This is a genomic window from Streptomyces sp. NPDC049541, assembly GCF_044465725.1.
Classification (GTDB): domain Bacteria; phylum Actinomycetota; class Actinomycetes; order Streptomycetales; family Streptomycetaceae; genus Streptomyces.
In genome coordinates, this window is sequence record NZ_JBITLY010000001.1 from 1,016,698 (window position 1) to 1,231,147 (window position 214,450).

Annotated in this window: 201 protein-coding genes, 1 tRNA gene and 2 riboswitches; of the genes, 112 read left to right on the forward strand and 90 right to left on the reverse strand. The window is 70.8% G+C overall.

Going from position 1 to position 214,450, the window contains the following annotated elements; all coding sequences use genetic code 11:
• Positions 1 to 178: 178 nt before the first annotated feature.
• From ACIBW9_RS04620 to ACIBW9_RS04650, 7 genes are all read right to left on the reverse strand, one after another.
• Positions 179 to 832: a LuxR C-terminal-related transcriptional regulator gene (locus tag ACIBW9_RS04620; RefSeq protein ID WP_398951141.1), complete on the reverse strand. Its 654-nt coding sequence runs from the start codon at positions 830 to 832 to the stop codon at positions 179 to 181.
• Positions 817 to 2,082 carry a sensor histidine kinase gene (locus tag ACIBW9_RS04625; protein ID WP_398951143.1) on the reverse strand — a complete coding sequence of 422 codons (1,266 nt, stop codon included), beginning with the start codon at positions 2,080 to 2,082 and terminating at the stop codon, positions 817 to 819. The genes ACIBW9_RS04620 and ACIBW9_RS04625 overlap by 16 nt, the downstream gene beginning before the upstream one ends.
• 86 nt (positions 2,083 to 2,168) lie before the next feature.
• Complete coding sequence (locus tag ACIBW9_RS04630; RefSeq protein WP_398951145.1) at positions 2,169 to 3,161, reverse strand: NAD-dependent epimerase/dehydratase family protein; 993 nt, start codon at positions 3,159 to 3,161, stop codon at positions 2,169 to 2,171.
• Positions 3,162 to 3,239: 78 nt separating this feature from the next.
• The gene (locus ACIBW9_RS04635; protein ID WP_398951147.1) at positions 3,240 to 3,812 is read right to left on the reverse strand and encodes a winged helix-turn-helix domain-containing protein; all 573 of its coding nucleotides are present in this window, start codon (positions 3,810 to 3,812) and stop codon (positions 3,240 to 3,242) included.
• 118 nt (positions 3,813 to 3,930) lie between these two features.
• Positions 3,931 to 4,053: a hypothetical protein gene (locus ACIBW9_RS04640; protein WP_365845753.1), complete on the reverse strand. Its 123-nt coding sequence runs from the start codon at positions 4,051 to 4,053 to the stop codon at positions 3,931 to 3,933.
• A gap of 111 nt (positions 4,054 to 4,164) precedes the next feature.
• The gene (gene glnII / locus ACIBW9_RS04645) at positions 4,165 to 5,196 is read right to left on the reverse strand and encodes a glutamine synthetase (protein ID WP_398951149.1); all 1,032 of its coding nucleotides are present in this window, start codon (positions 5,194 to 5,196) and stop codon (positions 4,165 to 4,167) included.
• Between the two features lie 274 nt (positions 5,197 to 5,470).
• Positions 5,471 to 5,899: a MarR family transcriptional regulator gene (locus tag ACIBW9_RS04650; RefSeq protein ID WP_398952099.1), complete on the reverse strand. Its 429-nt coding sequence runs from the start codon at positions 5,897 to 5,899 to the stop codon at positions 5,471 to 5,473.
• 90 nt (positions 5,900 to 5,989) lie between these two features.
• On the opposite strand from ACIBW9_RS04650, the gene ACIBW9_RS04655 reads away from it, so the two are divergent.
• Positions 5,990 to 6,868 (forward strand): alpha/beta fold hydrolase, encoded by an 879-nt coding sequence (locus tag ACIBW9_RS04655; protein ID WP_398951151.1) that lies wholly within the window; start codon positions 5,990 to 5,992, stop codon positions 6,866 to 6,868.
• Positions 6,869 to 6,871: 3 nt separating this feature from the next.
• Here the strand turns inward: ACIBW9_RS04655 and ACIBW9_RS04660 are convergent, their stop codons facing one another.
• Together ACIBW9_RS04660 and ACIBW9_RS04665 are read right to left on the reverse strand one after the other, a co-directional pair.
• On the reverse strand, positions 6,872 to 7,582 hold the full coding sequence (locus ACIBW9_RS04660; RefSeq protein ID WP_398951152.1) for a hypothetical protein: 711 nt from the start codon (positions 7,580 to 7,582) through the stop codon (positions 6,872 to 6,874).
• Between the two features lie 107 nt (positions 7,583 to 7,689).
• Entirely contained in the window at positions 7,690 to 8,049 is a 360-nt protein-coding gene (locus tag ACIBW9_RS04665; protein ID WP_398951154.1) for an arsenate reductase family protein, read from the reverse strand.
• 153 nt (positions 8,050 to 8,202) lie between these two features.
• On the opposite strand from ACIBW9_RS04665, the gene ACIBW9_RS04670 reads away from it, so the two are divergent.
• The gene (locus tag ACIBW9_RS04670) at positions 8,203 to 8,511 is read left to right on the forward strand and encodes a hypothetical protein (RefSeq protein WP_099928355.1); all 309 of its coding nucleotides are present in this window, start codon (positions 8,203 to 8,205) and stop codon (positions 8,509 to 8,511) included.
• A 538-nt stretch (positions 8,512 to 9,049) separates the two neighbouring features.
• On the opposite strand, the gene ACIBW9_RS04675 is transcribed toward ACIBW9_RS04670, so the two are convergent.
• Positions 9,050 to 10,231, reverse strand: a complete 1,182-nt coding sequence (locus ACIBW9_RS04675) for a winged helix DNA-binding domain-containing protein (protein ID WP_398951156.1) — start codon at positions 10,229 to 10,231, stop codon at positions 9,050 to 9,052.
• 318 nt (positions 10,232 to 10,549) lie between these two features.
• On the opposite strand from ACIBW9_RS04675, the gene ACIBW9_RS04680 reads away from it, so the two are divergent.
• The 3 genes from ACIBW9_RS04680 to ACIBW9_RS04690 all read left to right on the forward strand — a co-directional run bounded on the left by ACIBW9_RS04680 (position 10,550) and on the right by ACIBW9_RS04690 (position 13,491).
• Complete coding sequence (locus tag ACIBW9_RS04680) at positions 10,550 to 11,890, forward strand: DUF2252 domain-containing protein (protein ID WP_398951158.1); 1,341 nt, start codon at positions 10,550 to 10,552, stop codon at positions 11,888 to 11,890.
• Positions 11,891 to 12,236: 346 nt separating this feature from the next.
• Positions 12,237 to 12,971 carry an ANTAR domain-containing protein gene (locus ACIBW9_RS04685; protein WP_398951160.1) on the forward strand — a complete coding sequence of 245 codons (735 nt, stop codon included), beginning with the start codon at positions 12,237 to 12,239 and terminating at the stop codon, positions 12,969 to 12,971.
• A gap of 220 nt (positions 12,972 to 13,191) precedes the next feature.
• On the forward strand, positions 13,192 to 13,491 hold the full coding sequence (locus tag ACIBW9_RS04690; RefSeq protein WP_398951162.1) for a hypothetical protein: 300 nt from the start codon (positions 13,192 to 13,194) through the stop codon (positions 13,489 to 13,491).
• Positions 13,492 to 13,519: 28 nt separating this feature from the next.
• Here ACIBW9_RS04690 and ACIBW9_RS04695 read toward each other — a convergent pair whose 3' ends face one another.
• From ACIBW9_RS04695 to glnA, 4 genes are all read right to left on the reverse strand, one after another.
• Positions 13,520 to 14,104, reverse strand: coding sequence for a hypothetical protein (locus ACIBW9_RS04695; protein ID WP_398951164.1), 585 nt, complete (start codon positions 14,102 to 14,104; stop codon positions 13,520 to 13,522).
• 1 nt (position 14,105) lies between these two features.
• Positions 14,106 to 15,023, reverse strand: coding sequence for a zinc metalloprotease HtpX (htpX, locus tag ACIBW9_RS04700; RefSeq protein ID WP_398951166.1), 918 nt, complete (start codon positions 15,021 to 15,023; stop codon positions 14,106 to 14,108).
• A gap of 114 nt (positions 15,024 to 15,137) precedes the next feature.
• A complete protein-coding gene (locus tag ACIBW9_RS04705) occupies positions 15,138 to 15,401 on the reverse strand; it encodes a hypothetical protein (protein WP_398951168.1) in 264 nt (87 codons plus the stop codon).
• A 113-nt stretch (positions 15,402 to 15,514) separates the two neighbouring features.
• Positions 15,515 to 16,924 carry a type I glutamate--ammonia ligase gene (gene glnA / locus ACIBW9_RS04710; RefSeq protein ID WP_389069668.1) on the reverse strand — a complete coding sequence of 470 codons (1,410 nt, stop codon included), beginning with the start codon at positions 16,922 to 16,924 and terminating at the stop codon, positions 15,515 to 15,517.
• 197 nt (positions 16,925 to 17,121) lie between these two features.
• Here glnA and ACIBW9_RS04715 point away from each other — a divergent pair, with 197 nt between their 5' ends.
• Positions 17,122 to 17,589 (forward strand): RDD family protein, encoded by a 468-nt coding sequence (locus ACIBW9_RS04715; RefSeq protein WP_398951170.1) that lies wholly within the window; start codon positions 17,122 to 17,124, stop codon positions 17,587 to 17,589.
• 162 nt (positions 17,590 to 17,751) lie between these two features.
• Here ACIBW9_RS04715 and ACIBW9_RS04720 read toward each other — a convergent pair whose 3' ends face one another.
• The 4 genes from ACIBW9_RS04720 to lipB all read right to left on the reverse strand — a co-directional run bounded on the left by ACIBW9_RS04720 (position 17,752) and on the right by lipB (position 20,837).
• On the reverse strand, positions 17,752 to 18,453 hold the full coding sequence (locus tag ACIBW9_RS04720; protein WP_115908572.1) for a DUF4191 domain-containing protein: 702 nt from the start codon (positions 18,451 to 18,453) through the stop codon (positions 17,752 to 17,754).
• A gap of 60 nt (positions 18,454 to 18,513) precedes the next feature.
• Positions 18,514 to 18,717, reverse strand: coding sequence for a hypothetical protein (locus ACIBW9_RS04725; RefSeq protein WP_398951173.1), 204 nt, complete (start codon positions 18,715 to 18,717; stop codon positions 18,514 to 18,516).
• Between the two features lie 279 nt (positions 18,718 to 18,996).
• Positions 18,997 to 19,962, reverse strand: a complete 966-nt coding sequence (gene lipA, locus ACIBW9_RS04730) for a lipoyl synthase (RefSeq protein ID WP_398951175.1) — start codon at positions 19,960 to 19,962, stop codon at positions 18,997 to 18,999.
• Between the two features lie 74 nt (positions 19,963 to 20,036).
• Positions 20,037 to 20,837, reverse strand: coding sequence for a lipoyl(octanoyl) transferase LipB (lipB, locus tag ACIBW9_RS04735; RefSeq protein WP_398951177.1), 801 nt, complete (start codon positions 20,835 to 20,837; stop codon positions 20,037 to 20,039).
• A gap of 253 nt (positions 20,838 to 21,090) precedes the next feature.
• On the opposite strand from lipB, the gene ACIBW9_RS04740 reads away from it, so the two are divergent.
• A complete protein-coding gene (locus tag ACIBW9_RS04740; protein ID WP_398951179.1) occupies positions 21,091 to 22,527 on the forward strand; it encodes a regulator in 1,437 nt (478 codons plus the stop codon).
• 90 nt (positions 22,528 to 22,617) lie between these two features.
• Here ACIBW9_RS04740 and ACIBW9_RS04745 read toward each other — a convergent pair whose 3' ends face one another.
• From ACIBW9_RS04745 to ACIBW9_RS04760, 4 genes are all read right to left on the reverse strand, one after another.
• Positions 22,618 to 23,967 carry an NAD(P)/FAD-dependent oxidoreductase gene (locus ACIBW9_RS04745; RefSeq protein WP_398951181.1) on the reverse strand — a complete coding sequence of 450 codons (1,350 nt, stop codon included), beginning with the start codon at positions 23,965 to 23,967 and terminating at the stop codon, positions 22,618 to 22,620.
• A 367-nt stretch (positions 23,968 to 24,334) separates the two neighbouring features.
• Positions 24,335 to 24,454, reverse strand: coding sequence for a DUF1731 domain-containing protein (locus ACIBW9_RS04750; RefSeq protein ID WP_398951183.1), 120 nt, complete (start codon positions 24,452 to 24,454; stop codon positions 24,335 to 24,337).
• Positions 24,455 to 24,535: 81 nt separating this feature from the next.
• On the reverse strand, positions 24,536 to 24,778 hold the full coding sequence (locus tag ACIBW9_RS04755) for a DUF1731 domain-containing protein (protein ID WP_398952101.1): 243 nt from the start codon (positions 24,776 to 24,778) through the stop codon (positions 24,536 to 24,538).
• The gene (locus ACIBW9_RS04760) at positions 24,735 to 25,640 is read right to left on the reverse strand and encodes a TIGR01777 family oxidoreductase (RefSeq protein ID WP_398951185.1); all 906 of its coding nucleotides are present in this window, start codon (positions 25,638 to 25,640) and stop codon (positions 24,735 to 24,737) included. Before ACIBW9_RS04760 ends, ACIBW9_RS04755 begins: the two co-directional genes overlap by 44 nt.
• Before the next feature lie 38 nt (positions 25,641 to 25,678).
• On the opposite strand from ACIBW9_RS04760, the gene ACIBW9_RS04765 reads away from it, so the two are divergent.
• A complete protein-coding gene (locus ACIBW9_RS04765) occupies positions 25,679 to 26,167 on the forward strand; it encodes a GNAT family N-acetyltransferase (RefSeq protein ID WP_398951187.1) in 489 nt (162 codons plus the stop codon).
• A 10-nt stretch (positions 26,168 to 26,177) separates the two neighbouring features.
• On the opposite strand, the gene ACIBW9_RS04770 is transcribed toward ACIBW9_RS04765, so the two are convergent.
• Together ACIBW9_RS04770 and ACIBW9_RS04775 are read right to left on the reverse strand one after the other, a co-directional pair.
• Positions 26,178 to 27,362: a MarP family serine protease gene (locus ACIBW9_RS04770; RefSeq protein WP_398951189.1), complete on the reverse strand. Its 1,185-nt coding sequence runs from the start codon at positions 27,360 to 27,362 to the stop codon at positions 26,178 to 26,180.
• A 167-nt stretch (positions 27,363 to 27,529) separates the two neighbouring features.
• A complete protein-coding gene (locus ACIBW9_RS04775) occupies positions 27,530 to 28,657 on the reverse strand; it encodes a lipid II:glycine glycyltransferase FemX (RefSeq protein ID WP_398951191.1) in 1,128 nt (375 codons plus the stop codon).
• Positions 28,658 to 28,755: 98 nt separating this feature from the next.
• Here ACIBW9_RS04775 and ACIBW9_RS04780 point away from each other — a divergent pair, with 98 nt between their 5' ends.
• Positions 28,756 to 28,980 carry a hypothetical protein gene (locus ACIBW9_RS04780; protein WP_398951193.1) on the forward strand — a complete coding sequence of 75 codons (225 nt, stop codon included), beginning with the start codon at positions 28,756 to 28,758 and terminating at the stop codon, positions 28,978 to 28,980.
• Between the two features lie 57 nt (positions 28,981 to 29,037).
• On the opposite strand, the gene ACIBW9_RS04785 is transcribed toward ACIBW9_RS04780, so the two are convergent.
• The 8 genes from ACIBW9_RS04785 to ACIBW9_RS04820 form a co-directional block, all read right to left on the reverse strand.
• On the reverse strand, positions 29,038 to 29,577 hold the full coding sequence (locus ACIBW9_RS04785) for a carboxymuconolactone decarboxylase family protein (protein ID WP_398951195.1): 540 nt from the start codon (positions 29,575 to 29,577) through the stop codon (positions 29,038 to 29,040).
• A gap of 58 nt (positions 29,578 to 29,635) precedes the next feature.
• Positions 29,636 to 30,154 carry a DUF4240 domain-containing protein gene (locus tag ACIBW9_RS04790; RefSeq protein WP_398952103.1) on the reverse strand — a complete coding sequence of 173 codons (519 nt, stop codon included), beginning with the start codon at positions 30,152 to 30,154 and terminating at the stop codon, positions 29,636 to 29,638.
• Positions 30,155 to 30,210: 56 nt separating this feature from the next.
• Entirely contained in the window at positions 30,211 to 31,188 is a 978-nt protein-coding gene (locus ACIBW9_RS04795; RefSeq protein ID WP_398951197.1) for a helix-turn-helix transcriptional regulator, read from the reverse strand.
• A 219-nt stretch (positions 31,189 to 31,407) separates the two neighbouring features.
• Complete coding sequence (gene aceE, locus ACIBW9_RS04800; protein ID WP_398951199.1) at positions 31,408 to 34,110, reverse strand: pyruvate dehydrogenase (acetyl-transferring), homodimeric type; 2,703 nt, start codon at positions 34,108 to 34,110, stop codon at positions 31,408 to 31,410.
• Between the two features lie 285 nt (positions 34,111 to 34,395).
• Positions 34,396 to 35,019, reverse strand: coding sequence for a GntR family transcriptional regulator (locus ACIBW9_RS04805; protein ID WP_398951201.1), 624 nt, complete (start codon positions 35,017 to 35,019; stop codon positions 34,396 to 34,398).
• 339 nt (positions 35,020 to 35,358) lie between these two features.
• Positions 35,359 to 37,119, reverse strand: a complete 1,761-nt coding sequence (gene sucB, locus ACIBW9_RS04810; RefSeq protein WP_398951203.1) for a 2-oxoglutarate dehydrogenase, E2 component, dihydrolipoamide succinyltransferase — start codon at positions 37,117 to 37,119, stop codon at positions 35,359 to 35,361.
• A gap of 62 nt (positions 37,120 to 37,181) precedes the next feature.
• Positions 37,182 to 38,570: a dihydrolipoyl dehydrogenase gene (gene lpdA, locus ACIBW9_RS04815; protein ID WP_351470061.1), complete on the reverse strand. Its 1,389-nt coding sequence runs from the start codon at positions 38,568 to 38,570 to the stop codon at positions 37,182 to 37,184.
• 254 nt (positions 38,571 to 38,824) lie between these two features.
• A complete protein-coding gene (locus tag ACIBW9_RS04820; RefSeq protein ID WP_398951205.1) occupies positions 38,825 to 40,369 on the reverse strand; it encodes a leucyl aminopeptidase in 1,545 nt (514 codons plus the stop codon).
• A gap of 244 nt (positions 40,370 to 40,613) precedes the next feature.
• Here ACIBW9_RS04820 and ACIBW9_RS04825 point away from each other — a divergent pair, with 244 nt between their 5' ends.
• Entirely contained in the window at positions 40,614 to 41,402 is a 789-nt protein-coding gene (locus ACIBW9_RS04825; protein ID WP_398951206.1) for an endo alpha-1,4 polygalactosaminidase, read from the forward strand.
• Here the strand turns inward: ACIBW9_RS04825 and ACIBW9_RS04830 are convergent.
• Entirely contained in the window at positions 41,362 to 41,967 is a 606-nt protein-coding gene (locus ACIBW9_RS04830; protein ID WP_398951208.1) for an RDD family protein, read from the reverse strand. The genes ACIBW9_RS04825 and ACIBW9_RS04830 overlap by 41 nt on opposite strands.
• Before the next feature lie 46 nt (positions 41,968 to 42,013).
• Entirely contained in the window at positions 42,014 to 42,808 is a 795-nt protein-coding gene (locus ACIBW9_RS04835; protein ID WP_398951210.1) for an adenosylcobinamide-GDP ribazoletransferase, read from the reverse strand.
• Positions 42,809 to 42,868: 60 nt separating this feature from the next.
• Here ACIBW9_RS04835 and ACIBW9_RS04840 point away from each other — a divergent pair, with 60 nt between their 5' ends.
• Positions 42,869 to 43,630 (forward strand): hypothetical protein, encoded by a 762-nt coding sequence (locus ACIBW9_RS04840; RefSeq protein WP_398951212.1) that lies wholly within the window; start codon positions 42,869 to 42,871, stop codon positions 43,628 to 43,630.
• Between the two features lie 47 nt (positions 43,631 to 43,677).
• Here the strand turns inward: ACIBW9_RS04840 and ACIBW9_RS04845 are convergent, their stop codons facing one another.
• The 3 genes from ACIBW9_RS04845 to cobT form a co-directional block, all read right to left on the reverse strand.
• Complete coding sequence (locus ACIBW9_RS04845; protein ID WP_398951214.1) at positions 43,678 to 44,379, reverse strand: hypothetical protein; 702 nt, start codon at positions 44,377 to 44,379, stop codon at positions 43,678 to 43,680.
• Between the two features lie 33 nt (positions 44,380 to 44,412).
• Positions 44,413 to 46,149, reverse strand: a complete 1,737-nt coding sequence (locus ACIBW9_RS04850; RefSeq protein ID WP_398951216.1) for a phosphatidylglycerol lysyltransferase domain-containing protein — start codon at positions 46,147 to 46,149, stop codon at positions 44,413 to 44,415.
• A gap of 83 nt (positions 46,150 to 46,232) precedes the next feature.
• Positions 46,233 to 47,357: a nicotinate-nucleotide--dimethylbenzimidazole phosphoribosyltransferase gene (cobT, locus tag ACIBW9_RS04855; protein ID WP_398951218.1), complete on the reverse strand. Its 1,125-nt coding sequence runs from the start codon at positions 47,355 to 47,357 to the stop codon at positions 46,233 to 46,235.
• Positions 47,358 to 47,494: 137 nt separating this feature from the next.
• On the opposite strand from cobT, the gene ACIBW9_RS04860 reads away from it, so the two are divergent.
• A complete protein-coding gene (locus ACIBW9_RS04860) occupies positions 47,495 to 48,028 on the forward strand; it encodes a methyltransferase domain-containing protein (protein WP_398951219.1) in 534 nt (177 codons plus the stop codon).
• Here the strand turns inward: ACIBW9_RS04860 and ACIBW9_RS04865 are convergent.
• Positions 48,017 to 49,219, reverse strand: coding sequence for a bifunctional adenosylcobinamide kinase/adenosylcobinamide-phosphate guanylyltransferase (locus ACIBW9_RS04865; RefSeq protein WP_398951220.1), 1,203 nt, complete (start codon positions 49,217 to 49,219; stop codon positions 48,017 to 48,019). The two genes, ACIBW9_RS04860 and ACIBW9_RS04865, sit on opposite strands and share 12 nt — an antisense overlap.
• Before the next feature lie 113 nt (positions 49,220 to 49,332).
• On the opposite strand from ACIBW9_RS04865, the gene ACIBW9_RS04870 reads away from it, so the two are divergent.
• Positions 49,333 to 49,545 (forward strand): hypothetical protein, encoded by a 213-nt coding sequence (locus tag ACIBW9_RS04870; protein ID WP_398951222.1) that lies wholly within the window; start codon positions 49,333 to 49,335, stop codon positions 49,543 to 49,545.
• Positions 49,546 to 49,601: 56 nt separating this feature from the next.
• Here ACIBW9_RS04870 and ACIBW9_RS04875 read toward each other — a convergent pair whose 3' ends face one another.
• The 3 genes from ACIBW9_RS04875 to ACIBW9_RS04885 all read right to left on the reverse strand — a co-directional run bounded on the left by ACIBW9_RS04875 (position 49,602) and on the right by ACIBW9_RS04885 (position 52,300).
• A complete protein-coding gene (locus ACIBW9_RS04875) occupies positions 49,602 to 50,660 on the reverse strand; it encodes a S1C family serine protease (RefSeq protein ID WP_398951224.1) in 1,059 nt (352 codons plus the stop codon).
• Positions 50,661 to 50,870: 210 nt separating this feature from the next.
• A complete protein-coding gene (locus ACIBW9_RS04880) occupies positions 50,871 to 51,572 on the reverse strand; it encodes a class I SAM-dependent methyltransferase (protein ID WP_398951226.1) in 702 nt (233 codons plus the stop codon).
• Between the two features lie 83 nt (positions 51,573 to 51,655).
• On the reverse strand, positions 51,656 to 52,300 hold the full coding sequence (locus ACIBW9_RS04885) for a DUF3043 domain-containing protein (protein ID WP_398952105.1): 645 nt from the start codon (positions 52,298 to 52,300) through the stop codon (positions 51,656 to 51,658).
• A gap of 306 nt (positions 52,301 to 52,606) precedes the next feature.
• Between ACIBW9_RS04885 and ACIBW9_RS04890 the strand changes: the two genes are divergently transcribed.
• The 4 genes from ACIBW9_RS04890 (at position 52,607) to ACIBW9_RS04905 (ending at position 55,747) form a co-directional block, all read left to right on the forward strand.
• Complete coding sequence (locus ACIBW9_RS04890) at positions 52,607 to 53,371, forward strand: PspA/IM30 family protein (RefSeq protein ID WP_398952107.1); 765 nt, start codon at positions 52,607 to 52,609, stop codon at positions 53,369 to 53,371.
• Between the two features lie 31 nt (positions 53,372 to 53,402).
• The gene (locus ACIBW9_RS04895) at positions 53,403 to 53,681 is read left to right on the forward strand and encodes a hypothetical protein (RefSeq protein ID WP_398952109.1); all 279 of its coding nucleotides are present in this window, start codon (positions 53,403 to 53,405) and stop codon (positions 53,679 to 53,681) included.
• A gap of 168 nt (positions 53,682 to 53,849) precedes the next feature.
• Positions 53,850 to 55,070, forward strand: a complete 1,221-nt coding sequence (locus ACIBW9_RS04900) for a sensor histidine kinase (RefSeq protein WP_398951228.1) — start codon at positions 53,850 to 53,852, stop codon at positions 55,068 to 55,070.
• Positions 55,067 to 55,747 carry a response regulator gene (locus ACIBW9_RS04905; protein ID WP_398951230.1) on the forward strand — a complete coding sequence of 227 codons (681 nt, stop codon included), beginning with the start codon at positions 55,067 to 55,069 and terminating at the stop codon, positions 55,745 to 55,747. The genes ACIBW9_RS04900 and ACIBW9_RS04905 overlap by 4 nt, the downstream gene beginning before the upstream one ends.
• Positions 55,748 to 55,985: 238 nt before the next feature.
• Here ACIBW9_RS04905 and ACIBW9_RS04910 read toward each other — a convergent pair whose 3' ends face one another.
• Entirely contained in the window at positions 55,986 to 56,216 is a 231-nt protein-coding gene (locus ACIBW9_RS04910; RefSeq protein ID WP_398951232.1) for a hypothetical protein, read from the reverse strand.
• Positions 56,217 to 56,299: 83 nt separating this feature from the next.
• Between ACIBW9_RS04910 and ACIBW9_RS04915 the strand changes: the two genes are divergently transcribed.
• Positions 56,300 to 58,552 carry a protein kinase gene (locus ACIBW9_RS04915; RefSeq protein WP_398951234.1) on the forward strand — a complete coding sequence of 751 codons (2,253 nt, stop codon included), beginning with the start codon at positions 56,300 to 56,302 and terminating at the stop codon, positions 58,550 to 58,552.
• Between the two features lie 15 nt (positions 58,553 to 58,567).
• Here ACIBW9_RS04915 and nadA read toward each other — a convergent pair whose 3' ends face one another.
• Positions 58,568 to 59,764, reverse strand: a complete 1,197-nt coding sequence (gene nadA / locus ACIBW9_RS04920; RefSeq protein ID WP_398951236.1) for a quinolinate synthase NadA — start codon at positions 59,762 to 59,764, stop codon at positions 58,568 to 58,570.
• Between the two features lie 338 nt (positions 59,765 to 60,102).
• On the opposite strand from nadA, the gene ACIBW9_RS04925 reads away from it, so the two are divergent.
• On the forward strand, positions 60,103 to 60,459 hold the full coding sequence (locus ACIBW9_RS04925; RefSeq protein WP_030582488.1) for an iron-sulfur cluster assembly accessory protein: 357 nt from the start codon (positions 60,103 to 60,105) through the stop codon (positions 60,457 to 60,459).
• Between the two features lie 84 nt (positions 60,460 to 60,543).
• On the opposite strand, the gene ACIBW9_RS04930 is transcribed toward ACIBW9_RS04925, so the two are convergent.
• Entirely contained in the window at positions 60,544 to 62,727 is a 2,184-nt protein-coding gene (locus ACIBW9_RS04930; protein ID WP_398951238.1) for a hypothetical protein, read from the reverse strand.
• 186 nt (positions 62,728 to 62,913) lie between these two features.
• Positions 62,914 to 63,123 (reverse strand): hypothetical protein, encoded by a 210-nt coding sequence (locus ACIBW9_RS04935; protein WP_398951240.1) that lies wholly within the window; start codon positions 63,121 to 63,123, stop codon positions 62,914 to 62,916.
• A gap of 137 nt (positions 63,124 to 63,260) precedes the next feature.
• Between ACIBW9_RS04935 and ACIBW9_RS04940 the strand changes: the two genes are divergently transcribed.
• Positions 63,261 to 64,235, forward strand: a complete 975-nt coding sequence (locus tag ACIBW9_RS04940) for a carbohydrate kinase family protein (RefSeq protein WP_398951242.1) — start codon at positions 63,261 to 63,263, stop codon at positions 64,233 to 64,235.
• Position 64,236: 1 nt separating this feature from the next.
• Here the strand turns inward: ACIBW9_RS04940 and ACIBW9_RS04945 are convergent, their stop codons facing one another.
• Positions 64,237 to 65,616, reverse strand: coding sequence for a cysteine desulfurase/sulfurtransferase TusA family protein (locus tag ACIBW9_RS04945; protein ID WP_398951244.1), 1,380 nt, complete (start codon positions 65,614 to 65,616; stop codon positions 64,237 to 64,239).
• Positions 65,617 to 65,932: 316 nt separating this feature from the next.
• Between ACIBW9_RS04945 and coxB the strand changes: the two genes are divergently transcribed.
• From coxB to ACIBW9_RS04965, 4 genes are all read left to right on the forward strand, one after another.
• Complete coding sequence (gene coxB / locus ACIBW9_RS04950) at positions 65,933 to 66,895, forward strand: cytochrome c oxidase subunit II (protein ID WP_398951246.1); 963 nt, start codon at positions 65,933 to 65,935, stop codon at positions 66,893 to 66,895.
• Positions 66,892 to 68,625 (forward strand): cytochrome c oxidase subunit I, encoded by a 1,734-nt coding sequence (gene ctaD, locus ACIBW9_RS04955; protein ID WP_389069584.1) that lies wholly within the window; start codon positions 66,892 to 66,894, stop codon positions 68,623 to 68,625. The genes coxB and ctaD overlap by 4 nt, the downstream gene beginning before the upstream one ends.
• Positions 68,622 to 69,020, forward strand: coding sequence for a cytochrome c oxidase subunit 4 (locus ACIBW9_RS04960; RefSeq protein WP_115908610.1), 399 nt, complete (start codon positions 68,622 to 68,624; stop codon positions 69,018 to 69,020). Before ctaD ends, ACIBW9_RS04960 begins: the two co-directional genes overlap by 4 nt.
• Before the next feature lie 132 nt (positions 69,021 to 69,152).
• Positions 69,153 to 70,412 carry an Ig-like domain-containing protein gene (locus ACIBW9_RS04965; RefSeq protein ID WP_398951249.1) on the forward strand — a complete coding sequence of 420 codons (1,260 nt, stop codon included), beginning with the start codon at positions 69,153 to 69,155 and terminating at the stop codon, positions 70,410 to 70,412.
• 124 nt (positions 70,413 to 70,536) lie between these two features.
• On the opposite strand, the gene ACIBW9_RS04970 is transcribed toward ACIBW9_RS04965, so the two are convergent.
• Positions 70,537 to 70,941, reverse strand: a complete 405-nt coding sequence (locus ACIBW9_RS04970; RefSeq protein ID WP_398951251.1) for a hypothetical protein — start codon at positions 70,939 to 70,941, stop codon at positions 70,537 to 70,539.
• 145 nt (positions 70,942 to 71,086) lie between these two features.
• Here ACIBW9_RS04970 and ACIBW9_RS04975 point away from each other — a divergent pair, with 145 nt between their 5' ends.
• The 6 genes from ACIBW9_RS04975 to ACIBW9_RS05000 all read left to right on the forward strand — a co-directional run bounded on the left by ACIBW9_RS04975 (position 71,087) and on the right by ACIBW9_RS05000 (position 78,212).
• Positions 71,087 to 71,707, forward strand: a complete 621-nt coding sequence (locus tag ACIBW9_RS04975; RefSeq protein WP_019067823.1) for a heme-copper oxidase subunit III — start codon at positions 71,087 to 71,089, stop codon at positions 71,705 to 71,707.
• Between the two features lie 80 nt (positions 71,708 to 71,787).
• Positions 71,788 to 72,597, forward strand: coding sequence for a c-type cytochrome (locus ACIBW9_RS04980; protein WP_398951253.1), 810 nt, complete (start codon positions 71,788 to 71,790; stop codon positions 72,595 to 72,597).
• Positions 72,594 to 73,649: a Rieske 2Fe-2S domain-containing protein gene (locus ACIBW9_RS04985; RefSeq protein ID WP_398951255.1), complete on the forward strand. Its 1,056-nt coding sequence runs from the start codon at positions 72,594 to 72,596 to the stop codon at positions 73,647 to 73,649. Before ACIBW9_RS04980 ends, ACIBW9_RS04985 begins: the two co-directional genes overlap by 4 nt.
• Positions 73,646 to 75,280 carry a cytochrome bc complex cytochrome b subunit gene (locus ACIBW9_RS04990; RefSeq protein WP_398951257.1) on the forward strand — a complete coding sequence of 545 codons (1,635 nt, stop codon included), beginning with the start codon at positions 73,646 to 73,648 and terminating at the stop codon, positions 75,278 to 75,280. The genes ACIBW9_RS04985 and ACIBW9_RS04990 overlap by 4 nt, the downstream gene beginning before the upstream one ends.
• 131 nt (positions 75,281 to 75,411) lie before the next feature.
• Positions 75,412 to 76,476, forward strand: coding sequence for an anthranilate phosphoribosyltransferase (gene trpD / locus ACIBW9_RS04995; RefSeq protein ID WP_398951258.1), 1,065 nt, complete (start codon positions 75,412 to 75,414; stop codon positions 76,474 to 76,476).
• Between the two features lie 71 nt (positions 76,477 to 76,547).
• Positions 76,548 to 76,664, forward strand: a riboswitch (SAM riboswitch).
• Positions 76,665 to 76,826: 162 nt separating this feature from the next.
• Complete coding sequence (locus ACIBW9_RS05000; RefSeq protein ID WP_398951260.1) at positions 76,827 to 78,212, forward strand: aminotransferase class V-fold PLP-dependent enzyme; 1,386 nt, start codon at positions 76,827 to 76,829, stop codon at positions 78,210 to 78,212.
• 121 nt (positions 78,213 to 78,333) lie between these two features.
• On the opposite strand, the gene ACIBW9_RS05005 is transcribed toward ACIBW9_RS05000, so the two are convergent.
• Together ACIBW9_RS05005 and ACIBW9_RS05010 are read right to left on the reverse strand one after the other, a co-directional pair.
• On the reverse strand, positions 78,334 to 78,615 hold the full coding sequence (locus ACIBW9_RS05005; RefSeq protein WP_099928230.1) for an Lrp/AsnC family transcriptional regulator: 282 nt from the start codon (positions 78,613 to 78,615) through the stop codon (positions 78,334 to 78,336).
• On the reverse strand, positions 78,612 to 79,346 hold the full coding sequence (locus ACIBW9_RS05010; RefSeq protein WP_398951262.1) for a rhomboid family intramembrane serine protease: 735 nt from the start codon (positions 79,344 to 79,346) through the stop codon (positions 78,612 to 78,614). Before ACIBW9_RS05010 ends, ACIBW9_RS05005 begins: the two co-directional genes overlap by 4 nt.
• A 165-nt stretch (positions 79,347 to 79,511) precedes the next feature.
• Here ACIBW9_RS05010 and ACIBW9_RS05015 point away from each other — a divergent pair, with 165 nt between their 5' ends.
• The 5 genes from ACIBW9_RS05015 (at position 79,512) to ACIBW9_RS05035 (ending at position 84,880) form a co-directional block, all read left to right on the forward strand.
• The gene (locus ACIBW9_RS05015; protein WP_009309707.1) at positions 79,512 to 79,751 is read left to right on the forward strand and encodes a hypothetical protein; all 240 of its coding nucleotides are present in this window, start codon (positions 79,512 to 79,514) and stop codon (positions 79,749 to 79,751) included.
• Between the two features lie 34 nt (positions 79,752 to 79,785).
• Positions 79,786 to 81,129 carry an NYN domain-containing protein gene (locus ACIBW9_RS05020; RefSeq protein WP_398951265.1) on the forward strand — a complete coding sequence of 448 codons (1,344 nt, stop codon included), beginning with the start codon at positions 79,786 to 79,788 and terminating at the stop codon, positions 81,127 to 81,129.
• Positions 81,130 to 81,365: 236 nt separating this feature from the next.
• Positions 81,366 to 82,400 carry an NlpC/P60 family protein gene (locus tag ACIBW9_RS05025; protein WP_398951267.1) on the forward strand — a complete coding sequence of 345 codons (1,035 nt, stop codon included), beginning with the start codon at positions 81,366 to 81,368 and terminating at the stop codon, positions 82,398 to 82,400.
• Positions 82,401 to 82,637: 237 nt separating this feature from the next.
• A complete protein-coding gene (locus ACIBW9_RS05030; protein ID WP_398951270.1) occupies positions 82,638 to 83,657 on the forward strand; it encodes an NlpC/P60 family protein in 1,020 nt (339 codons plus the stop codon).
• Between the two features lie 32 nt (positions 83,658 to 83,689).
• The gene (locus tag ACIBW9_RS05035) at positions 83,690 to 84,880 is read left to right on the forward strand and encodes a hypothetical protein (RefSeq protein ID WP_398951272.1); all 1,191 of its coding nucleotides are present in this window, start codon (positions 83,690 to 83,692) and stop codon (positions 84,878 to 84,880) included.
• Positions 84,881 to 84,901: 21 nt separating this feature from the next.
• Here the strand turns inward: ACIBW9_RS05035 and ACIBW9_RS05040 are convergent, their stop codons facing one another.
• A complete protein-coding gene (locus ACIBW9_RS05040) occupies positions 84,902 to 86,137 on the reverse strand; it encodes a glycosyltransferase 87 family protein (RefSeq protein WP_398951274.1) in 1,236 nt (411 codons plus the stop codon).
• A 138-nt stretch (positions 86,138 to 86,275) separates the two neighbouring features.
• Here ACIBW9_RS05040 and ACIBW9_RS05045 point away from each other — a divergent pair, with 138 nt between their 5' ends.
• Positions 86,276 to 87,418: a glycosyltransferase family 4 protein gene (locus tag ACIBW9_RS05045; RefSeq protein WP_398951276.1), complete on the forward strand. Its 1,143-nt coding sequence runs from the start codon at positions 86,276 to 86,278 to the stop codon at positions 87,416 to 87,418.
• Between the two features lie 172 nt (positions 87,419 to 87,590).
• Positions 87,591 to 89,177, forward strand: coding sequence for a GMC oxidoreductase (locus ACIBW9_RS05050; protein ID WP_398951278.1), 1,587 nt, complete (start codon positions 87,591 to 87,593; stop codon positions 89,175 to 89,177).
• 22 nt (positions 89,178 to 89,199) lie between these two features.
• Here the strand turns inward: ACIBW9_RS05050 and ACIBW9_RS05055 are convergent, their stop codons facing one another.
• Positions 89,200 to 90,996, reverse strand: coding sequence for an AMP-dependent synthetase/ligase (locus ACIBW9_RS05055; RefSeq protein WP_398951280.1), 1,797 nt, complete (start codon positions 90,994 to 90,996; stop codon positions 89,200 to 89,202).
• 337 nt (positions 90,997 to 91,333) lie between these two features.
• Between ACIBW9_RS05055 and ACIBW9_RS05060 the strand changes: the two genes are divergently transcribed.
• From ACIBW9_RS05060 to ACIBW9_RS05085, 6 genes are all read left to right on the forward strand, one after another.
• The gene (locus ACIBW9_RS05060) at positions 91,334 to 92,089 is read left to right on the forward strand and encodes a metallophosphoesterase (protein ID WP_398952111.1); all 756 of its coding nucleotides are present in this window, start codon (positions 91,334 to 91,336) and stop codon (positions 92,087 to 92,089) included.
• A 125-nt stretch (positions 92,090 to 92,214) separates the two neighbouring features.
• Positions 92,215 to 92,658: an SRPBCC family protein gene (locus ACIBW9_RS05065; RefSeq protein ID WP_398951282.1), complete on the forward strand. Its 444-nt coding sequence runs from the start codon at positions 92,215 to 92,217 to the stop codon at positions 92,656 to 92,658.
• 131 nt (positions 92,659 to 92,789) lie between these two features.
• Positions 92,790 to 93,962, forward strand: coding sequence for an ArsA family ATPase (locus tag ACIBW9_RS05070; protein ID WP_398951284.1), 1,173 nt, complete (start codon positions 92,790 to 92,792; stop codon positions 93,960 to 93,962).
• Between the two features lie 57 nt (positions 93,963 to 94,019).
• Positions 94,020 to 94,520: a DUF5304 domain-containing protein gene (locus ACIBW9_RS05075; RefSeq protein WP_398951286.1), complete on the forward strand. Its 501-nt coding sequence runs from the start codon at positions 94,020 to 94,022 to the stop codon at positions 94,518 to 94,520.
• A 120-nt stretch (positions 94,521 to 94,640) separates the two neighbouring features.
• A complete protein-coding gene (locus ACIBW9_RS05080; protein ID WP_398951288.1) occupies positions 94,641 to 95,594 on the forward strand; it encodes an ROK family glucokinase in 954 nt (317 codons plus the stop codon).
• A gap of 153 nt (positions 95,595 to 95,747) precedes the next feature.
• Positions 95,748 to 96,494 carry an endonuclease/exonuclease/phosphatase family protein gene (locus tag ACIBW9_RS05085; protein WP_398951289.1) on the forward strand — a complete coding sequence of 249 codons (747 nt, stop codon included), beginning with the start codon at positions 95,748 to 95,750 and terminating at the stop codon, positions 96,492 to 96,494.
• 110 nt (positions 96,495 to 96,604) lie between these two features.
• Here the strand turns inward: ACIBW9_RS05085 and ACIBW9_RS05090 are convergent, their stop codons facing one another.
• Both ACIBW9_RS05090 and ACIBW9_RS05095 read right to left on the reverse strand, forming a co-directional pair.
• Positions 96,605 to 97,171 carry a hypothetical protein gene (locus ACIBW9_RS05090; RefSeq protein WP_398951291.1) on the reverse strand — a complete coding sequence of 189 codons (567 nt, stop codon included), beginning with the start codon at positions 97,169 to 97,171 and terminating at the stop codon, positions 96,605 to 96,607.
• Entirely contained in the window at positions 97,164 to 97,943 is a 780-nt protein-coding gene (locus ACIBW9_RS05095) for an alpha/beta hydrolase (RefSeq protein WP_398952113.1), read from the reverse strand. Before ACIBW9_RS05095 ends, ACIBW9_RS05090 begins: the two co-directional genes overlap by 8 nt.
• A gap of 155 nt (positions 97,944 to 98,098) precedes the next feature.
• Here ACIBW9_RS05095 and ACIBW9_RS05100 point away from each other — a divergent pair, with 155 nt between their 5' ends.
• From ACIBW9_RS05100 to ACIBW9_RS05115, 4 genes are all read left to right on the forward strand, one after another.
• Positions 98,099 to 98,839, forward strand: coding sequence for a lysophospholipid acyltransferase family protein (locus ACIBW9_RS05100; protein ID WP_398952115.1), 741 nt, complete (start codon positions 98,099 to 98,101; stop codon positions 98,837 to 98,839).
• Positions 98,840 to 98,864: 25 nt separating this feature from the next.
• The gene (macS, locus tag ACIBW9_RS05105) at positions 98,865 to 100,094 is read left to right on the forward strand and encodes a MacS family sensor histidine kinase (RefSeq protein ID WP_398951293.1); all 1,230 of its coding nucleotides are present in this window, start codon (positions 98,865 to 98,867) and stop codon (positions 100,092 to 100,094) included.
• Positions 100,091 to 100,780, forward strand: a complete 690-nt coding sequence (locus ACIBW9_RS05110) for a response regulator (RefSeq protein ID WP_398951295.1) — start codon at positions 100,091 to 100,093, stop codon at positions 100,778 to 100,780. The genes macS and ACIBW9_RS05110 overlap by 4 nt, the downstream gene beginning before the upstream one ends.
• A gap of 138 nt (positions 100,781 to 100,918) precedes the next feature.
• Positions 100,919 to 101,947 (forward strand): 6-phosphofructokinase, encoded by a 1,029-nt coding sequence (locus ACIBW9_RS05115; protein ID WP_398951297.1) that lies wholly within the window; start codon positions 100,919 to 100,921, stop codon positions 101,945 to 101,947.
• A 16-nt stretch (positions 101,948 to 101,963) separates the two neighbouring features.
• On the opposite strand, the gene ACIBW9_RS05120 is transcribed toward ACIBW9_RS05115, so the two are convergent.
• Complete coding sequence (locus tag ACIBW9_RS05120; protein WP_398951301.1) at positions 101,964 to 103,820, reverse strand: anthranilate synthase family protein; 1,857 nt, start codon at positions 103,818 to 103,820, stop codon at positions 101,964 to 101,966.
• A gap of 105 nt (positions 103,821 to 103,925) precedes the next feature.
• Complete coding sequence (locus ACIBW9_RS05125) at positions 103,926 to 104,018, reverse strand: trp operon leader peptide (protein ID WP_398951303.1); 93 nt, start codon at positions 104,016 to 104,018, stop codon at positions 103,926 to 103,928.
• An 82-nt stretch (positions 104,019 to 104,100) separates the two neighbouring features.
• On the opposite strand from ACIBW9_RS05125, the gene ACIBW9_RS05130 reads away from it, so the two are divergent.
• The 4 genes from ACIBW9_RS05130 (at position 104,101) to ACIBW9_RS05145 (ending at position 113,241) form a co-directional block, all read left to right on the forward strand.
• Entirely contained in the window at positions 104,101 to 110,493 is a 6,393-nt protein-coding gene (locus ACIBW9_RS05130; RefSeq protein WP_398951305.1) for an RHS repeat-associated core domain-containing protein, read from the forward strand.
• Positions 110,490 to 111,464 carry a pentapeptide repeat-containing protein gene (locus ACIBW9_RS05135; protein WP_398951307.1) on the forward strand — a complete coding sequence of 325 codons (975 nt, stop codon included), beginning with the start codon at positions 110,490 to 110,492 and terminating at the stop codon, positions 111,462 to 111,464. Before ACIBW9_RS05130 ends, ACIBW9_RS05135 begins: the two co-directional genes overlap by 4 nt.
• Before the next feature lie 46 nt (positions 111,465 to 111,510).
• Positions 111,511 to 112,863 (forward strand): class II 3-deoxy-7-phosphoheptulonate synthase, encoded by a 1,353-nt coding sequence (locus ACIBW9_RS05140; RefSeq protein WP_398951309.1) that lies wholly within the window; start codon positions 111,511 to 111,513, stop codon positions 112,861 to 112,863.
• 144 nt (positions 112,864 to 113,007) lie between these two features.
• The gene (locus ACIBW9_RS05145) at positions 113,008 to 113,241 is read left to right on the forward strand and encodes a (2Fe-2S)-binding protein (RefSeq protein ID WP_344405178.1); all 234 of its coding nucleotides are present in this window, start codon (positions 113,008 to 113,010) and stop codon (positions 113,239 to 113,241) included.
• Here the strand turns inward: ACIBW9_RS05145 and bfr are convergent.
• Complete coding sequence (bfr, locus tag ACIBW9_RS05150) at positions 113,238 to 113,717, reverse strand: bacterioferritin (RefSeq protein ID WP_351469901.1); 480 nt, start codon at positions 113,715 to 113,717, stop codon at positions 113,238 to 113,240. The two genes, ACIBW9_RS05145 and bfr, sit on opposite strands and share 4 nt — an antisense overlap.
• 174 nt (positions 113,718 to 113,891) lie before the next feature.
• Between bfr and ACIBW9_RS05155 the strand changes: the two genes are divergently transcribed.
• On the forward strand, positions 113,892 to 114,539 hold the full coding sequence (locus ACIBW9_RS05155; protein ID WP_398951312.1) for a sulfite oxidase-like oxidoreductase: 648 nt from the start codon (positions 113,892 to 113,894) through the stop codon (positions 114,537 to 114,539).
• A 16-nt stretch (positions 114,540 to 114,555) separates the two neighbouring features.
• Here ACIBW9_RS05155 and ACIBW9_RS05160 read toward each other — a convergent pair whose 3' ends face one another.
• From ACIBW9_RS05160 to thiO, 6 genes are all read right to left on the reverse strand, one after another.
• Positions 114,556 to 115,035 carry a DUF4396 domain-containing protein gene (locus ACIBW9_RS05160; RefSeq protein WP_398951314.1) on the reverse strand — a complete coding sequence of 160 codons (480 nt, stop codon included), beginning with the start codon at positions 115,033 to 115,035 and terminating at the stop codon, positions 114,556 to 114,558.
• Between the two features lie 76 nt (positions 115,036 to 115,111).
• Positions 115,112 to 115,981, reverse strand: a complete 870-nt coding sequence (locus ACIBW9_RS05165) for a deoxyribonuclease IV (protein ID WP_398951316.1) — start codon at positions 115,979 to 115,981, stop codon at positions 115,112 to 115,114.
• Positions 115,982 to 116,015: 34 nt separating this feature from the next.
• Positions 116,016 to 117,941: a Stk1 family PASTA domain-containing Ser/Thr kinase gene (gene pknB / locus ACIBW9_RS05170; protein ID WP_398951318.1), complete on the reverse strand. Its 1,926-nt coding sequence runs from the start codon at positions 117,939 to 117,941 to the stop codon at positions 116,016 to 116,018.
• A gap of 118 nt (positions 117,942 to 118,059) precedes the next feature.
• Positions 118,060 to 118,854 carry a thiazole synthase gene (locus tag ACIBW9_RS05175; protein ID WP_365838123.1) on the reverse strand — a complete coding sequence of 265 codons (795 nt, stop codon included), beginning with the start codon at positions 118,852 to 118,854 and terminating at the stop codon, positions 118,060 to 118,062.
• A 3-nt stretch (positions 118,855 to 118,857) separates the two neighbouring features.
• The gene (gene thiS, locus ACIBW9_RS05180; RefSeq protein ID WP_398951320.1) at positions 118,858 to 119,058 is read right to left on the reverse strand and encodes a sulfur carrier protein ThiS; all 201 of its coding nucleotides are present in this window, start codon (positions 119,056 to 119,058) and stop codon (positions 118,858 to 118,860) included.
• Entirely contained in the window at positions 119,055 to 120,209 is a 1,155-nt protein-coding gene (thiO, locus tag ACIBW9_RS05185) for a glycine oxidase ThiO (RefSeq protein ID WP_398951322.1), read from the reverse strand. The genes thiS and thiO overlap by 4 nt, the downstream gene beginning before the upstream one ends.
• Positions 120,207 to 120,318: riboswitch (TPP riboswitch) on the reverse strand. It overlaps the preceding gene by 3 nt.
• 53 nt (positions 120,319 to 120,371) lie before the next feature.
• On the opposite strand from thiO, the gene ACIBW9_RS05190 reads away from it, so the two are divergent.
• The 6 genes from ACIBW9_RS05190 (at position 120,372) to ACIBW9_RS05215 (ending at position 125,423) form a co-directional block, all read left to right on the forward strand.
• The gene (locus ACIBW9_RS05190) at positions 120,372 to 120,722 is read left to right on the forward strand and encodes a hypothetical protein (RefSeq protein ID WP_398951324.1); all 351 of its coding nucleotides are present in this window, start codon (positions 120,372 to 120,374) and stop codon (positions 120,720 to 120,722) included.
• A 32-nt stretch (positions 120,723 to 120,754) separates the two neighbouring features.
• Positions 120,755 to 121,996 carry an NAD(P)/FAD-dependent oxidoreductase gene (locus ACIBW9_RS05195; protein ID WP_398951326.1) on the forward strand — a complete coding sequence of 414 codons (1,242 nt, stop codon included), beginning with the start codon at positions 120,755 to 120,757 and terminating at the stop codon, positions 121,994 to 121,996.
• 91 nt (positions 121,997 to 122,087) lie between these two features.
• The gene (locus ACIBW9_RS05200; protein WP_115908649.1) at positions 122,088 to 122,459 is read left to right on the forward strand and encodes an Rv2175c family DNA-binding protein; all 372 of its coding nucleotides are present in this window, start codon (positions 122,088 to 122,090) and stop codon (positions 122,457 to 122,459) included.
• A 124-nt stretch (positions 122,460 to 122,583) separates the two neighbouring features.
• Positions 122,584 to 123,234 (forward strand): thiamine phosphate synthase, encoded by a 651-nt coding sequence (gene thiE / locus ACIBW9_RS05205; protein WP_398951329.1) that lies wholly within the window; start codon positions 122,584 to 122,586, stop codon positions 123,232 to 123,234.
• 240 nt (positions 123,235 to 123,474) lie between these two features.
• Positions 123,475 to 124,398, forward strand: coding sequence for a methylenetetrahydrofolate reductase [NAD(P)H] (gene metF, locus ACIBW9_RS05210; RefSeq protein WP_398951331.1), 924 nt, complete (start codon positions 123,475 to 123,477; stop codon positions 124,396 to 124,398).
• Positions 124,399 to 124,454: 56 nt separating this feature from the next.
• Entirely contained in the window at positions 124,455 to 125,423 is a 969-nt protein-coding gene (locus ACIBW9_RS05215; RefSeq protein WP_398951333.1) for a hypothetical protein, read from the forward strand.
• A 61-nt stretch (positions 125,424 to 125,484) separates the two neighbouring features.
• Here the strand turns inward: ACIBW9_RS05215 and ACIBW9_RS05220 are convergent, their stop codons facing one another.
• The 4 genes from ACIBW9_RS05220 to ACIBW9_RS05235 all read right to left on the reverse strand — a co-directional run bounded on the left by ACIBW9_RS05220 (position 125,485) and on the right by ACIBW9_RS05235 (position 130,937).
• Complete coding sequence (locus tag ACIBW9_RS05220) at positions 125,485 to 126,993, reverse strand: phytoene desaturase family protein (protein WP_398951335.1); 1,509 nt, start codon at positions 126,991 to 126,993, stop codon at positions 125,485 to 125,487.
• 437 nt (positions 126,994 to 127,430) lie between these two features.
• A complete protein-coding gene (locus tag ACIBW9_RS05225; protein ID WP_398951337.1) occupies positions 127,431 to 128,066 on the reverse strand; it encodes a TetR/AcrR family transcriptional regulator in 636 nt (211 codons plus the stop codon).
• A 47-nt stretch (positions 128,067 to 128,113) separates the two neighbouring features.
• Complete coding sequence (locus tag ACIBW9_RS05230; RefSeq protein ID WP_398951339.1) at positions 128,114 to 130,198, reverse strand: YhgE/Pip family protein; 2,085 nt, start codon at positions 130,196 to 130,198, stop codon at positions 128,114 to 128,116.
• The gene (locus ACIBW9_RS05235) at positions 130,170 to 130,937 is read right to left on the reverse strand and encodes an ATP-binding cassette domain-containing protein (protein ID WP_398951341.1); all 768 of its coding nucleotides are present in this window, start codon (positions 130,935 to 130,937) and stop codon (positions 130,170 to 130,172) included. The genes ACIBW9_RS05230 and ACIBW9_RS05235 overlap by 29 nt, the downstream gene beginning before the upstream one ends.
• Positions 130,938 to 131,098: 161 nt before the next feature.
• Here ACIBW9_RS05235 and ACIBW9_RS05240 point away from each other — a divergent pair, with 161 nt between their 5' ends.
• The 3 genes from ACIBW9_RS05240 to ACIBW9_RS05250 all read left to right on the forward strand — a co-directional run bounded on the left by ACIBW9_RS05240 (position 131,099) and on the right by ACIBW9_RS05250 (position 133,287).
• Positions 131,099 to 131,665 (forward strand): SAV_6107 family HEPN domain-containing protein, encoded by a 567-nt coding sequence (locus ACIBW9_RS05240; protein ID WP_398951344.1) that lies wholly within the window; start codon positions 131,099 to 131,101, stop codon positions 131,663 to 131,665.
• Between the two features lie 180 nt (positions 131,666 to 131,845).
• Positions 131,846 to 132,616, forward strand: a complete 771-nt coding sequence (locus ACIBW9_RS05245) for a methyltransferase (protein ID WP_398951346.1) — start codon at positions 131,846 to 131,848, stop codon at positions 132,614 to 132,616.
• Between the two features lie 278 nt (positions 132,617 to 132,894).
• Entirely contained in the window at positions 132,895 to 133,287 is a 393-nt protein-coding gene (locus ACIBW9_RS05250; protein ID WP_115908659.1) for a DUF3040 domain-containing protein, read from the forward strand.
• A gap of 220 nt (positions 133,288 to 133,507) precedes the next feature.
• Here the strand turns inward: ACIBW9_RS05250 and ACIBW9_RS05255 are convergent, their stop codons facing one another.
• From ACIBW9_RS05255 to ACIBW9_RS05270, 4 genes are all read right to left on the reverse strand, one after another.
• Positions 133,508 to 136,012, reverse strand: a complete 2,505-nt coding sequence (locus ACIBW9_RS05255; RefSeq protein WP_398951348.1) for a DUF3488 and DUF4129 domain-containing transglutaminase family protein — start codon at positions 136,010 to 136,012, stop codon at positions 133,508 to 133,510.
• Positions 136,009 to 137,382 (reverse strand): DUF58 domain-containing protein, encoded by a 1,374-nt coding sequence (locus ACIBW9_RS05260; RefSeq protein WP_398951350.1) that lies wholly within the window; start codon positions 137,380 to 137,382, stop codon positions 136,009 to 136,011. Before ACIBW9_RS05260 ends, ACIBW9_RS05255 begins: the two co-directional genes overlap by 4 nt.
• Entirely contained in the window at positions 137,382 to 138,422 is a 1,041-nt protein-coding gene (locus ACIBW9_RS05265; RefSeq protein WP_389086248.1) for an AAA family ATPase, read from the reverse strand. Before ACIBW9_RS05265 ends, ACIBW9_RS05260 begins: the two co-directional genes overlap by 1 nt.
• A 236-nt stretch (positions 138,423 to 138,658) precedes the next feature.
• Positions 138,659 to 139,267: a beta-class carbonic anhydrase gene (locus tag ACIBW9_RS05270; protein WP_398951352.1), complete on the reverse strand. Its 609-nt coding sequence runs from the start codon at positions 139,265 to 139,267 to the stop codon at positions 138,659 to 138,661.
• A gap of 357 nt (positions 139,268 to 139,624) precedes the next feature.
• Between ACIBW9_RS05270 and rsmH the strand changes: the two genes are divergently transcribed.
• From rsmH to ACIBW9_RS05355, 17 genes are all read left to right on the forward strand, one after another.
• Entirely contained in the window at positions 139,625 to 140,581 is a 957-nt protein-coding gene (gene rsmH / locus ACIBW9_RS05275; RefSeq protein ID WP_398951354.1) for a 16S rRNA (cytosine(1402)-N(4))-methyltransferase RsmH, read from the forward strand.
• Between the two features lie 55 nt (positions 140,582 to 140,636).
• The gene (locus ACIBW9_RS05280) at positions 140,637 to 141,158 is read left to right on the forward strand and encodes a septum formation initiator family protein (RefSeq protein ID WP_398951356.1); all 522 of its coding nucleotides are present in this window, start codon (positions 140,637 to 140,639) and stop codon (positions 141,156 to 141,158) included.
• 5 nt (positions 141,159 to 141,163) lie between these two features.
• Complete coding sequence (locus tag ACIBW9_RS05285) at positions 141,164 to 143,131, forward strand: penicillin-binding transpeptidase domain-containing protein (RefSeq protein ID WP_398951358.1); 1,968 nt, start codon at positions 141,164 to 141,166, stop codon at positions 143,129 to 143,131.
• A 215-nt stretch (positions 143,132 to 143,346) separates the two neighbouring features.
• On the forward strand, positions 143,347 to 144,867 hold the full coding sequence (locus ACIBW9_RS05290) for a UDP-N-acetylmuramoyl-L-alanyl-D-glutamate--2,6-diaminopimelate ligase (RefSeq protein WP_398951360.1): 1,521 nt from the start codon (positions 143,347 to 143,349) through the stop codon (positions 144,865 to 144,867).
• 4 nt (positions 144,868 to 144,871) lie between these two features.
• Complete coding sequence (gene murF, locus ACIBW9_RS05295; RefSeq protein WP_398951362.1) at positions 144,872 to 146,287, forward strand: UDP-N-acetylmuramoyl-tripeptide--D-alanyl-D-alanine ligase; 1,416 nt, start codon at positions 144,872 to 144,874, stop codon at positions 146,285 to 146,287.
• Entirely contained in the window at positions 146,284 to 147,357 is a 1,074-nt protein-coding gene (gene mraY / locus ACIBW9_RS05300; RefSeq protein ID WP_181922491.1) for a phospho-N-acetylmuramoyl-pentapeptide-transferase, read from the forward strand. Before murF ends, mraY begins: the two co-directional genes overlap by 4 nt.
• Complete coding sequence (gene murD / locus ACIBW9_RS05305) at positions 147,339 to 148,757, forward strand: UDP-N-acetylmuramoyl-L-alanine--D-glutamate ligase (RefSeq protein ID WP_398951365.1); 1,419 nt, start codon at positions 147,339 to 147,341, stop codon at positions 148,755 to 148,757. Before mraY ends, murD begins: the two co-directional genes overlap by 19 nt.
• A gap of 258 nt (positions 148,758 to 149,015) precedes the next feature.
• Complete coding sequence (ftsW, locus tag ACIBW9_RS05310; RefSeq protein WP_398951367.1) at positions 149,016 to 150,377, forward strand: putative lipid II flippase FtsW; 1,362 nt, start codon at positions 149,016 to 149,018, stop codon at positions 150,375 to 150,377.
• A 6-nt stretch (positions 150,378 to 150,383) separates the two neighbouring features.
• Positions 150,384 to 151,481, forward strand: a complete 1,098-nt coding sequence (gene murG, locus ACIBW9_RS05315) for an undecaprenyldiphospho-muramoylpentapeptide beta-N-acetylglucosaminyltransferase (protein WP_398951369.1) — start codon at positions 150,384 to 150,386, stop codon at positions 151,479 to 151,481.
• A 25-nt stretch (positions 151,482 to 151,506) separates the two neighbouring features.
• On the forward strand, positions 151,507 to 152,301 hold the full coding sequence (locus tag ACIBW9_RS05320) for a cell division protein FtsQ/DivIB (RefSeq protein ID WP_398951371.1): 795 nt from the start codon (positions 151,507 to 151,509) through the stop codon (positions 152,299 to 152,301).
• Positions 152,302 to 152,578: 277 nt separating this feature from the next.
• Entirely contained in the window at positions 152,579 to 153,775 is a 1,197-nt protein-coding gene (gene ftsZ / locus ACIBW9_RS05325; RefSeq protein ID WP_398951373.1) for a cell division protein FtsZ, read from the forward strand.
• A complete protein-coding gene (gene pgeF / locus ACIBW9_RS05330) occupies positions 153,772 to 154,509 on the forward strand; it encodes a peptidoglycan editing factor PgeF (protein ID WP_398951375.1) in 738 nt (245 codons plus the stop codon). The genes ftsZ and pgeF overlap by 4 nt, the downstream gene beginning before the upstream one ends.
• 5 nt (positions 154,510 to 154,514) lie before the next feature.
• Complete coding sequence (locus ACIBW9_RS05335; protein ID WP_398951377.1) at positions 154,515 to 155,234, forward strand: YggS family pyridoxal phosphate-dependent enzyme; 720 nt, start codon at positions 154,515 to 154,517, stop codon at positions 155,232 to 155,234.
• A 128-nt stretch (positions 155,235 to 155,362) separates the two neighbouring features.
• The gene (locus ACIBW9_RS05340; protein WP_115908675.1) at positions 155,363 to 156,004 is read left to right on the forward strand and encodes a cell division protein SepF; all 642 of its coding nucleotides are present in this window, start codon (positions 155,363 to 155,365) and stop codon (positions 156,002 to 156,004) included.
• A 73-nt stretch (positions 156,005 to 156,077) separates the two neighbouring features.
• On the forward strand, positions 156,078 to 156,362 hold the full coding sequence (locus tag ACIBW9_RS05345; RefSeq protein WP_016435858.1) for a YggT family protein: 285 nt from the start codon (positions 156,078 to 156,080) through the stop codon (positions 156,360 to 156,362).
• A gap of 55 nt (positions 156,363 to 156,417) precedes the next feature.
• A complete protein-coding gene (locus ACIBW9_RS05350; RefSeq protein ID WP_398951380.1) occupies positions 156,418 to 157,569 on the forward strand; it encodes a DivIVA domain-containing protein in 1,152 nt (383 codons plus the stop codon).
• Positions 157,570 to 157,670: 101 nt separating this feature from the next.
• Positions 157,671 to 157,745 (forward strand) — tRNA-Pro (locus ACIBW9_RS05355).
• A gap of 83 nt (positions 157,746 to 157,828) precedes the next feature.
• Here the strand turns inward: ACIBW9_RS05355 and ileS are convergent.
• Entirely contained in the window at positions 157,829 to 160,999 is a 3,171-nt protein-coding gene (gene ileS, locus ACIBW9_RS05360) for an isoleucine--tRNA ligase (RefSeq protein ID WP_398951382.1), read from the reverse strand.
• A gap of 604 nt (positions 161,000 to 161,603) precedes the next feature.
• Between ileS and ACIBW9_RS05365 the strand changes: the two genes are divergently transcribed.
• The 6 genes from ACIBW9_RS05365 to ACIBW9_RS05390 all read left to right on the forward strand — a co-directional run bounded on the left by ACIBW9_RS05365 (position 161,604) and on the right by ACIBW9_RS05390 (position 168,393).
• Positions 161,604 to 163,820 carry a TraR/DksA C4-type zinc finger protein gene (locus ACIBW9_RS05365; RefSeq protein ID WP_398951384.1) on the forward strand — a complete coding sequence of 739 codons (2,217 nt, stop codon included), beginning with the start codon at positions 161,604 to 161,606 and terminating at the stop codon, positions 163,818 to 163,820.
• A gap of 61 nt (positions 163,821 to 163,881) precedes the next feature.
• Positions 163,882 to 164,457, forward strand: coding sequence for a signal peptidase II (gene lspA, locus ACIBW9_RS05370; protein ID WP_398951386.1), 576 nt, complete (start codon positions 163,882 to 163,884; stop codon positions 164,455 to 164,457).
• Between the two features lie 60 nt (positions 164,458 to 164,517).
• Positions 164,518 to 165,462 (forward strand): RluA family pseudouridine synthase, encoded by a 945-nt coding sequence (locus ACIBW9_RS05375; RefSeq protein WP_398951388.1) that lies wholly within the window; start codon positions 164,518 to 164,520, stop codon positions 165,460 to 165,462.
• Positions 165,459 to 165,929, forward strand: coding sequence for a GNAT family N-acetyltransferase (locus ACIBW9_RS05380; RefSeq protein WP_398951390.1), 471 nt, complete (start codon positions 165,459 to 165,461; stop codon positions 165,927 to 165,929). The genes ACIBW9_RS05375 and ACIBW9_RS05380 overlap by 4 nt, the downstream gene beginning before the upstream one ends.
• 85 nt (positions 165,930 to 166,014) lie before the next feature.
• On the forward strand, positions 166,015 to 167,601 hold the full coding sequence (locus ACIBW9_RS05385) for a Na+/H+ antiporter (RefSeq protein ID WP_398952117.1): 1,587 nt from the start codon (positions 166,015 to 166,017) through the stop codon (positions 167,599 to 167,601).
• A 51-nt stretch (positions 167,602 to 167,652) separates the two neighbouring features.
• On the forward strand, positions 167,653 to 168,393 hold the full coding sequence (locus tag ACIBW9_RS05390; protein ID WP_398951392.1) for an SDR family NAD(P)-dependent oxidoreductase: 741 nt from the start codon (positions 167,653 to 167,655) through the stop codon (positions 168,391 to 168,393).
• 30 nt (positions 168,394 to 168,423) lie between these two features.
• On the opposite strand, the gene ACIBW9_RS05395 is transcribed toward ACIBW9_RS05390, so the two are convergent.
• On the reverse strand, positions 168,424 to 169,533 hold the full coding sequence (locus tag ACIBW9_RS05395; protein ID WP_398951394.1) for a mechanosensitive ion channel family protein: 1,110 nt from the start codon (positions 169,531 to 169,533) through the stop codon (positions 168,424 to 168,426).
• Between the two features lie 107 nt (positions 169,534 to 169,640).
• On the opposite strand from ACIBW9_RS05395, the gene ACIBW9_RS05400 reads away from it, so the two are divergent.
• A complete protein-coding gene (locus ACIBW9_RS05400) occupies positions 169,641 to 170,210 on the forward strand; it encodes a dienelactone hydrolase family protein (RefSeq protein ID WP_398951396.1) in 570 nt (189 codons plus the stop codon).
• A 23-nt stretch (positions 170,211 to 170,233) separates the two neighbouring features.
• Here ACIBW9_RS05400 and ACIBW9_RS05405 read toward each other — a convergent pair whose 3' ends face one another.
• The 4 genes from ACIBW9_RS05405 to ACIBW9_RS05420 all read right to left on the reverse strand — a co-directional run bounded on the left by ACIBW9_RS05405 (position 170,234) and on the right by ACIBW9_RS05420 (position 175,026).
• Entirely contained in the window at positions 170,234 to 171,895 is a 1,662-nt protein-coding gene (locus tag ACIBW9_RS05405) for an alkaline phosphatase D family protein (protein WP_398951398.1), read from the reverse strand.
• 79 nt (positions 171,896 to 171,974) lie between these two features.
• Positions 171,975 to 172,799 (reverse strand): thioredoxin domain-containing protein, encoded by an 825-nt coding sequence (locus tag ACIBW9_RS05410; RefSeq protein WP_398951400.1) that lies wholly within the window; start codon positions 172,797 to 172,799, stop codon positions 171,975 to 171,977.
• Positions 172,800 to 172,917: 118 nt separating this feature from the next.
• The gene (locus tag ACIBW9_RS05415) at positions 172,918 to 173,622 is read right to left on the reverse strand and encodes a hypothetical protein (RefSeq protein WP_398951402.1); all 705 of its coding nucleotides are present in this window, start codon (positions 173,620 to 173,622) and stop codon (positions 172,918 to 172,920) included.
• Between the two features lie 78 nt (positions 173,623 to 173,700).
• On the reverse strand, positions 173,701 to 175,026 hold the full coding sequence (locus tag ACIBW9_RS05420; RefSeq protein WP_398951404.1) for a DUF2252 domain-containing protein: 1,326 nt from the start codon (positions 175,024 to 175,026) through the stop codon (positions 173,701 to 173,703).
• Positions 175,027 to 175,231: 205 nt separating this feature from the next.
• Between ACIBW9_RS05420 and dnaE the strand changes: the two genes are divergently transcribed.
• Positions 175,232 to 178,771, forward strand: coding sequence for a DNA polymerase III subunit alpha (gene dnaE / locus ACIBW9_RS05425; protein WP_398951406.1), 3,540 nt, complete (start codon positions 175,232 to 175,234; stop codon positions 178,769 to 178,771).
• A gap of 83 nt (positions 178,772 to 178,854) precedes the next feature.
• On the opposite strand, the gene ACIBW9_RS05430 is transcribed toward dnaE, so the two are convergent.
• The gene (locus ACIBW9_RS05430) at positions 178,855 to 179,019 is read right to left on the reverse strand and encodes a hypothetical protein (RefSeq protein WP_398951408.1); all 165 of its coding nucleotides are present in this window, start codon (positions 179,017 to 179,019) and stop codon (positions 178,855 to 178,857) included.
• 224 nt (positions 179,020 to 179,243) lie between these two features.
• On the opposite strand from ACIBW9_RS05430, the gene ACIBW9_RS05435 reads away from it, so the two are divergent.
• From ACIBW9_RS05435 to ACIBW9_RS05450, 4 genes are all read left to right on the forward strand, one after another.
• Positions 179,244 to 180,455 carry an NYN domain-containing protein gene (locus ACIBW9_RS05435; protein ID WP_398951410.1) on the forward strand — a complete coding sequence of 404 codons (1,212 nt, stop codon included), beginning with the start codon at positions 179,244 to 179,246 and terminating at the stop codon, positions 180,453 to 180,455.
• A gap of 159 nt (positions 180,456 to 180,614) precedes the next feature.
• Positions 180,615 to 181,589 (forward strand): ABC transporter ATP-binding protein, encoded by a 975-nt coding sequence (locus ACIBW9_RS05440; protein ID WP_398952119.1) that lies wholly within the window; start codon positions 180,615 to 180,617, stop codon positions 181,587 to 181,589.
• Positions 181,590 to 181,695: 106 nt separating this feature from the next.
• Complete coding sequence (locus tag ACIBW9_RS05445) at positions 181,696 to 182,517, forward strand: ABC transporter permease (RefSeq protein WP_398951412.1); 822 nt, start codon at positions 181,696 to 181,698, stop codon at positions 182,515 to 182,517.
• A 34-nt stretch (positions 182,518 to 182,551) separates the two neighbouring features.
• Entirely contained in the window at positions 182,552 to 183,247 is a 696-nt protein-coding gene (locus tag ACIBW9_RS05450) for an AAA family ATPase (protein WP_398951414.1), read from the forward strand.
• A gap of 873 nt (positions 183,248 to 184,120) precedes the next feature.
• Here the strand turns inward: ACIBW9_RS05450 and ACIBW9_RS05455 are convergent.
• Entirely contained in the window at positions 184,121 to 184,507 is a 387-nt protein-coding gene (locus tag ACIBW9_RS05455) for a hypothetical protein (RefSeq protein WP_398951416.1), read from the reverse strand.
• 329 nt (positions 184,508 to 184,836) lie between these two features.
• Between ACIBW9_RS05455 and ACIBW9_RS05460 the strand changes: the two genes are divergently transcribed.
• The gene (locus ACIBW9_RS05460) at positions 184,837 to 185,073 is read left to right on the forward strand and encodes a hypothetical protein (RefSeq protein WP_398951417.1); all 237 of its coding nucleotides are present in this window, start codon (positions 184,837 to 184,839) and stop codon (positions 185,071 to 185,073) included.
• A gap of 548 nt (positions 185,074 to 185,621) precedes the next feature.
• Here ACIBW9_RS05460 and ybaK read toward each other — a convergent pair.
• The 4 genes from ybaK to ACIBW9_RS05480 all read right to left on the reverse strand — a co-directional run bounded on the left by ybaK (position 185,622) and on the right by ACIBW9_RS05480 (position 189,678).
• Positions 185,622 to 186,125 (reverse strand): Cys-tRNA(Pro) deacylase, encoded by a 504-nt coding sequence (gene ybaK, locus ACIBW9_RS05465; RefSeq protein ID WP_398951419.1) that lies wholly within the window; start codon positions 186,123 to 186,125, stop codon positions 185,622 to 185,624.
• A gap of 31 nt (positions 186,126 to 186,156) precedes the next feature.
• The gene (locus ACIBW9_RS05470) at positions 186,157 to 186,897 is read right to left on the reverse strand and encodes an LON peptidase substrate-binding domain-containing protein (RefSeq protein WP_398951421.1); all 741 of its coding nucleotides are present in this window, start codon (positions 186,895 to 186,897) and stop codon (positions 186,157 to 186,159) included.
• Positions 186,898 to 186,908: 11 nt separating this feature from the next.
• Positions 186,909 to 187,958 carry a hypothetical protein gene (locus ACIBW9_RS05475; RefSeq protein ID WP_398951423.1) on the reverse strand — a complete coding sequence of 350 codons (1,050 nt, stop codon included), beginning with the start codon at positions 187,956 to 187,958 and terminating at the stop codon, positions 186,909 to 186,911.
• A gap of 142 nt (positions 187,959 to 188,100) precedes the next feature.
• Entirely contained in the window at positions 188,101 to 189,678 is a 1,578-nt protein-coding gene (locus tag ACIBW9_RS05480; RefSeq protein ID WP_398951425.1) for an oxidoreductase, read from the reverse strand.
• Between the two features lie 188 nt (positions 189,679 to 189,866).
• On the opposite strand from ACIBW9_RS05480, the gene hisD reads away from it, so the two are divergent.
• The 10 genes from hisD (at position 189,867) to ACIBW9_RS05530 (ending at position 197,562) form a co-directional block, all read left to right on the forward strand.
• Positions 189,867 to 191,189, forward strand: a complete 1,323-nt coding sequence (gene hisD / locus ACIBW9_RS05485) for a histidinol dehydrogenase (protein ID WP_398951427.1) — start codon at positions 189,867 to 189,869, stop codon at positions 191,187 to 191,189.
• Positions 191,186 to 192,295, forward strand: coding sequence for a histidinol-phosphate transaminase (locus ACIBW9_RS05490; protein ID WP_398951429.1), 1,110 nt, complete (start codon positions 191,186 to 191,188; stop codon positions 192,293 to 192,295). The genes hisD and ACIBW9_RS05490 overlap by 4 nt, the downstream gene beginning before the upstream one ends.
• Positions 192,292 to 192,885 (forward strand): imidazoleglycerol-phosphate dehydratase HisB, encoded by a 594-nt coding sequence (gene hisB, locus ACIBW9_RS05495; protein ID WP_030932889.1) that lies wholly within the window; start codon positions 192,292 to 192,294, stop codon positions 192,883 to 192,885. Before ACIBW9_RS05490 ends, hisB begins: the two co-directional genes overlap by 4 nt.
• Positions 192,882 to 193,046, forward strand: coding sequence for a hypothetical protein (locus ACIBW9_RS05500; protein ID WP_030932891.1), 165 nt, complete (start codon positions 192,882 to 192,884; stop codon positions 193,044 to 193,046). Before hisB ends, ACIBW9_RS05500 begins: the two co-directional genes overlap by 4 nt.
• Positions 193,043 to 193,684 carry an imidazole glycerol phosphate synthase subunit HisH gene (gene hisH / locus ACIBW9_RS05505; RefSeq protein ID WP_398951432.1) on the forward strand — a complete coding sequence of 214 codons (642 nt, stop codon included), beginning with the start codon at positions 193,043 to 193,045 and terminating at the stop codon, positions 193,682 to 193,684. The genes ACIBW9_RS05500 and hisH overlap by 4 nt, the downstream gene beginning before the upstream one ends.
• Before the next feature lie 3 nt (positions 193,685 to 193,687).
• Positions 193,688 to 194,413: a bifunctional 1-(5-phosphoribosyl)-5-((5-phosphoribosylamino)methylideneamino)imidazole-4-carboxamide isomerase/phosphoribosylanthranilate isomerase PriA gene (gene priA, locus ACIBW9_RS05510; protein ID WP_097255193.1), complete on the forward strand. Its 726-nt coding sequence runs from the start codon at positions 193,688 to 193,690 to the stop codon at positions 194,411 to 194,413.
• A complete protein-coding gene (locus ACIBW9_RS05515) occupies positions 194,410 to 194,802 on the forward strand; it encodes a RidA family protein (protein ID WP_398951434.1) in 393 nt (130 codons plus the stop codon). Before priA ends, ACIBW9_RS05515 begins: the two co-directional genes overlap by 4 nt.
• A gap of 37 nt (positions 194,803 to 194,839) precedes the next feature.
• Positions 194,840 to 195,595 (forward strand): imidazole glycerol phosphate synthase subunit HisF, encoded by a 756-nt coding sequence (gene hisF, locus ACIBW9_RS05520; RefSeq protein ID WP_398951436.1) that lies wholly within the window; start codon positions 194,840 to 194,842, stop codon positions 195,593 to 195,595.
• 113 nt (positions 195,596 to 195,708) lie between these two features.
• Positions 195,709 to 196,296 carry an ArsR/SmtB family transcription factor gene (locus ACIBW9_RS05525; RefSeq protein ID WP_398951438.1) on the forward strand — a complete coding sequence of 196 codons (588 nt, stop codon included), beginning with the start codon at positions 195,709 to 195,711 and terminating at the stop codon, positions 196,294 to 196,296.
• An 18-nt stretch (positions 196,297 to 196,314) separates the two neighbouring features.
• Positions 196,315 to 197,562: an MFS transporter gene (locus ACIBW9_RS05530; RefSeq protein ID WP_398951440.1), complete on the forward strand. Its 1,248-nt coding sequence runs from the start codon at positions 196,315 to 196,317 to the stop codon at positions 197,560 to 197,562.
• A gap of 26 nt (positions 197,563 to 197,588) precedes the next feature.
• On the opposite strand, the gene ACIBW9_RS05535 is transcribed toward ACIBW9_RS05530, so the two are convergent.
• Positions 197,589 to 198,224, reverse strand: coding sequence for a TIGR03085 family metal-binding protein (locus ACIBW9_RS05535; RefSeq protein ID WP_398951442.1), 636 nt, complete (start codon positions 198,222 to 198,224; stop codon positions 197,589 to 197,591).
• 170 nt (positions 198,225 to 198,394) lie between these two features.
• On the opposite strand from ACIBW9_RS05535, the gene hisI reads away from it, so the two are divergent.
• The 11 genes from hisI (at position 198,395) to lgt (ending at position 207,266) form a co-directional block, all read left to right on the forward strand.
• A complete protein-coding gene (hisI, locus tag ACIBW9_RS05540) occupies positions 198,395 to 198,790 on the forward strand; it encodes a phosphoribosyl-AMP cyclohydrolase (protein WP_398951444.1) in 396 nt (131 codons plus the stop codon).
• Positions 198,791 to 198,801: 11 nt separating this feature from the next.
• Positions 198,802 to 200,280, forward strand: coding sequence for an anthranilate synthase component I (locus ACIBW9_RS05545; protein ID WP_398951446.1), 1,479 nt, complete (start codon positions 198,802 to 198,804; stop codon positions 200,278 to 200,280).
• Between the two features lie 73 nt (positions 200,281 to 200,353).
• Positions 200,354 to 200,995 (forward strand): TIGR02234 family membrane protein, encoded by a 642-nt coding sequence (locus ACIBW9_RS05550; RefSeq protein ID WP_398951448.1) that lies wholly within the window; start codon positions 200,354 to 200,356, stop codon positions 200,993 to 200,995.
• 120 nt (positions 200,996 to 201,115) lie between these two features.
• On the forward strand, positions 201,116 to 201,373 hold the full coding sequence (locus ACIBW9_RS05555) for an HGxxPAAW family protein (protein ID WP_115908705.1): 258 nt from the start codon (positions 201,116 to 201,118) through the stop codon (positions 201,371 to 201,373).
• 79 nt (positions 201,374 to 201,452) lie between these two features.
• Entirely contained in the window at positions 201,453 to 201,902 is a 450-nt protein-coding gene (locus ACIBW9_RS05560; protein ID WP_398951451.1) for a DUF2752 domain-containing protein, read from the forward strand.
• Positions 201,903 to 202,057: 155 nt separating this feature from the next.
• A complete protein-coding gene (gene trpC / locus ACIBW9_RS05565) occupies positions 202,058 to 202,867 on the forward strand; it encodes an indole-3-glycerol phosphate synthase TrpC (protein ID WP_344404025.1) in 810 nt (269 codons plus the stop codon).
• A 33-nt stretch (positions 202,868 to 202,900) separates the two neighbouring features.
• Positions 202,901 to 203,104 carry a tryptophan biosynthesis modulator TrpM gene (gene trpM / locus ACIBW9_RS05570; protein WP_398952121.1) on the forward strand — a complete coding sequence of 68 codons (204 nt, stop codon included), beginning with the start codon at positions 202,901 to 202,903 and terminating at the stop codon, positions 203,102 to 203,104.
• A 58-nt stretch (positions 203,105 to 203,162) separates the two neighbouring features.
• The gene (gene trpB, locus ACIBW9_RS05575) at positions 203,163 to 204,446 is read left to right on the forward strand and encodes a tryptophan synthase subunit beta (RefSeq protein ID WP_398951453.1); all 1,284 of its coding nucleotides are present in this window, start codon (positions 203,163 to 203,165) and stop codon (positions 204,444 to 204,446) included.
• The gene (gene trpA / locus ACIBW9_RS05580; protein WP_398951455.1) at positions 204,443 to 205,279 is read left to right on the forward strand and encodes a tryptophan synthase subunit alpha; all 837 of its coding nucleotides are present in this window, start codon (positions 204,443 to 204,445) and stop codon (positions 205,277 to 205,279) included. Before trpB ends, trpA begins: the two co-directional genes overlap by 4 nt.
• 108 nt (positions 205,280 to 205,387) lie before the next feature.
• A complete protein-coding gene (locus ACIBW9_RS05585) occupies positions 205,388 to 206,155 on the forward strand; it encodes a DsbA family protein (protein WP_398951457.1) in 768 nt (255 codons plus the stop codon).
• Between the two features lie 106 nt (positions 206,156 to 206,261).
• Positions 206,262 to 207,266, forward strand: coding sequence for a prolipoprotein diacylglyceryl transferase (lgt, locus tag ACIBW9_RS05590; RefSeq protein WP_398951459.1), 1,005 nt, complete (start codon positions 206,262 to 206,264; stop codon positions 207,264 to 207,266).
• Between the two features lie 55 nt (positions 207,267 to 207,321).
• Here the strand turns inward: lgt and ACIBW9_RS05595 are convergent, their stop codons facing one another.
• The 7 genes from ACIBW9_RS05595 to ACIBW9_RS05625 all read right to left on the reverse strand — a co-directional run.
• Positions 207,322 to 208,152, reverse strand: a complete 831-nt coding sequence (locus tag ACIBW9_RS05595; protein WP_398951461.1) for an HpcH/HpaI aldolase/citrate lyase family protein — start codon at positions 208,150 to 208,152, stop codon at positions 207,322 to 207,324.
• Positions 208,153 to 208,288: 136 nt separating this feature from the next.
• Positions 208,289 to 208,441, reverse strand: coding sequence for a hypothetical protein (locus tag ACIBW9_RS05600; RefSeq protein WP_398951463.1), 153 nt, complete (start codon positions 208,439 to 208,441; stop codon positions 208,289 to 208,291).
• Positions 208,438 to 209,628 (reverse strand): CaiB/BaiF CoA transferase family protein, encoded by a 1,191-nt coding sequence (locus ACIBW9_RS05605; RefSeq protein WP_398951465.1) that lies wholly within the window; start codon positions 209,626 to 209,628, stop codon positions 208,438 to 208,440. The genes ACIBW9_RS05600 and ACIBW9_RS05605 overlap by 4 nt, the downstream gene beginning before the upstream one ends.
• The gene (locus tag ACIBW9_RS05610) at positions 209,625 to 210,554 is read right to left on the reverse strand and encodes a ribokinase (protein WP_398951467.1); all 930 of its coding nucleotides are present in this window, start codon (positions 210,552 to 210,554) and stop codon (positions 209,625 to 209,627) included. Before ACIBW9_RS05610 ends, ACIBW9_RS05605 begins: the two co-directional genes overlap by 4 nt.
• A complete protein-coding gene (locus tag ACIBW9_RS05615; protein WP_398951469.1) occupies positions 210,551 to 211,996 on the reverse strand; it encodes an ADP-ribosylglycohydrolase family protein in 1,446 nt (481 codons plus the stop codon). Before ACIBW9_RS05615 ends, ACIBW9_RS05610 begins: the two co-directional genes overlap by 4 nt.
• Positions 211,984 to 213,150 carry an ADP-ribosylglycohydrolase family protein gene (locus ACIBW9_RS05620; RefSeq protein ID WP_398951471.1) on the reverse strand — a complete coding sequence of 389 codons (1,167 nt, stop codon included), beginning with the start codon at positions 213,148 to 213,150 and terminating at the stop codon, positions 211,984 to 211,986. The genes ACIBW9_RS05615 and ACIBW9_RS05620 overlap by 13 nt, the downstream gene beginning before the upstream one ends.
• Positions 213,151 to 213,158: 8 nt before the next feature.
• A partial coding sequence (locus ACIBW9_RS05625; RefSeq protein WP_398951473.1) for an ADP-ribosylglycohydrolase family protein occupies positions 213,159 to 214,450 on the reverse strand: 1,292 nt, incomplete at its 5' end.

The window sequence follows — 214,450 nt, forward strand, 5'->3', positions numbered from 1 at the left end:
GACTTCCTTGCGGGCTTGGCGGGGCATCGAGGCGCCCGACAGGAGTGAAGCGGCTCCCTCTGATACGCAGGTGGTCCCAGGGGTGTTCAGCGGCCTCACAAACAAATCAGAGGTTTACCGGGCCTTTGCGACCCAACCGCCGCCTGAGCAGCGGAAGTTACGGAAAATCAGCAACCGCTTACTGGTCCCGGTCCAGATAGGCGAGAACCGCCAGGACGCGACGGTTGTCGTCGTCCGAGACCTCCAGGTCCAGTTTGGTGAAGATGTTGGAGGTGTGCTTGGCAATGGCCCGTTCTGTCACCACCAGCTGCCCGGCGATCGCCGCGTTCGAGCGGCCCTGCGCCATCAGCTCCAGCACCTCACGCTCCCGCGGCGTCAACCGCCCGAGCGGCCGGTCGTCGGCGGCCCGCCGCGAGAGCAGCTGCTGGATCACCTGCGGGTCCATGGCCGTACCGCCTGCCGCGACCCGCCGTACGGCGTCCACGAACTGCTCCGCGTCGAACACCCGGTCCTTCAGCAGATACCCGACCCCGCCGCTGCCGTCGGCGAGCAGCTCGCGCGCGTACAGCTGCTCCACGTGCTGGGACAGCACCAGCACCGGAAGCCCGTGTCTGTCCCGGCGGGCCTGAAGTGCACACTGCAGCCCCTCGTCGGTGTGCGTGGGCGGCAGGCGTACGTCGACCACGGCGACGTCCGGCTCCAGCTCGGCCAGCGCCCGGGCGAGCTCGGGGCCGGACTCGACGGCCGCGGCGATCTCGAAGTCGTAGGCCTCCAGAAGCCGTACCAGACCGTCGCGCAGCAGGAAGAGGTCTTCGGCTAGGACAACGCGCAAGGGATCTCCATGGTGACCATGGTGGGACCGCCCGCGGGGGAGCTGACGGCCAGGACGCCGTCGAATGTACCGAGCCGCCGCTCGACCCCGGCCAGACCCGAACCGGCCCCGATCGCCGCGCCGCCCCTGCCGTTGTCGGTGACGCTGATGCGCAGCTTGTCCTCGCCGTGATGCAGGTCGATCCAGATGCGGTCGGCACCGGAGTGCTTGACCGCGTTGGTGAGCACCTCGCTGACCGCGAAGTACGCGGCCGACTCGACCGGCGCGTCCGCGCGGCCCGCCAGCTCGACGTTCACCTCGGTGGGCAGCGGCAGCCGCAGCGCCAACGCCCTTACGGCGTCGCCGAGTCCGCGTTCGGCCAGCACCGGCGGGTGGATACCGCGCACCAGATCGCGCAGCTCGGCGAGCGCCTCCACGGAGGACTGCCGGGTCTGTGCGAGGAGCTGTTTGGCCTTCGCCGGGTCCTTGTCGAGGAGCATCTCGATGGTGCCCAGGTCCATGCCCATGGCCACCAGCCGCGCCTGCGCCCCGTCGTGCAGATCCCGTTCGATACGGCGCAGTTCGGCGGCGGAGGTGTCGACCGCGTCCTTCCGGGTCTCAGTCAACACCTGGACCCGCTCGGCCAGTTCGGCCTGACTCGCGCCGAGCACGGACCGGGTGAGCCGGAAGTGGGCGGTCAGCAGGGAGGGGGCGTAGCGGTAGGCGAGGGGGAGGAGTACGAGGGCCAGGGCACCGGCGCCGAACGCGGAGGCCTGGTCGGTGACGTGCACGAAGCCGTACCAGTAGCCGCCGGCCTCCGACAGCGGCCGCCACAGCCCGGCGGCGACCGCGAGGCCCTCCAAGGGGTAGAAGACGAGCAGCGCGGGCAGCAGCGCGGTGACGAACCCCGCCGTCATGTCCACCTGCAGCCAGCGCACGTCCCGCCAGACCGCCGGGTCGCGCAGCATGGCGTATGTGCGCGCCCAGGGGTTGGCCCGCTCGGGGACCGGCCGGTACGCCGACGGTATCCGCACCTCGCACCACTGCGCCGCGAGCTCCCGCCGTTTGTCCGCGAGGGTCCGTACGGCGTTGAGGATCGGCGGGGTGGTGACGACACCGACGCCGATCGGTATGAGCGCGACGGAGACGAGCGTCAGGACGAACAACAGCACCGACAGGGGCAGCGCGGCCACGGCCAGTGCGAGTCCCCGTACGGCAGCCAGTAGTACCTCTCGGGCCCGCGCCCGGGCACGGTGCGTGTCGGTTTCCATGGCAGAAGTCTGGCCGAGCGGGGACGGGGGGTCACGGGGCCGGGCCCCCCGGGTGGGGGGTGGTGCCAGGTACACCCACGGGACGACTACCTCCCCAGCACCTTCGCCTCCACCTCCGGATCAAGCCCCTTCGGCGTGCGATCCGCCCGCAGCGGAGCCGTCCCCCCGATCTCCTGCAACCACGCCCAGGTATCGGCCACGGTCTCCTCGACCGGACGGCATGTCAGCCCGGTGGCCACGGCCCGCGAAACGTCCGCGGAGTGCAGATGGTCATGCATGTCACTGCCCGCCGGCACCCACACCGGCAACTGAGTCCACGGCTCGATCCCCGCGTCCAGGATCACCTTCGCCTCCGTCCAGCGAAGCTGCGCCGCAGCCCCGGTGACCCGCACACAAGCATCCAGCAACGAACCCATCGTGGCGTGCCCCTGAGGGCTGATCATGTTGTACGGCCCGCTGAGCTCCCGCTCCACCGAGCCGAGGATCCACTCCGCCATGTCCCGCACGTCGACGTACTGGAGCGGCAGCTCACGCGGCCCCGGGGCGAGGACCGGGCCGCCGCGAGCGATCCGCCCCAGCCACCACGGCAGCCGCCCGACGTTCTCGTACGGGCCGAGGATCAGCCCGGCCCGTACGAGCACGGAGCGGTCGGCCCCGAAGGCGTCGACGGCGGCGATCTCCGCCCCGCGCTTGTCACGCGTGTAGTCCGTCTGGGGCGCGTCGGGCTCGGCGCCTTCCACCACCGGGGCGCTCTCGTCGTACCCGGCCGGCGCGGGCCATGCGTACACCGAGCAGCTCGACACATACACATACCGAGCGGCGCGACCCCGCAGCAGTCGTGCCGCCTCATGTACGGCCCGGGGCGCCGCCGACCAGGTGTCGACCACGGCGTCCCACTCGCCTTCCGCGAGGGCGGCGAGGCCGTCCGCCGCGGTGCGGTCGCCGGTCAACGCTCGTACCCCGGCCGGGACCTGGTGCCGCCCCCGGTTGAGGACGGTCACCTCCCAGCCGCGCCCCAGGGCCGACTCCACGACGGCCCGTCCCGCGAACTCCGTACCACCCAGCACCAGAAGTCTCATGCCGGTGAGCCTGCCCGGTCGGCCCGCGGGACGGAACGGCAATCTGCCGTCAGCAGAGGACGAACGCCCGGTGGGCGGTCAACGGCCGGTCGGCGGGGTGTACTTGTACCCGACCCGCCGCACCGTCTGGATCGTCCCGCGGTGCTCGGCGCCCAGCTTGCGGCGCAGACGCGCGATGTGGACGTCGACGGTGCGGCCGTCGCCCACATGGCCGTACCCCCACACCGTGGTGACCAGCTGGTCGCGGGTGTGCACCCGGTGCGGATGCGCCACGAGATGCGCGAGCAGCTCGAACTCCAGGTAGGTGAGGTCGAGTTCGCGCCCGTCCACCTCGGCGGTGCGCTGCACGGAGTCGATCCGGACGAGCGGGTTGTCGCTGCCCCGCTCCTGACCGGTCGGGTCGGGCACCGCCACGGGAAGGAACGGCGGCTGCTGGTCGGCCGGGACGAGCACCAGGTAGCCGATCATCGGCGGCTGGCCCGGCAGGGTGGGCAGGGTGTGCTGCGGAGCGGGCAGCCAGGTGGCACCCGGCGGCAGGAAGTCCGTCACGTCCACGACCTCGTCCCGGTCGACGGCCCGCAGCCGGTGCCGGGCGCCGCTCTGGGCGGGGGAGGCGAGAGTGGCGGTGGAGAGAGAACGAGTGGTCGCCATGAGAGGTCAGCTCTTTCGCGCGAGGAGTTCGTCTGGGAGGACGGCGGCCGCGATTCGTGGTCGGGCTCGCCGGGACGTACGTCGTGTCGCGCTGGCCGAAGGCCGGGGGTGTACGGCTTTAGAGGGCCGGCGCGTTCATCGCGCGGCAACACACCCGGTCGAAGTCGTGGTGCTGACGGGAAGGCCAGAACGGCTCGAGGTCATGGCGACCCGTCGCGGTGTGGTTCTTGAAGCTGGCCATGACCACATTGAAGCAGACACCGGCCCCGACGAGGACCCTTCTCTCACTACTTGGACGGCAAAAAGGGCGCCCACCGCGAACGGTGGACGCCCCTGTGCGGAAAAACCGGGATCAGACCTGGCCGGCCTTCTCCAGCGCGGAGCAGCAGGTGTCGACGAGGAGCCGCGTCACGACGTACGGGTCGACGTTGGCGTTCGGGCGGCGGTCCTCGATGTAGCCCTTGCCGTCCTTCTCGACCTGCCACGGGATGCGGACCGAGGCACCGCGGTTGGAGACGCCGTAGGAGTACTCGTTCCACGGGGCGGTCTCGTGCAGGCCCGTCAGGCGGTCGTCGATGCCGGCGCCGTAGTTCTTGACGTGGTCGAGCGGCTTGGAGCCCTCGCCCAGCGCCTCGGCGGCGGTGATGATCGCGTCGTAGCTCTCGCGCATCGCCTTGGTGGAGAAGTTGGTGTGCGCGCCGGCGCCGTTCCAGTCGCCCTTCACCGGCTTCGGGTCCAGCGTCGCGGCGACGCCGAAGTCCTCGGCGGTGCGGTAGAGCAGCCAGCGGGCCACCCACAGGTGGTCGGAGACCTCCAGCGGGGAGACCGGGCCGACCTGGAACTCCCACTGGCCGGGCATGACCTCGGCGTTGATGCCGGAGATGGCGAGGCCGGCCGCGAGGCAGTTCTCCAGGTGGGCCTCGACGATGTCACGGCCGAAGATCTCGTCGGCGCCGACACCGCAGTAGTAGCCGCCCTGCGGGGCCGGGAAGCCGCCCTTGGGGAAGCCCAGCGGGTAGCCGTCCTGGAAGAAGGTGTACTCCTGCTCGATGCCGAAGATCGGCTCCTGCGCGGCGAACTTCTCGGCGACCTCGACCAGCGCGGCACGCGTGTTGGACTCGTGCGGTGTGAAGTCGATGTTGAGGACCTCGCACAGGACGAGGACGTCGTCGCCGCCGCGGATCGGGTCCGGGCAGGTGAAGACCGGCTTGAGGACACGGTCCGAGGAGTGGCCCTCGGCCTGGTTCGTGGAGGACCCGTCGAAGCCCCAGATCGGCAGCGCGTCCAGACCGGCGGGCTCGCCCGCGATGATCTTCGTCTTGGAACGGAGCTTGGCGGTCGGCTGGGTGCCGTCGATCCAGATGTACTCAGCCTTGAAGGTCACGGGCCACTTCCTTCGGGGATGTGTCTACGCACTTGCGGGTGCTGCGGCGCTGCGGCACTGAGGCGCCGCGGTGGATGACCGCGAGCCTGTCAACAGGCGATTTCCCGGCCATTGCTCGAGTGTGAACCCCGTGTTACCTGGCGGTGCTGTGGCGCGATTCACGGTGTGAGGGCCGGTGGTGCACAGCAAGTCGACAGGTCGACCCGGTCGGCGGGCGCGGTCGGCCTGTCGTACCGAGGCTCGTATGCGATGGGGTTGTGCGGGGGCGGGAGGGTCAGCCGCTCGCCGCGGCCGCGTCCCGCACCCCCGCCAGGAACCCCTTCACCGCGGCCAGCTCCCGCTCGTCGTACCCCTGCAGCAGCTCCACCGTCCGCTCGATCAGCGGTCCGAAGGAGGACCACCCGAGCTCCTCCGCACGCTCGGTCACCTCGATCACCACCCTGCGTCGGTCCCGTGGATCACGGACCCGCCGCACATGGCCCGCCCGCTCCAGCCGGTCGACCAGCGCCGTGGTCCCCGCGGAGTTCAGCCCGAGCGCGGCACCGAGCCGCCCCGCCGTCATCTCCTCGCCCGCTCGGGAGGCATCCATGAGGGCGATCAGGGCGCGTACGTCCGTGGGGTGCATGCCGTTGCGGGAGGCGAACCGGCTGCTGTGCAGGGCGAGTTCGACGGTCGCCGCACGCAGCAGGTGGACGACCTCCATCTGTGGGCCCTGGGGGTTGGGCACGGGCTGCCTCCGACTACTATCTCGCTCATCGAGTATCTCGCTCAACGAGATAATAAGGGGGTTCCGGTGTCTGCTCGCAGCGCCTACGACATGGACGGCTTCCTCGCCGCGTACGACAAGGTCATGGCCAAGTGGCCCGCCGAGCGGGAGGCGGTGACCGTCCCCACGCCCTTCGGGACGACATACGTCAACATGTGCGGACCTCTCCACGCGCCCGCGGTCGTCCTGCTCCCCGGCGGCGGGGGAGCCACCTCCGCCAGTTGGTACGCCCAGGCGGCCGACCTGGCCCCTACCCACCGGGTGTTCGCCGTCGACCTCCCCGGCTGCGCGGGCCGCGGCACCGAGGCCGGCGACCGTCACCCCCGTACGGTCGCCGACCTGGTGGTCTGGCTGAACGCGGTCCTGGACGACCTCGGCCTGGCGGAGACGGACCTGGGCGGGCACTCGTACGGCGGCTGGATCGCCCTGCACTACGCGCTGCACGCACGCGCACGCGTGCGCCGCCTCGTCCTCCTGGACCCCACCCAGTGCTTCGCCGGTTACCGGCCCGCGTATCTCCTGCACGTCCTGCCGCTGGTGCTGGGTCCCTCGCCCCGCCGGGTCCGTGCCCTGCTGGAGTGGGAGACCGGGGGAGCGGCCGGGGGAGTGCCGCTCGACCCCGACTGGCTCCGCCTCCAGGAGGCGGCCGCCGGCTTCCCCTCCGTCGCGAAGCCGGTGACCGGTCCGCGCCCGGCGCCGGACGCGCTGCGCGGGCTGGACATGCCGGTCCTGCTGCTCCTGGCCGGGAACAGCAGGACCTGTGACACGTACGAGGTGGCGGCGAAGGCGGATGCGCTGCTGCCGCGCGGGGAGACGGTCGTGGTCCCCGACGTCTCCCATCATGCGCTGCCGCAGTCCGCACCCGCCGACCTCGGCCGCCGCCTCACGGAGTTCTTGACCCCTTGAGCCTCACCCCACCTTCTCGATCAGCGCATGGCGGATCAGGAACTTGCCGGGCTCCCGGACCTGTTCGAAGGCCGCGTTGTTGAGCAGGGCACAACTGCCGGAGACGGACGTGACCTTCACCGTCGTGGACTTGTTGTTGTCCAGGTTGGTGACCTTCAGCGTCGTCCCCGCCGGGAACTGGTTACTGGAGGCCGCAGGTGCGCCGCCCTCGCCGGAGAGGGTGACCGTGGAGCCGTTGCACACCTGCCGGCCCGAGGCGGCAGCGCCACCACCCGCGTTCCCGTTCGCGTTTCCCGCGGGGGCCGAGGCCGTCTGCGAGGGCTGCGCGGACTGCTGCGCGCCCCCTGCCTGCTGTCCGGCGTTCTGCGCCGGCTGCGTCGCCTGGGAGCCCTGAGCCGACTCCCCAACGGTGCAACCGGACGCCTTCTGCTGGACCTTGATCTGCGCGATGACCGCCTCGCGGTTGGCGATCCGGGCCGCGGACTGGGCGTCGGGGTTGGCCTTCTGCCCGTCGATGAACTTCTGGTTGTTGCCGAGCGCGGTGGCGAGCCCCTGGCAGACGTTCGAGTCCGCGGCCGACAGGGTCTTGGCCTGCGGGCTCTGGGCGGCGTTCGAGGTGCTCGCCATGACGAAGGCGCCGCCTCCCGCCACCGCCGCCGCACTCACCAGCAGCGCGATCTTCTTCTTCGTACCGAGACTTCTCCTACGCGACATGCGCGCCTCCTGCGAGGTAGGGGAGCGTACGCCGCTATGTACGAGATACCGAACGAAGTTACTCAGCGGTTACAGGAGTCACTGAAGTAACGTACGTCACAGGGGTGTCAACGAGACAGTGCGTCCCGTACGGCCTCCTCCGAACGCCCCACGACCGCCGTGCCGTCGTCCGCCGTGATGATCGGGCGCTGGATCAGCTTGGGGTGCTCGGCGAGGGCCTTGATCCACCGCGTGCGCGACGAGTCGTCCCGCGGCCACTCCTTCAGTCCGAGCTCCTTGGCGTCGGCCTCCTGGGTGCGGGTGATGTCCCACGGTTCGAGGCCGAGGCGGTCGAGTACGTCCCTGATCTCGTCCTCGCTCGGTACGTCCTCCAGGTAGCGGCGGACGGTGTAGTCGGCGCCCTCGGCGTCGAGCAGGCTGATGGCGCTGCGGCACTTGGAACAGGCCGGGTTGATCCAGATCTCCATGGGGTCAAAGGTACCCCTGAGGTCCCCTCAAAGTCGCTGTGGCCAGGGCCTTTTGTCAGTGCCGGGCGGTACACTAGAAGAAGTGTTCGAGGGTGTGGGGGGTGCCGAAACCCCCGTTCATTCCCACAGCCTCACCGCGACAGGAGGATGCCTGTGCCCGCTGCCGCACTGAAGCCGAAGCCGACCCAGTCCACCGCCAAGCACCCCGTCCTGCTCGACCTGCCCTACGCCCCCGTGGAGAAGCGCCCGCTGCCGCCGGGCCGTCCGCGCGAGTGGTACGTCACGCACAACCGCCGCCTCAAGGCGATGCGGCTCGCCATCGCCCTGCTCGACCGGGGGGTGTACGTACCGAACCAGGCCCGCAACGAGACGATTCGGAGCACGGCCGAACTGATCGGCGTCCACCCGCCGTCGGACACGACGTGCCACATGGTGCGGGCGCTGATGCGGTATTCGCGTTGACCGTGGTGCCGGGTGCCCCGTGCCTGCGGGGCGCCCGGCACATGCCTGGCCGTCTGCTGGGGGCTGCCGCCCCCGGACCCCTGCTTCGGCCCTGAAGGGGCCTCGTCCTCAAACGCCGGACGGGCTGAAATCGCTGACCGGAAGCGAGAACGGCCGCTCGAGCGGGTGGGTGGGGGCTCGGGATGGTGGTCCCTCGTGCGCTCGATACGCCGGGGAGCTGAGGTTGCTGGCGGGTGGTGAGGACGTGCCGCTCGAGCGGGGTGGGTGGGGGATCGGGATGGTGGTCCCTCGTGCTCGATACGCCGGAGGCTGAAATCTCTGACCGGAAGCGAGAGATGGGGTCCCTCGTGCTCGATACGCCGCGGAGCGGAGGTTGCTGGCGGGTGGTGAGGACGTGCCGCTCGAGCGGGTGGGTGGGGGATCGGGATGGTGGTCCCTCGTGCGCTCGATACGCCGGAGGCTGAAATCGCTGACCGGTGGCGAGAGATGGCGGTCTCGTCGTCGATGCGCCGGACGCGCTGAAGATGCGCGGCGGTGCTCAGAGCTTGCCCGCCAACTCCTTCTCCAGCGGCGTGCGGAACCGGGGGGTCACCTTCGTGGCCCCCACCCATCCCTGCAGCCGCTCAGCCTCGGCCGCGATCGTCGCCTCGGCCTCGTGCCCCACACCGTCCTTGTCGAGCAGCCGCCAGACGATCTCGCCGTCAGGGCGCTGAGCCCATCCGCCCACCACCCGGCCGTTCCACCACACCGTCGGCCCCACATTGCCGCTGTAGTCGAACAGCGACGGCCGCAGCTCCGGCGCCAGGTACCAGTCCCGCTCGCGCCAGCCCATCGCCGTGGGATCCAGCGCGGGCAGCAGTGCCGCCCACGGCTGGTCCGGGCCGACCACCGGCTCGACGTCGCCGTCGACGACGTAACCCGTGCCCTCGTCCAGTGACACCTCCTGCGCGCCGATCGCCGCCAGCGCACGGCGGACGTCCGTGACCTTCCAGCCCGTCCACCACTTCAGATCGGCCTCCGTGGCCGGCCCGCATGCCGCGAGCCAGCGGCCGAGCAGCGCCGACTGCGCCTCGGCCACGTCGAGTTCGGGGTGCGGCGGGGCCACGGCCCAGCGGAACTGGCTGGACGTCCACGAGCCGAGCGGCCGCCCCCGGACGACCTTGCCCTCCACGCCCAGCACCCTCAGCAGCCGGGTCGAAACGGTGTGCACACCCTCGTAGCTCTTGCCAGCCGCGTACACGAACTGCTCTCTCAACCGCGGCTCGTCCTCGGCGAGTTCGGCCGCGGTCGCCTGCCCGCGCCGCGCCAGGGCCGCCAGCGCCGACTCCTCCACGTCCTTCAGCCAGGCCGCGTCCGGCGCCCCGGCCTTCGCCATGTCCTTGAGCAGCGAGGCCCGTTCCCGGCCCGCGACCGTGAGCCCGGTCGAGGCGTGCACGACGGCGGTGAGGTCCGTGGGGAACACGAACACCGTGTGCCGCATGCCGTGCATCCGCACCAGCGAGCGGTCCGTGTACAGCGCTCGCTCGGTCTCCGCCACGGTCCGCGCCGCGTCCGCGAGCCGCGCACCCACGGCCAGATGCACCGTGGCCGGGTCCGACCCGTGCAGCGCCACCAGCGTGCCGGCTACCTCCTCCGGACTGCCCGCCCGCGCCCCTGGAGCCAGCCGCTGGCGCAACGCAAGCCGCGCCCGCCGCTCCGCCACCCCGATGTACCGCACCATCCCGGCCTCCCCGTCACACCATCCGTCCCCTCATCCTGCATCAGACCACTGACAACCTGGGCTTGCTCGATCTTTCAGCCCGTCCGGCGTTTGAGGACGAGGCCATTCAGGCCGAAAGCGGGGGTCTGGGGGCGGCAGCCCCCAGGTACGGGACGGGTAGGGGGCGGAGGGGGGCGAGAAAACCACTGCCCCCCTCACCCGATCGCCGCCCCCGGCATGCGCCCGCCCCCGCTCCCGCCTTCACTGCGATCAGGAGGGCATGGAAGGCGACCGCACCGGAGGCGTGATGGGCAGGCGCGGTGTATCGCGGTGGGTGTCGTGAGTACGCCCGTTGTTCGCTCTGAGCGGGGGAAGGCCGCCCGTCGGCGGGTGGCGCGGTCCGCGCATGCCGGGTGGGTCCCGCCCGTCGACCGGGCCGACCCCGTTGCCGTACTGGAGCGGCAGGGACGTGACCGGCTGCCGGAACTGCTGCCGATCCGGTACGGGCGGATGGCCGCCTCGCCGTTCGCGTTTCTGCGCGGTTCGGCCGCCGTGATGGCCGCCGACCTCGCGTCCCGGCCGCACACCGGGCTGACCGTGCAGCTGTGCGGCGACGCCCATCTGCTGAACTTCGGCGTGTACGCCTCCCCGGAGCGGACGCTTCTGTTCGACCTGAACGACTTCGACGAGACGTTTCCCGGGCCCTTCGAGTGGGATGTCGAGCGGCTGGCCGCATCCGTCGCCGTGGCGGGGCGTGCGAACGGGCACGCCGAGGCCAGGGTGCGGCGCGCGACGCTGGAGGCGGTGGCCTCGTACCGGACCGCCATGCGGCGGCTGGCCGGGCAGGGCGAGCTCGCCGTCTGGTACGAGCGCATCGACGCCGACAGCCTGCTGCCCCTCGTCCGCTCCGCCGGCCGCCGCAGACAGGTCGCCTCCAGCCTCACCCGGGCCCGCCGCCGCACCAGCCTGCAGGCCCTCGGCAAGCTCACCGAGGTGGTCGACGGGCGCCGCCGGTTCATCCACGACCCGCCCCTCCTCGAACCCGCCGGCGCCTCCGACACGGCCTCCCTGCGCAAGATCTTCAGCGACTACCGGTCCACTCTCTCCGAGGAGCGCCGTCTGCTCCTGGACCGCTACCGCTTCGTCGACGCCGCCCGCAAGGTCGTCGGCGTCGGCAGTGTCGGCCTGCGCTGCTTCGTGGTACTGCTGACGGGCCGCGATCAGAGCGACCCCCTGTTCCTCCAGATCAAGGAGGCCCGGAAGTCCGTGTGGGAGGAACATCTGCCACATGGGCCCTACGTCCATCCCGGGCATCGCGTCGTGGCGGGGCAGCGGCTGCTGCAGGCGGCGAGTGACATCTTCCTGGGGTGGATGAGCGGGCCGCAGGGGCGCGCCTTCTACTGGCGGCAGCTGCGCGACATGAAAGGCTCCGCCGACGTGGCCGGCATGAGCCCGGCCGATCTGCTCGGCTACGCCCGCCTCTGCGGCACCGCCCTGGCCCGCGCCCACGCCCGCTCCGGCGACCGCATCGCCATCGCCGCGTATCTCGGCGGCGCCGACACCTTCGAGCAGGCCGTCGCCGACTTCGCCCTCGCCTACGCCGACCAGACCGCGGCGGACCACGCGGCCCTGGGCGCGGCGATCGCGGCAGGCGTGGTCGCGGCCGCCCCCGAGGCGTGATTCCTGGACCCCGCCACCGCACCGTGATCGCGGAGTTCAGCGGTATGCCGGAAGCGGCCGTGGGTACTGGCTCAGTGGACTTCGTGCCACCTCTGGAGGAGATCGTCGCCCGGAGCTTCCCGGTGTTCTCCGGGGCGCCCGCCGCTTCGACTTCACCGGATACAGGCGCTCCTCGCCGGGCCGCGGTACCGCTCAGCCTGTCCGGCGCCACCGACCTGCGCGCCGGCCAGTTGCGTCTCGGCCGGGCGGGATGGCGCCGGGGCGCGGACAGGGGAGACTGCGGACACGGTTCGCGACCGATGATCCGGGAAGCGAACCGATGAGAGGCCGAAGGGAAAGCGAGCTGATGAGCACGATGTCCCCGTCGCAGCAGCGGCTGGCGCAGGCGTTCGTGGACCTGGCCGCCAGCCCGGTCACGGAGGCCTCCGATCCGCGCGGGCTCCTCGCGGCCCTCGCCGCACATGGAACCGAACTCCTCGGCGGCCGCGCCGCAGTCGTGCTGTACGCCCCCGACGACCCCGTCCACGCCGAGGTGGCCGGCACCGGCGAGGAGCGGCTGCGCCTGGTGAGCGACGCGGTCACCTGGGGTGAGGGTCCGGGACCGGAAGCCCGCCGCACCGGCTGTCCGGTGCCGGACACTTCCCTCGACGGCGACCGGGCCCGCCGGGACTGGCCGCGCTATGCGGAGCGGGCCCGGGCGCTGGGCTACGACCGGGTCGCCGCGCTGCCCCTGCGCGCCGGCGAGGACACCCTGGGCGCCCTGGTGCTGCTGGGCCGCGGCGGCACGCCGCTGCCCCCCGACCTCCTGGCGCTCGCCCAGTCCCTCGCCGACGCCGCCGGCTGGACCCTGCAACGGGAGCGCCGGCTGCGCGAGAGCCGGGCGCTGGCCGACCAGCTGGGCCAGGCGCTGACCAGCCGTATCGTCATCGAACAGGCCAAGGGCACGCTCGCCGCCCGGCACTCCATCACGGTCGAGGAGGCCTTCCGCGTGCTGCGCTCCCACGCCCGCTCGCACCGCCGCCGCCTGACGGAGGTGGCCCGCGAGGTGGTGGAACGGAAGCTGGACCTGCAGTCGGACTGAGCGCCGGGCAGCCGGAAAACAGGATGCACGCCCGGTGACCGTCTCCCTACGCTGGACATGCGTTGCGGAGCTGCCCACCACCGCTTGCCGCAGGACAGGCATCACCCTGCGGACTCGGGGCTACTCTCTACGCACCGACGGACGGGCGCCCTCCCCCAGCGGCCCGTCGGACGAGAAAACCATCACCGCTCACTCATCCACGCCCACACGGAGGCCCGTCATGGGCACCATCGTCATAGCCGGGACCGCCGTCCTGGTGCTCTTAGGATTCGGAAACCACGTCTGGTGGCTGGCCGCGGTCGCCGTGCTCTTCCTGTACACGCAGTACGGGCGCAGCGGCACCAAGGGCGGCTCCGCCTCGCAGTCCTCGCAGTCGTCGGGGGGATCCTCGTCGGGGTCGATGCCGGCCACGTACCAGGCCTACCGCAAGCGCCGTGACATGCAGGCCAAGTGGGAGCGCCGCTACGCTCGCGAGCGCCCCCTGGAGTCGCGCCGCCAGGAGCGCGAGAAGAGCAAGTGAGACGACGTGAACCGCTGGTAGGCGCCGGTCACAGTCCCGGCGCGCCCCACACCGGGAACCAGCGGCTCAGATCCTGCTCCATCCGCAGGTCGTCGGCGAGCGCCGCCTTCACCTGCAGTTCCAGCGCGTTGTCGCGCCGCTGTCCACCGCCGGGCAGCGGCGCGAACGGGTAGAACGTGCCGCGCTTGTAGAGATAGACCAGCGCAAGCCGCCGGCCCCCCTCGCCCTGGAAACCGGCCAGGGAGCACAGCAGTTGCGGCCCGAAGCCGTTGACCTCCATCGAGCTGTTCACCGCGTGCAGATCGTTGACCAGCTCGGACAGCTGACCGGGGGAGCGGCGCGAGACCAGCCAGGAGTAGCCGTACCCGTCCTGGCTGAGCTCCACCGGGGGGCCTTCCCGGTCGGCGTCCGCGTCAAGGAGGGCCTGGACCTCCCGGTGCATCTGCTCGAAGGCCCCGCCCTCGACCGTCGCGAAGCACACCGCCCCCGTGCCGGTCGGTGTGAAGCCGGCCGCGGCCTCCAGGGTCACGGCCGCCGACGGCAGTGCGAAGAGCTGGTCGAGATCGGGCAGGACCGGTTTCGTACGGCCGAGCAGAATGTCCAGGAGCCCCATGTCACCCCTTTCCGGGTGTTGCCGCCTCACCCAACTCGGCGGAGATCCGCCCCAGTTGGTCGAGCCGCTGCTCCAGGCTCGGGTGCGTGGAGAAGAACCGCTCGATCCCGGGCTCCTTGCCGGTCGCGGGGGTGAAGTAGAACGCGTTGAAGGCCTGCGCCGTCCGCAGGTCCTTGGTCGGGATCCGCGCGATCTCGCCGGAGACCTTGGTCAGCGCGGAGGCCAGCGCCGAGGGACGCCCGGTGAGCAGCGCCGCCGCCCGGTCCGCGGCCAGCTCCCGATACCTCGACAGCGCCCTGATCAGCAGGAAGCTGATCGCGTACACGGCCGCCGAGACACCCATCACGGCGGCGAAGACGGCGGCGGTGTTCTGGTCCCGGCGCCCGCCGCCGAACAGCTGCGAGTAGAAGGCGAACCGTACGATCAGGCCCGCGATCACGCCGAGGAACGACGCGATCGTGATCACGGCGACATCCTTGTGCGCCACGTGCGACAGCTCGTGCGCGAGCACGCCCTCCAGCTCCGCGGGCTCCAGCCGCCGCAGCAGCCCGGTCGTCACACACACCACCGCATGGTCGGCATTGCGTCCGGTCGCGAACGCGTTCGGCATGTCCATCTCGGACACGGCCACCACCGGCTTGGGCATGTCGGCGATCGCGCACAGCCGGTCGACGACCGCGTGCAGTTCGGGATACTCCTCGCGCTCCACGACCCGCCCGCGCATGGCGAACATCGCGATCCGGTCGGAGAACCAGAACTGCGCGACGAACAGCGCCGCCACCAGCACCACGACCAGCAGCCACGACTTCAGCAACACGATCAGCGCGGCGACGAACGCCACGTACAGCAACCCGAGCAGGAACATCGTGACCGTCATCCGTACGGTCAACCGCCGGTCGCTCCGGAAGCGGCTCTGCATCTGCCATCACCCCGCAGTCAGGCACTCGTCCCGCTGTCCAGTGTGCACCCGCCCACTGCCATGAAGTGGTCCCGAACGGCTCTAGGAGCCGCAAAAGGTCCCTGTGAGAGGCCTCTAGTACGGGGCCCGGAACTGCGCCCACCCGAGCAGCACGATGATCGCCGCCACACTGCCCAGCACGATCGCCGTCGACACCCATGAGGACCGCCGCGGCGCCACCGGCTCGGGATCCGCACGGAACGGCTGCGGCTCCGGCGGGTTCTCCTTCCAGCGAGCGGCCAGCATCCGGGCCCGCGCTGAGGGCTCCTTGTGCGGCGCGGCGTCCGCCCACCTCAGGTCGAACTCCCGCTCCTGGTCGTCGTGTTCGCGCTCCGGCATCCCATCCACCCCCGTGTCATTTCATCGGCAGAGGAAGAATAGAACAAACGCCCGCGCCTCCGCTGTCGGTACGACAGCGGAGGCGCGGGCGCAGTGCCTGGGACAGGCGTCGATCACACGTCGAAGTAGAGCTCGAACTCGTGCGGGTGCGGACGCAGCTGCAGCGGAGCGATCTCGTTCGCGCGCTTGTAGTCGATCCAGGTCTCGATCAGGTCGGACGTGAAGACGTCACCGGCGAGCAGGAACTCGTGGTCGGCCTCGAGGGAGTCGAGGACCGCCGGGAGCGAGGTCGGGACCTGCGGGACGCCCGCGTGCTCCTCGGGGGCCAGCTCGTAGAGGTCCTTGTCGATCGGCTCGGCCGGCTCGATCTTGTTCTTGATGCCGTCCAGACCCGCCAGCAGCAGGGCCGAGAAGGCCAGGTACGGGTTGCCGGAGGAGTCGGGCGCACGGAACTCGACGCGCTTGGCCTTCGGGTTGGAGCCCGTGATCGGGATACGCATGGCCGCGGAGCGGTTCCGCTGCGAGTACACCAGGTTGACCGGGGCCTCGAAGCCCGGCACCAGACGGTGGTAGGAGTTCACCGTCGGGTTGGTGAAGGCCAGCAGCGACGGGGCGTGCTTGAGGATGCCGCCGATGTAGTAGCGGGCGGTATCCGACAGGCCCGCGTAGCCGGCCTCGTCGTAGAACAGCGGGTCGCCGTTGGCCCACAGCGACTGGTGGACGTGCATGCCCGAGCCGTTGTCACCGAAGATCGGCTTCGGCATGAAGGTCGCGGTCTTGCCGTTGCGCCAGGCGACGTTCTTCACGATGTACTTGAAGAGCTGGAGGTCGTCTGCCGCGGCGAGCAGCGTGTTGAACTTGTAGTTGATCTCGGCCTGGCCGGCGGTGCCCACCTCGTGGTGCTGGCGCTCCACGTTCAGCCCGGCCTTGTTCAGCTCCAGGGAGATCTCCGCACGCAGGTCGGCGAAGTGGTCGACCGGCGGGGTCGGGAAGTAGCCGCCCTTGTAACGGACCTTGTAACCACGGTTGTCCTCGAGGGCACCGGTGTTCCAGGCGCCGGCCTCGGAGTCGATGTGGTAGAAGGCCTCGTTCGCGGAGGTCTGGAAGCGCACGCTGTCGAAGACGTAGAACTCGGCCTCGGGGCCGAAGTACGCGGTGTCGGCGATACCGGTGGACGCCAGGTAGGCCTCCGCCTTCTTCGCCACGTTGCGCGGGTCACGGGAGTACTGCTCGCCCGTGATCGGGTCGTGGATGAAGAAGTTGATGTTGACCGTCTTGTCGCGGCGGAAGGGGTCGACGCGCGCGGTCGACAGGTCGGCGCGGAGCGCCATGTCGGACTCGTGGATGGCCTGGAAGCCGCGGATCGAGGAGCCGTCGAAGGCCAGCTCCTCGGCCGGGTCGAAGGCCTCTGCCGGCACCGTGAAGTGCTGCATCACGCCGGGCAGGTCGCAGAAGCGGACGTCGATGAACTTGACGTCCTCGTCCGCGATGAACTTCTTGGCCTCGTCGGCGTTCTGGAACATCCAGCTCCTCCTACTCCCGACCGCCTCGCCGGGGTGGTAGTTCGTTCGTGCGGCCAGTGCGGTGGCACACGCTGTCCCCGACCCTAGGGACGGGTGATTTCTCGGGCGTGACCCATTTGTTTCGCACAAGTTAACCGGACCCAGTCCGGTGTACCCCACCTGTCCGTATCGCGAAACGGGCGCAGTACCGTGGACGCGTGGACAACAGGGATGCAATCGGCTCATGGCTCTCGGGCCCCCGCGCGGCCGCAGAGGAAGCCGGTGTCGACTTCGGATACCGCGGCCAGCAGCTCGGTCTGCCCGAGGAGGGACCGGGCTCCATCGCCCGCCCGGGCCGCCGGTTCGGCGCCCTCGCCGTCGACTGGGGCCTGTGCCTCTTGATCGCATACGGTCTGATCACGCACGGCTATGACCAGGCGACCGGCAACTGGGCCCTGCTCGTCTTCTTCCTGCTCGGCGTCCTGACCGTCGGCACCCTCGGCTTCACCCCCGGTAAGCGTCTCTTCGGCCTTCGCGTGGTCGCCCTGGACACCGGCCGGCCCAGCCCCCTCCGCGCCACCCTCCGCACGGCCCTGCTCTGCATCGCGATCCCGGCCCTGATCTGGGACCGAGACGGCAGAGGCCTCCACGACCGCCTGGCCCGCACGGTCGAGGTGCGCGTCTGAGCGCCCTGAAGTGGAGCGCCCCGAAGGGGCGCGGGGCTGTATCCATTTGCGGCTCCGCCGTGGGGCGCGACCAGCCACGACGACGCGGCAGACGAAAGACAGCTCTCCTACGACGAGGGGGCGCCCGAAACAATCGGGCGCCCCCTCGTCGTAGGAGCGAAATCAGCGGGCCTTCGGCCCACCCCTGGGCAGCTTCATGCCCTTGGGCATGGGCCCCTTCGGCAACGGCATGTTGCTCATCAGGTCACCCATGGCCCGCAGCCGGTCGTTGGTGGCCGTCACCTGCGGCCCGGTCAGCACACGCGGCAGCTTGAGCATCGTGGTCCGCAGCTTCTTCAGCGCGACCTGGCCCTCGCCCGTGCCGACGATGACGTCGTGTACCGGTACGTCCGCGACGATGCGGTTCATCTTCTTCTTCTCGGCGGCCAGCAGGCTCTTCACCCGGTTCGGGTTGCCCTCGGCGACCAGGACGATGCCGGCCTTGCCGACGGCCCGGTGCACCACGTCCTGGCTGCGGTTCATCGCCACCGCGGGCGTCGTCGTCCAGCCCCGGCCGATGTTGTCCAGGACCGCCGCGGCCGCGCCCGGCTGGCCCTCCATCTGCCCGAAGGCCGCCCGCTCGGCCCGGCGCCCGAACACGATCGCCGTTCCGAGGAAGGCGAGCAGCAGGCCCAGGATGCCGAGATAGATGGGGTGACCGATCAAGAAACCGATCGCGAGGAAAACACCGAAGATGCCGATGCCGACAGCCGCGAGTACAAGACCGATCTTCTTGTCGGCCTTGCGGGTCATCTTGTAGGTCAGAGCGATCTGCTTCAGTCGCCCGGGGTTCGCAGCGTCCGCTGCAGGTTCCTTCCTCGCCATGCCACGAAGTCTACGTGGCCCCGGGAGCGCCGTACGACGGCACTGTCCGGGGGGTGGGATTCAGGGGCGGACGGCGAGGGTGGTCTGCTCCATGACGCGCTGGGCCTCGACCCGGTCCTTGGCGCGGCGGCGGTCCTCCAGGACGGAGGTCCAGGCGTTGCGACGGGCGGTGCGCTGACCGCTGCTCATGAGCAGCGACTCGACGGCACGCAGTGCAGTGGTGAACGACGGGATGGCATTGGCGCGAACCGGCGCGGCCTGCATGATGGAGGTCCCCCCTCGGGATACGGGCACTGGGGCGGGTGTACGTGGCGTGAGTCCAGCGTCACTGATTGGTGTTACCAGGGCGTGACCGACCGGTCAAACACCCATGAAGCCTTGATGCGACGAGCGCAAACACCGACGCGGCCCTGACATGGGCCCTCATCTGCGAGGACTGTCAGGACCGCGTCGAATCGGCCGTTACTGGCGAGTAGTTTCTTGTGCCCAGATTCACACGGAGTGTTGGCACTCCGTGCCATCAGGCGGCGGTTCGTTCGAGCGTCAGACGGCCTGCGAAGCGACGTACGCGCCTCGCTTCTCGACGGCCATCTGGTACAGCCGGCCGGCCCGGTAGGAGGACCGGACCAGCGGGCCGGACATCACGCCGGAGAAGCCGATCTGCTCGGCCTCCTCCTTCAGCTCCACGAACTCGTGCGGCTTCACCCAGCGCTCCACGGGGTGGTGGCGCACGGAGGGCCTCAGGTACTGGGTGATGGTGACCAGTTCGCAGCCCGCCTCGTGCAACTGCCGCAGCGCGTCGCTGACCTCCTCGCGGGTCTCGCCCATGCCGAGGATCAGGTTCGACTTGGTGACGAGCCCGTAGTCGCGGGCGGCCGTGATGACCTTGAGCGAGCGGTCGTAGCGGAAGCCGGGGCGGATGCGCTTGAAGATCCGGGGGACCGTCTCCACGTTGTGCGCGAAGACCTCGGGGCGGGAGGAGAAGACCTCTTCGAGCTGCTCGGGGATCGCGTTGAAGTCGGGAGCGAGCAGCTCCACCTTCGTCCGCCCGGCCTCGCGGCCCGCGGTCTGCTGGTGGATCTGGCGGACCGTCTCGGCGTACAGCCAGGCGCCGCCGTCCTCCAGGTCGTCGCGGGCGACGCCGGTGATGGTGGCGTAGTTCAGGTCCATGGTGACCACGGACTCGCCGACGCGGCGCGGCTCGTCACGGTCGAGGGCCTCGGGCTTGCCGGTGTCGATCTGGCAGAAGTCGCAGCGCCGGGTGCACTGGTCGCCGCCGATGAGGAAGGTCGCCTCGCGGTCCTCCCAGCACTCATAGATGTTCGGGCAGCCGGCTTCCTGACAGACCGTGTGCAGGCCCTCGCTCTTCACGAGGTTCTGCATCTTGGTGTACTCGGGGCCCATTTTCGCCCGGGTCTTGATCCACTCGGGCTTGCGCTCGATGGGGGTCTGGCTGTTGCGGACCTCCAGGCGCAGCATCTTGCGTCCGTCGGGTGCGACTGCGGACACGACCGGCTCCCTAGCGATTGATTCTTCGGCGTGCTCAAGGGTACGCCCGTTGATTTGAAAGCTTCCGGCGGTGTTCAGGCTGCCGGTGTCTTCTCGATCACCCTCGGCCTGAGGTCCGCGTTCTCCAGTACGTCCCTCAAGTGCAGCTCCACGACCGGCAGCACTTCCGCGATCGTCACGTCGCGGCCCAGCTCACCGGCGAGGGAGGCGACGCCCGCGTCGCGGATGCCGCACGGGATGATGCGGTCGAACCAGCGGTTGTCCGGGTTCACGTTCAGTGCGAAGCCGTGCATCGTGACGCCCTTGGCCACGCGGATGCCGATCGCCGCGATCTTGCGGTCCTCGCGGCGCTGGCCGGCGTTGGACGGGGCGTACTCCGGGCCGTTCATCCGCGGGTCGAACTCCTCGTCGTGCAGACGGGGGTCGAAGTCCAGGGACAGCCCGCCGAGCGACGGACGCTGTTCGACCGGATCGCCGAGGACCCACACCCCGCTGCGGCCCTCGACCCGCGTGGTCTCCACCCCGAACTCCGCGCAGGTGCGGATCAGGGCCTCTTCCAGGCGCCGTACATGGGCCACCACGTCCACCGGGCGCGGGAGCTTCTGGATGGGGTAGCCGACCAGCTGGCCCGGGCCGTGCCAGGTGATCTTGCCGCCGCGGTCCACGTCGATCACGGGGGTGCCGTCCAGGGGGCGCTCGTTGTCCGCCGTGCGCCGCCCGGCCGTATAGACCGGAGGGTGTTCGAGCAGCAGCACGGTGTCGGGGATCTCGTCGGCGAAGCGGGCCGCGTGCACCCGGCGTTGCTCGTCCCACGCCGTCTGGTACTCGACGGCCTCGGCACCGAATCCCATGCGGACGAACCGCAGCTCACTCACGGCAAGCGCCTCCCTAGAAGGTCGTAAGGCACGAAACGCGCCTACGCCACTGTACGACCGACCGTCCCGCGTCAGCCGTGCGGCCAATCCTCACACGATCGGATGAACGAGGGTCGAAGTGTGCTACCGCCTGCTCACTCTCCGCTACATTCGCGCCGTTCACAGAGGCCATAAGGGCTGCTCACAGGCAATCCGGGCACGCAGGGCCGACAGTGGTCCCTGGAGGCCCGAAAGGCAGGAGACCGCACCGCAGATGACGGAACGACCCGCGCAGCGCACTCCCAACCGCCAGCTCGCCGCGCTCATCGCAGAAGCCGGGTTCTCCAACGCGGGTCTCGCCCGCCGAGTCGACCAGCTCGGCCTCGAACACGGGCTTGATCTCAGATACGACAAGACGTCGGTCACCCGCTGGCTGCGCGGGCAGCAGCCCCGCGGCACCACTCCCGCCCTGATCGCCGAGGTCTTCACCCGCCGCCTCGGCCGCCGCCTCACCGCCCAGGACCTCGGCCTCGACGCCTGCGCGCCGGTGTACGCCGGGCTCGAGTTCGCCGCGACCCCCGAGGAGGCCGTCGACATCGTCGGCGGCTTGTGGCGCAAGGACTCCGGTTCGCACGCCGAGCTCCGCAAGATCGCGTTCACGCCCGCCGGTCTTGTCGTGCCCAGCCGGGACTGGCTGATCGGCCGCGCCGACGACAAGGTCGCCCGGGGCGAACAGCCGGCCCGGGTCCCCGCCCAGGGCCGCCCGGTGGTGCCCCGCCAGCGCGGCCAGGCCGAGCGCGGCCCCGGCCAGAAGGTCACCGCCGGCGACATCGCCGCACTCCGCTCGGTCGGCGAACTGTTCCGCACCCTCGACGACAAGTACGGCGGCGGCCACGCCCGCCAGGCCCTGGTGCGTTATCTGGAGCACGAGTGCGAGCCGATGCTGCGCGGCACCTACGGCGAGCAGACGGGCCGCCGCCTGTTCGGCGCGGCCGCCGATCTGACCCGGCTGGCCGGCTGGACGTCGTACGACATCGCCGCGCACGGGCTCGCACAGCGGTACTTCGTGCAGGCGCTGCGCCTGTCCCAGGCGGCCGGGGACCGGGCGTACGGCTCGTACGTGCTCGTCACCATGAGCCGGCAGGCCGTCTATCTCGGCCACGGGCGGGAGGCCGTGCAGCTGGCGCGGGTCGCCCAACAGGGCGTCGGGACCAACGCCCCGCCGGTGGTGCAGGCACTGCTGCACTCGGCCGAGGCGCGCGGGCACGGGGTGCTCGGGGAGGTGCGCAACTGCACCGCCTCGCTGGTGCGGGCGGAGCGGGCCCTGGAGGCCGCGCGATCCGGTGACGAGGTGCCCCACTGGGCGCGGTTCTTCGACGAGGCGCAGCTTGCCGATGAGTTCGGGCATGCGCACCGGGATCTGCAGCAGTTCCGGGCGGCGGCGCAGCATGCGGAGCGGTCGCTGCAGTTGCGTGCGCCCGCGTATGCGCGGAGTCGGCTGTTCTGCCGGGTGGTGCTGGCCTCCGCCCGCCTGGGCCTGGGGGAGCTCGATCAGGCCTGTGCGTTGGGGGCGGAGGCGGCTAGTGCTGCGGCGGAGATGCGGTCGGTGCGGGCGGTTGAGTATGTGCGGGAGTTCGAGCGGCGGTTGGAGCCCTATAAGGATGCTGCGCCTGTACGGGGTTATCGCGACAAGGTCGCGGCACTTGGGTAGGCCATCGCCGTAACTCCGGTTGGTGCGTTGCTCGTGCGGGTGCGTTGTGGTTTCTCGCGCAGTTCCCCGCGCCCCTTGAGGGGCGCCTGCTCACGCCGCCTGTTTGACTGCGCTGCTGGGTGGGTCTGCCCTGTGCATCGAGCCCGCTGCTCCCAGATCCGTCAGGATGGCTGTGGAGGCCCTGTGGGCCGAGTGGAGGGCTCCCTGGACGGTGCTGGTGTCGCGGTGGTCTCCGCACACGTACAGGCCCGCCAGCAGTCGTACAGGGCGGCGCAGGTCGTGTGGTGGGCGCATGGCGGGGACGGCCTCCGGGGTGTGGTGGACGGCCAGCGTCTCCCAGCGGGCGGTCGAGGTGCCGTAGAGGCGGGAGAGGTGCATGCGTACGGCGGTGTCCAGTTCGGGTGGGGGTGGGCCGAGGACCGTGGTGGAGATGAGGGCGCGGCCCGCGGGGGCGCGACCGGGGTCCACCGCGCTGACGACCGCGGTGTGGGCGACCGGGCCGCCGCGGTCGGCGTCCAGGAGGAGGGCGGCGCCGGTGGCCGGGGGCTCGTCCGTGGTGTGGTGAAGGACCGTCACCGGGTGGAAGTCCGGTACGCGCAGGCCGGGGAGCAGGTCGGCTGCGGCGCGGGCGTCCGTCGCCAGGAGGACCGCTCGGCAGCGGATCTCGCCGTGTTCGGCGGTCGTGACCGCGCTGGTCGAGACCGAGGTGACGCGAACGCCCGTGTGGACCGTGCCCGGGGGCAGCGCCCGGGCGAGCAGCTCCGGGAGCATCTCGGCGCCGCCCTCCGGCAGACACAGGCGCCCGCAGGTGAAGGCGCGCAGCGCGAGGTCCGCGCACCGGCTGGAGGTGGTCAGGTCCGGGTCGCAGAGCAGGGCGGCCAGCAGCGGGCGCAGGAAGCCGTCGATCGTGCGGGCGGGGACACCGTGGGCCGTGAGGGCCTGGGCGGCGGGCAACTCCGGGCGGGCCAGCAGGCGTTCGACGGGGATCGCGGCGAGGCGGGACAGGGCGTTGCCGAGGCGGGCCTGGTCCACGGCGGTGCCGAGCGGGGCGGTGGTCCGGGGGGCGCTCTTGGTGGGGGCGCTCGCCAGGGCGCGTACTGCATGGAGTGCGCCCCTTGCGCCCCCCGCGGCCGCCGGGGCGCCCGCGCGATGGTGGCGTCCGTCGCTGTGCAGCAGAACGCCGGGCGCGAACGGGCGCAGCGCGAGCGCGTCCAGCCCCGGGGTGAGCCGTAGCTCGGGATACGCCGTGGACAGCAGCTGGCCGATCCGGTCGAGCCGGAATCCGTCGACCTTCTCCGTCGCCATGCGGCCCCCCACGCAAGGGGCGGCCTCCAGGACCGCGGTCGTCACTCCTGCGCTGGTCAGCCGATGCGCCGCGGAGAGTCCGGCAACCCCGGCTCCCACGATCACGACGTCCGCCTGGTACGCGGGCTCAAGCACGTGCCCCTCCTCGAGGTTGCGCCGCCGGTGGAGACGTCATGCCCCCAACTGGCTCCAGGGATACCCGAGTTCGGGTCGAGGTTAGGGCCGCGATCGGTCAAGTGCAGTCGCGCATGAACAGAGCACGGTCGCACAACGGTCGCATACGGTCACACCTTCGTTCTTACGCCTCCGGCCCACCTGAGCCCTGCGGCTCCGCGAGCGCGGCCTTCAGTGCTCCTTCGATGTCCGGGAAGGCGACGGACCAGGAGTCGTTTCGGCAGCACGCGTGCGATCCACGGCGATTTCGCCGAGGACGGTCCGCAGTGCGGGAACGCGTCGGGCGGCGCGGCATGCGGCTCATGGCCCCGGGGGAGGCGTCTGAGTCCTACGGCTCCGCGAGCGCGGCCTTGAGGGCTCCTACGATGTCCAGGAACGCGAACGTGAAGCCGGACTCCAGCAGCCGTTTCAGCAGCACGCGTGCGCTGCCGAGGACGTTTACGGCCATTTCGCCGAGCGTGGTTCGCAGTGCGGGAACGCGTCGGTCGGCGCGGCATGCGGCTCATGGCCCCGGGGAGGCGCCTGAGTCCTACGGCTCCGCGAGTGCGGTCTTGGGGGCTCCTTCGATGTCCGGGAACGCGAACGTGAAGCCGGACTCCAGCAGCCGTTTCGGCAGCACGCGTGCGCTGTCGAGCATGTCCCGGGGCAATTCGCCGAGGACGGTTCGCAGTGCGGGAACAGCGTCGGTCGGAGCGGCACGTGGCTCATGGCTTCGAGGCGTCTGAGTCCTACGGCTCCGCGAGCGCGGCCTTGAGGGCTCCTTCGATGTCAGGGAAGGCGAAGGTGAAGCCGGATTCCAGCAGCCGTTTCGGCAGTACTCGTGCGCTGCCGAGGACGTCCCCGGCCATTTCGCCGAGTGCGGTTCGCAGTACCGGGGCCGGTACGGGGAACAGGGCCGGGCGGTGCAGTACGCGGCCCATGGCTGTGGTGATTTCGCTGTTGGTGAGGGGGGTCGGGGCGGTGAGGTTGAACGGTCCGGACAGGGCCTCGGTGCCGATGAGGTGGCGGATCGCGGCCACCTCGTCGTGCAGCGCGATGTACGACCAGTACTGGCGGCCGTCGCCCATGCGTCCGCCGAGGCCCGCCTTGAACAGCGGGAACAGCCGGCCCCAGGCGCCGCCGCCGCGGGCCACCACGAGACCCGTCCGTGTGAACACGGTCCGTACGCCCGCCTCCTGCGCGGGGGCCGCGGCGGCCTCCCACTCCACGCACAGCTCCGGCAGGAACCCGGTCCCGGCCGGCGCGCTCTCGTCGACCGCCCGGTCGCCGGTCTCGCCGTAGTAGCCCATCGCGCTGCCGTTCACGAACACCCGCGGCTTCTCGTCCAGCGCGGCGATCGCCCCGGCCAGCGCGGCGGTGCCGAGCACCCGGCTGCTGCGGATCAGCGTCTTGTACGCGTCCGTCCAGCGGCGGTCGCCCACCCCGGCGCCCGCGAGGTTCACCACCACGTCACACCCGGCGAGCACGGCGGGATCCACGCGCCCGCCCTCCGGGTCCCAGCGGACCTCGTCCTTCGCCCGGGGCGCCCGGCGCACCAGCCGTACCACCTCGTGCCCGTCCGCGGTCAGGGACCGCACCAGGGCGCCGCCGATGAGCCCGGACGCACCGGCCACCGCGATTCGGGAACGTTCCATGGGCCCATTCTGCTCGGCGGCCTCATAAGGTGGCCGTCATGCCGGTTCCGTTCATACGCCACGCAACCCTCGGGGACGAGGACACGCTGGGGCGACTCGACCGCGTCACCTGGTCCCCGCTGCACTCCGTGCAACCGCGCCCCCAACCGCCCTACGAGCCCTTCTACAACGAGCGGTTCGGGCCCCGGGACCATCTGGTCGCGGAGCTCGACGGGAAGGTCGTCGGCTACATCCGGCTGGCCCGTCCGACCCCGCTCGTCTGCAACGCCCACGTCCGGCAGATCCAGGGCCTCGTCGTCGCCGAGCAGGCGCGGGGCGCCGGCGTCGGGCGGGCGCTGCTGCGGGCGGTGCGGGAGGAGGCCCGCAATCAGGGCGCGCGCCGGCTCACGCTGCGCGTCCTCGGCCACAACACCCCGGCCCGCAAGCTGTACGAGGCCGAGGGGTTCGTCGTCGAGGGGATCCTGCCGGGCGAGTTCCTGCTGGAGGGCGAGTACGTCGACGACGTGCTCATGGGGTGCAGTCTGTGACCCGCCCGCCCTACGACGTGACCAGGTCGCCCGTGTCCACGGACGCCGTCGCGTCCGCCGCGCGCCGGGCGTCGGAGGCCACCTCCGCCGCCGTCAGGACGTAACCCGTCTCGTTGTCGGACGTCGAGCGGGCGAAGACCACGCCGTAGACGCGGCCGTCGGTCGTCAGCAGCGGGCCGCCGGAGTTGCCGGGGCGGACGGTCGAGCGGATCGAGTAGATCTCGCGGGTCACCGTGGCGTCGCTGTAGATGTTCTGGCCGGTCGCCCGCACCCGGTTCGCGACCGTCGCCGCCTGGAGGTCGAGGTCGCCGTCCTGCGGATAGCCGGCCACGACCGCCGAGTCGCCGCGCGAGGCGCCGTCGTCGAACCTCAGGACCGGCGCGCTCAGCCCGGGTACGTACAGAACGGCCACATCCCTGTCGGGGTCGAAGAGCACCACCCGTGCCTCGTACGTCCGCCCGACCCCGCCGATCCGCACGTTCGGGTCGGTGATGCCGGCCACCACGTGCGCGTTGGTCATCACATGGTCGCGGGCGTACACGAACCCGCTGCCCTCGCGGCCCTGGGTGCCGGAGACGCCCTCGATCTTCACCGTGCTCCGCTTGGCCGCGTCGGTGGCCCTCGCCGTGACGCTGTCGCCGGTGGGCTTGGCGACCTCGGCCGTCGACTCGTTCTCGAACGGGTTGAACACCTGCGGGAAGCCCGCCTGGGTGAGCGCCGAGGTGGCCCGGGAGAACCAGGCGGGGGTGGTGTCCGGCATGGCGTCCTGCACGGCACCGAGCAGCGCGGAGTCCCGGATCGCGGTCGTGAGCAGCGGTGAGGAGGAGGCGCCCAGGACGCTGGCGGCGACCCAGGCCACGATCAGCACGGCGGCCGAGTTGGCCACGGCCCCGCCGACCCCGTCGGCCACCCTGAGCGGTCCCCGGTCCAGCTCCCGGCGCAGCCTGAGCGCGAGCCGCCCCGCCAGCTCGTGGACCAGCACGGCAGGGAGCAGCACGGTCAGCACCGCGGTCACGGTCGCCTGGGCCGTGCCCGCCGTCACCAGGTCCATCATCCAGGGCAGGATCCACACCCCGAGCACCGCGCCGCCCACGAACCCGGCGAGCGAGACACAGCCGGCCACCAGTCCGCGCCGGTAGCCCGATGCCGCGTAGGCCACGACCACCAGCAACAGCAGGATGTCGAGCAGGTCCACAGAGCCGCCTTTCTCTCAGACCCCTTAGTACGCGCGGGACGGGCCCAGTGATCAGCCACGCGCGCGTGCATGAGGAGAAACGCCCCGGACCAGGACGATGGTTCCACCGGGTGGCACAGCACACATCGCGGACGGAGCGGATCCGGCCGCCATGGCGGCACCCGTCCTCACCTGCGCCCGAGATACGCCCCCAGCGCCCGCTGCAGCACCTTGCCCCGGCTGCCCACCGGGAGTTCCCACTCCCCGAGGTACTCCACCGCCCGGCCGCCCGCGCCCGTCTTGAAACGGAGCCGGTTCAGCAGCCGGTTCCCGGTCAGGACGGGGGTGACGGAACGGAGGTCGTACGTGGTGGCCCCCGCCGCCCGCGCGTCGCACAGCATCCGCCACAACAGCGCGCTGCTGGGCCGCAGTTCACGCCCCCGGCGGCCGGACGCCGCGTAGGAGTGCCAGGCGCGGGAGCCGACGTTGATCATGAGCGCGGCGGAGAGCACCTCGCCGTCGTACTCGGCGAGATACAGCCGCAGCCGGTCCTCGTCCTCCGCGTTCAGCGCCTTCCACATGCGCCGGAAGTAGTCCGGCGGGCGGGACTTGAAGCCGTCGCGGCCCGCGGTCGCGGTGTACAGCCGGTGGAACTCCGGCAGGTCGGCGGCCGCACCCCACCCGACGCGCACACGTCCCAGCTCGGACGTCCGCAGGGACTGCTCCCAGTGCGGTGCCAGCGCCCCGCGCAACTCGTCCACCGAGCGCCCCGCGAGCGGTATGTGGCAGCCGTAGCGCGGCTGGCCGAGCCCGAAGCCGCTGCCCTCGTCCTCCTCGCACCGCCGCCACCCGAGCCGCCCCAGCCGCTCCGCCACGTCCAGCGCGTAGGCGTCCAGGCCGTCCGCCGGCAGATCGTGCAGATGGCGTACGTCGGGGTCGGCGATGCCCGCCGCGACTCCGGCCGCCTCCCAGTGGCGTACGACGAGGGGAGGTCCGATCCGCAGCGAGAACGCCCCGCGCTCCTCGACATGCGCGACGAGCGGGTCCAGCAGGCGCTCCAGGCGAGGGTGGTGCCAGTCGATCGTCGGCCCGTCGGGGAGATAGGCGAGGCAGCGGCGGGTGCCGGGCAGCGGCCGGTACAGCACGAGGGCCGCGGCGGCCATCGTGCTGCCCTCGAACCAACCGATGCTCTCCGCCTGCCAGTCGGGCTTCACATCGCCCCACTCGGGGATCTGGAGGTGGCTCGCGTCGGGGTGCTGCCGCAGCTGGGCCAGGTGTTCCTCGCGCGTGATCTCCCTTACGTACGGGCTGGTCATGGGCGGACCCTCACAGGTTGCTCGTAGCCGCCTCACGGATCTTCCCGAGGCGCCCTCCCTATCGTCATGCACACGCACTGACCGGAGGTGGGGAAGAAGTGAACAGTCACCACAGGACCACGCACAAGACCGAGGGCCGGTCGCGGGCCGCCCATGGCCCCTGGGCGGCGCTCTGCGCGGCCGCGGCCGTCGTCCTGGGCCCGGCCGCCCTCACCGCGTCCGCGCTCGACCAGGCCAACGCCGCGCCGATGCACCACGCGGTCAAGGCCGAGCAGGCGCAGGCGTACCTCCCCGCGGACCCGACCCGCCGACGGACGGCCTGACCCGGCAGTAGCGCGGGCGGCCCCTCGGACCCGGCTCGGTGACGGACGGCCTGGCCCTCATCCGGGGTCGCCGCCCACGAGTCCCAGGAACTGCTCCCCGGACGGGTCGATGTCCACGCCCAGCCCGTTCATCAGGCCCGCCAGCATGACGTAGTAGCCGGTCGTGGTGATGATCTCCGTCACCTGGCGGTGGGTGAAGGAGGCGCGGAGAGCCGCCAGCGTGGTCTCGGACAGGGTGTGCCGGGACACCAGCTCGAGGGCCGCCGTCAGCGCCGCCGACTCGGGCTCGTCGAACTCCGGCCCGTCGGCGCGCCGTTCGGCGACCGCTGCCAGCTGCTCGGGCGTCACCCCCGCGTTCAGGGCGATCGGGCGGTGCTGGACGGACCCGTACGCGCACTGGGTCGCGGCCGCGACCGCCATCACGACCAGCTCGCGCATCCGGGCCGAAAGCGTCGACTCGCGCAGCACGGCCAGGCCCAGCTCGATCGCCGGGCCCGTCAGCGGCGGGGCGTGCGAGAGCATGCGGAAGGCGTTGAGCGGCACGGGCAGCCGGGCGACGGCGTCGGACGGCCGCTCCGGGTACGGGATTCGAGCCATGGTCCCCCTCATCGAAGCGGTCCCCCCGGACCGCTGGTCCCAGTGAACCGGTGAAACGTCACTCCCGGAACCGTTCCCACAGCTTCGGGTACCGCTCCGCCAGCACCCGCTCGCTCTCGAAGTCGATCGGCGTGCCCGCCGGTTCGGAGGCCGCGGGCGGGATGCCGAGGTCGGGGGCGACGGTACCGGTGAGCTGTTCGTAGGCCTCGTCCGCCGCGTAGCCCAGTTCCTCCCCGTCCCCGTCGATCTCCTCGTCGAAGTCGTCCAGGAGGTCGGCCAGGGCGTCGGGGTGGTGCACGGCTCCCTCGTACACCTCCCGCCCCTGTCCGATCAGCCAGCACCGGAAGAAGTCGAAGGCATCGTCGCTCGCCCCGTCGAGCAGCACCCAGGCGGCACCCCACAGATCCCAGCTGTAGGCCCGGTTGTAGCGGGACTCGAAATGCCGGGCGAAGTCCAGAACGGTCTCCGGGTCGAGTTCCACAAGCCGCTCCACCAGCAGGTCCGCCTGCTCCTCGGGGTCGCCCTCGGCGGCCTCGCGGGCGGCGTCCACCAGCTCCCAGAACTCCGACTCTTCCATCACGGGTCCAGCATCGGCCCTGGGCGGGTGGGGCGCACGTGGAGTGCGGCGGATTGTTATGTCCCGTACAGCAGGCCCAGCCGTCTCGCATCGTCGGCGAAACGCGCCCGCAGACTGTCCGGCGCGAGCACCTCCACCTCCGGGCCGAGCCCCGCGAGCTGCGCATGGGCGACCTCCTCGGACTCCACGGGGAGCGTCACCGTCAGCAGGCCGCCCTCGTCCGGGGCGCCGGCGGCCGCCAGCGCCTCCCGGGCGGAGACGGGATCGACGGCGTACGGCAGCCTCCGCGCCCCGGCCGCCGACAGCCGCACCACGACCTCGGCCCGCAGGATCGACCGCGCGAACTGCTCGGACCGTTCCTCCCAGAAGGCGGGAAGGTCGAACTCCTCGTCGCGTACGAAACGCTCCGCTGCGGCAGTCACCGCCGTGAACCGGTCGATCCGGTAGACCCGGTACGGCCCCTCGCCCTCCGCAACCCGCGCACACACGTACCAGACCCCCGCCTTCAGTACGAGCCCGTACGGCTCCAGCTCCCGCTCCACCTCGGCCTCCCGGCTCCGGTAGCGGGCGGTGATCCGGCGGTCGTCCCAGACGGCATCGGCGACGGCCGGCAGCAGCTCGGGTGCCTTCGGCTCCGTGAACCAGTTCGGCGCGTCCAGGTGGAAGCGTTGCGCGGCGGTCTTCGAGGCGTCGCGCAGGGAGGGCAGCAGGGCCGCCGACACCTTCAGCCGGGCCGCCGAGGCCGCGTCCTCCAGCCCCATCTCGCGCAGCGCCCCCGGCACCCCGGACAGGAACAGCGCCTCGGCCTCACCGCGCGCCAGCCCAGTCAGCCGGGTGCGATAGCCGCCGATGAGCCGGTACCCGCCGGCCCGGCCGCGGTCCGCGTACACCGGCACCCCGGCCTCCGACAACGCCTGCGCGTCCCGCGTGACGGTCCGCTCGGACACCTCCAGCTCCCGCGCCAGCTCGGCGGCGGTCATGGAGGGCCGGGACTGCAGCAGGAGCACCATCTTGATGAGGCGGGCGGCACGCATGCGTTCATTCTGCCGAGGCTCCGCGGATGGGGTACGTCGTCGGGTGCGGGCCCGGACGTGGCTGGTCGCGCAGTTCCCCCGCGCCCCTGAGAACCGGGCCCCCTCAGGGGCGCGGGGAACTGCGCGATCAACCCCCACGGGCCGGCAGCCGACAAACAACCGGGAACGGGTGAAGGGACCCCGCGGCCAACCGGCCCGGGGCCCCTTCACCACGCGGGCCTACAGCTCGTACTTCTCCCGAGCTTCCTTCACGGCAGTGGCCTTCACCTCGCCGCGGCGGGCCAGCTGGGCCAGGGCGGCCACGACGATCGACTGGGCGTCGACACCGAAGTGGCGGCGGGCCGCCTCACGGGTGTCCGACAGACCGAAGCCGTCCGCGCCGAGCGAGGAGTAGTCCTGCTCCACCCACTGCGCGATCTGGTCCGGGACCTGCCGCATGTAGTCGGAGACGGCCAGCACCGGGCCCTCCGCGCCGTGCAGCGCCTGGCGGACGTACGGCACCCGCTCCTCGCCGCGCAGCAGGGCCGCGTCGGCCTCCAGGGCGTCGCGCCGCAGCTCCGTCCAGGAGGTCGCCGACCAGACGTCGGCCGCGATGCCCCACTCCTCCGCGAGCAGCTTCTGCGCCTCGAGCACCCAGTGGATCGCCGTACCGGAACCCAGCAGCTGGATGCGCGGGGCGTTGGCCACCGGTGAAAGCCCGGCCGACTCCGCCGTGTTGAAGCGGTACAGGCCCTTGACGATGCCCTCGTCGATACCGAGGCCGGCCGGCTTCGCGGGCTGCGGCAGCGGCTCGTTGTAGACAGTGAGGTAGTAGAAGACGTTCGGGTCCTCACCCGGCGCCGCCTCGCCGTACATACGGCGCAGACCGTCCTTGACGATCGTCGCCACCTCGTACGCGAACGCCGGGTCGTACGTCAGCGCCGCCGGGTTGGTCGCGGCGATCACCGGCGAGTGGCCGTCGGCGTGCTGCAGGCCCTCGCCCGTCAGGGTGGTACGGCCGGCCGTCGCGCCGACGAGGAAGCCGCGGCCGAGCTGGTCGCCGAGCTGCCACATCTGGTCGGCGGTGCGCTGCCAGCCGAACATCGAGTAGAAGATGTAGAACGGGATCATCGCTTCGCCGTGCGTGGAGTACGCGGTGGACGCGGCGATGAAGTCGGCCATCGAACCGGCCTCGGTGATCCCCTCGTTGAGGATCTGGCCGTTCTTGGCCTCCTTGTAGTACATCAGCTGGTCGCGGTCGACCGGCTCGTACGTCTGGCCCTTGGGGGAGTAGATCCCGAGGGACGGGAACAGCGACTCCATGCCGAAGGTGCGCGCCTCGTCGGGGACGATCGGCACCCAGCGCCTGCCGGTCTCCTTGTCGCGGACCAGGTCCTTGATGAGGCGTACGAAGGCCATCGTCGTCGCCACGTTCTGGGAGCCGGAGCCCTTGTCGAAGGAGGCGAAGGCCTTCTCGGCGGGGGCGGGCAGCGGCGCGAGCGCGTGCGTACGGCGGGCCGGGGCCGGGCCGCCGAGGGCGGCGCGCCGCTCCTGGAGGTAGCGGACCTCGGGGGAGTCGGCGCCCGGGTGGCCGTAGGGCACCTGACCGTCGACGAACTGGCTGTCCGAGATGGGGAGTTCAAGCAGATCACGCATCTTCTTGAACTCGTCCACCGACAGCTTCTTCATCTGGTGGTTGGCGTTCTTCGACGCGAAGCCCTCACCGAGCGTGAAGCCCTTGACGGTCTGGGCCAGGATCACGGTCGGGGCGCCCTTGTGGTCGAGCGCGGCCTTGTAGGCGGCGTAGACCTTGCGGGCCTCGTGGCCACCGCGCGACAGGTGGAAGCACTCGAGGATCTTGTCGTCGCTCAGCAGCTTCGCCATCTCGACGAGCGCCGGGTCCTTGCCGAAGAAGTCCTCGCGGATGTAGGCCGCGTCGCGCGTCTGGTACGTCTGCACCTGGGCGTCCGGTACCTCGCGCAGCCGGCGTACGAGCGCTCCCGTGGTGTCGAGCTGGAACAGCTCGTCCCAGGCCGTGCCCCACAGCGTCTTCACCACGTTCCAGCCCGCACCGCGGAACTGGGCCTCCAGCTCCTGCACGATCTTGAAGTTCGCGCGGACCGGGCCGTCCAGGCGCTGCAGGTTGCAGTTGATGACGAAGGTGAGGTTGTCCAGGCCCTCACGGCTGGCGAGTGCGAGTGCCGCCGTCGACTCCGGCTCGTCCATCTCGCCGTCGCCGAGGAAGGCCCACACATGGGACGAGGAGACGTCCTTGATGCCGCGCGCCGTCAGATAGCGGTTGAAGCGGGCCTGGTAGATCGCCGACAGCGGGCCGAGACCCATGGAGACCGTCGGGAACTCCCAGAGCCAGGGCAGGCGCCGCGGGTGCGGGTACGACGGCAGACCGCTGCCGCCGGCCTCCTGGCGGAAGTTGTCGAGGTGCGCCTCGGTCAGCCGGCCGTCGAGGAAGGCGCGGGCGTAGATGCCGGGGGAGGCGTGACCCTGGATGTAGAGCTGGTCGCCCGAGCCGTCGGCCTCCTTGCCCTTGAAGAAGTGGTTGAAGCCGGTCTCGTACAGCCAGGCCGCGGAGGCGAAGGTGGCGATGTGGCCACCCACGCCGTGTTTCGCGCCCCGGGTCACCATCGCGGCCGCGTTCCAGCGGTTCCACGCGGTGATCTTCCGCTCCATCTCCTCGTCACCGGGCACGCCCGGCTCGGCGGCGGTGGGGATGGTGTTGACGTAGTCCGTCTCGAGGAGCTTGGGCAGCGCGACGCCGGTGCCCTCCGCGCGCTCCAGCGTGCGGCGCATCAGATACGCGGCACGGTGCGGGCCCGCCGCCTTGGCGACCGCGTCCAGGGAGGCCTGCCATTCGGCGGTCTCCTCGGGGTCCCGGTCGGGGAGCTGGTCGAGCTCGCTCGGCTGGATGGCGTTGGGGTCGGTCATGTCGCCGCCTTCCTCAGTCGAAGGGGGTTCCCTCATCGGTAAAGGGTTCGGGGGTGCCCTTGGTCTTTGGCAGGACAGGGCTGAGGGCCGTGGTGCTGTAACACCGTGCGGCTTGCGCCGCGTGGCCCGCCGGTGACTCTAACTCCCTGATCGATGATCGATCAAAGGGTTGCAGGCAAAACTTCTCGATTCCGAGAAAGTAGGCACGCGGTGCCTTTCGGGCGGGCACCCGGTGCCGTGATTTTCGAGGGTTTCCGCAGGTGAGCGTAGGTATGCTCGGCTGTGTCAGGCCCGCGGCGCGCAGCCCAGCACATGCGCCTTCACCAGTTCCGCGATCCTCGGGTCACGCCTGCGGAACGCCTGCACGAGCTCCTCGTGCTCCTCCGCGTACGACTGCTGCACCGTCCCGAGCCAGCGGATCGACAGGGCTGTGAACACCTCGATGCCCAGGCCCTCCCAGGTGTGCAGCAGCACGGAGTTGTCCGCGGCGCGCACCAGTTCGCGGTGGAAGGCGACCGTGTGCCGTACCTGGCCCGTGCCGTCGGCGTTGCGGTCGGCCTCGTAGAGGGCGACGACGTGCGGTTCCAGGGCCGAGCAGTCCTCCGCCAGCTTCTCCGCGGCCAGCTCCGCCGCGATCGCCTCCAGGCCGGCCCGGACCGGGTAGCTCTCCTCCAGGTCGGCCGCCGTCAGGTTGCGCACCCGCACGCCCTTGTTCGGCGCCGACTCGATCAGCCGCAGCGACTCCAGCTCGCGCAGCGCCTCCCGCACCGGCGTCTGGCTGACCTCCAGCTCGGTCGCGATCCGCCGCTCCACGATCCGCTCGCCCGGCTTCCAGCGCCCGCTGACGATCCCCTCCACGATGTGCTCGCGGATCTGCTCGCGCAGCGAGTGGACGACGGGCGCGGTCATGAGGGCTCCTTAGGAAGGGGCCGCCCATCGGCCCCTGGGGCGTTTGACGTTTAGACAATACGGCCGGTTCGCTTCGCGGGCGGGGCCGACGGGGTGCTTTCGTGCAGGTGAGACGAGACTTACACCTCCGGCGGTTGGGCGGGGGCGCCTATGAGCTCGGGCTCGACGGTTGTCTCGCGGGTGCGGGGTGGCTGTGGTGGTTCGCGCCACGCGGCAGAGCCGCACATTGATACAGCCCCGCGCCCCTTCGGGCGGTGCGGTCAGCCCTCTGCTGCACATGCGACGGCGCCCCGCCGGGAGGAAATCCGGGCGGGGCGCCGTACTGCCTGATCGGGAGGGTCAGAGGCCGAGCTCGACCTCGAACTCGCCGGCCTCCAGGATCGCCTTGACCGCGGTCAGGTAACGGGCCGCGTCGGCGCCGTCCACCAGACGGTGGTCGTAGGAGAGGGTCAGGTACGTCATGTCGCGGACGCCGATGACCGTGCCCTCCTCGGTCTCGATGACCGCCGGGCGCTTGACCGTGGCACCGATGCCGAGGATCGCGACCTGGCCCGGCGGCACGATGATCGTGTCGAAGAGCGCGCCGCGCGAACCCGTGTTGGAGATGGTGAAGGTCGCACCGGACAGCTCGTCCGGGGTGATCTTGTTGGCGCGGACCTTGCCGGCCAGCTCCGCCGTGGCCTTCGCGATGCCGGCGATGTTCAGGTCGCCCGCGTGCTTGATGACCGGGGTCATCAGGCCCTTCTCGGAGTCCACCGCGATTCCGATGCTCTCGGAGTCGAAGTAGGTGATCGTGCCCTCGGCCTCGTTGATCTTGGCGTTGATGACCGGGTGGGCCTTCAGCGCCTGGGCCGCCGCCTTCACGAAGAACGGCATCGGGGAGAGCTTGACGCCCTCACGGGCCGCGAAGGAGTCCTTCGCCTTCGCGCGCAGCTTCATCAGACGCGTGACGTCGACCTCGACGACCGAGGACAGCTGCGCCTGCTCGTGCAGCGCCTTGACCATGTTGTCGCCGATGACCTTGCGGATGCGGGGCATCTTGACGGTCTGGCCGCGGAGGGGGGAGGCCTCCAGGGTCGGCGCCTTCTTGGCCGGAGCGGCAGCGGCGGCCGGAGCCGGAGCAGCGGCGGCGGCCTTCGCGGCCTCGGCGGCGGCGATGACGTCCTGCTTGCGGATGCGGCCGCCGACGCCGGTGCCCTTGACGCCGGCCAGGTCCACGCCGTTCTCCGCGGCCAGCTTGCGCACCAGCGGGGTGACGTAGGCACCCTCGTCGGTGGCGGCCGCGGCGGGGGCGGGCGCGGCCGGGGCCGGAGCGGCGGCGACGGGGGCGGGCGCGGGAGCCGGTGCGGCAGGAGCCGGGGCCGGGGTCGGCACGGGGGCCGGCGGAGCGGCCGGTGCGGCCGGGGCCGGGGCAGCGGCGGCGGGCGCCGGAGCCGGAGCGGCGGGGGCCGGGGCGGCCGCCGGAGCGGCACCGGGGGCGCCGATGACGGCGAGCTTGGCGCCGACCTCGGCGGTCTCGTCCTCACCGACGACGATCTCCAGCAGCACACCGGAGGTGGGCGCCGGGATCTCGGTGTCGACCTTGTCCGTGGAGACCTCGAGCAGCGGCTCGTCGGCCTCGACGGAGTCGCCGACCGACTTCAGCCAGCGGGTGACGGTGCCCTCGGTGACGGACTCGCCGAGCGCGGGCAGGACGACGTCCGTGCCCTCGGCGGAGCCGCCGCCGGACGCGGCCTCGGCGGTGGGAGCGGGCGCCGGGGCGGCCTGCTCGGTGGACGGGGCGGCGGCCTGCGGGGCCGGCTCCGGCTCGGCGGCCGGGGCGGGCTCGGCGGCGGGGGCCGGGGCGGCAGCGGGGGCGCCCGTGCCGTCGTCGATGACGGCCAGCTCGGCGCCGACCTCAACGGTCTCGTCCTCGGCGACCTTGATGGACGCCAGGACACCGGCGGCGGGGGAGGGGATCTCGGTGTCGACCTTGTCGGTCGAGACCTCGAGCAGCGGCTCGTCGGCCTCGACGCGCTCGCCCTCGGCCTTCAGCCAACGAGTGACAGTGCCCTCGGTGACGCTCTCGCCGAGCGCCGGAAGGGTTACGGAAACCGCCATGGTTTCGGTTGCTCCTTACGGAAAGTGCGGAAGTCTGTGTCGTCGCTTCGTCGACCGAGGGATCAGTCGTGCGAGTGGAGGGGCTTGCCGGCCAGAGCCAGGTGGGCCTCGCCCATCGCCTCGTTCTGGGTCGGGTGGGCGTGGATGAGCTGGGCGACCTCGGCGGGCAGCGCTTCCCAGTTGTAGATCAGCTGGGCCTCGCCGACCTGCTCGCCCATGCGGTCGCCGACCATGTGGACGCCGACCACGGCACCGTCCTTGACCTGGACGAGCTTGATCTCGCCCGAGGTGTTCAGGATCTTGCTCTTGCCGTTGCCCGCGAGGTTGTACTTCAGAGCGACGACCTTGTCCGCACCGTAGATCTCCTTGGCCTTGGCCTCGGTGATGCCCACGGAGGCGACCTCGGGGTGGCAGTACGTCACCCGCGGCACGCCGTCGTAGTCGATCGGGACGGTCTTGAGACCGGCCAGACGCTCCGCCACCAGGATGCCCTCGGCGAAGCCGACGTGCGCGAGCTGGAGCGTCGGGACCAGGTCACCGACGGCGGAGATGGTCGGGACGTTCGTCCGCATGTACTCGTCGACCAGGACATAGCCGCGGTCCATCGCGACGCCCTGCTCCTCGTAGCCGAGACCCTGCGAGACCGGGCCGCGGCCGACCGCGACCAGCAGGAGCTCGGCCTCGAACTCCTTGCCGTCGGCCAGGGTGACCTTGACGCCGTCGGCGGTGTACTCGGCCTTCGAGAAGAAGGTGCCCAGGTTGAACTTGATGCCGCGCTTGCGGAACGCGCGCTCAAGAAGCTTGGAGGAGTTCTCGTCCTCGACCGGGACGAGGTGCTTGAGGCCCTCGATGACCGTGACGTCCGTACCGAAGGACTTCCAGGCGGAGGCGAACTCGACGCCGATGACACCGCCGCCGAGGACGATCGCCGACTTCGGCACGCGGTCCAGGACGAGGGCGTGGTCCGAGGAGATGATGCGGTTGCCGTCGATCTCCAGGCCCGGCAGCGACTTCGGCACGGAGCCGGTCGCGAGGAGCACGTGGCGGCCCTGGACGCGCTGTCCGTTCACGTCGACGGAGGTGGGGGAGGACAGCCGGCCCTCACCCTCGATGTACGTCACCTTGCGGGACGCGATGAGACCCTGCAGACCCTTGTACAGGCCGGAGATGACGCCGTCCTTGTACTTGTGGACGGCGGCCACGTCGATGCCCTCGAAGGTGGCCTTGACGCCGAACTGCTCGCTCTCGCGGGCCTGGTCGGCGATCTCGCCCGCGTGCAGCAGGGCCTTGGTGGGGATGCACCCCCGGTGCAGGCAGGTACCGCCGACCTTGTCCTTCTCGATCAGGGCGACGTCCAGGCCCAGCTGGGCCCCGCGCAGCGCCGCGGCGTAACCACCGCTACCACCGCCGAGGATCACTAGGTCGAAAACGGTGCTGGCGTCGTTCGCCACGTCACGTCCTCCATGCATGTGCGCCACGCCGGTCAGCGGTGACCGGTCGGCGGCTGGTGTCCGGCCGCTCTTTCTTCGGCCCTGTGGTGGGGGCCCTGTCCTGCCGTGCCCCATCTTCGCACTTGTCGGGGGCCAACGAGACGCCGGGCCGGTGTGTGAGACGTCCCACGTTCAGTTGAGCGGATGGGTGAGGCGCATGAACGAGGGGGCTCCGCCCTACCCGCGCGCGGAGCCCCCTCGTTCTCAGAGCAACCTCACCCGAGGTCGCCGGCCGCGGTGAGCTCCGCCAGCCGCACCAGCGTGCGCACCGCCGTGCCCGTGCCGCCCTTCGGCGTGTAGCCGAACGGTCCGCCCTCGTTGAAGGCCGGGCCCGCGATGTCCAGGTGCGCCCAGGTGATGCCCTCGCCCACGAACTCGCGCAGGAAGAGACCGGCGACCAGGCCGCCGCCCATCCGCTCGCCCATGTTCGCGATGTCGGCGGTGGGGGAGTCCATGCCCTTGCGCAGGTGCTCCGGCAGCGGCATCGGCCAGGCCGGCTCGCCGACCTCCTCAGCGGCCTCGTGCACCGCGGAGCGGAACGCGTCGTCGTTCGCCATGATCCCGAAGGTCCGGCTGCCCAGCGCCAGCATCATCGCGCCGGTCAGGGTCGCGACGTCCACGATCGCGTCCGGCTTCTCCTCGGAGGCGGCCCACAGCGCGTCCGCGAGGACCAGCCGGCCCTCGGCGTCGGTGTTGAGGACCTCGACCGTCTTGCCGCTGTACATGCGCAGCACGTCACCGGGACGGGTCGCGGATCCCGACGGCATGTTCTCGGCGAGCGCCAGCCAGCCGGTGACGTTCACCTCCAGGCCCAGGCGCGCGGCGGCGACCACGGCGGCGAAGACGGCGGCCGCCCCGCTCATGTCGCACTTCATCGTCTCGTTGTGGCCGGCCGGCTTCAGAGAGATGCCGCCCGAGTCGTAGGTGATGCCCTTGCCGACGAACGCGAGGTGCTTCTTCGCCTTGGCGGAGGTGTACGACAGCTTCACCAGCCGTGGACCCGCCGCCGAGCCGGCGCCGACACCGAGGATGCCGCCGTAGCCGCCCTTCTCCAGGGCCTTCACGTCGAGCACCTGCACCTTGATGCCGTGCTCCTTGGCCGCGGCCTGTGCGACGGCGGCGAACGCCTCCGGGTTCAGGTCGTTCGGCGGGGTGTTGATCAGGTCGCGGGCGCGGTTGAGCTCCTCGGCGACGGCGGTGGCGCGCTCGACGGCCGCCTTGTGCTCCTTGTCGCGGGGCCTGGCGCCCAGCAGGGAGGCCTCGGCGAGGGGCGCCTTGCCGTTCTTGTCCTTGGCGTCCTTGCCGCCCGCGTTGTTCTTGTAGGCGTCGAAGGAGTACGCGCCGAGCAGCACGCCCTCGCCGATCGCGCCGACGTCCGAGGCGTCCTGGACGGGCAGGGCGAACGCGGCCTTCTTGGCGCCGGTGAGGGTGCGGGCCGCGGCACCGGCGGCCTTGCGCAGCGCCTCGCCGTCATACCCGGAGTCCTTCTCGGGCTCCGCGCCCAGGCCCACCGCCACCACGAGCGGGGCCTTGAAGCCGGCCGGCGCCGGCAGCTTCGTCACCTCGCCCTCGGCACCGGAGGCACCGAGGGTCTCCAGGACGCCGGCGAGCCTGCCGTCGTAGGCCTTGTCCACGGCCTCGGCGCCCGGTGCGACGATCAGGTCCCCAGACCTGGAGCCAGTGCCCTTGGCCACACCGATCACGATCGCGTCGGCCCGAAGACCGGCCGCCGCGGCGGTGCTGAGAGTGAGAGCAGTCACGGTGGTGAATTCTCGCTTCCGATGTGAAGTTTCTGTGGTCGATCTGTGTGGGTCGACCGGGCCCGACAGCCGACCCCGGAACCGGCCTCAGGGTGCGGTCTCAGCGGGGCCTTCCCCGGTACGGCGAACACTCGGGATGAGCCTACGCGTGTGTGCGCCTTCACTCATTCCTGCGGGCGGGCGCAGTGCCCGGCATCGGAGATCATCCGGGGGGAACATCTCTACGCACCCTGGAGCCCGATCGGTGAAACGTCCGATACGCCTGCTTGCCCTGCTCGCCCTGTTCGTGCTCACGGCGGGCTGCGGCAGCGCGCCCGACTCCGATACGTCCGGCGGCCGTTGGCAGCCGCGCCCCGGCGTGGCCTGGCAGTGGCAGCTCAGCGGCCGCGTCGACACCTCCGTCGACGTGCCGGTGTACGACATCGACGGCTTCGACCAGCCGAAGGCCACCGTCACCACGCTGCACGACAAGGGCCGCAAGGTCATCTGCTACCTCTCCACCGGTGCCTGGGAGGACTGGCGCCCCGACGCGAAGAAGTTCCCCAGGTCGGTGCTCGGCAAGGGCAACGGCTGGAAGGGCGAGCGCTGGTTCGACATCCGCCGCACCGACGTACTGGAGCCGCTGATGGCGGTCCGCTTCGACATGTGCCGCAAGAAGGGCTTCGACGCGGTGGAGCCCGACAACATGGACGGCTACAAGAACACCACGGGCTTCCCCCTCAAGGCCGCCGACCAGCTCCGCTACAACCGCCTGATCGCGAAGCTGGCCCACGACCGGGGCATGGCGGTCGGTCTGAAGAACGACCTGGACCAGATCCCGCAGCTGGTCGGGGACTTCGACTTCGCGGTCAACGAACAGTGCGCCCAGTACGGCGAGTGCGCCACCGAGAGGCCCTTCATCAAGGCCGGAAAGGCCGTCTTCCACGTCGAGTACGAGCTGCCGACCAGCCGCTTCTGCGCCGAGTCCCGCCGGCTGAAGCTCAGCTCGATGCTCAAGAAGTACGAACTGGGGGTGTGGCGCCGGGCGTGCTGACGCCGAGCACGGTGACCGCCGTGCCCGCCAGCCGGTCGGCGAGGGAGCGGCGGGTGGGGGAGAACACCGGCAGCGCGTTGAGCAGGAAGACGACCACGGCCAGCGCCCACACCAGTGCCGACAGCACGAACTGCCCCTCCACCAGCAGGACGCAGGCGACGGCGTAGACGGCGATGTCGGCGGCCGTGGTGACCGCGGCACGCACCGCGGCCCGGGCGGGGGCGCACGGGCTGACCTGCAGCCCGAGCAGCCCCTTGCCCAGGGTCCGTCCGGCGAGGGCGAGGCAGCCCCACTGGTAGAGGAACGTCGCCACGACCAGCATCCCGAAGGCCTCCTCCACGTCGAACACGGCCTTGTGCCACAGCGACAACCCGAGGGTCTCCGAGGCGCCGACCACGTCGCCCCGCGAGGTCAGCAGGTCGAAGCAGCCGTGGACGGCGAGTTCCGGCGCGTCGGTGAGCAGCCCGGCTATCCGGTGGAAGGTCAGCACGGCGAGCAGATACGCCAGCGTGAGCACCAGCGCGAAGTCGATGCACCAGGCCACGGCACGACGAAGCTTCGGCACGAACATCCCCCGATCACGATCACTTGTCCGTGTACGGCGGAAGAGACTACTGCCCCAGCGAAAGCACCAGCAGCGAAACCGTCGCAGCCGTCTCGGCAAGCCCCCCGAACACATCCCCGGTGACCCCGCCGAAGCGGCGCGTGCAGTGGCGCAGCAGGAGTTCGGCCACGGCGAGGGCGGCGACGACCGCGGCCGCCGTACGGACCACGTCGTACGTCCCGACGAGCGCGCCCCCGGCGGCCGCCAAACCGGTCACCACGACCGCCGCGACCACCGCCGCCCGCACCGGCACCACGCCCGCGACCGCGGCCCCCAGCCCCTCGGGCCGGGCGGCCGGCACGCCGGTACGCGCGGCCAGGGTGAGCGCCAGCCGGGCGGCCGTCGCCGAGACGGCGGCGGCGAGCGCACCCCGGGCCCACGAGTCGCCGTACGCCTGAGCCAGCGCCGCCACCTGAGCCAGCAGCACGAGGACGAGCGTGATCACCCCGAACGGCCCGATGTCCGACTGCTTCATGATCCGCAGCGCGTCCTCGGCGGGCTTCCCGCTGCCCAGCCCGTCCGCGGTGTCCGCGAGCCCGTCGAGATGCAGACCGCGGGTGAGGACGGCGGGCACGGCGGCGGAGGCGACGGCGGCGAGCAGCGCCCCCGCGCCCAGCGCCAGCAGCACCACCCCGGCCAGCGCCGCGCACCCGCCGACGACCAGACCGGCGAGCGGGGCGCAGAGCATGCCGCCGCGCGCCGCGTCCCGGTCCCAGCGGGTCACCTTCACCGGGAGCACGGTGAGGGTGCCGAAGGCGAAACGGAGGCCGTCCGGCCAGGGGGTCTTGGAGGGTTCGGGCACCGGCGCAGGTTACTCGGCGGTCGGGAGGGCGGATACAGGGGCCGTCGCTAGAGTGCGCATATGGGACATTGGCTGCAGCGCAACATCATTGAGCCCGGCAAGCTGCCGTTGCTGCTCGCCCTCACCGCGTTCGTGCTGACGTTCCTGATCACCCGGCTCGTCACCCGCCTGATCCGGGCCGGCAAGGGGCCCTTCGGGAACGTGAAGGCGGGCGGGCTGCACATCCATCACGTCGTGCCCGGCGTCGTCCTCGTCGTCGTCGGCGGCTTCGGGGCGGTGGCCAGCGGCCGGCACGGCTTCGGCGCTGCCGTCTGCGCCGTCCTGTTCGGCATGGGGGCGGGACTCGTCCTCGACGAGTTCGCGCTGATCCTGCACCTCGACGACGTCTACTGGTCCGAGGAGGGCCGCAAGAGCGTCGAGGTCGTCGTCCTCACGGCGGCCCTGGTGGGGCTGGTGCTCTCGGGGTTCTCGCCGTTCGGCGTCAACGACATGAGCCGGGAGGAACTGCAGAACCGGGGCGATGTGATCTCGACCGTCGTGGTCAACTTCCTGTTCTCGCTGGCCGTCCTCAGCAAGGGCAAGGCACGGATGGCGATCTTCAGCGTGATCGTCCCGCTCATCGGCCTGATCGGTCTGATCCGCCTGGCCCGCCCCGGCTCGCCCTGGGCCAGACGCTTCTACCGCCGCCGCCCGCGCGCCCGCGCCAAGGCCACGCTGCGGGCGTATCGCCATGACCGGCGGTGGGCGGGGCCCCGGCGCAGATTCCAGGAGCTGCTCGGCGGCAAGCCGGACCCGGTGCCGGATCGCTCCCTGGGGCGCTGAGGTGGCCGCTCCCCGCAGGGGCGCGACCGGCCACGACGGCGCAGCAGTCAAAATCTCGCCGGCGGAAATCGCGACCCGGAACCGATCCGCGCCAACGGCCGGTGCCGATGCCGCACCGCCGAGATGAAGCACAGCACCCCCACCGCCGCGATCGCCGCCATGTGCTCCTTGCCGGCGAGATTCCCCTTCAGCAGTACCTCGACCGCCATCGCCGCCGTCACCGCACACGCCGTGACATACGCGCCGTAGCGCCAGCCGAGGAACACCGCGAGGCCCACCACCGCCGCCGACGGGCCGGTGTCCACCACCGAGGCGTCCGAGGAGGGCAGGCCGAAGGCGTTGTCGAAGCCCAGCCAGATGCCCAGGCGGGCGTAGAGCGTGCCGGCGAGCGTGGCGGCGTAGGCGATGAGGAGGGTGCGCCAGCGGCCGAGGCAGATCTCCGCGACGCCGAACACGAACAGGACCTGCGCGAGCGCACCCCACACGGGCAGGTCGAGAGCCGGGACGAACAGCGACAGCGGAGTGCGCAGCAGTGACAGCCACAACGGGTCCTCGGCGCGCACGCCCCCGGTGTTCTGCACGAACTGAAAGCCCCATGGCTGGTTCTGTACGAGCTGTATGACCGTCGTCAGCACCACCGCCCCGAGAGTCATCGGGATCGCCCGCCAGCGCCGCTTCGCCAGCGACTCTCGCGCCGTGACGAACAGGAGCCCCCATTCGGCACGGGCCCAGCGGGCGAGCCTGTTCATCCGGCGATCCTCATCTGTGCGTCCCCAGGTGGTTCATCTGTGCGTTTCGAGGTGCTTGCGGTGCAACCACTTCGGCAGTCCCGGCGCCTCCAGGAACCCCTCCGCTCTCGCCGAGGCGATGCCGATGCGCGGCAGATCCGCGCTCTTCTCGAAGAGCAGGAACCGCGGCTCCCAGATGGGCCGGTACTTGGCGTTGGCGCGGTACAGCGACTCGATCTGCCACCAGCGCGAGAAGAAGCTGAGCAGCGAGCGCCACAGCCTCAGCACCGGTCCGGCACCGAGGCGTGCGCCACGTTCGAAGACAGAACGGAACATCGCGAAGTTGAGTGAGACCTGCGTGATCTCGATCTCGTGGGCGCGCCGCAGCAGCTCGATGACCATGAACTCCATCAGGCCGTTGTCGGATGCGCGGTCCCGGCGCATGAGGTCGAGGGAGAGCCCGTGCGGGCCCCACGGCACGAAGGAGAGAAGCGCCCTCAACTCGCCCTTTCCGTCGGTGCACTCGAGCATCACGCACCGCCCGTCCTCGGGATCCCCGAGCCGGCCCAGTGCCATGCTGAACCCGCGCTCGGTCGCCCCGTCGCGCCAGTCGTCAGCCCGCTTGAGCAGATACGTCATTTCCTCTGCCGGAATGTCCTCGTGCCGCCGGATGCACACCGAGTACCCAGCCCGCTTCACCCGGTTGTGGGCCTGCCGCACGGTGCGCATGGCGCGTCCGTCGAGGGTGAAGTCGGCCACCTCCACCAAAGCCTCGTCACCGAGCTCCAGGGCGTCCAGGCCGTGCCGCGCGTACACCGTGCCGGCCTCCTCGCTCGCCCCCATCACGGCCGGGATCCACCCGTGCGCGCGGGCCTCGGCGAGCCACGGCTCGATGGCGCCCGGCCAGGCCTCCGGGTCGCCGATCGGATCACCGGACGCCAGCGAGACACCCCCGACGACCCGGTACGCGACGGCCGCCTTGCCGGTCGGCGACCACACCACGCTCTTCTCCCGGCGCAGCGCGAAGTACCCGAGCGAGTCCCGCTCACCGTGCCGCTCCAGCAGCTCCCGCAGCCGCTTCTCGTCGTCCTCGGTGAGCGGGTCGACGGCCCGCCGGGAGCGGAAGGCGGCGTAGAAGACGGCGAGGACGAGGATCGTGCTGAGCACGTTGATGGCGACGTTCACCCAGTTCGGCGCGTCGATGCCGGGGAAGCGGGACTCGTCGACGGCGACCGAGACGAGCCGCAGGGTGCCGTACCGCCAGCGCTCCAGGAACGTCGAAACGGCCGCGTCCGGCGCCTGGTTGGTGACCGTCACCAGCAGCGCGGCGAACAGCGAGGCGACCAGCGTGCCGCCCACCGCGACGGCTGCGGCGAGCTTCGGATTCGAGCGGTCGCCCTTGGCATAGAACTCCCGCCGCCCGACCAGCAGGGCGAGGACGAACAGGGCCGTGAGGCCCAGGGAGATCCAGTTCTGGGCGTACTGCCGGATCTCCGGGTACGCCATCGCGAAAGCGAACAGCCCGAGGAACGAACCGGCCAGCGCCAGGTTGAGGATCCATGCGGCGCGCTTGCGGCGCCGCATGGTGACGGCGAGGAACGCCGTGAACACCCCGGAGGCGAAACCGGCGGTCAGCAGGTACGGGGTGAAGAAGTTCTCCTGGTTGTGCCGCCGCACGTCCTGCCCCAGAGAGACCCAGACGGCACTGAGGAAATTGACGAACGCGACGGCCCGCAAATACCAGACGGCGAATGCGGCGGCGCGCCGCGAGGCAATTCGGGCATCTCCCATGAGTGAGGATCATATGGGCGATGTCTTGATGAACCCATCCATCGTTCGTCTGCGGCTCTGTCGACTTTCGGCCCTCCCGCGGACTACTCGGTCTCCTCCTTCGTGTCGACGTCCTCGGCCGACTCGTTCCCGGGTTCATCCTTCTCAGGTACCCCCGAGGCCTGCGGCTTCTCCGGCAGCTCCGCGGACAGCGCCGCCGCGGCCTGCACCAGCGGCAGCGCCAGCAGCGCCCCCGTGCCCTCGCCCACGGTCACCCGGTGCGAGAGCAGCGGCTCCAGGGCCATCCGGTCCAGCGCCTTCGCCTGCCCCGGCTCCCCGCTGTCGTGCGCGGCCAGCCACCAGTCCGGCGCCCGGAACGCGATCCGCTGCGCCACCAGGGCACAGGCGGCCGTCACGACCCCGTCCAGGATCACCGGCATCTTGCGCACCGCGCTCTGCAGCAGGAACCCCGTGATCGCGGCGAGGTCCGCCCCGCCCACGGTGGCCAGCAGCTGCAACTGGTCGCCCAGCACCGGTCGGGCCCGGCGCAGCGCGTCCCGGATCGCCGCGCACTTGCGCATCCACGCCAGGTCGTCGATGGGGAGCCCGCCCCGCCCGGTGACCACGGACGCGTCGGTGCCGCACAGCGCGGCGATCAGCACCCCGGCCGGGGTCGTCCCGCCCACGCTCACATCGCCGAGCGCCACCAGATCCGTGCCGGAGTCGGCCTCCTCGTCGGCCACCGCGACACCGGCCCGGAAGGCGGCCTCCGCCTCCTCGGCCGTCAGTGCGTCCTCGAGGTCGATGCGTCCGCTGCCGCGCCGCACCCGGTGCCGTACGACCTCGGCGGGCAAGGTGTCGGGGTCGCAGTCCAGCGCCATGTCGACGATCCGCACCGGCACGTCGAGCCGCCGGGCGAGCACCGACACCGGGCGGCCGCCCTCCAGGACCTCCCGCACCAACTCGTGGGCGCCGCCCGCGGGCCCTGCCGAGACGCCCAGTTCGGCGACTCCGTGGTCGCCGGCGAAGAGGACCACCCGGGGCCGTTCGATCGGCCGCACCGGTACGGCGGACTGGGCCGCCGAAAGCCACTCACCCAGGTCGTCGAGGCGGCCCAGCGACCCGGGCGGCACGATCTGACGCTCCCTGCGCGCCTCGGCGTCACGCCGCACCCCGCCGTCGGGACGCTCGATCAGATCGGTGAAGTCGTCGAGATTAAGCGAGCTCATTCGCCGAACAGTACCGGCACCGGCCGAACGGGACAGCGCCGCAGGGGCACCACGCGCGCGTGACGTCTTTGCCCCCGGGATATGGATCCCATACGTTCCGTTTTGCAGCGGATTGTCCTACGCCTCCGGGAGCGGCCATGACCTACCCGAGCGCCCATGTCAGCGCCCGTGACCGGCGCCGGCACCTCTCGGCGGCCCGCGCCGTGCTGCGGCTCCTGCCCGAACCGGAGAGCTGGCTGGACGTGGGCACGGGCGACGCCCACTTCCCCGGCACAGCACGCGAACTGTTCCCCTACACCTCCTTCGACGGCCTGGACCCCACCCCCCGCGTCTCCTACGCCTGCCATGCCGAGCGCGTCGAGGAGGCGTTCGTAGGGCATGTGACGGACCCTCACATCACCACGATCCTGCGCGGCCGCTACGACGTCGTCACGCTCCTCCAGCACCGCTCACCGGTCACGGACCTCCGCGCCGAACTCCGCGCCGCCCTCACCCTCGTCCGCCGCGGCGGCCTCCTCCTCGTGGAGACCCAGCCGGCACAGTCGCCCGCGCTGCGCACCCGACTCGACTTCCACGGCTGCACGATCCTCGCGACGAGCTGGCACCTGCTCGGCCAGTTCCCGTACACGCACCGGATCATCGCGCGCCGCAGACCCCCCTCAGCCCCGTAGCACCATCGCCTGGCCCGCCACCACCAGCACCACCTGCTCGCACTCCGCGGCGAACGCCGCGTTCAGCCGCCCGAGTTCATCGCGGTAACGTCGCCCCGAAGCGGTGGCCGGCACGATCCCCGAGCCGACCTCGTTGGACACGGCGACCACGGTCCGCCCGCTCGCCCGTACCGCCTCCGTCAGTTCCCGCACCCGCTCCCGCAGGGCCCGCTCCCCGCCGTCGGCCCACTGGGCGTCGTCCCACGCCCCGACGGAGTCCATCGCGTCCGTCAGCCACAGCGACAGACAGTCGATGAGCAGCGGCGGGCCGTCGGCCGCCAGCAGCGGCACCAGATCGCAGGTCTCGGCCGTCCGCCAGGACCCCGGCCGGCGCTCCCGGTGGACGGCCACCCGGGACGCCCATTCCGTGTCCCCGTTCCGCGAGCCGCCCGTCGCCACGTACAGCACGTCCGGAAAGGCCTCCAGGCGCCGTTCGGCCTCCACCGACTTCCCGGACCGCGCCCCGCCCAGCACCAGGGTCCGCCGCGGCACATCGGGCACGTCCTCGTACACCCCCACCGTCAGCGTCGCCCCGTCCGGCACGGCCCGCGCCCCCGCGGCGGCCAGCCGCCGCCGCAACTCGGGCCCCGGCGGCACGTCGTGGTCGAGATGGACGGCGACGACATCCGTGGTCGGGCCGACGGCACCGACCGCCCGCAGCCTGGCCAGCGCGTCCGGCCGCCCCACCGCGTCGGTCAGCACCATGTCGTACGTCACGGTCCCGTTGTGCTCAAGACCGGCCGGCGCGCCCCCCGGCGGCAGATACAGCAGCCGCTGCCCGTTCGGCGCGGTCACCGCATACCCCGTGCCCGGCCCGTCCATCGCCACCGCCCGCACCCGATGCCCCGTCAGCAGCGCCAACTCCCGCCCGTCCGGCACCCGCCCGGGCTGCGGCAGCCCCGCCGGCACCTCGACCACGGGCCCGTGGTGCGGATGCGACAACAGCACCTGCCGTAGGCCGGCGAGCGAATGCCCGGCCCGCGCCGCCGCGAACGCCGCGCCCGGCGTCAGATCCAGCAGCAGGGTCCCGTCCACGAGCACCGCGGTCGCCGCCCGGGCATCCGCGCCGAGCGCGGTCGCACAGGCAGCACAGGGACAGTCGGGGCGGGGCAGTCCCGCGGGGGCACCGGTGCCGAGCAGAGTCACTTCCACGGAAGTGATTTTCGCGTGTCTGCGCAGGTGCTGCCCATCCGACTAGGCTTCTGGCAGGAGGCGGACCAAGATCCGCCTTCTGCTCTGCAGGTGCTCAGACACGGGAGGCGTAGATGGCGTCATGGACGTGGCGGTTCGAGAAGGCCGACGGGGCGGAGGTCCAGCCCGCGGTCCAGCCCGAGGAGTTCACCACGCAGGGGGACGCCGAGTCCTGGATCGGGGAGCACTGGAAGGCCCTGCAGGACGGCGGCGCCGACCAGGTGCGGCTGTTCGAGGACTCCACGGAGATCTACGGGCCGATGAGCCTGCACGCCGAAGAGGCGTAGCCGGTACGGAGGGGGGGCAGCGGCCGTAATCCGGCCGCTGCCTCCCCCTCCTCCCGTCACTGCTCGCCCAGCGTCACATCGACCTTCTTCCGGCTCCCGTTCCGGGTGAACGTCACCGACGTCCTGTCACCTGGCTTCTGCTCCGCCAGCGCCTCCGCGAGGGAGGTGATGGTGGTGATGTCCGTGTCACCCAGCATGATGATGACGTCCCCGGCCTCGATGCCCGCCTTCTCGGCCGCCCCGCCGCTCTTCACGGCGACCACGGCCACGCCGGCGGCCTGGTAGCCGTTGTCCACGACCGTACGGCCCGTGATGCCGAGCGCGGCCCGCCCCGAGTCGGTGACCTTGCCGCTCTTGATGATCTGGTCGGCGATCGTCTTCACCATCGACGCGGGGATCGCGAACCCGATGCCGGGCGCCGCACTGTTGCCGAGCCCTGGGTCGGTGGCGGCCAGCGTCGGAATGCCGATGACCTGCCCGTCGAGGTTGACGAGGGCGCCCCCGCTGTTGCCCGGGTTGATGGCCGCGGACGTCTGCACCATGTTGGCGATGGTCGCACCGGTGCCCCCGCCGCTACGGCCCTCGCTCACGGTCCGCCCGGTCGCCGAGACGATGCCCTGCGTCACGCTGGACGACAGCCCGAGCGGCGAGCCCATCGCCAGCACGATCTGCCCGACCGCCACCTTCGAGGAGTCCGCGAAGGCGGCCGCCTTCAGCCCGCCCGGCACCTTGTCCAGCTTGATGACGGCGAGATCCTGGTCCGGGTACGAGTAGACGAGCGTGGCGGTGAGCGCGTCCTCGCTGTTGGCGGTCGTCACCTTGAAGGCCTTCGAGTCCCCGACGACATGCGCATTGGTGACGATGCGCCCCTGGTCGTCGTAGACGATCCCCGACCCCAGATCGCCGTCGGCCTGGATCTGCACCACCGACGGCAGAACGTCCTTGATCACCTTCTGGTAGGCGCTCTGCAGATCACCGGCCGCCATGGGCACAACGGCCTGCTCGGTCGTCTTCTCCGGCTCCCCGGAGGAACCGGAGCCGGAGCACCCCGACACGAACGCGAGCACGACGACAGGAACGAGCAGCCGGAGGACACGGCTACGGGCAATGTCCATGCCCCGAGTCTCGCTTCGGGCTGAATGCCCGGCTTGCGATATACGTCCGAACGGGTGGGGGCCTTGCTGAGCGCCCTCGGCGAAATCCGCTGCGGTTCGGCAGCGCCCCTTCAGGGGCGGGGCTGTATCGAAATGCGGCTCCGCCGCGTGGGCGCGACCAGCCACGACGGCGCCGCAGACAAAGACAACCCATCCCGCCCACCAGCGGAGCTACCCGCGCACCCCACACAGGTGCAGCAACGCCGCCACCCCCCGATAGGGATCCGTCCGCCCGGCCCGCTCCTCGACCGCGAGCAAGGTCTCCATGTCGGCGGGGATCTCCGCCTCGTCCGCCGCGGTGTCCGTGAACACCCGCACCCCGTACCAGGCGTGCAGCGGCGCGGCGATCCCGGCGAGCGTCGCGGTCAGTGCCTCCAGGCGGTCGGCCCGTACATCGAGCCCCAGCCGGTTGGTGTACGACACGGTGTCGAAGGCCCCGAGCGCACCGGCCCAGTCCCCGGACAGCCCCGGCCGCATCGCCAGCGCGTCACCGTTGCGCACGAGCAGCGACAGCAGCCCGCCGTGGGCCAGCATCCGGGCCAGCCCCGCCAGCAGCGGATCCGGCTCCTCGACGTACATCAGCACCCCGTGGCACAGCACCACGTCGAAGCTGCCCGGCAGAAAGTGCACCCCGGTGTCCCGGCCGTCGCCCTCGATGATCCGCACCCGCTCCCGGATGCCCTCGGGCTCACCGGAGAGGGCCTCCCGCGCGGTCGCGACCATCGTCGGATCCTGCTCGAGCCCGGTCACCTGATGCCCGGCCCGCGCCAGCCGCAGCGCCTGCGTGCCCTGGCCCATGCCCACATCGAGCACCCGCAGCCGCTGCCCGACCGGGAACCGCCCCGCTATCTGCTCGTCGAGCTGCCGGGCCACCAGCTCCTGCCGTACGGCATTGCGCAGACCGCCCAGTTTGCCCAGCCAGGCATCCGCCGCGCCCCCGGAGAACGACGTAGTGCTCAGGGCCGCTCTCCGCGCTTGACCTGCGGCTTCGGCAGCCGGAGCCGGCGCATCTGGAGGGAGCGCATCAGGGCGTACCGGGTGGCGCCCTTCGTCTCACGGTCCGGGAAGCGCTCGGCGAGCTGCTTCTTCAGCCGGAAGGCGCTGACGACCGCGTCCAGCACGATCAGCACGATCACGACGAGCCACAGCAGCAGCGCGATGCTCTGCAGCGCGCCCACCCGCACCATGCTCAGCACCAGGATGACCACGGCCATGGGCAGGAAGAACTCCGCCACGTTGAACCGCGAGTCGATCCAGTCGCGGGCGAACTTGCGCACCGGACCCTTGTCACGGGCGGGCAGGTATCGCTCGTCACCGCCGGCCAGTGCCTGGCGCTGCCGCTCCAGCGCGGCACGGCGCTCCTCGCGCTGGCGCTTGGCGGCGTCCTTGCGCGTCATCGAGGTGTTGGCGACGCTGCGGCGCTGGGACTGGGCCTCACTGCGCTTGGGCGTGGGCCGACCCTTCTTCGCCTGCGGGTCACGGGGCTGCTTGGAGTCGGTCAGCGGCGCCTTGTCGACCACGGCTGCCTTCTCTTCCTTGGCACGGCTACGGAACACAAAACCCAAGGGTACGGGGTGGCCGGGGTTGGACCCCAGCCCCATGGGGAACGATCCGGCAACACCAGTCGTCATGTAAGGGACAGAGGGGACGTTGCGCATGCTTCCGGCCCCGGAGTCCGCGGGGGTCTCTTAGGGGGTCTCCCAGGGCGGCCTCCTTGGGGGGACACCTACTCCCTACGCCGGAGCGGGAGCGGTTGCAGTCGTCCTTGGGGATGAGCGCATCCGTCCCCGAACAGTGCGTCAATGGATGCAGGGCCCGTACTGTGGGTTCTGTCGCAGAGCTGGAGCTGGAAGTCCGTCAGAAGGGGGCGCGCGAAGCCCATGAGCGGTGTCATGAAGCGTATGGGGATGATCTTCCGCGCGAAGGCGAACAAGGCCCTTGACCGGGCCGAGGACCCGCGCGAAACCCTCGATTACTCGTACCAGAAGCAGTTGGAGCTGCTCCAGAAGGTGCGCCGGGGTGTCGCCGACGTGGCGACCTCCCGCAAGCGCCTGGAGCTCCAGCTGAACCAGCTGCAGTCGCAGTCCACCAAGCTGGAGGACCAGGGCCGCAAGGCGCTGGCGCTCGGCCGTGAGGACCTGGCCCGCGAGGCGCTGTCCCGCCGTGCCGCGCTCCAGCAGCAGGTCACCGACCTCGAGACGCAGCACGCGACGCTCCAGGGCGAGGAGGAGAAGCTCACTCTGGCGGCCCAGCGGCTCCAGGCCAAGGTCGACGCCTTCCGTACGAAGAAGGAGACGATCAAGGCGACGTACACCGCCGCCCAGGCCCAGACCCGCATCGCCGAGTCCTTCTCCGGCATCTCGGAGGAAATGGGCGACGTGGGCCTTGCGATCCAGCGCGCCGAGGACAAGACCGCACAGCTCCAGGCCCGCGCCGGCGCGATCGACGAACTCCTCGCCTCGGGCGCCCTCGACGACCACTCCGGCATGCACAAGGACGAGATCCAGGCCGAGCTGGACCGGATCTCCGGTGGCTCGGACGTGGAGCTGGAGCTGCAGCGCATGAAGGCGGAGCTGGCCGGCGGCTCGTCCCAGCAGGCGATCGAGGGCGGCACAGGGCAGTCTCAGTCCCAGCAGCAGCCGCAGGACACCCCACGCTTCGACAAGCAGTAGGGCCCACGCCTAGGAGGCCGACATGGGCGACCTGATCGTCAGGATCATGGGGGAGGGGCAGGTGAGGCTGGCAGACAGCCACCTCACCGAACTCAACAAGCTCGACGACGTACTCCTGCAGGAAATGGAGAACGGCGACGGCCCCGGCTTCCGCCGCACCCTGGAGGCCCTCCTCGCCAAGGTCCGCGAACTGGGCGAGCCCCTGCCGGACGACTCCCTGGAACCGTCGGAACTGATCCTGCCGTCCCAGGAAGCGACCTTGGAGGAGGTCAGGGATCTGCTGAGGGACGACGGCTTGATCCCGGGCTGACGGCCCTCTCCGGCAGCCGGCCGGGGCTTGATCTTTCAGCCCGTCCGGCGTTTGAGGACGAGGCCGTTCAGGCCGAAGCGGGGGGCTGGGGGAGCGAGCCTGGCTGCGAGCCCCCAGGGGCGGCCACCGCCGGTTCCGGCCCGGACCACCGCCCCGTACTGTTCAAGCGTGGGCACACTAGAACGCACCCGGTGTCAGCTGAAAGCGCACCCCCTCGCGCTGGACGCAGCCCTGGCGGCAGGCGTGCTCGCCTGCATGGTGGCCGGCTCCTTCGTCGACGCGCACGGCGAGAACGGCGTCACCTGGGGCATCCGCACCCCCGACACCCTCGCCCTGGTCCTCATGGTCCTCGGCGCCGTCGCCCTGGTCTTCCGCCGCCGCGCCCCGAGGACGGTCCTCGCCCTCACCGGCACCGTCTCCCTCGTCGAGTGCATCGTCGGCGACCCCCGCGCCCCCGTCGCGATGTCCGCGGTCATCGCCCTCTTCACCGTCGCCGCCAGCACCGACCGCCCCACCACCTGGCGCCTCGGCCTGCTCACCATGACGGTCCTCACCGGCGCCGCCATGCTGTTCGGCCCCCTGCCGTGGTACGCCCAGGAGAACCTCGCCATCTTCGCCTGGACCGGCATCGGCGCCACCGCCGGCGACGCCGTCCGCAGCCGCCGCGCCGTCGTCCAGGCCATCCGCGAACGCGCCGAGCGCGCCGAACGCACCCGCGAGGAGGAGGCCCGCCGGCGGGTCGCCGAGGAACGCCTGCGGATCGCCCGCGATCTGCACGACGTCGTCGCCCACCACATCGCCCTGGTCAACGTGCAGGCGGGCGTTGCCGCGCACATCATGGACAAGCGCCCCGACCAGGCCAAGGAGGCCCTCGCCCACGTACGCGAGGCCAGCCGCTCCGCACTGAACGAACTCCGCGCCACCGTCGGCCTGTTGCGCCAGTCCGGCGACCCCGAGGCCCCCACCGAACCCGCCCCCGGCCTGGACCGCCTCGACGAACTCGTCGGCACCTTCCGCAGCGCCGGCCTGCATGTCGAGGTCGCCCGCGCCGACAACGGCACCACCCTGCCCGCCGCCGTCGGCCTGGCCGCGTACCGCGTCATCCAGGAAGCCCTCACCAACGTCCAGAAACACGCGGGAACAGAGGCGAAGGCCGAGGTCAGCGTCGTACGCGTGGGCCCCAACGTGGAGATCACCGTCCTGGACAACGGCTCCGGCGAGGACGACGCCCCCGACAGCGGCGGCGGCCACGGTCTGCTCGGCATGCGTGAGCGCGTCACCGCGCTGCGCGGCACGCTCACCACCGGCCCCCGCTACGGCGGCGGCTTCCGCGTCCATGCGATCCTGCCCGTCAAGACCCGTACGGCAACCCCCGGGGGAACCGCATGACGATCCGCGTCCTGCTCGCCGACGACCAGGCGTTGCTGCGCAGCGCCTTCCGTGTGCTCGTCGACTCCGAGCCGGACATGGAGGTCGTCGGCGAGGCCTCCGACGGCGCGGAGGCGGTACGGCTGGCCAAGGAGGAGCGGGCCGACGTCGTGCTGATGGACATCCGGATGCCCGGCACCGACGGCCTCGCCGCCACCCGCATGATCAGCACCGATCCCACCCTCGCCCATGTCCGCATCGTCATCCTCACCACCTTCGAGGTCGACGACTACGTCGTGCAGTCCCTGCGGGCCGGCGCCTCCGGCTTCCTCGGCAAGGGCAGCGAGCCGGAGGAGCTGCTGAACGCGATCCGGATCGCGGCCGGCGGCGAGGCCCTGCTCTCCCCGGCCGCCACCAAGGGCCTGATCGCCCGCTTCCTCGCCCAGGGCGACGGGGACGACGGCCGCGACCCCGCCCGCACCGAACGCCTGGAGGCGCTCACCGTCCGCGAGCGCGAGGTCCTGGTCCAGGTCGCCGGCGGCCACTCCAACGACGAGATAGCCGAACGCCTCGAGGTCAGCCCGCTCACCGTGAAGACCCACGTCAACCGAGCCATGGCCAAGCTGGGCGCCCGCGACCGGGCCCAACTGGTCGTGATCGCGTACGAGTCCGGGCTGGTACGCCCAAGGGCGGAGTGACCTCAACCCGGCGCCATACGTCCGTGCTCTATCTGCTGGCTGTGTTCAACCGAGCTGGTTCCCACCCTGCTGATGTTGACCACGTCAGCCTCGGCCGCCGCTGAGGGGCAGCGTGCAGTGCTGGCGGTAGTCCTCGTTCTCGGGCTCACTGAACAGCGTGATCGAGGAGGCGTCGCGGTCCACGAGCAGGTGGAAGGGGATGCCGCCGCGGGCATGGCAGCGGCGTTTGGCTTCGCGGTCAGGACCGTTTCGCCGTCTGGGGCGAGGCGCCCGCCGCACTGCCCGCGTCCTCCGCGACCCCCACCGGCCCGCCCGCCTGCGCCGACACCAGCGAGCCCTCCACCAACGGCACCAGCACCTCACTGCGCCGGAACTCCCCGACCACCGCCCGCAGATCGCCCTGCCCGGACGCCGTCAGATCCGCCAGTCGCAGCCGCAGGGCATGGCGTGTCGGCCGCAACCGGCTCACAGCCCGCAGGTGCCCCACCGTCGCGGCATCTCCGTTACGTATTCTGTGGCCTCGAACTGCCGTGCATGGAAGGGGATTCGGGCGTGCCGCTGCACAAGGACGACCCGAAATCGGTCGGCGGGTACAAGCTGGTCGACCGGCTCGGGTCCGGCGGCATGGGGGTCGTGTACTGGGGCAGATCACGCTCGGGCCGTGACGTCGCCGTCAAGGTGGTGCACGCCCAGTACGCGGAGGACAAGGTCTTCCGCGCCCGCTTCCGGCAGGAGATCGAGGCCGTCCGCAAGGTCAGCGGCGCCTTCACCGCACCGGTCGTGGACGCCGACCCGGAGGCGGTACGGCCCTGGATGGCGACCCAGTACGTCGCGGGCAGCTCCCTGGCCGAGCGGATCCGCGACCACGGTGCCCTCAAGGGCACCCCACTGCGGCGGCTGGCCCTGGGGCTGGTGGAGGCGCTGCAGGACATCCACCGGGCCGGAGTGGTGCACCGGGACCTCAAGCCCGCCAACGTCCTGATGGCCGAGGACGGCCCCCGCGTCATCGACTTCGGCATCTCCCGCGCCGTGGAGAACCACAACACCCTCACCGAGACCGGCCAGATGATCGGCACCCCGCCCTTCATGTCACCGGAGCAGTTCACCGACGCCCGCACGGTCGGACCCGCCTCGGACGTCTTCTCGCTCGCCGCGCTCCTGGTCTACTCGGCCACCGGGCGCGGCCCCTTCGACGCCGACAGCCCGTACCTGACCGCCTTCCGGGTCGTCCACGAGCCGCCCGAACTGAACGGCGTACCGGGCCCGTTGCGCGCGGTCCTGGAGCGCTGTCTGGTCAAGGACGCCGCAGACCGGCCCTCACTGGACGCACTGGCCAAGGAGTTCGCCGAGGCGCTGCCCGAGCCCGACCCCATGGACCCGGACGCCACGGCCCTCTGCCTCGCCGACCCGGGGACCTTCGGGGAGACGTACGCCGGGACCGGCGGCGCGGGGCCCGGAAAGGTCACCCGGTCCGGGCGCACCCGACGCCGCAGGGTCCGCCCCTGGACGGTGGTGGCCTGCGCGGTGGGCGTGCTGATCCTGGGGACCGGGTGGTACATACGCTTCGGGCCGGGCTTCCCGGACGGCGCCCCGGCGGTGAGTTCCGCCTCGTCCGCGGACTCCCGCTGGGCGGCCCTCCCCACCGGCTGGCAGCCCTGGCAGACGACGATGTACGAGACGGCACAGCGGGGCGAGGCCAACCCGCTCGCGAAGGACAGCACGGACGCGGGCGACGCCACCTGCCAGACGTACGAGAACGCGGTCTACTGCGCCGGCAACAACATCCTCCCGGTCCGGCTGGACGGCCGTACCGGCAAAACCGTCTGGCGCTCCGCGCCGGCGACCTCCGCCGAGGGCGCGGACAAGGCGCGGGACAACTTCGAGCTCCTCGGGGTGCGGGACGACGCGATGCTCCTCCAGCACTACGTCTACGGGGCCGACGGGAGCAGCAGGGCGAGCATCGTCGCCCTCGACACCAAGAGCGGCGAGCAGCTGTGGGCCCGGCAGCGCAACAACGTCACCGTCGACCAGATAGTCTCCGGCGACCTCGTGCTGACCCCCGACCCCACCGGCCGGCTGGTGACGGCCCGTTCCCCGCGCACCGGCAGCGACCGCTGGACCCTGCAGCTGCCCTCGGCCGACTACTGCCAGTTCACGACGGCAGGCTCCCGTCTGTATGCGCAGTGCTTCCCGGACGACGCGGCCAAGGGCGCCGTCCTCCTGGAGCTGAACAAGGCCGACGGAACGGTGCTGCGGCGCCTGAAGGCCCCGTACACGAGCAGCCTGCTCGGCACCGTCGGCGGCCGGCCGGCCTTCGTGGTCGGCGGCAGCACCGGCCCGGCGCGCCCCGAGGACCTGAGATTCGGCGAGATCCAGCTGCTCGACCCGGACACCGGCTCCGTCACCACGACGAAGCTGACGACGACCTACGACGGCTCGGTGCGGCTGGCCGCCGACACCCTGTGGATCACCCAGGCCAACGGCCAGGTGACCGCCGTGTCCCCGCTGACCGGAAAACCGCTGTGGCAGACCCGCACGGGCGTCGAGGGCTCGGGACAGCCCACGTACGACGCCCGCACCCGCACCCTCTACCTGGCCAGCACCAGCGGCCGGGTCGCCGCCCTCGACACCCGCAAGGGCACGCTGCTGTGGGAGACGGGCGCCCACGCCGACCAACTCGCGAGCGGCGACGTGACCAAGTCCAAGGTGCTGCTGAACGGCGGCGCGCTGGTCGTGAGCACCCCTGACGGCACCGTCTTCAGCCTGGACCCCGCGCACCCCGAGCGGAAACCCGTCTCGGGGTGACAGCGGGCGATCCGGCTACGGCAGCGCCAGCATCCGCTCCAGCGCCAGCTTCGCGAACGCCTCGGTCTCCTTGTCGACCTCGATCCGGTTGACCAGATTGCCCTCGGCGAGGGACTCCAGCGCCCAGACCAGGTGGGGCAGGTCGATGCGGTTCATGGTCGAGCAGAAGCAGACCGTCTTGTCGAGGAAGACGATCTCCTTGCCCTCGGGTGCGAAACGGTTCGCGAGCCGTCGTACGAGATTGAGCTCGGTGCCGATCGCCCACTTGGACCCGGCGGGCGCGGCCTCCAGGGCCTTGATGATGTACTCCGTCGAGCCGACGTAGTCCGCCGCGGCCACGACCTCGTGCTTGCACTCCGGGTGGACCAGCACGTTCACGCCGGGGATGCGCTCGCGCACGTCGTTGACCGAGTCCAGCGAGAACCGGCCGTGCACCGAGCAGTGGCCGCGCCACAGGATCATCTTCGCGGCGCGCAGCTCGTCCGTCGTCAGCCCGCCGTTCGGCTTGTGCGGGTTGTAGACGACGCAGTCCTCCAGGGACATGCCCATGTCGCGGACGGCGGTGTTGCGGCCGAGGTGCTGGTCGGGCAGGAACAGCACCTTTGTTGAATCGGGCTCCCCCTGCTGGAAGGCCCACTCCAGGGCCCGCTGCGCGTTCGACGACGTGCAGATCGTGCCGCCGTGCTTGCCCGTGAACGCCTTGATGTCCGCGGACGAGTTCATGTACGAGACCGGCACGACCTGCTCGGCTATCCCGGCCTCGGTCAGCACGTCCCAGCACTCGGCGACCTGCTCGGCGGTGGCCATGTCCGCCATCGAGCACCCGGCCGCGAGGTCCGGCAGGACGACCTTCTGGTCGTCGGACGTCAGGATGTCCGCGGACTCCGCCATGAAGTGCACACCGCAGAACACGATGTACTCGGCCTCCGGACGCGCCGCCGCGTCCCGGGCCAGCTTGAACGAGTCACCCGTGACGTCGGCGAACTGGATGACCTCGTCGCGCTGGTAGTGGTGGCCGAGCACGAAGACCTTGTCGCCGAGCTTCTCCTTGGCCGCGCGGGCGCGCGCCACCAGGTCCGGGTCGGACGGGGACGGCAGGTCGCCGGGGCACTCGACACCCCGCTCGCTCTTCGGGTCGGCCTCGCGGCCGAGCAGCAGCAGGGCGAGAGGAGTCGGCTGTACGTCGAGCTCCGGGGTCTGGGCGGTGGTCACGACACGCACCCTTTCTGTTCTGCGGGAGGTTCTGCGGGTTCTGTTCTGCGGGAGTTTCTGCTGGAGGTCCTGCGGGTGGACGCTCTACGGACGCGGTTCTCGTCCTGCTCGCCCTTCTCGTCTAACTGACGCTATCTATCATAACCTGCTTCACGTCAGTTTGACGATGGTCATTGCGTCGATGTGACATGAATCCCGATGAGCCGTTTTCCGCTCGCCATCGCATGTGCGAGCATGAAGGAGGCGGCGAAAAACGGCGCCCGGCCCGGAATGAATCCGCGGCCTTGCCGGTTGCACCAGTCGGCAAGCAGTCTCCGTACAACCCGGGAGAGATGTAGATGTCCGTATCGGACGAGACCAGCACCGTCACCGACGGCATCATCCTGTCCGACGCCGCCGCGGCGAAGGTCAAGGCCCTGCTCGACCAGGAAGGCCGTGACGACCTGGCCCTGCGTGTCGCCGTTCAGCCCGGCGGCTGCTCCGGCCTGCGCTACCAGCTCTTCTTCGACGAGCGCTCCCTCGACGGAGACGTGGTCAAGGACTTCGGCGGTGTCAAGGTCGTCACCGACCGCATGAGCGCCCCGTACCTGGGCGGCGCGTCGATCGACTTCGTCGACACCATCGAGAAGCAGGGCTTCACGATCGACAACCCGAACGCGACGGGCTCCTGCGCCTGCGGCGACTCCTTCAGCTGAGCCCTTTCGGCTTGCTGGACAACTGAACAGACCGAAGGCGGCGGCCCCCTCCGACAGGGCCGCCGCCTTCGCGTATCGGACGGGCTACTGCACCCCGGCCGTCTTCCCCGGCAGCCGCTGCCCCGGGTTCGGCAGCAGAATCTGCTTGCCGTCGGTGCCGACGACCTTCCGGTCGCCCAGCGGCTTCTCCAGGTGGACCGTCTTCTCGATCGCCTTGGCGATCATGATGCAGATCTTGCCCTTCCACGGCGTCTCGGTGACCTTCACGGTCACCTGGTCGGAGCTCTCGCTCGCCGTCGCCGTGTAGTCGGCGCACACACCGCCCGTGAAGCTCACGGTCAGGTCCTTGCCGTCGGCGGTGTAGTAGTCCACCTTCACGTCACGGGTGGCCGGCGCGGTCGTGGAAGGGGTGGGCTGCCCGGACGGCGTCGTCGAGTTCGAGGCCAGGTACTTCGGGTCGACGGCCGGATACGTCACCGTGAAGCCGTTCTGCGCGCCCGCGCCCTTCACCTGGAACAGCCAGGACGGCACCAGCGCATGCCGTCCGTCCACCGCATGCACCGCCAGCCCGAAGACCGCACCGTCCACGGCGACGGTCTGCTTCGCACCCGCCCCGGAGGGCGACTGCCCGCACGGCGCCTCCAGCCGGTCCTTCAGCGGTACGGGGCTGGCGCAGCCGCCGATGCCCATGCGGTGGCCGATCGTGGGCGCCGCGTTCATCAGGTCCAGCGTCTTCTGCGCACCCAGCACGGGATACGTGTCGCTCTTCACCGGCGCCTTCAACCGCCCACTGCCGCCGACCACTTCGCCCTGCGTGCCGACGGTCAGCCCGGTCGTCCAGCCGTAGGTGGGCAGCCCGCCGACCAAGGGGTTCGCGTTCACCACCCGCTGGGCGCCCATGATCTGGCTCGCGTCCACCTTCGCGTCGTCCTGGCCGACCGCCTTCAGCACCGGCGCCGCGGCCTTCTTCGCGGCGGCCTCGCTCACCGTGGCACCGGCCGGGTTCGCGGGATCCTTCGTACACGCGATGGCGCTCCGACAGGCGTCGGTGCCGGCCGAGTACCGGTGGAACGTCCACGTCCCCGGGGCCTGCTTGTCCACCACGAGACTCGGCCCGGACCCGTCCTTTGCGGGCCCCACCTGCCAGGCCTGTCCCTGCGCCACCGGCGTCCCGTCCAGCCCGAGCGCCTTGGCCAGCCGCGCCACCTCGTCCCTGGTGACCTCGCCGGCCGCCCGGTACACGGGCGCCGAGTCCGGCCCGTCGGGCAGGGTGCCCTCGGCCTTGTACCGCACGCCGTACGGGTTGGGCTCCCCGGGCGCGATCCCGTTCGTACCACCCTCGGAGTAACCGTCGAGCACGAGCGGCGGGGGAGTGGTGCCGCCACCGGAGACGCCGGGGTTCGTACCCCCACCGGACCCGCCGGAGGCCGACGCGGCGAGGTACGCCCCACCACCGCCCACCAGCAGCACGGCAGCGGCCACGGAGGCGATGAGCACGGGGGAGCGACGCCGGGACGGACGGGACTCTTCCGCGTCTGGATCGGGGGTGGCGTCGTGAATCTCGGTGTCACTGCCGTCGCCGATCGTCGGCCCCTTGGCGGCCTCGGTCTCCTCGGCACGGGCGGTCACTCCGACCTCGGCGGCTTCTTCGGCCCCGGCGGTTCGCTCGCCCGCGGCGGTTCGCTCGGCCTCGGCGGCCGTCCCGCCCGCGGCGGTCCCCTCTGGGGCGGTCGCCCTGACCGGGGTGGATGCCTCACCTGCGCCGGGTCCCTCGACCCCCGCGGTCGCCCCGGCCGTGGCGGATTCCTCGCCGGTGCCGGTCGCCTCTCCTGCGCCGGTGGTCTCGGCCTGGTCGCCCTCTCCCTGGGCCCCGGTCTTCTCCGTGCCGGGGTTGGGTCCTTCGACCCGTACGGCCGCCCCGGCCTTGGTGGTCTCCTCGCCCGAGCCGGTGTGCTGGCCCGAGCCGGTGGCCTCACCCGCGTCGGGTCCCTTGACCCGGGCGGTCGCCCCGGCCGTGGCGGATTCCTCTCCGGTGCCGGTCTGCTCGCCCGTGCCGGTCTTCTCAACCGCACCGATGGCCTCGGCCTCGGCGTCCTCCCCCGCGACCCCACCACGTTCCGCGCCGGCTTCCTCCCCAGGAGCGTCCGCGTCTCCCTCCGTGACGCCCGGAGCCTCGGCGCCCACGGCGCCCTGCTCCGCCACGGCACCCTGGTCCTCGGCGGGGCCGTTCTCGTTCGGGGCGTCGTTGTCGGGTCGCTCGGTGTTCACCGCATCGCTCCTTCGCCTGCACAGCTGTCCTGTGACCCTGACCCGGCCCTGTCAAAACGGACCGCGGAAGGGTCGTATCGCACATCCCCTCGGTGGGGGACGGCGATGGGACGCAGCGGAGGAGCGCGCGGTTCCCTTCGGATGCGCCGGCGCGGCTACCCGGCCGTGGCGGACTGCAGACCGCGCTCAGTCGCCGTAGTCCGACATCGAGTCCAGCAGACGGGCCGACTTCGGCGGCACGATCACGCCGTGGATGAGTGACGGGGAGACCGGGCGGGAAGCGATGCGGTCGGGGGCGGCCCAGTGGGGGACCATCCGGGCGCAGTCGCCGCGCAGCGACGCGAGGTCGCCTTCCAGGTCGACCGGGACCGGGGCATGGACCTTCAGGTTCGTCATACCGGAACCGTATGCACGGGGCAGGCCACCGAGAAAGATCTACTATCGGGTAGTTTTGGCCACTTCAGAGCCCGGCTACGACCCGGTAGCGTGAACTGTCCATCCGCCCTCCCGTCTCTCACAGGAGAGTCCCCGCCGTGCGCATCGCAGTCACCGGCTCCATCGCCACCGACCACCTCATGACCTTCCCCGGCCGCTTCGCCGACCAGCTCGTCGCGGACCAGCTGCACACGGTCTCGCTCTCCTTCCTGGTCGACAACCTCGACGTACGCCGGGGCGGCGTCGGCGCCAACATCGCCTTCGGCATGGGTCAGCTCGGCACGACCCCGATCCTGGTCGGCGCCGCCGGCTTCGACTTCGACGAGTACCGCGCCTGGCTGGACCGGCACGGCGTCGACACCGACTCGGTCCGTATCTCCGAGACCCTGCACACCGCCCGCTTCGTGTGCACCACGGACTCGGACCACAACCAGATCGGCTCGTTCTACACGGGCGCGATGAGCGAGGCCCGCCAGATCGAGCTGAAGACCGTCGCGGACCGCGTGGGCGGCCTCGACCTGGTCCTGATCGGCGCCGACGACCCGGAGGCGATGCTCCGCCACACCGAGGAGTGCCGCTCCCGGTCCATCCCCTTCGCCGCCGACTTCTCCCAGCAGATCGCCCGGATGAACGGCGACGAGATCCGGATACTGCTGGAGGGCGCCACGTACCTCTTCTCGAACGAGTACGAGAAGGGCCTGATCGAGTCCAAGACCGGCTGGAACGACGCCGAGATCCTCGCCAAGGTCGGCCACCGCGTCACCACCCTCGGTTCCCGAGGCGTCCGCATCGAACGGGCCGGCGAGGACCCGATCGAGGTCGGCTGCGCGGAGGAGGAGCGCAAGGCCGACCCCACGGGCGTCGGCGACGCCTTCCGCGCCGGTTTCCTCTCCGGTCTCGCCTGGGGCGTCTCCCTGGAGCGCGCGGCCCAGGTCGGCTGCATGCTCGCCACGCTCGTCATCGAGACGGTCGGCACCCAGGAGTACCAGCTGCGGCGCGCCCACTTCATGGACCGGTTCGCCAAGGCCTACGGCGACGAGGCCGCCGCCGAGGTCCAGAAGCACCTGGCCTGACCTACGCCACCCGGCGGACCACATACGCGGCACCGTGGTCCGCCGGCTCCTCACCCACGTACTCCTGGCCTCGCATCTCGCACCACGCCGGGATGTCCAGCCGCGCCGCCTCGTCGTCGGACAGCACGCGGACCGTGCCGCCCACCGGCACGTCCCCGATGACCTTGGCGAGCTCGATGACGGGGATCGGGCAGCGCTTGCCGAGGGCGTCGACGACCAGGGCGTCGTCCTGCCGCACGGCCGCCGCCGCAGCCGGCGCCCCCAGCTTCTCCCGCACCCCCGCCACCGCCCCCGGCAGCACCTCCAGGAACCGTTCGACGTCCTCCTCCGGCGTCCCCATCGGCAGGGAAACCCGCACGTTCCCCTCACTCAGCACCCCCATCGCCTTCAACACATGGCTGGGCGTCAGCGTGCTGCTGGTGCAGGACGACCCGGAGGAAACGGAGAAACCCTCCCGGTCCAGCTCGTGCAGCAGTGTCTCCCCGTCGACATAGAGACAGGAGAAGGTGACGACCCCCGGCAGCCGCCGCTCCGGATCCCCGACCACCTCCACGTCCGGCACCGACCGCGGCACCCGCACCCGGATCCGCTCCGTCAGCCCCCGCAGCCGTACCGCCTCTTGCTCCGCCTCCGCCCGCACCGCCCGCAACGAGGCGGCCGCCGCCACGATCGCCGGCAGATTCTCGAACCCGGCGGCCCGCCCCGACTCCCGCTCGTCCGCAGGCCCTTGCGACACGAACCGCACGCCTTTTCGTACGACGAGCAGCCCGACCCCCGAGGGCCCGCCCCACTTGTGCGCACTGGCCGCAAGCAGCGACCACTCGCCCCCCACTGGCCCCCACCCCAGCGACTGCGCCGCATCCACCAGCAAGGGCACCCCGGACTCCCGGCAGACGGCAGCCACTTCGGCCACCGGCTGCTCGGTGCCCACCTCGTGGTTGGCCGACTGAAGACAGGCCAGCGCGGTGTCCGGGCGCAGGGCTTCCGCGTACGACGCCGGCGTCACCCTGCCCTGCCGGTCCACCTCGATCTGCGTCACGCTCCCACCGCCGGCCTCGTGCGCGTCAGCCGCATGAAGCACCGAGGAGTGTTCGACCGCCGACACGATCAGGTGACGCCCGATCCGGTGACGCCCGGCCAACGCCCCGGCGACACCGCTGTGTATGGCCCGAGTGCCGGATGAGGTGAAGACCAGCTCGTCAGGACGGCACCCCACGGCCTCAGCGGCGGCCTCCCGCGCGGCGTCCAGCAGCATCCGGGCCCGCCGCCCCTCTCGGTACAACCGCGCCGGGTCGGCCCACCCCTCGTCCAGAGAGGCCAGCAGGGCCTGCCGGGCAACGGGATGAAGAGGAGCTGCAGAAGCGGCGTCGAAGTAGGCCATACGGCAACGTTAAGCCGCCGGTGATGGCAGGAGGGGGGGCTGTGTCGATGTGCGGCCCCGCCGCGTGGGCGCCAACAACCACGAACCACCCGCACCCGCCAAACCACCCGAAGTCCCGAGCTACTAGGCGCACCAACCCCCTTTCGGGGTGACCGGCGGCGCGTATGCCACCCTCCCCGCGACCCCCCGGAAGGCGTCGGCTAGGGTTTGGTCCGCATAAACATCCAAACCCCTGCCCGACGCAGGGCGGCGACCGACCACCGAAGAAGGCAGGCCGCAGCCAACCGCGCGGGCGAGACTCTCGGGAAGGCGCTACGTGAGTCCCAACGGCTCCGACCGCTCGCCGCGGCGCCCGATGCGGCGGAAGCTGCTGCAGGCAATGACCGCGGGCCTGGTCCTGGCGACCGCCACCGGTTGCACATACAAGGACTTCCCCCGCCTTGGTATGCCCACCCCGACCACGGAAGAGGCTCCGCGGATCCTCTCCCTGTGGCAGGGCTCCTGGGCTGCCGCGCTCGCCGTCGGCGTGCTGGTGTGGGGTCTGATCATCTGGAGCGCGATCTTCCACCGGCGCAGCCGCACCAAGGTCGAGGTTCCTCCGCAGACCCGGTACAACATGCCGATCGAGGCGCTGTACACGGTGGTTCCGCTCGTCATCGTCTCGGTGCTGTTCTACTTCACGGCCCGCGACGAGTCGAAGCTGCTCAGCCTCTCCGACAAGAAGCCCGACGTCACCGTGAACGTCGTCGGCTTCCAGTGGAGCTGGGGCTTCAACTACATCGAGCCCGTCCCCGGTGTCACCGGTGACGCGAAGACCGACAAGAACCTGGCCGCCATTCCGGACCGGTTCAAGAACGAGTTCCCGGCGAACGCCGGCGGTGTCTACGACGTCGGTACGCCGGCCTCGAAGGACCAGGACACCCACAACCCCGGCCCGACCCTCTGGCTCCCCGAGGGCAAGACGGTCCGCTTCGTCCTCACCTCGCGTGACGTCATCCACTCCTTCTGGGTGGTGCCGTTCCTGATGAAGATGGACGTCATCCCGGGCCACACCAACGCCTTCCAGGTGACCCCCAACAAGAAGGGCACCTTCCTCGGCAAGTGCGCCGAGCTCTGCGGCGTCGACCACTCCCGAATGCTGTTCAACGTGAAGGTCGTCTCCCCGGACGACTACGAGAAGCACCTCGAGGACCTCGCCAAGAAGGGCCAGACCGGTTACGTTCCCGCCGGCATCGCGCAGACGAGCCACGAGAAGAACCGGGAGACGAACAACCTGTGAGCATCGTCAACGAACCCCAGGGTGCCGCGGCAGAGTCCCACTACGCGGACGAGCTGCCGGTCCGGCGCAAGCAGCCCGGCAACGTGGTCATCAAGTGGCTCACCACCACTGACCACAAGACGATCGGGACGCTCTACCTCGTCACGTCGTTCGCGTTCTTCCTGATCGGCGGCGTGATGGCGCTGCTGATGCGCGCCGAGCTGGCCCGGCCTGGTCTGCAGATCATGTCGAACGAGCAGTTCAACCAGGCGTTCACGATGCACGGCACGATCATGCTGCTGATGTTCGCGACGCCGCTGTTCGCGGGCTTCACCAACTGGATCATGCCGCTGCAGATCGGCGCGCCCGACGTGGCGTTCCCGCGGCTGAACATGTTCGCCTACTGGCTCTACCTGTTCGGCTCGACGATCGCGGTGGGCGGCTTCCTCACCCCGCAGGGCGCGGCCGACTTCGGGTGGTTCGCCTACTCCCCGCTCTCGGACGCGGTCCGCAGCCCGGGCGTCGGCGCCGACCTGTGGATCATGGGTCTGGCCTTCTCCGGCTTCGGCACGATCCTCGGTGCGGTCAACTTCATCACCACCATCATCTGCATGCGCGCGCCCGGCATGACCATGTTCCGCATGCCGATCTTCGTGTGGAACGTGCTGCTGACCGCGGTGCTGGTCCTGCTCGCCTTCCCGGTCCTCGCCGCCGCGCTGTTCGCGCTGGAGGCGGATCGGAAGTTCGGTGCGCATGTCTTCGACGCGGCCAACGGCGGCGCCCTGCTGTGGCAACACCTCTTCTGGTTCTTCGGCCATCCAGAGGTGTACATCATCGCGCTGCCGTTCTTCGGCATCATCTCCGAGGTCATCCCGGTCTTCTCCCGCAAGCCGATGTTCGGCTACATGGGCCTGATCGGCGCGACCATCGCCATCGCGGGCCTGTCCGTGACCGTGTGGGCCCACCACATGTACGTCACCGGCGGTGTGCTGCTGCCGTTCTTCTCCTTCATGACGTTCCTCATCGCCGTACCGACCGGCGTGAAGTTCTTCAACTGGATCGGAACGATGTGGAAGGGGTCCCTGTCCTTCGAGACCCCGATGCTCTGGGCGACCGGCTTCCTGGTCACCTTCACCTTCGGTGGTCTGACCGGTGTCATCCTGGCCTCGCCGCCGATGGACTTCCACGTCTCGGACTCGTACTTCGTGGTGGCGCACTTCCACTACGTGGTCTTCGGCACCGTCGTCTTCGCGATGTTCTCCGGATTCCACTTCTGGTGGCCGAAGATGACCGGCAAGATGCTCGACGAGCGCCTCGGGAAGATCACCTTCTGGACGCTGTTCATCGGCTTCCACGGCACCTTCCTGGTCCAGCACTGGCTGGGTGCCGAGGGCATGCCGCGTCGTTACGCGGACTACCTCGCGGCCGACGGCTTCACCGCCCTGAACACGATCTCGACGATCAGCTCGTTCCTGCTCGGCATGTCGATCCTGCCGTTCCTCTACAACGTGTGGAAGACGGCCAAGTACGGCAAGCCGGTCGGCGTCGACGACCCGTGGGGCTACGGCCGCTCGCTGGAGTGGGCGACGTCCTGCCCGCCGCCGCGGCACAACTTCCTCACCCTGCCGCGGATCCGCAGCGAATCCCCGGCGTTCGACCTGCACCACCCTGAGATCGCCGCTCTCGACCAGCTCGAGAACGCCCCTCACGGTGAGAAGGCTCTGGCTGGTGGCAAGGAGGCCGGCAAGTGAAGGTTCAGGGCAAGATGTTCATGTGGCTGAGCGTCTTCGTCCTCGCCATGGCGGTGGTCTATGGCGTGTGGTCGAAGGAGCCGGCCGGTACCACGGCGCTCTTCCTGGCCTTCGGTCTGTGCATCATGGTCGGCTTCTACCTCGGCTTCACGGCCAAGCGGGTCGACGCGGGTGCGATGGACAACAAGGAGGCGGACGTCGCGGACGACGCCGGCGAGGTCGGGTTCTTCAGCCCGCACAGCTGGCAGCCGCTGGCCCTCGGGGTCGGTGGTGCGCTCGCCTTCCTGTCGATCGCGATCGGCTGGTGGCTGCTGTACTTCTCCGCGCCGATCATCATGATCGGCCTGTACGGCTGGGTCTTCGAGTACTACCGCGGTGAGAACCGCACCCAGTAGCACGCGCAGCGCCCAGTGGGAGCCCGGACACTCCGTAAGGAGCGTCCGGGCTCCCACTTTTGCCCCAATAGCGTTACCTCGTACGGATTACCCCGCGCGCCGTCCTTGACGAACGTCCATAGCGTGAGGGACATGAACCACTCTCCGCGCACCCGCACCGTCGTCAGCTGCACTCTGCTGGTGATCGCCCTCGGCGCGGGCGGCACCGCTTGCAGCAGCGGGGGCAACCCGCTGGCCGGCAGGCCGTACGACGCGACGGACCAGGTCTCCCTCAACGGTCTCAAGGGTGACGGGAAGAAGGCGGACCCGGACAAGGCCCTGGAGGTCACTGCCGGTGACGGCGGCCGCCTCACGGACGTCACCGCCACGGACGCCGCAGGCCGCTATGTGGCGGGCGAACTCTCCGCCGACGGCACCCACTGGCACAACACCTCCCCGCTCGCCGCCAACGCCCACTACACGGTCCGGGTGAGCACGGAGGACGAGGACGGGGCACCGGGCCGCAAGGTCCTCACCTTCGACACCAGCATCCCCACCACCAAGAAGCGCCTGAACGTGAAGTTCGGCCCCGACTCCGGCGAGTACGGCGTCGGCCAGCCCGTCACCGCCCAACTCGACCAGCCCGTCAGGGACAGGGCCCAGCGCGCCATCGTCGAACGGGCACTCCGGGTGGACTCCGTGCCCGCCGTGCAGGGCGCCTGGCACTGGGTGGACGACAAGGAACTCCACTACCGCCCCAAGGACTACTGGCCCGCCCACGCCACCGTCCAGGTGCACAGCAACCTGGACGGCATCAAGGTCGGCGACCGCCTGTGGGGCGCCAGGAGCAAGCCGCTGAAGCTCACCATCGGCGACAGCCTCATCGCCGTCACCGACGCAGCGGCGCACTCCATGACGGTGTACAAGAACGGCGAGGACATCAGGGAACTCCCCGTCACCACCGGCAAGCCCGGCTTCGAGACCCGCAACGGCGTCAAGGTCGTCCTGGGCAAGCAGTCCTTCGTACGCATGCGCAGCGCCACCGTAGGCATCGCCGAGGGCAGCGCCGACTCCTACGACCTGCCCGTCTACTGGGCCACCCGCCTCACCTGGAGCGGCGAGTACGTCCACGCGGCCCCCTGGTCAGTGGGCTCCCAGGGCTACGCCAACGTCAGCCACGGCTGCACCGGCATGAGCACCGCCAACGCCGAGTGGTTCTTCAACACCGTCCACGAGGGCGACGTGGTGAAGGTCATCAACTCCAACGGCGAGACCATGGAGCCCTTCGGCAACGGCTTCGGCGACTGGAACCTGGCCTGGAAACAGTGGCGCCAGGGCAGCGCCCTGGTGGCCGGTAAACCCGACGGCCCCAGCCCGGACGACGCGGCAAGACTGAGACCGCAGAACGTCTGACACGAGGCTGAGGGACAGCGCCCCTTCAGGGGCGCGGGGCTGTGTCGATATGCGGCTCCGCCGGCGTGGGCGCGACAAGCCACAAACGGCCCGCAGTCGCCGAACCACGGGCCGTCCCGAGCTCTCAGGCGCTCTGCTGAAGCGCCTTCTGCCGCAACAAGGAAGCCAACGCCGAGGCGAACTCCACAGGCTCCACCGGCAAGGTGACCGCGGCATCCGCCCGACTCCACGTGGCCAGCCAGGCATCCTGAGGCCGTGCAATGAGCAGCAGCACCGGCGGGCAGTCGAACACCTCGTCCTTGATCTGCCGGCACATCCCCATGCCTCCCATGGGCACGGCCTCGCCGTCCAGGACGCACACGTCGATGCCGCCCCGGTCCAGCTCCTTGATGACGGCGGCCGGCGTCGCGCACTCCAGGAACTCGACGACGGGAACGTCGGGAGCGGGCCTGCGCCCGGTCGCGAGCCGCACCTGTTCGCGGGTGTTGGAGTCGTCGCTGTAGACCAGCACCGTGGCGGTCGGCTGCATAGTTCCTCCGAGACGTCAGCGTCGTACGGAAAGGCCCGATGGGGCGGATGTTACTCCGTTCAACACCACGTCAACACCGGTATGGACGGCAGCAACACTCCGAACGGCACCCCCCGGAGTGAGGGCGGGATAAGCGACCGACATAATGTCGGTCGTGGCGACAGCAACGACAGTAGAAACCGGGCACGCGCACCCGTCGGTCAACCGGCCGAACCTCACCAGCGTCGGAACCATCATCTGGCTGAGTTCCGAGCTGATGTTCTTCGCGGCCCTCTTCGCGATGTACTTCACCCTGCGATCGGTGACCGGTCCGGATCACTGGAAGGAGATGGCGAGTCATCTCAACCTTCCGTTCTCCGCAACCAACACCACGATCCTGGTGCTCTCCTCCCTGACCTGCCAGCTCGGCGTGTTCGCCGCCGAGCGCGGGGACGTGAAGAAGCTCCGGGGCTGGTTCATCATCACGTTCGTGATGGGTGCGATCTTCATCGGCGGTCAGATCTTCGAGTACACGGAGCTGGTGAAGAAGGACGGGCTCTCCCTGTCCTCCGACCCGTACGGCTCGGTGTTCTACCTGACCACCGGGTTCCACGGCATGCACGTGACGGGCGGCCTCATCGCCTTCCTGTTCGTTCTCGGCCGCACCTACGCGGCCAAGAGGTTCACCCACGAGCAGGCGACCGCGGCCATCGTCGTGTCCTACTACTGGCACTTCGTCGATGTCGTGTGGATCGGCCTCTTCGCCACGATCTACCTGATCAAGTAGCCGGGCCCGTTCCCGCGTGCGCCTGCGCGGCGCACAACCCACAAGCATCGACGCAGAAGATCCTGACACCGGGGTAATCCGTGAAAAAGCTCTCCGCACGACGACGCCATCCCATGGCGGCGCTCGTCGTCCTACTCCTCGCGCTGGCATGCACAGGGGGGCTGTACGCCGCGTTCGCACCCGCGAGCAAGGCGCAGGCCGATGACACCGCCCAGTCCCTTGCCATCGACGAGGGCAAGAAGCTCTACTCCGTGGGCTGCGCCAGCTGCCACGGCACCGGCGGTCAGGGAACCACCGACGGTCCGAGCCTCGTCGGCGTGGGTGCCGCGGCCGTCGACTTCCAGGTCGGCACCGGCCGTATGCCGGCCCAGCAGCCGGGCGCGCAGATCCCGCGCAAGAAGGTCATCTACACGCAGCCCCAGATCGACCAGCTCGCCGCGTACATCTCCTCCCTCGGCGCCGGCCCGTCCATCCCGACGGCGGCGCAGTACGGCCCGGACGGTGCCGACATCGCCAAGGGTGGCGAGCTGTTCCGCACCAACTGCGCGCAGTGCCACAACTTCACCGGCAAGGGCGGTGCGCTGACGCACGGCAAGTTCGCGCCGAGCCTCGAGGGCGTCGCCCCGAAGCACATCTACGAGGCCATGCAGACCGGCCCGCAGAACATGCCGTCGTTCCCCGACACCACGATGTCGGAGCAGAACAAGAAGGACATCATCGCGTACCTGAACGCGGTCAACGGTGACGACACCGAGAGCCCCGGCGGCCTTGAGCTGGGCGGACTCGGCCCGGTCTCCGAGGGCCTGTTCGCCTGGATCTTCGGACTCGGCGCGCTGATCGCGGTCGCCGTCTGGGTCGCCGCTCGGACCGCAAAGGCCAAGAAGTCATGAGTAGCCAAGACATTCCAGAAGAGAACCTGCCCGCTGAGCAGGACGCGCACGGCACCGTGAGCCTCGCGGACGAGCAGAACCCGTTCGCGGACCCCGGTCTGCCGCCCCACGAGCACCGGGTGCAGGACATCGACGAGCGGGCCGCCAAGCGGTCCGAGCGTGTGGTGGCCATGCTGTTCACGGTCTCGATGCTGGCCACGGTCGGCTTCATCGCCTCGTACGTGGCGATCCCGCACGACAAGTCGATCTTCGTGTTCCCGATCGGCCACATCAACGCGCTGAACTTCGCGCTGGGCCTGACCCTGGGCCTCGCGCTGTTCGCCATCGGTGCGGGCGCGGTCCACTGGGCCCGCACCCTGATGTCCGACGTGGAGATCGCCGACGAGCGGCACCCGATCGAGGCGTCCCCCGAGGTCAAGGCCAAGGTCATGGCCGACTTCAAGCAGGGCGCCAAGGAGTCCGCGCTCGGCCGCCGCAAGCTCATCCGCAACACGATGTTCGGTGCGCTGGCCCTGTTCCCGCTCTCCGGCGTCATGCTGCTGCGCGACCTCGGACCGCTGCCGGGGACCAAGCTTCGCCACACGCTGTGGTCCAAGGGCAAGCTGCTCGTCAACATGAACACCAACGAGCCGCTGCGTGCCTCCGACGTCGCGGTCGGCTCGCTCACCTTCGCCAAGCCCGAGGGCCTGGAGGAGCACGACGAGAACTTCCAGACCGAGATCGCCAAGGCGGCCCTGATGATCGTCCGGATCCAGCCGGACAACATCAAGGACAAGCGCGAGCTCGAGTGGTCGCACGAGGGCATCGTCGCGTACTCGAAGATCTGCACCCACGTCGGTTGCCCGATCTCGCTGTACGAGCAGCAGACGCACCACGTGCTGTGCCCCTGCCACCAGTCCACCTTCGACCTGTCCGACGGCGCCCGGGTGATCTTCGGCCCCGCCGGTCACGCCCTGCCGCAGCTGCGCATTGGCGTGAACGACCAGGGCTACCTCGAGGCGCTCGGCGACTTCGAAGAGCCCGTCGGTCCTGCATTCTGGGAGCGCGGATGAGCACCAACGACAGCGCCGCGGCACGCCGCGGCAAGGCACCCGCCGGCGAGCGCGTCGCCGACTGGGCCGACGGCCGGCTGGGGATCTACTCCCTGGCCAAGACCAACATGCGCAAGATCTTCCCCGACCACTGGTCGTTCATGTTGGGCGAAGTGTGCATGTACAGCTTCATCATCATCATCCTCACGGGTGTGTATCTGACGCTGTTCTTCCACCCGTCGATGAACGAGGTGGAGTACCACGGCAGCTACATCCCGCTGCAGGGCCAGATGATGTCCGAGGCGTTCAACTCGACCCTGCACATCTCCTTCGACGTGCGCGGTGGTCTGCTGATCCGGCAGATCCACCACTGGGCCGCGCTGATCTTCCTCGCGGGCATGTTCGTGCACATGATGCGTGTGTTCTTCACCGGCGCGTTCCGCAAGCCGCGTGAGGTCAACTGGCTGTTCGGCTTCCTGCTGCTCGTCCTGGGCATGTTCACCGGCTTCACCGGTTACTCGCTCCCGGACGACCTGCTCTCCGGCACCGGTGTCCGCTTCATGGAGGGCGCGATCCTGTCCGTGCCGATCGTCGGCACGTACCTGTCGATGTTCCTCTTCGGCGGCGAGTTCCCGGGCGGCGACTTCGTGGCCCGCTTCTACTCGATCCACATCCTGCTGCTGCCGGGCATCATGCTCGGCCTGATGGTGGGCCATCTGATCCTGGTCTTCTACCACAAGCACACGCAGTTCGCGGGCCCCGGAAAGACGAACAACAACGTCGTCGGCATGCCGCTGCTGCCGGTGTACATGGCGAAGGCCGGCGGCTTCTTCTTCCTGGTCTTCGGCGTCATCGCGGCCATCGCGGCGATCGCCTCGATCAACCCGATCTGGGCCATGGGCCCCTACCGTCCGGACCAGGTGTCCACCGGCGCCCAGCCCGACTGGTACATGGGCTTCTCCGAGGGCCTGATCCGTACGATGCCGGGCTGGGAGATCAACCTGTGGGGCCACACGCTCGTCCTGGGCGTGTTCATCCCGCTGGTGATCTTCCCGCTGGTCCTGGTCGCGATCGCGGTCTACCCGTTCATCGAGTCCTGGGTCACCGGCGACAAGCGCGAGCACCACATCCTGGACCGTCCGCGCAACGCCCCGACGCGTACCGCGTTCGGTGCCGCGTGGGTCTCCTGGTACTTCGTGCTGATGATCGGTGGCGGCAACGACCTGTGGGCCACGCACTTCCACCTGTCGATCAACGCGATCACCTGGTTCGTGCGCGTCGGCTTCTTCGTCGTGCCGGTGCTCACGTTCATCGCCACCAAGCGGATCTGCCTCGGCCTCCAGCGCCGCGACAAGGACAAGGTGCTGCACGGCCGCGAGTCGGGCATCATCAAGCGCCTGCCGCACGGTGAGTTCATCGAGGTGCACGAGCCGCTCAGCCAGGACGCCCTGCACACCCTCACGGCGCACGAGCAGTACAAGCCGGCCCAGATCGGCCCGACGGTCGACGAGAACGGCGTCGAGCGCAAGGTCAAGGGCTCCGAGCGACTGCGCGCCAAGCTCAGCGAGGCGTACTACGGCGAGGAGTCCCAGATTCCGAAGCCGACCGTCGAGGAGTACAGGGAGATCACCAGCGGCCACGGCCACCACTGATCGCTGCGGCTCGCCACGCCACGGCAGGGGCCCCCGTCCGGTCTTCGGACGGGGGCCCTTTTCCATGCGCTGAGCTGGATAGGGTGGCCTCACACTCGTTCTCTTCTTCTACGACGACCAGGAGCGGCCCCATGAGCGCTGTGACCCCCGCTGGAGGCGACACCGCGGCGGGCCGTTCCTGGCCCCTGCTGCTGAACGGCCTGCTGGACGGCCGCGACCTCAGCGCCGACGACACCGCCTGGGCGATGGACCTGATCATGCGCGGTGAGGCGACCGACGCCCAGATCGCCGGGTTCGCGGTGGCGCTGCGCGCCAAGGGCGAGACCGTCGAGGAGATCACCGGGCTCGTCCGGACGATGTACGAGCACGCGAACGTGATCGAGGTGCCGGGGCGGACCGTCGACATCGTCGGAACGGGCGGTGACGGCGCGAAGACGGTGAACATCTCCACGATGTCCGCGATCGTCATCGCGGGCACGGGCGCAAAAGTCGTCAAGCACGGCAACCGGGCCGCCTCCTCGGCGTCCGGCGCCTCGGACGTGCTGGAGAAGCTGGGCGTCAATCTGGAACTGACGCCGAAGCGGGTGGCGGAGGTCGCGGAGGAAGCCGGCATCACCTTCTGCTTCGCCATCAAGTTCCACCCGGCGCTGCGTCATGTGGCCGCCGCCCGAGGGCAGTTGGGCATCCGGACGACCTTCAACGCCCTCGGTCCGCTGACCAACCCGGCGAAGGTGAGGGCACAGGCGGTCGGGGTCGCCGACCCGCGCCTGGCGCCGCTCATCGCCGGCGTCCTCGCCGAGCGCGGCAACTCCTCCCTCGTCTTCCGCGGCGACGACGGCTTCGACGAGCTGACGACGACGGCCACCTCACGCGTCTGGGTCGTCCGCGACGGCAAGGTCACCGAGGAGACCTTCGATCCCCGTGACGTCGGCATCGAGCTGGTCCCGGTTGAGGCCCTGCGCGGCGGTGACCCGTCGTACAACGCGGAGGTCGCCCGCAGGCTCCTCGACGGTGAGAAGGGCCCCGTACGGGACGCCGTACTCCTGAACTCGGCGGCCGCGCTCGTCGCCCTCGACCCGGGCCCCGGGACGCTGGCCGAGCAGATCCGGGCCGGCATGGACAAGGCGGCCCAGTCGATCGACTCCGGCGCGGCCAAGCGGGCGCTGGAGCGCTGGGTGGCGGCCAGCAACGCATAGCAGGGGAGCGCGGTCCCGCAATGCGGACACGAGTTGCGGGACCGCGATCACTTCACGTACTTTCCTGTCCAGGTCATGAGTGACAGTCATGAGGCCCCGGCCGACTGTCCGGCAACCCTCCGTCCGTGGCGGGGTGCCCCGGGTGAGGACCAGGCCGTAGGCAGCGAGGTCTACGGCAAGCGCGGACCCCTCGAGCAACCAGGGGTCCTGGTCGTCGAGGAGCCTTCCGTGAGCAAGCGAATGCGATAGGGCCGCAGAGCCCCGCCTCCGCATCCCCTTTCCTTTTCACGCCCTGCTTGAGTCATGCCGCTCGCGGGGCGAATTCCACCTGCTTACACGGGAGTTCCGCCATGTCCGTCTCCACCGCTGCCGCCGCCACCTCGGTTTGTTCTCCGCTGCCCGTTCTGGGACGGGATGTCACCGTCCCGCTCGTCACGGGCGGCGAAGTCACCTATGCGGCGCTCGACTACGCGGCCAGCGCGCCGGCCCTCCAGCGCGTGTGGGACGACGTCGCGGCGTACGCGCCCTACTACGGCAGCGTCCACCGCGGCGCCGGCTACCTCTCGCAGCTCTCCACCGACCTGTTCGAGAACGCCCGCAGGACGGTCGCCGAGTTCCTCGACTGCCGCGCCGACGACCAGCTGATCTTCACCCGCTCGACCACGGACTCCCTCAACCTGCTGGCGCAGGCCCTCCCGGCCGACTGCCAGGTCTTCGTCTTCGAGACCGAGCACCATGCCAGCCTGCTGCCCTGGCTGCATCCTTTTGCGGCTGCGCCGCGGGCCGCCCGGGTCACCTACCTCAACGCCCCGCGCACCCCGCAGCAGGCCGTCGAGTCCCTGGAGAAGGCCCTCGCCGACCGTGACCCCTACGGTCCCGCCCTGGTCTGCGTCACCGGCGCCTCCAACGTCACCGGCGAGCTGTGGCCGGTGCGCGAGCTCGCGGCCGCGGCCCACGCGCACGGTGCCCGCATCGTCCTGGACGCCGCCCAGCTCGCCCCGCACCACCCGGTCTCCGTGCAGGACCTCGACGTCGACTGGGTCGCCTTCTCCGGCCACAAGCTGTACGCGCCCTTCGGCTCCGGCGTACTGGCCGGCCGCGCCGACTGGCTGCAGGCCGCCGACCCCTACCTCGCGGGCGGCGGCGCCAGCCGCAAGGTCACCCGGCGCGAGGACGGCGGCGTCGACGTCGAGTGGCACGACAGCGCCGCCCGCCACGAGGCCGGTTCCCCGAACGTGATCGGCGCCTACTCCATCGCCTCGGCCTGCAAGGCGCTCACCGAGGCGGGCTTCGACACCCTGGTCGCCCGCGAGCAGCACCTGATCGAAAAGGTACGCGCGGGCCTGGCAGGGGTCCCGCAGGTCAAGGTGCTGTCCCTCTTCGGTGACGAGGCCCCCCGCGTCGGCGTGCTCTCCTTCGTCGTCGAGGGCTGGAACAGCTCGCACTTCGCCGCCGCGCTCTCCGCCGAGTACGGCATCGGCGTCCGCGACGGCCTCTTCTGCGCCCACCCGCTGGTCCGCACCCTCCTGGGCAGCGACCCGCAGACCCAGGGCGAGTGCGGCGCCCCCGAGGCCGCCCCCGGCGAGAAGTCCCTCAACGCCATCCGAGTCAGCTTCGGCGCCGGCACCCCCGACGAACACGTCGAGCGCTTCGTCACCGCCGTCAAGGAACTGGTGACGGACGGCGCGAAGTGGACGTACAGGACAGAGGACGGCCGCTGCGTACCCGCGGTCTGAGCAGCCGCCGTCAAGGGGCGCGGGGCTGTTTCGATATGCGGCTCCGCCGCGTGGGCGCGAGCAATCACAACGAACCGGCAGCCGCACACGCTCCCGCGCCCCGCAGACGCCTAGGCGTCGATCAAGAATCCAGCCCGATGGCAAACGCAGCCTCCAGGTCATGCTGCGAGTACGTCCGAAACGCGACGTGTGTGTCCGTGGCCTCCACGCCGGGGATCTTGCTGATGCTGCCAGGAATCACATCGGCAAGATCCTCATGCTGCTTCACCCGAACCATCGCGATCAGGTCATACGTCCCCGTCACGGAGAAAACCTCACTCACGCTCTCCAGCGAAGCGATCCGCTCCGCGATCTCGGGGATCCGGTCCACGCTGGTCTTGATGAGGACGATCGCGGTGATCACGGCTGGTTCTCTCCCTCGGGGGCCGGAGCTGGGGCGGACCTCACTCTAGTCGTACGCCCGAACCGCACCCAGGCGTAGACGAAGCCCAGGCCGAAGCCCACCAGGTGGGCCAGATAGGCCACCCCCGGTCCCGTCGCCGCGCGCCCGGCCGCCAGCCACTGCAGGGCCGCCCAGAAGGGCAGCACGACCCAGGCGGGGAAACGCACGGGCAGGAAGAAGAGGAACGGCAGGAGACTGGTCACCCGCGCCCCGGGGAACAGGTACAGAAACGCACCCAGGACCGCCGAGATCGCCCCGGACGCGCCCACCAGGGACTGCTGGGAGGTGGCATTGGCCGCCGCGTACCCCAGCAGGGCGAGGTAGCCGCAGCCGACGTAGAAGAGCGTGAACTGGACGCGGCCCATCCGTTCCTCGGTCATGGCCCCGAAGACGTAGAGGAAGAGCATGTTGCCGAGCAGGTGCACCCAGCTGCCATGGACGAACAGGGCCGTGGCGGGGGTCAGGGCGGCCCTGGGGGAGCCCTGGAACAGCTCGGCCGGGACGACGCCCCAGCGGTGGAAATAGGCGCGCTGAGCGGCGAGCAGCGCGTCGCCGGAGCCGTAGGCCGGATTGAGGCCGGCCGCGGGGCCGGTCACGAAGAGCAGACAGCACAGGGCGATCAGCGTGTGCGTCATGGGCGCCGAGGGGCGCCGGATCGCTCTGCCGACGGTAGCGCTCCACTTGCCGATCATGAACACAGAGCATGACGTAACGGGACGCAGTCGCACAGACCGCCCCGCCGCCGTGGACGGACGGGCGGTGAGTCCGTGCCAGGCCGTAGGGTTACGAGCCACACGCCCGGGGAAGCTCGGGCGTCACTGACAATAGAAGACCTAGAAGGAAAGAGCACAGGCACGATGACGGTTCCCCTCCCGACCGCCACGACGCGGTGGCGCTGCACCCTCTGCGGCAACCTCACGCGTTTCGACGTGACCCGCTCGTCGAAGGTCGTCGAGTACGTCCACCTCGATCTGGCCGGTGAGCCCAAGGTCGAGGAGCGCGAGGTGGTCAGTGAGACCATCGAGTCGGTGCGCTGTCGCTGGTGCAACGCGGTGGATCAGGTGGAACTCGTGGACAGGCCGGGCGCCGACTCCTGAGCGGAGCGGCCCCACAGGTAATGGGGTGTGACGGATGGTGGAGACCACAGGCGGGGGGCCGGGCGACGGCACCGCCGAGGTGCTTGACCGTCCGCTGCCCGACGGAGTGCGCCGCAAGGTCGTCCAGATCGTCTCGGACGGCTTCGGTGGGCTGACCGTCGGCGAACTGCCCGCACAGCTCAGGCAGTACGCCCGTTTCGCACCGAACCGGCGGGCCAAGTTCGCCGGCAACGCGATGGCGGCCGCGCTGGAGACCGATCCGCTGTTCCGGCAGCGCATCGGGGAGAAGCTGAGAGAGGCCCAGCCGGAACTCACCGGCGCTCTCGACTCCGGCTCGCCGCCCCCGGCCGCGGATCCGCTCGACGTGGCGGCCGCGGCCTATGTTCTGCGGCCCACCGGCTGGGTGAAACTCGTGACCGCGGCCGGCGAGGAGGCCCAGCGGGCCGATGCCGAGCGCGCCGACGAGGAGAGCCGGGCGGAGCTGGAGCGGCTGCGTGCGGAGCTCGACCGGGCCCGGGAGCAGACCCGGGCCGACACCGAGCGGCTCCGTACCGAGCTGGACGCCGCCAAGAAGGAGGCCGACTCGCTGCACCGCAAGCTGCGAGCGGCCCTCAGTGACGTCAAGCGGGGCGAGGCCGCCCTGCGCAAGCTCCAGGGCGAGATCGAGACCGTACGCGCCGAGGGGCAGGCGCAGGTGTCCGCCGCCGAGAGCGAGTCCCGGCGGCTGAAGTCGCGGCTCGGGGAGGCGGAGGCCGCCCTGGAGGCCACGCGCAGAGCAGCGCGCGAGGGGCGCAGTGTCGAGGACATGCGCGTGCGCCTGCTTCTGGACACCGTCCTGGACGCGGCCCAGGGGCTGCGCCGCGAGCTGGCGCTGCCGCCGGTGTCCGTACGGCCGGCGGAGACCGTCGATGCGGTCGAACCGGGGCGAATGACGCCGAAAGACATCGCTGCGCGCGCTTTGTCCGAAAATGACCCGGCGATCCTGGATCAGCTGCTCGAGCTGCCGCAGGCGCACCTGGTCGTCGACGGCTACAACGTCACCAAAACGGGTTATCCCCAAATGCCTCTGGAGAAGCAGCGGTTGCGGCTCCTCGGGCAGCTTTCGCAACTCGCTGCACAGACCGGCGCCGAGGTCACCTGTGTCTTCGACGGGGCCGAGCTGGTCGCTCCGGTGCTCCTCGCGCCGCCGCGCGGAGTGCGGGTGCTGTTCTCCAAACCGGGCGTCACCGCGGACGAGTTGATCCGCCAGCTGGTGCGTGCGGAGCCGCCCGGGCGGCCCGTCGTCGTGGCTTCCACGGACCGTGAGGTGGCCGACGGAGTGGCCCGCGCGGGGGCGCGGCCCATCGCCTCGGCGATGCTCCTGAAGCGGCTGTCCTGAGCCGTTTCCCGGGCCGCTGTCCCGTAGGTCGAACTTCTAGGTTTAATGACCGAATTGGCGCAATCGTCACGCAACGTAGCGTCAACCTCGCGTCACCGCACGTGGGTTATGTGCAAAGAATGCATTGCGTCACTAGGATTTTTCACGCGAGGATTTGAAGTGATCACAAGAAGGTCACTAAGGTCTGGCCTCGAACCTCCGAGCGGGTGATCACTCACAAGAAGGAGCCCTCTTCCGTGGCGTCCCATCGTCGACCGAAGCAGCCGAGCCGGGCTCGTGTGACCGTGCTCACCACCGCAGCTGCTGCCGCTGTTGCCATCAGCGCCCAGGCCGCGAATGCCGCGCCGAGCGAGAAGCCCTCCAAGGACGAGGTCAAGGCCAAGGTCGACAAGCTGTACGAGGAGGCCGAGCAGGCCACCGAGAAGTTCAACGGCGCCAAGGAGAAGCAGGAGAAGCTCCAGAAGGAGATCTCCACCATCCAGGACAACGTCGCCCGCGGCCAGGAGGAGCTCAACCAGCTGCGTGACTCCATCGGCCTGGCGGCGGCCGCGCAGTACCGCACCGGCACCATCGACTCGTCCCTCCAGCTCTTCCTGTCGTCGAACCCGAACGACTACCTGGACAAGGCCTCCACCGCCGACCAGCTCAGCGCCCAGCAGGTCGAGGCGCTGAAGAAGATCCAGGAGAAGCAGCGCGAACTCGCCCAGGAGCGCGCCGAGGCCTCCGACAAGCTCAAGGACCTCGCGGCCACCCGCACCGAGCTGGGCAACAAGAAGAAGGACATCCAGGGCAAGCTCGCCGAGGCGCAGAAGCTGCTCAACTCGCTGACGGCCGCGGAGCGGGCCTCGCTCGCCGCCGCCGACGCCCGCGCCAGCCGCTCGGCCAGCGAGCGGGTGGACCTCGGCAACGCGACCGCGGCCTCCGCCCGGGCCCAGGCGGCCTTCGACGCCGCCAAGACCCAGATCGGCAAGCCGTACGTCTACGGCGCCACCGGCACCGCCTCCTACGACTGCTCGGGCCTGACCTCCTGGGCCTACGCCCAGGCCGGCGTCTCGATACCGCGCACCTCGCAGGCGCAGGCCAACGCCGGCACACGGATCTACTCCGAGAGCCAGCTCCAGGTCGGCGACCTCGTGCTCTTCTACGGCGACCTGCACCACGTCGCCCTCTACGCGGGCAACGGCATGGTGCTGCACGCCCCGCGCACCGGTACGACCGTGCGCTACGAGTCGATCAACAACATGCCGTTCCAGTTCGGTGTCCGGATCTGACACGCGACCCTGAGGATCCGTTTCAAGATCAGGACACCGGTCCGCCCGAACGGGCGAATTACCTGAACCCGCACTGACCCCACGCCCCGCCCATGACCTGCGTCAGAGGCGGGGCGTCACGTTGTGTCGCCACGGAGGTCTTTGGCCGCGCCCCTGCCGCGGGGCTACTGTCTGCCCCGTTTCCCTGCCGAGGCAGGGAGGCAGTCCTTGTCGCCAGCGGAAGGAGCGCGGCTTCCCGTGGGGTCTCATCGTCGCCTTGCACCGACGTCCGGGTTCAACCGGGGCGCCGGCACCGCCTTGTGTGTGCTGTCCGCCGCGGCCTCCGCCCTCGGCGCCGTCCCGGCCGACGCCGCTCCGTACGACCACACCCGGGCCGAGGTGGACCGCCTCTACGCGGAGGCCGAGAAGGCGACCGAGGCCTACAACAAGGCCGACGAAACCGCAGGCAGGCTGCAGAAGCAGGTGCACGACGCGCAGGACCTGATCGCCCGGCAGCAGGAGCGGATCAACTCCGTGCGGGAGTCGCTCGGTTCGCTGGCCGTCGCCCAGTACCGCTCCGGCGGCATCGACCCGACCCTCGCCCTGCTCTTCTCCGACAACCCGTCCGACTACCTCGACAAGGCCTCCGCCCTGGACCGGATCAACGCCCATCAGGCGGGCGAGCTCAGAGACCTGCAGTCCGCGATGCGCGACGTCGCCCAGGAGCGCGCCGAAGCGGTCGGCAAGCTCACCGAGCTGGAGAAGAGCCGCAAGGCCGTCGCCGCCCACAAGAGGATCGTGGAGAAGAAGCTCGCCGAGGCCCGCCGGCTGCTCAACTCCCTGCCGTACGGGGAGCGTGCGGCCTACGGCCGGGCCTCCCGGGGCGACCGCGGCGAGCTCTTCCCCGACCTCGGCAGCGCCATGCCGGCCTCGGCCCGCGCGGCCGCCGCGATGGCCGCCGCCCGCTCCGCGCTCGGCATGCCGTACGTCTGGGGCGCCACCGGCCCCTACGGCTTCGACTGTTCGGGGTTGATGCAGTGGTCGTACGCGCAGGCCGGGGTCCAGCTGCCGCGCACCTCGCAGGAGCAGGCGTACGCCGGCCGGCAGATCCCGCTCTCCGAGGCGCGCCCCGGCGACCTGGTCGTCTACCGCTCCGACGCCAGCCATGTCGGGATGTACATGGGCAACGGCCAGGTGATCCACGCGCCCTACCCCGGCGCGCCCGTGCGCTACGACCCGGTGGACATGCTGCCGGTGTCCTCGGTCACCAGGGTCTGACCAACCGCCCCTGTCGGCCTTACGATCGGAAAGTGGCTGGTCGTGGGCGGGCGTCGAGGTTCTCAGTGGTGGCGCTCGTGCTGCTGCTCGTCTCTTTGGTGGCATGCGGCGGGCAGCCCGCAGGCGGCAGTGCCGGGGCCGATCTGCAGCGGCTCCTCGACCGGCGGTCCACCGCCGTCCTCGACCGCGACCGGGCGGCCTTCCTGAAGACGGGCGCGCCGGTCTGGTTCGAGAACCTGCGCGGAGTGCCGCTGGCGTCCTGGTCGTACCGCGTGACCGCCCTGCACCGCACCGGCGACGAGGCCACCGCCGACGCCGAACTGCGCTACCGCATCGAGGGATACGACAACGCACCCGTCACCGCCGGCCGAACCCTGACCCTCTCCCGGAAGAGCGACGGGCAGTGGTACGTGGACGCGGACAGACCCGCCAGGAAGTCCTCCCAGCAACTGTGGGACCAGGGCGCGGTAACCGTCGTACGCGGCAGCCACAGCATCGTTCTCGGCACCGGGCAGTCCAGCGAGGCGCTGCACATCTACGCGGATCTCGCGGACCGTGCGGTGCCCGCCGTGTCCGCGGCCTGGGGCAGCGACTGGGCGGGGCACGTGGTGGTGCTCGTGCCGGGTTCGGTCGGGGGCATGGCGGGGCTGCTCGGCTCGCCCGCCTCCCAGTACCGCGGGATCGCGGCGGTCACCACCGGCGAGGTGGGCGGTCCGCCGACCGCGCCCGCGGACCGCATCATCGTCAACCCGGACGCGTACGCCCTCCTCGGCCCGCTGGGCAAGCAGGTCGTGCTCACCCACGAGACCACCCATGTCGCCACCCGTGCCCACACCAACGCCGCCACCCCGCTGTGGCTGTCCGAGGGGTACGCCGACTGGATCGGCTACCTCGGCACCGGCCGCACCCCGGCCGAGGCCGCGCCCGAGCTGGCGCGCGCGGTGAGCGAGGGGCGGGTGCCGGACCGGCTGCCCACCGACAAGGACTTCGGTTTCAGCGGCGACGCGACGAAGCTGGCGCAGGCCTACGAGGGCGGCTGGATGGCCTGCCGGCTGATCGCGCAGCAGTGGAGCCTCGAGCGGCTCCGGCAGTTCTACCGCGCCGTCGGCGACCACCGGCAGCGGGCGGGCTCGGTGCCGGATGCGCTGCAGAAGGTGCTGGGGACGACACCGGATCAGTTCACCCGGCAGTGGCGGGACTACCTCCGGACACAACTCGGCTGACCCGGGCCGGGCGATGGCCCCTCAGGAGGAGTTCGAGTTCTCCCTGGTGCGGGTGGCCTGCGCGGGCAGGGGCGGCACGGGCTCGCGGGAGACCGTCGACTGCCACAGTTCCACGGCCCCGAGCACGGAGGCGACGACAAGCAGGCCGTTGCGGACAACGAGCAGGGCGACGCCGAGGGTGTCGCTCATGACGACGTGCAGGAACCAGACCGGGAACTCCAGCACCGTCACGAAGGCGGCCGCAACCACCAGCGCCACCGGCACCCGCATCCGGCTGCTCCGGAAGCACAGGCAGACGGCCCCTAGACCCACCAGCCACACCATGTACTGCGGGCTGATCACCCGGCTGGTGACCGTGAACATCAGCACCGCGACGAAGGCCGCATCCGCGAGCGTGTTCGGCAGGAACCGCGTGGCCATCAGCCGCCACAGCAGCAGCCAGCCGAAGACGACGCCGGTCAGGAACAGGGCCGCGGTGCTGACCAGGCCGACGTACGGGCCGAGGAACTCGATCGAGCCGTAGTTCAGCAGCACCTGGCCGTTCCAGCCGAACTGCCGGGCGACGTGGAAGACGAGGGAGCCCAGCGACTCCACCTCGGTGCCGCGGTTGCGCTGGAAGGTCAGAAAGGCGAACGCGCCCGGCATGGTCAGCGCGAACACCGCCGCCAGCGCGGCCACGGTCGCCGCCGCCCAGGCCCAGGTGCCGCGCTTGCGGGTGCCGACCAGCAGCAGCGCCGGCCACACCTTCAGCATCGCCCCGAAGCCCACCAGGACGCCCATCACGCGCGGATGCCGGGCGCCCGCGAGCAGCCCGGCCACCGCCACCGCGGTGACCATCACGTCGTAGCGTGCGTACACGGTCGGCCCGAGCAGCGGTACGCCCACCACCCACACCCAGGCGCCGCGCAGGGCCTTGCCGGGCCGCAGCCCTGCGTAAAGGAGCAGCGACAGGACGACCAGGTCCGCCAGGAAGGCGAGGACGAAGAAGGCCGTCGCGTAGTCGAGGAAGCCCAGCAACGCGGGGGAGAGGATCGGCAGGGCGGCGGCGGGCGGGTACTGCCAGGTGACGTCGTCCAGCGGGAAGGTGCCGTGGCGCAGGGTCTCGTACCAGCCCTGGTAGATCACGGACACGTCGGTGGTGACGTCCGGCCCCGGGAAGACGAACACCTTGAGGACGAACAGCAGCAGCACCAGCCTGGTCAGGCCCCAGGTCACCAGCAGTCCCGCAAGGGGCCGCCTTCCACCCGCAATGTCCACCGGAGCCCCGTTTCAGTCTGCTTCCCGTGCCGGTCTTGAGGGGAACATGATGTCCTGTGCGGCTGTGTGCTTGCCATAAACGTGGCCGTGCCGAGCTGGGCGCGACCGTTGGATGCCCGTTGGATAGGGTCGGCGGCGATGCACAAGACCCTGATCGTGACCAACGACTTCCCGCCCCGCCCGGGCGGTATCCAGGCGTTCCTGCACAACATGGCGCTACGGCTCGACCCCGACCGCCTCGTCGTCTACGCATCCACCTGGAAGCGCAGCAAGGAGGGGATCGAGGCCACGGCCGCCTTCGACGCCGAGCAGCCCTTCACCGTCGTACGCGAGGCCACGACGATGCTGCTGCCCACGCCGGGCGCGACCCGCAAGGCGGTCGGGCTGCTGCGGGAGCACGGCTGTACGTCGGTGTGGTTCGGGGCGGCGGCGCCGCTCGGCCTGATGGCGCCGGCCCTGCGCAAGGCGGGCGCCGAGCGGCTGGTGGCCACCACGCACGGTCACGAGGCCGGGTGGGCGCAGCTGCCGGCCGCGCGGCAGCTGCTGCGCCGTATCGGCGAGTCCACCGACACGATCACCTACCTCGGCGAGTACACGCGCTCGCGCATCGCCACCGCCCTGACCCGTGAGGCGGCCGGGCGGATGGTGCAGCTGCCGCCGGGCGTCGACGAGAAGACCTTCCACCCGGAGTCGGGCGGCGCCGCGATCCGCGCCCGGCTCGGCCTCACCGACCGGCCGGTCGTCGTGTGCGTGTCCCGGCTGGTGCCGCGCAAGGGCCAGGACACCCTGATCCTCGCCATGCCCCGCATCCTGGCCGCCGAGCCGGAGGCGGTACTGCTGATCGTCGGCGGCGGCCCCTACGAGAAGGACCTGCGGCGCCTTTCCCACGAGACCGGTGTCGCAGACTCCGTGCACTTCACGGGCGCCGTGCCCTGGTCCGAGCTGCCCGCCCACTACGGCGCCGGCGACGTCTTCGCCATGCCGTGCCGGACGCGGCGGGGCGGGCTGGATGTGGAGGGGCTGGGGATCGTGTACCTGGAGGCCTCGGCCACCGGCCTGCCGGTCGTGGCGGGCGACTCGGGCGGCGCCCCCGACGCCGTACTCGAGGGCGAGACGGGCTGGGTGGTCCGCGGTGGCTCCGTCGAGGAGACGGCCGAGCGCATCACGGTGCTTCTCGGCGACGCGGAACTCCGCCGTCGGATGGGGGAGCGGGGCAGGGAGTGGGTCGAGGAGAAATGGCGCTGGGACCTGCTGGCGGAGCACCTCAAGGCCTTGCTCTAGGGCAGCTGCCGGTCAGCGGCGCGGGGAACTGCGCGAGAAACCACAAACAACCCGCACCCGCCGACAACGAATATGTGGCGCCCCACTAGGCGGAACCCGAAAATCCGCCCATGCTGCGCACATGACAGCAAACCTGATGCAACGTCAGCTGACAAGACGTCAAATCCTGGGAATGGTGGCCCTTCAGACGGCCGCAGCGGCGGGCCTCACCCGCATAGGCCTCCAGTCCGCCCACGCCGCCGAGCCCGACGCAGTCGACAACGCCCCCGCCATAGTGATCGGCTCCGGCTACGGCGGCGCCGTAGCCGCCCTCCGCCTCGGCCAGGCCGGCATCCGCACCCTCGTGCTGGAGATGGGCCGCCTGTGGAACACCCCCGGCCCGGACGGCAAGGTCTTCTGCAACACCGCCAACCCGGACCAGCGGTCCATGTGGTTCCGCACCCGCACCGAGGCCCCGCTGGCCACCTTCCTGTGGCTGGACGTCGTCAACAAGGACATCACCCCGTATCCCGGCGCCCTGGACCGCGTGCACTACGACAACATGTCCGTGTACGTCGGACGCGGCGTCGGCGGCGGCTCCCTGGTCAACGGCGGCATGGCGGTGACCCCGCTCCAGTCGTACTTCACCGAGCAGTTCCCGACCGTGGACGCGAGCGAGATGTACAGCACGTACTTCCCGCGGGCCCGTTCCATGCTCGGCGTGAACACCGTCGACCCCACCTGGTTCGAGTCCACCGAGTGGTACCAGTTCACCCGGACCTCGCGTAAGGCCGCGGCGAGGACCGGTCTGAAGACCACCTTCGTCCCGAACGTCTACGACTTCGGCTACATGCAGCGCGAGGCGGCCGGCACGGCGACCAGGTCCGCGCTGGGACAGGAGGTCATCTACGGCAACAACTACGGCAAGCGGAGCCTCGACAAGACGTATCTGGCCTCGGCGCTCGGCACCGGGAACGTCACCATCAACACCCTGGAGAAGGTGAAGGCCATCGGCCGGGCGAGCGACGGGAGCTGGACGCTGACCGCGGACCGGATCGACAACACCGGCGCGGTCGTCGAGACCAAGCAGTACAGCTGCACGTACCTCTTCCTGGGCGGCGGCAGCCTCGGCACCACCGAACTCCTCGTCCGGGCCCGGGACACGGGCGCCCTGCCCGCCCTGAACTCCAGCGTCGGCGCCGGCTGGGGCACCAACGGCAACACCATGCTCGGCCGCGCCAACCACATCTGGGACACCACCGGCGCCAACCAGTCGACCATGCCGGTCATGGGCATCGACGACTGGGCCAACACCGACAACCCGGTCTTCGCGGAGATCGCCCCGCTGCCCATCGGGTTCGAGACCTGGGTCAGCCTCTATCTGGCGATCACCAAGAACCCGGAGCGGGCCAGCTTCACGTACGACTCCTCGACCGGCGGGGTCAAGCTCGGCTGGAGCGCCGCGCAGAGCGCCGTCTCGGTCGCCATGGCCAAGAAGCTGTTCGACCGGATCAACGCGGCCAACGCCACCATCTACCGCTACGACCTGTTCGGCTCGTCCAACAAGGTCTTCGCCGACGACTTCTGCTACCACCCCCTGGGCGGCTGCGTCCTCGGCAGGGCGACCGACGACTACGGCCGGGTGAAGGGGTATTCGAAGCTGTACGTCACCGACGGCTCGCTGGTGCCGGGCTCGATCGGCGTGAACCCGTTCGTCACGATCACCGCGCTCGCCGAACGGACGATGGCGCGGGTCCTCGTGGAGGACACCGCGCCATGAGCCGTCGTAGGACCGGGGCCCGCTACTTCGCGTAGATCGCCTCGATCTCGTCCGCGTAGTCCTTCGCCACCACATTCCGCTTGAGCTTCAGTGACGGCGTCAGGTGACCGGACTCCTCGGTGAACTGGGAGGACAGAATGCGGAACTTCCGCACCGATTCCGCCTTCGACACCGCGGCGTTGCCGTCGTCGATTGCCGACTGGATCGCGGCCTGCAGGTCCGCGTCCTCGCGCAGCGACGCCGCGGTGGAACCCGCCGGCTTGCCGTGCTCGGCGGCCCAGCGGCCCAGGAACTCGTCGTCGATGGTGACCAGCGCGCCCACGAACGGCCGCCCGTCGCCCACCACCATGCACTCCGCGACCAGGGCGTGCGCCCGGATGCGGTCCTCGATCACGGCCGGGGCGACGTTCTTGCCGCCCGCGGTGACGATGATCTCCTTCTTGCGGCCGGTGATCCTGAGGTAGCCGTCCTCGTCCAGGGTGCCGATGTCACCGGTGTGGAACCAGCCGTCGGCCAGCGCCTCCGCGGTCGCCGCCTCGTTGTTCCAGTACCCCTTGAACAGGTGCTCGCCGTGCAGCAGCACCTCGCCGTCGTCCGCGATCCGGATCACCGAGCCGGGCAGCGGCTGGCCGACCGTACCGATCTTCTGGCGGTCCCAGGGGTTGAAGGCGGTGGCGGCACAGGACTCGGTGAGGCCGTAGCCCTCCAGGACCGAGAACCCGATGCCGCGGAAGAAGTGACCCAGGCGCTCGCCCAGCGGGGCGCCGCCGGAGATCGCGTACTCGCCGCGGCCGCCGAGCACGGCGCGCAGCTTGCTGTAGACGAGCTTGTCGAACGTCTTGTACTTGAGCTTCAGGCCCAGCGACGGGCCGGACGGCGTGTCCAGCGCGCGGCTGTACGCGATCGCGGTGTCCGCCGCCTTGTCGAAGATCTTGCCCTTGCCGTCCGCCTGCGCCTTGGCGCGCGCCGAGTTGTAGACCTTCTCGAAGACGCGCGGCACACCGAGGATCAACGTCGGCCGGAACGAGGCCAGTTCGTCGGTGAGGTTCTTGATGTCCGGGACCAGGCCCAGCTTGATCGGCGCCATCATCGGCGCGATCTGCACCAGCCGGCCGAAGACGTGCGCGAGCGGCAGGAACAGCAGCACGGAGCACTCACCCGTGCGGAACAGCGGGCGCAGCCGCTCCACGATGTTGCCGCACTCGGCGAAGAAGCTGCGGTGGGTGAGCACACAGCCCTTGGGGCGGCCGGTGGTGCCGGAGGTGTAGACGATCGTCGCCGGATCGTCGGCCTTCGCCAGCGAGCTGCGGTCCTCGACCATCGCATCCGTGACGTCCCCGCCGAGTCTGCCGAGTTCCTCGAGCGCACCGGCCTCGATCTGCCAGACGTGCTTGAGGGCGGGCAGCGACTCGCGCACCGACTCGACGGCGGCCGCGTGGCCGTCCAGCTCGACGATCATGGCGGTGGCGCCCGAGTCGGACAGGATCCACTGCACCTGCTCCGGCGAGCTGGTCTCGTACACCGGCACGGTGACCGCGCCCGCGCTCCAGATCGCGAAGTCCAGCAGCGTCCACTCGTAGCGGGTGCGGGACATCAGGCCGACCCGGTCGCCGGGCTGGACACCGGAGGCGATCAGACCCTTGGCGGCCGCGTGCACCTCGGCCAGGAAGGTGGTCGCCGTCACGTCCTGCCAGGCGCCGCCCGCCTTGCGGGCGATCACGGCGACGTCCGGATGCTGCGCGGCGTTTCTGCGGACGATGTCGGTCAGATTGCCGTCCGCAGGGACCTCGTACAAAGCCGGAAGGCTGAACTCGCGCAAGACTGCTGCTCCTAATAAGGCGCCGGCGCCACGACGTTGTGTGATGCGACGGTGGGTCCAAGGCTCGGGCAGGTGCTCAGAGCTTCAGTGGTTGAAATACTGAGCACGACTGGACTGCCCGGACGTTACCCGCCGGTATGGCTTCTTCGACAGGGGGTCCCGGCGAGATGTTCGCTGCGTCACACGGGTTGGTGTTGCTTTACGTACGGTAGTCCACCCGCTAACTGACTGGCCAGTAACGGCAGGACCGGCCGACACTGTTCACGTTCGCCCCACACGCTTACCCTTGATCGCCATGGCATCCACACCAGCCGGCAACCGCAGGACACGGGTCCATGTGGTCAGTGACGTGCACGGCAACGCCCGTGACCTGGCCCGAGCCGGCGAGGGCGCCGATGCCCTGATCTGTCTGGGCGACCTGGTCCTCTTCCTCGACTACGCCGACCACTCGCGCGGGATCTTCCCCGACCTGTTCGGCGAGGAGAACGCCGACCGCATCGTCGAGCTGCGCACCGCCCGCCGCTTCCAGGAGGCACGGGAGTTCGGGGCCCGGCTGTGGGGTGGCATCGGCACGGACCGGGCCGCCGCGATCGAGCAGGCGGTGCGCAAGCAGTACGCCGAGATGTTCGCGGCCTTCCCGACACCGACGTACGCCACCTACGGCAATGTCGACATGCCGCCCCTGTGGCCGGAGTACGCCGGACCGGGCACGACCGTGCTCGACGGCGAGCGCGTGGAGATCGGCGGCCGCACCTTCGGCTTCGTCGGCGGCGGCCTCAAGTCCCCCATGCGCACCCCGTACGAGATCAGCGACGAGGAGTACGCGGCGAAGATCGAGGCCGTCGGCGAGGTGGACGTGCTGTGCACCCACATCCCGCCGGAGGTGCCCGAACTCGTCTACGACACGGTGGCGCGCCGCTTCGAGCGGGGCAGCCGGGCCCTCCTGGACGCGATCCGCCGCACCCGCCCCCGGTACGCACTGTTCGGGCACGTCCACCAGCCCCTGGTGCGTCGCATGCGGATCGGGGGCACGGAGTGCGTGAACGTGGGGCACTTCGCGGGGACCGGGAAGCCCTGGGCGCTTGAATGGTGAATCAGGGCAGGCCCCAACGCAGGTGGGGGTGAAGGCGGGCGCCGACGTGCGCGGTAGCCTTCACGCTGCGCGCACCGTGCGCACGACGACCTCTTTACCGGCCCGCATCTGGAGGAGCCACGGCGATGGCGGAACACACCAGCTCGAGCATCACGATCGAGGCGGCACCGGCCGATGTCATGGCGGTGATCGCAGACTTCGCCCGCTACCCGGACTGGACCGGTGAGGTGAAGGAGGCGGAGGTCCTCGAGACCGACGCCCAGGGCCGCGCCGAGCAGGTCCGACTCGTCATGGACGCCGGTGCGATCAAGGACGACCAGGTGCTGGCGTACACCTGGACCGGAGAGAACTCGGTCTCCTGGACCCTGGTCAAGTCGCAGATGCTGCGGGCGCTCGACGGGTCGTACATCTTGAAGGCGGTGGGTGCGGGGGAGACCGAGGTCACGTATCAGCTGACGGTGGATGTCAAGATCCCGATGCTCGGGATGATCAAGCGGAAGGCCGAGAAGGTCATCATCGACCGGGCCTTGGCCGGGCTGAAGAAGCGGGTGGAGTCGGGGGAGAAGTAAACCGGATCTCGCCATGGGGGTGCTTGTGGCAATCCGGGTGCGGGTCCGTTGTGGCTGGTCGCGCCCCGCGGCGGAGCCGCTGAGGTCACAGCCCCGCGCCCCTACGAGGGTGTCCGTTACCGTTCAGCCTCATGCGCACCATCCTGATCACCGGGCCTGGCGGTAGCGGTCGTACCACCGTTGCGGCCGCCACCGCTCTGGCCGCCGCCCGAGAGGGCACCCGTACCCTCGTTCTGAGCGCCGACCGCACCGACACCCTTGGCGCGGTCCTCGGCGCGATCACAGGACCGGCTCCGACCGCCGTTGCGCCGAACCTCGTCGCCTGGCGCCCCGATGCCGGCGCCGGTTTCCGGGACGATCTCACCGCCTTCCAGGAACGCGCTGCCAACGTCCTCGATCTGCTCGGGGCCTCCCGGCTGGATGCCGAGGAGGTCACCCCGCTTCCCGGTGCCGAGGAGCTGAACCTGCTGCGGGCGCTGCGGGACGCGGCCCTTGCGGAGGCCCATGACCTGCTGGTCGTCGATCTGCCGCCGACCCCGCAGGCGCTCGCCCTGCTCGCCCTGCCCGAAGAGCTGCGCCGGTATCTGCGCAGGCTGCTGCCGCCCGAGCGGCAGGCGGCCCGGGCCCTGCGGCCCGTTCTCGGGCGGCTCGCCGGGGTCCCGATGCCCTCGGAGTGGCTGTACGAGACGGCCGCCCGCTGGGACACGGAACTCGGCGCCGTCGAGGCGGTCCTCGCCGACCGGAACACCGTCGTACGACTGGTCGCCGAACCCGGGCCGGCCGGTGCCGACGCCGTGCACTCCGCCGGCCTCGCCCTCGCCCTGCGCGGCCTGCGCACCGACGCCCTGGTCGCCAACCGGGTGCTGCCCGAGGCGAACGGCTGGCTCGCCGGGCTCGTCGCCCAGCAGCGCAAGGTCCTGGACGAGTGGCAGGAGCCGTACGACGTCCGGAGGGTCGCCCACCTCGGCCGCGACCCGCGCGGCACGGACGACCTCGCCGCGCTCGCCGTCCCCGGCACCCTGGACGTCAACGGCACGACCTCCACCGTCGAGTGGCCCGTCTCCGACCGGCTCGCCGACGACGGCGTGCTCGTCTGGCACCTCCCGCTGCCCGGCGCCATACGCGATGACCTGGACCTCATCCGGCGCGGCGACGAACTCGTCGTCGCGGCAGGCCCGTTCCGCCGTATCGTCCCGCTGCCGTCCGTCCTGCGCCGCTGCACCGTCGACGGGGCCGCGCTGCGCGAGGGCGAACTGCGCATCCGGTTCGTGCCCGACCCGGATCTGTGGCCGGACAGGCCGTGAACCACCTATGCCCATTCGGGTAACGTCGTAGAGACGAACCGTAGTCAGGAGGTCGTCATGAGCGAAGAGCGCCCCCCGTCCGACGCCGGCAATCACGAGGTGGTCGACGAGGTGCGGGCGACCGACGCCGACGCCTGGGCGAAGGCGTGCGCCGAGGACCTCGCGGCGGAGAAGGCCCGCCGCCGCGCCGAGTACGGCCAGCCGCCGATCTCGGCCGGTGAGGAACTGCGCAAGCTCGTCGACGCCGTTTCGGAGAAGCTGTCGTCGATCCAGTCGCCGCTGCTCGGCTCCGTCGCCGGACCGGCCGCCCAGCAGGTGGTGAAGCAGGTCGTCCAGCAGGCGAAGGCCGCGGTCGAACCCGTCATCGAGCGCAACCCGGACGTCTTCGACCACCTCGCCGCCGCGGGCAACGAGCTGCTCGCCGCCTACCGCTCCGCGGTCCAGGCCCAGGAGCAGCGCTGGACGAGCCGTACGACGGACCTGCACAAGGACCTGGACGAGCGCCGGGACGACGACGAGGGCGGCACCGGTCCCGGGCAGCGCATCGACCTGGACTGACACCTCCCTCAGGTCTCGCCGTCCGGTTCCCGGCTGCCCAGCGACTGGACGTCGAGGCCTTGGCGCACGGGCCTCGGGTACGGTTGGCCGTAGCGGGGCTCGACCGAAACTGAGGGATTCATGGGACTCACCATCGGCGTCGACATCGGCGGCACCAAGATCGCGGCCGGCGTGGTCGATGAGGAAGGCAACATCCTCTCGACGCACAAGGTGCCGACCCCGGGCACGCCCGAGGCGATCGTGGACGCCATCGCCTCCGCCGTGGAGGGCGCACGCGCCGGGCACGAGATCGTGGGCGTGGGCATCGGCGCGGCCGGTTACGTCAACCGCCAGCGTTCTGAGGTCTACTTCGCGCCCAACATCGACTGGCGCAACGAGCCGCTGAAGGCCGAGGTCGAGGCCCGCGTGGGCCTGCCGGTCGTCGTGGAGAACGACGCCAACGCGGCCGCCTGGGGCGAGTACAAGTTCGGTGCGGGCAAGGGCCACCGCAACGTCATCTGCATCACCCTCGGCACCGGCCTCGGCGGCGGCATCATCATCGGCAACAAGCTGCGCCGCGGTCACTACGGCGTGGCCGCCGAGTTCGGCCACATCCGCATGGTGCCGGACGGCCTGCTGTGCGGCTGCGGCTCGCAGGGCTGCTGGGAGCAGTACGCCTCCGGGCGCGCCCTCGTCAGATACGCCAAGCAGCGTGCCAACGCCACCCCCGAGAACGCCGAGATCCTGCTCGGCCTCGGTGACGGCACCCCCGACGGCATCGAGGGCAAGCACATCTCCATGGCCGCCCGCCAGGGCGACCCGGTCGCCGTCGACTCCTACCGCGAGCTCGCCCGCTGGGCCGGCGCGGGCCTCGCCGACCTCGCCTCCCTCTTCGACCCCTCCGCCTTCATCGTCGGCGGCGGCCTCTCCGACGAGGGCGAACTGGTCCTCGACCCGATCCGCAAGTCCTACAAGCGCTGGCTGGTAGGCGGCAACTGGCGCCCGGTGGCCGAGGTCATCGCCGCCCAACTGGGCAACAAGGCGGGGCTGGTCGGAGCAGCCGACCTGGCTCGAGAGCCCGACCCCATCATGTAACGCCGACTTCCCGCGAGACGGCCACCGCGCTTCCGTAGGGGCGCGGGCTGTATTCGATGTGCGGCTGCCGCCGCGTGGGCGCGACAAGCCACGACGGACCGGCAGTCGCACACGATCCTCGCGCCCCGAGCCATTGGGCGTAGATTGATCCACATGGAGCTGCTGCCCAACTCCCACACAGAACCGGACGGTTCAGCCGTCATCAGGGTCCTGTCCTACAACATCCGCTCGATGCGGGACGACACGGACGCCCTGGCCAGGGTGATCACCGCCTGCGCCCCCGACCTGGTCCTCCTCCAGGAAGCCCCCCGCTTCTTCCGCTGGCGCAAGAAACTGGCCCGCCTCGCATCGGCCGCAGGCCAAGTCATTCTCACCGGAGGTGCCACCGCCTCCGGTCCGGCGATCCTCTGCACGCTCCGCGCCACCGTCGAGCGCACCGAGGACGTCCTCCTCCCGCTCACCCCCGGCCTGCACCGCCGCGGCTTCGCCACCGCAGTGGTCCGCTTCGGCGGCGCCCGCCTCGGCGTGGTCAGCCACCACCTCTCCCTGCAGGCGGACGAGCGGTACGACCAGGGCGGCATGCTCCTCGACCGGCTGGCCGGCCTCGGGGTGGAGCACGCGATCGCGGGCGGCGACCTCAACGACCTTCCCACCGGCCGCACCTTCCGCCGCCTCGCCGACGGCCTGCAGGACTGCTGGGCCACGGCCCCCTGGGGCGGCGAGTACACCTGGACGCCCGCCGACCCGTTCCAGCGGATCGACGCGATCTTCGCCACCAAGGGCATCGAGGTCCTCGGCTGCGGCGTCCCGATCGGCCACCCCGGAGTGACCGAGACCGACCTCAACAGGGCGACGGATCACCTGCCCGTGCTTGCCGCACTTCGCGTACCCGCGGCCTGAACAACACCCTCCGGACGGAGTCCGTTGAGAGGTACTGCTCTGAGGGCGGCCACGGACCACTTTCCGGTCCTGGCCGCCCTCAAGATCCCTGTCGGCGATGTCCCGGCCGGCTAGACGACGGCTCCGCGCCCCGGATCGTCGTCGTCCTCGTCGTCCGTCTTCATCCGCATCACCAGCGTGCCGAAACCGCCCAGGAAGCCGCCGATGCCGAGCGTGGCCAGCCACCAGGTCATGTCCCAGCTGAGCAGCACCGCCAGCAGAAGCAGGACCGGGCCGCCGATCACGCCCAGCCAGGCGAACTTCGCGGTCGTGTCGGCGGTGGGCAGCGGCGGCGGCTCCGGCGGTACGAAATGGCCCTCGTCGTCCTCGTCGAAGTCGTCCTCGGACGGCTCGGCGGCCGTGTAGTCGCGCGGCCCGACGCCGGGTGCGAAAGAGACCGAGCCGCCCAGGGGCTTCTTCGGCTTCTCCTGCTTCGGCGCCTCACCCTGGGTGTCGTCGTTGGTCTCCGGCTCCAGCAGCGCCAGGTCCTCGATCGACTTGAACGGCTTGGTGCCCGGTGGGTCCTTCGGCTCCTCGCCGTAGCCGGCGACGATCGCGGCCCACGCGGCATCCTCGTCGAAGGGGACGCCCTGCTCCTCCGGCTCGCGGTCCTCGCGGTCCGAGTCGTGCTCAGCCACCTGCGGCCGTCCCTTCCTTGCCGACACTGGGTGCGAGCCGGCCGATGAACGCGAGGCTCTCTTCGAAAATCCGGTTCGCATCGTGGTCCAACGTCGCCACGTGGTAGCTCTGTTCCAGCAGTATCTCCGTCACGTCCCTCGATGAGACCCGGCCGAGGATCCGGGCCGAGTCGGCCGGCGGCACGACATGGTCCTGGGGGCTGCGCAGCACCAGCAGCGGCTGTGTGACCTGCGGCAGCTCGCCGTCCACCAGCCGGAAGAAGTTCCGCAGGGAGTGCGCCGCGTGCAGCGGAACCCGGTCGTAGCCCAGCTCGGCGCTGCCCTCCTTCGCGATGTCGCTGGCGATCCCCTTCGCGGTGCGCACGAGATGGCGGGCCACGGGAAGGACGTACGGGGAAAAGCCGTGCATGCGGTTCGCCGGGTTGACGACCACCACGCCGCCGACCGCCTCCCCGTGCTTCGCCGCCAGGCGCAGCGCCAGGGTGGCGCCCATGGACAGGCCGGCCAGGAACACCTCGCTGCAGCGCTCGCGCAGGGAGCGCAACTCGCGGTCCACCTCGGCGTACCAGTCCTGCCAGCCGGTGAGCTGCATGTCCTCCCAGCGCGTGCCGTGCCCGGGCAGCAGCGGCAGCGAGACCGTGAGGCCGTGCTCGGCGAGATACTGGGCCCAGGGGCGCAGCGACTGGGGGGAACCGGTGAAGCCGTGGCAGAGCAGGACGCCGACCTCCCCGCCCTCGTGGCGGTACGGCTCGGCTCCAGGAAGGACCGGCACCTTCGGTCTCCTGTTCATGAGAGTGACGTGAAGTCCAGGTGCTTCACCGTACGCGACCGCACTGACACCGACCAGGGCCGTCGGATCCTTCGACAGTGCTCCGGGTTAAGGTCTGACCGACGGAAACAGGAGGCACACGGGTGTTGTACGGCACGATGAAGGTTGCCATCGGGGGGCCGCTGAAGGTCGCGTTCAGGCCATGGGTGGAAGGCCTGGAGAACATTCCGGCGGAGGGCGCCGCCATCCTGGCGAGCAATCATCTCTCCTTCTCCGACTCGTTCTTCCTGCCCGCGGTCCTCGACCGCAAGGTCACCTTCATCGCCAAGGCCGAGTACTTCACCACGCCCGGTGTGAAGGGCCGGCTGACGGCCGCCTTCTTCAAGGGTGTCGGCCAGCTCCCGGTGGACCGCTCCGGTGCGCGCGGCGCGGGCGAGGCGGCCATCAGGAGCGGCCTGGAGGTCCTGGAGCGCGGCGAGCTGTTCGGTATCTACCCCGAGGGCACGCGCTCGCCCGACGGCCGCCTCTACCGGGGCAAGCCCGGCGGCCTCGCGCGCGTGGCGCTCGCCTCCGGCGCGCCGGTCATCCCGGTCGCCATGATCGACACGGAGAAGATCCAGCCGCCGGGCAAGGTCATGCCCAAGCTGATGCGCCCGGGCATCCGCATCGGCAAGCCCCTCGACTTCACCCGCTACCAGGGCATGGAGCACGACCGCTTCGTGCTGCGCGCGGTCACCGACGAGGTCATGTACGAGATCATGAAGCTCTCCGGCCAGGAGTACGTCGACATGTACGCGACCGCGGCGAAGCGCCAGATCGCGGAGGCGGCGAAGGCCGAGAAGGAACAGGCCAAGGAGCAGGCCAGGGAACAGGCCAAGAAGGAGAAGCCCGAGGCCTAGGCTCTCGGTCGAGGGGGGTGGGGACATGCCCAAGCGCGAGCGCGTCATGCGCATGTCGGTCGAGCAGCCGCTGTGGCGTGCGCTGACCGCGTACCGGGTGCTCACGATGCTGTACGCGGTCGGCCTGTTCGCCACCGCCTACGACGAGTACGACCACGCGGGCGTCGCCATCGCCTACTACGTCGTCCTGTTCGTGTGGACGCTCGCCACCCTGCCCCGCGTCCAGAGCGCGGCCGCCTGCACCAAGCGCTTCCTCGCGGTCGACCTCGCCATCGCGCTCACCGGCATCCTGCTCACCCCGCTCGCGGTCAACGAGCAGCACATCCAGAGCGGCGGGCCCACCCTGCCGTCGATATGGACCGCCGGCTCGGTCCTCGCGTACGCCATCAAGGGCGGCTGGCGCTGGGCCGCGTTCGCTTCGACGCCGGTCGCCGCCGCCAACCTGATCGAACGCGGCGCCCCGGCCCGCGACACCGTCCACAACGTGATCCTGGTCTGGGTCGCCTCCATCGCCATCGGCTACGTCGTCGAGGTCGCCCGCGCCTCCGAGCGCACCCTCGCCCGGGCCCTGGAGATCGAGGCCGCGACCCGGGAGCGGGAGCGGCTCGCCCGGGACATCCACGACGGGGTGCTGCAGGTGCTGGCCATGGTGCAGCGCCGCGGCGCGGTCCTCGGCGGCGAGGCGGCCGAGCTGGGCCGGATGGCCGGCGAGCAGGAGGTCGCGCTGCGCACCCTGGTCTCCGGCGGGCTGATCCCTGTCTCGCGGGTGTCGGAGGACGCCGCCGAGGGCGCGGTCGTACGGGCCGTGGAGGAGCCCTCGTACGACGAGGACGGCCCGGTCGATCTGCGGGCGCTGCTCGCCCCGTACGCCGCCGCGAAGGTCAGCTTCGCCGAACCCGGAGCGGCCGTGCTGCTGCCCAGGGCCGCCGCGAAGGAGCTGGCCGCGGCCGTCGGCGCCGCCCTGGACAATGTGCGCCGGCACGCCGGTGAGGACGCGCGCGCGTGGATCCTCGTCGAGGACGAGCCCGGTGAGGTCGTGGTGACCGTACGGGACGACGGGCCCGGCATCCCCGAGGGGCGGCTCGCGCAGGCCGAGGGGGAGGGGCGGCTCGGTGTCGCCCTGTCGATCCGCGGCCGGCTGCGCGACCTCGGCGGCAGCGCCGAACTGATCTCGGTGCCCGGGCAGGGCACCGAGGTCGAACTGAAAGTACCGAAGGACGCGAAGGACCCACGGGGGAAGGCAGAGCGGCGATGACGGACTCGACCGACGAGCGGCAGGGCGCGATCAAGGTCATGGTGGTCGACGACCACCCCATGTGGCGCGATGCCGTCGCCCGCGACCTGGCCGAGTCCGGCTTCGACGTGGTCGCCACCGCGGGCGACGGCGACCAGGCCGTGCGCCGCGCCAAGGCGGCAGGCCCGGACGTGCTCGTCCTTGATCTGAACCTGCCCGCCAAGCCCGGCGTCCAGGTCTGCAAGGAGCTGGTCGGCCACAACCCCGCGCTGCGGGTCCTGGTGCTGTCGGCGAGCGGTGAGCACGCCGACGTCCTGGAGGCGGTGAAGTCCGGCGCGACCGGCTATCTGCTGAAGTCGGCCTCCACGGACGAGCTGCTGGACGCGGTGCGCCGCACGGCCGTCGGCGACCCGGTGTTCACTCCGGGCCTGGCCGGGCTGGTCCTCGGCGAGTACCGCCGGCTCGCCTCCGAGCCCGCGTCCGCCGCGGACACCGACCAGCCGGGCGCCCCGCAGCTCACCGACCGCGAGACGGAGGTGCTGCGCCTGGTCGCCAAGGGCCTGAGCTACAAGCAGATCGCCGAACGCCTGGTCATCTCCCACCGCACGGTCCAGAACCACGTCCAGAACACCCTCGGCAAGCTCCAGCTGCACAACAGGGTGGAACTCGTCCGGTACGCCATAGAGCGCGGACTCGACGACGAGTGACAGTGCCACGGGAGCTTGACGCCGGGTAAACCAACCGCCCGCCGATTCACCGGAATTGCCCTTCCCGCCCATCCCTCTGTGACCTGGATCACCATTAGCGTGGCTGTCACCAGGCAACTGCGGCGAAGGGACATTTCCATGCGGGTCGGAGTACTGACCGGAGGCGGCGACTGCCCCGGACTCAACGCCGTCATCCGGGGCATCGTCCGCAAGGGCGTGCAGGAGTACGGCTACGACTTCGTCGGCTACCGGGACGGCTGGCGCGGACCCCTCGAAGGCGACACCGTCCGCCTCGACATCCCCGCCGTGCGCGGCATCCTGCCCCGCGGCGGCACCATCCTCGGCTCCTCGCGCACCAATCCGCTGAAGCAGGAGAACGGCATCCGCCGGATCAAGGAGAACCTCGCCAAGCAGGAGGTCGAGGCGCTCATCGCGATCGGCGGCGAGGACACCCTCGGCGTAGCGGCACGCCTCACCGACGAGTACGGCGTCCCCGTCGTCGGCGTACCGAAGACGATCGACAACGACCTGTCCGCCACCGACTACACCTTCGGCTTCGACACCGCGGTCGGCATCGCCACCGAGGCCATCGACCGGCTGCACACCACCGCCGAGTCCCACATGCGCGTCCTGGTCTGCGAGGTGATGGGCCGGCACGCCGGCTGGATCGCCCTGCACTCCGGCCTCGCCGGCGGCGCCAACGTCATCCTCATCCCCGAGCAGCGCTTCGACCTCGAACAGGTCTGCGCCTGGATCACCTCCCGCTTCAAGGCCTCGTACGCCCCCATCGTGGTCGTCGCCGAGGGCGCCATGCCCAAGGACGGCGACGTGGTCCTCAAGGACGAGTCGCTGGACTCCTTCGGGCATGTCCGCCTGTCCGGGGTCGGCGAATGGCTCGCCAAGGAGATCGAGAAGCGCACCGGCAAGGAGGCCCGCACGACCGTCCTCGGCCACATCCAGCGCGGCGGCACCCCGAGCGCCTTCGACCGCTGGCTCGCCACCCGCTTCGGCCTGCACGCCATCGAAGCCGTCCACGAGGGCGACTTCGGCAAGATGGTCGCCCTGCGCGGCACCGACATCGTCCGCGTCCCGATCGCGGAGGCGACGGCGAAGCTGAAGACGGTGGACCCGAAGCTGTACGAGGAGGTCGGGGTCTTCTTCGGCTGACGGCAGCCCCGGACGGCTACACGGTCGTGCGGTGCAGCTGGCCGATCAGCTCCCGCACGATCGCCGTCCCGTTCAGTGTCAGCACCGACTCCGGGTGGAACTGGACGCCCGCGAACCGCGGACCGCGCAGTGCGTGCACCTCCCCGTTCGCCGCCCGGCTCACCTCCACCGCGTGTGCGGCCAGCTCGCGCGCCGCCTCCTCGTCGCAGCGCGCCACGAAGCTGTTGTAGAAGCCGACGGTCTCGGTCCGCCCGAACAGCTCGATCGCCGTCTGCGCCCCCTGGTAGGGCACTTCCTTCCGTACGATCTCCAGCCCCAGTTCGGCCGCGAGCAGCTCGTGGCCGAGGCAGACGCCCAGCACACCGTGCCGGTGATCGCGGATCACCTGGGCGGTCAGCTCCCGCAGGAACCGCATCTTCGGATCGTCCAGGTCGGACGGGTCACCGGGTCCGGGGCCCAGCACGACCGTCCCCTCATGGGCACGGACGGCTTCCCTGAGGCCCGGCTCGTCGTAGCGCCGCACGGTCACCTCGAGCCCGGCCGAGCGCAGCACATGGGCGAGCATCGAGGTGAAGGTGTCCTCGCCGTCGACCACGAAGGCATGCCCTTCGAGCTCGTGGGACCGCTCCTGCATCCGCAGCCAGAACGGCGCCAGCGAGGCCCGGCGGCCGTCGAGCGCGGCACGCACGCGTGGATCGTCGGCGAGCCGCACGCGCGTGTGCTCCGCGCGCGGCCGTGCCGGACGTACGCCCAGGGCCGCCAGCACGCCCGCCGCCTTCGCATGCGTCTCGGCGACCTCGCTCGCCGGGTCCGAGCCGCGGACCAGCGTGGCGCCGACCGGCACGCGCAGATGCCCTTCGCGGGAGATGTCCGCCGTACGGATCAGGATGGGGGAGTCGAGTGTCTGCGCGCCGCCGGAGTCCCGGCCGAGCAGCGCGAGCGCCCCCGCGTAGTAGCCGCGCCCGCCGACCTCGTGCCGCTCGATGACCCGGCAGGCGTTCTGCACCGGCGAACCCGTGACGGTCGCCGCGAACATGGTCTCCTTGAGCACCTCGCGCACGTCCAACGAGGACTTCCCGCGCAACTCGTACTCGGTGTGCGCGAGATGGGCCATCTCCTTCAGCCGCGGGCCGACGACGACCCCGCCCATGTCGCCGACGGTGCACATCATCTTGAGCTCCTCGTCGACGACCATCGACAGCTCCTCGATCTCCTTGCCGTCGGCGAGGAAGTCCAGCAGGTGCTCGGGCGTCGGGCCCTCGGCGGGATACCGGTACGTCCCGCTGATCGGGTTCATCACGACCGTGCCGCCGGACATCCGCACATGCACCTCGGGGCTCGCCCCGACCAGCGTGCGCTCCCCGGTGTGCACGACGAACGTCCAGTACGCGCCCCGCTCACCCTCCAGCAGCCGCCGGAACAGCGCCAGCGCGTCGGTGCGGGAGAACCCCGGGATCCCACCCCCGTAGGTCCGCCGGATCACGAAGTTGGCGCCCTCGCCCCGCCCGATCTCCTCGTGCAGCACCCGGCCGACGATCTCGCCGTACTCCTCGTCCTCGACGTCGAAGCCCCCGTCCGCCACCCGCACCTCGTGCACCGGGAGCTGCGCGAGGGCGTCGGCGAGCGGGATCTCGTACGACTCCTCGGGGGTGAGGAAGGCCAGCGGTGTCCCGTCGTCGCGGACGTCGAAGCCGCGTTCGCGGATCTGGCGGAAGGGGACGAGGGCGAGGCCCTCGTCGGGGAGGTCGGCCAGGCGGTCGTACGTGGTGACCGGGCCGAGCAGCACCTCCACGGTGTTCTCGTCGCGGCCCGGCGCGCGGCGGCGCAGCAGGGCGAAGGGGCGCGGGTCGTGCAGCAGGTCCTGCAGGTTCATGGGTCCGGGTTCCTTCTCGATCTCGTCGTCGACGGAGAGGAACGACCCCGGAAACACCGAAGGCCGCCCCTCGGGCGGCCTTCGCGAAGTCTTGCGTACGCGCAGTCAGTGGGCCGCCGGATGAGCGGTCCACCACCAGTTCTGGGTCGAGTGCGCGAACATGTCGGGCACCTTACACCAGCCGCGCGCACAGCACATTCACAGACATGACAGATTGTCCGTCTTGACGTGCCCATGACCCTCCGTTGACTCTTGAGGCTCAACGGGTGGAGGGGGACACATGAAGCGCTTCCGGTCATCCTGCGTCGCCGCGGTCGTCCTGGCGCTGGGCCTGTCGGGCTTACAGCCGGTGATCGCCCACGCGGCGCCGGGACGAGCAGCCTCGGCCGCCGACGCGGAACAGTCCGTGACCACGATCGACCGCACCGAGTTACGGGCCGGCGCCCGCTTCGACACCAGACCCGTCGACCCCCAGGGCAGACCCCTCGCCGCCGCCAAGGCCGTCAGGACCGACTGGCCCGACCCCGGCGAGGACACCGTCCCCGTCTCCGCCAGACCGACCCGAGTCGCCGAAACCGCCGTCTCGGTCACCGCGCCCCGCAGCAGATCCGCCGCCCCCGACTCCGTCGACGTACGGGCGTACGGCAACTCGAAGGCCCGCCAACTCGGCGGCCACGCAACGGCCTTCACCCTGAAAGCGGCCGACACCGCAGACCGCGTCGGCGTCCGCGTCGACACCTCCGGCTTCCGCCAGGCCTACGGCGGCGACTTCGAGTCCCGGCTCCGCCTGATCGCCCGACCGGCGTGCGCGCTGACCACGCCCAGGGCCGCGGAGTGCGAGCGGAGCAGCCCGGTCAAGAGCCGTGTCGACCTCACCACCCACACCCTCTCCGCCGAGGTGACCGCCGACCCCGACACGGTCTTCGTGGTCGCCGCCGCGCCGAACGGCGAGACGGGTTCCGCCACCGCCACCAAGCTCTCCTCGTCCAGCAAGTGGCAGGTCGGGCTCAGCTCCGGAGACTTCTCCTGGTCGCTGCCGCTGCCCCAGGTCCCGGCGATCGCCGGCGACGCCCCGGACATCAGCCTCGGCTACTCCTCGCAGGCCGTCGACGGCATGGTCGCCGCCGAGAACAACCAGCCCTCCTGGGTCGGTCAGGGCTGGGACCTCGCCCTGCCCTACATCGAGCGCCGCTACAACGGCTGCGTCGACGACGGTGGCGACACCGGCGACCTGTGCTGGGCGGGCGACGAGTACCGCATCTCCCTCAAGGGCACCTCGTCCTCGCTGGTCAAGGACACGGCGGCGGGCGGCGACACCTGGCGGGCGCAGGAGGACCCGGGCTGGCGCATCCAGCACAGGACGGGCGCCGACAACGGTGACAACGACGGCGAGTACTGGGTCGTGACCACCCCGCAGGGCACCCGGTACACCTTTGGCCGCGGCAAGCAGGCGACCACCGGCACCGCCACCGACTCCGTCTACACCGTGCCGGTCTTCGGCGACGACGAGGGCGAACCCTGCCACAAGGGCAGCGTCCAGGACTCGTACTGCACCCAGGCCTGGCGCTGGAACCTCGACGGCGTGGTCGACGCGCACGGCAACTCCAACACGTACTTCTACGCGCAGGAGACCAACCGCTACGCCCGCAACGGCGACCCCGCCAAGTCGACCTCGTACGTCCGCGGCGGCCACCTGAAGGACATCGTCTACTCGCAACGCTCCGGCGCCGAGGACCAACAGGCCCCCGCCCGGCTGCACTTCACGACCGGCCTGCGCTGTGTCGAGGCCGCGGGCGGCACCGGCGACTGCCCGGCCTTCGACGCCGACCACGCGAGCTCGTACCCCGACGCGCCCCTCGACTCCCTGTGCACGAGCGGCGACTGCACCGGCGAGGAGCAGAAGTCGCCGACATTCTTCACCGACACGCTGCTCCGCTCGGCAACGGCCCAGCGCTCCGCTGCCGGCGGCGGCTGGAGCGACGTCGACCGCCTCGACTTCACCTACGACTACCCCAAGCCGTCCGACGGCACCGACGCCATGCTGTGGCTGACGAAGGTGCAGCAGACGGGCCTCGCCGGCAGCGGCGAACTCAAGCTGCCCGCCGTCGAGTTCACCGGCAAGGAGTTCGCCAACCGGGCCGACGCCGACCCGTCGGCCGGCGCCCCCGAGATGCGCAAGCTGCGCATCACCTCGTTCGTCGACGAACTCGGCCGCCGGGTCGACGTGACGTACGGCCAGCCCGACCCGTGCCCGGTCGACGACCTCCCCGAGGGCCGCTACGACTCCAACACCCAGGACTGCTTCCCAGGCTGGCGCACCAACGGCACCTCCTCCGGCTTCGGCGTCTGGCACAAGTACCTCACCACCAAGGTCACCGTCCGTGACAGCGGCGGCGGTTCGCCCCCGCAGACCACCGAGTACCGCTACCGGGGAACCCCCGCCTGGCACCACGACGACGACCCGGTCACCAAGGCCGAGCGGCGCTCCTGGAGCGACTGGCGCGGCTACGGCAGCGTCGACGTCGCCAAGATGACCGACCCCTCCTACCGGGGCGAGTCCGCGAGCCGCGCCGTCCAGATCACCCGCTCCCTCAACTTCCGCGGCATGGACGGCGACACGAAGGCCGACGGCTCGCACAAGTCCGTCGAGGTCACCGACTCGCAGGGCAACGCGGTCAAGGACCTGCCGTATCTGCGGGGCAAGGAGCGCGAGAGCGTCCAGTTCCAGGTGAACGACGCGGGCGAGGCGACGTACGAACTCGGCGGCACGCTCCACGACTACGGCTCCGCGCACACCACCCCGGCCAAGGCGGGCGAGAGCGATCCGGACAACGACGCGCATCTCGTCGTCGAGACGGGCTCGGCCAGCCGCGAGACCGTCATCTCCGAGCTGGGCAACCGCAGTTCGCGCGGCAACAGCCTGAAGACCGAGTACGACACCTACGGCCAGCCCGTCTCCGTCCTCGACACGGCGGGCTCCGACATCCGCTGCACGAAGACCTCCTACGACCGCAGCGCGGCGACCCTCGACTCCTGGATGCTCGCCTTCCCGTACCGGGTGCGCACCTACACCGGGACCTGTGCGGACCCGAAGTCCCTGGTCACCGGCAAGGACCAGTACTACGACGGGGCGAGCGCGCCGGATGCGCCCGTCGTCAGGGGCGATGTCACGCGCACCGTCAGCGCCGTCGCCGCCTCCGGTCCCGACACGGTCACCGAGAGCGTCACCACGCGCGCCGCGTTCGACGACTACGGCCGCACCGTCTCCGAGACCGACGCCGACGGCAACACCGAGCACACCGCCTACGCCCCCGCCACCGGGCGGCCCGCGACCGTCACGGAGACCGACGCAGCGGGCCACTCCGAGGTGACGACCCTGGAGCCCGACCGGCAACAGCCGGTCGCCGTCGAGGACGCCAACGGGCAGACCACCCGCACGGCCCATGACGCGCTCGGCCGGGTCACCGAGGTCCGCGAGGCCGACCAGTCGGCCGACGACCCGGCGAACCAGGTGTTCACGTACAGCCTCGACCCCGAGCACCGCAGGCCGCCGCTGGTGATCAGCAAGCAGCTCCAGTCCGGCTCGACCTACGTCACGAGCTGGGACTATCTCGACTCCCTCGGTCGCGACCGGCAGTCGCAGACCGTCTCGCCCGCCTCCACCGACGACGCGGCGAAGACGATCGTCACCGACAAGCGGTACGACGACGCCGGCAACCAGGCCGCCGAGACGCTCCCGGTCGTCGCGCCGGGCACGGCCGGCTCCGCCCTGCTCACCGTTCCCGCCGACCAGGTCGACGAGACCCGCTACGGCTACGACGCGCTGGGCCGGACCGTGCGCTCCACGCAGTACGGCGACGGCAAGGAGCTGTGGCACACCTCCGTCGCCTACTACGGCGACCACACCCGCACCGACCCGCCGGCCGGCGGCACCGCAGTCACCTCCTGGACCGACCTGCGCGACCAGGAGGTGCGCAAGCAGGAGGGCACGGGCGACGCCACCGTCACCACCGAGTCCACCTTCACCCCGGGCGGTCAGGTCGAGTCCGTCACCGACCCCAAGGGGCACCGCGCCACCTACACCTACGACCTGCTCGGCCGCCGCACCGGCGCCGACGACCCGGACGCGGGCCGCTCCCGCACCCGATTCGACGGCAACGGCAACCAGATCGCCACCTGGGACGAGAAGGCCATCGCCGCCGGGAGCGACACCCCCACCCTGTCCACGGACTACGACGAGCTGAACCGGCCCACCGTCCGCTGGGCGGGCGCCTCAGGCAGCGGCACGAAGATCGCCTCCTGGACGTACGACTCCACGACGATCACGAACGGCATCGGCCTGGCCGCCGAGCAGACCACCTACGCAGTGGGCAAGGCCTACCGCCAGTCCGTCACCGGCTACGACGCCCGCGGTCGGCAGACCGGCAAGAAGTGGACCTTCCCGGCAGGCCTCGGCGGCTCGCTGCACGACCTGTCGTACGAGGTCCGCTACCGCTACGACAGCGCCGACCACATCGTCGGCGTCGACTACCCCGACGACGTACTCGGCGCCCCCGCCGAACGGCTCGCCACCACCTACGACGGCCTGGGCAACGTCCGCACCCTGACCGGCACCACCCAGGACCTGCTCACCGGAAAGGACGTCACCCGCACCTACGTCTCGGACACCGGCTACGCGGCCGACGGCAAACTCGCCTCGCGCGACTACGCCGACCCGCACCACGACCTGCGCCGCTCCTACGCCTACGAGAGCGGCAGCCAGCGCCTGTCCCGCATCCAGACCCTCGTCCAAGAACCGCTCGGTGACGACTGGCAGGCCAAGCAGGACGACACCTACCGCTGGGACGACGCCGGCCGGATCACCTCCGTCACCGACACCACGCTCCACGACCCCGTCGCCACCTGCTACGGCTACGACACCCTGTCCCGGCTCACCCACGCCTGGACCACGGAGAAGACCGACTGCTCCGACGCAGGGTCCACGCTCACCCACGAAGGACCGGCCGGCTTCAACAAGTCCTGGACCTACTCCGACGACGGCAACCTCACCTCCGTCCGCTCCCTCGCCCACACCGAGGAGTTCGCCTACGGCGACGACGCGCACCCGCACGCCGTCACCCGGGCAGGCCACGACACGTACGCATACGACGCCAACGGCTCCCTGCAGAAGAAGACCGAGGACCTGCTCGTCGCCTCCTCCCTGCAATGGAACGCCCAGCACCAGCTGGAGCAGGTGACCACCGAGCTGGTCAAGAAGACCCGGTTCGTCTACGCGCCCGACGGCAGCCGCATGGCCCGCATCGACCCGGTCGGCGTCGCCACGCTGTACCTCGACGGCCAGGAGGTCACCGTCGCCCTCGGCATCGCCAAGGCGACCCGCTACTACCGCATCGCGGGCGTCACCGTCGCCGCCCGGCTGCCCGTACTGGGCCTGAAGTGGCAGCTCAACGACAACCAGGGCTCGGCCCAGCTCACCGTGCCCGAGGGCACCGGTCTGGTCGAGCGCACCTACTACGACCCCTACGGCGCCGTCCGGCCGCTGTCCGCGTCCCCGCCGACCGACCACGGCTGGCTCGGCAAGGTCCGCGACCCCAGCACCGGCCTGAACGCCCTCGGCGCCCGCTACTACGACGCCGACCTGGGCCGCTTCCTCGCCACCGACCCTGCCTACGACCCGACCTCCGCCCAGACCGCCAACCCCTACTCCTACGGGGCGAACAACCCCGTGATGTACACCGACCCGACCGGCCTGTGGTCCCTGGGCGGCATCTGGGACGGCGTCAAGAAGGGCGCCTCGGCGGCCTGGGACTGGGCCAGCGAGAACAAGGGTCTGATCACCAACATCGCCGTCGGCATCGGCGTCGGCATCGCGGTCGGGGCGATCTGCTCCACCGGCGTCGGCTGCGTCATCCTCGCCGGAGCGGCAGCCGGAGCCGCCGGTGCCGCCGCCGGGTACGGCGTGGACGTCGCCGAGGGCAAGCAGCAGTTCTCCTGGCAGGGTCTCGCCGTCAACGTCGGCGTCGGCGCCGCCACCGGCGCGCTGACCGCCGGGGCGATCGCGGGCGCCGGTGCGGCCGGCCGCGCGGCCCTCAACAGCACCGTCGGCAAGGCCGCCACGGCCGGGGCGAGCAGGGCCGCCTCGGCGGTCACCGGGGCGGCGGCACAGGGCGGGCGGGCCCTGGCCAACGCGGCCCGGGCGGCGGGCGGCAAGGTCGCGGCCGCAGCGCAGGCCGCCGCCAAACCGGCCCTCAGCGCGGCCCGCAACGCGGGCGGCAAGGCCCTCGACGCCCTCGCCAAACGGTTCGCACCGCAGACGGTCCGGGGCACCACCGCACGCCTGCAGTCGTACGTCGACAAGGCGGTGTCCGACTACGCGAGCGGGGTGATCAGGATGTCGGCCGGCCAGGCCAGAAGGGCCGCCGACCCCAACTTCCCGCAACTCACGGAGGAGTTGTTCCGCGGACAGGTCCTCGACCGGGCGGTGAAGACAGCGGTCGCGAACGACCCTAAGCTCGGTCATCTGTGGGTGTCGCGGTCCGGCGAGTTCGGCCCCGACTTCCACGACATCATGACCATGACGTGGTGGGACATCACGACCAGGGGAGCCTGGGCCGCCCATGTGCGGCTCTACACCAACCCCTTCGGCCGAGGGATAGGACTGTTCACGGAATGAGCGCGACGCGTGGCACGGGCATCGACTGGCGCGGGGAGGCCGGCGGCAGGCTGGCCGCCCAGGTGCTCGACCGGCTGAAGGCGGGTCGGCCGCTCACGGACCTGCCCGTGCCACGCGACGGCGAGGGACGCGCAGACCTGCGCGGATTCGTCTTCCCGCCGCCGCGCGCGGTGGGCCGGCTCGGCGGCCGATGGGGCCGCGGAAAGCTGATCGAGGGCACCACGGAGCTGAAGAAGGTCACCCTGCGCGGCCTCGACCTCTCCGGGGCGAGCGGTCCCTCCCTGCGGTTGCACGGCTGCGAGCTCGTCGACTGCGTCCTCGACCGGGCCGACCTGCCCGACCTGCGGCTGTGGGACACCACGGTCACCGACTGCTCCTTCGCGGGCGCCAAGCTGAAGGACGCGGCCGTTGGCACCTGGGACCGCGGCCGGCGCAACACCTGGCGCCGGGTCTCCTTCACCGGTGCCGACCTGCGCGGTGCCGTCGCCGTCGGCGCCGTGTTCGAGGAGTGCGACTTCGGCAGGGCCAGGCTCGACGGGCTGCACTTCGAGCAGTGCGCCCTGGACGACTGCACCTTCGCGGGCCGGATGCGCGAGGTCGTCTTCGACGGACGCGCCCTGCCGGACCGGCCCGCCCCGCAGCCGCTGCGCCGGGCCGATTTCTCGGGGGCCGAGTTCCGGGACGTCGAGTTCTGGGACTGCCGGGTCGCGGACGTGACCCTGCCGGGCACGCCGGGCCTCGGCTTCGTCCCCGAGTACCGGGCGACGGCGCGGCGGGCGCTGGAGGTGCTGGCCGACGACCCGTCCCGGGAGGCCAGGATGCTCGTGGGGGAGCTGACCGAGGCGCTGCGCGGTCCTGGCGACGACTCGGCCGTGGGCCTCTTCAACCGACAGGACTACGTGGACGCCGGCGGGGAGGCGCTGGCGGAGCTGGCGCAGCGGCTGCTCGTCCCGGGAGTGCGTCTCACTTGATGGGCAGTGGGCTGGACGCCCGACACGACCCCGTAATGTTGACGTCGTGACCGTGAACGCTAAGACCAGCGCGAGCGCTGGCAACACCTGGCGAGATCTGCCCGCGGCGCAGCAGCCCGAGTACCCCGACCTTGAGGCTCTGCGCGCAGTTGTTGCGGACCTCGAGTCGTATCCGCCGCTCGTCTTCGCGGGCGAGTGCGACCAGCTGCGCGCCCGGATGGCGTCCGTCGCCAAGGGAGAGGCGTTCCTCCTCCAGGGCGGCGACTGCGCCGAGGCCTTCGACGCGGTGTCCGCCGACCACATCCGCAACAAGCTCAAGACGCTGCTGCAGATGGGCGCCGTGCTGACGTACGCCGCCTCGGTGCCGGTCGTGAAGGTCGGCCGTATCGCCGGCCAGTACTCCAAGCCGCGCTCCAAGCCGACCGAGACCCGCGACGGCGTGACGCTGCCGACCTACCGCGGTGACTCCGTCAACGGCTTCGACTTCACCGAGGCCGCCCGGATCCCGGACCCGGAGCGGCTGAAGCGGATGTACCACGCGTCCGCGTCCACGCTGAACCTGGTGCGTGCCTTCACCACCGGCGGCTACGCCGACCTGCGCCAGGTGCACGCCTGGAACCAGGACTTCGTGAAGTCGTCCCCGTCCGGGCAGCGCTACGAGCAGCTCGCGCGGGAGATCGACAACGCGCTGAACTTCATGCGGGCCTGCGGCACCGACCCGGAGGAGTTCAAGACCGTCGAGTTCTACTCCTCGCACGAGGCGCTGCTGCTCGACTACGAGTCCGCGCTCACCCGCGTCGACTCGCGCACCGGTCAGCTCTACGACGTCTCCGGGCACATGGTGTGGATCGGTGAGCGCACCCGGCAGCTGGACGGCGCGCACATCGAGTTCGCCTCGAAGATCCGCAACCCGATCGGCATCAAGCTCGGCCCGACGACCACGGCCGAGGAGGCGCTGCAGTACATCGACCGCCTCGACCCGGAGCGCGAGCCGGGCCGGCTGACCTTCATCGTCCGCATGGGCGCGGACAAGATCCGCGACAAGCTTCCCGAGCTGGTCGAGAAGGTCACCGCCTCGGGCGCGACGGTGGCCTGGGTGACCGACCCGATGCACGGCAACACCTTCGAGGCGGCCTCCGGTCACAAGACCCGCCGTTTCGACGACGTGCTCGACGAGGTCAAGGGCTTCTTCGAGGTCCACAAGGGCCTGGGCACCCACCCGGGCGGCATCCACGTCGAGCTCACCGGGGACGACGTCACCGAGTGCGTGGGCGGCGGCGACGAGATCTTCGTCGACGATCTGCACCAGCGCTACGAGACGGCCTGCGACCCGCGTCTGAACCGCAGCCAGTCCCTCGACCTGGCGTTCCTCGTCGCGGAGATGTACCGGGACCAGTGACAGGGATACCTGTTACCGGGACATGAATGGGGCGCGGATCACATACGATCCGCGCCCCGCTCCACTTTTGCGGCTCCTGCCCGCCGGGTAAGGTTAGGTTAGCCTCACCGATCAACGGGGATGGCACTTCGATCCCGGCGGGAGGTGAACCGCGTGTTCGTCTGCAGTTGCTTCGGCATCACAGAGCAGCAGGTCAAGAAGCACGCGGAGGACGGTGCCTGCACCCCGCGCCAGATAGCCTCGGCCTGCAAGGCCGGCACGGACTGCGGTTCGTGCGTACGCCGTATTCAGGCGCTGCTCGGCAGGGGCGAGTGCCCCCGCCGTGAGCTCGCAGACCAGGGCAAGCCGGTCCTGGCCGCGCTGGACGAGGCGGCCTAGCTCTCCGGCTGCTCGATCAGCTGCGCGATGTAGAGCGCCTCGCCGAGCTTCTCCACCAGTTCCAGCTGGGTGTCGAGGTAGTCGATGTGGTGCTCCTCGTCCTCGAGGATCGACTCGAAGATGTTCGCGGACGTGATGTCGCCCTTGTTGCGCATCACCTCGATGCCCCGCTTGAGGCGGTCGATCGCCTCGACCTCGATCTGCCGGTCCGCCTCGAACATCTCCCTGACGGTCTGTCCCACCCGTACATGGAAGAGGCGCTGGTAGTTCGGCAGTCCCTCCAGGAACAGGATCCGGTCGGTCAGCACCTCCGCGTGCTTCATCTCGTCGAACGACTCGTGCCGCGTGTATTTGGCGAGCTTCGTCCAGCCGAAGTTCTCCTGCATCTTCGCGTGCAGAAAGTACTGGTTGATCGCGGTCAGCTCGCCGGTGAGCTGCTCATTGAGGAATTCGATGACCTCGGGGTCGCCCTGCATCGCTAAGGCTCCTTCCAAGCGGGGGGAACTGGCAGGCTGCGCCGCATGATTGCACCGGCGAGGAAGATCGTCCAGTAAGTCTGCGCTTAGTAAGTAAGTGCATGCTCAGTACTGATTGCCCCGTTTTGGCGGGGGCGGTCAAGTGCACCGTCCGCGGTCTGTCAGGATGGAGTCATGGGTCAGCCGGTGGAGCGTGAATCGGGAGAACGCGATTCAGGAGGAGCAGCACAGTCCGAGCTTCCCCCGGGGCAGCGTCTGCAGCGCGGCTGGCCGGTGACGCATTACGGGCCCGTTCCCAAGTTCCGCCCGGAGCGCTGGGAGTTCAGGGTCTTCGGCGCCACCGCGGACGGCGAGAAACACTGCTGGACCCATGAGGAGTTCACGGCTCTGCCGTACACCACCGTCGTGGGCGACCTGCACTGCGTCACGAAGTTCAGCATGCTGGGCGCCGAATGGGGTGGCATTCCGGCTCGTTCGATCCTTGAGATCGCGCCGCCCGCACCCACGGTCACCCATGTGATGGTGTGGGCCGAATACGGATTCAGTTCGAACCTCCGTCTGGCGGATTTCGCCTCCGAGCGGACCATCTTCGCCACCCACAAGGACGGCGAACTGCTGACCGCGGAACACGGCTTCCCGCTGCGTCTCGTCGTGCCCCATCTGTATGCCTGGAAGGGCCCGAAGTGGGTGCGCGGCGTGGAGTACATGACCACCGACCGCCGAGGCTTCTGGGAGGAGCGCGGCTACCACAACATCGGCGACCCGTGGAAGGAGCAGCGCTACTCCTACCAGGAGGAGCCCGGGGAGGGCCCCGAGCTCTGATCCCGGTCCTCGCAGGTCAGTGGTGGTATGCGTGCACCACCGCATGCCCCTTGCCGCGGCCGATCATCCACTTGTTGACGGGCGTCGTCACGAAGAAGGCGAGCGCCAGCGAGATGGCGAGCGAACCCCAGAACAGCAGGTCCGCCAGTTGCGCGTCCATCGCGTCCGGCCACAGCACGATCACGCCGTTGTCGATCAGCTCCATCACCGCGATGGACAGGGTGTCCGCGGCCAGTGCCACCCGGAAGGCCGTACGGAAGTCGACGCCGGCCCGCAGCACCCCGCGCAGGGTGAGCGAGTAGCCGAAGAAGAACGCGAGGACGATCGCCAGGATCGTCGTCGCGAGGTTGCCCCAGCCGAGCGCCGTGCCGATCACCATGCCCAGCACCTCGCCGACGGCGCAGCCGGTGAGGCAGTGGAGGGTGGCCTGCGCGGCCGTGCTCCAGGTGGCGGCCGCCGGGTGATGGTGTGCGTGCGCGTGTGCCTCGTGCTGCATGACTGCCCCCAATGTCAGGTAACGGTTCCTGCACCGAGCAGGAACCGTATACCCCCCAGGGGTATTCCCGAACGGGTCAGGAGTCGCGCAGTTTCTTCAGCCGCTCCACATCGGCCGCATGTCCCTCCTTGCCGCCCGGCGTCTCGATGATCAGCGGTACGCCCTCGGTGGCGGGGTGGGTCATCAGCGCCCGGAAGGGGTCCTCACCGATGTGACCTGCGCCGATGTTCTCGTGCCTGTCCTTGTGCGCGCCGACCACGTCCTTGGAGTCGTTGGCGTGGATCAGCTTCAGCCGGCCCTCGCCGACCGTGTCCACCAGCAGATCGAGGGTCTGGTGCATGCCGTTCGGGCCGGTCAGGTCGTGGCCGGCCGCGAAGATGTGGCAGGTGTCCAGGCAGATCCCGAGCTTCGGATGGGCGTCCAGCGCCTCGAAGTACGGTCCGAAGTCCCAGGTCCGCGAGCAGAGCGAGGCGCCCTGCCCGGCCGTCGACTCCAGCAGCAGGAACGGATCGTCGTCATGGGTGAGCTCGTCCAGCAGCGGCAGCATGTACTGCCGTACCTGCTTCAGGGCAACCGACCGGTCCCGGCCGCCCGTCGCGCTGCCCGTGTGCACCACCACGCCGAGCGCCCCGATCTCCCGCCCGCGCCGCAGCGAGTGCCGCAGTGACTCCACCGACCTCTGCACGGTCGCCTCGGTGTGCGAGCCGAAGTTGATCAGATACGGGGCGTGGACGTACGCCGGGATCGACTCGGCCGCGCACACCTCGCGGAACTCCTCGTCCTGCCGCGGATCGCCGGCGGGCGTGGCCCAGCCGCGCGGGTTGGCGACGAAGACCTGCACGGTCTCGGCCTTCAGATCGTGGGCGTAGGACAGACCGACGGAGTGGAGACCACCGGCGACGGGGACATGGCCGCCGACGGGGTTGCGGGACTGCTGACTCTTCACCCGTTCAGGGTGTCATGCGCCGCGACCTGCTCCGTCACCGGATCTTGATGGTGATGGTCGACCCCTTGGGTGCCGTGTCCCCGCCCTTGACGGACTGGTTCTTGACGGTGTCGCCGAACAGGCCGAGCAGACCGCGGTCCTCCTCGACCTTGAAGCCGGCGTCCTCCAGGGCCTTGTGCGCGTCGTCCACGCTGTCGCCGGTGACGTCCGGGACCTCGACCATCTCCGGGCCCTTGGACAGCGTCAGCGTCACCGTGTCGCCCTCGGCGGCCTGGCTGTCGCCCGCGGGCGTCTGCGCCGCGACCTGGCCCTTGTCGTACTCGGAGTTGATCTGGGTGGAGGCGACCTTCACCGTCAGACCGGCGCTCTCCAGGTCGGCCTTCGCGTCCTGAAGGTCCTCACCGGTGACGTCCGGGACGTCCACCGGGCTGCCCTTGCTGACGACCAGCGCGATCGCCGAACCCGCGTGCCGCTTGGTGCCCGCCTCGGGGGTCGTGGAGATCACCGAGCCCTTGGGTACGTCGTCGCTGAACTGCCGGGTGACCATGCCGGGCTCGAGCCCGCTCTTCTTCAGCCGGGCCCTCGCCTCGGCCAGCGTCCGCGCCGACACATCGGGCACCCGCACGGTCTCCGGGCCGTCGGAGATGGTGAGCGCCACCGACCTGTTGTCACGGATGCGGGTGCCGGGCGCGGGGTCCGAGCTGATGACCGTGCCCCGCTGCACCGTGTCGCTGTACGCGTGCTTGACGGCGCCGAGGTCGAGGCCGGCCTTCTGCAGCTGCTGGGTGGCCTGCGTCTGGGTCTTCGCCAGCACGTACGGGACCTTGGTGAACTGGCCGGAGTTGATGTACCACACGCCCGTGCCGACCCCGAGTATCAGCAGTACGGCGACGAGGACCGTGAGCGGACCCCGCCGGGAGCGCGCGCCACGGCGCCGCGGCGGCAGCGGCGGGGGAGTCTCCAGGCGGCTCGTGCGGTGCAGGACGGCCTCGTCCTCGTTCACCGGCAGCGGGCGCGGCACCGTCAGCGCGCGCGGGATCACGCTCGTACGGTCCTCGGAGATGCGCCGGTGGTCCGCGGCGAGGGCCTGCGGCGGCAGCACGTCCAGCTGGTCCGGGCTGAGCGCGACGCGCACCTCGCGGGTCTGCGCGAGCAGCGCCACCGCGTCCTGCGGGCGCAGGCCGGGGGTGCGGGCGGTCGCCGACGCGACCAGCTCGTCCAGCCGGTACGGCAGCCCCGGCACGGCGGCCGACGGCGGCGGGACGTCCTCGTGGAGGTGCTTGTAGAGGACCGTCGCCGGGGAGTCCCCGCCGTGCGGCCGGTCCCCGGTCAGCATCTCGTACAGGACGACACCGCACGCGTACACGTCGACCCGGGGGTCGGCCGTGCCGTGTTCTATCTGCTCGGGAGCGAGGTACGAGACGGTACCGAGGACGGTGCCGGTGGTGTTGGTGACCGTGTCCACGGAACGCACCAGGCCGAAGTCGGCGACCTTGACCCGGCCGTCGTCCCCTATCAGCACGTTCTCCGGCTTCATGTCCCGGTGGACGAACCCGGCGCGGTGTGCGGCACCGAGGGCGGCGAGCACCGGCTCCAGGATGTCCAGGGCGGCGCGCGGCTGCAGCGCCCCGCGCTCGCGCAGCACGTCCCGCAGGGTGCACCCGGCGACGTACTCCATGGCGAGGTAGACGTACGACCCGTCGGTGCCCTGGTCGAAGACCTGCACCACGTTCGGGTGCGCGAGCCTCGCGACCGACTTCGCCTCGCGGATGAACCGGTCGACGAAGGTGCCGTCGGCCGCGAGCGTCGGGTGCATCACCTTCAGCGCGAGCACGCGGTCGAGGCGGGTGTCCAGGGCCCGGTAGACCGTGGCCATCCCGCCGACCGCGATCCGCGCGTCCACGCGATAGCGCCCGTCGAGCACCTGCCCGACCAGAGGGTCCTGAAGGGTCGTATCCACGCAGGTGAGTGTACGAGCCGTGACTGACAGGGCTGCCGGTTCGGGTGAGATCGGAGCGGGACTGCAGCCGACCTGTGACGGACGTCGCACCGACTTCCGGAACTTGTCGAACGCGAGTTCAGAACGCGGGGCGTTCGGGATCCAGGTGCGCGCGCCCCTCGTGCGGCGAGGACGCCTCCGCGAAATGGCGGCGCGGGATGCGGCCCGCCCGGTACGCGAGCCTGCCCGCCTCCACGGCGTGCTTCATGGCCTCGGCCATCAGCTGCGGCTCCTGGGCCCGCGTCACCGCTGAGGCGAGCATCACACCCGCACATCCGAGCTCCATCGCGAGCGCCGCGTCCGAGGCCGTACCGGCACCCGCGTCCAGGATCACCGGCACGCGCGCGTGCTCGGTGATCAGCTGGAAGTTGTGCGGGTTGCGGATGCCGAGCCCGGAGCCGATGGGCGAGCCGAGCGGCATGATCGCCGCGCAGCCGACGTCCTCCAGCCTGCGGGCGAGGACCGGGTCGTCGTTGGTGTACGGCAGCACGGTGAAGCCGTCGTCGACCAGGGTCTCGGCCGCGTCCAGCAGCTCGATCGGGTCCGGCAGCAGGGTGCGCTCGTCGGCGATCACTTCGAGTTTGATCAGTTCGGTGCCGAGCGCCTCGCGCGCGAGGCGGGCGGTCAGCACGGCCTCCCCGGCGGTGAAGCAGCCCGCCGTGTTCGGCAGTACCCGGATGCCGAGCTTCTCCAGGACGGACAGCACCGAGCCGTGCACCGAGGGGTCCACGCGCCGCATCGCGACCGTCGTCAGCTCCGTGCCGGACGCCACCAGCGCCCGCTCCAGGACGTCGAGGCTGGGGGCACCGCCGGTGCCCATGATCAGACGGGACGTGAAGGACGTACCGCCGATGACAAAGGGGTCGTCGGCCATGGGTCAGCCTCCTTGGACGGCGGTGAGGACCTCGACGCGGTCCCCCTCACGCAGGGACGTCGACGGCCACTGCGCGCGCGGGACGACGGTCTCGTTCAGGGCGGCGGCCACTCCGGAGGGTGCCGGGGTCAGCGCGCGTACGACGGTGTCGAGAGCCGTGCCGGGAGCGAACTCCCTGGGCTCTCCGTTGACGGAGATGTTCATGCGGGCTGCTCCAGAAGCGCGAAACGCTTGGGGGTGAACGGGCGTGCCTCGTCCGGGAGTTCACCGGTGGCCAGGGCGTGCGCCATGGCGTCGCCGGTGACCGGGGTGAGCAGCACGCCGTTGCGGTAGTGACCGGTGGCCAGCAGCAGACCGGGCAGTGCGGTCGGGCCGAGCAGGGGCGCGTTGTCCGGAGAACCGGGGCGCAGACCGGCCCGCGTCTCCGTCAGCGGCAGCTCGGTGATCCCGGGGACCAGCTCGTGTGCGTCACGCAGCAGCTCGTACACCCCGCCCGCGGTGACCGTCGTGTCCCAGCCCAGCTCCTCGCTGGTCGCACCGATCACCAGCTCACCGCTCTCGCGCGGCACCAGGTAGACATGGCTGCCGCGGACGACGGCGCGCACCGTGCGGCTCAGGAACGGCGCGTACCGCTTCGGCACGGTCAGCCGCAGCACCTGCCCCTTCACGGGGCGCACGGGTGGCAGCACCTCGTCCGGGACGCCCGGCAGCCGTCCGCTGAGGCTGCCGGCCGCCAGGACCACCTGGCCCGCGCCCAGCTCGGCGCCGTCGGTCGTGGTGACGCCGGTGGCCCGGTCCCGTACGACATGGAAACGCTCGGCCCAGGTGCGGTGGAAGACCACACCCGCGTGCTCGCACGCGGCCACCAGCGCGCGTGCCAGTCGCCGCGGGTCGATCTGGTGGTCTCCGTCCACCCGCAGGCCGCCGCGCACGCCCGGTGCGAGCATCGGCTCCAGGCGCCGGCACTCGCGCCCCGTCAGCCACTCCGAATCCAGGCCCGACTCCCGCTGCAGGGCGTGCAGTTCGCGCAGATGGGCGCGGTCGTCGGCGTCCAGGGCGACGGCGAGCGTGCCGCATTGGCGATAGCCGAGGTCCTGACCGGTGAGCTCGCTCAGCTCGGCCGCGAAGTCCGGGTAGCGGCGGGCCGACTCCAGATTGAGGCCGAGCAGGGTCTGCTCGCCGTAGTGCAGCTCCGTGACCGCGGCCAGCATCCCGGCGGCCACCTGGGCGGCCCCACCGCCCGGTTCGGGGTCCACGACGGCCGTGCCGAAGCCGCGCTGCGCGGCCCGCCAGGCCGTGACCAGGCCGATGATTCCGCCCCCGATGACGAGGACGTCTGACGTACGTGACGACATGGGCGTCCAGCCCCTCCCTTCGCCGGCATGACCCGGATCAGGTTCGTACGGTCGGAGGCCGCCAGCCTCCCTCTCAGCCCGGTGCGTCCGGGCTCCCGCGAGTGCTTGTACGTTGGCCACCCTAGCCCGACCCGCCGCGCCTCTGTAAGGGAGCCTTCCGTCATGCCCCGCTCGCTGGACGGCCTCGTCCTCGCCCCCGTCGCCGACCAGGCCCCAGGTCAGGTGGGCACCCGGACCCGGTTCACCTACCACGAGCAGGGCGGCGAGGTCTGGGCCGAGTACGCGGGCGGCGACGTCGTGCGCGGGCATCTGGTGGGTACGCGGTCAGGTGACCGGCTGGACTTCCGGTACGTCCAGCTGAAGAACGACGGGACGACCTCCTCGGGGCACTGCGTCTCGGCCGTCGTGGAGCTGCCGGACGGGCGGGTGCGGTTGGAGGAGACCTGGGAGTGGGAGTCGCAGTCGGGCAGCGGGACCAGTGTTGTGGAGCAGGTCACTGAGCACGACTCCTGACTGACGAATAGTCAGTTGTCTATGGTGATCAGGTGAGTGAGCAGACGCGGGAAGTGAGCACGTCACCGGCGCGGCGCGTGGTCGTCGTCGGCGCGGGCATGGCCGGTGTCCAGACGGCCGTCGCCCTGCGCGAACAGGGCTTCACCGGCACCGTGACGGTGATCGGCGCCGAGCCCCATCAGCCCTACGACCGGCCGCCGCTGTCCAAGGCCGTCCTGCTCGGCAAGGCCGAGGGCTCCGCCTTCGACGTCGACTTCGAGGCGCTCGGCATCGAACTGCGGCTGGGGTGCGAGGTGCTCGGCGTGCGCCCCGGCGAGCACGAGCTGGACACCGAGACCGGGCCCGTGCCCTACGACGTCCTGGTTCTTGCGACCGGCGCCGAACCGATCACGTTGCCGGGCACGGAGGGCGTGCCCGGGGTGCATCTGCTGCGCACCCTTGACGACGCCGAGCGGCTGCGGCCCGTGCTGGCCAGGCAGCACGACATCGTGGTCGTCGGCGCGGGCTGGATCGGCGCGGAGTTCGCCACCGCCGCGCGCGAGGCGGGCTGCGCGGTGACCGTCGTCGAGGCCGCCGACCGGCCGCTCGCCGGCGCGCTGCCCGCGGAGGTGGCCGCACCGATGGCCGCCTGGTACGCCGACGCGGGCGCCGAACTGCGTACGCACGCGCGCGTGGCGCACATCGAGCCCGGCGCGGTCGTCCTCGACGGCGGCTCCCGGCTGTCCGCGGGCGCCGTCGTGGTCGGCATCGGCGCCCGCCCCGCCACGGCCTGGCTGCCCGGCTCCGGCATCGAGCTCGGCGCGCACCGCGAGGTCGTGGCCGACGCCCACCTGCGCACCTCGGCACCGGACGTCTACGCCGTCGGCGACTGCGCCTCCTTCCCCTCGGGACGGTATGGCGAGCGCCTGCTGGTCCACCATTGGGACAACGCCCTCCAGGGCCCGCGCACGGTGGCCGCGAACATCGTCGGCGAGGCCACCGGCGCGCCCCCCGCGGTCTACGACCCGGTCCCGTACTTCTGGTCCGAGCAGTTCGGCCGCTTCGTCCAGTACGCCGGTCATCACACCGCCGCAGACACGACCCTGTGGCGCGGAGACCCGTCGGGGCCCGCCTGGTCCGTCTGCTGGCTGCGCGAGAGCCGCCTGGTCGCCCTGCTGGCGGTCGGCAGGCCGAGGGATCTCGCGCAGGGCAGACGGCTGATCGAGGCGGGCACCCCGATGGACCCCGAGCTGCTGGCGGACCCGGCACGGCCCTTGAAGACGGCCACGGCGTAGTACGCGGAACGGCGGCCACGACGGGGGGTGAAACCCCAGGTCGGACGCTTCTGGCTTCCGACTGTCGGTGCGGGATGGCAGGCTTGACTCCGTGACCGAGATTGACGCAAAGATCGATGCTCTCGTCCCCGCCTGGCTCACCCTCCCCGACATCGCAGAGATGCTCGACGTCGAGGTGACGCGTGTGCGGCAGTTGGTCAAGGAGGGCCAGCTCATCGCCGTACGCCGAGGTGAGAACCGCGCGCTGCATGTGCCCGCCGCATTCATCGACGCGGCCGAGCAGAAGGTCGTCAAGGGCCTGACCGGCACCCTGACGCTCCTGAGGGACGACGGCTTCACCGACGAAGAGATGATCGAGTGGCTCTTCACCCCCGACGACAGCCTGCCCGGCACCCCCGCGCAGGCGCTGAGCGAGAATCGCGGTACGGAGGTGAAGCGCCGGGCCCAGGCGCTCGCCGTCTGATCCGAACAGGCTGAACCGAACAACGTCCGGCGTACGGGCCGGGGTCCGCCCACAGGGCCGCGGCCGCGGTTCACTGCGGCCCGTACGCCGCCGACCAGGAACGACACCCACGGGGGACCCTCGTATGCCCGACACCGCCGCACGCGCCGAGCTCGCCGACGCCCGCGTCTACCTCTGCACGGACGCCCGCAGGCGCCAGGGCGACCTGCCGGAGTTCCTGGACGCCGTCCTGGCCGGCGGCGTCGACATCGTGCAGTTGCGCGACAAGGGCATGGAGGCCGCCGAGGAGCTGGAGCACCTGAAGGTCTTCGCCGACGCCTGCGCCCGCCACGGCAAGCTGCTCGCCGTCAACGACCGCGCGGACGTCGCGCACGCCGCCGGCGCCGACGTGCTCCACCTCGGCCAGGGCGACCTCCCGGTCCCCGCGGCCCGCGCGATCCTCGGCGCGGACGTCCTCATCGGCCGCTCCACCCATGCCGAGTCGGAGGCCGCCGCTGCCGCCGTCCAGGAGGGCGTGGACTACTTCTGCACCGGCCCCTGCTGGCCGACCCCCACCAAGCCCGGCCGCCACGCCCCCGGCCTCGACCTGGTCCGGTACACCGCCTCCCTGGGCGCCGAGCGCCCCTGGTTCGCCATCGGCGGCATCGACCTCGGCAACCTCGACCAGGTGCTCGAGGCCGGCGCCCGCCGCGTGGTGGTCGTCCGTGCGATCACGGAGGCCGACGATCCGGGCGCGGCGGCCCAGGAGTTCGCGAAGCGGCTGCGGAGCGCGTAGCGCAGGCCTCGCCGGAGTCCGGCGTCCAGCAGATTGTCCGATGGGCGCCAGAAGGATTGTCCGATGGAAATCCGGCAGGTTGTCCTACGGAATGTGCGGCAGCTTGTCGGACGGAATGCCTGACGGCTTGTCCGAAGAATGTCCGCCGGGTTGTCCGATAGGTGGACAACAAATAGACAAATCCGGCAAATATCCTGCATCCGGTTGGGGGAGTCGCCGCCCCCTGACTAACCTGCGGGTATGGCCCTCGGAACCGCATCAACCAGGACTGACCACGCGCGCACGGTGCGTGACATGCTCGCGACCGGCAAGACGACGTTCTCGTTCGAGTTCTGGGCTCCGAAGACGGAGAAGGGCGAACGCAACCTCTGGAACGCGCTCCGCAGGGTCGAGGCCGTGGCCCCCAGCTTCGTCTCCGTGACGTACGGGGCGGGCGGCTCCACCCGTGCGGGCACGGTGAAGGCGACCGAGCAGATCGCCGCCGACACCACGCTCACCCCGGTCGCCCACCTCACGGCGGTCAACCACTCCATCGCCGAGCTGCGCAACATCATCGGCCAGTACGCCGACGCCGGGATCCGCAACATGCTCGCCGTGCGCGGCGACCCGCCCGGCGACCCCATGGGCGAATGGGTGCCGCACCCGACGGGGCTGACCTATGCCGCCGAGCTCGTCGAGCTCATCAAGGAGTCGGGCGACTTCTGTGTCGGCGTCGCGGCCTTCCCGGAGATGCACCCGCGCTCCGAGGACTGGGACACGGACGTCGCCCACTTCGTCGACAAGTGCCGGGCCGGCGCCGACTACGCCATCACACAGATGTTCTTCCGACCGGAGTCCTATCTGCGGCTGCGCGACCGGGTAGCTGCGGTCGGCTGCGACACCCCCGTCATCCCCGAGGTCATGCCGGTGACCAGCGTGAAGATGCTGGAGCGGCTGCCGCAACTCAGCAACGCGCACATCCCCGCCGCCCTGAAAGAGCGGATCCTCACAGCAAAAGACGATCCGACCGCTGTACGCTCCATTGGCATCGAATTCGCCACGGAGTTCTGCGCGCGGCTGCTGGCCGAGGGAGTGCCCGGACTGCACTTCATCACGCTCAACAACTCCACGGCGACGCTGGAAATCTACGAAAACCTGGGCCTGCACCACCCCCCGCAGGCCTAGACCGGCCGCACGGGTATACGACACACTGCGTAGCGGCGACTCGGAGAGGGGCGTACATGGGCTGGACGGTCCTCTACATCGCGTTCGGCATCGTCGCGCTGTGGCTGCTGGGCGAGGTGCTGCTGCAGTACAAGGCGCGGCTGCGCTGGCGGCTGCTCGCCTTCGCCGGGTTCCTCGGCGTCGTGCTCGGGGTGCTGATCCCCTCGGTGATCGTCATCGGTCTCGGCGCTGCCGCGTTCGCGGTCGGTCAGACCTACGTCACGCTGTCGTTCCGCCGCGGCTTCGCATCGGGCTGGGCGGTCAGCCGGACCGGCATCCCGGGCGTCGGCAAGCGCGACCGCGGCGAACCCGACCACCAGGACCCTTCTCTGGAGGTCTCCGACCTCGAGCCGGGCGACGACGGCCACGACGAACAGGACGTCTACCAGCGCGACAGCGTGTCCTACGGCAACGAGGACGACTACGACCGCGACGACGTCTTCACGCCCGTCCGCTCCTCCCAGCCCGCATCCGCCGAGACCACCGCGGTCTACGAGCCGCAGCCCCTGCCCGAGGACACCGGCTCCTACGGCATATACAGCGACTCCGCGTACGCCGCCGCCGACGCGTCCTACGCGAACGCGGGGCAGTCCCAGGACCAGTACGCGACGGCCGCCCAGGGCGCCGACCAGTCCTACGGGTACGACTACTCGGGCTACAACCAGCAGCAGTACGGCTACGACACCACCGGCCAGCAGCAGTACGCCGCCTACTCCGACCCCTACATCGGCACCCAGACCTACGGCGGCGGCTACGACGCCTACGGTCAGTACGGCCAGCAGGGCTACGGCCAGGACCAGTACGCCACCGGCAGCTATGACGGCCAGACGCCGTCCGGCGGGGTGTGGGTCCCGCAGCAGCGCACCGACGAGGCCTACGGCGGCGAGTTCCCGCAGGAGCAGGCCTACCCCTACCAGGACAACGGCCAGGGCCAGGGACAGGGCCATGCCCAGGGGAACGGGTACGACGAGCAGTACCGCTTCTGAACGCGCAGTACCGTTTCTGGTGGCCCGGTACCGCCTCTGAGGACCCTTCAGGCCGGGGCGCTCACTGAGAGCCCCGGAACTCCGGCCCCTCCACGATCAGACCCGCCACCAGCGCCCCCGACATGCCGGCGTGCGGCAGCCCCCCGCCGGGGTGCGACCAGCCTCCGGCGGTGAACAGGCCCGCTGTCGCCGTGCTGTTGGACGGGTGCAGGGCGCCCTGTGCGGACGCCAGCGACGGCGGCGGGACGGCACCGCCCTCGGCCCCCGTCTCCCGCTCGGTGTGCACCGGAGTGCGGACCTCGCGCCACAGGGTCCGCTCACGCAGCTCCGGTACCGCACGCTCGGCGGCGGCGACCATACGGTCCGCGAAGGCGTCGGCGGCGCCGGGCGCCGACCAGTCGTACCCCCTCCCGGACGGCACCGTCGCCGTCAGCACCACCGCCTCGTGTTCCTCGGTGGGGCGCAGGGCCGGGTCGTCCGGGCGGTCGATCCGTACCGTGGGCCGCTCGGGCGTTGTCCCGGGCCCGAACAAGGACAGCTCGTCCGCCGCATCCGGGGAGTGCACGACCGTACGGTGCACGGCGTCCGGCTCCCGTGCGCCGCGCAGAGCGAGGCAGACCACCACCCTGCCCGGGTGCAGCCCTTCCGCGCCGGGCTGGACGTCCTGAGCTCCGTAGAGCTTGCGGCCGGGCATGAGGCCGCCCAGCCGCCAGGGGCCCGTACCTACGACGGCGTCCGCCTCTGTCACGGTCCCGTCGGACAGCTCCACGCCCGCCGCGCGACCGTCCTTCTCCAGGATCCCGGTGACCTCCGCGCCGAAGACGAACTCGACCTTCCGTGCCCGGCACCGCTCGTACACCGCCCGTGCCAACTCCCGTATGCCGCCCCGGACATACCAGGTGCCGAAGGCATGCTCCATGTACGGCAGCACGGCCGCGGAGGCCGGTGCGGTTCCGGGGTCGACGCCGTACGCGAGGGCGTAGCCCTCCAGCAGCGCCGCGAGGCGCGGGTCGCGCAGCTCCCACGCGCCGATCTCGGCGAGCGTGACGGCCCGGCGGGTCCGCAGCAGCCGCTTGTGCGGGACCGCCGGGTACGGCTCGCGGGCTGCCAGCACCGGCCAGTTGGGCCACAGGGGCTCCTCCAGCAGCGGCCGGCGGGTGCGGTCCCAGGCCTCGCGGGCCCGCACCAGGAAGTCGCCCCAGCGGCCACCCGCGCCCGCCCCGAGCGCCTCGTCCAGTGCGGCGACCACCCCCGCGCGCGAGGCGTTCGGCAGCGCGACCGCGGTGCCGTCCGCGAACACATGCCGCGAGGACGGGTCGACCTGGACCAGTTCGACGCACTCCTCCAGCGGCTCCCGGCCGGTCTTGATGAACAGATCACGCCAGACAGCGGGCAGGGTCAGCAGCCCGGGGCCGGTGTCGAAGCCGAACCCGTCACACTCGAAGCGCCGCACCCCTCCGCCATACGTCTCCGCACGCTCGTAGACCACCACCCGCTGACCAGCGACGGCCAGCCGGGCGGCGGCCGCCATCGCGCCCATCCCGGCGCCGATCACCACGATCCGTCCCATGCCTGCGACTTTATCGACCGCCACTGACAGTCACGGCACCCCGGGCCTAGGGGAGTACGAGAGCGGAGGCGAACCTGACCAGTCGGCAACCGAGCGGCCTGCGCATGAGTGCGCAGGTCTGAGTATCCGTACCTAGTGAGTGAGATGAGTACGCGCGCGGATGGGGTCCGACCTGCGCGAACGAGAGAGTGGAGACACGGAAAGGGACACGGCTCCGGCACCGGCGACACGGGGCGCCGGAACGGAGCCGCCCCGGATCCGCTCCTTCCGCCGGCCGAGGTCGGCGGGAGCGAGGCACGGGGGAACCCGGGGGAACGACCGAAACGGGGGCCCAACCGGGAAACCGGGGGGAGCACAACGGGGGAGCACGAGAAGGCGCCGGTTCGAGGTGGCCCGCGGGGGACGCGGCCACACCGGACCGGCGCTTTCGTGTGCGATCAGCTGACGCTGCGCCCGCTGACGCGCCCCTGCAGCAGCCGGGACAGCGCGGCATGGACGTCGTCCAGGGAACGCTCCGGCTGGAAGGACTGCCAGTCGAGGGCGGCCACCAGGACCATGCCGACCAGCGCCGACGCGGTCAGCGGCACATCGATCTCGTCGCTGAACTCGCCGCCCGCCACGCCCGCGCGCAGGACGTCCTCGACGACCGCGACCGCCTGCTGCCTGACCACCATCAGGGTCGACTGCCAGGTCCGGTTGGTGCGCCACAGCTCGGCCACGTACAGCTGTGTGAAGGCCGGATAGCGTTCGATGAAGACGAGACCGGCCCGGATCATCGCGTCCAGGGCGTCCACCTTGGTGCCGCCGTCCCTGGCCGTGCGCTCGGCCGCCTCCCGGAGGGAGGCGGTGAGCAGGCCGACCCCGTGCCGCAGCAGCTCCTCGAAGAGGACCGACTTGCTCGCGAAGTTGTAGTAGACCGTGCCCTTCGCGACCCCGGCCCGCTCGGCGATCTCGTCCACCGTGGTGGCGGAGAAACCCTGCTCGGCGATGAGCGTGACGGCGGCCTCGTAGAGCTTCTGCCGGGTGGCCTCGCGGCGGGTGCTGCCGCCCGGCGTGGTGCTGCTGCTTTCCATGGGCCTGATTGTCACAGGAGCCGTGCCCCGGGATGTCACCTCCGCGCTCACAGGCTCAGCTCCGGGTGCAGCCGGTCCAGGGTCCACACCTGGCGGCGGCGCGCCGACACGGCGGTCAGTGCGAGGGCGCCCGCGGTGAACGCGACGAGCACCACGCACGCGTGCCACACCGGGCCCAGGCCGCCGCCCGTGATGAGCCTCCTGAGCGCCTCCACGATGTAGCTCATCGGCAGGAAGGGATGGATCGCGTTGAAGAAGCCGGGGCTGGTCTGCACCGGATACGTGCCGCCCGCGGAGGTCAACTGCAGCATCAGCAGGGCGAGGACGAGGATCCGGCCCGCCGCTCCGAAGCGTGCGTTCAGCCACTGCACGATCGCCCCGAAGCACGCCGTCACCAGGAACAGGAAGCCGACCGTGCCCGCCGCCCGGGCCATCTGCAGGCCGATCGCCCAGTGCAGCACCGCCATCAGGGACACCGTCTGCAGGACGCCGATCGCCACCACCGGGAGCCAGCCGGCCAGCGCGATCCGCCATGCGGGGGCGCCCGTGGCGAGCGCGCGCCGGTTCATCGGCGGGATCAGCATGTACGCCACCATCGCGCCCACCCACAGGGACAGCGGGATGAAGTACGGGGCGAATCCGGTGCCGTAGTTGGGCGCCTTGTGCAGGTCCTTGGAGACGAGCTTGACGGGGTCGGACATCACCTCGGTGCGCAGGTCGCGGTCCTTCTTGTCGTAGTCGGGGATCTTCCCGGCGCCGTCGTGCAGTCCGCCCGCGAGCTTCCCGGAGCCGTCGACCAGCTTGAACATGCCGCCGTTGAGGGTCTCGGCGCCGGTCTTCAGCTGCCCGACACCCTCGTCGAGATCTCCCGCGCCGCTCTTCGCCGTGCCGAGCCCCTGGTGCAGCTTCTGTGCGCCGGCGGCGACCTTCCCGGCGCCCTCGTTCAGCTCGTTGATCTTGGCGACGGCGTCGGAGAGGTCCTCGGACAGGTGCGGTGCCCGGTCGGCGAGCGCCTGGGCCTGCGACTGGAGAGTGGCCAGGTTGCCGTCGAGCTTCTTCAGGTCGCCGTGCTGGTCGGCGATCAGCGTGTTCAGGTCGTCGGCGATCGTCGCCACGTCGGCGGCCGCGTCCTTCGCCTTCTTCAGGTCGGAGCAGGCCGGATCCGGCAGCACGGGGTTCTCGCAGCGCGCCCGGTAGACCTCGTTCAGCGCGTCGGAGGCCGCGTGGGCGCCCTTGGCTGCGGCCGGGGCCGTCTTCACCAGGGTGTCGAGGTTGTCGCGGATCGCCTTCGAGGAGTCGGCGACGAGCCGGGCGGTGTCCCCGATGGTCTTCTCGTTGTCCTTGAGGAACGGGCCCGCCTTCTTGTTGATCCCGTTGACCTTGTCGGCGAGCGCCTGCGTGCCCGCCGCGACCTGCTTCGAGCCGTCCGCCAGGTCGCCGGCGCCCGTGGCGAGCTTCGTCAGGCCCCCGGACAGCCGGTCGCTGCCGTCCTTGGCGTCCTTCAGGCCGTCGGCGAGATCCTTGGAGCCCTTCTCCGCCTTCCCGATCCCGCCGTTGAGCTGGTCGGCGCCGTTCGCGGCCTTCACCGTCGCTCCGTGGATGTCGGAGAACGAGATGAAGATCTTGTCCAGGAAGGTCCGCGACGCCTTCGCGGACGCGGCCCGGCGCACCTCGCTGAACACCGTCCGGGAGATCTGCCCGACGATGTAGTTGTTCGCGTCGTTCGTGCGCACCTGGAGCGCGCCCGTCTCCGGGGAGGCGCCCGCACTCGACGCGATCCGTTTGCTGAAGTCGGCCGGCATGGTCAGCGACAGGTAGTACGTGCCGTCCTCCACGCCCGCGTGTGCGTCGGCGGCGCTCACCTCGTGCCAGTCGAAGGTGTCGCTGTCGCGCAGCCCCTCGGTGATGGCGTCGCCCGCGGCGATCTTCTTCCCGTCGGCCGTCGCCCCTTTGTCGTCGTTGACGAGCGCCACGGGGATACGGTCCAGACGGCCGTAGGGGTCCCAGAAGGACCACAGGTACAGGGCGCCGTACAGCAGCGGCAGCACCAGCAGCGCCACCAGGGCGGCACGCGGCAGCCTGCCCCGGCGGAACCGCCTGAGCTCAAGAGCGGCCAGTTTCGGCGAGCGCATCGGCCTCCTCCTTCTCCGTGGTGGACTCTTCCGTGGTGGCCTTCTGAGTGGTCGCTACGACGACGGTGTCCTGAGGGGCCTCGCTGCACACCGCCACGACGGTCGTCCCGGCCGCGGCGATCGACCTCAACAGTGCCCAGACCTCGGCCCGTTCGGCGTCCGAGAGCTTCAGGTCGGTGTCGTCGACGCCGAGCAGCCGGGGCCGGCCGAGCAGGGCGAGCGCGATGGACAGCCGCAGCGCCTCCAGCCGCTCCAGATCGCGTACGGCCGTCCGGGAGCCCTTGGGCAGTGCCTCCCGGTCCAGCCCGGCGGCGGCCAGTGCGGTGTCGATGCGCAGCCTGGCCTCGGCCGTGCGCTCCTTGCGCGGCCGCAGCAGCGCGCGCAGCGAGTCGCCGAACCGCCGCTGCAGCAGCGCCCGTTCGAGCAGATGCTCACCCACGGTCAGCGCCGGTTCGAGGTCGGTGACCCCGGCGACATGCGCGAGCCCGCTGACCCGGCGCACCGCCGCCATCTGCTTGGGCAGCTTCCACTCGCCCACCTCGGCCGCTCCCGCGGTGGGCTTCATCCGTCCCGTGAGCGCGAGCAGCAGGCAGGTACGGCCGGACCCGGACGGTCCCTCGATCGCGATCAGCGAGCCGGGCTCCGCGTCGAACGTGACGTCGCGGAACGCCCAGCCGCGAGGGCCCCTGACTCCGAGGCCGCGGGCCGTGACACCGATTCCGGGCACGGTTCCCCCCATCCCCTGAATTTGAACTGACTGGTCAGTGCAAAAACTACTCCGAACCTTCGATCGAAGCAAAAGCGCAGGTCAGAACGGATTGTCAGTGGCATACCGCACGATGGGCACATACGGCATCCCGTATCAGGGCATGCCGTCACGCAGACGACAGGAGGTTCGTCATGGCCAGCTATCACGCAGCAGCCGCCCGTCGGCGCCGCGCCACCGGCCCTGCCCCCTCACTGACCGGACCGGCGAGCGACGTCCACCCCGTGCTCCGCCGGACCACGGCCCCGCCCGCCGCCCTCGACCTGCTCGCCCAGGCCCGCGCCGGACTGGACGAGGCAGCCGTCCTCGAAACGCCCAACGAGCGCTATGCCACCGCCCACCTCGCCGCCCTGCGCACGGCCGCCGCCGTGCTCGCCGCGCGAGGCCGCCCCGAGCCCACCTCCCGACGCCGCGCCCGCATCAGGAGCGCCTGGGAAGTGCTCCCCGAGATCGCGCCCGAACTGACCGAGTGGAGCGCCCTGTTCGCCTCCGGGGCCCGGCGCCGCGCCCGGGCCGAGGCGGGCATTCAGGGCGCGGCCAGCCGCCGGGACGCCGACGACCTGATACGCGACGTGGCGATGTTCCTGCGCCTCGTCGAGCGGATGCTCGTCCTCCAGCCGGTCCTGCCGCAGCCACGCCAGGACGCCGACCACCCGCAGGCCGACGCGGAGGGCGACCGCGGCTTCCCGGACACGGGCTGAGCGGGTACGAGTCCGCCGTACGAGACGATCGCCGGGGCAGGCCCGCGCGGTGACCAGGTGGGGCGGTGGAGGCAATAGGGTGGAGACCGCCTGAAGCCTTCCCTCCCGCACCCCGGCCGGGGAGGCAGCCCGTTCGCTCCGCCGTGCCATGGGCGGTGCCGCGCCGAGGAGTCAACTGCCGTGTCGGACCCGAGCCGCCCCCGCGCCTCCCTCCGTACCGCCGTGGTCTGGGAGGTCCTCCAGGACGCCCTCGAACGCCGGGTGAAGGCCACCGGGCGGGAGTCGCTGGACGTCCTCGACACCGGGGGCGGCAGCGGCAAGTTCGCGGTGCCCGTCGCCCGTCTCGGCCACCGGGTCACCGTCGTCGACCCCAGCCCCAACGCGCTGTTCGCGCTGGAGCGCCGCACCGCCGAGGCCGGTGTCGCCGACCGGGTCAAGGGCGTCCAGGGCGACGCCCACGGCCTCTTCGACGTGGTCGAGCGCGGCGGCTACGACGTGGTGCTGTGCCACGGCGTCCTGGAGTACGTCGACGACCCGGCCGAGGGCGTGCGCAACGCCGTGGCCGCCCTGCGCTCCGAGGGCGTGCTCAGCGTGCTCGCCGCGGGCCTCGGCGGCGCCGTGCTCGCCCGCGCCCTCGCCGGCCACTTCAAGGAGGCCAGGCAGGCCCTCGCCGATCCGAACGGCCGCTGGGGCGCGGGCGACCCCGTGCCGCGCCGCTTCACCGCGGAACAGCTCACCGAACTGGTCGAGGGCGCGGGCCTCAGGGTCGGTGCCGTACACGGCGTACGGGTCTTCGCCGACCTGGTCCCGGGCGTCCTCGTGGACACCGAACCCGGCGCCCTGGAGGCGCTGCTCAAGCTGGAGGAGGCGGCGGCCGAACTCCCCGCTTTCCACTCCGTGGCCACGCAACTCCATGTGCTCGGCGAGACGCAGGGGGCCACCGAGGCCTGAGCCGACTCCTGTGGTGCGCCGCTGATCAGGGACTTGGGCCGCACATGGAGTACGCCACAGGCCCCCCGATCGGGCGTTCAGCGCCGTATGATCGAGGGAGACCGCCCGGCATGACGGGTCGGCCGCTGGGGAATGCAAGATTCAGCGAGCCGGTACGTCCATGGCGGGTTCCGGTTGGCCAATTGGCGCAGAGGGGCGGGTTTCAAGGGGGCGATTCCCTGCCTATCCTGAAGGGACCCCCCGGGTCGCCCCGGCGACTGCACGATGAGGAGGACTCCGTGCCGCTCTCGGAGCACGAGCAGCGCATGCTCGAGCAGATGGAGCGAGCGCTGTACGCCGAAGATCCCAAGTTCGCGTCGGCGCTTGAGGGAAGCGGGCTGCGTACGTACACCCGGCGGCGGGTCTACCAGGCGGTCGCGGGCTTCCTCGTGGGTATCGCGCTCCTCATGGCTGGAATGGTGGCCAAGCAGGTCTGGCTCAGCGTGGTGGGCTTCCTGGTCATGCTGGGATGTGCCGTGCTCGCCGTGACCGGCTGGCGCAAGGCTCCCAAGCCGGGCGAGCAGCCCGCGGCCGGTGCCCCGCACGCGCGCCGCCAGGGACGGCAGAAGCGCTCCGTGATGGACCGCATCGAGCAGCGCTGGCAGCGCCGCCGCGACGAGCAGGGCCACTAGCTCCTCTTCCGCCGTCCGTCCCGGACGGTTCCTCGCAGACACAGGTGAGGGGGTGACCACCCCGGCGGGTGGTCACCCCCTCACGTATGCCCGGAAGACCGGCGTGGGGGGGGGGGGCGCCCCCCCCCCCCCCCCCCCCCCCCGGCCGGGGGGGGGGGGGCCCCCCCCCCCCCCCCCCCCCCCCCCCCGGGCCGGCCCCCCCCCCCCCCCCCCCCCCCCGTCAGCCGCTCTGCTGCCCGGAGGGGCGCCGCACCCGCACCGACCAGCGCTCGGCACAGCGGGCCTTGAAGGCCGTCCAGCGGTCCGTGAGATCCCACACCGCGCGGACGGCCGACCGGGGCGCCACGACCGCGCGCACCCGCGTGGCCCAGCCGGCCCTGGACCGCAGCGCCGCCCGCAGGCTGCGCACATGGTCCGCCAGTCCCGGCACGTCCCGCGGCTCGGGTGCGAACAGCACCTGCTCCACGGCGCCCGCCACCCGGTGCACCGACTCGGCGGTCGCCGCGTCCAGCTGCCCCAGCCGCACGATGCGTGCGGCCGCCTTGCGCGGGGTCAGGGCGTCGTCCGGCACGATGCCGTAGTCCCAGGCCGTGTCGGTGAGTTCCCCCCAGACGGCCAGGACGTGGCCCGCGGCCACCTGCGCGGCGTACCGGGCATCCGCCTGCACCGAGAGCGCCGTCACATCGACATCGCCCGAGCTCCCCGCGTCCGCCCCCCGCGCCTTGCGGCCCTCCCGCGCCCACGCCGGGGTGGAGACGGCGTGCTGGGCCGAGGCCAGCCGCACCGAGCGCCGCCGCAGCCGCCACAGCATGGGCAGCAGCGGCACGGTGACCACCAGGAGCCCCAGCAGGGACCAGCCGGCGATCTTGTACCAGGGCAGACCTTCGTCACCCGGCTTGGCCGTCTCCAGCGGAAGCGCGGCGGCGCAGGCCTCGAGCTTCTTCTGCTGCGCCGAGCAGCTCGTGCTCGCCGAGGGCGCCGCCGAGGCGGACAGACCCGCCGACTGCGAGGGCCGCGACACCGGCGGGAGATTGTTGTCCGGCGTGTCCGACTGCGTGTACGCGGGGGTCACACCCCGGCTCGGGGTCGGCTCGAAGCGGGTCCAGCCCACCCCTTCGAAGTACAGCTCGGGCCAGGCGTGTGCGTCCTTCAACCCCACCGACACCGAGCCGTCCGCCTGGGGCGTGCCCGGGGCGAAGCCCACCGCGACCCGGGCGGGTATGCCCAGGCTGCGGGCCATCGCCGCCATCGCGAAGGAGAAGTGGACGCAGAAGCCCGTCTTGTCCTCCAGGAACTTGGCGATCGCCTCGGGGCCGGTGCCCACCTGGACCTGGGTGCTGTACTGGAATCCGCCGCTGAAGGCGAAGTAGTCCTGGAGCTTGACCGCCTGCTCGTAGTGGCTGGTCGCGCCGTCGGTGACCTGGCGGGCGGTCCTGGCCACCACCGCGGGCACCGAGTCCGGCACTTTGGTGTAGTCGCGCTTCAGGGCCGCGGGCGGCTCCGGAGCGTCGGCGAGCTGCTCCGCCGTCGGCTGCACATCGAGGCTCTTGACCAGATACGTCTTCCCGCGGGTGGTCTCGCCGTGGTCGCCGACCAGCGTCATGCCCACCGGTTCGTAACGCCACTTGCCGCTGACGTCCACGCCGCTGGGCGGGTACGGCATCGGCAGCCAGTCCTGGGCGTACCAGTCGGCAGCCGAGATCCGGGTCTGTATCTCCGCCCGCTTGATGTCCCCGCCGAGGCCGGCCGGGGTGGGGAAGGTGTCCGGTACGCCGGTGACGTGCCGCTTGGACGGTTTCCAGGTGCTGCCGTCGAAGTCGTCCAGGGACACGATCCGCAGGTACATGTTCGACAGGTCGTTGCTGTTCGTCTTCAGGGACAGGACCTCGCGGTCCTGGTCCACGTTCAGGCTGTCGCGCAGGGACACCAGGGGGTTCACCGCGGAGATCGTGCCGCCGCTGCCGTTGCCGCCGCCCACGCCCGTCCCGGCCGCGTCCAGCAGGCCGCCGTTCATCGCGGGCAGGGCGATCGGCACCATCAGGGCGACACCGAGCGCGACCACTCCGATACGGCGCCCGGTGCGCACCGGGGCCAGCGCGCCGGGCTCCCCGCCCGGGCCGCGCGCCGCCCCGCCGAAGACCCGGCCCCACTGCGAGAGCCGCTCGCGCCCCTCGGCCAGGAGCAGCATCAGATAGCCGCCCGCCGCGACCAGGAACCACAGCCAGTCGGCGCCGCCGTGGGACAGCCCCGCGGCGACGGAGTACAGAGCCAGCAGCGGCAGTCCGGCGGGGGCCGCGCTGCGGAAGGTCACCGCGAGGGTGTCCACCGCGAGACCGATCACCAGGACCCCGCCGACCACCATCAGCCGGATGCCGTCGGACTCCAGGGGCGCCGGGATCGCATACCGCGCGATGTCGTCACTGCCCTGCTGCAGCAGGTCCGCGAAGTGACGGAACGCCTCGGGGCCCGGCACGATGCCCATGAGGGCCTGCTGCCGGGCGAAGACCAGGTTCAGCATCATCAGCGTGACCAGGGCCTGCGCCGCCACCGTCAGCGGCCGGGCCAGCGGCACCCGCCGGGTCGCCGCGCCCACGCCCGTCTGCACGGCGAGCATGGCGGCCACCTGCAGGATCCAGGTGGCCGGCGAGACCAGCGGCAGCAGGGAGCAGGAGGCCATCAGCGTGGCCGCCCAGGCGCACAGCGCCAGTCGTGCCCGGCCGCTCATGAGCCCGTCCCCCCGCCGTTCGTCCCGCTCGTCGCGGCGAGGCCCGCACGCTCGCGGTCCGCCAGGCGCCACAACTCCGCGAGCGATGCGGCCCGCGGCACTTTCAGGGCCGTCCAGCCCGCCTCCCGCAGCATCCGCAGCCGTTCCTCGCTCCTGTCCGACGGGCCGGGCACATCGGTCGGTTCCCGCACCCAGGGGTTGCTGTCCAGCAGGAAGGCGAGCGCGCCTCCGCTGCGCTGGCGCATCTTGGCGACGATCGCGGCCTGCTCCTCGTCGAGGTCGCCGAAGAAGGCCACCAGCAGCCCCTCGTTCCCGCCGCGCAGCACGTCGTACGCCCTCGACAGGCCCGCCCCGTCGGAGTGGTCGACCACGGCGAGGGTGTCCATCATCAGGCCGGCCGCGTCCGCCGTCTCCTGGCTGGCGCCCGCGAAGCCGTCGGCGCCCTCGCCGGGCACCGAGTTGCCGGTGTCGGTCAGCAGCCGGACGGAGAAACCCCGTTCGAGCATGTGCACAAGGACAGAGGCCGCGCCCGAGACCGCCCACTCGAAGGCCGAGTCGGGGCCCGCGCCCTGGAAGGCGAGGCCCCGGGTGTCCAGCAGCACCGTGCAGCGGGCGCGCTGGGGCTGCTCCTCGCGGCGCACCATCAGCTCGCCGTAGCGGGCGGTCGAGCGCCAGTGGACGCGGCGCAGATCGTCGCCGTAGCGGTAGCCGCGCGGGATCACGTCGTCCTCGCCGGCCAGCGCGAGCGAGCGCTGCCGCCCGTCGCCGTACCCCTTGGACTCGCCGCTCAGGCGCACCGGTGGCAGCGCCTCCACACGCGGGATCACCGTCAGGGTGTCGTACGAGGAGAAGGACCGGGTCAGCTCGCACATCCCGAACGGGTCGGTCAGGCGCAGCTGCAGCGGGCCCAGCGGATAGCGGCCGCGCAGGTCGGAGCGGACCCGGTAGGACACCTCGCGGCGGCCGCCCGGCTCCACCCGGTCCAGGACGAAGCGGGGGCGCGGGCCGAGCACGTAGGGCACCCGGTCCTGGAGCATCAGCAGGCCCGTGGGCAGCCGTGAGACGTTGTCCATCCGCAGATGGACGCGGGCCTCGCTGCCGGCGGGCACGCGCGCGGGGGTCAGACGGCGGCTGCCGGCCACCCGGTAGCGCGTGCGGTAGAGGAAGAGCGTGCAGATCAGGGGCAGTGCGGCGAGCAGCAGACCGACCCGCAGCAGATCGCTCTGTCCCAGGACGTAGGAGCAGATGGCGGCCGCGATCCCGGCGGCCAGGAAGGAGCGTCCGCGGGTCGTCAGGCCCGCCAGGGCGGTTCGGACGCCGCCCTTGTCGCCGTGGCCGCTGTCCGGGTGGCCCGTCCCCCCGGAGGTCATCACAGCCTCCGCGGCGGCTGCTGGGGGTACGCGGGCGCACCGCGGCCGAGGCCGCCGAAGCCGGGCTGCTGCTGGGGCGCCGCGGGCACCGCGGTGCGCTGCAGGATCTCCTGCACGACCTGCTCGGAGGTACGGCGGTTGAGCTGGGCCTGGGCGGTGGGCAGCAGCCGGTGGGCCAGGACGGCGACGGCGAGCGCCTGCACGTCGTCCGGCAGCGCGTACTCCCGGCCGCTCAGGGCGGCGGAGGCCTTCGCCGCGCGCAGCAGGTGCAGCGTCGCGCGCGGGGAGGCGCCGAGTCTGAGGTCGGGGTGGTTGCGGGTGGCGGCGACCAGGTCCACCGCGTACCGGCGGACCGTTTCGGCGACGTGTACACCGCGCACGGCCTCGATGAGTTTCACGATGTCGTGCGCGTGCGCGACCGGCTGCAGGTCCTCCAGCGGGGAGACCCCGCCGTGCACGTCGAGCATCTGCAGCTCGGCCTCCACGCTGGGGTAGCCCACCGAGACCCGGGCCATGAAGCGGTCCCGCTGGGCCTCGGGCAGTGGGTAGGTGCCCTCCATCTCGACCGGGTTCTGCGTGGCCACCACCATGAAGGGGCTGGGCAGCTCGTAGGTCTGCCCGTCGATGGTGACCTGGCGCTCCTCCATCGACTCAAGGAGCGCGGACTGCGTCTTGGGCGAGGCGCGGTTGATCTCGTCGCCGATCACGATCTGCGCGAAGATCGCGCCCGGTTTGAACTCGAAGTCCCGGCGCTGCTGGTCCCAGATGGACACGCCCGTGATGTCCGAGGGCAGCAGGTCCGGGGTGAACTGGATGCGCCGCACCGAACAGTCGATGGACTTGGCCAGCGCCTTGGCCAGCATGGTCTTGCCCACGCCGGGGACATCCTCGATCAGAAGATGTCCCTCGGCGAGCAGTACGGTCAGCGAAAGCCGTACGACCTCGGGCTTGCCCTCGATCACTCCTTCCACCGAACTGCGGACCCGCTCCACAGTGGCAGTCAGATCTGTAAGGCTCGCTCGATCGTCATAGGTCGTCACCCGGCCCTCCTCGGCCCGTTCTTTCTCCGGGCCGACGCTTGCTGTGCGGACCGGCCCACCCCGAAACACGGACACCACGCGTGATTAGTTCCGCGTGACGCCACACTCCGCATTCTTGCTGCCGTTACCGTTTCGTGTCACTCGACTGTGGACAACTGGCTGCGGTATGTCGGGTTTTACGACGCTTGGGCTCCAGCATGCGCGGGATTTGCGAAAAACGAGCTGGGCCGAGCGCCTTACGCGGGGTCGATCTCGCGCAGCAGACCCGTCTTCACGTCGAAGACGAAGCCGCGTACGTCGTCGGTGTGCTGCAGGAACGGCGAGGTGCGCACCCGCTGCATGGACTGCCGTACGTCCTGGTCGACGTCCCGGAAGGACTCCACCGCCCAGGCCGGGCGCTGGCCGACCTCCATCTCCAGCTCGGTGCGGAAGTCCTCCGTGATGGCCTCCAGGCCGCAGCCCGTGTGGTGGATGAGGACGATGCTGCGGGTGCCGAGCTTGCGCTGGCTGATGGTGAGCGAGCGGATCACGTCGTCGGTGACGACGCCGCCCGCGTTGCGGATGGTGTGGCAGTCGCCGAGCTCGAGGCCGAGTGCGGCGTGCAGGTCGATCCGGGCGTCCATGCAGGCCACGACCGCCACGCGCAGCACCGGGCGGGCGTCCATCCCGGGGTCGGTGAATGCCTCGGCGTATCGTCCGTTCGCCTCGACCAGACGGTCGGTGACGGTGCCGCCGCGTATGGCGCCTTCGGACTCGGTGGGAACAGATGCAGAAGTCGTCATAACTATGACGGTACTGGTCACAGGCGATTCGGTCGCGGTGTGAGAGCGGGAGAAGAGCGTCATCACAGTCCTCTTGTGAGGTAACCCACACGGGCGGCGGAGGTGAAGCCGTACGGGTGAATTTCCCGGATTCGCGGCTTCACGCTCACGCCGGGGCGCGACGCGCAGGCCAGTTGATTGACCGCGAGACACCGTGGACTAAAGTGACGCGAAGCGGGAGGCGAGGTTCTCCCTGCTGGACTGCAATCCCCGGAGACCCCGGCTCGCACGGACGGTCTCCCCACGTGCGCGGCGCGTACGTACGGCTCGGCCTCCTCCCGCTCCCGGTCGGCTGACGCTCCTGGCGCCGGCAGACCTCCCCTTCACGAGCGGGCGGGGACCCGGCGGTGCGTATGGCCGCGCCGGATCTGAGAGGGCCCCTTGAGCCAGAGTCGACATGTCCCGGTGATGCTCCAGCGGTGCCTGGACCTGTTGGCCCCCGCCCTGCAGCGGCCGGGAGCGGTGGTCGTCGACTGCACCCTCGGCCTCGGCGGGCACAGCGAGGCCCTGCTCACCCGGTTCCCCGAGGCCCGGCTGGTCGCCCTGGACCGCGACAAGGAGGCGCTGCGCCTGTCCGGCGAGCGGCTCGCGCCCTTCGGCGAGCGGGCCACCCTGGTGCACGCGGTCTACGACGAGCTCCCGGACGTACTCAAGCGGCTCGGCATCGCGCGCGTGCAGGGCGTCCTGTTCGACCTCGGCGTCTCCTCCATGCAGCTCGACGAGGCCGACCGCGGCTTCGCCTACGCCCAGGACGCCCCCCTCGACATGCGCATGGACCAGACGACCGGCATGAGCGCCGCCGAGGTCCTCAACACCTACCCGGCCGGCGAACTCGTCCGGATCCTGCGGGCCTACGGCGAGGAGAAGCAGGCCAAGCGGATCGTGGCCGCCATCGTGCGCGAGCGTGAGAAGGAGCCGTTCAGCAACAGCGCACGGCTCGTCGAGCTGATCCGGGACGCGCTGCCGCAGGCCGCCAAGCGCACCGGCGGCAACCCGGCCAAGCGCACCTTCCAGGCCCTGCGCATCGAGGTCAACGGCGAGCTCTCCGTCCTGGAGCGGGCGATCCCGGCCGCGGTGCAGGCGCTCGACGTGGGCGGACGGATCGCCGTGCTGTCGTACCACTCGCTCGAGGACCGCCTGGTCAAGCAGGTGTTCGCGGCCGGAGCCGCCACCACCGCGCCCCCCGGGCTGCCGGTCGTGCCCGAGCAGTACCAGCCCCGGCTCAAGCTGCTCACCCGCGGTGCCGAACTTCCCACCGAGGAAGAGGTCGCCGAGAACCGGCGGGCGGCTCCGGCGCGACTGCGCGGAGCCCAGCGCATCAGGGAGTCCATCGAATGAGGGTGAACGAGTTGGCGAGCGAGCGGGCCTGGCGACCGGACTCACTGGAGGCCGTGTGAGCAGGAAACCCGAACTGAGGGGGCGGGCCGCTCGTCTCGCACGCCTCTTCCCCGGACCGGGAAGCCGTGCACAGGCGGCCCGCACTCCCTTCGTCCTGCTCGTCGTGCTCCTCCTGGGCGGGGGCCTGATCGCGCTTCTGGTGCTGAACTCCGCGCTCAGCGAAGGCTCGTTCAAGCTCGACGACCTCCAGAGGGACACCAAGAGCCTCACCGACGAGGAACAGGGGCTCCAGCGGGACATCGACTCCTACTCCGCCCCCGAGGCCCTCCAGCAGCGCGCCCGCGAGCTCGGCATGATCCCCGGCGGGGACCCCGCGTTCCTGAATCCCGACGGCACCGTCAAGGGCGTCCCCTCGGTCGCCGGCCGGCAGGCCGTCAGCCGGGCCGCCGAGCAGTCCGCGGTGCAGATGCCGCTCGTCCTGCTCCCGCCGCAGCCCGCCGCTGCCCCGCCGGCCGCCGGTGCGCCCGCCACCCCACAAGCCGATCCCGCCCAGACGACCACGACCCCCGGCAGGTGACGGAAGTGTCAGACACTTCTGGAGAAAGGCAACCGCCGCGCCGCCGCGTGCCCGGCCCCGCGCGCCCCGACCGCCCCGCCGCCGGTGCCCGGCGCCCGGGCTCCGGCGCCCGCCCCGCCCGCCGCCCGGCTCCGGGCCGCCCCACGGCCCCGGCCGCCCTGCGGCTGGGCAGCCCCCGCCCCAGGCTGCGCATGGTCAGCCTGGCGCTCACCCTGGTGCTGATCGCCTTCGTCCTACGGCTGCTGCAGGTGCAGGCCGTGGACGCGAGCGCCTACGCCGCCAAGGCCGACCAGAACCGCTACGTGGGCCATGTCCTGACCGCCGAGCGCGGCGGCATCCTCGACCGCAACGGCGTGGCCCTCGCGACCAGCGTGGACGCCTACGACCTCACGGCCGACCCCACGATGTTCACCCGCGAGCAGCTGAAGGTCGGCGACGGCCCCGAGCAGGCCGCGGCGCTCCTCGCGCCGATCCTCGGCATGGACCAGGACACGCTCGTCCACAAGCTCCGCCCCAAGAACAAGAAGCTGCGCTACGTCCTGCTCGCCCGCCGCCAGACCCCGCAGGTCTGGAAGCAGATCAAGGACCTGAAGACCGCGCTCACCGCGAAGGGGGAGAAGGACAAGTCCACGGTCAACGTCCTCGCCGGCGTCTTCGCCGACCCCAGCAGCAAGCGGATCTACCCCAACGGGGACCTCGCCGCCGGGATACTGGGCTGGGTCAACGACCAGGGCAAGGGCGGCGGAGGCGTCGAGCAGGAGCTCAACAAGGAACTGGCCGGCAAGGACGGCAAGATCCGCTACGCCCAGTCCGGCGGCCGCCTGGTGCCCACCGCGGGCTCCACCGAGACGCCCGCCGTGCCCGGCAGCGACGTCGAGCTCACCCTCGACCGCGACATCCAGTGGGCCGCGCAGAACGCGATCAGCCAGCAGGTGAGGAAGTCCGGGGCGGACCGCGGGTACGTGATAGTGCAGGACACCCGCACCGGCGAGATCCTGGCGATGGCCAACGCACCGGGCTTCGACCCCAACGACCTCTCCAAGGCGAACCCGAACGCCCTGCACAACTGGGCCGTCGAGGACGCCTACGAGCCCGGCTCCACCGCCAAGATCATGTCGATGGCGGCCGTACTCCAGGAGAACGTCGCCACCCCGCTGACGCATGTCGTCGTGCCGAACCGGCTGCACCGAGGCGACCGGCTCTTCAAGGACGACGTCGACCACGACACCTGGAACCTCACGCTCAACGGTGTGCTCGCCAAGTCCAGCAACATCGGCACCATCCTGGCCACCGGCCAGCTGGGCAGGACACAGGCGCAGGCCAACGACGTCCTCTACTCGTATCTGCGGAAGTTCGGCATCGGCAGCTACACCGGACTCGGCCTGCCCGGCGAGACCAAGGGCATCCTCGCTCCGCCCGCCAAGTGGTCGACGTCGCAGCAGTACACGATTCCTTTCGGCCAGGGCTTCTCCATCAACGCGCTGCAGGCGGCGTCCGTCTACTCGACCATCGCCAACGGCGGCGTCCGCATCCAGCCCACGCTGGTGCGCGGCACCAAGGGACCCGACGGGCGCTTCACCCCGACCCCGCAGCCCCAGAAGACAAGGGTCGTCAGCGAGAAGACGGCGAGGACCCTCGCCCAGATGCTGGAGTCGGTCGTCGACGACCGGGAGGGCACCGGCAACAAGGCGCGCATCCCCGGCTACCGGGTCGCGGGCAAGACGGGTACGGCCAACCGCGTGGATCCGGCCACCGGCCAGTACCGCGGCTACACCTCCTCGTTCGCCGGATTCGCACCTGCGGACAACCCCCGCATCACCGTGTACTGCGCCATCCAGAACGCCACGAGCGGGAGTTACTTCGGCGGCCAGATCTGCGGACCGATCTACAAGGAGGTGATGGAGTTCGCACTGAAGACCCTCCAGGTCCCGCCCACGGGTGCGCAGGCCGCGAACCTGCCCGTCACCTTCTGATCAGCGCAACCAGCCAGGAACGCTCCGTGACCATGATCACTCCCGACCCCGGCAAGCCGGGCACCCCTGCCCCCTCGCCCGCCCGTCACCCACCATCACCCTTGCCGGACCGCGCTGCGCGCGGGCCCCTCTTTGGCTCCCAAGCGGGTGGGCCCGGTACGCTCACCGCCGTGCCACACGCTGATCAGTCCCAAACCACCCAGAAGGGCGCATCCGTGACATACCCGGGGCCGCCCAGGCCGGTCCAGGTCTCCGCCACACCCCTCGCGGAGCTCGCCGATCAGCTGGGTACCGCCGCGCCGGACAGTCCCGCCGAGGTCACGGGCATCACCCATGACTCGCGCGCCGTCCGCCCCGGCGACCTGTACGCCGCCCTGCCGGGCGCCCGTCTGCACGGCGCCGACTTCGTCACCCAGGCCGCCGGCCTCGGCGCGGTCGCCGTGCTGACCGACCCGACCGGCGCCGAGCGCGCCGCCGCGACCGGTCTGCCGGTCCTGGTCGTCGACGCCCCGCGCGGGCGGATGGGCGAGCTGGCGGCCACGATCTACGGCCACCCGGGCCGCGATCTGCTCCAGATCGGGATCACCGGCACCTCCGGCAAGACCACCACCGCCTACCTCGTCGAGGGCGGCCTGAAGACCAAGAGCAACACCGGTCTCATCGGCACGGTCGAGATGCGCATCGGCGACGAACGCATCAAGTCCGAGCGCACCACCCCCGAAGCCACCGACCTGCAGGCCCTGTTCGCCGTCATGCGCGAACGCGGGGTCGAGGCGGTCGCCATGGAGGTCTCCAGCCATGCGCTGGTCCTCGGCCGGGTCGACGGCTGCGTCTTCGACATCGGCGTCTTCACCAACCTCAGCCCGGAACACATGGAGTTCCACTCCGACATGGAGGACTACTTCCGGGCCAAGGCGCAGCTGTTCACGCCGGAACGCAGCAGACTGGGCGTCGTCAACTTCGACGACGAGTACGGCCGCAGGCTGGTCGACGAGGCCGGCGTCCCGGTCGTGACCTATTCGGCCGAGGGCCACCCCGACGCCGACTGGCGCGCCGAGGACGTCCAAGTCGGCCCGCTGGACTCGACGTTCACCGTGATCGGCCCCGAGGGCGAGCGGATCGAGGCGAAGGCTCCGCTGCCGGGCGGCTTCAACGTGGCCAACACCCTCGCCGCGATCGTCGCTCTGGCCGCCGCGGGCCTCGACCCGCAGACCGCCGCCGACGGCATCGCCGCCGTGCCGGGGGTGCCGGGCCGCCTGGAGCGCGTGGACGGCGGACAGCCGTACCTCGCCGTCGTCGACTACGCCCACAAGACCGACGCCGTCGAATCGGTCCTGCGCGCCCTGCGCAAGGTCACCGAGGGCAGGCTGCACGTCGTGCTCGGCTGCGGCGGCGACCGGGACAGGACCAAGCGGGCGCCGATGGGCGCCGCCGTCGCCCGCCTCGCCGACACCGCCGTACTGACCTCCGACAACCCCCGCTCCGAGGACCCCCTCGCGATCCTTGCAACCATGCTCGAGGGCGCGGCGTCCGTACCAGCACACGAACGCGGCGAGGTCCAGGTCTTCGAGGACCGGGCCGCCGCGATCGCCGCAGCCGTCGCCCGAGCACGGCCCGGGGACACCGTGCTGGTCGCGGGCAAGGGCCACGAGCAGGGCCAGGACATCGCCGGGGTGGTCCGTCCCTTCGACGACCGCCAGGTGCTTCGAGAAGCCATCCAGAAGACCCAGGGATGAACTTGTGATCGCCCTCTCTCTCGCCGAGATCGCAGAAGTCGTCGGCGGGCAGACGCACGACATACCGGATCCGTCCGTCCAGGTCACGGCTCCGGTCGTCCGGGACTCCCGCGAGGTGCAGCCCGGCAGCCTCTTCGTCGCCTTCGTCGGCGAAAAGGTCGATGGCCACGACTTCGCAGCTCAGGTCGTCGAAGCGGGCGCGGTCGCCGTACTGGCGTCGCGCCCCGTCGGTGTGCCCGCGATCGTCGTCGAGGACGTCCAGAGCGCCCTCGGAGCCCTCGCCCGCCATGTCGTACGACGCCTCGGCGCGACCCTGGTGGCCCTCACCGGCTCCGCGGGCAAGACCAGCACCAAGGACCTGATCGCCCAGGTCCTGCAGCGCAAGGCGCCGACGGTGTTCACACCCGGCTCGCTCAACAACGAGATCGGGCTGCCCCTCACCGCCCTGTCCGCCACCGAGGAGACCAGGTTCCTCGTCCTGGAGATGGGTGCCCGCGGCATCGGCCACATCCGCTACCTCACCGATCTGACGCCCCCGAAGATCGGCCTCGTCCTCAACGTCGGCACCGCCCACATCGGCGAGTTCGGCGGCCGCGAGCAGATCGCGCAGGCCAAGGGCGAACTGGTGGAGTCCCTGCCGCCATCAGAAGACGGCGGAGCCGCGATCCTCAACGCGGACGACCCCCTCGTACGGGCCATGGCATCCCGTACCAAGGCGAAGGTGCTCCTCTTCGGAGAGGCCGACGAAGCGGACGTACGCGCCGAGAACGTGCGACTCACGGACAGCGGACAGCCTGCCTTCACGCTGCACACACCCTCCGGTGCAAGCGATGTGACCATGCGCCTGTACGGTGAGCACCACGTGTCGAACGCGCTCGCCGCGGCCGCCGTCGCCCATGAGCTGGGCATGTCCGCGGAAGAGATCGCCACCGCGCTCTCCGAGGCGGGCTCCCTCTCCCGCTGGCGCATGGAGGTCACCGAGCGACCGGACGGCGTGACCATCGTCAACGACGCCTACAACGCGAACCCCGAGTCCATGCGAGCCGCCCTGCGCGCGCTCGCGGCCATGGGCAACGGGCGGCGGACCTGGGCGGTGCTCGGCAAGATGGCCGAGCTCGGGGACGAGGCGCTCGCCGAGCACGACGCGGTCGGACGGCTCGCCGTCCGGCTCAATGTCGGCAAGCTCGTCGCGGTCGGGGGCAGGGAAGCGTCCTGGCTGCAACTGGGCGCATATAACGAGGGTTCGTGGGGTGAGGAGTCGGTGCACGTGTCCGACGCACAGGCGGCGGTCGACCTGTTGCGCAGCGAGTTGCGCCCGGGAGACGTCGTACTCGTGAAGGCGTCCCGTTCGGTCGGCCTCGAGAGCGTCGCCCAGGCGCTGCTCGAGACCGGTGCCGAGGGTGAGGTTGCCGCCCGATGATGAAGCAGATCCTGTTCTCGGGAGTCATCGGCCTCTTTCTGACGCTGGTCGGCACCCCGCTGCTGATCAAGCTGCTGGCCCGCAAGGGCTACGGCCAGTACATCCGGGACGACGGCCCGCGCGAGCACGCCAGCAAGCGCGGTACGCCCACCATGGGCGGCATCGCCTTCATCCTCGCGACGGTGGCCGCGTACTTCCTCTCCAAGGTCATCACCGGCTACGCGCCGAGCTACTCGGGTCTGCTGGTGCTCGGCCTGATGTGCGGCATGGGCCTGGTCGGCTTCCTCGACGACTACATCAAGATCGTCAAGCGGCGCTCGCTGGGCCTGCGGGCCAAGGCGAAGATGGCCGGACAGCTGATCGTCGGCATCAGCTTCGCGGTGCTCGCCCTGCAGTTCCAGGACGCCCGCGGCAACGCCCCGGCCTCCACCAAGCTGTCGTTCATCACGGACTTCGGCTGGTCGATCGGCCCGGTGCTGTTCGTGGTCTGGGCGCTGTTCATGATCCTCGCGATGTCGAACGGCGTGAACCTGACGGACGGTCTGGACGGTCTGGCGACCGGCGCCTCCGTGCTCGTCTTCGGCGCCTACACCTTCATCGGCGTCTGGCAGTTCCAGGAGTCCTGCGCCAACGCGCAGACCCTGACCAACCCCAGCGCCTGCTACGAGGTGCGCGACCCGCTCGACCTCGCGGTCATCGCCTCCGCGCTGATGGGCGCCTGCCTCGGCTTCCTGTGGTGGAACACCTCGCCGGCCAAGATCTTCATGGGCGACACCGGTTCGCTCGCGCTCGGCGGTGTCCTCACCGGCCTGGCCATCCTCTCCCGCACGGAGCTGCTGGTGGCCATCATGGGCGGTCTGTTCGTCCTCATCACCATGTCGGTGGTCATCCAGGTCGGCTCCTTCCGGCTCACCGGCAGGCGCGTCTTCCGAATGGCGCCACTCCAGCACCACTTCGAACTCAAGGGCTGGTCCGAGGTCCTTGTGGTGGTCCGCTTCTGGATCATCCAGGGCATCTGTGTGATCGTCGGACTGGGCCTCTTCTACGCGGGATGGGCAGCGGACAAGTGACCGACTGGCAGGGCAAGCACGTCACCGTCGCCGGGCTCGGCGTCTCCGGCATCCCGGCGGCCAAGGTGCTGCACGCGCGCGGGGCGATCGTCACGGTCGTCAACGACGGCGACGACGCACGCGCGCGTGAGCAGGCCGCCGAGCTGGAGGCGCTGGGGATCACCGTGCGGCTGGGTGACGGGGCGACCCTGCCGGAGGGCACCGAGCTGATCGTCACCGCGCCGGGCTGGAAGCCGGACAAGCCGCTGTTCGTCGCGGCCCGCGAGGCCGGTGTCGACATCTGGGGCGACGTCGAACTCGCCTGGCGCCTGCGGGGCCCGGACGCGGCCCCCTGGCTCGCCGTCACCGGCACCAACGGCAAGACCACCACCGTCCAGATGCTGGCGTCGATCCTGAAGGCCGCCGGGCTGCGCACCGCGGCCGTAGGCAACATCGGCGTCTCGCTCCTCGACGTGGTGCTCGGCGAGGAGCAGTACGACGTCCTCGCCGTCGAGTTGTCGAGCTACCAGCTCCACTGGGCGCCCTCCCTGCGGGCACACTCGGCGGCGGTGCTCAACCTCGCCCCCGACCACCTCGACTGGCACGGTTCCATGGAGGCGTACGCCGCCGACAAGGGCCGTATCTACGAGGGCAATCGCGTCGCCTGCGTCTACAACGTCGCCGACAAGGCCACCGAGGACCTGGTGCGCGAGGCCGACGTCGAGGAGGGCTGCCGGGCCATCGGGTTCACCCTCGGCACTCCGGGCCCCTCCCAACTCGGCGTGGTGGACGGCATCCTGGTCGACCGTGCCTTCGTGGAGAACCGGCAGAAGAACGCCCAGGAGCTCGCCGAGGTCTCCGACGTCAACCCGCCGGCCCCGCACAACATCGCCAACGCCCTTGCGGCGGCGGCCCTCGCGCGCGCCTTCGGGGTGCCCGCCGCGGCCGTACGCGACGGGCTGAGGAACTTCACCCCGGACGCGCACCGCATCGCGCATGTGGCCGACGTGGTCGGGGTCGCGTACGTCGACGACTCCAAGGCCACCAACACGCATGCGGCCGAGGCCTCGTTGGCGGCGTACGAGTCCATCGTGTGGATCGCGGGCGGGCTCGCCAAGGGCGCGACCTTCGACGAACTGGTCGCCAAGTCGGCAAAGCGACTTCGCGGAGTCGTCCTCATCGGCAAGGACCGCGCCCTCATCCGTGAAGCCCTCGCGCGACACGCGCCCGAAGTACCCGTCGTCGACCTCGACCGGACCGACACTGGGGCGATGCTCGCGGCTGTCCAGGAGGCCCAGCGGCTCGCGGCCGCAGGCGACACGGTGCTGCTGGCCCCGGCCTGCGCCTCGATGGACATGTTCGCCAACTACAACAAGCGCGGTGACGCGTTCGCAGAAGCGGTCCGCGAACTCGGCGCCTGACCCGGCCGCCTGCAGCCGGGCGACCTTGGGAGGGACGCGTGGGATCGTTGAGGGCCAGGTCCTTTCGTTGGGACCAGGGCGGCCGCGGGGAACGGCGCCTTGCAGCCGCCCCGGACGAGGTCTCGGGCAGCCTGCGGCTCCCGGGCGGCGGAGCCACGTCGATAAGCCGCGGCCGCGGCGGGCGGCGCGGATCGCCACACGCCGGTCTCCACACCGGGCCGATCCACCGCACAGGCGCTACGGACGGCGGAGGCCCCGATGCCCGGTAGCCGGACCGGGCGTCCGCCCGTGCAGGGGGCCGTCAGGCGGCCCGCCGCAGCCGGGCCGGTCCGCGAGAACCCGCTGCGCCGCTTCTACCTCAACGCCAAGCGCGCCTGGGACCGGCCGCTGACCGCCTACTACCTGATCATGGGCGGCAGCCTGCTGATCACCGTGCTCGGTCTGGTGATGGTCTACTCGGCCTCCCAGATCACGGCGCTGCAGATGTCCCTGCCGGGCTCGTACTTCTTCCGCAAGCAGCTCCTCGCCGCCGTCATCGGCGGTGTCCTGCTGTTGGTCGCCTCGCTCATGCCGGTGAAGCTGCACCGGGCACTCGCCTACCCGATTCTCGCGGGCGCGGTCTTCCTGATGGCGCTGGTGCAGGTGCCGGGGATAGGGATGTCGGTCAACGGCAACCAGAACTGGATCTCGCTCGGCGGTTCCTTCCAGATCCAGCCCAGCGAGTTCGGCAAGCTGGCGCTGGTGCTGTGGGGCGCGGACCTGATGGCCCGCAAGCAGGACAAGAAGCTTCTCAACCAGTGGAAGCACATGCTGGTGCCGCTCGTTCCGGTCGCCTTCATGCTGCTCGGGCTGATCATGCTCGGCGGCGACATGGGCACGGCGATCATCCTGACGGCGATCCTCTTCGGTCTGCTGTGGCTGGCCGGGGCGCCCACCCGGCTGTTCGTCGGTGTGCTGTCGGTTGCGGCCGCGATCGGTGTGATCCTCATCAAGACCAGCCCCAACCGCATGGCCCGGCTCGCCTGCATCGGCGCCACCGAGCCGAAGTCCGGGGTCGCCGACTGCTGGCAGGCCGTGCACGGCATCTACGCCCTCGCATCAGGCGGAATCTTCGGATCCGGGCTCGGTGCGAGTGTGGAAAAATGGGGGCAACTCCCGGAAGCCCACACGGACTTCATCTTCGCCGTCACCGGTGAGGAACTGGGCCTGGCGGGGACGCTGTCGGTGCTCGCCCTCTTCGCGGCTCTAGGCTATGCGGGTATCCGCGTGGCCGGACGTACGGAGGACCCCTTCGTCAGGTATGCCGCGGGAGGCGTGACCACCTGGATCACGGCCCAGGCCGTGATCAACATCGGTGCGGTGCTCGGCCTGCTGCCGATCGCCGGAGTCCCTCTCCCGCTGTTCTCCTACGGAGGATCCGCCCTGCTGCCGACCATGTTCGCCATCGGGCTGATGATCACGTTCGCGCGTGACGAGCCCGCTGCGCGGGCGGCGCTTTCCATGCGGCAACCCCGCTTTGGTAGAAAGCGGGCGGGAGGCGCCGTGCGGGATCGGGGGCCTCGGAGATGGAACACGATGCGACGGCGTGCCTCGGCGGCGCGCTCGTCCGGAGAGCGGTGAATTTCGGTGCATGTCGTACTCGCCGGTGGGGGGACCGCCGGCCACATCGAGCCCGCGCTCGCCCTCGCGGACGCCCTGCGCAGGCAGGACCCGACCGTGGGGATCACGGCCCTGGGCACGGAGCGCGGCCTTGAGACCACGCTCGTCCCGCAGCGGGGCTACGAGCTCGCGCTGATCCCGGCGGTACCGCTGCCGCGCAAGCCGACCCCCGAGCTGATCACCGTCCCGGGCCGGCTGCGCGGCACGATCAAGGCGACCGAGCAGATCCTGGAGCGCACCAAGGCGGACGCCGTCGTCGGCTTCGGCGGCTATGTCGCGCTGCCCGGCTACCTCGCCGCCAAGCGCCTCGGCGTGCCGATCGTGATCCACGAGGCCAACGCCCGCCCCGGCCTCGCCAACAAGATCGGCTCGCGCTACGCCGCCCGGGTCGCCGTCTCCACCCCGGACAGCAAGCTGCGCGACGCCCGCTACATCGGCATCCCGCTGCGCCGCACCATCGCCACCCTCGACCGGGCCGCCGCCCGCCCCGAGGCCCGCGCGGCGTTCGGCCTGGACCCCAACCTGCCCACGCTGCTGGTCTCCGGCGGCTCGCAGGGCGCCCGCCGCCTCAACGAGGTCGTCCAGCAGGTCGCGCCCTGGCTGCAGCAGGCCGGCATCCAGATCCTGCACGCGGTCGGCCCGAAGAACGAACTGCCGCAAGTGCAGCAGATGCCGGGGATGCCCCCCTATGTCCCGGTAAGTTACCTGGACCGGATGGACCTCGCGTACGCCGCGGCCGACATGATGCTCTGCCGCGCGGGCGCGATGACCGTCGCCGAGCTCTCCGCCGTCGGACTCCCGGCCGCCTATGTCCCGCTGCCCATCGGCAACGGCGAACAGCGGCTGAACGCCCAGCCGGTGGTCAAGGCCGGCGGCGGGCTGCTGGTCGACGACGCGGAACTGACGCCCGACTGGGTACGGGCCAACGTCCTGCCCGTGCTCGCCGACCCGCACCGGCTGTACGAGATGTCCCGCGCCGCCGCCGAGTTCGGCCGCCGGGACGCCGACGACCTGCTCGTCGGCATGGTGTACGAGGCGATCGCCGCCAAGCGTGCACACCACTAGGCACGTGTGACGAAAGGCAGGAAGCGTGGCCGGACCGACGACCGCCGAGCGCGGTGAACGCCAGCAGGAGTCGTCCGGCCCGCCTCCGGCGCGGCGGTTGAGGCTGCGCCGCCTTCGTGTGATCATCATCCTTGTCGTGCTGCTCGTCCTGCTCGGGGCGGGCACGGTCTGGCTGTTGTACGGCTCGCAATGGGTGCGCGTGGAGCGCGTATCGGTCTCCGGAACCCGGGTGTTGACGCCCGCCGAGGTGCGCGAGGCCGCCCAGGTTCCGGTCGGGTCGCCGATGATTTCCGTCGACACCGATGCGATTGAGACGCGACTGCGGCGGAAACTGCCCCGAATTGACACGGTTGACGTGGTCCGTTCCTGGCCCCATGGAATCGGGCTGAAAGTGAGCGAGCGTACTCCGGTTCTCATTGTGCAAAAGGGTGGAAAGTTCGTCGAAGTGGACCGCAAGGGTGTCCGTTTCGCCACGGTTTCCGAAGCCCCGAAAGGCATTCCCGCACTGGAATTGAGCACCTCCTCCTCCCAGTCCGCCGCCGCGAGCCTGCGGCGCTTCGGCGAGGACCGTCTGGTGGCGGAGGCGGCGCTCGTCGCCCGCGCCGTTCCGGCCGCCGTCGCGCGCGTCACCGAGGCCGTCAAGGTCCGCTCGTACGACGACATCTCACTGGAGTTGAGTGACGGCCGGAACGTCCTGTGGGGGAGCAGCGAGAAGGGCGCCGCGAAGGCCCGTACGCTCACCGCACTCATGAAAGCGGCGCCGGATGCGCGGCACTTCGACGTCTCGGTTCCCACCGCCCCTGCGTCATCGGGGAGTTGACGCACATCCGCGCAGGCCAGCACCCTGGCTGGGCAGCGCTATGGCTGATCACATAGGGTGAAAAGAAAAACGGGAGGTTCGGCGTGTTCGTTGAACGTGCGCCACTTGTCGACTTAGTGTCCTGTTCGGAAGACTCCAGCGAACAGTCACACTGGTAACCCTAAACTTCAACGTTAGGGTTCGGGTCGGCGTAACGGACCGTCCCATTCGGCATCAGTCGCCGGATCGCATCCTCTGCGAAGCGGCGACACGTAACTCGAGGCGAGAGGCCTTCGACGTGGCAGCACCGCAGAACTACCTCGCAGTCATCAAAGTCATCGGTGTCGGCGGCGGTGGTGTCAATGCCATCAACCGGATGATCGAGGTCGGTCTCAAGGGCGTCGAGTTCATCGCCATCAACACCGACGCGCAGGCGCTGTTGATGAGCGACGCCGACGTCAAGCTCGACGTCGGCCGCGAACTCACCCGCGGACTCGGCGCCGGAGCCAACCCGGCCGTCGGCCGCAAGGCCGCCGAGGACCACCGCGAGGAGATCGAGGAGGTCCTCAAGGGGGCCGACATGGTCTTCGTGACGGCCGGTGAAGGCGGCGGCACCGGCACCGGCGGCGCGCCCGTCGTGGCCAACATCGCCCGCTCCCTGGGCGCCCTCACCATCGGCGTGGTCACGCGCCCGTTCACCTTCGAGGGACGGCGCCGCGCCAACCAGGCCGAGGACGGCATCGCCGAACTCCGCGAAGAGGTCGACACCCTCATCGTCATCCCGAACGACCGGCTGCTGTCCATCTCGGACCGCCAGGTCTCGGTGCTCGACGCCTTCAAGTCGGCGGACCAGGTCCTGCTCTCCGGTGTGCAGGGCATCACCGACCTGATCACCACCCCCGGCCTGATCAACCTCGACTTCGCCGACGTCAAGTCCGTGATGTCCGAGGCCGGTTCCGCCCTCATGGGAATCGGCTCGGCCCGCGGCGACGACCGCGCGGTGGCCGCCGCCGAGATGGCGATCTCCTCGCCGCTCCTCGAGGCGTCCATCGACGGCGCCCGCGGGGTGCTGCTCTCCATCTCCGGCGGCTCCGACCTCGGCCTGTTCGAGATCAACGAGGCGGCCCAGCTGGTCAGCGAGGCCGCCCACCCCGAGGCCAACATCATCTTCGGCGCGGTCATCGACGACGCCCTCGGCGACGAGGTGCGGGTCACCGTCATCGCCGCCGGCTTCGACGGCGGCCAGCCGCCGGCCCGCCGCGAGACCGTCATGGGCTCCACCTCGTCCTCGGCCCGCCGCGACGAGCCCACTCCGGTAAGGCAGCCCGAGAGCCGCCCGTCCTTCGGCTCGCTCGGCAGTGTCACGCCGAAGGAGGACCCGGAGCCCGCACCGGAGCCGGCGAGCGAGATCACGGCCGCCCCGCCGGTCCCGCCGTCGCGGACCTACGCGGACAGCGCGGCCGAGGAACTGGACGTGCCGGACTTCCTGAAGTGATAGGACAGCGCTCCGAAACGAGCACCGTGAACGGCGCGCACTTCGCCTTCACCGACCGGTGGGGCGGGGTGAGCGCCGTTCCGTACGAGGAGCTCAACCTCGGCGGTGCCGTCGGCGACGACCCCGGTGCCGTACGGACCAACCGCGAACTGGCCGCCAAGTCCCTCGGCCTGGAACCGGCCCGGGTGGTCTGGATGAACCAGGTGCACGGCGCGGAGGCGGCGGTGGTGGACGCCCCGTGGGGTGATCGTCCGGTGCCCGAGGTCGACGCCGTCGTCACCGCGCAGCGTGGTCTCGCCCTCGCCGTCCTCACCGCCGACTGCACGCCCGTTCTGCTCGCCGACCCGGTCGCCGGGATCGTCGCCGCGGCGCACGCGGGGCGGCCCGGGATGGTCGCGGGGGTCGTCCCGGCCGCCGTACGGGCCATGACGGAACTCGGCGCCGAGCCGGGCCGGATCGTCGCCCGCACCGGCCCCGCCGTCTGCGGCCGCTGCTACGAGGTGCCGGAGGCGATGCGCGCCGAGGTGGCCGCCGTCGAACCGGCGGCGTACTCCGAGACGAGTTGGGGCACGCCGGCGGTGGATGTGACCGCCGGCGTGCACGCGCAGCTCGAGCGGCTCGGGGTGCACGACCGGGAGCAGTCGCCGGTGTGCACGATCGAGTCGGCCGACCACTTCTCGTACCGCCGCGATCGAACCACGGGGCGACTCGCGGGATATGTCTGGCTGGACTGAGGGGCATGAGGGACCGTAAGGACGAACTCGCCGAAAACCTGGCGAAGGTGGAGCGTCGTATCGCCGCCGCCTGCACCGCCGCCGGACGCAAGCGCGAGGAGGTGACCCTGATCGTGGTCACCAAGACGTATCCGGCGAGCGACGTGCGGATTCTGTCGGAACTCGGTGTGCGGCACGTGGCCGAGAACCGCGACCAGGATGCGGCGCCCAAGGCCGCGGCCTGCTCGGATCTGCCCTTGACTTGGCATTTTGTGGGTCAATTGCAGACCAACAAGGTGCGATCCGTGGTCGGTTATGCCGGATTGGTGCAGTCCGTCGACCGCGCCCGGCTGGTCACGGCGCTCTCCAGGGAGGCGGTGCGGCAGGAGCGCGAGATCGGCTGTCTGGTCCAGGTCGCGCTCGACGCCGAAGAGAGCGGACGCGGGGAGCGCGGGGGCGTCGGACCCGGCGGAGTCGAAGAGTTGGGTGAGCTGATCGCCGGGGCGCCGGGTCTGCGGCTGGACGGACTGATGACCGTCGCGCCGCTCACCGGGCCCTACGCCGGGCGCGAACTCGCCGCGTTCGAGCGGTTGATGGATTTGTCGACGGACCTGCGCCGAGCTCATCCGGCTGCGAACATGGTCTCGGCAGGAATGAGTGCGGACCTCGAACAGGCCGTGGCCGCCGGAGCGACACATGTACGCGTCGGTACCGCGGTACTCGGAGTCCGCCCCAGGCTCGGGTAACGTCGCCAGGAAGTCGGACCACAGCAGAAAATATGGTCAGTGCCACCGAAGGCGGGCGCAACGACCTCGTGGATCGCGGGCACTTGGCAGTCGTCAGCCGATCCACCACAGAGCGGAGGACTCAGAGCATGGCCGGCGCGATGCGCAAGATGGCGGTCTACCTCGGCCTCGTGGAGGACGATGGGTACGACGGCCGGGGATTCGACCCCGATGACGACTTCGAGCCCGAACTGGACCCCGAACCCGAACGGGACCACCGGAGGCACGAGCCGTCCCACCAGTCCCACGTAGCACATCAGTCCCAAAGGGATGAAGAGGTGCGAATCGTACAACCGCCCGCCGCGCGCGAGCCGGTCGCACGTTCCGCTTCGCTCCCCGCGGAATCCGGCCGTCCGGCGCGCATCGCGCCCGTGGCGTCCATCACACAAGAACGCGCAAGTCTGGAGAAGAACGCACCGGTGATCATGCCCAAGGTCGTGTCGGAACGAGAGCCTTACCGGATCACCACGCTTCACCCGCGGACCTACAACGAGGCCCGTACCATCGGGGAACACTTCCGTGAGGGCACCCCGGTGATCATGAATCTGACTGAGATGGATGACACAGATGCGAAGCGACTTGTCGACTTTGCGGCCGGTTTGGTGTTTGGTCTTCACGGCAGCATCGAGCGGGTGACCCAGAAGGTGTTCCTGTTGTCTCCTGCTAACGTCGATGTCACGGCGGAGGACAAGGCCCGCATCGCAGAGGGCGGGTTCTTCAACCAGAGCTGAGACGCACGACCGGAAACAGCAGTACAAAGTAGTACCCAGCAGCACGGAAACAGGGGAGAGGTAAGCACCAGCAATGAGCGTGGTCCTGGATGTCATCTACATCGCGCTGATGTGCTTCCTCATCGTGCTCATCTTCCGGTTGGTCATGGACTACGTCTTCCAGTTCGCCCGCTCATGGCAACCCGGCAAGGCGATGGTGGTCGTTCTGGAGGCCACCTACACTGTCACCGATCCACCGCTCAAGCTTCTGCGGCGGTTCATCCCGCCGCTGCGTCTCGGGGGCGTGGCGCTCGACCTGTCCTTCTTCGTACTGATGATCATCGTCTACATCCTGATCTCGATCGTGAGCCGGCTGTGATGAGCGATGTGACCTACCGTCTTGCCGATGCCGACGACTACGTTGAGGTGAAGAGATGCCGTTGACCCCCGAGGACGTGCGGAACAAGCAGTTCACGACCGTCCGCCTCCGAGAAGGCTATGACGAGGACGAGGTCGATGCCTTCCTCGATGAGGTCGAAGCCGAACTGACCCGCCTGCTCCGCGAGAACGAGGACCTGCGGGCCAAACTGGCCGCGGCCACGCGCGCTGCTGCTCAGAACCAGCAGAACATGCGCAAGCCCCCGGAGGGTCCCGGCGGTCCCGGTCCGCAGGATCAGCAGGGCATGCCTCCGCAGGGGATGCGCGGTCCGGGTGCTCCCGTACCCGCCGGCATATCGGGCCCGCCGCAGCAGCAGATGGGTGGCCCCATGGGTGGTCCGCCCCAGCTGCCGAGCGGTGCCCCGCAGCTGCCCGCCGGTCCCGGCGGTCAGGGTGGTCCCCAGGGTCCCGGACCGATGGGTCAGGGTCCGATGGGCCAGGGCCCCATGGGTCAGGGTCCGATGGGCGGCCAGCCTCCCATGCAGCAGATGGGCGGTCCGATGGGCGGCCCCATGGGCGGTCCGATGGGCGGCCCCGGTCAGGGCCCCGGTGGCGACAGCGCCGCCCGTGTCCTCTCGCTGGCCCAGCAGACCGCCGACCAGGCGATCGCCGAGGCCCGCTCCGAAGCCAACAAGATCGTCGGCGAGGCCCGCAGCCGCGCCGAGGGCCTCGAGCGTGACGCCCGTGCCAAGGCCGACGCGCTGGAGCGGGACGCGCAGGAGAAGCACCGCGTCGCGATGGGCTCCCTGGAGTCCGCCCGCGCCACGCTGGAGCGCAAGGTCGAGGACCTGCGCGGCTTCGAGCGCGAGTACCGTACGCGCCTGAAGTCGTACCTCGAGTCCCAGCTGCGTCAGCTGGAGACCCAGGCCGACGACTCGCTGGCCCCGCCGCGTACCCCGGCGACCGCGTCGCTTCCGCCGTCCCCGGCGCCTTCCATGGCACCGGCCGGCGCGAGTGCCCCGTCGTACGGCGGCAACCCGACCATGGGTGGCGCCCCGGCTCCGGCTGCTCCGTCCTACGGTGGTCAGCAGCAGATGTCCCCGGCGATGACCCAGCCGATGGCACCGGTGCGGCCGCAGGGCCCCTCGCCGATGGGTCAGGCTCCCTCGCCCATGCGCGGGTTCCTCATCGACGAGGACGACAACTGACGGACAGTAGTACGTCATAGGCGTCGGCAGCGTTCAGGGCGGGGCCCCCGGAAAATCCGGGGGCCCCGCCCTTTGGCAGGGGGTAGCGTTCTCACCGCACTGGGGTGTGTAGCGCAGTTGGTTGTCGCGCCGCTATGGCATATCGGAGGACGCCGGTTCGAATCCGGCCCGCCCCAGTGCGTCAGCCGTACGTGCGCACACAACGCCGAAGGCCCGGTTCCGCCAAGATCTTGGCGGAACCGGGCCTTCGTACGTCGCGTTACGCCTTGCGCAGGCGGAAAGTCAGCGACAGGCCCTCGTCGGTGAACGCCTCGCCGTAGGAGTCGTCCGCCTCGCCCTGGCCGAAGTCGGTCGCCAGGACCTCGTCGGCGATCAGGGCCGCGTGCTCGGTGAGAGCCGCGATGACCGCCGGGTCCGTGGACGTCCAGCGCAGGGCGATACGGTCGGCCACGTCGAGGCCGCTGTTCTTGCGGGCCTCCTGGATCAGACGGATCGCGTCACGGGCCAGGCCCGCCTGACGCAGCTCCTCGGTGATCTCCAGGTCGAGGGCGACCGTGGCACCCGAGTCGGAAGCCACCGACCAGCCCTCGCGCGGGGTCTCCGTGATGATCACCTCGTCCGGGGCGAGGGTGATCGTCTCACCGTCGACCTCGACCGAGGCCGTGCCCTCGCGCAGGGCCAGGGACAGCGCGGCCGCGTCCGCGTTGGCGACGGCCTTGGCCACCTCCTGGACGCGCTTGCCGAAGCGCTTGCCCAGGGCGCGGAAATTGGCCTTCGCGGTCGTGTCGACCAGGCTGCCGCCGACCTCGCTGAGCGATGCCAGGGATGTGACGTTCAGCTCCTCCGTGATCTGCGTGTGCAGTTCGCGGTCGAGGGCGTCGAAGCCGGTCGCGGCGATGAGCGCACGGGACAGCGGCTGGCGGGTCTTGACGCCCGACTCCGCGCGCGTGGCCCGGCCCAGCTCGACGAGCCGGCGCACCAGCACCATCTGCTTCGACAGCTCCGGGTCGATGGTGGAGAGGTCCGCCTCGGGCCAGGAGGCCAGGTGCACCGACTCCGGGGCGCCCGGGGTCACCGGCACGATCAGGTCCTGCCAGACCCGCTCGGTGATGAACGGGGTCAGCGGGGCCATCAGCTTGGTGACCGTCTCGACCACCTCGTGCAGGGTGCGCAGCGCCGCCTTGTCGCCCTGCCAGAAGCGGCGGCGCGAGCGGCGGACGTACCAGTTGGAGAGGTCGTCGACGAACGCCGACAGGAGCTTGCCGGCGCGCTGGGTGTCGTACGCCTCCAGGGCCTGGGTCACCTGGTCGGTCAGCGCGTGGAGTTCGGACAGCAGCCAGCGGTCCAGGACCGGGCGGTCCGCCGGGGCCGGATCGGCCTCGCTGGGCGCCCAGTCGGAGGTACGGGCGTACAGGGCCTGGAAGGCGACCGTGTTCCAGTACGTGAGGAGCGTCTTGCGGACGACCTCCTGGATGGTGCCGTGGCCCACGCGGCGTGCCGCCCACGGGGAGCCGCCGGCCGCCATGAACCAGCGCACCGCGTCCGCGCCGTGCTGGTCCATCAGCGGGATCGGCTGCAGGATGTTGCCCAGGTGCTTGGACATCTTGCGGCCGTCCTCGGCGAGGATGTGGCCGAGGCAGACCACGTTCTCGTAACTGGACTTGTCGAAGACCAGCGTGCCGACCGCCATCAGTGTGTAGAACCAGCCGCGGGTCTGGTCGATGGCCTCGGAGATGAACTGCGCCGGGTAGCGGCTCTCGAACAGCTCCTTGTTCTTGTACGGGTAGCCCCACTGCGCGAACGGCATCGAACCCGAGTCGTACCAGGCGTCGATGACCTCCGGCACGCGCGTGGCCGTCTTCTGGCACTTGGGGCAGGCGAAGGTGACGTCGTCGATGTACGGGCGGTGCGGGTCCAGTTCGGACTGGTCGGTGCCCGTCAGCCCGGTGAGCTCCGCGCGGGAGCCGACCACGGTGAGGTGGTCGTCCTCGCAGCGCCAGATGGGCAGCGGGGTGCCCCAGTAGCGGTTGCGGGACAGCGCCCAGTCGATGTTGTTGTTCAGCCAGTCGCCGTACCGGCCGTGCTTGACCGTGTCGGGGAACCAGTTGGTGTTCTCGTTCTCCTGCAGCAGGCGGTCCTTGACGGCCGTGGTGCGGATGTACCAGGACGGCTGCGCGTAGTAGAGGAGCGCGGTGTGGCAGCGCCAGCAGTGCGGGTAGCTGTGCTCGTACGGGATGTGCTTGAAGAGGAGGCCGCGCTGCTGGAGGTCCTCGGTGAGCTGTTCGTCCGCCTTCTTGAAGAAGACGCCGCCGACCAGGGGGACGTCCTCCTCGAAGGTGCCGTCGGGGCGGACGGGGTTCACCACGGGCAGGTCGTAGGCGCGGCAGACCTTGAGGTCTTCCTCACCGAAGGCGGGGGACTGGTGGACCAGGCCCGTACCGTCCTCGGTCGTGACGTACTCGGCGTTGACGACGAAGTGCGCCGGTGCCGGGCTGTGCTTGTTGGTTCCCTCGCTGACGCTCGGGAACTGCACGAGCTCGAACGGTCGTTGATAGGTCCAGCGCTCCATCTCGGTGCCGCTGAAGGTCTGGCCCGTGGTCTCCCAGCCCTCGCCGAGCGCCTTGCCGACGAGCGGCTCGGCGACGACGAGCTTCTCCTCGCCGTTCGTCGCGACGACGTAGGTGACCTCGGGGTGCGCGGCGACCGCCGTGTTGGAGACCAGGGTCCAGGGGGTCGTCGTCCACACCAGGAGCGCGGCCTCGCCGGCGAGCGGACCGGAGGTGAGGGGGAAACGGACGTACACGGACGGGTCGACGACCGTCTCGTAGCCCTGGGCCAGCTCGTGGTCCGACAGGCCGGTGCCGCAGCGGGGGCACCAGGGGGCCACGCGGTGGTCCTGGACCAGCAGGCCCTTGTTGAAGATCTCCTTCAGCGACCACCAGACCGACTCGATGTACTCCGGGTCCATCGTGCGGTAGGGGTCGTTGAGGTCGGTCCAGTAACCCATGCGGGTCGTGAGGGCCTCGAAGGCGTCGGTGTGGCGGGTCACCGACTCGCGGCACTTGGCGTTGAACTCGGCGATGCCGTACGCCTCGATGTCCTTCTTGCCGGAGAAGCCGAGCTCCTTCTCGACCGCCAGCTCCACCGGGAGGCCGTGGCAGTCCCAGCCGGCCTTGCGGGCCACGTGGTAGCCGCGCATGGTGCGGAAGCGGGGGAAGACGTCCTTGAAGACGCGGGCCTCGATGTGGTGGGCGCCCGGCATGCCGTTGGCGGTGGGCGGGCCCTCGTAGAAGACCCACTCGGGGCGGCCCTCGGACTGCTCCAGGGTCTTGGCGAAGATCTTCTGCTCGCGCCAGAAGTCGAGCACGGCGTGCTCGAGCGCGGGCAGGTCGACCTGGGCGGGCACCTGGCGGTACGTCGGCGATGTCATCAGCGAGCTTCCTCCGGCGGACTTGCTGCCTTCCGTCCGGAGGGACGAGAGCCGTGTCTTTCTCTACGCCGGTTTCGGCGCGCTCCCGCGGTACCACCCTCCTTGGCCCGCCGACGCGTGGTGTGCGTCGGTGAGCCCCCTCATTGGGGTCGCGATGCCGGTTCTACCGGCCGCAGCCTTTCCGCTACGGCTTTCTTCCGGCGGCTCCGGGGTGATCTTCACGTCGCGCTCGCCCCCGGGCTTCCACCGTCCCCGGGTCGCTCTGGGCTGCGTACGCCGCTACTCGTCCCCATCCACGCTTTTCGCTCCGCCCAGTGTACGGCGCCGCGAGGACAGCGGCCGACCGGTTTTCCCGCCCCCGTGGGCGGAGGCGGCGTACGCATGGAGATGACCCGAATGGAGCGGTACGCGTGTTCGGATTCCGGGAGGGGCGGTCCGGCGGATTACCCCGCGGGGAGCTGGGCACAACGCAGGCAGGCTTGCGGAGCGGCGTGCGTGAGCCGGGCGAATCGGGCGGTGTGCCCCGTTGCCGCGGGACTGAAGTCGATTTATCGTCCCAGCACGATTCGCGTGCAAGATCACAATATGTGAAGGGGCCGCGGCCATGGTGGCGAAGAAGACCGCCGTACAGCAGTCGGCGTCCGACGGGTCCCCCCAGGCCTCCGGCGGTGCGGCCAAGGATGTGACCGGGAAGAAGAGCGCGCGGGGAGGGGCCACGGCGCGTGCGGGGAAGACGGCCAGGGCGGCTACGGGAACCGCGGCGGCCGCGGCGGAGAAAGCGGCGAAGCCGGTGAAGACGGTACGGGGGGTTGCGGCCAAGCCGCCCCCCGGTAAGAAGTCCGCCAAGGCGGCGACCGCCTCCGGAACGTCTCGTTCGAAGAAGCCGGTCGTGGAGGAAGCACCCGAGAGCCCGGCGGGCACCGCGACGGCCACCGGAAAGAAGGCAGCCGCCGGTGAGAAGACGGCTGCGGGAAAGAAGACGGTCGCTGGAAAGAAGACGGCGGGCGGCAAGGGTGCGGCGGCCGGAAAGGGCGCTGCGGAGAAGGCGGCGGCGGAGAAGGCGGCGGCGGAGAAGGCGGCGGCGGGCAAGCCCGCGGCGGTGAAGGGCACGGGGGAGACGGCGGCTGCCGAGAAGCCCGCGGCGGAGAAGGCGGCGGCGGAGAAGGCGGCGGCGGAGAAGTCCGCGGCGGTGAAGGGCACGGGGGAGACGGCGGCTGCCGAGAAGCCCGCGGCGGAGAAGGGCACGGCGCGGAAGGCGCCGGCAGAGGAGCCCGCGGCGAAGAGGTCCGTTGTGACAAGGGCCGCAGGGAAGAAAGCGGCGGCCAAGAAGGCCGTGGTCCCTGGGGGTGTCGCCACGGAGGGCGGTGCTGAGGACGCGGAGGCCGGTGGGGCGGTGGTCTCGAAGGGCGGCGTTCCTGAGGGCGCTTCCGAGGAGGCCGGTCGCGAGAGGGCGGGTGCCAAGAGGGCGGTTGGTGGTAGGGCGGCGGCCAAGAAGGGTGCCGGTCCGAAGGGGGCGGCTGAGGGGGGTCGTCCTGAGGGGGCGGGGGCCGGTGGGGCGGTTGTGAAAGAGGCCGGGGGTGGTAGGGCGGCGGCCAAGAAGGCGGTCGGTGCGAAGAGGGCGGCCGAAGAGGGCCGTCCTGAGGGGGCGGAGGCTGGTGGGGCGGTTGGGAGGGAGGCCGGTCGCGAGAGGGCGGGTGCCAAGAGGGCGGTTGGTGGTAAGGCGGCGGCCCCAAAGCGTGCTGGTGCGAAGGGTGCGGCCGAAGAGGGTCGTCCTGAGGGGGCAAAGGCCAGTGGGGCGGTTGGGAGGGAGGCCGGGCGTGGTAAGGCGGCGGCCAAGAAGACGGTCGCTGCGAAGGGGGCGGCCGACGAGGGCCGTGCTAAGGGGGCGAAGACCGGGGGCTCGGAGGTCGGGGTTCCTGAGGGGGGCGTGTCGGAGAAGGCGGGTGGGGGCAGGGGCGTAGCCCTGGGACGTGCTGCTCGGGAAGGTGCTGAACGGGGTACTGGGCAGTCGGCGGCGAAGAAGGCGGGGGCGGCGGTGAAGGAGTCGGCTGTGAAGAGAGCGGCGGGCAGGACACAGGCAGCCGGTAGAGCCCTCGGCACGGACGCGACCGCCGAACCCGGCAAGGGCAGCAAGGCCGCGGCGGCGAAGAGCGCGGGCAGGAAGACCGCGGCCGGGACGAGCGCGGCGGCCGAGAGTACGGCCACGAAACGTGCGGGCGCTGTCGAGGGTGCGGGTGCGCGGCGGGCGGGTAAGGAGACCGCTGTCGCGAAACGTGACAGCAGGAAGAGCACGGCCAAGAAGGCGGGCGCGGCGAAGGCCGCGGAGCAGACGGGAGCCACGACGGTGGTTGCGAAGAAGACTCCTGGCACGGCCGCGGCGGCCAAGACCGCCGTACCCAAGGCACGGGTCGCCGCGGCGGAGCCGGGCGAGCTTGCGGTGCGCCCCGGTGAGGACCCCTGGACCCCCGAGGAGGTCGAGGAGGCGCGTGCCGAGCTGCTGTCCGAGGTGGAGCGGCTGCGAGAGGAGATCAGCTCGTCCGAGAGCGCCGTCGCCGGTCTGATGCGGGACTCCGGGGACGGCGCGGGCGACGACCAGGCGGACACCGGCACCAAGAACATCACGCGCGAGCACGAACTGGCCCTCGCGGCCAACGCGCGCGAGATGCTCACGCAGACCGAGCGCGCCCTGGTACGGCTGGACGCCGGCACCTACGGCCTGTGCGAGAACTGCGGCAATCCCATCGGCAAGGCCCGGATGCAGGCGTTCCCGCGGGCCACCCTGTGCGTGGAGTGCAAGCAGAAGCAGGAACGCCGGTACTGAGGCGGTACCCGCGCGTGTCGTACCCTCGTCCTCAGTCAGGTACCTAGCTTGAAGGACTCACGTGGCAGAGGCGGAGCGCATCATCGGTACGCCGGACACCCCAGAGGCGGCGGGGACCGAGCCGGAGCAGGGCAAGGCCGCACGCCCCAGGGGCAAGCGCCGTATCGTCGTGCTGTTCGCGGTCGCCGCCTTCGCGTACGCCCTCGACCTGGTCAGCAAGATGATCGTGGTCGCCGAGCTGGAGGACCACGCGCCGATCCGGGTCATCGGGGACTGGCTGCAGTTCGAGGCGATCCGCAACGCGGGCGCCGCCTTCGGCTTCGGCCAGGCCTTCACCGTGATCTTCACGGTGATCGCGGCGGCCGTGATCGTGGTGATCGCCCGGCTCGCCCGCAAGCTCTACAGCCTGCCCTGGGCGGTCGCGCTCGGCCTGCTGCTCGGCGGTGCGCTCGGCAACCTCACCGACCGGATCTTCCGCTCGCCGGGCGTCTTCGAGGGCCGCGTCGTCGACTTCATCTCGCCCAAGGGCTTCGCCGTCTTCAACCTGGCGGACTCGGCGATCGTGTGCGGCGGCATCCTGATCGTGCTGCTGTCGTTCAAGGGGCTCGACCCGGACGGGACCGTCCACAAGGACTGATCCACAGGGACCGAGGGGCTTGTTTGGGGGGCTGTCGGTGCTGTCCGGCATACTCGTCGGGTGAGCACGCTTCCCGAGATCCGTACCCTGCCCGTGCCCGACGGCCTGGAGGGCGAGCGCGTCGACGCCGCCATCTCCCGGATGTTCGGCTTCTCCCGGACCAAGGCGGCCGAGCTCGCCGCCGCGGGGAAGGTCACGGTCGACGGGTCGGTGGTCGGCAAGTCCGAGCGGGTGAGCGGGGGCGCCTGGCTCGAGGTCGAGATGCCGCAGGCGCCCGCGCCGGTGCAGATCGTCGCGGAGCCGGTCGAGGGCATGGAGATCGTCCATGACGACGACGACGTGGTCGTGATCGTCAAGCCGGTCGGTGTCGCCGCCCACCCGAGCCCCGGCTGGAGCGGCCCGACCGTCATCGGCGGCCTCGCCGCGGCCGGCTACCGCATCTCCACCTCCGGCGCCGCCGAGCGCCAGGGCATCGTGCACCGCCTGGACGTCGGCACCTCGGGCCTGATGGCGGTCGCCAAGTCAGAGCGCGCGTACACCTCGCTCAAGCGCCAGTTCAAGGAGCGCACGGTCGACAAGCGCTACCACACGCTCGTCCAGGGCCACCCCGACCCGACCAGCGGCACCATCGACGCACCCATCGGCCGCCACCCCCACCACGACTACAAGTGGGCGGTCACGGCCGACGGAAAGCCCTCGGTCACGCACTACGACCTGATCGAGGCCTTCCGTGCCGCCTCGCTGCTCGACGTCAAGCTCGAGACCGGCCGCACCCACCAGATCCGCGTCCACATGGCCGCCCACCGCCACCCCTGCGTCGGCGACCTGACGTACGGCGCGGACCCGACGCTCGCCAAGCGGCTGCACCTGACCCGCCAGTGGCTGCACGCCGTGCGCCTCGGCTTCGAGCACCCCGGGGACGGCGAGTGGGTGGAGTTCGCCAGCGACTACCCGGCCGACCTGCAGAAGGCCCTCGACCAGGTCCGCGAGGAGACCTACGGATGAGCACACACGCGTACGTGGTGCGCGTCGCCGAGGACCCCGCCGACCGCCAGGCGTGCTTCGCGGTGCGCAAGGAGGTCTTCGTCGGCGAGCAGGGTGTCCCGGAGGACATCGAGTACGACGCGTACGACGCCGTGGCCGTGCATGTGCTGGCGGTGCGGGAGGACGGGGTGCCGCTCGGCACCGGGCGGCTGCTGCACGGGGAGGCGGCCGCGGCCAAGGTCGGCGGCGACCTGACGGTGGGTTCGCTCGGGCGGCTCGCCGTCACCAAGGAGGCCCGCGGGCTCGGCGTCGGCATCGCCCTCGTACGGGCCATCGAGGACGCGGCACGCGCGCGTGGGCTCGCGGCGGTGGATCTGCACGCGCAGACCCATGCCCTCGGGTTCTACGAGCGGCTCGGGTACGAGGCGTACGGGCCGGAGTACCCGGAGGCGGGCATCCCGCACCGGGCGATGCGGCGCGCTCTGTAGCCGAGCCCGAAAACGCCCGCGGGGGCGGCGGCATGGCAGGCTTGAAAGCCGCTGCCCGTATGTCGACCTTCCCGGAGTGCTGACCGTGGATCAGTTGGCCCTGCTGTTCGTGCTGTTGCTCGGGGCCCTGGTGAGCGTCCCGGTCGGGGACCGGTTCGGACTGCCGGCGCCGGTGCTGATGACCCTCCTCGGGATCGTGCTCGCGGTGGCCGACTTCGTGCCGAACGTTGACGTCCCGCCGGATCTGATCCTGCCCCTGCTGCTCCCGCCGCTGCTGTACGCGGCGGCGCGGCGCACCTCCTGGCGGCAGTTCGCGGCGAACCGGCGGCCGATCTTCCTGCTGGCGGTGGCGCTGGTCTTCGTCACCACCGTGTGCGTGGCCGTCGTGGCGCACACGATCGTGCCGGGGCTGCCCGTCGCCGCCGCCGTGGCGCTCGGCGCGCTCGTCGCACCGCCCGACCCGGTCGCCGCGACCGCGGTCGCCGGACAGCTCGGGCTGCCGCGTCGGCTCGTGTCCATCCTGGAGGGCGAGGGTCTGTTCAACGACGTCACGGCGATCGTGCTGTACCACGTGGCGATCGCCGCCGCCGTCAGCGGCAGCTTCACACCGGGACGGGCCGCGCTCGACCTGGTGCTCTCCGCCGTGGTGGCCGTGGCGGTGGGGCTCGCGCTCGGCTGGGGCGCCAACAGGCTGATGGATCTGCTGGGCGACGCGACCCTGCAGATCGGGATGACGCTGCTCGTACCGTACGCCTCGTACGTCCTCGCGGAGGAGCTGCACGGCTCCGGTGTGCTCGCCGTGCTCACGACCGCCCTGTTCCTCGCCGAGTACGCCACCGACGCCGACGACGTGCTGACCCGGCTGACCGGGCACGCGTTCTGGGACATCGTCGACACGCTCGTCACGGGCGTCGCCTTCGGGCTGATCGGCCTCGAACTGCACAACGCGATCCGGACGGCGTCCGGGCGGTGGGGCGAGATGCTCGGCTGGGCGGGCGCGATCGTGGCCGTCGTGGTCGTCGTACGCCTGGTTTACCTGCTGCCGGCGACCTGGCTCACCAAGCGGCTGCACGCCAAACGGGACCACGACGAGGACATCCCGATGAGTGTGCGGGAGACCGTCGTCATGTGGTGGTCGGGGATGCGGGGCGTGGCCTCGGTGGCGTTGGCGCTGGCGATTCCGCTGAAGACCGACGACGGTTCGGCCTTCCCTGACCGGGACGAGATCGTCTTCATCGCCTTCGGGGTGATCATGGGGACGCTGGTGCTGCAGGGACTGACCCTGCCGTGGCTGGTGAAGCGGCTGGGGGTGCAGGCCGACACGGAGCGGGAGAAGGAGTTCGAGAAGTCCCTCGCCGTGCGGGCGGCCAAGGCGGCCAAGCGGCGGCTGAAGGAGATCGAGGCGGCCGAGGAACTGCCGGAGGAGCTGTCCGAGCAGATGCTGCGGCGGGCGTTCGACATCGGGGTGCGGATCAGCCCGGACATGGCGGACGAGGAGCGGCGGGAGGCGCATGAACACCGGATGCGCCGGCTGAAGCGGGTGCGGCGGATCCACGGCGAGATGCTCAGCGCGGCACGGCACGAGGTGTTGGCGGCGCGCAGCGAGCCAGGGGCGGATCCGGAGATCGTCGACCGGGTGCTGCGTCACCTCGATGTGCGCAGTCTGCGGTGACGTCAGGGAAGTCGTTCGCGTTCGGCGACCGTCCGTGCGTAGGGTCGAATCATGGCTCGTAATGTCGTAATCAGTGGTGGCGGTACGGGGATTGGGCTTGCCGCGGCGCAGGTCTTCGCGGCGGACGGGGACCGGGTCCTGCTGCTCGGACGGCGGGCGGAGGTGCTGGAGAAGGCCGCGGTGCCGGGCGCTTCGACCTACGCGGCGGATCTCAGCGATCCGGCCGCCGTGCGCGGGGTCGCCGACTTCGTGGAGCGGGAGTTCGGGACCGTGGACGTACTGATCCACAGCGCCGGGGGCACCGGGCAGCTGGAGCCCGCCGCCGAGAGCGACGACCCGCTCGACCGGGTCGCGCACAACTGGACCCTCAACTTCCGGCTCAACACCCTCACCGCGGCCCTGCTCACGGAAGCCCTGAAGGACCGGCTGGCCACGCCGGGCGGACGGGTGCTGTTCGTCAGCTCCATCGCCGCCTACCGGGGCTCCGGCAGCGGGGCGTACGGCGGCGCCAAGGCCGCCTTGCACCCGTACGCCCACGACCTCGCCCGGGAGCTGGGGCCGCGCGGGATCACCGCCAACGTGGTCGCGCCCGGGTACATCGAGGACACCGAGTTCTTCGGCCCGCAGATCGACCCCGCGCGGCGCGCACGGCTCGTCGAGGACACCCTGGACAAGCGCGCCGGCACCCCCGGCGACGTGGCCGCGACCCTGCACTGGCTCGCCTCACCGGGCGCCGGGCACGTCACCTCGCAGGTGATCCAGGTCAACGGGGGTGCGGAGCGCGGCCACTGAGACCGTTGGGGCCTGTCCGCCGGACAGGCCCTAGCCGCGGCCGGTCCTCGGGGCGGGTGTGCGGCGGGCCGCGCCGTCCGAGAAGCCGTCGAAGGAGCGCCGGCTCGACGGCAGGGCCGCGTCCGCGGTGTTGACGCGGGGCAGCGCGTACGGGTGCTGCTCGCACAGCCAGCGGACCATCTGCTCGCGGACAGTCACCCGGACCGTCCATATGTCGTCCGCGTCCTTGGCCGTCACCAGGGCCCGCACCTGCATGGTGTTCGGGGTGGTGTCCGTGACGGCCAGGCCGTAGTCGCGGCCGTCCCAGGCCGGGCACTCGCGCAGGATGTCGCGGAGCTTCTCGCGCATCAGCTCCACCGGCGCCGAGTGGTCGAGGTGCCAGTAGACGATGCCCGTCATCTGGCTGCTGCCGCGGGACCAGTTCTCGAAGGGCTTCGAGGTGAAGTACGAGACCGGCATGGTGATCCGGCGCTCGTCCCAGGTCCGAACGGTCAGGAACGTCAGCGTGATCTCCTCGACCGTGCCCCACTCGCCGTCCACCACGACCGTGTCGCCGAGCCGCACCATGTCGCCGAAGGCGATCTGCAGGCCCGCGAACAGGTTGCTGAGCGTCGACTGGGCGGCGACACCGGCGACGATGCCGAGGATGCCGGCCGAGGCCAGCAGCGAGGCGCCCGCGGCACGCATCGCCGGGAACGTCAGCAGCATCGCGGCCGCGGCCACCACGCCGACGATCGCCGCGACCACCCGCATGATCAGCGACACCTGGGTGCGTACGCGCCGCACCCGGGCCGGGTCGTGGTGCAGGCGGGCGTATCGGGAGTAGGACGTCTCCACGACGGCCGCCGCGATACGGATCACCACCCAGGCCGTCGACCCGATCAGCACCAGGGTCAGCGTCCGGCCGATGCCGACCTCGTGCTCCTGCAGCAGTTGCGCCTCGTCGTAGGAGCCTCTGAGCATGGCCGAGCACAGCACCAGCTGGTAGGGGATGCGGCCGCGGCGCAGCAGTCCCCACAGCGGGGTCTCGCCGTGCCGTTCGTCGGCCTTGCGCAGCAGCAGATCGGTGGCCCAGCCGATGAGCAGCGTGAGCACGACCGAGCCGCCGATCACGATCAGCGGGCGGAGTACGTTCTCCATGTCTGCGAACCTAACCGGCTCCGGGGGGTCATGAACATGTGAGTTCGGGCGCGTACGGGGTATGGCCACAAGGCGGCGCTGTCAGTGCCGGCTGGCACGATGGCCTCATGAACATCATGCTCTTTCACTCGACCTACGGTCTGCGGCCCGCGGTGCGCGAGGCCGCGGACCGGCTGCGCCGCGCCGGGCACGAGGTGTGGACCCCGGACCTCTTCGGCGGACGTACGTTCGAGACGGTCGAGGAGGGCATGGCCTTCAACGACGAGATCGGCAAGGACGAGCTGCTCAAGAGAGCCGTCCTGGCCGCCGCGCCCTACTCGGAGCGGGGCCTTGTGTACGCCGGTTTCTCGCTGGGCGCCTCCATCGCCCAGACCCTCGCGCTCGGCGACGAGAAGGCGCGCGGGCTGCTGCTTCTGCACGGCACGTCGGACATCGCGGCCAACGCGTCCGTGGACGAGCTGCCGGTCCAGCTGCATGTCGCCGAGCCGGACCCGTTCGAGACGGACGACTGGCTGAGCGCCTGGTATCTGCAGATGGGCAGGGCGGGCGCGGACGTCGAGATCTACCGGTACGCGGGGGCGGGCCACCTCTACACCGACCCCGGCCTGCCGGACTACGACGAGGAGGCCGCCGAGGCCACCTGGCGGGTGGCGCTCGGCTTCCTCGAGACCCTCTAGAGACCCTCCCGACATCCAGCCTTCTACACGGGGTCGTAGGTCCGCTCGACCTTCTGCGTGCCGGTGCGTGTGCGGTACGAACGCACCCAGGCCGAGGTCGCGTCGGCCTTCGTGCGGTCGGACAGCACGTAGTAGTCCATCTGCGCGCGCTCGGCGGTGATGTCCAGGACGCCGTAGCCGTGGCGGTCGGTATCGACCCAGTGGACGTGCCGGTTGGCCGCCTTGATGATCGGCGAGGCGATCGTGGAGACCGTGCCCTCGGGGACCTTCACGATGTCGTCGAGGTTGTCGGAGGTCACCGAGGTGATGACGAACTCGGTGGCGGCCGAGGGCGACAGCGGGTAGGTGCCTGCGTCGATCGGCACGTCGTTGGCCCACGACATGTGGATGTCGCCGGTCAGGAAGACGGTGTTGCCGATGTTGTTCGAGTGCAGGAGATCCAGCAGCTCGCGCCGGTCGTGGGTGTAGCCGTCCCACTGGTCGGTGTTGACGCCGATGCCGTCCTGCGGCAGGTCGAGCAGCTTGGCCAGCGGCTTGAGCAGGTCGGCGGTGAGCGAGCCGATGACGAACGGCGCGATCATCACCGAGTTGCCGACCAGCCGCCAGGTGGTGTCGGAGGCCTTCAACCCGGCCTTCAGCCAGTCGAGTTGGGCCCGCCCGGTGATCGTACGGTCCGGGTCGTCGACCGAGCCGGAGCCCGTGGACGCCTGCTGGGAGCGGAAGGAGCGCAGGTCCAGGAGGGAGAGGTCGGCGAGCTTGCCGAAGCGCAGCCGGCGGTAGGTGGTGCCCGCGATCGCCGGGCGGACCGGCATCCACTCGAAGTAGGCCTGCTTGGCGGCCGCCTTGCGGTCGGTCCAGGTGCCCTCGGCGCCCTCGGTGTGGTTGACCGCGCCGCCGGACCACGCGTTGTCGGCGAACTCGTGGTCGTCCCAGATCGCGACGACCGGCGCCTTGTGGTGCAGGGCCTGCAGATCCGGGTCGGTCTTGTACTTGCCGTGCCGGGTGCGGTAGTCGGCGAGCGTGAGGATCTCGTTGGTGGGCGCGTGCGGGCGGACGACGGTGCCGCGGGCCGCGTACTCGCCGGACTTGTACTCGTAGATGTAGTCGCCGAGGTGCAGCCAGGCGTCCAGGTCGCTGCGAGCCGCGAGATGGCGGTACGCGGCGAAGTAGCCGGCCTCCCAGTTGGCGCAGGTGACCACGCCGAAGCGCAGGCCCGGCACGGCGGCGTCGGCGGCGGGAGCCGTGCGGGTGCGGGCGACCGGGGAGTCGGTGGGTCCGGCGGAGAACCGGAACCAGTAGTCGGTGGCCGGCTCCAGGCCCCGGATGTCGGCCTTGACGGTGTGGTCGGAGGCGGCACTCGCGGTGGTCGAGCCCTTGGCGACGATGTTCGTCAGCGCCTTGTCCTTGGCGACGACCCAGCTGACCTCGGTGTCCGGGCCGAGCCCCGAACCGGGTATGGCCTCCGCGGTGGGCGTCACCCGGGTCCACAGCAGGATGCCGTCGGGCAGCGGGTCGCCGGAGGCGACACCGTGCAGGAAGGCGGGAACGTCCGCGGCCGCGCGGGCCGGGAGCGCGGCGGCGAGCGGTCCGGCCAGGACAGCGGTCGCCGCCGCGGCCTTGACGACCGTACGGCGGCGTGGGGAAAGCGAGTTGGAGCCGTCGGCGGCTCTGAATCGACTGGTCACGAGCGACCAGGTTACTGACCGGTACTCGTCAGAGCGGGCGAACCGCAAAAGTTCGCCCGCTCTTTCACCGCACGTTGAATCAGCCCTTGAGAGCCGCCCCGACCAGCGAGTTGAACTCGGCCACCGTCATCGGCGGGTAGCCGTCGGGCTGGCCGTTGGTGGTGAGCTTCTTGCCGTCCATGACCAAGCTCGGGGTGCCGGACACCCCGTCCTTGTTGTCGTCGAAGCTCTTCGACATGGCCATCGCCCAGGCGTCATAGGTGCCCTTCTTGACCGCGTCCTGGAACTTCGCGTTGTCCTTCAGCGCGGGGACGGTCTGGGCGACCTTGAGGAGATAGCTGTCGTCCTTGAACTTGTCCACCTTCTCGTCCGGGTGCCACTTCGCCGAGTACAGGGCGGTCTTGTACTGGAGGAAGGCATCGTCGCTGACGTTCAGCGCGGCGCCCAGAGCGCTCAGCGCGTTCTTGGAGCCCTGGCCGTTGTCCTTCCGGTCGATGAAGGTGGCGCCGACGTACTGGAACTTGAACTTGCCTTCGTCGAGGTCCTTCTTGAAGGTCGGACCGACGACCTGCTCGAACTGGGCGCACACGGGGCAGCGCGGGTCCTCGTAGACCTTGAGGGTCTTCTTGGCGGTGCTCTTGCCGATGACGACCGTGGTGCCGTTGGTCCCCGTGGTGTTGGCGGGGGCCGTGACCTTGGCGTCCTTCAGGCCCTCCCAGTAGCTGGGCTTGTTGGCCTGGACGACGGCGTAACCTATGCCGCCGGCCGCCGCCAGTACGGCCACGACCGAACCGGCCACGATGGCCTGCCGCTTGGCCTTGGCCCTCTTGGCCTGGCGCTCGCGCTCCTGCCGCAGCCGCTCTCGGGCCGCCGTCTTCGAGGCCTGGCTGTTCCGCTTGCTCATGTCGGTGTTCTCCATGTGGGACCCGCATATGTCGTACGCGGGATACGTGTGGGGGACTGGTCGTGCTCAGGCGCTGTGCCCGATCGCGGTGCGTGCCGGGCAGCGCACCGGGTGTCGCTCAGGTGAGGACGACCGAGCACGGCGGGCCACGCCGTCCCAGGGAGTGCACGAGGATCCGCTCGCGGGCGCCGGCCGCGCGGCGCCCGGTGTGCCCTACGCGGGGCGCCGGTGCGGCCGGCCGGACCGTCACCGCGGCGACCGCCAGCAGCAGCGGACGGAAGGTGGTCGCGGCCACCGCGCGGACCAGCTGGGCCAGCGCCCGCTCGCCGCGGCGCAGCCAGGCGGCGGCCAGCAGACCGACGCCGACGTGAGCGGCCAGCAGCAGCCAGGCGGTGGCCGGGTCGGCGTGGGCGAGCAGGGCGGCGAGCCGGTCGGTGCCGGTGCCGGTCACGCGCGCCAGCGGGGCGGTCGCCCCGGAGCCGATGCCGGTGCCGTTGCCGCACAGCACGTCGAAGCCGACCGAGCGCAGGGGGCCGGCGACGGGTCCGCCCGCGCGGCCGTAGCAGACGTGCTGGCCGGTGGTGAAGACCGTGTCGGCGGCCAGCTCCAGCGGGATCAGCAGGGCGGCGATCCGTGCGAAACCGCGCTCACGGCCGGCCAGGGCGTAGGCGACCGTGAACACGGCGCCGGCGACCGCGGCCACCGTGTTGAGCGGCAGCGGGACCCGCGACAGCAGCACGTGCGACGCGGTGCTGAGCGTCACGACAAGTGCCGTGAACAGCGCCGCGCGAAGCGCTCTGATGCGGGTCCCGGATATGTCCATGGTGTGGAGAGTCTGTCATGTGGTCCTGTAAGGGACCCCTAAAAGTGCGCTGTGAGACAGCGGACCGACAGCAGACCGTTAGAGACCCGGGATCCGGCCGTTGCGGAACAGGTCCACGAAGATCTGGTGGTCGGCACGCGCGCGTGCGCCGTAGCCGTGCGCGAAGTCGGTCAGGATGCCCGCGAAACCGTCCTCGTCGGCGGCGATCGCCGCGTCGATGGCGCGCTCGGTGGAGAACGGCACCAGGGACTCGCCCGACTGGTCGTCCGCCGCCGCGTGCATGGTGGCCGTGGCCCGGCCCAGGTCGGCGATGACCGCCGCGATCTCCTCGGGGTCGTCGATGTCGCCCCAGTCCAGGTCCACGGCGTACGGCGACACCTCGGCGACCAGCTGGCCCGCGCCGTCCAGCTCGGTCCAGCCCAGCCACGGGTCGGCGTGCGCCTGCAGGGCGCGCTGCGAGATCACCGTGCGGTGACCCTCGTGCTGGAAGTAGTCGCGGATCGCCGGGTCGGTGATGTGCCGGGAGACAGCCGGGGTCTGGGCCTGCTTGATGTAGATCACCACATCGTTCTCCAGGGCGTCGCTGTGGCCCTCCAGCAGGATGTTGTACGAGGGCAGACCGGCCGATCCGATGCCGATGCCACGGCGGCCGACCACGTCCTTCACCCGGTAGGAGTCAGGGCGGGCCAGGGAGGCGTCCGGCAGCGTCTCCAGATAGCCGTCGAAGGCGGCGAGGACCTTGTAGCGGGTGGCGGCGTCCAGCTCGATGGAGCCGCCGCCGGGCGCGAAGCGGCGCTCGAAGTCGCGGATCTCCGTCATCGAGTCCAGCAGCCCGAAGCGGGTAAGGGAGCGCGCGTCACGCAGGGCGTCAAGCAGCGGTCCCTGCGCGGTGTCGAGCGTGAAGGGAGGCACCTCGTCGCTCTTCGCGCCGGTCGCCAGGGCGTGGATGCGCTCGCGGTACGCGCCCGCGTACACCTCGACCAGCTCGGTGATCTGGTCGTCGGCGAGCGCCTTCGCGTAGCCGATGAGGGCGATGGAGGCCGAGAAGCGCTTCAGGTCCCAGGTGAAGGGGCCGACGTACGCCTCGTCGAAGTCGTTGACGTTGAAGATCAGGCGGCCGTTCGCGTCCATGTACGTGCCGAAGTTCTCCGCGTGCAGATCGCCGTGGATCCACACGCGCGAGGTGCGCTCGTCCAGGTACGGGCCGCCCCGCTTCTCCGCCTCCAGATCGTGGTAGAAGAGGCACGCCGTACCCCGGTAGAAAGCGAAGGCCGAGGCGGCCATCTTGCGGAACTTCACGCGGAACGCGGCCGGGTCGGCGGCCAGGAGCCGGCCGAAGGCGGTGTCGAAGACGGCGAGGATCTCCTCGCCGCGCTGCTCGTCGTTGAGCTGGGGAACCGACATCGCGGGGTGCCTCCTGGTGCCTGGATGTGTACGACGGCGTTTCTGTTTCTGCCAACGGTCGAGGGTGCGCGGAAGTGCCCGCGATCCTCGCAGTGAAGGTACGCGGGGCAGCCCCCGGATTGTCAGTCCCGAGGCATAGACTTCGACGCTGACCCCAGGACTGTCCGCCAGCCCTTCGCCGAGCGTTTCCTTTGGAGGCCGAACCGTGTCAAAGCCGCCGTTCACGCACCTGCACGTCCACACCCAGTACTCGCTGCTGGACGGTGCCGCGCGGCTCAAGGACATGTTCAACGCGTGCAACGAGATGGGCATGACCCACATCGCCATGTCCGACCACGGCAACCTGCACGGGGCGTACGACTTCTTCCATTCCGCGAAGAAGGCCGGGGTCACCCCGATCATCGGGATCGAGGCCTATGTCGCTCCCGAGTCGCGGCGCAACAAGCGCAAGATCCAGTGGGGCCAGCCGCACCAGAAGCGCGACGACGTCTCCGGTTCTGGTGGTTACACCCACAAGACGATCTGGGCGGCGAACTCGACGGGGCTGCACAACCTCTTCCGCCTCTCCTCGGACGCGTACGCCGAGGGCTGGCTGCAGAAGTGGCCCCGTATGGACAAGGAGACCATCTCCCAGTGGTCCGAGGGCCTGATCGCCTCCACGGGCTGCCCCTCCGGCGAGCTCCAGACCCGGCTGCGGCTCGGCCAGTACGACGAGGCGCTGAAGTCGGCCGCCGAGTACCAGGACATCTTCGGCAAGGACCGCTACTTCCTGGAGCTGATGGACCACGGCATCGAGATCGAGCGCCGGGTCCGCGACGGCCTGCTCGACATCGGCAAGAAGCTCGGCATCCCGCCGCTGGTCACCAACGACTCGCACTACACGTACGCGCACGAGGCGACCGCCCACGACGCCCTGCTGTGCATCCAGACCGGCAAGAACCTCTCCGACCCGGACCGCTTCAAGTTCGACGGCACCGGCTACTACCTGAAGTCCACGGACGAGATGTACGCCATCGACTCCTCGGACGCCTGGCAGGAGGGCTGCCGCAACACCCTCCTGGTGGCCGAACAGATCGACACCAGCGGCATGTTCGAGGCGAAGAACCTCATGCCGAAGTTCGACATCCCCGAGGGCTACACCGAGGTCACCTGGTTCAAGGAGGAGGTCCGCCGGGGCATGGAGCGCCGCTTCCCCGACGGCATCCCCGAGGACCGCCAGAAGCAGGTCGAGTACGAGATGGACGTCATCATCCAGATGGGGTTCCCGGGCTACTTCCTCGTCGTCGCCGACTTCATCATGTGGGCCAAGAACAACGGCATCGCGGTCGGCCCCGGCCGAGGCTCCGCGGCCGGTTCGATCGTCGCCTACGCCATGGGCATCACCGACCTCGACCCGATCCCGCACGGCCTGATCTTCGAGCGGTTCCTCAACCCCGAGCGCGTCTCCATGCCCGACGTCGACATCGACTTCGACGAGCGTCGGCGCGTCGAGGTGATCAGGTACGTGACCGAGAAGTACGGCGCCGACAAGGTCGCCATGATCGGTACGTACGGCAAGATCAAGGCCAAGAACGCGATCAAGGACTCCGCGCGCGTGCTGGGCTACCCGTACGCCATGGGGGACCGCATCACCAAGGCCATGCCCGCCGACGTCCTCGGCAAGGGCATCGACCTCAACGGCATCACCGATCCCTCGCACCCCCGCTACTCGGAGGCGGGCGAGGTCCGCGGGATGTACGAGAACGAGCCCGACGTGAAGAAGGTCATCGACACCGCCAAGGGCGTCGAGGGCCTGGTCCGGCAGATGGGTGTGCACGCCGCCGGCGTGATCATGTCCAGCGAGACCATCACCGAGCATGTGCCCGTGTGGGTGCGCCACACCGACGGCGTGACCATCACGCAGTGGGACTACCCGAGCTGTGAGTCGCTCGGCCTGCTGAAGATGGACTTCCTCGGCCTGCGCAACCTGACGATCATGGACGACGCCGTCAAGATGGTGAAGTCCAACAAGGGCATCGACCTGGAGCTGCTCAGCCTCCCGCTGGACGACCCCAAGACCTTCGAACTGCTCCAGCGCGGCGAGACCCTCGGCGTCTTCCAGTTCGACGGCGGCCCCATGCGTTCGCTGCTGCGTCTGATGAAGCCCGACAACTTCGAAGACATCTCCGCCGTCTCCGCGCTCTACCGTCCCGGCCCGATGGGCATGGACTCGCACACCAACTACGCGCTGCGCAAGAACAAGCTCCAGGAGATCACCCCGATCCACCCGGAGCTGGAGGAGCCGCTCAAGGAGGTCCTGGACGTCACCTACGGCCTGATCGTCTACCAGGAGCAGGTGCAGAAGGCCGCCCAGATCATCGCCGGCTACTCGCTCGGCGAGGCCGACATCCTGCGCCGCGTGATGGGCAAGAAGAAGCCCGACGAACTGGCGAAGAACTTCACCATCTTCCAGGCCGGCGCCCAGAAGAACGGCTACAGCGACGAGGCCATCCAGGCCCTGTGGGACGTGCTGGTCCCCTTCGCCGGCTACGCCTTCAACAAGGCGCACTCCGCCGCGTACGGCCTGGTGTCCTACTGGACGGCCTACCTCAAGGCCAACCACCCGGCCGAGTACATGGCCGCGCTGCTGACCTCCGTCAAGGACGACAAGGACAAGTCGGCGGTCTACCTCAACGAGTGCCGCCGCATGGGCATCAAGGTGCTCCCGCCGAACGTCAACGAGTCGGTGCACAACTTCGCCGCCCAGGGCGACGACGTGATCCTCTTCGGCCTCGAGGCCGTCCGCAACGTCGGCACCAACGTGGTCGAGTCGATCATCAAGAGCCGCCAGGCCAAGGGCAAGTACGCCTCCTTCCCCGACTACCTCGACAAGGTCGAGGCGGTCGCGTGCAACAAGCGCACCACGGAGTCGCTGATCAAGGCGGGCGCGTTCGACACCCTGGGGCACACCCGCAAGGGCCTCACCGCGCACTTCGAGTCGATGATCGACAACGTGGTCGCGGTCAAGCGCAAGGAGGCCGAGGGCCAGTTCGACCTCTTCGGCGGCATGGGCGAGGAGGAGAGCAACGAGCCCGGCTTCGGACTCGACGTCGAGTTCACCACCGAGGAGTGGGACAAGACCTATCTGCTCGCCCAGGAGCGGGAGATGCTCGGTCTGTACGTCTCCGACCACCCGCTCTTCGGCCTGGAGCACGTGCTGTCCGACAAGGCCGACGCGGGCATCTCCCAGCTCACCGGGGGTGAGCACGCGGACGGCGCGGTCGTCACCATCGGCGGCATCATCTCCGGCCTGCAGCGCAAGATGACCAAGCAGGGCAACGCCTGGGCGATCGCCACCGTCGAGGACCTCGCGGGCTCCATCGAGTGCATGTTCTTCCCGGCGACCTACCAGCTGGTGTCGACCCAACTCGTCGAGGACGCCGTAGTGTTCGTCAAGGGCCGCCTCGACAAGCGCGAGGACGTGCCGCGGCTGGTGGCGATGGAGCTCCAGGTCCCGGACCTGTCCAACGCCGGCACCAACGCGCCCGTGATCCTCACCATCCCGGCGACGAGGGTCACCCCGCCGATGGTCAGCCGCCTCGGCGAGATCCTCAGCCACCACAAGGGCGACAGCGAGGTCCGCATCAAGCTCCAGGGCCCGACCAAGACGACCGTCCTGCGTCTGGACCGGCATCGCGTGAAGCCCGATCCGGCGCTCTTCGGAGACCTGAAGGTGCTGCTCGGACCGTCCTGCCTGGCCGGCTGAGCAGATGAGCAAGCGCGAGGGGCGCACCTTGAACGGGGTGCGCCCCTCGGCTGTGCCTGGGTTTCAACAACCCGTTATGAATGTCAGTTGTGACCGAAGCTCTTCTGCCGGCCCTTGCGGGGCATGTCGCCCGGCGTGAGGTGCGGGGCGTGCTGCTCGGCCTGCGCTTCCATCGAGGACCGCTGGGTCTGCTGCGGACTGCGCTCGGACTGCGGCTGTTTGCGGTTCTGCTTCTTGTTCTTGGCCATGGTGATCTGCCTCCTGTGGGGGATCTAGGGGCCAGGGCCGCGACCAGATTCACATAGGCTGACAACGAGCGCATTTCGGATAATTACCGTCGGTGACATGGTTTGTCGGAGCGCGAGGGCCTGAAACGCCACGCCGAAGATCGAGTTCGGGCCGTTAACCCCCGCGCAGTCGGGCAGACTCGAAGGAAGCCCGAAGCAAACCTCCCGGAAAGAGGGTGGATCGCGTGGACCGCTGCATCGTCCTGGTGGACGCCGGGTATCTGCTGGGGGCCGCCGCCAGTCTCCTTGCCGGGGAGCCCTCCCGCTCCCGCATCACCGTCGATCACGCCGCCCTCATCCAGGCCCTTCGCGAACGCGCCGAGTCCGACACGGAACGACCGCTGCTGCGCATCTACTGGTTCGACGGCGCCCCCGACCGCGTCCCGCAGCCCGAACACCGCAGGCTGCGTGTGATGCCCCGGGTCACCGTCCGGCTCGGCGCCCTGACCCGCAGTGACGGACGCTGGGCGCAGAAGGGCGTCGACGCCGCCATGCACGCCGAGCTCACCGAGCTGGCCCGCAACCGCGCCTGCTCCGACATCGTCCTCGTCACCGGCGACGGTGATCTGCTGCCGGGCATGATGGCCGCCAAGGAGCACGGCGTCGCCGTACACCTGTGGGCCGTGCAGGCCGCCGACGGGGACTACAACCAGTCCGAGGACCTGGTCGCCGAGGCCGACGAGCGGCGCGTCCTCGACCGTACGTGGATCACCAAGGCCGTACGGGCCAAGGAGCTCGGCGGGATCTGCGCACCGCCGCCCGTGCCGCGGCCCGAGATCGCCGCGATCCTCTCCGCGCCGCTGCCGGAGTCCGCGCTCGGCGCGGCCGAGCGGAGCGCCGAGGACGGCGAGCACGCGCCCGCAGCGGCCCGCTCGGAGAACGGCACGCAGGAGCGGGTGCCCGCGCCCAAGGGCGTGCCCACCCCGAAGGACCTGGCCGCGCTGCGCGCCCCCGGGGTGCAGCCCGACCGGCATCCCGCGAACGCGACCCTGCGCTGGTCCTCCGACAAGGGCTGGGTCGACCGGCCGCCCGCGGAGGCCCCGGAGGCCGCCTCGATGCCGACGCTGGCCCAGCTGACCACCGCGGAGCAGCGGTGGGCCGACCGCGAGGAGGACATCACCACGGTCGGCGGCGACCCGTACGAGGTCGGGCAGGTGTTCGCACGGCGGTGGATGGAGCGCCTGGGCGACCAGAGCCATCTGCAGAAGCTGTCCGGGATGTACCCGCGTGTCCCGCACCGCATCGACGGGGAGCTGTTGCGTTACGCCGCCCGGTTCGGTCTGCTCGCCCACAAGGACGACCAGATCGACGAGCACGACCGGTATGCGATCCGGGCCGGGTTCTGGCGGGAGATCGACGTGCGGACGGCGGCGGAGCACGCTCCCGCGGGTGAGTAGTTCCTCACCGGTGTTCTGACCCGTGTTCCTCACAGGGTTCTTTACTGGCGGTTGTGCCGCTTTGGACCAACCCGAGAGCGGGCGGGGCCCGCGGACCCCGTACCCTCGTCCTTTGTGAGTACGCGCGCGGCACAGGCACTTCGGCACGGTGGGGACGTCGTGTGCGCGGTGCGCGGACTGACCAAGACCTATCCGGCGGTGCGGGGGCGGCGGGGTGCGCCGGGGACGCCCGCGGTGCGGGCCACCGACGATGTGCACCTCGACATCCGGCGCGGCGAGATCTTCGGTCTCCTCGGGCCGAACGGTGCGGGCAAGTCCACTCTCGTACGGCAGCTGACCGGGCTGATGCGGCCCGATGCCGGGCGGGTCGAGATCCTCGGGCACGACATCGTGCGGCACCCCGAGCGGGCCGCGCGGATCCTCGCCTACCTGGGGCAGGAGTCCAGCGCCCTCGACGAACTGACCGTGTCGCTGGCCGCCGAGACGACCGGGCGGCTGCGCGGCCTCGAGGCCCGTCAGGCGCGGGCAGAGCGGGATGCCGTACTGGAGGAACTGGGCCTCACGCCCCTGGCCGGGCGGCCGCTGAAGAAGCTGTCCGGCGGGCAGCGGCGGCTGGCGTGTCTTGCCGCCGCCCTGGTCGGGGAGCGGCCCCTGCTGGTGCTCGACGAACCGACCACCGGGATGGATCCGGTGGCCCGGCGGGCCGTGTGGGCGGCCGTGGACCGGCGGCGGGCCGAGCGCGGGACGACGGTTCTGCTGGTCACCCACAACGTCATCGAGGCGGAAACGGTTCTCGACCGGGTCGCCGTCCTCGACCAGGGGCGGGTGATCGCCTGCGACACCCCCGCCGGGCTCAAGGAGCAGGTCGCCGGGGAGGTCCGGGTCGAGCTGGTGTGGCGCGAGAGCGCACCGCTGCATGTGCCCGAGGTCGCCGCGCTGCGTGAGCGGGCCGCCGAGTCCGGGCGCCGCTGGACGCTCAGGCTCGCCCCCGAGGAGGCCCGCGCGATCGTCGCCACCGTGACCGGGGGCAGTGCCTTCGCCGCGCTCGACGACTTCACGCTGGCCACGCCCAGCCTGGAGGACGTGTACCTGGCGCTGGGGGGCGCCGCGCAACAGGGGCTGGTGAAGGCGTGAGCGTTGTCGTCGGTGTGAGTGCGCGGGCCGCCGCGGCCGTATGGTCCCTACGAGCGATCGGCTCGGTGGGCCCAGTGGGCCCGAGTGAGAAGGGGAGCAGCGCGTCGTGAGTGTCGTACCCGCCGGGATTCTGCCGGGCGGTGCCCTGGCCGTGGAGGAGGACGGCCGCGGCGCGGCCGAGCTCGGGCCGCGGGCGCGGCTGTGGCCGGCCCTCGTCGCCGTGTACCGGGCGCAGCTCTCGCGTGCGCGGGTGGCCCGGATCCCGCTGCTGTTCGTGGCGACCTTCCAGTCGATCGGGATCATGATCCTGATGCGCGGGGTCGTGGACGGCGGCGGCGAGGCCGAGTCGGTCGTCGCCGGGGCGTCGGTGCTCGTGGTGGCGTTCGTCGCGCTGAATCTGCTCGCGCAGTACTTCGGGCAGCTGCGGGCCAGCGGCGGGCTCGACCACTACGCGACGCTGCCGGTGCCGCCTGCGTCCGTGGTGCTCGGGGCGGCCGGGGCGTACGCCTCCTTCACCGTGCCGGGGACCGTGGTCACGGCGGTGTTCGGGTGTGTGCTGTTCGGGCTGCCGCTGGCGCATCTGTGGGTGCTCGTCGCGGTGATCCCGCTGGCGGGGGCGGCGCTGGCCGGACTGGGCGCGGCACTGGGGCTGCTCGCACCGCGGCCCGAACTGGCCACTCTGCTGGGCCAGTTGGGCATGTCCGCGGCGCTGCTGCTCGGGGTGCTGCCGGCCGACCGGATGCCCGGGGTGGTGCGGTTCGCGCGGGATCTGCTGCCGTCGACGTACGGCGTCGAGGCGTTCGCTCGGACCTTCGGGGCGCATCCCGACTGGGCCTTCGTGGCCGGGGACCTCGCCGTGTGCGCCGGGGTCGGCGTGGTCTCGCTGGCCGTCGCCACCTGGGCGTACCGTCGGGCGGCCGTCCGGTGACGCGCCGCACAGACGCGCCTGGCACGATGGCAGGGTGACCGCACCGTTGACTCCGCCTCCGCCGCCGCATGAACAGTCCTCGCAGAATGCGTGGCAGCCACCGGCTGCCGGGTACGTGGCTCCTGTGACGCATGACGTCGCCTGGGACGGCACGTACGGACAGGACGGGCCCGGAATGAAGACCGAAGTGCGGGAGGCCGCCGTGATCACGGTGGCCGTGACGGTCGCGGGCGCGCTGCTCGGGGTCCTGTGGTGGTGGCTTGCGCCGCATGTGCCGCTCGTCGGGGACGTGGTCGACAAGAGCTGGGTCGTCTATCTCGCCGACAGTGAGGGGGAGCAGGCGATCGGGGTGGACGGAACGTTCACGCTGCTTGCCGTGGCCTTTGGTGCGGTGAGTGCGCTCGGGGTCTTCTTCTGGCGGCGGCGTGGGGGTGTGCCGTTGGCGGTGGCGCTGGGGGCCGGGGGGCTGCTCGCGTCGTTGCTGGCCTGGAAGCTCGGGGTGTGGCTGGGGCCGCCGCAGGACGTGATCGCCCAGGCGAAGGCTGTGGGCAAGGGGGTTGCGTTTTCTGCGCCGCTGAAGCTGGGGGCGAAGGGGGCGTTGTTGGCGTGGTCGTTGGCTGCGCTGGTGGTACATCTTGGGTTGACGGCGTTGTTCGGGCCTCGGGATCCGGAGCAGTATCAGGAACACGGGGGTGTTCCCAAGGATCCTTATGGGGCGCCGATGGCGTAAGGGTGGCGCCGTCGGGGTTGCGGGGTTTCTTTCGCCCTCGCCGCCCCTACCCGTCCCGACCCTGGGGGCTGCGCCCCCAGCCCCCCGTGTCGGCCTGAACGGCCTCGTCCTCAGAGCCGGGCGGGCTGAAGATGCCGGGCCGGCGTGGTAGGGGTTCGTCCTCAGACGCCGGGCGGGCTGAAAGATCAAGTCCCGGTCGGCGTTTGAGGACGTGACTCTCCTACGCTGGGCGGTGGCCGTGGTTGGAGCGGCCTTTCTTGAGGCGCCACTTGCGTTTGCGGGTATTCTTCGACATGTACTGCCTGCTCAGCCGAAGGCGAGGCAGTCGTCGAGAGGCTACGCGCGACCGATCGGTGCCACGGCCGCTTCCGTCAGTCTCGCCGGCATCTCGGTGCCAGTTCCGCCGCGAGCACCCGCTGCCCCGGCCGACACGCAGACCGCCCGTGTGCCTGTGCCGAGTCATCCAGAACCGTTGGCAGTCTCTTGCACTGGCCGAGGGGGGAGATGCCGCCGATGGTCCGCTCCGCCGGGGTCGGATGGGCCATTGCCGTGCCTGCTGCCTGCCGCTGCGGCGAGGACCTTCAGGCTCAGGGAGCCGCAGACCGGGACGAGCGCAACAGTCAGGGCGCTGTCGACTGACGGGTTGGTGTTGATCCTCACAGGCCGGGTGCCCGTGGTTGAAGCGACCGTGACTGTCGGCACACGAAAGCCCCACGCTCCACTGCGCGGGGCTTTCCTGCCTGGCGTCCGATTCCGGGGTTCCGCGTCACCGATTGCATGATCGGCGGTCAGCCGACCAGCGGCTCGGTGCTGGACGCACCTCGCGTGGTGCTGCAGGAACTCGAATCCGGCTCACTAGCCGGACGGGACGGTCTAGTTGTGCACTGTCACACAAGCCTCGTTCCAGAGGTCAAGCTCCGCCTTCGTGGGCTCGACACCACCGCATATAGCCGTGCCGTTTGGGTAACTGCGGTCGCTCAGCTTGGGGAAATAGATCGTGTGGCCGCCGCTGGTCCACGGCGTCCAACTCCAGGTCTCTTTGCTGCCGATGACGTACTTGGCGAAGTAATAGCCGGAACGAAGGTAGCCTTTCTCCTCGCTCACATTTACGGCGCCGACGTACAGGTCTTTGCCGACGACCTCAACACAGTTGCCGTAGTTGCACTTTGCGGCGGACGCGTTCGCCACGCCGCTGCTGAGGAAAGTCATCACTCCCGCGATGGCTACGGCGGTGGCAATGGACCCTGTTCGAAAACGCATGGCGTTCCCCCTTTTAAACAGATAGCACTCAAAGAACGCTTCGAGTTGGTCGCCGTAACCATATGGACGAACTTTTGTACGACGCAAGGGAGTTCGTGTCAAAGCTGTCCAAAGAGTCGTGGCCGCCACAGTCCGACCAGCGACGCGAAGACCCTCGGTCAGTGGCCGTGCCGGTCACATCCAGGGCGCCCGGCCGGTGGCAGACGCCCATGGGGCCAGATCGCGTCCGTCGTGGCGGCGCATTCTGACGTGCGAGACGTCCGCGCTTTCCGTCGCGTTGCAGCCGGTGGTGGTGACGATCGCAGCACGTCACAGCCGTGGAAGTCTCAGTGGATGCCTTTGAAACGTTGTCCGTTTCCCGCACCCAAGGGGAACGGCTCTGGGCCGCCCAGCCCAGCGACAAGGGCGGACTCGAAGTCCAGGCCGGAGCCCGTATCGTGTGGGAAGCCTGGCGGACTTTGCTGCACGTCTTCATCGCCGTCGGCCAGTACCTGACTCAACGCGACGACTACCTCGCCGCGACCTATGAGGCCGAAGTCCAACAACTCGTCGCCCAAGCCGGCTAGACAGCCACAACGGGACAGAAGAACGCCAGTGAAGCAGGCAAGGCCGTAACCATCGCGACCTAATCTCGGCCCTCGTACGGTCCGCCGGATCCGCGACCCTGTTGGCGAAGTCCTTCTCCGTCGTTGACCAGTGAACAGCGGGAACGCGAAGGGGGATCTGCGGGTTGATGCTGTGGGTGTGTCATCCAGCCAGGCGTCGAACCGCGCAAGGTCGGTCGCCGCGGCCGTGAGTCATGCTGGAGATGAGTCTTGACGAGACCGCGATACGGCATCTGCGCAGATGGAAGGCGTCGGCGGTCGAGGCGATGGCGCCTCGACACCTTGCCGGGTGGCGTAGTGCCGTGGCCGGGCGGCGGTGGTCTGTATCTTGCGAAGGCGGCGCGCTCGGTAAGGATGGTAGCCAAGGCCGGTAGCCCTGTTGCAGGGCTACGCAGACGGTCATGGCGGGCCGGAGCTGCCTCTTGTCGGCCCGTCGGCGGTGCCGGAACTGCCTCCCGCGAGCCGGCTGACTCCGGAACCGCCTCTGATAAGTCCGTCTGCAGTCGTCGTCAGAGTCGTCCGATGGGTGCCACGACGGCGTTCGTCAGCTTGGCCAAGTGGCCGGGGAGCAGCTCCACTTCCAGCCCCCGTCGCCCTGCCGACACGCAGATCGTGTCGTGGGCCTGCGCCGAGGCGTCCAGGACCGTGGGGAGTTTCTTGCGCTGGCCCAGGGGGGAGATGCCGCCGCGGACGTAGCCCGTGGTGCGCTCGGCGAGGGCGGGGTCCGCCATGGCGGCCCGTTTGCCGCCGACCGCCGAGGCCAGGGCCTTGAGGTCCAGCTGGCCCGCCACGGGGACCACTGCCACCGTCAGGGCGCCGTCCACGTCCGCGACCAGGGTCTTGAACACGCGGTCCGGGGACACGCCCATCGCCTCCGCGGCCTCCTCGCCGTAGGACGGGTGGGAGGGATCGTGGTCGTAGGCGTGGATCGTGTACGGCACCCCTGCGGACGTCAGGGCGACCGTCGCGGGGGTGCCGCCCTGCTGCTGGTTCTTCTTCGGCTTCTTTGCCATTCCGGCCTTCGCGATGACTGATGTGATGACTTCAGTTGAGGCTTGTGCGGCCGCGCGTCAGCTCCGACGCCGGCAGTGACGGCAGGTTACGGATGATCGCGGTCTCGGAGCGAAGGAGTTTCAGCTCGTCGCGCAGCCGGGACGCGGTGTCCGGGGCCTGCAGCAGGCGCTGCTTGGTGGGGGTGTCCAGCATCATCGCCGCCGCCACCAGGTAGGAGACCACGGCCGGTTCGTCCGGGAGGTCGGCGCCGGTCGTGAGCGACCGTTCGCGCGCACCCGCCAGGCGCTTCTGGTACTGACGGAACGCCCGCAGCACGCCCTCGGCCAGTGCGCCCGCCTCGTCGCCCGGATCTTCCGGAAGTTCTTCCAGGTCCGCCGTCAGGAAGGGGCCCGACGCGTCCACGGACACCAGGCGTGCCCGGGTGGTGCCCGTCGCCAGGACCTCGAAGGTGCCGTCCTCGCGTTCACGGATCGTCGCCGCGTCCGCGACGCAGCCCGTCGAGTGGAACGACTTCGCCGGGTCGGGGCCGAAGCCCGCCGCGGGCCCGAGTTCGGGCAGGGCCGTGGGGTCGGGCATGCCGGGCGCGCTCGGCGCCACCTCGTGGCCGTCGCGGATCGCCACGACGGCGAACCGGCGGGGTTCGTCCTCGGGTGTCTTGAGCAGGTCGCGCATCATGGCGCGATAGCGCTCCTCGAAGACGTTCAGGGGCAGTACCAGCCCCGGGAACAGCACCGAGTTCAGAGGGAAGAGCGGGAGACGGACGGTGGTCACGACGCAAGAGCCTAGTGGTCGGCGGAGCGGGCGCGTCCGGCGCGCCCACTGCGTGGGTGCCGGGGCGAGGGCATGAGGCCCGTCGTACGGGCGAGGATCTCGCCGCGCACCTTGAGGAAGAGCGCCAGCGGGTCGTCCGACAACCGGCCCCACGGGAAGGACGTGGCGTACGGGCCGATCCGGTGCAGCTCGGCGTACGCGTCCTCCCAGCGGTCGAGCCGTACCAGGACGTACATCAGCTTGTTGCGGATCTCGGACGGCCACGGGTCGGCCGCCGGGAAGCGCGCGGAGAACGCGATCGCCCGGTCGGCCGCCGCGTCGAGCCGTGCGCGCGGCACCTCGTCGACGCCGTCCGTCAGACAGGCGAAGGCCGCCCGCGACGGCAGCGCCTGGATGAGGGAGCCCGCCGGGGCGTCCTGCGCCGCCAGGTCGGCGAAGTCGAAGCACTCGCGGTGGGAGCCCTGCCAGGACGCCGCCAGATAGCGCAGCGCCGCCACATGGCAGCCGTAGTGGTGCGGGGCGCGGCGCAGTGCCGCCTCCCACAACTCGCCGAAGTACTTGGGGCCCGCGCCGGTGCCGCGCGCATGGTCCAGCGCGAGCCGCCACGGCACCGGGTCGTGGTCGTCACCGCGCGCGGCAGCCGTGATCAGGGGGCTCACCTCGCGCAGCAGTTCCGCGCGCGCCGGGGAGCGCCAGGCGTCGTCCACCGCGAGCTGGGCCTTGATCAACAGCACGTCCGGGTCGTGCGGGGCGGCGGCGGACCACGCCTGCAGCCATTCCGGGCGGGCGTGCGCGAAGGCCGCGAGGCGTCTCGCGTACCGGTCGCGGGTCTCCCAGTCGCTGCGTGTGCGCGTGTCGGAGAGCAGCGCGGAGGCGGGGCCGTGCTCGCCGCCCGCGGCCGCGACCAGCGCGGAGCCGAGGCGGTCGTCGGGCACGTCGAGCAGCACCTCGTCGTCGGCGGGGAGTCCGGCGGTGGGGAGTCCGGCGGCGGGGAGCGCAGCGGTCCGGGAGGTCCGGGCCGCGCGGCTGAACGGATGCAGCAGAGCCATGGTGTCGACCATTGAAAGGCCGCTGGTCAACCCTGCGCCAGGGCTCACGGACAAGTCACGGAAAGTTGTACGCGGATCGGTCAAGTGCAGGTAAAAGGTGACTGTTCAACAACTGTTCGGTTGTTGTGTGCGTAACCCAGGTGTTCCCAGGACTTCAGTTCCGTCTCAGCAGCCGCGTCGCCCCCGCAGCCACCGTCGTCGCCAGGATCCAGCCGAGCATGATCATCGCCGCCGACAGCCACTGCCAGCCGCCGCTCAGCTGCCAGACTCCGACCTGGCCCAGGTCGATGACCGGGAGCAGCAGGTCCAGCGCGAACAGCGCAGGGTTCCACGGCGGGTGGGCCCCCGGCTGCAGCGGCGGATGGCTCGCATGCGCAAAGGCCAGCGAGCCCGCCGCCCACAGCACCGCCATCCAGACGGCGGCCCGGCCCGGCCGGTACCCGTAGGCCACCGTCCAGTCCTGCGCGTATCCCCACAGCTTGGCGGCGATCGGCAGGCTCTCGCGGCGCCGGCGCTGCTTGGCGAGCAGCACCTCGCGCGCGTCCTCGTCCTCACCGCCGGCCCGCAGCACCGAGGCGAGCCGCTCGTACGGCTCCGGGTTGTACTCGGCGGTCGCGGCGGTCACCCACTCCAGCCGCTCGGTCAGCGGGAACGGGCCCTGCGGCACCAGGTTCTCGTACTGGAAACCCCCCATGTGCAGATTGCCGGGACCGGGCCAGGCGCTCGCCCGGTCGACCAGGTTGACCACCCGTGCGCCCGACAGCACGACCTTGCCGCGCTGCGGCCGCTCCCCGAGGAAGCGCAGCTCGGGCGTCTGCACCCGGCGCAGTGACAGCTCCTGGTCGTCGGTGAAGGTGAACCGGGCCCGCTCCAGGTCGACCGCGTCCTCGAAGCGCCCGTCGTCCAGGCGCACCCCGCCCTGGCACTCGAACCGCTGGATCCGCGTCCCGCGCGCGGGTGTCGCACCGCTCAGCATCGAGGCGCCGACGCCCGCGGGCGTCAGGTACAGCGTGCGTCCGACGCTCAGCTGGGGCGCGTTCAGCGCGAGCCGGCCGTACGCGTTGGCCAGCCGGGCGCCGCGCAGGCTCAGCGACACGCCGATCTTCGCGCTGCGCAGGCTCAGCTCGCCGTGCGACTCCAGCAGCTCGGCCTGCAGGTCCTGGCCGACCGTCATGCCGTCGCCGGCGATCGAACGGCCGCTGCGGTCGCGGTGCACGATCGCCTGGTTGAGCAGCAGATCCGTACCGATGTGCGCGTCGGTCAGCCGGATGCCGTTGAGGAAGCGGCAGCGCGGGAGGTGCAGATCGCCCTCGGTGTGCACCCGCGCGGCCTCCAGCCGGGGCACCGAGCAGTCCACCATGCGCACGGTCGTGAAGTGGGCCTCCGGCAGCAACACGTCCCGCTCGAAGCGGCAGCCGCGCATCTCGACGTACGGCACCACCACGCCCCCCGCGAGGTCCAGCGAGCCGCTGATCTGCACCCCGCGCAGCTTCAGCGAGGACACCCGGCCCGCGAGCGCGGGCGGGCCGTCCAGCAGCAGCCAGCACACGATGCGCGCCCGCACGGTCCGCTCCGGGCCCCACGGGTGCCCGCCGTGCGGATCGTCGACGACGGTGTCCCCGCTGCTCAGGTCGTACACACTGCCGTTGCGGAAGGCCTGCCACATGCCGGCCTCTGCGGCGGTCAGATCGTCCGGCAGGTCTCCGGCGCGAAAGCCGGCCCCTTCGGTCACTGCGCTTCCATCCCCCTGGTCCCTCGTAGCGGTCGCACAACCGTTCATGCCCGCTGTGTGACGCCCTGAACGCTGAACGTGAAGGCGATCTTCCGGGTTCCGCCGCGGTCCTGTATCAGCCATTGGAACGCGCGAACGGCGCCGGACCTCGGTCTGAGAGAATTGAGCCCGTGCTGCAATATTCCTTCTTGGCCCGAATCGATCTGCGCGGCGACGCCCTCCCCGAGGGCCCCGCCCTGCGCGACCTGCTGCCCCGAGCCGACTTCGACGTTCAGGCCGCACTGGAGAAGGTGCGTCCGATCTGCGAAGCCGTGCATCATCGGGGCGACGCGGCGCTGATCGACTTCGCCGAGAAGTTCGACGGGGTCAGGCTGGACCAGGTCCGGGTGCCCGCCGAGGCGCTCACGCGCGCGTTGGAGGAGCTCGACCCGGCGGTCCGGGCGGCCCTGGAGGAGTCCATCCGGCGCGCCCGGCTCGTCCACCGCGAGCAGCGCCGTACGACCCACACGACCCAGGTCGTGCCCGGCGGCTCGGTCACCGAGAAGTGGGTGCCGGTGGAGCGCGTCGGGCTGTACGCGCCGGGCGGCCGCTCGGTGTACCCGTCCTCCGTGGTCATGAACGTCGTGCCCGCGCAGGAGGCCGGCGTCGAGTCCATCGCCCTCGCCTCGCCCGCCCAGGCCGAGTTCGGGGGCCTGCCGCACCCGACGATCCTCGCCGCCTGCGCGCTGCTCGGCGTCGACGAGGTGTACGCGGCCGGTGGCGCGACCGCCGTCGCGATGTTCGCGCACGGCACCGAGTCCTGCGCGCCCGCCAACATGGTCACAGGGCCCGGCAACATCTGGGTCGCCGCCGCCAAGCGCTACTTCACCGGCAAGATCGGCATCGACGCGGAGGCCGGCCCCACCGAGATCGCGGTTCTCGCGGACGACACGGCGGACCCGGTGCACGTCGCCGCCGACCTGATCAGCCAGGCCGAGCACGACCCGCTGGCCGCCGCCGTCCTGGTCACCGACTCCGTGGCACTCGCCGACGCGGTCGAGAAGGAACTGGAGCCGCAGGTCGCGGCCACCAGGCACATCGAGGACCGGATCGTGCCCGCCCTGCAGGGCAGGCAGTCCGCCATCGTCCTCGTCGACGGCATCGACGAGGGCCTCCGGGTCGTCAACGCCTACGGCGCCGAGCACCTGGAGATCCAGACGGCGGACGCGGCTTCCGTGGCCGACCGGGTGAAGAACGCCGGCGCGATCTTCATCGGCCCCTGGGCGCCGGTCTCCCTCGGCGACTACGCGGCCGGCTCCAACCACGTGCTCCCGACCGGCGGTTGCGCCTGCCACTCCTCGGGCCTGTCGGTCCAGTCCTTCCTGCGCGGCATCCACATCGTCGACTACACGAAGGACGCGCTGGCCGAGGTCGCGCACCACGTGGTCACGCTGGCGGAGGCGGAGGACCTGCCCGCGCACGGCGCGGCGATCAAGGCGAGGTTCGGGTGGAAGGTACCGGCGAGCAAGTGAACTTCGGAATCGACGATCTCCCCGTACGGGACGAGCTGCGCGGCAAGTCCCCTTACGGCGCGCCCCAGTTGGACGTCCCCGTACGGCTGAACACCAACGAGAACCCCTACCCGCTGCCCGAGCCGCTGGTCGAGCGCATCGCGGAGCGCGTCCGCGAGGCCGCCCGTGACCTCAACCGCTACCCGGACCGCGACGCCGTCGAGCTGCGCACCCAGCTCGCCAAGTACCTGACGGACACCTCCGGCCACCAGGTCGGGCTTGCGAACGTGTGGGCCGCCAACGGCTCCAACGAGGTCATCCAGCAGCTGCTGCAGACCTTCGGCGGACCGGGCCGTACCGCGATCGGCTTCGAGCCGTCGTACTCGATGCACGCGCTCATCTCGCGTGGCACCGGCACGGGCTGGATCTCCGGTCCGCGCAACGAGGACTTCACCATCGACCTCCCGGCCGCCGAGCGGTCGATCGCCGAGAACGAGCCGGACGTCGTCTTCGTCACCACCCCCAACAACCCCACGGGCAACGCGGTTCCGCGGGAGACGGTCCTCGCGCTCTACGAGGCCGCCCAGGCGGCGAAGCCGTCCATGGTGATCGTGGACGAGGCGTACATCGAGTTCAGCCACGGCGACTCGCTGCTGCCGCTGATCGAAGGCCGGCCGAATCTCGTCGTCTCCCGGACGATGTCGAAGGCCTTCGGCGCGGCCGGTCTGCGCCTCGGCTATCTCGCCGCGCACCCGGCCGTCGTCGACGCCGTCCAGCTGGTACGGCTGCCGTACCACCTCTCGGCGGTCACCCAGGCGACCGCGCTGGCCGCCCTGGAGCACACCGACACGCTGCTGAAGTACGTCGAGCAGCTGAAGTCGGAGCGGGACCGGCTGGTGAGCGAGCTGCGGGCGCTCGGCTTCGACGTCGTCGAGTCCGACGCGAACTTCGTGCAGTTCGGGCGGTTCGCCGACTCCCACACCGCCTGGCAGAAGATCCTCGACCGGGGTGTGCTGGTACGGGACAACGGCATCCCGGGGTGGCTGCGGGTGTCCGCCGGAACCCCCAAGGAGAACGACGCGTTCCTGGACGCGGTACGTGAACTGAAGAAGGAGCACAGCGCATGAGCCGCGTAGGACGCGTGGAGCGAGTGACCAAGGAGACGTCGGTGCTCGTCGAGATAGACCTCGACGGCAGCGGCAAGGTCGATGTGTCGACAGGGGTCGGCTTCTACGACCACATGCTCGACCAGCTCGGTCGGCACGGTCTGTTCGACCTGACCGTGAAGACCGAGGGCGACCTGCACATCGACTCGCACCACACCATCGAGGACACCGCCCTCGCGCTCGGCGCCGCCTTCAAGCAGGCGCTCGGCGACAAGGTGGGGATCTACCGGTTCGGCAACTGCACGGTGCCCCTGGACGAGTCCCTTGCCCAGGTGACCGTCGACCTGTCCGGCCGCCCGTACCTCGTGCACACCGAGCCCGAGAACATGGCGCCGATGATCGGCGAGTACGACACCACGATGACCCGGCACATCCTGGAGTCCTTCGTCGCCCAGGCCCAGATCGCGCTGCACGTGCACGTGCCGTACGGGCGCAACGCGCACCACATCGTGGAGTGCCAGTTCAAGGCCCTCGCGCGGGCCCTGCGCTACGCCTCCGAGCGCGACCCGCGCGCGGCCGGCATCCTGCCCTCCACGAAGGGCGCGCTGTGAACGGCCTCTCCACGGTCCTGATCGTCGTCGGCCTCTTCCTGGTCGGCGGCATCATCTCCTTCGTCAAGCAGCAGATGCCGAAGAGCCTGATCGTGCTGCTCTCCGTCAGCGCCGCGATGTGTCTGGTCGCGGGTGTCCTGAGGCTGGAGGTGTGGAATTGAGCGACTCCAAGAAGGTCGTGGTCTTCGACTACGGCTTCGGGAACGTCCGCTCCGCCGAGCGTGCCCTCGCGCGCACCGGAGCGGACGTCGAGATCACGCGTGACTTCGACAAGGCGATGAACGCGGACGGCCTGCTGGTGCCGGGCGTCGGTGCCTTCGCCGCCTGTATGCAGGGCCTGAAGGAGGCGCGCGGCGACTGGATCGTCGACCGGCGGCTGTCCGGCGGGCGTCCGGTCATGGGCATCTGCGTCGGTATGCAGATCCTGTTCGCGCGCGGCATCGAGCACGGCGTGGAGACCGAGGGCCTCGACGAGTGGCCCGGCTCGGTCGAGCCGCTGCAGGCCGAGATCGTGCCGCACATGGGCTGGAACACCGTCGAGGCGCCCGCCGATTCCGAGCTCTTCGCCGGGCTGGACGCCGACGCGCGCTTCTACTTCGTGCACTCCTACGCCGTCCACGACTGGGCGCTGGAGACGCACAACCCGACGATGCTCGCCCCCAAGGTGACCTGGTCGACGCATGGCAAGCCCTTCGTGGCGGCCGTCGAGAACGGCGCCCTGTGGGCCACCCAGTTCCACCCCGAGAAGTCCGGCGACGCCGGAGCGCAGCTGCTCACCAACTGGATCGGAACCCTGTAGACCATGGCCAAGCTCGAACTCCTCCCCGCCGTCGACGTCCGCGACGGCCAGGCCGTCCGTCTCGTGCACGGCGAGTCCGGCACGGAGACCTCGTACGGCTCCCCCCTGGAGGCCGCCCTCGCCTGGCAGCGGTCGGGCGCCGAGTGGCTGCACCTGGTCGACCTTGACGCCGCGTTCGGCACCGGCGACAACCGCGAGCTGATCGCCGAGGTCGCCAAGGCGATGGACATCAAGGTGGAGCTGTCCGGAGGCATCCGCGACGACGCCTCGCTGGCCGCCGCCCTGGCCACCGGCTGCACCCGGGTGAATCTCGGCACGGCCGCGCTGGAGACCCCGGAGTGGGTCGCCAAGGTCATCGCCGAGCACGGCGACAAGATCGCGGTGGGCCTGGACGTACGCGGCACGACCCTGCGCGGCCGCGGCTGGACCCGCGACGGCGGCGACCTCTACGAGACGCTGGAGCGCCTCAACAAGGAGGGCTGCGCGCGGTACGTGGTGACGGACATCGCCAAGGACGGCACCCTCCAGGGCCCCAACCTGGAGCTGCTGAAGAACGTCTGCGCGGCCACCGACCGCCCGGTCGTGGCGTCCGGCGGCGTGTCGTCCCTGGACGACCTCCGTGCCATCGCCGAACTGGTACCCCTCGGTGTCGAGGGCTCCATCGTCGGGAAGGCCCTGTACGCGAAGGCGTTCACCCTGGAAGAAGCACTGGAGGCAGTGTCGTCATGACGTCCGAAGCCGTACGGCGTGTGCAGAGCGGAAGTCCCTGGGAAGAGTCCTTCGGTTTTGCGCGCGCCGTGGCGGCGGGCGACCGTGTGCTGGTGGCGGGCACGACGTCCTTCAAGGGCAGCGTGCTGTACGGGGAGGGCGACCCCTACGAGCAGGCCAAGGTGGCCTTCACCAGCGCGATCGAGGCGATCGGTGAGCTCGGGCTCGGCGTCGACTCCGTCATCCGTACGCGGATGTACCTGACCCATGCGCGGGACGTGGACGCAGTGGGCCGGGCCCACAAGGAACTGTTCGACACGGTGCGCCCGGTCTCGACCCTCCTGGTCGTGGAGGGCTTCGTGGACCCGCGCATCCTGGTCGAAGTGGAACTGGAAGCCTTCCGGGGCTAGAGGCATTTTCAAGGCAATACAGAGGAGCCGTGGATTCATGACCCTGGCGGTCCGAGTCATCCCCTGCCTGGACGTGGACAACGGCCGGGTCGTCAAGGGCGTCAACTTCCAGAACCTGCGCGACGCGGGCGACCCCGTCGAGATGGCCAAGGTGTACGACGCCGAGGGCGCCGACGAGCTGACGTTCCTGGACATCACCGCGTCCTCGGGCAACCGCGAGACGACGTACGACGTGGTGCGCCGTACGGCCGAGCAGGTGTTCATCCCGCTCACGGTCGGCGGCGGTGTCCGCACGGCCGAGGACGTGGACAAGCTGCTGCGGGCCGGCGCCGACAAGGTGGGCGTCAACACGGCCGCGATCGCCCGCCCCGACCTGATACGCGAGATCGCGGAGCGCTTCGGCCGCCAGGTCCTGGTCCTGTCGGTGGACGCGCGCCGTACTCCCGAGGGCACCTTCGAGGTCACCACCCACGGTGGCCGCCGCGGCACCGGCATCGACGCCGTCGAGTGGGCGCACCGGGCCGCCGAGCTGGGCGCGGGCGAGATCCTGCTCAACTCGATGGACGCGGACGGCACGAAGGACGGCTACGACCTGGAGATGATCGCCGCGGTCCGCAAGCACGTGACGGTCCCGGTGATCGCCTCGGGCGGTGCGGGCAGGCTGACCGACTTCCCGCCGGCCATCGGCGCGGGCGCGGACGCGGTGCTGGCGGCGTCCGTCTTCCACTTCGGCGACCTGCGCATCGGCGAGGTGAAGCAGGCGCTGCGGGAGGCGGGACACCCCGTCCGTTAGGGATCCGAGCCCCGGTTGCCTGGTGGCGGCCGGGGCTTCCTCATGGGCAAATGAGAAAGCTTTATTGCGCAAAAATTATTGCGCAACTTCTCTTTCGTATCTACGGTGAGGCCATGGCAAGCAAAGAGAACCGCCGGATCACCGAGCTCGGCACGCTCAAGGCACTCGCTCATCCGCTCCGCTTGAAGCTCTACCGGCTGCTGTTCGTGGCCGAAGCGGCCACCGCCTCGCACCTCGCCGAGCAGGTGGACGAGGCCGTCTCCCTGGTCAGCTACCACCTGCGCAAGCTCGCCGAGCACGGGCTGATCGAGGAGGCAGAGCCGCGCAGCGGGGACGCGCGCGAGCGCTGGTGGCAGCCGGCTTCGGACGGCGTCTCCGTCCGCGACGAGGACTTCCAGGACGCGCCGGAGAAAGTGGCGGCCCACCTCGCGGCATCTCGACTCTTCCTGGAACAGCGCTCCGAGATGTACCGCACCTACCTCGACGAGCGCGCCCACTGGGGGCCCGAGTGGAACGAGGCGGCCTACGACGGTGAGTCGCTGCTTCGCCTGACGGCTGCCGAACTGGGCGACCTGAAGGAGGAGTTGCAAGAACTGATCAAGAAGTACGACGAGCAGGGACGTGCCCGTGAGGCCGCCGACGGCACCGCAGAGCGCAAGAACGTCGCGCTGCACGTGTACGGATTCCCGTTCCAAGTCTGAGCCGAGAGGACCCCTCCCATGTCCACGACCGCCTTACACCCGACCTCCCTCTCGAACACACCCGCGCACCGCGACCCCAACGTGCTGCGCTGGCTCGCCGCCTACACCTCGTCGATGGTCGGCGACACCGTCTACTACGTGGCCCTGTCCTGGGCCGCCGTACAGACGGGATCGCCCTCGCAAGCGGGCATGGTCATGGCAGCGAGCGCCGTACCCCGGGCCCTGCTCATGCTGGGCGGGGGAGTGATCGCCGACCGGTTCGGACCGCGGAAGGTCGTCATCGGCAGCGACGCGGTGCGCTGCGCGGCCGTGCTGGCCGTGGCTGCCCTGCTGTTCGTCACCAGCCCCGGTCTGTGGCCGCTCGCCGTGCTCGCCGTGGTCTTCGGCACCGTCGACGCCGTGTTCATGCCCGCCGTGGGCGCCCTGCCACCACGTATCACCAGCCGGGGCCAGCTGACCCGCGTCCAGGGCATGCGCGGTCTTGCGATCCGCTTCGGCTACGTCGTCGGCGCGCCGCTCGGCGGCCTGGGGGCGGCGATGGGAGGTGCGGCCGCCGCGTTCGGGCTGGCCGGGCTGCTGATCGCGGTGTCGATACCGCTCCTGATCTCCGTACGCATACGGGAGCTGCCTCCGGACGACCAGATCGGTGCACGTCGCACCGCCTGGCGGGACCTGCGCGACGGGCTGGGCCACATCCGCCGCCACCGTGTCCTCGCCCCGCTGATGCTGGCCGTCGCTCTCGGCGACCTCGGCTTCGTCGGCCCGCTCAACGTCGGCGTGACCTTGCTGGCCGACGAGCGCGGGTGGGGCGCCTCCGGCATGGGCTGGGTGGTCGCCGGGTTCGGCATCGGCGCGGGGGCCGCCTCGCTGCTGCTGACGGTGCGGGGGCGCCTGCCGTACGCCGGGCACATCGTCGCTTACACAGCCTTCGCGGGAAGCGTTGCCATCGGCGTCCTGGCGTTTGTCCCGAACGTGGTCGAGGCCGTCGGGATGGCTCTCCTCATCGGCTTGCTCGCCGGCCTCAGCGGGTCCCTGTGCAGTGCCCTGTTGCAGACCCAGGCCGACCCGGCGTACCTCGGCCGGGTCACCGCGGTCAACGGCCTGGTCAGCCTCGGCATCGCTCCGCTGACCATGCCGCTGTTCGCCGCGGTGAGCGGCGCCTTGGGCATCGGCCCGGTCTTCGTCGCCAGTGCGGCCGTGTGCGGGCTCGGCGGGGTCGTCGCCCTGTCCGTCCCCGCCCTGCGCCGCGCCGAACTGCCCCGCTGACCTCGGCTTTGAGAGACCCGGCTGCTTCAGATCCCCAGCTGCTTCGCCTCGTGCAGCTTCGCGACCGCGTCCTTGTCGCCGTCCAGTTCCACGTCGGCGGCGCTCTGCCGGCCGTAGGTGAACAGCAGCAGCTCCGACGGCTCGCCGGTCACCGTGACCACGGGGGTGCCGCGGTGGGCGACCGCCGTCTGGCCGTCGGGGCGGCGCAGTACCAGGCCCGTCGGGGCGCTGCGGCCCATCAGGCGGGCCGAGCGCTCCAGGCGGGACCAGAGGGTGTCCTGGAAGACCTGGTCCAGCTCGCGCGGCGCCCAGTCCGGCCGCGCACGGCGGACGTCCTCGGTGTGGACGTAGAACTCGACGGTGTTCGACAGCTCGTCGACCTGCTTGAGCTGGAACGGCGAGAAGCGCGGCGGGCCGGTGCGGATGAGCTGGATCAGCTCCTCGTACGGCTTGGCGGTGAACTCCGCCATCACCCGCTCCAGGCGCGGCGCGAGCTGCTTGATCAGCATGCCGCCTGCGGCATCGGGTCGGCGTTCGCGCACCACCACGTGCGCGGCGAGGTCACGGGTCCGCCAGCCCTCGCAGAGGGTCGGGGCGTCCGGGCCCTCGGCCTCCAACAGGTCGGCCAGGAGAAGTCGTTCACGCTTGGCGAAAGTCGACATGCAGTCAGCCTACGACCACCCTGCGGGTCCGCCCACCCGTCTCCCGGCCACCACCCCTCACCGAGGCTCCCCCAGTGCCTTAAAGGCCTGGGGGGACCCCCATCGCGCCGCCTTTTCCAATCAGTGGACACCGTCCCATCACTGTCAGTGGCGCGCGGCACAATGGCCCTATGACCAGCACGCCGCCCCCCAGCAGCCTCAACCCGGAGATCGCCGCGCGCCTCAAGCGCAGCGCCGACGGGCTCCTCCCCGCCATCGCCCAGCAGTACGACACCGGTGAGGTGCTCATGCTCGGCTGGATGGACGACGAGGCGCTGCACCGCACCCTGACCACCGGCCGCTGCACGTACTGGTCGCGCAGCCGCCAGGAGTACTGGGTGAAGGGCGACACCTCCGGCCACTTCCAGTGGGTCAAGTCGGTCGCCCTCGACTGCGACGCGGACACCGTGCTGGTCAAGGTCGACCAGGTCGGGGCCGCCTGCCACACCGGCGCCCGCACCTGCTTCGACGCCGACGTGCTCGTCAAGGACGGCGCCGGTTCCGGCGCGGCGTCCACGGATCAGTAAGGTCAGCCGGCATGGACCTCGAGACCTTCCGCAAGCTGGCCACCGACCGGCGCGTCATCCCGGTCACGCGCAAGCTCCTCGCCGACGGCGACACCCCTGTGGCGCTCTACCGCAAGCTCGCCGCCGAGCGCCCCGGCACCTTCCTGCTGGAGTCCGCGGAGAACGGTCGCTCCTGGTCCCGTTACTCCTTCGTCGGCGTGCGGTCGGCAGCGACCCTGACGACCCGTGACGGGCAGGCCGCCTGGCTCGGCGCCCCGCCCGTCGGCGTCCCCGTGGACGGCGACCCCCTCGTCGCCCTGCGCGCCACCATCGAGGCCCTGCACACCCCGCACCAGGAGGGCCTGCCGCCCTTCACCGGCGGCATGGTCGGCTATCTCGGCTACGACATCGTGCGCCGCCTGGAGAAGATCGGCCCGGGGGAGCGGGACGACCTCAAGCTGCCCGAGCTGACCATGCTGCTCACCAGCGACCTCGCCGTCATGGACCACTGGGAGGGCTCGGTCCTGCTGATCGCCAACGCGATCAACCACAACGACCTCGACACGGGCGTCGACGAGGCCTACGCGGACGCGGTCGCCCGCCTTGACGCCATGGAGGCCGACCTCTCGCACGCGGTCGCCCAGCCGCCCGCCGTGCTCCCGCCCTCCGAGCTCCCCGAGTACACCGCCCTGTGGGGCGGCCCCGACTTCCAGGAGGCCGTCGAGGACATCAAGGAGCGCATCCGGGCCGGGGAAGCCTTCCAGGTCGTCCCCTCGCAGCGCTTCGAAACGCCGTGCACGGCAAGCGCGTTGGACGTCTACCGGGTGCTGCGGGCGACCAACCCCTCGCCGTACATGTACCTGTTCCGCTTCGACGGCTTCGACGTCGTCGGCTCGTCCCCCGAGGCCCTGGTCAAGGTCGAGGACGGGCATGCGATGGTCCACCCCATCGCCGGTACGCGGCACCGCGGGGCCACCCCGCAGGAGGACCAGGCGCTCGCCGACGAACTGCTCGCCGACCCCAAGGAGCGCGCGGAGCACCTGATGCTCGTGGACCTCGGCCGCAACGACCTCGGACGGGTCTGCGAGCCGGGCTCGGTGGAGGTCGTCGACTTCATGTCCGTCGAGCGGTACTCGCACGTGATGCACATCGTCTCCACCGTCACCGGCAAGGTCGCCGAGGGCCGCACCGCCTTCGACGTCCTCACCGCCTGCTTCCCGGCGGGCACCCTCTCCGGCGCCCCCAAGCCCCGGGCGATGCAGATCATCGACGAACTCGAGCCGTCCCGGCGCGGGTTGTACGGCGGCTGCGTCGGCTACCTCGACTTCGCGGGCGACTCCGACACCGCCATCGCCATCCGCACCGCCCTGCTGCGGGGCGGCACGGCGTACGTCCAGGCGGGCGCCGGTATCGTCGCCGACTCCGACCCGGTCGCCGAGGACCAGGAGTGCCGCAACAAGGCCGCGGCCGTGCTCCGGGCGGTCCACACGGCCAACCGGCTGGGCCGGTAGGAACCTTCCGGCGACAAGTGGGGTGCTTCTCACGTGAACCCCGGGTGACGGTTCGCCCGGGGTTCGGGCGATAGTGGAGTACGTGACTGCCCTACCTCACCCCCGTTCCGAAGCCGACGGACCCGCCCGGTCCGGCCGCCGGAGTCTCGCCGTTGCCCTGCTGTGCGGCGCGCTCGGCGCGGCCGTGGCGCTGCTGTCCACCCGTCAGCGCTGGTCGGAGGGGACCGCGACGGTGGCCGGCGGCGCCTTCCCGCTGACCGCCAAGGGCAGCGACGTCACGGGCGTGCCCGCGGCGCTCGCCATAGTGGGCCTCGCCGCGCTCGTCGCCGTCTTCGCCGTCCGCAGGGCGGGCCGCCTGCTGGTCTCGGCCCTGCTCGCGCTCTCCGGAGCCGGCACCGTCGCCGCGGCCCTGCTGGGCGTCTCCGACAGCTCCGCGCTCGACGAGAAGGCCGCGCAGGCCGCCGGCGACACCTCGGCCACCGTGGACGGCCTCTCCCACACCGCCTGGCCGTACGTCGCGGCCGTGGGCGGCCTCCTGCTCCTCGTCGCGGGCCTGCTCGCCCTGCGCTACGGCCGGAACTGGCCCGCGATGTCCGGCCGCTACGAACGCGACGGCACCCCCAAGCCCCGCCGCAGGCCCGCGCCCGTGGACCCCGACCGCCCCGAGGACCTCTGGAAGGCACTCGACCGCGGCGAGGACCCCACGGGGGCCTAGGCGCCCTCCCCGGGGCGCCACGCGCAAGCAGCCACCCCCGAGCAGCGCACGCGTGCGCGTGCGGGACAATGTCCGTTGAGCGTCCGGCTCAGACACGTAAACATCAGCGAGGAGCAAGTCATGGCGGGCAGCAGCCACGGTCACACCCCGGCCGCCTGGACCGGTGTCACGATCGCCTTCATCGGTTTCTGCGTCTCGGGTGCCTTCATGGTGATGGCTCAGCCCGTGGGCTTCTGGGTCGGCATGGCGATCGTGGTCGTCGGCGGCATCGTCGGCTGGATCATGAGCGCGATGGGCATGGGCCAGCCGAAGGACGCGCACCAGACGTTCCAGGACGCGCTCGAGCAGAGCCAGGCGGCCGTCAGCGCCAAGAGCTGACGCACACACGACTGCCGTTGAGGGGCGATCCGGCACCGGATCGCCCCTCACGCGTGCGTGGCGCCCGACCGGGGGGACAATGCGAGACGTGAACGCCGAGAGCCGATCCGCGACACCGTCCGCCACCGCATCCACGGCGGCGGCGCGGCTCGCCGTCCCCGCCGGGGTGCTGGCGGCCGTCGCCGGCGCCTTCGCGTACGTGGGGACGGTCGACCCGTACCAGCCCGGCCACTACCCCGTCTGCCCCCTCTACCGGCTCACCGGCCTCTACTGCCCCGGCTGCGGTGGCCTGCGCAGCGCGCACTCCTTCATCCACGGGGACTTCCTCGCGGCGCTCCAGGACAACGCCCTCGCCGTCGTCGGCTATCTGGGCTTCGCCGTGCTGTGGACCGTATGGGTGGTGCGCGCGGTGCGCGGACGGCCGTTCCGTCTCGCGCTCGGGAGCCGGCAGCTGTGGGTGCTGGGGACGTTGTCGCTGGTCTTCACGGTTGTCCGGAACCTGCCGTTCGGTGGCTGGCTACATCCTTGATCGATGGGTGAATGTCCAGGTATTGGGACCGGCGTCAACCGGATGTGAGGCCTACCCCTCCCTGCGGATACCATCGCAGTGACCATCTGTTTTTCCCAGGGGTCAGCTTGGTTCCACAGCTTGAACAGTCAACCGTCAGGAAGGGGGCCGCTCGCGTGAGTGTGCTCGACGAGATCATCGACGGAGTCCGTGCCGACCTCGCGGAGCGGCAGGCGCGCGTCAGCCTCGACGAGCTCAAGGAGCGCGCGGCGAAGGCTCCCGCGGCCAAGGACGGCCTGGCCGCCCTGCGCGGCGACGGTGTGAAGGTCATCTGCGAGGTCAAGCGCTCCAGCCCGTCCAAGGGCGCCCTGGCCGCGATCGCCGACCCGGCGGGCCTCGCCGCGGACTACGAGGCGGGCGGCGCCGCCGTCATCTCCGTCCTGACCGAGCAGCGCCGCTTCGGCGGCTCGCTGGCCGACCTGGAGGCGGTCCGGGCCCGCGTGGACATCCCGGTCCTGCGCAAGGACTTCATCGTCACCTCGTACCAGCTGTGGGAGGCCCGCGCGTACGGCGCCGACCTCGCCCTGCTGATCGTCGCGGCCCTGGACCAGCCCGCCCTCGAATCCCTCATCGAGCGTGCCGTCTCCATCGGCCTCACCCCGCTCGTCGAGGTCCACGACGAGGACGAGGTCGAGCGCGCGGTGGACGCCGGCGCCAAGGTCATCGGCATCAACGCCCGCAACCTCAAGACCCTCGAGGTCGACCGCGGCACCTTCGAGCGCGTCGCCCCCGAGATCCCCGACGGCATCGTAAAGATCGCCGAGTCCGGCGTCCGCGGCCCCCACGACCTCATCGCCTACGCCAACGCCGGCGCCGACGCGGTCCTGGTAGGCGAGTCCCTGGTCACCGGCAAGGACCCGAAGTCGGCGGTCTCGGACCTGGTGGCGGCGGGGGAGCATCCGGCACTGCGACACGGCCGCAGCTGATCACCCGGTAGAGTGGCGCCGATGACTCTCACCATGACGACCGTGGACCGGTACGCCCGCCTCGCGCGCGGCTGCCGCCCTCGCGGCTGCCGCGCCCCGGCACGCCGCGTGCACGGCCGGAGGGTCAGGTACGTCATCGGAGACGAACCCGGGCAGGTAAACGGGCGGCGATGGCAGCGCCCCTTCAGGGGCGCGGGGAACTGCGCGATCAGCCCCAACGGGCCCGCAGTCGACTGACCACCCCCCGCCCCACGGCGAGCAGTGTCATTCCCAACACTCACCGTGAGGTTTCCGCATGCCCAGCGACTTCTTCATCCCCGACCCGGAGGGTCAAGTCCCCACCCCCGAAGGCTACTTCGGCGCATTCGGCGGCAAGTTCATCCCGGAGGCCCTCGTCGCCGCCGTGGACGAGGTGGCCGTCGAGTACGACAAGGCCAAGCACGACCCCGAGTTCGCCCGCGAGCTCGACGACCTGCTGGTCCACTACACCGGCCGCCCCAGCTCCCTCACCGAGGTCTCCCGTTTCGCCGCGGAAGCGGGCGGCGCCCGGGTGTTCCTCAAGCGCGAGGACCTCAACCACACCGGGTCCCACAAGATCAACAACGTGCTGGGCCAGGCCCTGCTCACCAAGCGCATGGGCAAGACCCGCGTCATCGCCGAGACCGGCGCCGGCCAGCACGGCGTCGCCACGGCGACGGCCTGCGCGCTGTTCGGCCTCGAGTGCACGATCTACATGGGCGAGATCGACACCAAGCGTCAGGCCCTGAACGTGGCCCGGATGCGCATGCTCGGTGCCGAGGTCGTCGCGGTGAAGTCCGGCAGCCGTACGCTCAAGGACGCCATCAACGAGGCCTTCCGTGACTGGGTCGCCAACGTCGACCACACCCACTACCTGTTCGGTACGGTCGCAGGCCCGCACCCCTTCCCGGCCATGGTCCGCGACTTCCACCGCGTGATCGGCGTCGAGGCCCGCCGCCAGCTCCTCGAGCAGGCCGGACGACTGCCCGACGCGGCCATCGCCTGTGTCGGCGGCGGCTCCAACGCCATCGGCCTCTTCCACGCCTTCATCCCGGACGCGTCCGTACGCCTCATCGGCTGCGAGCCCGCGGGCCACGGCGTGGAGACCGGCGAGCACGCGGCGACCCTGACCGCGGGCGAGCCCGGCATCCTGCACGGCTCCCGCTCCTACGTCCTGCAGGACGAGGAGGGCCAGATCACCGAGCCGTACTCGATCTCGGCCGGTCTGGACTACCCCGGCATCGGCCCCGAGCACTCCTACCTCAAGGACAGCGGCCGCGGCGAGTACCGCGCGGTCACCGACGACGCGGCGATGCAGGCCCTGCGCCTGCTGTCGCGCACCGAGGGGATCATCCCGGCCATCGAGAGCGCACATGCGCTGGCCGGCGCCCTGGAGGTCGGCAGGGAGCTGGGCAAGGACGGCCTGATCGTCGTCAACCTGTCCGGCCGCGGTGACAAGGACATGGACACGGCCGCCCGGTACTTCGGCCTGTACGACACCGACGCCGAGGTCGCCGCCAACGAAGCCGACGTCGCGGAGATCGAGGGGGACGCCAAGTGAGCGGCGCTGCACTGAACAGTGAAAAGGGCCAGCTGTTGACGGACACCCTCGCCGCCGCGAAGGCGGAGGGGCGCGCCGCACTCATCGCCTACCTCCCGGCCGGGTTCCCGACCGTGGACGGCGGCATCGAGGCGATCAAGGCCGTCTTCGACGGCGGTGCGGACGTCGTCGAGGTCGGGCTGCCGCACAGCGACCCCGTCCTCGACGGCCCCGTCATCCAGACCGCGGACGACATCGCCCTGCGCGGCGGAGTCAAGATCGCCGACGTCATGCGCACGGTCCGCGAGGCGCACACGGCCACCGGGAAGCCGGTGCTCGTGATGACGTACTGGAACCCGATCGACCGCTACGGCGTCGAGCGCTTCACCGCCGAGCTCGCCGAGGCCGGCGGCGCGGGCTGCATCCTGCCCGACCTGCCGGTGCAGGAGTCGGCCCTGTGGCGGGAGCACGCCGAGAAGCACGGGCTCGCCACGGTCTTCGTGGTCGCGCCCAGCAGCAAGGACGCGCGGCTCGCGCAGATCACCGCGGCGGGCAGCGGGTTCGTGTACGCGGCCTCGCTGATGGGCGTCACCGGCACCCGTGAGTCGGTGGGCGCGCAGGCTCAGGACCTGGTGGAGCGCACCCGCGCCACCGGCTCCGACCTGCCCGTCTGCGTCGGGCTCGGGGTCTCCAACGCGGAGCAGGCCGCCGAGGTGGCCGGCTTCGCCGACGGCGTGATCGTCGGCTCGGCCTTCGTCAAGCGGATGCTGGACGCGCCGGACGACGCGGCCGGGGTCGAGGCCGTCCGCGCACTCGCCGGTGAGCTCGCGAAGGGCGTGCGCGGACAGGCGTAGCCGGGCAGTTCATCTCATGTGGGTCCGCTCATCTCATACGGGTCCTCCGAACGAGTGGATCTGGGGCCGGGGAGGCGCATTGCGCCTCCCCGGCTTCGTTCTGGGGGTGTGAGCGAGAAGAACCGTGACGGAAAGCGCACCGCCCGGGAGCGGCTGGCGGTCGAGCGTGAGAAGCAGAAGGCCGCGGAGAAGCGACGGCGGACGCTGATCGTGGGCGCGAGCGTGGTCTGCGTCCTCGGCCTCGCGGCGGTGATCGGGGTGGTCGCCGCCAACGCGGGCAAGGACAAGGAAAAGAGCTCGGGCCCGGTCGTGGCGCCTTCCGGGGCGCAGGGCAAGGACGGCCTCGCGATCGCCGTGGGCAAGGAGGGCGCCAAGCGGACGCTCACCATCTGGGAGGACTTCCGCTGCCCGGCCTGCCAGGCCTTCGAGACGGTGTACCGCCCGACGCTCCATGAGCTGACCGACTCCGGCAAGCTCAGAATCGAATACCACCTGGTCCGGCTGATCGACGGCAATCTCGGCGGCACCGGCTCGCTGCGCGCGGGCAACGCCGCCGCCTGCGCGCAGAACGCCGGAAAGTTCCGCGACTACCACGACGTGCTCTACGAGAACCAGCCCAAGGAGACCGTCGACACCTTCGCGAACAACGCCAAGCTGATCGACCTGGCGCGCAAGGTGGACGGCCTGGACACGGCGGCCTTCCGCACATGCGTGAACGACGGCAAGCACGACAGCTGGGTCGACAAGTCGAACGCCGCGTTCAAGGCGGGCCGTTTCAGCGGGACCCCGACCGTGCTGCTCGACGGCAAGAACATCTACCAGGACCAGACGCTGACGCCGGCGAAGCTGAAGCAGATGGTGCTGGCGGCGAAGTAGGGCAGGCCCAGGTCCTGGGGGTAAGAGTTTCACGTCCGCCCGTTATGGACCCGTAGCCGGGCTGCTTGCCGTCGGCGCGGCCCGGCAGGGTAGCGTCGACCCTGCCATGGAAGAACTTGCCTACATTCCGAGCCCGTCGCGCGGGGTGCTGCACCTCGGCCCCATCCCGCTGCGCGGCTACGCGTTCTGCATCATCATCGGCGTCTTCGTCGCGGTCTGGCTCGGCAACAGGCGCTGGATCGCCCGGGGCGGGCGAGCCGGCACGGTGGCCGACATCGCTGTCTGGGCGGTGCCCTTCGGCCTGGTCGGCGGTCGCCTCTACCACGTGATCACGGACTACGAGCTGTACTTCAGCCAGGGCCGTGACTGGGTGGACGCCTTCAAGGTGTGGCAGGGCGGCCTGGGCATCTGGGGTGCGATCGCGCTCGGCGCGGTCGGCGCGTGGATCGGCTGCCGCCGCCGGGGCATCCCGCTGCCCGCCTACGCCGATGCCATCGCCCCCGGTATCGCCTTCGCGCAGGCCATCGGACGCTGGGGCAACTGGTTCAACCAGGAGCTGTACGGCAAGGAGACCCACGTTCCCTGGGCGCTGCACATCACGTCCTCCGCGGACGGGCGCGTGCCCGGGTACTACCACCCGACGTTCCTCTACGAGTCGCTGTGGTGCATCGGCGTCGCGCTGCTCGTGATCTGGGCCGACCGCCGCTTCAAGCTGGGGCACGGCCGGGCGTTCGCGCTGTATGTCGCCGCGTACTGTGTGGGCCGGGCGTGGATCGAGTACATGCGTGTCGACGACGCCCACCACATCCTGGGCCTGCGGCTCAACGACTGGACCGCGGGGATCGTGTTCCTGCTCGCGGTGGTGTACATCGTGGTGTCGGCGAAGAAGCGACCCGGCAGGGAAGAAGTGGTCGAGCCGGGCGCCGCGGAGGAAGCGGCCGAGGCCGACGGCGAGACCGCTGTGGCCCTCGACAAGGACGAGGCGGACTCGGCCGCGAAGCCGGACGCGGAGGGCTCCGCCGCGGAACCCCGAGAACCCGAACCTGAGGCCGCCGAGGACGAGGCGGAGGACGGCGCGAAGGACAGCGCCGAGTCGGCCAAGAAGAGCTGACCGATCGGCCGTACGTCGACGAGGGCGCCGGGACCACGAGGTCCGGGCGCCCTCTTCAGTTCCGGCGGGCGAGTGACAGTGTGCGGTGGGCTGCCGCCACCACCGCCGCGTCGATGAACCTGCCGTCCGGCAGGGCCTGGGCACCCTGCTGGGCCATCGCCGCCTTGACGATCGTCTCGGCCTCCTCGACCTCCCGGTCCGTGGGGAGGTAGGCGCGTTCGATGATGGGGAGCTGGCGGGGGTGGATGGCCGCGCGGCCCAGGAAGCCGAGGGTGCGGCCGTGGGCGCAGGAGGCCGCCAGACCCTCCAGGTCGCGGATGTCCGGATGGACCGACTGCGGCGCCGGGGGCAGTCCCGCCGCCCGGGCGGCGACGACGATCCGGGAGCGGCACCAGTCGAGGCCGGCGTCCTCGCGTACCCCCAGATCGGCCCGGAGGTCCGCTTCTCCGAGGGCGATACCGCGCAGGGCGGGGTGGGCGGAGGCGATGGCGTGGGCGTGCTCGACGGCCAGGGCGGATTCCAGGAGGGCGTACAGAGCGGGCGCGCCTTCGCCGCCGGGCGTGGAGCGTTCCGCGGTGCGGATGATCTGCTCGGGAGAGGTGACCTTCGGCAGCCGCAGCCCCGAGAGGCCGGGCCGCCCGGCCACCGCCTCCAGGTCCCGGAACGCCAGCGGCCCGTCCAGGGCGTTCACCCGCACGTGCACCGGAACCGGCTGCGGGGCGGACAGCAACTCGGCGGTGGCCGCCCGGGCGTACTCCTTGCGCTCCGGGGCGACCGCGTCCTCCAGGTCGATGACGACGACGTCGGCCCCGGCGGCCAGCGCCTTCGCGACCACGCGCGGACGGTCGCCGGGAGCGTAGAGCCAGGTGAGCGGGGGCGCTGTCATTCGGCACCCTCCTCGCGGAGGGTGACTGGCTGAGGTGAGGGCGGGCCGAGGGCGGTCTCCGCGTGGGCGCCGTGGGGGTGGGGTGCTCGGCGGATTGTGCCGGAGGTGGGCGAGGGGCTGTGGAGGAGGTTCTGTGTCATACGGCGCCCTCCTCTCGCAGGGTCTTGAGTTCGGCTGGGGTCAGGCCGAGGGCGGTCAGGGCGGTCTCCGCGTGGGCGCCGTGGGGGTGGGGTGCTCGGCGGATTGTGCCGGAGGTGGGCGAGGGGCTGTGGAGGAGGTTCTGTGTCATACGGCGCCGTCCTCGCGCAGGGTCTTGAGTTCGGCCGGGGTCAGGCCGAGGGCGGTCAGGACGGTCTCGGTGTCGGCGCCGTGGGGGCGGCCTGGCCAGTGGATCGCGCCGGGGGTGGCGGAGAGGCGGAAGAGGACGTTCTGCATGCGCAGGGGGCCCAGGTCGGGGTCTTGGAGGGTGGTGATCGTGTCCAGGGCCGCGTACTGCGGGTCGGTCATCACGTCCCGTACGTCCTGGATGGGCGCCACCGCGGCCTCGGCCTTCTCGAAGGCCGCCAGGACCTCGTCGCGGGTGCGCTCGGCGATCCAGCCGCCGACCGCCTCGTCCAGGACGTCGGCGTGCCGGGCGCGGTCGGCGCCCGTCGCGAACCATGGCTCGTCGATCAGCTCCGGGCGGCCCACCAGGTACATCACCCGTTCCGCGACCGACTGCGCGGAGGTCGAGACGGCGACCCAGGTGCCGTCGGCGGTGCGGTAGGTGTTCCGGGGCGCGTTGTTGGCGGACCGGTTGCCGGTGCGCTGCTGCACGTAGCCCAGCTGGTCGTACCAGGTCGGCTGGGGGCCGAGGACGGTGAGGATCGGCTCGATGATCGCCATGTCGACGACCTGGCCCTCGCCGGTGCGGTCACGGGCGGACAGCGCGGTCATGACGGCGTAGGCGGTGGCCAGGCCGGCGATGGAGTCGGCGAGGCCGAAGGGCGGCAGCGTCGGGGGTGCGTCCGGTTCGCCGGTGATGGCGGCGAAACCGCTCATGGCCTCGGCGAGGGTGCCGAAGCCGGGGCGGTGCGCATACGGGCCGAACTGGCCGAAGGCGGTGACCCTGGTGAGGATCAGACGGGGGTTGGCGGCAGACAGCTCCGCCCAGCCCAGGTCCCATTTCTCCAGCGTGCCGGGCCGGAAGTTCTCGATGACGACGTCGGCGCCGGCGACGAGGCGGAGGAGGGTGGATCGGCCGCCCGGTTTGGAGAGGTCGAGGGTGATGGTCTGCTTGTTGCGGCCGAGGAGTTTCCACCAGAGGCCGACGCCGTTTTTCGACGGGCCGTGGCCACGGGAGGGATCGGGCTTCGCCGGGTGTTCCACCTTGATGACCTCCGCGCCGAAGTCGCCCAGCATCGTGGCGGCGAGCGGCCCGGCGAAGAGGGTGGCGAGGTCGAGGACGCGCAGGCCGGTCAGCGGGGCTTCGTTCATGACGCGAACTGCGCTTCGATCTCCGGCCGGCAGGGCATCGACGCCGACGCTCCGGGCCGCTGGACGGAGAGTGCCGCGGCCGCGCCCGGCCAGGCCGGCGCGGACCGCATCGGACGCCCCTCCGTCAGCGCCACGGAGAGGGCGCCGACGAAGGTGTCGCCCCCGCCCGTCGTGTCGACGGCGGTCACCTGCGGCGCGGGGACGGTCAGCGGTTCGGCGCCGCGGGCCGCATACAGGCTGCCCGCCGAGCCGAGGGTGACCGCCACCTCCGGCACCTGCTCCAGCAGGGCCGTGGCCGCATCGGCGGGGTCGGTGCGGCCGGTGAGGACGGTCGCCTCGTGCTCGTTGGGCACCAACAGGTCGGTTGCGGCGAGGAGTTCGGGCGGCAGCGGCTGAGCGGGGGCCGGGGTGAGGATCGTACGGATGCCGTTGGCGCGGGCGGCCCGCGCACCCGCCAGTACGGCCGCGAGCGGGATCTCCAGTTGGAGGAGCAGGGCGTCGGCGGAGGCGATGAGGCTGTCGTCGCCGGGGACGAGGTGGTCGACGGTGCCATTGGCGCCGGGGATCACGACGATCGAGTTGTTGCCTTTGTCGTCGACGACGAGGTGGGCGGTGCCGGAGGGGCCCTCGACGGTACGCAGGAGGTCGGTGTCGACGCCCATGGGGGTCCCCCCGCTCGAGCGAAGCCCAGAGTGGGGGAGCTCCAGGGTGGCGCGGAGGCGGGTGCCGAAGGCGTCGTTCCCGACCGCGCCGATCACCGAGACGGCGGCGCCCGCGCGGGCCGCGGCGATCGCCTGGCTGGCGCCCTTGCCGCCGGGGAGCGTACGGGACTCCCGTCCCGCCACGGTCTCTCCGCGCTGCGGGGCCTTCTCGACGTAGGTGACGAGGTCCATGTTCGTACTGCCCAGTACGACGATGTGGGTCATGGGCGGGATGCCTCCCGGAGGGTGAGGTGGGCCAGGGCGTCGAAGCCGATGCCGTTGAAGTCGCCGACGGAGGTGGCCAGTCGGTTCTTGAGGGGGGTGGTCCAGCGGTCGGGGAGGGCGAGGGGATCGCCGGTGAGGAGGGCGGCGATGCTGCCTGCCGTGGCGCCGTTGGAGTCGGTGTCCCAACCGCCCGACACGGCACGGCAGATGGAGCCGGTGAAGTCGCCGTCCGCGTGGGTGAGGGCGGCGGCGATCAGGGCCGTGTTGGGGACGGCGTGGACCCAGTGGTGGGTGGGGGCGTGGGTGGCGTGCAGCTCGTCCACGACGGTGTCGAAGTCCGCGTGCTTCTCGGCGAGCCGGATGGCGTGGCGGACGGCTCGGGCCAGCCGGGAGCGGGGTGGGACCACCGCGAGACCCGTGCGGAGACAGGCGTGGACGTCGTGGGCGGCGGTGACCGCCTGCGCGATGGCGGCCGCCGTGAACATCGCCGCGTAGACGCCGTTGGCGGTGTGGGTGAGGGTGGCGTCGCGGTGGGCCTGTTCGGCTGCGGCGGCCGGCTCGCCGGGGTTGGTCCAGCCGTGGACGTCGGCTCGGATGAGGGCGCCGATCCATTCGCGGAAGGGGTTGCGGTGGCGGGCCGTGTGGGGTGGTTCCAGGCCGAGGAGGAGGTTGCGGTAGGCGATGCGTTCGGCGGTGAAGGTGCGGCCGGCCGGGAGTTCGGTGAGCCAGAGCTCGGCTGCGTCGGTGGTGGTGAAGTGCCTTCCGTGGCGTTGCAGCAGGAGGAGGTTGAGAAGGGGGTAGTTGAGGTCGTCGTCCTCGGGCATGCCGTCGATGTTCTCGGCGAGGGAGGTTGTTGCCGAGCGGCGGTTCCAGGGGTGTTGGGAGAGGAGGTCTTCTGGGACGCCGTGGGCGGTGAAGTAGGTGTTCAGGGGCCAGTTGCCGGTGGACTGCGCCAGTGCGCGGATGGCTTCGAGGGGGAGCTTTTCTACGGGTTTGCCCAGGAGACAGCCGACCGCTCGGCCCAGCCAGGCGGCTTCCAGGCCGGCCTGGGTAGGGGCGCTGTGGGGGGTGGGGGCGCTCACTGGCGCCGGCAAGGTGCCGCCTGCGCGTGCCGCCCCAAGCGGCACGACTGCCCGCAGGTCAAGGGGGATCACGGGGGTCGGCCAGTCTGGGCACAGGGACTTGATCCTTGCCAGGTCTGTTGGTTCGGTGTCCGCCAACCTGCTTGGTAGGTCCGCTAGTTCGTCCAGCAAGTCCTTTGCCAGCAGCCGTAGATAGCGTGATGCCGGTTTCGTTGACGCGCCCGCGTGCAGCGGGGCTTCCGTGCCGCCCGCTGCCTTCCATCTCGCTGCGATCGCCGACGGCTCGCGGCCGTCCAGGGCCGCCTGGCGCAGTTCGTGGCCGATCAGGTCCTCCGGCTGGACCCAGGTCAGTCGGAGCATCTTGGGTCTCCGAGGTCGAGGAACGCCGACTCGTGGGTCCTGCGGCGGTGGACGTCCCGTTCGAAGATCTCGCGGGTCACGGCGGTGAGAGCCGTCGCCGGTTGCCACAGGTCCAGGCGGCTGGCCTCCGCCACCTGCTTCGCCCAGTCCTCCGGGACCGGGGAACCCAGGGCTCCGGCGAGCGCGCCGGTCATCGTCGCGATCGAGTCGCAGTCCCGGCCGTAGTTCACCGCGCCCAGGACCCCGTGGCGGTAGTCGCCGCCGGACACCAGCAACATGCCGAGGGCTACGGGGAGTTCCTCGATGGAGTGGAGGCGGGACGGGCGGCGGGCCCCGAGGGACGGGTCGCGGTAGTCCGGGCCGACCGTGTCGTAGGGGGAGACTGCCTCCCGTAGCGGAATCAGGGCCGATTCGAAGTCCGGGTGGCGGGACGCCTCTTCGCAGACCTTCTCGATCGCCGTGCGGGTACCGTCCTTCGCGAGGGAGAGGGCCGCGGTGACGACCGAGTCCGGGGTCGCCCCGGGGGTGGTCGCCGCGGCCACCGCGGCAGCGAAGACGCCTGCCGCCTCGCGGCCGTACGAGGACTGGTGGGCGCCCGCGATGTCGAGCGCCTCGGCGTAGGCGGCGGTGGGGTTGGCCGCGTTCACCAGGCCCACCGGGGCCATGTACATCGCCGCACCGCAGTTGACGATGTTTCCGACGCCGGCCTCGCGGGGGTCGACATGGCCGTAGTGGAGACGGGCCACCAGCCATTTCTCCGCGAGGAAGACACGGTGCAGGGGGAGGGCTTCCTGCTCCAGTTCCGGGATCCAGCGGGGGGTCGTCATCAGGTCGGGGACCAGGTGGTCGGCGATCGCGTAGGCGTCGAGGTGGTCGCGGACCCGGTCGTAGACCCGGATCAGGGCGTGCGTCATCAAGGTGTCGTCGGTGACGTGGCCGTCGCCCTTGTGGTACGGCGCGAGGGGGCGGGCCGTGCGCCAGGCCTCGCCGTTCCAGGGGCCGACGATGCCGTGGACGCGGCCGCCGTGGCGTTCGAGGATCTGGTCAGGGGAGTAGCCCTCGACGGGGCCGCCGAGGGCGTCGCCCACCGCCGCGCCCACGAGGGCCCCGGTGATCCGGTCCTCGAGGCTGGTTCTGGGGTTTTTGGACCTCATGGCCGGAATCATCCTCCTGGCGGGGTCGGTTGTGCGGCTTCCAGGAGTTCGGCGAGTTCCACCAGGTCGGTGCCGGTGAGGCGGGGGAGTGCGCAGCCGGAGAGGGTGCGGCAGGCCTCCCGCCAGGTGGCGGGGATGGACGCGCCGCCGCCCAGCGCGCCGGTGAGGGCGCCTGCCAGGGCCGGGGCCGAGTCGGCGACCCGGGAGAGGCAGGCCGCGGCCGGTACCGCTTCGGCGATACGGCCGTTCGACGCGGCGGTCAGGGCCAGGGCCACCGGGACCGTCTCGGCCGCGGCGATGCCGTAGCTGTAGACGTGGTCGACGATCTGGTGTTCCAGGAGGGGGATCAGGGTGAAGGCGGTCTCGGCGTCGGCGGCCAGCTTGAGGGCGTGGCGGGCGTTGCGGCCGATCTCCGTGGTCTCGGGGAGTTCGGTGAGGGCCGCATCGACGCAGGTCTCGACGTCCGCGCCGGACAGTGCCAGGGCGAGTGCCGCCGCCATCGCCCGGGCGCCGTGCACTCCGTCGCCGTCCTGGGTGTAGCGGGCGTCGAACTCGGCGAGGTCCGCGGCGAGTCGGGGGGCGCCGGGGTGGGCCACGGCGAGCACGCAGGCCCGTACGCAGGCCGCGTCGTCGAAGTAATGGGGGTTGTCGTGGCCGGTGGCGGGCGGGCGCAGGCCGGTGGCGAGGTTGCCGAGGCCGGCGCGGACGGAGATACGGGCGCGGAGGGGGAGGACGGCGGACTCGACCTCCGGCGCGCGGTCCGCGGCTGCGGCCACCTCGCTTGCGAGGGCGTTCCAGGTGAGGTCGATGGCGGCTCTGGTACGGCGTTGTCGGCTGAGGTCGGCGAGGGCGGTGTCGTCGCCGGCGCGCAGGAGTGCCTCCGCGGCGAAGGCCGCCCACTCGGCGTCGTCGGAGGGGCCGAGGCGGAGGGGTTCGGGGGGCTGGTTCAGGGCGATGGGGACGGGGAGGGTGGTGGTGGCGTTCTGCTCGGCGAAGGTGTCCAGCTCGCGGGTGAGGCGGCGGGTCCACTCGGGCATACGGGCGGCTCGGTGGCGGGCGGCGGGCCAGCCGGCCGCGTCGCCCGCAGCCAGGCCGAGCAGAAGCCCGACGGTCCTCCCGGCCCGGGCGGTGCCCTGCGGGTGCCGGGGCGCGGCTGCCTCTGCGGTGCCCTGCGGGTGCGGGGGCCAGGCTGCCTCTGCGGGGCTCTGCGGGTGCGGGGGCGCGGCTGCCTCTGCGGGGTCCTGCGGGTGCGGGGGCGCGGCTGCCTCTGCGGGGTCCTGCGGGTGCGGGGGCGCGGCTG

Bases quoted from the DNA above. Each gene is read 5' to 3' on its own strand.
- ACIBW9_RS05610 (WP_398951467.1), bottom strand. From the start codon at position 210,554: ATGACCCACATCGTCGTACTGGGCAGTACGAACATGGACCTCGTCACC.
- ACIBW9_RS04850 (WP_398951216.1), bottom strand. From the start codon at position 46,149: ATGGGAGATGCCCGAATTGCCTCGCGGCGCGCCGCCGCATTCGCCGTC.
- trpM (WP_398952121.1), top strand. From the start codon at position 202,901: ATGACGACCGTGGACCGGTACGCCCGCCTCGCGCGCGGCTGCCGCCCT.
- ACIBW9_RS05000 (WP_398951260.1), top strand. From the start codon at position 76,827: ATGTCCGTCTCCACCGCTGCCGCCGCCACCTCGGTTTGTTCTCCGCTG.
- ACIBW9_RS04650 (WP_398952099.1), bottom strand. From the start codon at position 5,899: ATGGAGGTCGTCCACCTGCTGCGTGCGGCGACCGTCGAACTCGCCCTG.
- hisF (WP_398951436.1), top strand. From the start codon at position 194,840: ATGACCCTGGCGGTCCGAGTCATCCCCTGCCTGGACGTGGACAACGGC.
- ACIBW9_RS05010 (WP_398951262.1), bottom strand. From the start codon at position 79,346: ATGATCGGCAAGTGGAGCGCTACCGTCGGCAGAGCGATCCGGCGCCCC.
- ACIBW9_RS05125 (WP_398951303.1), bottom strand. From the start codon at position 104,018: ATGTGCTGTGCGCGCGGCTGGTGTAAGGTGCCCGACATGTTCGCGCAC.
- ACIBW9_RS04890 (WP_398952107.1), top strand. From the start codon at position 52,607: ATGATCTTCCGCGCGAAGGCGAACAAGGCCCTTGACCGGGCCGAGGAC.
- ACIBW9_RS05155 (WP_398951312.1), top strand. From the start codon at position 113,892: ATGGGTCAGCCGGTGGAGCGTGAATCGGGAGAACGCGATTCAGGAGGA.
- ACIBW9_RS05270 (WP_398951352.1), bottom strand. From the start codon at position 139,267: ATGACGCTCTTCTCCCGCTCTCACACCGCGACCGAATCGCCTGTGACC.
- ACIBW9_RS05050 (WP_398951278.1), top strand. From the start codon at position 87,591: ATGGTGGCCCTTCAGACGGCCGCAGCGGCGGGCCTCACCCGCATAGGC.
- ACIBW9_RS05560 (WP_398951451.1), top strand. From the start codon at position 201,453: ATGCGAGACGTGAACGCCGAGAGCCGATCCGCGACACCGTCCGCCACC.
- ACIBW9_RS04885 (WP_398952105.1), bottom strand. From the start codon at position 52,300: ATGGGGCTGGGGTCCAACCCCGGCCACCCCGTACCCTTGGGTTTTGTG.
- ACIBW9_RS04805 (WP_398951201.1), bottom strand. From the start codon at position 35,019: ATGACCGCGCCCGTCGTCCACTCGCTGCGCGAGCAGATCCGCGAGCAC.
- ACIBW9_RS05235 (WP_398951341.1), bottom strand. From the start codon at position 130,937: ATGGGGGGAACCGTGCCCGGAATCGGTGTCACGGCCCGCGGCCTCGGA.
- lgt (WP_398951459.1), top strand. From the start codon at position 206,262: ATGGAAGAACTTGCCTACATTCCGAGCCCGTCGCGCGGGGTGCTGCAC.
- ACIBW9_RS04675 (WP_398951156.1), bottom strand. From the start codon at position 10,231: ATGGTGCGGTACATCGGGGTGGCGGAGCGGCGGGCGCGGCTTGCGTTG.
- ACIBW9_RS04695 (WP_398951164.1), bottom strand. From the start codon at position 14,104: ATGGGGCTCCTGGACATTCTGCTCGGCCGTACGAAACCGGTCCTGCCC.
- ACIBW9_RS05400 (WP_398951396.1), top strand. From the start codon at position 169,641: ATGAACATCATGCTCTTTCACTCGACCTACGGTCTGCGGCCCGCGGTG.
- cobT (WP_398951218.1), bottom strand. From the start codon at position 47,357: ATGAGCTCGCTTAATCTCGACGACTTCACCGATCTGATCGAGCGTCCC.
- ACIBW9_RS05380 (WP_398951390.1), top strand. From the start codon at position 165,459: ATGAGCACACACGCGTACGTGGTGCGCGTCGCCGAGGACCCCGCCGAC.
- ACIBW9_RS04840 (WP_398951212.1), top strand. From the start codon at position 42,869: ATGGGACATTGGCTGCAGCGCAACATCATTGAGCCCGGCAAGCTGCCG.
- ACIBW9_RS04925 (WP_030582488.1), top strand. From the start codon at position 60,103: ATGTCCGTATCGGACGAGACCAGCACCGTCACCGACGGCATCATCCTG.
- ACIBW9_RS04905 (WP_398951230.1), top strand. From the start codon at position 55,067: ATGACGATCCGCGTCCTGCTCGCCGACGACCAGGCGTTGCTGCGCAGC.
- ACIBW9_RS04690 (WP_398951162.1), top strand. From the start codon at position 13,192: ATGGGCACCATCGTCATAGCCGGGACCGCCGTCCTGGTGCTCTTAGGA.
- ACIBW9_RS05255 (WP_398951348.1), bottom strand. From the start codon at position 136,012: ATGAGCGGCCGGGCACGACTGGCGCTGTGCGCCTGGGCGGCCACGCTG.
- ACIBW9_RS04795 (WP_398951197.1), bottom strand. From the start codon at position 31,188: ATGCGTGCCGCCCGCCTCATCAAGATGGTGCTCCTGCTGCAGTCCCGG.
- ACIBW9_RS05340 (WP_115908675.1), top strand. From the start codon at position 155,363: ATGGCCGGCGCGATGCGCAAGATGGCGGTCTACCTCGGCCTCGTGGAG.
- ACIBW9_RS05515 (WP_398951434.1), top strand. From the start codon at position 194,410: ATGACGTCCGAAGCCGTACGGCGTGTGCAGAGCGGAAGTCCCTGGGAA.
- ACIBW9_RS05530 (WP_398951440.1), top strand. From the start codon at position 196,315: ATGTCCACGACCGCCTTACACCCGACCTCCCTCTCGAACACACCCGCG.
- ACIBW9_RS05605 (WP_398951465.1), bottom strand. From the start codon at position 209,628: ATGAACGAAGCCCCGCTGACCGGCCTGCGCGTCCTCGACCTCGCCACC.
- ACIBW9_RS04870 (WP_398951222.1), top strand. From the start codon at position 49,333: ATGGCGTCATGGACGTGGCGGTTCGAGAAGGCCGACGGGGCGGAGGTC.
- ACIBW9_RS05410 (WP_398951400.1), bottom strand. From the start codon at position 172,799: ATGAGCAAGCGGAACAGCCAGGCCTCGAAGACGGCGGCCCGAGAGCGG.
- ACIBW9_RS05600 (WP_398951463.1), bottom strand. From the start codon at position 208,441: ATGACACAGAACCTCCTCCACAGCCCCTCGCCCACCTCCGGCACAATC.
- ACIBW9_RS05085 (WP_398951289.1), top strand. From the start codon at position 95,748: ATGGAGCTGCTGCCCAACTCCCACACAGAACCGGACGGTTCAGCCGTC.
- ACIBW9_RS04635 (WP_398951147.1), bottom strand. From the start codon at position 3,812: ATGGCGACCACTCGTTCTCTCTCCACCGCCACTCTCGCCTCCCCCGCC.
- ACIBW9_RS05230 (WP_398951339.1), bottom strand. From the start codon at position 130,198: ATGCGCTCGCCGAAACTGGCCGCTCTTGAGCTCAGGCGGTTCCGCCGG.
- trpB (WP_398951453.1), top strand. From the start codon at position 203,163: ATGCCCAGCGACTTCTTCATCCCCGACCCGGAGGGTCAAGTCCCCACC.
- ACIBW9_RS05045 (WP_398951276.1), top strand. From the start codon at position 86,276: ATGCACAAGACCCTGATCGTGACCAACGACTTCCCGCCCCGCCCGGGC.
- ACIBW9_RS04720 (WP_115908572.1), bottom strand. From the start codon at position 18,453: ATGGCGAGGAAGGAACCTGCAGCGGACGCTGCGAACCCCGGGCGACTG.
- ACIBW9_RS04665 (WP_398951154.1), bottom strand. From the start codon at position 8,049: ATGGAGATCTGGATCAACCCGGCCTGTTCCAAGTGCCGCAGCGCCATC.
- ACIBW9_RS05120 (WP_398951301.1), bottom strand. From the start codon at position 103,820: ATGAACCTGCAGGACCTGCTGCACGACCCGCGCCCCTTCGCCCTGCTG.
- ACIBW9_RS04705 (WP_398951168.1), bottom strand. From the start codon at position 15,401: ATGCCGGAGCGCGAACACGACGACCAGGAGCGGGAGTTCGACCTGAGG.
- ACIBW9_RS05620 (WP_398951471.1), bottom strand. From the start codon at position 213,150: ATGAGGTCCAAAAACCCCAGAACCAGCCTCGAGGACCGGATCACCGGG.
- ACIBW9_RS04760 (WP_398951185.1), bottom strand. From the start codon at position 25,640: ATGGAACGTTCCCGAATCGCGGTGGCCGGTGCGTCCGGGCTCATCGGC.
- ACIBW9_RS05240 (WP_398951344.1), top strand. From the start codon at position 131,099: ATGGCCAGCTATCACGCAGCAGCCGCCCGTCGGCGCCGCGCCACCGGC.
- ACIBW9_RS05175 (WP_365838123.1), bottom strand. From the start codon at position 118,854: ATGGCCGACGACCCCTTTGTCATCGGCGGTACGTCCTTCACGTCCCGT.
- ACIBW9_RS04990 (WP_398951257.1), top strand. From the start codon at position 73,646: ATGAGCACCAACGACAGCGCCGCGGCACGCCGCGGCAAGGCACCCGCC.
- ACIBW9_RS05455 (WP_398951416.1), bottom strand. From the start codon at position 184,507: ATGCGTTTTCGAACAGGGTCCATTGCCACCGCCGTAGCCATCGCGGGA.
- ACIBW9_RS05420 (WP_398951404.1), bottom strand. From the start codon at position 175,026: ATGTCGGTTCCCCAGCTCAACGACGAGCAGCGCGGCGAGGAGATCCTC.
- ACIBW9_RS04975 (WP_019067823.1), top strand. From the start codon at position 71,087: ATGTCGGTCGTGGCGACAGCAACGACAGTAGAAACCGGGCACGCGCAC.
- hisI (WP_398951444.1), top strand. From the start codon at position 198,395: ATGACCAGCACGCCGCCCCCCAGCAGCCTCAACCCGGAGATCGCCGCG.
- ACIBW9_RS05415 (WP_398951402.1), bottom strand. From the start codon at position 173,622: ATGGACATATCCGGGACCCGCATCAGAGCGCTTCGCGCGGCGCTGTTC.
- ACIBW9_RS04625 (WP_398951143.1), bottom strand. From the start codon at position 2,082: ATGGAAACCGACACGCACCGTGCCCGGGCGCGGGCCCGAGAGGTACTA.
- ACIBW9_RS04965 (WP_398951249.1), top strand. From the start codon at position 69,153: ATGAACCACTCTCCGCGCACCCGCACCGTCGTCAGCTGCACTCTGCTG.
- ACIBW9_RS04750 (WP_398951183.1), bottom strand. From the start codon at position 24,454: ATGGCCGTAAACGTCCTCGGCAGCGCACGCGTGCTGCTGAAACGGCTG.
- thiO (WP_398951322.1), bottom strand. From the start codon at position 120,209: ATGTCGTCACGTACGTCAGACGTCCTCGTCATCGGGGGCGGAATCATC.
- ftsW (WP_398951367.1), top strand. From the start codon at position 149,016: ATGCCCGGTAGCCGGACCGGGCGTCCGCCCGTGCAGGGGGCCGTCAGG.
- sucB (WP_398951203.1), bottom strand. From the start codon at position 37,119: ATGGCGGTTTCCGTAACCCTTCCGGCGCTCGGCGAGAGCGTCACCGAG.
- ACIBW9_RS04945 (WP_398951244.1), bottom strand. From the start codon at position 65,616: ATGGCCTACTTCGACGCCGCTTCTGCAGCTCCTCTTCATCCCGTTGCC.
- ybaK (WP_398951419.1), bottom strand. From the start codon at position 186,125: ATGGCAAAGAAGCCGAAGAAGAACCAGCAGCAGGGCGGCACCCCCGCG.
- ACIBW9_RS05020 (WP_398951265.1), top strand. From the start codon at position 79,786: ATGGTGGAGACCACAGGCGGGGGGCCGGGCGACGGCACCGCCGAGGTG.
- ACIBW9_RS04935 (WP_398951240.1), bottom strand. From the start codon at position 63,123: ATGACGAACCTGAAGGTCCATGCCCCGGTCCCGGTCGACCTGGAAGGC.
- ACIBW9_RS05615 (WP_398951469.1), bottom strand. From the start codon at position 211,996: ATGCTCCGACTGACCTGGGTCCAGCCGGAGGACCTGATCGGCCACGAA.
- glnA (WP_389069668.1), bottom strand. From the start codon at position 16,924: ATGTTCCAGAACGCCGACGAGGCCAAGAAGTTCATCGCGGACGAGGAC.
- ACIBW9_RS05390 (WP_398951392.1), top strand. From the start codon at position 167,653: ATGGCTCGTAATGTCGTAATCAGTGGTGGCGGTACGGGGATTGGGCTT.
- thiE (WP_398951329.1), top strand. From the start codon at position 122,584: ATGCCCGACACCGCCGCACGCGCCGAGCTCGCCGACGCCCGCGTCTAC.
- thiS (WP_398951320.1), bottom strand. From the start codon at position 119,058: ATGAACATCTCCGTCAACGGAGAGCCCAGGGAGTTCGCTCCCGGCACG.
- mraY (WP_181922491.1), top strand. From the start codon at position 146,284: ATGATGAAGCAGATCCTGTTCTCGGGAGTCATCGGCCTCTTTCTGACG.
- ACIBW9_RS04860 (WP_398951219.1), top strand. From the start codon at position 47,495: ATGACCTACCCGAGCGCCCATGTCAGCGCCCGTGACCGGCGCCGGCAC.
- ACIBW9_RS05535 (WP_398951442.1), bottom strand. From the start codon at position 198,224: ATGTCGACTTTCGCCAAGCGTGAACGACTTCTCCTGGCCGACCTGTTG.
- ACIBW9_RS05160 (WP_398951314.1), bottom strand. From the start codon at position 115,035: ATGCAGCACGAGGCACACGCGCACGCACACCATCACCCGGCGGCCGCC.
- ACIBW9_RS05215 (WP_398951333.1), top strand. From the start codon at position 124,455: ATGGGCTGGACGGTCCTCTACATCGCGTTCGGCATCGTCGCGCTGTGG.
- ACIBW9_RS04660 (WP_398951152.1), bottom strand. From the start codon at position 7,582: ATGTCGCGTAGGAGAAGTCTCGGTACGAAGAAGAAGATCGCGCTGCTG.
- metF (WP_398951331.1), top strand. From the start codon at position 123,475: ATGGCCCTCGGAACCGCATCAACCAGGACTGACCACGCGCGCACGGTG.
- ACIBW9_RS04985 (WP_398951255.1), top strand. From the start codon at position 72,594: ATGAGTAGCCAAGACATTCCAGAAGAGAACCTGCCCGCTGAGCAGGAC.
- ACIBW9_RS04740 (WP_398951179.1), top strand. From the start codon at position 21,091: ATGACGGAACGACCCGCGCAGCGCACTCCCAACCGCCAGCTCGCCGCG.
- ACIBW9_RS04725 (WP_398951173.1), bottom strand. From the start codon at position 18,717: ATGCAGGCCGCGCCGGTTCGCGCCAATGCCATCCCGTCGTTCACCACT.
- ACIBW9_RS05100 (WP_398952115.1), top strand. From the start codon at position 98,099: ATGAAGGTTGCCATCGGGGGGCCGCTGAAGGTCGCGTTCAGGCCATGG.
- ACIBW9_RS04785 (WP_398951195.1), bottom strand. From the start codon at position 29,577: ATGGCTCGAATCCCGTACCCGGAGCGGCCGTCCGACGCCGTCGCCCGG.
- ACIBW9_RS05065 (WP_398951282.1), top strand. From the start codon at position 92,215: ATGGCGGAACACACCAGCTCGAGCATCACGATCGAGGCGGCACCGGCC.
- ACIBW9_RS05260 (WP_398951350.1), bottom strand. From the start codon at position 137,382: ATGACCTCCGGGGGGACGGGCCACCCGGACAGCGGCCACGGCGACAAG.
- ACIBW9_RS04790 (WP_398952103.1), bottom strand. From the start codon at position 30,154: ATGGAAGAGTCGGAGTTCTGGGAGCTGGTGGACGCCGCCCGCGAGGCC.
- hisB (WP_030932889.1), top strand. From the start codon at position 192,292: ATGAGCCGCGTAGGACGCGTGGAGCGAGTGACCAAGGAGACGTCGGTG.
- ACIBW9_RS05130 (WP_398951305.1), top strand. From the start codon at position 104,101: ATGAAGCGCTTCCGGTCATCCTGCGTCGCCGCGGTCGTCCTGGCGCTG.
- ileS (WP_398951382.1), bottom strand. From the start codon at position 160,999: ATGACATCGCCGACGTACCGCCAGGTGCCCGCCCAGGTCGACCTGCCC.
- ACIBW9_RS04970 (WP_398951251.1), bottom strand. From the start codon at position 70,941: ATGCAGCCGACCGCCACGGTGCTGGTCTACAGCGACGACTCCAACACC.
- ACIBW9_RS04640 (WP_365845753.1), bottom strand. From the start codon at position 4,053: ATGGCCAGCTTCAAGAACCACACCGCGACGGGTCGCCATGACCTCGAG.
- ACIBW9_RS04630 (WP_398951145.1), bottom strand. From the start codon at position 3,161: ATGAGACTTCTGGTGCTGGGTGGTACGGAGTTCGCGGGACGGGCCGTC.
- ACIBW9_RS05135 (WP_398951307.1), top strand. From the start codon at position 110,490: ATGAGCGCGACGCGTGGCACGGGCATCGACTGGCGCGGGGAGGCCGGC.
- ACIBW9_RS05525 (WP_398951438.1), top strand. From the start codon at position 195,709: ATGGCAAGCAAAGAGAACCGCCGGATCACCGAGCTCGGCACGCTCAAG.
- ACIBW9_RS05110 (WP_398951295.1), top strand. From the start codon at position 100,091: ATGACGGACTCGACCGACGAGCGGCAGGGCGCGATCAAGGTCATGGTG.
- ACIBW9_RS05345 (WP_016435858.1), top strand. From the start codon at position 156,078: ATGAGCGTGGTCCTGGATGTCATCTACATCGCGCTGATGTGCTTCCTC.
- aceE (WP_398951199.1), bottom strand. From the start codon at position 34,110: ATGACCGACCCCAACGCCATCCAGCCGAGCGAGCTCGACCAGCTCCCC.
- priA (WP_097255193.1), top strand. From the start codon at position 193,688: ATGGCCAAGCTCGAACTCCTCCCCGCCGTCGACGTCCGCGACGGCCAG.
- ACIBW9_RS05070 (WP_398951284.1), top strand. From the start codon at position 92,790: ATGCGCACCATCCTGATCACCGGGCCTGGCGGTAGCGGTCGTACCACC.
- ACIBW9_RS05220 (WP_398951335.1), bottom strand. From the start codon at position 126,993: ATGGGACGGATCGTGGTGATCGGCGCCGGGATGGGCGCGATGGCGGCC.
- ACIBW9_RS05335 (WP_398951377.1), top strand. From the start codon at position 154,515: ATGAGGGACCGTAAGGACGAACTCGCCGAAAACCTGGCGAAGGTGGAG.
- trpD (WP_398951258.1), top strand. From the start codon at position 75,412: ATGAGCGCTGTGACCCCCGCTGGAGGCGACACCGCGGCGGGCCGTTCC.
- ACIBW9_RS05080 (WP_398951288.1), top strand. From the start codon at position 94,641: ATGGGACTCACCATCGGCGTCGACATCGGCGGCACCAAGATCGCGGCC.
- macS (WP_398951293.1), top strand. From the start codon at position 98,865: ATGCCCAAGCGCGAGCGCGTCATGCGCATGTCGGTCGAGCAGCCGCTG.
- ACIBW9_RS05225 (WP_398951337.1), bottom strand. From the start codon at position 128,066: ATGGAAAGCAGCAGCACCACGCCGGGCGGCAGCACCCGCCGCGAGGCC.
- ACIBW9_RS05115 (WP_398951297.1), top strand. From the start codon at position 100,919: ATGCGGGTCGGAGTACTGACCGGAGGCGGCGACTGCCCCGGACTCAAC.
- ACIBW9_RS05015 (WP_009309707.1), top strand. From the start codon at position 79,512: ATGACGGTTCCCCTCCCGACCGCCACGACGCGGTGGCGCTGCACCCTC.
- htpX (WP_398951166.1), bottom strand. From the start codon at position 15,023: ATGCAGAGCCGCTTCCGGAGCGACCGGCGGTTGACCGTACGGATGACG.
- ACIBW9_RS05075 (WP_398951286.1), top strand. From the start codon at position 94,020: ATGAGCGAAGAGCGCCCCCCGTCCGACGCCGGCAATCACGAGGTGGTC.
- ACIBW9_RS05430 (WP_398951408.1), bottom strand. From the start codon at position 179,019: ATGGCCAAGAACAAGAAGCAGAACCGCAAACAGCCGCAGTCCGAGCGC.
- ACIBW9_RS05555 (WP_115908705.1), top strand. From the start codon at position 201,116: ATGGCGGGCAGCAGCCACGGTCACACCCCGGCCGCCTGGACCGGTGTC.
- ACIBW9_RS04875 (WP_398951224.1), bottom strand. From the start codon at position 50,660: ATGGACATTGCCCGTAGCCGTGTCCTCCGGCTGCTCGTTCCTGTCGTC.
- ACIBW9_RS05475 (WP_398951423.1), bottom strand. From the start codon at position 187,958: ATGGTCGACACCATGGCTCTGCTGCATCCGTTCAGCCGCGCGGCCCGG.
- ACIBW9_RS05545 (WP_398951446.1), top strand. From the start codon at position 198,802: ATGGACCTCGAGACCTTCCGCAAGCTGGCCACCGACCGGCGCGTCATC.
- ACIBW9_RS04775 (WP_398951191.1), bottom strand. From the start codon at position 28,657: ATGACCAGCCCGTACGTAAGGGAGATCACGCGCGAGGAACACCTGGCC.
- ACIBW9_RS05395 (WP_398951394.1), bottom strand. From the start codon at position 169,533: ATGGAGAACGTACTCCGCCCGCTGATCGTGATCGGCGGCTCGGTCGTG.
- ACIBW9_RS04765 (WP_398951187.1), top strand. From the start codon at position 25,679: ATGCCGGTTCCGTTCATACGCCACGCAACCCTCGGGGACGAGGACACG.
- ACIBW9_RS05350 (WP_398951380.1), top strand. From the start codon at position 156,418: ATGCCGTTGACCCCCGAGGACGTGCGGAACAAGCAGTTCACGACCGTC.
- ACIBW9_RS04685 (WP_398951160.1), top strand. From the start codon at position 12,237: ATGAGCACGATGTCCCCGTCGCAGCAGCGGCTGGCGCAGGCGTTCGTG.
- ACIBW9_RS05595 (WP_398951461.1), bottom strand. From the start codon at position 208,152: ATGACAGCGCCCCCGCTCACCTGGCTCTACGCTCCCGGCGACCGTCCG.
- murD (WP_398951365.1), top strand. From the start codon at position 147,339: ATGGGCAGCGGACAAGTGACCGACTGGCAGGGCAAGCACGTCACCGTC.
- ACIBW9_RS05365 (WP_398951384.1), top strand. From the start codon at position 161,604: ATGGTGGCGAAGAAGACCGCCGTACAGCAGTCGGCGTCCGACGGGTCC.
- ACIBW9_RS05190 (WP_398951324.1), top strand. From the start codon at position 120,372: ATGCCCCGCTCGCTGGACGGCCTCGTCCTCGCCCCCGTCGCCGACCAG.
- bfr (WP_351469901.1), bottom strand. From the start codon at position 113,717: ATGCAGGGCGACCCCGAGGTCATCGAATTCCTCAATGAGCAGCTCACC.
- ACIBW9_RS04845 (WP_398951214.1), bottom strand. From the start codon at position 44,379: ATGAACAGGCTCGCCCGCTGGGCCCGTGCCGAATGGGGGCTCCTGTTC.